Origin of the sequence: Microbacterium sp. Root1433D1 (genome assembly GCF_001426835.1) — a bacterium.
Classification (GTDB): domain Bacteria; phylum Actinomycetota; class Actinomycetes; order Actinomycetales; family Microbacteriaceae; genus Microbacterium; species Microbacterium maritypicum.
The window spans coordinates 622,452-849,739 of sequence record NZ_LMFN01000003.1 but is presented as its reverse complement, the minus strand read 5'-3'; the positions used below and the strand labels follow the sequence as shown (position 1 = coordinate 849,739).

The 227,288-nt window shown below is 69.6% G+C and carries 211 protein-coding genes, 1 tRNA gene, 1 pseudogene and 1 riboswitch (2 of these 214 cut by a window edge); of the genes and pseudogenes, 97 read left to right on the top strand and 116 right to left on the bottom strand.

Annotation, left to right across the window (positions count from 1 at the left end):
* A protein-coding gene (trpS, locus tag ASD13_RS15040; protein WP_081603831.1) for a tryptophan--tRNA ligase crosses the window boundary here: on the top strand, positions 1-392 show its 3' end. The gene continues 613 nt to the left of window position 1, outside the view; 392 of the gene's 1,005 nt are visible here — the last part of the coding sequence; its start codon lies off the left edge, out of view; the stop codon is at positions 390-392.
* 21 nt (positions 393-413) lie between these two features.
* Entirely contained in the window at positions 414-1,169 is a 756-nt protein-coding gene (locus ASD13_RS17670; RefSeq protein WP_235562627.1) for a hypothetical protein, read from the top strand.
* A 33-nt stretch (positions 1,170-1,202) separates the two neighbouring features.
* Here the strand turns inward: ASD13_RS17670 and pth are convergent, their stop codons facing one another.
* Positions 1,203-1,784, bottom strand: a complete 582-nt coding sequence (pth, locus tag ASD13_RS15030; protein ID WP_055870838.1) for an aminoacyl-tRNA hydrolase — start codon at positions 1,782-1,784, stop codon at positions 1,203-1,205.
* 100 nt (positions 1,785-1,884) lie between these two features.
* Positions 1,885-2,496, bottom strand: coding sequence for a 50S ribosomal protein L25/general stress protein Ctc (locus tag ASD13_RS15025; protein WP_055870834.1), 612 nt, complete (start codon positions 2,494-2,496; stop codon positions 1,885-1,887).
* A 224-nt stretch (positions 2,497-2,720) separates the two neighbouring features.
* Here ASD13_RS15025 and ASD13_RS17755 point away from each other — a divergent pair, with 224 nt between their 5' ends.
* Positions 2,721-2,846, top strand: coding sequence for a hypothetical protein (locus ASD13_RS17755; RefSeq protein WP_017828452.1), 126 nt, complete (start codon positions 2,721-2,723; stop codon positions 2,844-2,846).
* A gap of 12 nt (positions 2,847-2,858) precedes the next feature.
* Here the strand turns inward: ASD13_RS17755 and ASD13_RS15020 are convergent, their stop codons facing one another.
* From ASD13_RS15020 to ASD13_RS14990, 7 genes are all read right to left on the bottom strand, one after another.
* A complete protein-coding gene (locus tag ASD13_RS15020; RefSeq protein ID WP_055870832.1) occupies positions 2,859-3,353 on the bottom strand; it encodes a gluconokinase in 495 nt (164 codons plus the stop codon).
* Positions 3,350-4,387 (bottom strand): zinc-binding dehydrogenase, encoded by a 1,038-nt coding sequence (locus tag ASD13_RS15015; RefSeq protein ID WP_055870829.1) that lies wholly within the window; start codon positions 4,385-4,387, stop codon positions 3,350-3,352. The genes ASD13_RS15020 and ASD13_RS15015 overlap by 4 nt, the downstream gene beginning before the upstream one ends.
* A gap of 16 nt (positions 4,388-4,403) precedes the next feature.
* The gene (locus ASD13_RS15010; protein ID WP_055870826.1) at positions 4,404-5,135 is read right to left on the bottom strand and encodes a fumarylacetoacetate hydrolase family protein; all 732 of its coding nucleotides are present in this window, start codon (positions 5,133-5,135) and stop codon (positions 4,404-4,406) included.
* The gene (locus tag ASD13_RS15005; protein WP_055870824.1) at positions 5,135-5,920 is read right to left on the bottom strand and encodes an SDR family oxidoreductase; all 786 of its coding nucleotides are present in this window, start codon (positions 5,918-5,920) and stop codon (positions 5,135-5,137) included. Before ASD13_RS15005 ends, ASD13_RS15010 begins: the two co-directional genes overlap by 1 nt.
* Positions 5,917-7,335 carry an MFS transporter gene (locus ASD13_RS15000; protein WP_055870821.1) on the bottom strand — a complete coding sequence of 473 codons (1,419 nt, stop codon included), beginning with the start codon at positions 7,333-7,335 and terminating at the stop codon, positions 5,917-5,919. Before ASD13_RS15000 ends, ASD13_RS15005 begins: the two co-directional genes overlap by 4 nt.
* Before the next feature lie 138 nt (positions 7,336-7,473).
* Positions 7,474-8,262 carry an IclR family transcriptional regulator gene (locus ASD13_RS14995; RefSeq protein ID WP_055870819.1) on the bottom strand — a complete coding sequence of 263 codons (789 nt, stop codon included), beginning with the start codon at positions 8,260-8,262 and terminating at the stop codon, positions 7,474-7,476.
* A gap of 55 nt (positions 8,263-8,317) precedes the next feature.
* Positions 8,318-9,376: a D-2-hydroxyacid dehydrogenase gene (locus ASD13_RS14990; RefSeq protein ID WP_055870816.1), complete on the bottom strand. Its 1,059-nt coding sequence runs from the start codon at positions 9,374-9,376 to the stop codon at positions 8,318-8,320.
* A 98-nt stretch (positions 9,377-9,474) separates the two neighbouring features.
* Here ASD13_RS14990 and ASD13_RS14985 point away from each other — a divergent pair, with 98 nt between their 5' ends.
* Both ASD13_RS14985 and gndA read left to right on the top strand, forming a co-directional pair.
* Entirely contained in the window at positions 9,475-10,365 is an 891-nt protein-coding gene (locus ASD13_RS14985) for an NAD(P)-dependent oxidoreductase (protein WP_055870813.1), read from the top strand.
* Positions 10,366-10,421: 56 nt separating this feature from the next.
* On the top strand, positions 10,422-11,870 hold the full coding sequence (gene gndA, locus ASD13_RS14980; protein WP_017828443.1) for an NADP-dependent phosphogluconate dehydrogenase: 1,449 nt from the start codon (positions 10,422-10,424) through the stop codon (positions 11,868-11,870).
* 74 nt (positions 11,871-11,944) lie between these two features.
* On the opposite strand, the gene ASD13_RS14975 is transcribed toward gndA, so the two are convergent.
* From ASD13_RS14975 to ASD13_RS14960, 4 genes are all read right to left on the bottom strand, one after another.
* On the bottom strand, positions 11,945-12,670 hold the full coding sequence (locus ASD13_RS14975; RefSeq protein WP_055871229.1) for an ABC transporter ATP-binding protein: 726 nt from the start codon (positions 12,668-12,670) through the stop codon (positions 11,945-11,947).
* Positions 12,671-12,744: 74 nt separating this feature from the next.
* A complete protein-coding gene (locus tag ASD13_RS14970; RefSeq protein WP_055870810.1) occupies positions 12,745-14,205 on the bottom strand; it encodes an ABC transporter permease in 1,461 nt (486 codons plus the stop codon).
* Positions 14,206-14,292: 87 nt separating this feature from the next.
* The gene (locus ASD13_RS14965; protein ID WP_235562612.1) at positions 14,293-14,952 is read right to left on the bottom strand and encodes a bifunctional 4-hydroxy-2-oxoglutarate aldolase/2-dehydro-3-deoxy-phosphogluconate aldolase; all 660 of its coding nucleotides are present in this window, start codon (positions 14,950-14,952) and stop codon (positions 14,293-14,295) included.
* The gene (locus tag ASD13_RS14960; RefSeq protein ID WP_055870802.1) at positions 14,949-15,866 is read right to left on the bottom strand and encodes an SMP-30/gluconolactonase/LRE family protein; all 918 of its coding nucleotides are present in this window, start codon (positions 15,864-15,866) and stop codon (positions 14,949-14,951) included. The genes ASD13_RS14965 and ASD13_RS14960 overlap by 4 nt, the downstream gene beginning before the upstream one ends.
* A gap of 136 nt (positions 15,867-16,002) precedes the next feature.
* Here ASD13_RS14960 and ASD13_RS14955 point away from each other — a divergent pair, with 136 nt between their 5' ends.
* Together ASD13_RS14955 and ASD13_RS14950 are read left to right on the top strand one after the other, a co-directional pair.
* Positions 16,003-16,896: a dihydrodipicolinate synthase family protein gene (locus tag ASD13_RS14955; protein ID WP_235562610.1), complete on the top strand. Its 894-nt coding sequence runs from the start codon at positions 16,003-16,005 to the stop codon at positions 16,894-16,896.
* Positions 16,893-17,612: an SDR family NAD(P)-dependent oxidoreductase gene (locus ASD13_RS14950; RefSeq protein WP_055870796.1), complete on the top strand. Its 720-nt coding sequence runs from the start codon at positions 16,893-16,895 to the stop codon at positions 17,610-17,612. Before ASD13_RS14955 ends, ASD13_RS14950 begins: the two co-directional genes overlap by 4 nt.
* A gap of 70 nt (positions 17,613-17,682) precedes the next feature.
* Here ASD13_RS14950 and ASD13_RS14945 read toward each other — a convergent pair whose 3' ends face one another.
* The 3 genes from ASD13_RS14945 to ASD13_RS14935 are packed head-to-tail and all read right to left on the bottom strand — an operon-like array spanning position 17,683 to position 20,841.
* Entirely contained in the window at positions 17,683-18,996 is a 1,314-nt protein-coding gene (locus tag ASD13_RS14945) for an ABC transporter substrate-binding protein (protein ID WP_017828436.1), read from the bottom strand.
* Between the two features lie 49 nt (positions 18,997-19,045).
* The gene (locus ASD13_RS14940) at positions 19,046-19,903 is read right to left on the bottom strand and encodes a carbohydrate ABC transporter permease (RefSeq protein WP_055870793.1); all 858 of its coding nucleotides are present in this window, start codon (positions 19,901-19,903) and stop codon (positions 19,046-19,048) included.
* The gene (locus ASD13_RS14935) at positions 19,903-20,841 is read right to left on the bottom strand and encodes a carbohydrate ABC transporter permease (protein WP_055870790.1); all 939 of its coding nucleotides are present in this window, start codon (positions 20,839-20,841) and stop codon (positions 19,903-19,905) included. Before ASD13_RS14935 ends, ASD13_RS14940 begins: the two co-directional genes overlap by 1 nt.
* 227 nt (positions 20,842-21,068) lie before the next feature.
* Here ASD13_RS14935 and ASD13_RS14930 point away from each other — a divergent pair, with 227 nt between their 5' ends.
* Both ASD13_RS14930 and ASD13_RS14925 read left to right on the top strand, forming a co-directional pair.
* Positions 21,069-21,872: an IclR family transcriptional regulator gene (locus tag ASD13_RS14930; RefSeq protein WP_055870787.1), complete on the top strand. Its 804-nt coding sequence runs from the start codon at positions 21,069-21,071 to the stop codon at positions 21,870-21,872.
* A gap of 96 nt (positions 21,873-21,968) precedes the next feature.
* Complete coding sequence (locus ASD13_RS14925; protein WP_055870782.1) at positions 21,969-23,129, top strand: mandelate racemase/muconate lactonizing enzyme family protein; 1,161 nt, start codon at positions 21,969-21,971, stop codon at positions 23,127-23,129.
* A gap of 86 nt (positions 23,130-23,215) precedes the next feature.
* On the opposite strand, the gene ASD13_RS14920 is transcribed toward ASD13_RS14925, so the two are convergent.
* The gene (locus tag ASD13_RS14920; RefSeq protein WP_055870779.1) at positions 23,216-27,184 is read right to left on the bottom strand and encodes a golvesin C-terminal-like domain-containing protein; all 3,969 of its coding nucleotides are present in this window, start codon (positions 27,182-27,184) and stop codon (positions 23,216-23,218) included.
* Positions 27,185-27,351: 167 nt separating this feature from the next.
* Here ASD13_RS14920 and ASD13_RS14915 point away from each other — a divergent pair, with 167 nt between their 5' ends.
* From ASD13_RS14915 to ASD13_RS14905, 3 genes are all read left to right on the top strand, one after another.
* Positions 27,352-28,317, top strand: a complete 966-nt coding sequence (locus ASD13_RS14915; RefSeq protein WP_162246300.1) for an acetylxylan esterase — start codon at positions 27,352-27,354, stop codon at positions 28,315-28,317.
* A 76-nt stretch (positions 28,318-28,393) separates the two neighbouring features.
* Complete coding sequence (locus ASD13_RS14910; protein ID WP_055870772.1) at positions 28,394-29,122, top strand: response regulator transcription factor; 729 nt, start codon at positions 28,394-28,396, stop codon at positions 29,120-29,122.
* 26 nt (positions 29,123-29,148) lie between these two features.
* Complete coding sequence (locus tag ASD13_RS14905; RefSeq protein ID WP_055870769.1) at positions 29,149-30,648, top strand: sensor histidine kinase; 1,500 nt, start codon at positions 29,149-29,151, stop codon at positions 30,646-30,648.
* A 250-nt stretch (positions 30,649-30,898) separates the two neighbouring features.
* On the opposite strand, the gene ASD13_RS14900 is transcribed toward ASD13_RS14905, so the two are convergent.
* The 7 genes from ASD13_RS14900 to ASD13_RS14870 form a co-directional block, all read right to left on the bottom strand.
* Positions 30,899-31,732, bottom strand: coding sequence for an endonuclease domain-containing protein (locus tag ASD13_RS14900; protein ID WP_055870759.1), 834 nt, complete (start codon positions 31,730-31,732; stop codon positions 30,899-30,901).
* Between the two features lie 242 nt (positions 31,733-31,974).
* Positions 31,975-33,549, bottom strand: coding sequence for an FAD-dependent oxidoreductase (locus ASD13_RS14895; RefSeq protein WP_055870756.1), 1,575 nt, complete (start codon positions 33,547-33,549; stop codon positions 31,975-31,977).
* A 14-nt stretch (positions 33,550-33,563) separates the two neighbouring features.
* Positions 33,564-34,445, bottom strand: a complete 882-nt coding sequence (locus ASD13_RS14890) for an FAD:protein FMN transferase (RefSeq protein ID WP_055870753.1) — start codon at positions 34,443-34,445, stop codon at positions 33,564-33,566.
* Between the two features lie 14 nt (positions 34,446-34,459).
* Positions 34,460-34,933: an FMN-binding protein gene (locus ASD13_RS14885; protein ID WP_017828425.1), complete on the bottom strand. Its 474-nt coding sequence runs from the start codon at positions 34,931-34,933 to the stop codon at positions 34,460-34,462.
* A gap of 93 nt (positions 34,934-35,026) precedes the next feature.
* Positions 35,027-36,061, bottom strand: coding sequence for a ribose-phosphate diphosphokinase (locus tag ASD13_RS14880; RefSeq protein ID WP_017828424.1), 1,035 nt, complete (start codon positions 36,059-36,061; stop codon positions 35,027-35,029).
* Positions 36,062-36,067: 6 nt separating this feature from the next.
* A complete protein-coding gene (gene glmU / locus ASD13_RS14875; RefSeq protein ID WP_055870751.1) occupies positions 36,068-37,498 on the bottom strand; it encodes a bifunctional UDP-N-acetylglucosamine diphosphorylase/glucosamine-1-phosphate N-acetyltransferase GlmU in 1,431 nt (476 codons plus the stop codon).
* Between the two features lies 1 nt (position 37,499).
* Positions 37,500-37,571, bottom strand: a tRNA-Gln gene (locus ASD13_RS14870).
* Positions 37,572-37,682: 111 nt separating this feature from the next.
* On the opposite strand from ASD13_RS14870, the gene ASD13_RS14865 reads away from it, so the two are divergent.
* Genes ASD13_RS14865 through ASD13_RS14855 form a run of 3 tightly spaced genes read left to right on the top strand, consistent with a single transcriptional unit; the run spans position 37,683 to position 39,655 of the window.
* Entirely contained in the window at positions 37,683-38,180 is a 498-nt protein-coding gene (locus ASD13_RS14865; RefSeq protein WP_055870748.1) for a GNAT family N-acetyltransferase, read from the top strand.
* Positions 38,181-38,187: 7 nt separating this feature from the next.
* Positions 38,188-38,682 (top strand): MarR family winged helix-turn-helix transcriptional regulator, encoded by a 495-nt coding sequence (locus tag ASD13_RS14860; RefSeq protein ID WP_055870746.1) that lies wholly within the window; start codon positions 38,188-38,190, stop codon positions 38,680-38,682.
* A gap of 19 nt (positions 38,683-38,701) precedes the next feature.
* Positions 38,702-39,655 carry a pseudouridine synthase gene (locus ASD13_RS14855; RefSeq protein ID WP_200942487.1) on the top strand — a complete coding sequence of 318 codons (954 nt, stop codon included), beginning with the start codon at positions 38,702-38,704 and terminating at the stop codon, positions 39,653-39,655.
* On the opposite strand, the gene ASD13_RS14850 is transcribed toward ASD13_RS14855, so the two are convergent.
* The 5 genes from ASD13_RS14850 to ASD13_RS14830 form a co-directional block, all read right to left on the bottom strand.
* On the bottom strand, positions 39,642-40,301 hold the full coding sequence (locus tag ASD13_RS14850; RefSeq protein WP_055870739.1) for a methionine ABC transporter permease: 660 nt from the start codon (positions 40,299-40,301) through the stop codon (positions 39,642-39,644). The two genes, ASD13_RS14855 and ASD13_RS14850, sit on opposite strands and share 14 nt — an antisense overlap.
* A complete protein-coding gene (locus ASD13_RS14845; protein ID WP_055870735.1) occupies positions 40,301-41,344 on the bottom strand; it encodes a methionine ABC transporter ATP-binding protein in 1,044 nt (347 codons plus the stop codon). Before ASD13_RS14845 ends, ASD13_RS14850 begins: the two co-directional genes overlap by 1 nt.
* Before the next feature lie 95 nt (positions 41,345-41,439).
* Positions 41,440-42,351 carry a MetQ/NlpA family ABC transporter substrate-binding protein gene (locus ASD13_RS14840; RefSeq protein ID WP_055870732.1) on the bottom strand — a complete coding sequence of 304 codons (912 nt, stop codon included), beginning with the start codon at positions 42,349-42,351 and terminating at the stop codon, positions 41,440-41,442.
* Positions 42,352-42,457: 106 nt separating this feature from the next.
* Entirely contained in the window at positions 42,458-44,242 is a 1,785-nt protein-coding gene (locus ASD13_RS14835; protein ID WP_055870729.1) for a Na+/H+ antiporter, read from the bottom strand.
* Between the two features lie 40 nt (positions 44,243-44,282).
* Complete coding sequence (locus ASD13_RS14830; protein ID WP_055870727.1) at positions 44,283-46,106, bottom strand: ABC-F family ATP-binding cassette domain-containing protein; 1,824 nt, start codon at positions 46,104-46,106, stop codon at positions 44,283-44,285.
* 92 nt (positions 46,107-46,198) lie between these two features.
* Here ASD13_RS14830 and ASD13_RS14825 point away from each other — a divergent pair, with 92 nt between their 5' ends.
* Positions 46,199-47,125, top strand: a complete 927-nt coding sequence (locus ASD13_RS14825; RefSeq protein ID WP_151487146.1) for a spermidine synthase — start codon at positions 46,199-46,201, stop codon at positions 47,123-47,125.
* A gap of 16 nt (positions 47,126-47,141) precedes the next feature.
* On the opposite strand, the gene ASD13_RS14820 is transcribed toward ASD13_RS14825, so the two are convergent.
* The gene (locus ASD13_RS14820) at positions 47,142-48,257 is read right to left on the bottom strand and encodes a DUF998 domain-containing protein (protein ID WP_055870721.1); all 1,116 of its coding nucleotides are present in this window, start codon (positions 48,255-48,257) and stop codon (positions 47,142-47,144) included.
* A 114-nt stretch (positions 48,258-48,371) separates the two neighbouring features.
* Between ASD13_RS14820 and ASD13_RS14815 the strand changes: the two genes are divergently transcribed.
* The 8 genes from ASD13_RS14815 to ASD13_RS14780 all read left to right on the top strand — a co-directional run bounded on the left by ASD13_RS14815 (position 48,372) and on the right by ASD13_RS14780 (position 56,059).
* Positions 48,372-49,328: a helix-turn-helix domain-containing protein gene (locus ASD13_RS14815; RefSeq protein ID WP_055870718.1), complete on the top strand. Its 957-nt coding sequence runs from the start codon at positions 48,372-48,374 to the stop codon at positions 49,326-49,328.
* Between the two features lie 179 nt (positions 49,329-49,507).
* The gene (locus ASD13_RS14810; RefSeq protein WP_055870715.1) at positions 49,508-50,296 is read left to right on the top strand and encodes a MoaF C-terminal domain-containing protein; all 789 of its coding nucleotides are present in this window, start codon (positions 49,508-49,510) and stop codon (positions 50,294-50,296) included.
* Between the two features lie 24 nt (positions 50,297-50,320).
* Complete coding sequence (locus ASD13_RS14805) at positions 50,321-50,710, top strand: nuclear transport factor 2 family protein (protein ID WP_055870712.1); 390 nt, start codon at positions 50,321-50,323, stop codon at positions 50,708-50,710.
* Between the two features lie 80 nt (positions 50,711-50,790).
* Positions 50,791-51,963 (top strand): ABC transporter substrate-binding protein, encoded by a 1,173-nt coding sequence (locus ASD13_RS14800; RefSeq protein ID WP_055870709.1) that lies wholly within the window; start codon positions 50,791-50,793, stop codon positions 51,961-51,963.
* Positions 51,964-52,054: 91 nt separating this feature from the next.
* Positions 52,055-52,915 carry a branched-chain amino acid ABC transporter permease gene (locus ASD13_RS14795; RefSeq protein WP_017828407.1) on the top strand — a complete coding sequence of 287 codons (861 nt, stop codon included), beginning with the start codon at positions 52,055-52,057 and terminating at the stop codon, positions 52,913-52,915.
* Positions 52,902-54,674 carry a branched-chain amino acid ABC transporter ATP-binding protein/permease gene (locus ASD13_RS14790; protein WP_055870706.1) on the top strand — a complete coding sequence of 591 codons (1,773 nt, stop codon included), beginning with the start codon at positions 52,902-52,904 and terminating at the stop codon, positions 54,672-54,674. Before ASD13_RS14795 ends, ASD13_RS14790 begins: the two co-directional genes overlap by 14 nt.
* The gene (locus tag ASD13_RS14785) at positions 54,671-55,363 is read left to right on the top strand and encodes an ABC transporter ATP-binding protein (RefSeq protein WP_055870703.1); all 693 of its coding nucleotides are present in this window, start codon (positions 54,671-54,673) and stop codon (positions 55,361-55,363) included. The genes ASD13_RS14790 and ASD13_RS14785 overlap by 4 nt, the downstream gene beginning before the upstream one ends.
* 45 nt (positions 55,364-55,408) lie before the next feature.
* The gene (locus ASD13_RS14780) at positions 55,409-56,059 is read left to right on the top strand and encodes an HAD-IA family hydrolase (RefSeq protein ID WP_082531524.1); all 651 of its coding nucleotides are present in this window, start codon (positions 55,409-55,411) and stop codon (positions 56,057-56,059) included.
* 29 nt (positions 56,060-56,088) lie between these two features.
* Here ASD13_RS14780 and ASD13_RS14775 read toward each other — a convergent pair whose 3' ends face one another.
* Positions 56,089-56,904, bottom strand: coding sequence for an SDR family NAD(P)-dependent oxidoreductase (locus tag ASD13_RS14775; RefSeq protein ID WP_055870699.1), 816 nt, complete (start codon positions 56,902-56,904; stop codon positions 56,089-56,091).
* Positions 56,905-56,965: 61 nt separating this feature from the next.
* On the bottom strand, positions 56,966-57,733 hold the full coding sequence (locus ASD13_RS14770; RefSeq protein WP_055870696.1) for an SDR family NAD(P)-dependent oxidoreductase: 768 nt from the start codon (positions 57,731-57,733) through the stop codon (positions 56,966-56,968).
* A gap of 245 nt (positions 57,734-57,978) precedes the next feature.
* On the opposite strand from ASD13_RS14770, the gene ASD13_RS14765 reads away from it, so the two are divergent.
* From ASD13_RS14765 to ASD13_RS14745, 5 genes are read left to right on the top strand one after another with little or no spacing between them, the layout of a single operon-like run.
* On the top strand, positions 57,979-59,433 hold the full coding sequence (locus ASD13_RS14765) for an APC family permease (RefSeq protein WP_055870686.1): 1,455 nt from the start codon (positions 57,979-57,981) through the stop codon (positions 59,431-59,433).
* A gap of 27 nt (positions 59,434-59,460) precedes the next feature.
* Entirely contained in the window at positions 59,461-60,300 is an 840-nt protein-coding gene (locus tag ASD13_RS14760; protein ID WP_055870683.1) for a molybdenum cofactor biosynthesis F family protein, read from the top strand.
* Position 60,301: 1 nt separating this feature from the next.
* Positions 60,302-61,945, top strand: coding sequence for an amidohydrolase (locus ASD13_RS14755; RefSeq protein WP_055870681.1), 1,644 nt, complete (start codon positions 60,302-60,304; stop codon positions 61,943-61,945).
* Between the two features lie 32 nt (positions 61,946-61,977).
* Positions 61,978-62,334 (top strand): YidH family protein, encoded by a 357-nt coding sequence (locus ASD13_RS14750; RefSeq protein ID WP_017828398.1) that lies wholly within the window; start codon positions 61,978-61,980, stop codon positions 62,332-62,334.
* Positions 62,335-62,347: 13 nt separating this feature from the next.
* The gene (locus tag ASD13_RS14745; protein ID WP_235562608.1) at positions 62,348-62,719 is read left to right on the top strand and encodes a DUF202 domain-containing protein; all 372 of its coding nucleotides are present in this window, start codon (positions 62,348-62,350) and stop codon (positions 62,717-62,719) included.
* A gap of 162 nt (positions 62,720-62,881) precedes the next feature.
* Here the strand turns inward: ASD13_RS14745 and ASD13_RS14740 are convergent, their stop codons facing one another.
* The 3 genes from ASD13_RS14740 to ASD13_RS14730 all read right to left on the bottom strand — a co-directional run bounded on the left by ASD13_RS14740 (position 62,882) and on the right by ASD13_RS14730 (position 66,368).
* Positions 62,882-64,345: a GMC family oxidoreductase gene (locus tag ASD13_RS14740; RefSeq protein ID WP_055870678.1), complete on the bottom strand. Its 1,464-nt coding sequence runs from the start codon at positions 64,343-64,345 to the stop codon at positions 62,882-62,884.
* Between the two features lie 3 nt (positions 64,346-64,348).
* Positions 64,349-65,788, bottom strand: a complete 1,440-nt coding sequence (locus ASD13_RS14735) for an aldehyde dehydrogenase family protein (RefSeq protein ID WP_055870675.1) — start codon at positions 65,786-65,788, stop codon at positions 64,349-64,351.
* Positions 65,789-65,930: 142 nt separating this feature from the next.
* Positions 65,931-66,368: an Lrp/AsnC family transcriptional regulator gene (locus ASD13_RS14730; RefSeq protein ID WP_174799538.1), complete on the bottom strand. Its 438-nt coding sequence runs from the start codon at positions 66,366-66,368 to the stop codon at positions 65,931-65,933.
* Between the two features lie 151 nt (positions 66,369-66,519).
* Between ASD13_RS14730 and ASD13_RS14725 the strand changes: the two genes are divergently transcribed.
* The 8 genes from ASD13_RS14725 to paaZ all read left to right on the top strand — a co-directional run bounded on the left by ASD13_RS14725 (position 66,520) and on the right by paaZ (position 76,569).
* On the top strand, positions 66,520-67,638 hold the full coding sequence (locus ASD13_RS14725; protein ID WP_055870672.1) for a thiamine pyrophosphate-dependent enzyme: 1,119 nt from the start codon (positions 66,520-66,522) through the stop codon (positions 67,636-67,638).
* Entirely contained in the window at positions 67,635-68,660 is a 1,026-nt protein-coding gene (locus tag ASD13_RS14720) for an alpha-ketoacid dehydrogenase subunit beta (protein ID WP_055870668.1), read from the top strand. The genes ASD13_RS14725 and ASD13_RS14720 overlap by 4 nt, the downstream gene beginning before the upstream one ends.
* Positions 68,657-70,078: a dihydrolipoamide acetyltransferase family protein gene (locus tag ASD13_RS14715; protein WP_055870665.1), complete on the top strand. Its 1,422-nt coding sequence runs from the start codon at positions 68,657-68,659 to the stop codon at positions 70,076-70,078. The genes ASD13_RS14720 and ASD13_RS14715 overlap by 4 nt, the downstream gene beginning before the upstream one ends.
* A 134-nt stretch (positions 70,079-70,212) precedes the next feature.
* Positions 70,213-71,532: an MFS transporter gene (locus ASD13_RS14710; RefSeq protein ID WP_055870662.1), complete on the top strand. Its 1,320-nt coding sequence runs from the start codon at positions 70,213-70,215 to the stop codon at positions 71,530-71,532.
* 132 nt (positions 71,533-71,664) lie between these two features.
* The gene (locus tag ASD13_RS14705; protein WP_055870659.1) at positions 71,665-72,855 is read left to right on the top strand and encodes an acetyl-CoA C-acyltransferase; all 1,191 of its coding nucleotides are present in this window, start codon (positions 71,665-71,667) and stop codon (positions 72,853-72,855) included.
* The gene (locus ASD13_RS14700) at positions 72,855-73,610 is read left to right on the top strand and encodes an enoyl-CoA hydratase/isomerase family protein (RefSeq protein WP_055870657.1); all 756 of its coding nucleotides are present in this window, start codon (positions 72,855-72,857) and stop codon (positions 73,608-73,610) included. The genes ASD13_RS14705 and ASD13_RS14700 overlap by 1 nt, the downstream gene beginning before the upstream one ends.
* On the top strand, positions 73,607-74,476 hold the full coding sequence (locus tag ASD13_RS14695) for a 3-hydroxyacyl-CoA dehydrogenase family protein (RefSeq protein ID WP_055870653.1): 870 nt from the start codon (positions 73,607-73,609) through the stop codon (positions 74,474-74,476). Before ASD13_RS14700 ends, ASD13_RS14695 begins: the two co-directional genes overlap by 4 nt.
* A gap of 11 nt (positions 74,477-74,487) precedes the next feature.
* Positions 74,488-76,569 carry a phenylacetic acid degradation bifunctional protein PaaZ gene (gene paaZ, locus ASD13_RS14690; protein ID WP_082531523.1) on the top strand — a complete coding sequence of 694 codons (2,082 nt, stop codon included), beginning with the start codon at positions 74,488-74,490 and terminating at the stop codon, positions 76,567-76,569.
* Between the two features lie 20 nt (positions 76,570-76,589).
* Here paaZ and ASD13_RS14685 read toward each other — a convergent pair whose 3' ends face one another.
* From ASD13_RS14685 to dhaK, 7 genes and pseudogenes are all read right to left on the bottom strand, one after another.
* Entirely contained in the window at positions 76,590-77,231 is a 642-nt protein-coding gene (locus ASD13_RS14685; protein ID WP_055870647.1) for a TetR/AcrR family transcriptional regulator, read from the bottom strand.
* Between the two features lie 76 nt (positions 77,232-77,307).
* Positions 77,308-78,627 carry a phenylacetate--CoA ligase PaaK gene (paaK, locus tag ASD13_RS14680; RefSeq protein WP_055871216.1) on the bottom strand — a complete coding sequence of 440 codons (1,320 nt, stop codon included), beginning with the start codon at positions 78,625-78,627 and terminating at the stop codon, positions 77,308-77,310.
* A gap of 23 nt (positions 78,628-78,650) precedes the next feature.
* Complete coding sequence (gene paaI / locus ASD13_RS14675; RefSeq protein ID WP_055871214.1) at positions 78,651-79,079, bottom strand: hydroxyphenylacetyl-CoA thioesterase PaaI; 429 nt, start codon at positions 79,077-79,079, stop codon at positions 78,651-78,653.
* A 79-nt stretch (positions 79,080-79,158) separates the two neighbouring features.
* Positions 79,159-80,847: a phosphoenolpyruvate--protein phosphotransferase gene (gene ptsP, locus ASD13_RS14670; protein WP_055871212.1), complete on the bottom strand. Its 1,689-nt coding sequence runs from the start codon at positions 80,845-80,847 to the stop codon at positions 79,159-79,161.
* Between the two features lie 120 nt (positions 80,848-80,967).
* Positions 80,968-81,669, bottom strand: a pseudogene (locus tag ASD13_RS17825) (HPr family phosphocarrier protein); the annotation flags it as partial.
* Positions 81,669-82,310: a dihydroxyacetone kinase subunit DhaL gene (dhaL, locus tag ASD13_RS14665; protein ID WP_055870645.1), complete on the bottom strand. Its 642-nt coding sequence runs from the start codon at positions 82,308-82,310 to the stop codon at positions 81,669-81,671. The gene dhaL and the pseudogene ASD13_RS17825, both read right to left, overlap by 1 nt.
* Positions 82,310-83,302 (bottom strand): dihydroxyacetone kinase subunit DhaK, encoded by a 993-nt coding sequence (gene dhaK / locus ASD13_RS14660; protein ID WP_055871210.1) that lies wholly within the window; start codon positions 83,300-83,302, stop codon positions 82,310-82,312. Before dhaK ends, dhaL begins: the two co-directional genes overlap by 1 nt.
* A 158-nt stretch (positions 83,303-83,460) precedes the next feature.
* Here dhaK and ASD13_RS14655 point away from each other — a divergent pair, with 158 nt between their 5' ends.
* Positions 83,461-84,228: an IclR family transcriptional regulator gene (locus ASD13_RS14655; protein ID WP_017828379.1), complete on the top strand. Its 768-nt coding sequence runs from the start codon at positions 83,461-83,463 to the stop codon at positions 84,226-84,228.
* Between the two features lie 36 nt (positions 84,229-84,264).
* Here ASD13_RS14655 and ASD13_RS14650 read toward each other — a convergent pair whose 3' ends face one another.
* Complete coding sequence (locus ASD13_RS14650; RefSeq protein WP_055870642.1) at positions 84,265-86,400, bottom strand: RecQ family ATP-dependent DNA helicase; 2,136 nt, start codon at positions 86,398-86,400, stop codon at positions 84,265-84,267.
* A gap of 92 nt (positions 86,401-86,492) precedes the next feature.
* Between ASD13_RS14650 and ASD13_RS14645 the strand changes: the two genes are divergently transcribed.
* The 8 genes from ASD13_RS14645 to ASD13_RS14610 all read left to right on the top strand — a co-directional run bounded on the left by ASD13_RS14645 (position 86,493) and on the right by ASD13_RS14610 (position 93,154).
* A complete protein-coding gene (locus ASD13_RS14645) occupies positions 86,493-86,912 on the top strand; it encodes a hypothetical protein (protein WP_055870639.1) in 420 nt (139 codons plus the stop codon).
* A gap of 87 nt (positions 86,913-86,999) precedes the next feature.
* A complete protein-coding gene (gene paaA, locus ASD13_RS14640) occupies positions 87,000-87,974 on the top strand; it encodes a 1,2-phenylacetyl-CoA epoxidase subunit PaaA (protein ID WP_055870636.1) in 975 nt (324 codons plus the stop codon).
* Positions 87,974-88,279 carry a 1,2-phenylacetyl-CoA epoxidase subunit PaaB gene (gene paaB / locus ASD13_RS14635; protein ID WP_055870634.1) on the top strand — a complete coding sequence of 102 codons (306 nt, stop codon included), beginning with the start codon at positions 87,974-87,976 and terminating at the stop codon, positions 88,277-88,279. Before paaA ends, paaB begins: the two co-directional genes overlap by 1 nt.
* Entirely contained in the window at positions 88,276-89,139 is an 864-nt protein-coding gene (gene paaC / locus ASD13_RS14630) for a 1,2-phenylacetyl-CoA epoxidase subunit PaaC (RefSeq protein ID WP_055870631.1), read from the top strand. Before paaB ends, paaC begins: the two co-directional genes overlap by 4 nt.
* The gene (paaD, locus tag ASD13_RS14625; protein ID WP_017828373.1) at positions 89,133-89,627 is read left to right on the top strand and encodes a 1,2-phenylacetyl-CoA epoxidase subunit PaaD; all 495 of its coding nucleotides are present in this window, start codon (positions 89,133-89,135) and stop codon (positions 89,625-89,627) included. Before paaC ends, paaD begins: the two co-directional genes overlap by 7 nt.
* Before the next feature lies 1 nt (position 89,628).
* Positions 89,629-90,792, top strand: a complete 1,164-nt coding sequence (gene paaE, locus ASD13_RS14620; RefSeq protein ID WP_055870628.1) for a 1,2-phenylacetyl-CoA epoxidase subunit PaaE — start codon at positions 89,629-89,631, stop codon at positions 90,790-90,792.
* A 13-nt stretch (positions 90,793-90,805) separates the two neighbouring features.
* Positions 90,806-91,576 (top strand): enoyl-CoA hydratase/isomerase family protein, encoded by a 771-nt coding sequence (locus ASD13_RS14615; protein WP_055870625.1) that lies wholly within the window; start codon positions 90,806-90,808, stop codon positions 91,574-91,576.
* 54 nt (positions 91,577-91,630) lie between these two features.
* Positions 91,631-93,154 (top strand): ATP-dependent DNA ligase, encoded by a 1,524-nt coding sequence (locus tag ASD13_RS14610; protein WP_055870622.1) that lies wholly within the window; start codon positions 91,631-91,633, stop codon positions 93,152-93,154.
* Positions 93,155-93,164: 10 nt separating this feature from the next.
* On the opposite strand, the gene ASD13_RS14605 is transcribed toward ASD13_RS14610, so the two are convergent.
* Positions 93,165-93,674, bottom strand: a complete 510-nt coding sequence (locus ASD13_RS14605; protein WP_017828369.1) for a phosphoribosyltransferase — start codon at positions 93,672-93,674, stop codon at positions 93,165-93,167.
* 163 nt (positions 93,675-93,837) lie between these two features.
* On the opposite strand from ASD13_RS14605, the gene ASD13_RS14600 reads away from it, so the two are divergent.
* Positions 93,838-95,487, top strand: coding sequence for a thiamine pyrophosphate-binding protein (locus tag ASD13_RS14600; protein ID WP_055870619.1), 1,650 nt, complete (start codon positions 93,838-93,840; stop codon positions 95,485-95,487).
* Positions 95,488-95,526: 39 nt separating this feature from the next.
* Positions 95,527-95,922, top strand: a complete 396-nt coding sequence (locus ASD13_RS14595) for a VOC family protein (protein ID WP_055870616.1) — start codon at positions 95,527-95,529, stop codon at positions 95,920-95,922.
* Here the strand turns inward: ASD13_RS14595 and ASD13_RS14590 are convergent.
* The 6 genes from ASD13_RS14590 to ASD13_RS14565 form a co-directional block, all read right to left on the bottom strand.
* Entirely contained in the window at positions 95,919-96,293 is a 375-nt protein-coding gene (locus tag ASD13_RS14590; RefSeq protein WP_055870613.1) for a VOC family protein, read from the bottom strand. The genes ASD13_RS14595 and ASD13_RS14590 overlap by 4 nt on opposite strands.
* 84 nt (positions 96,294-96,377) lie before the next feature.
* A complete protein-coding gene (locus tag ASD13_RS14585) occupies positions 96,378-97,007 on the bottom strand; it encodes a response regulator transcription factor (protein WP_055870611.1) in 630 nt (209 codons plus the stop codon).
* Positions 97,001-98,110, bottom strand: coding sequence for a sensor histidine kinase (locus tag ASD13_RS14580; RefSeq protein WP_055870608.1), 1,110 nt, complete (start codon positions 98,108-98,110; stop codon positions 97,001-97,003). Before ASD13_RS14580 ends, ASD13_RS14585 begins: the two co-directional genes overlap by 7 nt.
* Positions 98,111-98,138: 28 nt before the next feature.
* Positions 98,139-98,894 (bottom strand): ABC transporter permease, encoded by a 756-nt coding sequence (locus ASD13_RS14575; protein WP_055870606.1) that lies wholly within the window; start codon positions 98,892-98,894, stop codon positions 98,139-98,141.
* A 1-nt stretch (position 98,895) separates the two neighbouring features.
* Entirely contained in the window at positions 98,896-99,870 is a 975-nt protein-coding gene (locus ASD13_RS14570) for an ABC transporter ATP-binding protein (RefSeq protein WP_082524387.1), read from the bottom strand.
* 85 nt (positions 99,871-99,955) lie between these two features.
* Positions 99,956-101,827 carry an FAD-dependent monooxygenase gene (locus ASD13_RS14565; RefSeq protein WP_055870603.1) on the bottom strand — a complete coding sequence of 624 codons (1,872 nt, stop codon included), beginning with the start codon at positions 101,825-101,827 and terminating at the stop codon, positions 99,956-99,958.
* 146 nt (positions 101,828-101,973) lie between these two features.
* On the opposite strand from ASD13_RS14565, the gene ASD13_RS14560 reads away from it, so the two are divergent.
* Positions 101,974-102,684, top strand: coding sequence for an IclR family transcriptional regulator (locus tag ASD13_RS14560; protein ID WP_055870600.1), 711 nt, complete (start codon positions 101,974-101,976; stop codon positions 102,682-102,684).
* A 71-nt stretch (positions 102,685-102,755) separates the two neighbouring features.
* Here ASD13_RS14560 and ASD13_RS14555 read toward each other — a convergent pair whose 3' ends face one another.
* The gene (locus ASD13_RS14555) at positions 102,756-104,135 is read right to left on the bottom strand and encodes an MFS transporter (RefSeq protein ID WP_055870597.1); all 1,380 of its coding nucleotides are present in this window, start codon (positions 104,133-104,135) and stop codon (positions 102,756-102,758) included.
* Positions 104,136-104,288: 153 nt separating this feature from the next.
* On the opposite strand from ASD13_RS14555, the gene ASD13_RS14550 reads away from it, so the two are divergent.
* The 8 genes from ASD13_RS14550 (at position 104,289) to ASD13_RS14515 (ending at position 112,166) form a co-directional block, all read left to right on the top strand.
* Entirely contained in the window at positions 104,289-105,758 is a 1,470-nt protein-coding gene (locus tag ASD13_RS14550; protein ID WP_055870593.1) for a fumarylacetoacetate hydrolase family protein, read from the top strand.
* Entirely contained in the window at positions 105,755-106,438 is a 684-nt protein-coding gene (locus ASD13_RS14545) for a GntR family transcriptional regulator (protein WP_017828357.1), read from the top strand. Before ASD13_RS14550 ends, ASD13_RS14545 begins: the two co-directional genes overlap by 4 nt.
* Positions 106,435-107,934, top strand: coding sequence for a 5-carboxymethyl-2-hydroxymuconate semialdehyde dehydrogenase (gene hpaE, locus ASD13_RS14540; RefSeq protein WP_055870590.1), 1,500 nt, complete (start codon positions 106,435-106,437; stop codon positions 107,932-107,934). The genes ASD13_RS14545 and hpaE overlap by 4 nt, the downstream gene beginning before the upstream one ends.
* A 93-nt stretch (positions 107,935-108,027) precedes the next feature.
* The gene (hpaD, locus tag ASD13_RS14535; RefSeq protein WP_017828355.1) at positions 108,028-109,191 is read left to right on the top strand and encodes a 3,4-dihydroxyphenylacetate 2,3-dioxygenase; all 1,164 of its coding nucleotides are present in this window, start codon (positions 108,028-108,030) and stop codon (positions 109,189-109,191) included.
* 9 nt (positions 109,192-109,200) lie between these two features.
* Positions 109,201-109,986, top strand: a complete 786-nt coding sequence (locus ASD13_RS14530) for a 2-keto-4-pentenoate hydratase (RefSeq protein WP_055870587.1) — start codon at positions 109,201-109,203, stop codon at positions 109,984-109,986.
* A complete protein-coding gene (locus ASD13_RS14525; RefSeq protein WP_055870584.1) occupies positions 109,971-110,771 on the top strand; it encodes an HpcH/HpaI aldolase family protein in 801 nt (266 codons plus the stop codon). Before ASD13_RS14530 ends, ASD13_RS14525 begins: the two co-directional genes overlap by 16 nt.
* A gap of 82 nt (positions 110,772-110,853) precedes the next feature.
* Complete coding sequence (locus ASD13_RS14520; RefSeq protein WP_055870581.1) at positions 110,854-111,576, top strand: DUF6882 domain-containing protein; 723 nt, start codon at positions 110,854-110,856, stop codon at positions 111,574-111,576.
* A gap of 32 nt (positions 111,577-111,608) precedes the next feature.
* The gene (locus tag ASD13_RS14515; RefSeq protein WP_055870578.1) at positions 111,609-112,166 is read left to right on the top strand and encodes a hypothetical protein; all 558 of its coding nucleotides are present in this window, start codon (positions 111,609-111,611) and stop codon (positions 112,164-112,166) included.
* A gap of 120 nt (positions 112,167-112,286) precedes the next feature.
* On the opposite strand, the gene ASD13_RS14510 is transcribed toward ASD13_RS14515, so the two are convergent.
* Together ASD13_RS14510 and glyA are read right to left on the bottom strand one after the other, a co-directional pair.
* Positions 112,287-113,165, bottom strand: coding sequence for a bifunctional methylenetetrahydrofolate dehydrogenase/methenyltetrahydrofolate cyclohydrolase (locus ASD13_RS14510; protein ID WP_055870575.1), 879 nt, complete (start codon positions 113,163-113,165; stop codon positions 112,287-112,289).
* On the bottom strand, positions 113,162-114,436 hold the full coding sequence (gene glyA, locus ASD13_RS14505; RefSeq protein WP_055870573.1) for a serine hydroxymethyltransferase: 1,275 nt from the start codon (positions 114,434-114,436) through the stop codon (positions 113,162-113,164). Before glyA ends, ASD13_RS14510 begins: the two co-directional genes overlap by 4 nt.
* A 37-nt stretch (positions 114,437-114,473) precedes the next feature.
* Positions 114,474-114,558, bottom strand: a riboswitch (ZMP/ZTP riboswitch).
* 107 nt (positions 114,559-114,665) lie between these two features.
* On the opposite strand from glyA, the gene ASD13_RS14500 reads away from it, so the two are divergent.
* The 6 genes from ASD13_RS14500 (at position 114,666) to ASD13_RS14475 (ending at position 122,545) form a co-directional block, all read left to right on the top strand.
* Positions 114,666-116,177: a family 20 glycosylhydrolase gene (locus ASD13_RS14500; protein WP_055870569.1), complete on the top strand. Its 1,512-nt coding sequence runs from the start codon at positions 114,666-114,668 to the stop codon at positions 116,175-116,177.
* Positions 116,174-117,346: an N-acetylglucosamine-6-phosphate deacetylase gene (gene nagA / locus ASD13_RS14495; protein WP_055870566.1), complete on the top strand. Its 1,173-nt coding sequence runs from the start codon at positions 116,174-116,176 to the stop codon at positions 117,344-117,346. The genes ASD13_RS14500 and nagA overlap by 4 nt, the downstream gene beginning before the upstream one ends.
* A 911-nt stretch (positions 117,347-118,257) precedes the next feature.
* On the top strand, positions 118,258-120,375 hold the full coding sequence (locus ASD13_RS14490) for a sigma-70 family RNA polymerase sigma factor (RefSeq protein WP_082531520.1): 2,118 nt from the start codon (positions 118,258-118,260) through the stop codon (positions 120,373-120,375).
* A 9-nt stretch (positions 120,376-120,384) separates the two neighbouring features.
* Complete coding sequence (locus tag ASD13_RS14485; protein ID WP_055870560.1) at positions 120,385-120,756, top strand: YrdB family protein; 372 nt, start codon at positions 120,385-120,387, stop codon at positions 120,754-120,756.
* Between the two features lie 24 nt (positions 120,757-120,780).
* Positions 120,781-122,145 (top strand): FAD-binding oxidoreductase, encoded by a 1,365-nt coding sequence (locus ASD13_RS14480; protein WP_055870557.1) that lies wholly within the window; start codon positions 120,781-120,783, stop codon positions 122,143-122,145.
* Positions 122,138-122,545: an NUDIX hydrolase gene (locus tag ASD13_RS14475; RefSeq protein ID WP_055870554.1), complete on the top strand. Its 408-nt coding sequence runs from the start codon at positions 122,138-122,140 to the stop codon at positions 122,543-122,545. The genes ASD13_RS14480 and ASD13_RS14475 overlap by 8 nt, the downstream gene beginning before the upstream one ends.
* A 25-nt stretch (positions 122,546-122,570) precedes the next feature.
* On the opposite strand, the gene nagB is transcribed toward ASD13_RS14475, so the two are convergent.
* The 5 genes from nagB to ASD13_RS14450 all read right to left on the bottom strand — a co-directional run bounded on the left by nagB (position 122,571) and on the right by ASD13_RS14450 (position 130,093).
* On the bottom strand, positions 122,571-123,350 hold the full coding sequence (nagB, locus tag ASD13_RS14470; protein WP_055870551.1) for a glucosamine-6-phosphate deaminase: 780 nt from the start codon (positions 123,348-123,350) through the stop codon (positions 122,571-122,573).
* A complete protein-coding gene (locus ASD13_RS14465; protein ID WP_200942486.1) occupies positions 123,343-124,308 on the bottom strand; it encodes an ROK family protein in 966 nt (321 codons plus the stop codon). Before ASD13_RS14465 ends, nagB begins: the two co-directional genes overlap by 8 nt.
* 43 nt (positions 124,309-124,351) lie before the next feature.
* Positions 124,352-125,539 carry an ROK family transcriptional regulator gene (locus ASD13_RS14460; protein ID WP_055870549.1) on the bottom strand — a complete coding sequence of 396 codons (1,188 nt, stop codon included), beginning with the start codon at positions 125,537-125,539 and terminating at the stop codon, positions 124,352-124,354.
* 79 nt (positions 125,540-125,618) lie between these two features.
* Positions 125,619-128,885 carry a family 20 glycosylhydrolase gene (locus tag ASD13_RS14455; RefSeq protein WP_055870546.1) on the bottom strand — a complete coding sequence of 1,089 codons (3,267 nt, stop codon included), beginning with the start codon at positions 128,883-128,885 and terminating at the stop codon, positions 125,619-125,621.
* The gene (locus ASD13_RS14450) at positions 128,876-130,093 is read right to left on the bottom strand and encodes an alanine racemase (protein WP_235562604.1); all 1,218 of its coding nucleotides are present in this window, start codon (positions 130,091-130,093) and stop codon (positions 128,876-128,878) included. The genes ASD13_RS14455 and ASD13_RS14450 overlap by 10 nt, the downstream gene beginning before the upstream one ends.
* A gap of 25 nt (positions 130,094-130,118) precedes the next feature.
* Here ASD13_RS14450 and ASD13_RS14445 point away from each other — a divergent pair, with 25 nt between their 5' ends.
* Positions 130,119-130,523 carry a RidA family protein gene (locus ASD13_RS14445; RefSeq protein ID WP_017828337.1) on the top strand — a complete coding sequence of 135 codons (405 nt, stop codon included), beginning with the start codon at positions 130,119-130,121 and terminating at the stop codon, positions 130,521-130,523.
* Between the two features lie 108 nt (positions 130,524-130,631).
* Entirely contained in the window at positions 130,632-132,119 is a 1,488-nt protein-coding gene (locus tag ASD13_RS14440; protein ID WP_235562603.1) for a L,D-transpeptidase family protein, read from the top strand.
* Between the two features lie 182 nt (positions 132,120-132,301).
* Here the strand turns inward: ASD13_RS14440 and ASD13_RS14435 are convergent, their stop codons facing one another.
* On the bottom strand, positions 132,302-134,521 hold the full coding sequence (locus tag ASD13_RS14435) for an NADP-dependent isocitrate dehydrogenase (RefSeq protein ID WP_055870537.1): 2,220 nt from the start codon (positions 134,519-134,521) through the stop codon (positions 132,302-132,304).
* A 176-nt stretch (positions 134,522-134,697) separates the two neighbouring features.
* On the opposite strand from ASD13_RS14435, the gene ASD13_RS14430 reads away from it, so the two are divergent.
* Positions 134,698-135,156, top strand: a complete 459-nt coding sequence (locus ASD13_RS14430) for a GNAT family N-acetyltransferase (RefSeq protein ID WP_055870534.1) — start codon at positions 134,698-134,700, stop codon at positions 135,154-135,156.
* Between the two features lie 98 nt (positions 135,157-135,254).
* Here the strand turns inward: ASD13_RS14430 and ASD13_RS17430 are convergent, their stop codons facing one another.
* The 11 genes from ASD13_RS17430 to ASD13_RS14380 all read right to left on the bottom strand — a co-directional run bounded on the left by ASD13_RS17430 (position 135,255) and on the right by ASD13_RS14380 (position 148,177).
* A complete protein-coding gene (locus ASD13_RS17430) occupies positions 135,255-136,073 on the bottom strand; it encodes a hypothetical protein (RefSeq protein ID WP_055870530.1) in 819 nt (272 codons plus the stop codon).
* Positions 136,074-136,203: 130 nt separating this feature from the next.
* Positions 136,204-138,018 (bottom strand): ABC transporter ATP-binding protein, encoded by a 1,815-nt coding sequence (locus ASD13_RS14420; RefSeq protein ID WP_055870527.1) that lies wholly within the window; start codon positions 138,016-138,018, stop codon positions 136,204-136,206.
* The gene (locus ASD13_RS14415) at positions 138,015-139,946 is read right to left on the bottom strand and encodes an ABC transporter ATP-binding protein (RefSeq protein ID WP_055870524.1); all 1,932 of its coding nucleotides are present in this window, start codon (positions 139,944-139,946) and stop codon (positions 138,015-138,017) included. Before ASD13_RS14415 ends, ASD13_RS14420 begins: the two co-directional genes overlap by 4 nt.
* A gap of 102 nt (positions 139,947-140,048) precedes the next feature.
* On the bottom strand, positions 140,049-140,204 hold the full coding sequence (locus ASD13_RS17425) for a hypothetical protein (RefSeq protein ID WP_157535648.1): 156 nt from the start codon (positions 140,202-140,204) through the stop codon (positions 140,049-140,051).
* A 55-nt stretch (positions 140,205-140,259) separates the two neighbouring features.
* Positions 140,260-141,309 carry a dipeptidase gene (locus tag ASD13_RS14410; RefSeq protein WP_055870521.1) on the bottom strand — a complete coding sequence of 350 codons (1,050 nt, stop codon included), beginning with the start codon at positions 141,307-141,309 and terminating at the stop codon, positions 140,260-140,262.
* A 79-nt stretch (positions 141,310-141,388) separates the two neighbouring features.
* Positions 141,389-141,886 carry a methylated-DNA--[protein]-cysteine S-methyltransferase gene (locus ASD13_RS14405; RefSeq protein WP_055870518.1) on the bottom strand — a complete coding sequence of 166 codons (498 nt, stop codon included), beginning with the start codon at positions 141,884-141,886 and terminating at the stop codon, positions 141,389-141,391.
* Positions 141,883-143,400 (bottom strand): DNA-3-methyladenine glycosylase 2 family protein, encoded by a 1,518-nt coding sequence (locus ASD13_RS14400; RefSeq protein WP_055870515.1) that lies wholly within the window; start codon positions 143,398-143,400, stop codon positions 141,883-141,885. Before ASD13_RS14400 ends, ASD13_RS14405 begins: the two co-directional genes overlap by 4 nt.
* A 78-nt stretch (positions 143,401-143,478) precedes the next feature.
* Positions 143,479-144,366 (bottom strand): class I SAM-dependent methyltransferase, encoded by an 888-nt coding sequence (locus ASD13_RS14395; RefSeq protein ID WP_235562602.1) that lies wholly within the window; start codon positions 144,364-144,366, stop codon positions 143,479-143,481.
* 124 nt (positions 144,367-144,490) lie between these two features.
* Positions 144,491-146,098, bottom strand: a complete 1,608-nt coding sequence (purH, locus tag ASD13_RS14390; protein ID WP_055870512.1) for a bifunctional phosphoribosylaminoimidazolecarboxamide formyltransferase/IMP cyclohydrolase — start codon at positions 146,096-146,098, stop codon at positions 144,491-144,493.
* A gap of 36 nt (positions 146,099-146,134) precedes the next feature.
* Complete coding sequence (purN, locus tag ASD13_RS14385; protein WP_017828325.1) at positions 146,135-146,722, bottom strand: phosphoribosylglycinamide formyltransferase; 588 nt, start codon at positions 146,720-146,722, stop codon at positions 146,135-146,137.
* 63 nt (positions 146,723-146,785) lie between these two features.
* Complete coding sequence (locus tag ASD13_RS14380; protein ID WP_055870510.1) at positions 146,786-148,177, bottom strand: cell division protein PerM; 1,392 nt, start codon at positions 148,175-148,177, stop codon at positions 146,786-146,788.
* Positions 148,178-148,267: 90 nt separating this feature from the next.
* Here ASD13_RS14380 and ASD13_RS14375 point away from each other — a divergent pair, with 90 nt between their 5' ends.
* Positions 148,268-149,743: an NCS2 family permease gene (locus ASD13_RS14375; protein WP_055870506.1), complete on the top strand. Its 1,476-nt coding sequence runs from the start codon at positions 148,268-148,270 to the stop codon at positions 149,741-149,743.
* A gap of 177 nt (positions 149,744-149,920) precedes the next feature.
* Here the strand turns inward: ASD13_RS14375 and ASD13_RS14370 are convergent, their stop codons facing one another.
* Entirely contained in the window at positions 149,921-150,322 is a 402-nt protein-coding gene (locus ASD13_RS14370) for a VOC family protein (protein ID WP_055870504.1), read from the bottom strand.
* Positions 150,323-150,398: 76 nt separating this feature from the next.
* Here ASD13_RS14370 and ASD13_RS14365 point away from each other — a divergent pair, with 76 nt between their 5' ends.
* Entirely contained in the window at positions 150,399-150,977 is a 579-nt protein-coding gene (locus ASD13_RS14365) for a TetR/AcrR family transcriptional regulator (protein ID WP_055870501.1), read from the top strand.
* Positions 150,978-151,083: 106 nt separating this feature from the next.
* On the opposite strand, the gene sucD is transcribed toward ASD13_RS14365, so the two are convergent.
* From sucD to ASD13_RS14350, 3 genes are all read right to left on the bottom strand, one after another.
* Positions 151,084-151,986, bottom strand: coding sequence for a succinate--CoA ligase subunit alpha (gene sucD, locus ASD13_RS14360; protein ID WP_055870498.1), 903 nt, complete (start codon positions 151,984-151,986; stop codon positions 151,084-151,086).
* A gap of 18 nt (positions 151,987-152,004) precedes the next feature.
* On the bottom strand, positions 152,005-153,171 hold the full coding sequence (gene sucC, locus ASD13_RS14355; protein WP_055870494.1) for an ADP-forming succinate--CoA ligase subunit beta: 1,167 nt from the start codon (positions 153,169-153,171) through the stop codon (positions 152,005-152,007).
* Between the two features lie 106 nt (positions 153,172-153,277).
* Complete coding sequence (locus tag ASD13_RS14350; RefSeq protein WP_055870491.1) at positions 153,278-153,631, bottom strand: DUF2510 domain-containing protein; 354 nt, start codon at positions 153,629-153,631, stop codon at positions 153,278-153,280.
* A 60-nt stretch (positions 153,632-153,691) separates the two neighbouring features.
* Between ASD13_RS14350 and ASD13_RS14345 the strand changes: the two genes are divergently transcribed.
* Positions 153,692-154,354, top strand: coding sequence for a TetR/AcrR family transcriptional regulator (locus ASD13_RS14345; RefSeq protein ID WP_017828317.1), 663 nt, complete (start codon positions 153,692-153,694; stop codon positions 154,352-154,354).
* Positions 154,355-154,417: 63 nt separating this feature from the next.
* Entirely contained in the window at positions 154,418-155,653 is a 1,236-nt protein-coding gene (locus tag ASD13_RS14340; protein WP_055870488.1) for an acyl-CoA dehydrogenase family protein, read from the top strand.
* Between the two features lie 22 nt (positions 155,654-155,675).
* Here the strand turns inward: ASD13_RS14340 and ASD13_RS14335 are convergent, their stop codons facing one another.
* Positions 155,676-156,950 (bottom strand): CynX/NimT family MFS transporter, encoded by a 1,275-nt coding sequence (locus ASD13_RS14335; RefSeq protein ID WP_055870485.1) that lies wholly within the window; start codon positions 156,948-156,950, stop codon positions 155,676-155,678.
* A 54-nt stretch (positions 156,951-157,004) separates the two neighbouring features.
* Between ASD13_RS14335 and ASD13_RS14330 the strand changes: the two genes are divergently transcribed.
* Positions 157,005-157,805 (top strand): AraC family transcriptional regulator, encoded by an 801-nt coding sequence (locus ASD13_RS14330; protein WP_157535647.1) that lies wholly within the window; start codon positions 157,005-157,007, stop codon positions 157,803-157,805.
* A gap of 10 nt (positions 157,806-157,815) precedes the next feature.
* Here the strand turns inward: ASD13_RS14330 and ASD13_RS14325 are convergent, their stop codons facing one another.
* Positions 157,816-158,340, bottom strand: coding sequence for a GNAT family N-acetyltransferase (locus tag ASD13_RS14325; protein WP_055870482.1), 525 nt, complete (start codon positions 158,338-158,340; stop codon positions 157,816-157,818).
* A gap of 2 nt (positions 158,341-158,342) precedes the next feature.
* Positions 158,343-158,831 (bottom strand): hypothetical protein, encoded by a 489-nt coding sequence (locus ASD13_RS14320; RefSeq protein WP_157535646.1) that lies wholly within the window; start codon positions 158,829-158,831, stop codon positions 158,343-158,345.
* Between the two features lie 72 nt (positions 158,832-158,903).
* On the opposite strand from ASD13_RS14320, the gene ASD13_RS14315 reads away from it, so the two are divergent.
* Positions 158,904-160,355: a phytoene desaturase family protein gene (locus ASD13_RS14315; RefSeq protein ID WP_055870480.1), complete on the top strand. Its 1,452-nt coding sequence runs from the start codon at positions 158,904-158,906 to the stop codon at positions 160,353-160,355.
* Between the two features lie 44 nt (positions 160,356-160,399).
* Positions 160,400-161,443 carry an ATP-dependent DNA ligase gene (locus ASD13_RS14310; RefSeq protein WP_055870477.1) on the top strand — a complete coding sequence of 348 codons (1,044 nt, stop codon included), beginning with the start codon at positions 160,400-160,402 and terminating at the stop codon, positions 161,441-161,443.
* 21 nt (positions 161,444-161,464) lie between these two features.
* On the opposite strand, the gene ligD is transcribed toward ASD13_RS14310, so the two are convergent.
* The 6 genes from ligD to ASD13_RS14280 all read right to left on the bottom strand — a co-directional run bounded on the left by ligD (position 161,465) and on the right by ASD13_RS14280 (position 171,753).
* The gene (gene ligD, locus ASD13_RS14305; protein ID WP_055870472.1) at positions 161,465-162,538 is read right to left on the bottom strand and encodes a non-homologous end-joining DNA ligase; all 1,074 of its coding nucleotides are present in this window, start codon (positions 162,536-162,538) and stop codon (positions 161,465-161,467) included.
* Between the two features lie 82 nt (positions 162,539-162,620).
* A complete protein-coding gene (locus tag ASD13_RS14300; protein WP_055870470.1) occupies positions 162,621-163,778 on the bottom strand; it encodes an SseB family protein in 1,158 nt (385 codons plus the stop codon).
* Positions 163,779-163,840: 62 nt separating this feature from the next.
* Positions 163,841-166,315 (bottom strand): ATP-dependent helicase, encoded by a 2,475-nt coding sequence (locus tag ASD13_RS14295; protein WP_017828308.1) that lies wholly within the window; start codon positions 166,313-166,315, stop codon positions 163,841-163,843.
* 105 nt (positions 166,316-166,420) lie between these two features.
* Positions 166,421-169,531 (bottom strand): lamin tail domain-containing protein, encoded by a 3,111-nt coding sequence (locus ASD13_RS14290; protein WP_055870467.1) that lies wholly within the window; start codon positions 169,529-169,531, stop codon positions 166,421-166,423.
* A 246-nt stretch (positions 169,532-169,777) separates the two neighbouring features.
* Positions 169,778-170,797, bottom strand: a complete 1,020-nt coding sequence (locus ASD13_RS14285; protein ID WP_017828306.1) for an ABC transporter permease — start codon at positions 170,795-170,797, stop codon at positions 169,778-169,780.
* Positions 170,794-171,753: an ABC transporter ATP-binding protein gene (locus ASD13_RS14280; RefSeq protein WP_055870464.1), complete on the bottom strand. Its 960-nt coding sequence runs from the start codon at positions 171,751-171,753 to the stop codon at positions 170,794-170,796. Before ASD13_RS14280 ends, ASD13_RS14285 begins: the two co-directional genes overlap by 4 nt.
* An 89-nt stretch (positions 171,754-171,842) precedes the next feature.
* Here ASD13_RS14280 and ASD13_RS14275 point away from each other — a divergent pair, with 89 nt between their 5' ends.
* Entirely contained in the window at positions 171,843-172,241 is a 399-nt protein-coding gene (locus ASD13_RS14275; RefSeq protein ID WP_046748802.1) for a YccF domain-containing protein, read from the top strand.
* A gap of 33 nt (positions 172,242-172,274) precedes the next feature.
* Here ASD13_RS14275 and ASD13_RS14270 read toward each other — a convergent pair whose 3' ends face one another.
* Positions 172,275-173,261, bottom strand: a complete 987-nt coding sequence (locus ASD13_RS14270; protein ID WP_031205375.1) for a glycerophosphodiester phosphodiesterase family protein — start codon at positions 173,259-173,261, stop codon at positions 172,275-172,277.
* Positions 173,262-173,351: 90 nt separating this feature from the next.
* On the opposite strand from ASD13_RS14270, the gene ASD13_RS14265 reads away from it, so the two are divergent.
* Both ASD13_RS14265 and ASD13_RS14260 read left to right on the top strand, forming a co-directional pair.
* Positions 173,352-174,278 carry a Bax inhibitor-1/YccA family protein gene (locus ASD13_RS14265; RefSeq protein WP_055870460.1) on the top strand — a complete coding sequence of 309 codons (927 nt, stop codon included), beginning with the start codon at positions 173,352-173,354 and terminating at the stop codon, positions 174,276-174,278.
* Between the two features lie 166 nt (positions 174,279-174,444).
* A complete protein-coding gene (locus tag ASD13_RS14260) occupies positions 174,445-174,717 on the top strand; it encodes a GlsB/YeaQ/YmgE family stress response membrane protein (RefSeq protein ID WP_021198885.1) in 273 nt (90 codons plus the stop codon).
* Between the two features lie 79 nt (positions 174,718-174,796).
* Here the strand turns inward: ASD13_RS14260 and ASD13_RS14255 are convergent, their stop codons facing one another.
* From ASD13_RS14255 to ASD13_RS14220, 8 genes are all read right to left on the bottom strand, one after another.
* A complete protein-coding gene (locus tag ASD13_RS14255) occupies positions 174,797-176,092 on the bottom strand; it encodes an RNA polymerase sigma factor (RefSeq protein ID WP_055870457.1) in 1,296 nt (431 codons plus the stop codon).
* 13 nt (positions 176,093-176,105) lie between these two features.
* Positions 176,106-176,531 carry a YciI family protein gene (locus tag ASD13_RS14250; RefSeq protein WP_017828299.1) on the bottom strand — a complete coding sequence of 142 codons (426 nt, stop codon included), beginning with the start codon at positions 176,529-176,531 and terminating at the stop codon, positions 176,106-176,108.
* A 159-nt stretch (positions 176,532-176,690) separates the two neighbouring features.
* Positions 176,691-178,097, bottom strand: coding sequence for a glycosyltransferase (locus ASD13_RS14245; RefSeq protein ID WP_055870454.1), 1,407 nt, complete (start codon positions 178,095-178,097; stop codon positions 176,691-176,693).
* On the bottom strand, positions 178,088-179,674 hold the full coding sequence (gene guaA / locus ASD13_RS14240; protein ID WP_055870451.1) for a glutamine-hydrolyzing GMP synthase: 1,587 nt from the start codon (positions 179,672-179,674) through the stop codon (positions 178,088-178,090). The genes ASD13_RS14245 and guaA overlap by 10 nt, the downstream gene beginning before the upstream one ends.
* Positions 179,671-180,183, bottom strand: coding sequence for a DUF3817 domain-containing protein (locus tag ASD13_RS14235; protein ID WP_055870449.1), 513 nt, complete (start codon positions 180,181-180,183; stop codon positions 179,671-179,673). Before ASD13_RS14235 ends, guaA begins: the two co-directional genes overlap by 4 nt.
* 141 nt (positions 180,184-180,324) lie before the next feature.
* A complete protein-coding gene (locus tag ASD13_RS14230; RefSeq protein ID WP_055871197.1) occupies positions 180,325-184,944 on the bottom strand; it encodes an ExeM/NucH family extracellular endonuclease in 4,620 nt (1,539 codons plus the stop codon).
* Positions 184,945-185,177: 233 nt separating this feature from the next.
* A complete protein-coding gene (locus ASD13_RS14225; RefSeq protein ID WP_055871196.1) occupies positions 185,178-185,942 on the bottom strand; it encodes an SURF1 family protein in 765 nt (254 codons plus the stop codon).
* Between the two features lie 58 nt (positions 185,943-186,000).
* The gene (locus ASD13_RS14220) at positions 186,001-187,116 is read right to left on the bottom strand and encodes a GuaB3 family IMP dehydrogenase-related protein (RefSeq protein WP_017828287.1); all 1,116 of its coding nucleotides are present in this window, start codon (positions 187,114-187,116) and stop codon (positions 186,001-186,003) included.
* 73 nt (positions 187,117-187,189) lie between these two features.
* Here ASD13_RS14220 and ASD13_RS14215 point away from each other — a divergent pair, with 73 nt between their 5' ends.
* Positions 187,190-188,275, top strand: a complete 1,086-nt coding sequence (locus ASD13_RS14215; RefSeq protein ID WP_055870435.1) for an FAD-dependent oxidoreductase — start codon at positions 187,190-187,192, stop codon at positions 188,273-188,275.
* 13 nt (positions 188,276-188,288) lie between these two features.
* Here the strand turns inward: ASD13_RS14215 and ASD13_RS14210 are convergent, their stop codons facing one another.
* The 10 genes from ASD13_RS14210 to ASD13_RS14170 all read right to left on the bottom strand — a co-directional run bounded on the left by ASD13_RS14210 (position 188,289) and on the right by ASD13_RS14170 (position 197,690).
* A complete protein-coding gene (locus ASD13_RS14210; protein ID WP_055870433.1) occupies positions 188,289-189,977 on the bottom strand; it encodes an ABC-F family ATP-binding cassette domain-containing protein in 1,689 nt (562 codons plus the stop codon).
* 78 nt (positions 189,978-190,055) lie between these two features.
* Positions 190,056-190,607, bottom strand: a complete 552-nt coding sequence (locus tag ASD13_RS14205; RefSeq protein ID WP_055870430.1) for an OsmC family protein — start codon at positions 190,605-190,607, stop codon at positions 190,056-190,058.
* A 106-nt stretch (positions 190,608-190,713) separates the two neighbouring features.
* The gene (locus tag ASD13_RS14200) at positions 190,714-192,519 is read right to left on the bottom strand and encodes a sensor histidine kinase (RefSeq protein WP_055870428.1); all 1,806 of its coding nucleotides are present in this window, start codon (positions 192,517-192,519) and stop codon (positions 190,714-190,716) included.
* Positions 192,516-192,863 carry a response regulator transcription factor gene (locus ASD13_RS14195; protein ID WP_055870425.1) on the bottom strand — a complete coding sequence of 116 codons (348 nt, stop codon included), beginning with the start codon at positions 192,861-192,863 and terminating at the stop codon, positions 192,516-192,518. The genes ASD13_RS14200 and ASD13_RS14195 overlap by 4 nt, the downstream gene beginning before the upstream one ends.
* Positions 192,860-193,003 carry a hypothetical protein gene (locus tag ASD13_RS17580; protein WP_200942485.1) on the bottom strand — a complete coding sequence of 48 codons (144 nt, stop codon included), beginning with the start codon at positions 193,001-193,003 and terminating at the stop codon, positions 192,860-192,862. The genes ASD13_RS14195 and ASD13_RS17580 overlap by 4 nt, the downstream gene beginning before the upstream one ends.
* Complete coding sequence (locus tag ASD13_RS14190; RefSeq protein WP_055871193.1) at positions 193,000-194,487, bottom strand: glycosyltransferase family 2 protein; 1,488 nt, start codon at positions 194,485-194,487, stop codon at positions 193,000-193,002. The genes ASD13_RS17580 and ASD13_RS14190 overlap by 4 nt, the downstream gene beginning before the upstream one ends.
* Positions 194,487-195,200: a PHP domain-containing protein gene (locus ASD13_RS14185; RefSeq protein WP_055870422.1), complete on the bottom strand. Its 714-nt coding sequence runs from the start codon at positions 195,198-195,200 to the stop codon at positions 194,487-194,489. Before ASD13_RS14185 ends, ASD13_RS14190 begins: the two co-directional genes overlap by 1 nt.
* Positions 195,197-196,186 (bottom strand): ATP-grasp domain-containing protein, encoded by a 990-nt coding sequence (locus ASD13_RS14180; RefSeq protein ID WP_055870419.1) that lies wholly within the window; start codon positions 196,184-196,186, stop codon positions 195,197-195,199. Before ASD13_RS14180 ends, ASD13_RS14185 begins: the two co-directional genes overlap by 4 nt.
* Positions 196,186-197,229, bottom strand: coding sequence for a response regulator (locus ASD13_RS14175; RefSeq protein WP_055870417.1), 1,044 nt, complete (start codon positions 197,227-197,229; stop codon positions 196,186-196,188). The genes ASD13_RS14180 and ASD13_RS14175 overlap by 1 nt, the downstream gene beginning before the upstream one ends.
* Before the next feature lie 146 nt (positions 197,230-197,375).
* Complete coding sequence (locus ASD13_RS14170) at positions 197,376-197,690, bottom strand: DUF2277 domain-containing protein (protein WP_055870406.1); 315 nt, start codon at positions 197,688-197,690, stop codon at positions 197,376-197,378.
* Between the two features lie 170 nt (positions 197,691-197,860).
* Between ASD13_RS14170 and ASD13_RS17255 the strand changes: the two genes are divergently transcribed.
* On the top strand, positions 197,861-198,334 hold the full coding sequence (locus tag ASD13_RS17255) for a DUF4190 domain-containing protein (protein WP_082531517.1): 474 nt from the start codon (positions 197,861-197,863) through the stop codon (positions 198,332-198,334).
* 72 nt (positions 198,335-198,406) lie between these two features.
* Here ASD13_RS17255 and guaB read toward each other — a convergent pair whose 3' ends face one another.
* On the bottom strand, positions 198,407-199,909 hold the full coding sequence (guaB, locus tag ASD13_RS14160) for an IMP dehydrogenase (protein ID WP_055870401.1): 1,503 nt from the start codon (positions 199,907-199,909) through the stop codon (positions 198,407-198,409).
* A 318-nt stretch (positions 199,910-200,227) separates the two neighbouring features.
* Here guaB and ASD13_RS14155 point away from each other — a divergent pair, with 318 nt between their 5' ends.
* From ASD13_RS14155 to ASD13_RS14140, 4 genes are all read left to right on the top strand, one after another.
* A complete protein-coding gene (locus ASD13_RS14155; protein WP_036322675.1) occupies positions 200,228-201,511 on the top strand; it encodes a branched-chain amino acid ABC transporter permease in 1,284 nt (427 codons plus the stop codon).
* A 5-nt stretch (positions 201,512-201,516) separates the two neighbouring features.
* Positions 201,517-202,494: a branched-chain amino acid ABC transporter permease gene (locus ASD13_RS14150; RefSeq protein ID WP_055870398.1), complete on the top strand. Its 978-nt coding sequence runs from the start codon at positions 201,517-201,519 to the stop codon at positions 202,492-202,494.
* A 67-nt stretch (positions 202,495-202,561) separates the two neighbouring features.
* The gene (locus ASD13_RS14145) at positions 202,562-203,530 is read left to right on the top strand and encodes an ABC transporter ATP-binding protein (RefSeq protein WP_055871190.1); all 969 of its coding nucleotides are present in this window, start codon (positions 202,562-202,564) and stop codon (positions 203,528-203,530) included.
* On the top strand, positions 203,527-204,300 hold the full coding sequence (locus ASD13_RS14140; protein ID WP_055870395.1) for an ABC transporter ATP-binding protein: 774 nt from the start codon (positions 203,527-203,529) through the stop codon (positions 204,298-204,300). The genes ASD13_RS14145 and ASD13_RS14140 overlap by 4 nt, the downstream gene beginning before the upstream one ends.
* Before the next feature lie 68 nt (positions 204,301-204,368).
* Here the strand turns inward: ASD13_RS14140 and ASD13_RS14135 are convergent, their stop codons facing one another.
* From ASD13_RS14135 to groES, 3 genes are all read right to left on the bottom strand, one after another.
* Positions 204,369-205,625: an ABC transporter substrate-binding protein gene (locus ASD13_RS14135; protein ID WP_055870392.1), complete on the bottom strand. Its 1,257-nt coding sequence runs from the start codon at positions 205,623-205,625 to the stop codon at positions 204,369-204,371.
* A gap of 161 nt (positions 205,626-205,786) precedes the next feature.
* Positions 205,787-206,716: an EamA family transporter RarD gene (gene rarD / locus ASD13_RS14130; protein ID WP_055870391.1), complete on the bottom strand. Its 930-nt coding sequence runs from the start codon at positions 206,714-206,716 to the stop codon at positions 205,787-205,789.
* A gap of 181 nt (positions 206,717-206,897) precedes the next feature.
* On the bottom strand, positions 206,898-207,194 hold the full coding sequence (gene groES / locus ASD13_RS14125) for a co-chaperone GroES (RefSeq protein WP_017203655.1): 297 nt from the start codon (positions 207,192-207,194) through the stop codon (positions 206,898-206,900).
* 158 nt (positions 207,195-207,352) lie between these two features.
* On the opposite strand from groES, the gene ASD13_RS14120 reads away from it, so the two are divergent.
* Positions 207,353-208,558 (top strand): class I SAM-dependent methyltransferase, encoded by a 1,206-nt coding sequence (locus tag ASD13_RS14120; RefSeq protein ID WP_055870388.1) that lies wholly within the window; start codon positions 207,353-207,355, stop codon positions 208,556-208,558.
* A gap of 5 nt (positions 208,559-208,563) precedes the next feature.
* On the opposite strand, the gene ASD13_RS14115 is transcribed toward ASD13_RS14120, so the two are convergent.
* Genes ASD13_RS14115 through flgN form a run of 10 tightly spaced genes read right to left on the bottom strand, consistent with a single transcriptional unit; the run spans position 208,564 to position 216,717 of the window.
* Positions 208,564-209,736 carry a hypothetical protein gene (locus tag ASD13_RS14115; RefSeq protein ID WP_157535645.1) on the bottom strand — a complete coding sequence of 391 codons (1,173 nt, stop codon included), beginning with the start codon at positions 209,734-209,736 and terminating at the stop codon, positions 208,564-208,566.
* Positions 209,696-210,835 carry a hypothetical protein gene (locus tag ASD13_RS14110; protein ID WP_055870382.1) on the bottom strand — a complete coding sequence of 380 codons (1,140 nt, stop codon included), beginning with the start codon at positions 210,833-210,835 and terminating at the stop codon, positions 209,696-209,698. Before ASD13_RS14110 ends, ASD13_RS14115 begins: the two co-directional genes overlap by 41 nt.
* A gap of 4 nt (positions 210,836-210,839) precedes the next feature.
* Positions 210,840-211,325: a hypothetical protein gene (locus ASD13_RS14105; protein ID WP_055870379.1), complete on the bottom strand. Its 486-nt coding sequence runs from the start codon at positions 211,323-211,325 to the stop codon at positions 210,840-210,842.
* The gene (gene tsaD / locus ASD13_RS14100; RefSeq protein ID WP_055870376.1) at positions 211,322-212,389 is read right to left on the bottom strand and encodes a tRNA (adenosine(37)-N6)-threonylcarbamoyltransferase complex transferase subunit TsaD; all 1,068 of its coding nucleotides are present in this window, start codon (positions 212,387-212,389) and stop codon (positions 211,322-211,324) included. Before tsaD ends, ASD13_RS14105 begins: the two co-directional genes overlap by 4 nt.
* On the bottom strand, positions 212,386-212,874 hold the full coding sequence (gene rimI, locus ASD13_RS14095; protein ID WP_055870373.1) for a ribosomal protein S18-alanine N-acetyltransferase: 489 nt from the start codon (positions 212,872-212,874) through the stop codon (positions 212,386-212,388). The genes tsaD and rimI overlap by 4 nt, the downstream gene beginning before the upstream one ends.
* Positions 212,871-213,488, bottom strand: coding sequence for a tRNA (adenosine(37)-N6)-threonylcarbamoyltransferase complex dimerization subunit type 1 TsaB (gene tsaB / locus ASD13_RS14090; protein ID WP_055870372.1), 618 nt, complete (start codon positions 213,486-213,488; stop codon positions 212,871-212,873). The genes rimI and tsaB overlap by 4 nt, the downstream gene beginning before the upstream one ends.
* Before the next feature lie 60 nt (positions 213,489-213,548).
* The gene (locus ASD13_RS14085; RefSeq protein ID WP_055870369.1) at positions 213,549-213,920 is read right to left on the bottom strand and encodes a flagellar assembly protein FliW; all 372 of its coding nucleotides are present in this window, start codon (positions 213,918-213,920) and stop codon (positions 213,549-213,551) included.
* The gene (locus tag ASD13_RS14080; protein WP_055870367.1) at positions 213,917-214,798 is read right to left on the bottom strand and encodes a flagellin N-terminal helical domain-containing protein; all 882 of its coding nucleotides are present in this window, start codon (positions 214,796-214,798) and stop codon (positions 213,917-213,919) included. The genes ASD13_RS14085 and ASD13_RS14080 overlap by 4 nt, the downstream gene beginning before the upstream one ends.
* Positions 214,799-214,811: 13 nt before the next feature.
* A complete protein-coding gene (gene flgK / locus ASD13_RS14075; RefSeq protein WP_055870364.1) occupies positions 214,812-216,221 on the bottom strand; it encodes a flagellar hook-associated protein FlgK in 1,410 nt (469 codons plus the stop codon).
* Between the two features lie 13 nt (positions 216,222-216,234).
* A complete protein-coding gene (flgN, locus tag ASD13_RS14070) occupies positions 216,235-216,717 on the bottom strand; it encodes a flagellar export chaperone FlgN (RefSeq protein WP_055870359.1) in 483 nt (160 codons plus the stop codon).
* A 196-nt stretch (positions 216,718-216,913) separates the two neighbouring features.
* On the opposite strand from flgN, the gene ASD13_RS14065 reads away from it, so the two are divergent.
* The 14 genes from ASD13_RS14065 to ASD13_RS14000 all read left to right on the top strand — a co-directional run.
* The gene (locus ASD13_RS14065; protein WP_055870352.1) at positions 216,914-217,714 is read left to right on the top strand and encodes a sigma-70 family RNA polymerase sigma factor; all 801 of its coding nucleotides are present in this window, start codon (positions 216,914-216,916) and stop codon (positions 217,712-217,714) included.
* A 109-nt stretch (positions 217,715-217,823) separates the two neighbouring features.
* Positions 217,824-218,654 carry a flagellin N-terminal helical domain-containing protein gene (locus ASD13_RS14060; RefSeq protein ID WP_055870348.1) on the top strand — a complete coding sequence of 277 codons (831 nt, stop codon included), beginning with the start codon at positions 217,824-217,826 and terminating at the stop codon, positions 218,652-218,654.
* Positions 218,655-218,723: 69 nt separating this feature from the next.
* On the top strand, positions 218,724-220,112 hold the full coding sequence (gene fliD / locus ASD13_RS14055) for a flagellar filament capping protein FliD (RefSeq protein WP_055870345.1): 1,389 nt from the start codon (positions 218,724-218,726) through the stop codon (positions 220,110-220,112).
* A 2-nt stretch (positions 220,113-220,114) separates the two neighbouring features.
* Positions 220,115-220,501 (top strand): flagellar export chaperone FliS, encoded by a 387-nt coding sequence (gene fliS, locus ASD13_RS14050; protein ID WP_017828253.1) that lies wholly within the window; start codon positions 220,115-220,117, stop codon positions 220,499-220,501.
* Positions 220,498-220,794 (top strand): hypothetical protein, encoded by a 297-nt coding sequence (locus ASD13_RS14045; protein WP_055870342.1) that lies wholly within the window; start codon positions 220,498-220,500, stop codon positions 220,792-220,794. Before fliS ends, ASD13_RS14045 begins: the two co-directional genes overlap by 4 nt.
* A gap of 112 nt (positions 220,795-220,906) precedes the next feature.
* Positions 220,907-221,248 (top strand): flagellar basal body rod protein FlgB, encoded by a 342-nt coding sequence (locus tag ASD13_RS14040; RefSeq protein ID WP_021198932.1) that lies wholly within the window; start codon positions 220,907-220,909, stop codon positions 221,246-221,248.
* The gene (locus ASD13_RS14035; protein WP_017828250.1) at positions 221,245-221,637 is read left to right on the top strand and encodes a flagellar basal body rod protein FlgC; all 393 of its coding nucleotides are present in this window, start codon (positions 221,245-221,247) and stop codon (positions 221,635-221,637) included. Before ASD13_RS14040 ends, ASD13_RS14035 begins: the two co-directional genes overlap by 4 nt.
* A complete protein-coding gene (gene fliE / locus ASD13_RS14030; RefSeq protein WP_055870340.1) occupies positions 221,637-221,942 on the top strand; it encodes a flagellar hook-basal body complex protein FliE in 306 nt (101 codons plus the stop codon). Before ASD13_RS14035 ends, fliE begins: the two co-directional genes overlap by 1 nt.
* A complete protein-coding gene (gene fliF / locus ASD13_RS14025; RefSeq protein WP_055870338.1) occupies positions 221,942-223,564 on the top strand; it encodes a flagellar basal-body MS-ring/collar protein FliF in 1,623 nt (540 codons plus the stop codon). The genes fliE and fliF overlap by 1 nt, the downstream gene beginning before the upstream one ends.
* Complete coding sequence (gene fliG, locus ASD13_RS14020; protein ID WP_055870337.1) at positions 223,561-224,565, top strand: flagellar motor switch protein FliG; 1,005 nt, start codon at positions 223,561-223,563, stop codon at positions 224,563-224,565. The genes fliF and fliG overlap by 4 nt, the downstream gene beginning before the upstream one ends.
* On the top strand, positions 224,555-225,154 hold the full coding sequence (locus ASD13_RS14015) for a FliH/SctL family protein (RefSeq protein ID WP_082531516.1): 600 nt from the start codon (positions 224,555-224,557) through the stop codon (positions 225,152-225,154). The genes fliG and ASD13_RS14015 overlap by 11 nt, the downstream gene beginning before the upstream one ends.
* On the top strand, positions 225,151-226,446 hold the full coding sequence (locus tag ASD13_RS14010; protein ID WP_055870330.1) for a FliI/YscN family ATPase: 1,296 nt from the start codon (positions 225,151-225,153) through the stop codon (positions 226,444-226,446). The genes ASD13_RS14015 and ASD13_RS14010 overlap by 4 nt, the downstream gene beginning before the upstream one ends.
* Positions 226,443-226,865, top strand: coding sequence for a hypothetical protein (locus ASD13_RS14005; RefSeq protein ID WP_055870327.1), 423 nt, complete (start codon positions 226,443-226,445; stop codon positions 226,863-226,865). The genes ASD13_RS14010 and ASD13_RS14005 overlap by 4 nt, the downstream gene beginning before the upstream one ends.
* A protein-coding gene (locus tag ASD13_RS14000) for a flagellar hook-length control protein FliK (protein ID WP_055870316.1) crosses the window boundary here: on the top strand, positions 226,862-227,288 show its 5' end (the start). It continues 1,019 nt past the right edge of the window; the window shows 427 of its 1,446 coding nt (coding positions 1-427); it begins with the start codon at positions 226,862-226,864; its stop codon lies beyond the right edge, outside the window. The genes ASD13_RS14005 and ASD13_RS14000 overlap by 4 nt, the downstream gene beginning before the upstream one ends.

The following is a 227,288-nucleotide window of genomic DNA, read 5'->3' as shown; positions in this document are numbered from 1 at the left end:
ACGCCGGCGTGCTGTGGATGCTCGACGATCCGGCGAAGTCGGCGAAGAAGGTCATGCGCGCGGTGACCGACAACGAGGGCTCCGTGCGGTTCGACCGCGAGAGCAAGCCCGGCGTCTCGAACCTGCTCACGATCTATGCGGCGCTCACGGGACGCCAGGTCGCCGCGATCGAGGACGAGTACGCGGGACGCGGTTACGGCGATTTCAAGAAGGGCCTGGCCGAGGTCGTCGTCAACGAGTTCGAGCCGGTGCGCGCCCGCGCCCTCGAGCTGCTCGACGATCCCGCCGAGCTCGATCGCATCCTGGCCGAGAACGCCGCCCGCGCCGATGCCGTCGCCGACGCGACGCTTTCGGACGTGTACGACCGGGTGGGTCTGCTTCGGCGCGTCTGACGCTCGCCTTAGGATGGGGGCGTGACTGATCCGCAGCTGCCTCCCCCGTCCGGTGCCGTGCCCTCCGAATCGCAGGTGCCGCCCGAGACGTCGGTCCCGTCGGTGCCGGCAGCGCCTGCAGGTGCGGTCCCACCTCCTCCGGCCTTCCCCGCGCCGCCCGCGTTCTCCGTCCCGCCGGCCTATCCGGTTCCGCCGACGTACCCGGTTCCGCCGGCGTACCCGGCAGGTCAGGCCGCACCTCCTGCCCCCGGTCACCCTGCGTATGCGGCAACGCCCGGCTCTCTCCCGTCCGCTCCTGCTCCCGGATACCCTGCTGCCCCTCCCGGGGCGTACCAGGTGCCCGTCGGCGGCTACGCCGCACCTGCGGGCGCGTACGCCGTGCCGGAGACCACGCCCCGTCGGTCCGGGCTGATGGGGATGCTCGCGCTGATCTCCGCACTCGTCGCCGCGATCGTGATGCCCATCGTCGCGGGCATCAACGCCTTCGCGATCGGCCGCGTCATCCCGCCGAGCATGACGACGTACAGCGATGATCTGCGCATCTTCGCCCCGGTACGCGATCAGGTGCTCTGGACGGAGCTCTCCTTCTGGGCGGGCACGATCCTCGGCATCGCGGCGATCGTGCTCGGTATCATCGCGATCCGCAAGAAGCAGGGCCGCGGGGCCGGTATCGCGGCGCTCGTCGTGGCCGTTCTCGGCGCGGTGATCTTCTCGATCGTCCTGGTCATCGCGCTGGGCGCGGGAAGCGCCACCGGCGTCGCCGGCTACACCGCCTGATCGGTCGTCAGCGGTCGGGCGTCGCCGCCCGGCTCACCTCGGTGCGTGGTGCTTCTGCTGCGCTGCGAGAAGGCCTTCGCCCACCAGCAGCTCGACCGCATCGGCGGCATCCGCGATGAGGATCGGCAGGTTCGGCCGCTCCTCCTTGCCGAACGGGGCGAGCACCCAGTCCGCGGGATCCTGGCGCCCGACGGGACGGCCGATGCCCACCCGCACGCGCGGGAAGTCGGCAGTGCCCAGGGCACGTGCGACATCGCGCACGCCGTTGTGTCCGCCGTGACCGCCCCCGGTCTTGAGCTTGACCGTGTCGAACGGGATGTCGAGCTCATCGTGCACCACGATCACCTGATCGGCAGGGACCGAGTAGAACCGGGCCAGAGCCGCCACGGGCGTGCCGGAGACGTTCATGAAGGTGTTCGGCTTGGCCAGCACCACCTTGTCCGCCCCGGGGCGCAACCACGTCTCGACGACGCGCGCTCCCCCCTTGTGCTCGCGGAACGCCTCGCTGCGTCGCGAGGCCAGCTCGTCGACCACCATCTGGCCGATGTTGTGCCGTGTGGCCTCATAACGGGGGCCGGGGTTGCCGAGCCCGACCACGAGCCAGGTCGATGCCATGTCCTCGTCCTCTCACTGCCCGGGGTGCAGAGCCTCGGTCAGGATACGACAGAGGGGACGCGATCGGATCGCGTCCCCTCTGTGATGAATCAGTCGGAGATCACTCCGCGGCGGCCTCTTCTGCTGCCTCGGTCGCCGCGGCGGTCTCGCCCTCGGCGTCATCTTCGGTGGGTGCAGCCGGGACGGAGATCGCGACGACGAGCACCTCGGGGTCGGAGAGCAGCGTGGAGCCCTTGGGGAGCTTCACGTCGGCGCCGGTGATGTGCGCGCCCTCTTCCAGGCCCTCGACCGAGACCTCGATGTTCTGGGGGATGTGGGTGGCCTCGGCCTCGATCGACAGCGTGGTCGCGTCGAGGTTGACGATGGTGCCCGCAGCGGACTCGCCCGTGACGACGATCGGGACGTCGATGGCGACCTTCTCGCCCTTCTTCACGACGAGCAGGTCGATGTGCTCGATGATCTGGTGCACCGGGTCGCGCTGGACGTCCTTGACGAGGGCGAGCTGGCCCTTGCCCTCGATGTCGAGCTCGAGAAGAGCGTTGGCGCGACGGATGATGAGCGAGACCTGGTGGCCCGGCAGCGCGACGTGCACCGGCTCGGTGCCGTGGCCGTAGATGACGGCGGGGATCTTGCCGGCGGCGCGGAGGCGGCGGGCGAAGCCCTTGCCGAAGCTCTCGCGGAGCTCGGCCTGGACCTTGGTGTCTTCAGACATGGGGTTCTCCTTCGGGGCACGCAGCGAAGGCGCCGCGCGGTGGTCTTGGAATTTTCGAACTCGCTGACGCAGGAGGAAAGCCACCGGGCTTGCTTCGCCGCGTCGATAACGGATGTTCGCGCACGCGCAGAAGCATCCCTCGCCGAGGTACAGCCTCAATGGTACCGGATGACCCGATAGGCTGAGGACACCGGTCCTTTTTCTGCAGAACACGGAGAACCCCCATGCTCGACGGCGCCTTCCTCTCGCACGCACTCCTCTGGCTGATCGGCGCCATGACCGTGTGCGCTGCCGTCACGTCGTTCATCGCGCTGTTCGCGATGGGCCGCTCGGGCTACCGCAAGGACTGACCTCCGCCGGACTCAGCGCGGCAGCCGTGCCGCCGCGGCGATGACGGCGGATGCGGTCCGCACGTCCGCCGACTCGTCCACCCTGATGCCGTGCTCATCGGCTTCGAGGGACTCGAGCGTCTGGAGCTGCGAGTCCAGGAGCGCCGCCGGCATGAAGTGATCGGCCCGCAGACGCATCCGCTCCTCGAGCACGGCCCGACCGATCGCGAGTTCCGCGAAGAAGGTCTCCGGCGCCTCGGCTCTGATGACCTCGCGATAGGCACGTCGGAGCGCTGAGCACGCGACGACGATCCGCTCCTCTGCCTGGAGCGTCTCGCCCACGAGGCGAAGCCAGGGCTGCCGATCCGCGTCGTCCAAGGGGATTCCCGCCGCCATCTTGCGGACGTTCGCTGCCGGATGCAGGTCGTCGCCGTCGATGAACCGCGCACCGAGAGCATCGGCGAGGAACGCCCCCACCGTCGACTTACCCGAACCGCTCGGGCCCATCACGACGATGCGCACACTCATGCCTCCCGGCCGAAGTCGATGAGCACCTTGCAGGAGCTCGCGGGGTCGGCGGCCCGTGCGAAGGCATCGAGCGCATCGTCCACCGGCAGCACGTGGCTGATGATACCGCGCACGTCGAGGCTGCCGTCGGCGAGGGCGGCGATGACCTCGTCGAACTCCGCCCCGAAGCGGAAGGATCCGCGCAGCGTGAGCTCACGGGTGATGGCCGTGGCCATCGGCGCCGGCACCTCTCCCCCGCGCTGGAGCCCCAGCATCACCACCGTGCCCCCGCGGGCGGCGGCGGAGACGGCGGCCGAGAGTCCGGGGACGGTGCCGCTCGATTCGATCACGACGTCGGCGTGCAGGTCGGAGATCTCGCTCTCAGCCCGTGCATCGAGCGACCGGATGCCGCGCGCTTCGGCGATGTCGCGCGGCTGCTGCTGAAGGTCGGTGACGGTCACGGAGGAGGCCCCTGCGCGCTGCGCCACTGCGGCGACGAGTTGGCCGATGGGTCCGGCACCGATCACGACGACCCGCAGACCGCGCACATCACCCGCACGCTGCACACCGTGCCAGGCGACGGCTGCGGGCTCGGCGAGCGCCGCCGTCTGCAGGTCGAGACCGGCGGGAAGCGCGTGCAGCATGCGTGCGGGCAGGGCGACGCGGCGCGCGAAGGCCCCCTGGGTGTGCGGCAGGTGCATCGCCGAGCCGAGATACGTCGACGCCGGCGCGAGGTTGGGATGCGCCGCCGGCCAGGGGGTGCGTCCGTCACCGTGCGCGGTGAGCGGATGGACGGCCACGGGAGTGCCGACCGCAGGCCCCGTGCCGTCGGCCGCGGCGACGCAGACGACGCCGGACACCTCGTGTCCGAGGATCATCGGCTCACGCAGCACCGAGGCACCGGCGGCTCCATGTCGCCAGTAGTGGAGGTCTGATCCGCAGATGCCGCCGTAAGCGATGTCCACGACGGCTTCATCCGGTCGGGGCGCCGGGGCGCCGATGTCTTCGATCCGCAGATCCTCGGCGGCATGCGCCACCACGGCGAGGTTGTTCACCGCGCTCCTTCCTCGGTCACACGAATGCCGTGACCAGCTCGATTCCCGCGACCCTGACGGTCACGGTCTGCCCGGGCTCCACGGGCGCCTGGGAGTGCGGAGCGCCGGTCATGACGACGTCTCCCGGTCCGAGCGGAGACCACGCGGCCACGTAGGCGAGGCATTCCCGGATCGACATGGGCAGCTGCCTGCTTCCCGTCTCGGCGACCAGGCGTCCGTCCACCTCCACCTCGAGGCTCACGTCGTCGATCCCGACCTCGGTGTCGATCCAGGGGCCGAGCGGGGTGTAGCCCTCCCCCGACTTCGATTCGAAGTTGCGGGGGTCGAACGCCGCTCGATCCGGGCTCGAGAGGTCGTTCACCGCCGTGACGCCGAGCACGTACTCGTGCGCGTTGTGCACGGTCAGCCCCGGAGTCGGGCGCCCGATCACGACGGCGATCTCGCCCTCGGCGACCTGGGCACCGGCGTCGCGGCGCATCACGACCTCGGCACCGCTGCCGATCACCGTCCGCGGACTCTTGAGCCACGCCTGCACCGGCGACACGTGCTCCGGCCCGTTCTGGGCGATGCCGACGATCACCACGGGGTCCACCGGCGCGATCATCGCCCCGTCGACGGCGTCTCCTTCAGCGCTCGGCAGGCGCCCCTCGGCGAAGGCGACGAAGGGATCGGACAGCGGGATCAGCCCGTCCGCCGTCTCGCGCACCCAGCGGGGGCCGTCGGCGGTGTCGATGCGCCCGAGACGCATCAGACCACCGCCGTCATGCCGCCGTCGACGAACAGCGTCTGCCCGTTGACGAAGTCGCTCGCGCCACTGGCGAGGAACAGCAGGGCACCGACGAGGTCCTGGGTGTCTCCCCAGCGGCCGGCGGGCGTGCGTCCGCGCACCCACTGCGAGAACTGCTCGTCCGCGACGAGCGCCTTCGTGAGCTCGGTCGCGAAGTACCCGGGAGCGATCGCATTGGCCTGGATGCCGTGCGGGGCGAGATCGGCGCACAATCCCTTCGTGAACATCACGATGGCACCCTTGGTGGCCGAGTAGGCAGCGATCGAAGGACGCGCGAGCTGCGACTGCACGCTGCCGATCTGGATGATCTTGCCCGAGCCGCGTGCGATCATCCCGGCGGAGACCCGTCGCGACAGACGGAAGACGCTGGAGAGGTTGGTCTGCACGAGCGCATCCCAGTCCTCATCGGCGAACTCCGCGATCGGCGCTCGGCGCTGGACCCCGGCGTTGTTCACGAGGATGTCGGGGGTGCCGACCAGACGCTCGACCTCGGCCATGCCGGCATCCACCGCCGCGGCGTCGGTCACATCGAAGACGACGCTGTGCACGACGGCTCCCGTGGCGTGCGCGATCTCGTCGGCCGATGTCCGGGCCTTGACAGCGTCCCGTCCGTGCACGACGACGGTCGCGCCCGCTCCGGCGAGCCCCGCAGCGAGTGTCCTGCCGATCCCCTGGCTCGACCCCGTGACCAGCGCCGTGCGCCCCGTCAGATCGAAGGCGGCGAGTCCCGCCGGCAGCGCGGTCATCGGCCCACGGCCTTGATCGACACCGTGGTGGCGAACACGTCGTCGCCGGCCTCGGCCCTCGAGACCTTGATCGCGTCGTCGACGCGGGTGAGGTCGCGACGAAGGGTCTCAGGCGCGAGGAAGGTCGACGCGGTGGTGATGAGGGCGAGCACGGCCATGTAGATGGCCAGCAGCACCCAGTTGCCGTCGCTCACCGCGATCAGGTAGGCACCGAGGACACCGGCGAGACCGCCGGCGAGCACGGCCGAGATCTCGCGGGCCATCGCGACGCCCAGGTAGCGGTGACGGTTGCCGAAGAGCTCGGGGAGCATGGCGCACTGCGGTCCGAGCATGCTGTTCACGGCGACACCGATGCCGATCGCGATCACGCCGATCGCCACGGCGTAGTTTCCGAGCGACAGCAGCCACCACGCGGGGAAGGTGTAGACGAGCATGAACACCGCCCCGAAGCGGTACACCGTGCGACGACCGAAGCGGTCGGAGAGGTGGCCGGTGAACGGCACGGAGAACACGCCGATCAGCGATCCGAGGGTGACACCCCACGTGAGCAGGCTCTTGTCGGCGTTGTCGCCGATCACGGTGACGAAGAACGCGAGACCGAGTGTCTGGAACATGTAGGAGCCGCCGTTCTCGGCCATCCTCAGACCCACGCCGACGATCACACCGGGCAGCCCGTGCGTGAAGATCTCCTTGATCGGGCGGTCGGCGACCTGCTCGTGCTTCTCGAGCTCGATGAACGTCGGCGTCTCGCGCAGTCGCATCCGGATGAACAGCGCGAGCAGGATCAGCGCGAAGGAGGCGAGGAACGGCACGCGCCAGCCCCAGCTCAGCAGCTGGTCCTCGGGGAGCAGCGTGATCAGGCCGAAGACGACCGCGGCGAGCAGCGTTCCCGCCTGGATGCCGACGAACGGCAGGGCCGAGAAGAAGCCGCGACGCTTCACCGGCGCGTACTCGGCCATCAGCACGGTCGCGCCCGCCTGCTCGGCCCCGGCACCGAAGCCCTGCAGCAGACGCATCAGCACCAGCAGGATCGGCGCCCAGACACCGATCGCGGCGTAGGTGGGCAGCAGACCGATCGCGGTCGAGGCTCCGCCCATCAGCACGATCGTGGCGACCAGGACCCACTTGCGCCCGAGCTTGTCGCCGAGGACACCGAAGAACAGGCCGCCGAACGGACGAGCCAGGAACCCGACGCCGAAGGTCGCGAAGGCGGCGACCGTGGCCATGGCCGGGTCGTCCTGAGGGAAGAACAGCACGTTGAAGATCAGCGCGGTCGAGAGGCCGTAGAGCGCGAAGTCGAAGTACTCCAGCGCGCTGCCGATGCTCGACGCGAGTGTCGCGCGACGCAGGTTCGCCGCGTATTCCGGGTCATCGGACGCTGCTCGGACGGGGGTGCGGGGGTCGGTCACGGCCATCTCCTTCGATCGGCTTCGCCTGCGGCGTGACCCCGACTGTACCAGCCTGTTGGATTGCGTTCAACCCTTTGGACCGGAGTCGGGCGCACGAGAAGCATGGCCCTCCATAAGGGCTCCGCCGGTGCGCGGCGCGAGGGGTCAGCGCCGGACGGCGGCGCTGAAGGGGTTCGTCAGCGCCGCGGCGGCCTCGCGCAGTGCCTCACCCACGCGCTCGATGCGCTCGTAGTCGGCTTCGGCGGCGCGGATCGCCACACCCAGCGCGAGGGGCGGATCGGTCGGAGCCCAGCCCTCCAGCGGCACGGCCACGCCGACGATGCCACGGAAGGACTCCTCGGCGTCCAGCGCCCAGCCTCGGCGGCGGGCCGTGGCCAGCACTTCCAGAAGGCCGGACATGGTGGTCGCACTCCGCTCGGTGAGCTGAGGGAAGACGGCATCCTCGCCGAGGAGCTCGACCACCTCGGCGTCACTCATCGCCGCCAGGAGCGCGCGGCCCGTCGCCGACAGCGGGGCCGGGAGCCGCGAACCGAGCGGCGTGCCCAGCCGGAGCGACCGCGACCCCTCGTGCCTGGCGAGGTAGAGCGCATCGGTGCCGTCGAGCATCGCGACCTGGACGAGCTCGGAGGCGAGCTGCGGGGAGGCCTCGCACACGCTGTAGAACTCGCGCACCTGGTTGAACTGCGCCGCGAACGCTCCTCCGAGCTCCGCGGTGCGCACCCCAAGGCGGTAGCCCTGCGGGGTGCGGTCGACCATGCCACCGGCCTCGAGCGCCAGACAGAGGTTCGCCGTCGACGACTTCGCCAGCCCCAGGTCTCCCGCGAGCTCCGTGAGGGTACGCGGGCCACCGGCCTCGGCGAGGATGCCGAGCAGGCGGATGCTGCGAGTCACGGCCGGCGCGGGGTCGCGCCCTTCGCGGGTGTCGTCGTCCATGGCCGCGCCTTCCGCCTTCAGGGATTCCTGCAGGCGGTCGCCGCCTGCAGGCCGATCAGTAGAACTCGACCGTATCGACCACGGCGGTCAGCGGCTCGCCATCGAGCAGGCGCGCCGCGTTCTCCGCGAAGCGGCGGGCGATGCGCTCCTCCTCCTTCGAGCTGAGGGCCGCGGTGTGCGGGCTCACGAGAACGTTCGGATGGCCCCAGAGCGGCGAGGCGGCATCGAGGGGTTCCTGCTCGAAGACGTCGAGAGCCGCGAACGCGATCCGACCGTCGTCGAGCGCACCGCGCAGCGCGGTCTCGTCGACAACGGTGCCGCGGCCGACGTTGGTGATGATCGCGCCCGGCTTCACGGCTTCGAACACCTCGGCGCCGATCAGATGATGGGTCTGCGCCGTACCAGGAAGGGTGACGACGATCGCGTCGACGTGGGCCACCGCGTCGATCAGCTCGTCCAGCGCCACCAGGCGATCCACTCCGTCCACCGGTTCGCCGGACCGTGTCGTGCCCCACACCCGCGCGCCGAGCGCGTGGAAACGTCGTGCGCACTCCGCGCCGATGCCGCCGAGGCCGACGACCAGCACGGTCATCTCGTCGAGCTGACGCATCTCCCAGCGGTCGGGCCAGGTGCGGGTGCCCTGGTCGGCGAGAAGACGCGGGAGGTTCTTCGCGCCCGCCATGACCCCGAACACCGCGAACTCCGCGAGCGGTCCGCCGTGCACGCCCGCACTGGTCGTGAAGACGACGCGGTCGAGCTGCTCGCGATCGAGACCAGCGGCCTTGACCGAGGCGCCGCCACCGGCAGCGGTCGTCATGACCCAGCGCAGCCGCGGATTGGCAGCCACGGTGCGCGCCAGCGCCGCCGCATCCACATCGGGGATCCCGAACAGCACGTCGGCCGAGTCGACCATCTCATCGAAGGCCTGCTGCTCGCTCGGTGTGCGCACGTGGTCCGGGTCGCCGGACCAATCGGCGGGTCCGCGCATCGGCGGCATGAGCGCGTGATCGCGGATCACCTCGACGCGAGGCTCGAGCTCCTCGATCAGCCGACACAGGTCTTCCGCCAGCGGTACCGCCACGACGGCGCGCAGCTTCTTCTCGGTCCCCGTCATGCTGGTCCCTTCCTCGGGAAGTCTGGATCCCTCACCTTAGCCCAGTTCCAGCAGGTTGGACACTGTTCTATCTGTTGGATTATTGCTACCGTGTGCGCATGACCATCTCATCCGTCACCGTCGGCGTCGTGGGCCTCGGCGCCATGGGCCGCCCCATGGCCGACCACCTGCTCGCCGCACACGGCCGGCTCGTCGTCCACGCGCGGCGCCCGCAGCCGGAACTGCTGGCCGCCGGAGCCTCCTGGGCGCAGACGCCACGTGAGCTCGCCTCCAGAGTAGACGTCCTGCTCATGATGCTGCCGGACCTCCCTCCGTTCGAGGCCATGCTCGACGGCCCTGACGGACTGCTCGCCGATGCCGGCGACCTGCTCATCCTCATCGGCTCCACCTCCTCGGCACCCGCCGTCCGCGCGTTCGCAGAGCGCGTCTCGGAGCAGACGGACGGCCGGGTGCGTGTCGTGGACTGCCCGGTCTCCGGCGGCGAGGACGGGGCGATCGCCGGAACACTCTCGATCATGCTCGGCGGCGCCCCGGACGACACTGCCCTCGCGGCAGAGGTGCTCGCCCCCTGCGGCACCCCCGTCCTGCTCGGCCCGCTCGGCGCCGGCGAGGTCGCCAAGGCCTGCAACCAGCTCGTGGTCTCCGCGACCATCATGGCGCTCGGCGAGGCCACCGTGCTCGCCGAGCGCTCCGGCCTCGATCTCGACGCGTTGTGGTCGCTGCTCTCGGGCGGATACGCCGGGTCGCGGCTTCTGGACAGCCGTCGCGAGAAGCTCATCACCGGCGACGACTCCCCCAGCGGTATCGCGCGGTACATGGTGAAGGACCTCGGGTTCGCGGCCGACATCGCCGATGCCACCGGCACCTCCCCCGTCCTGCTGCCCGCCCTGCGCGCAGCCTTCGACGAGCTGGTCGCCGCCGGTCTCGGCGACCGCGACATCGCCGTGTCACGACGCTTCATCGCCTCTCGTGACACAGGTGGCCACTGACCTGCCGTACAGCGATACGCTGAAACCACCCCTTCTTCACGATCGAGGAGCCTTCTGTGCCCGAAGCATCAGCGAACATCGGAGTCGTCGGACTCGCCGTCATGGGATCGAACCTCGCCCGCAACCTCGCCAGCCGCGAGGGGAACACGGTGGCGATCTTCAACCGCAGCTACGAGAAGACCCAGACGCTCCTCGACGAGCACCCCGAGGCCGGCTTCGTCCCGGCCCGCACCTACCAGGAGTTCGCCGACTCGCTGCAGAAGCCGCGTACCGCGATCATCATGGTCAAGGCCGGCGGCCCGACCGACGCCGTGATCGACTCGCTGGTCGAGGTCTTCGAGCCGGGTGACATCATCGTCGACGGCGGCAACGCCTACTTCCCCGACACCATCCGTCGTGAGAAGGCCGTGCGCGAGACCGGCATCAACTTCGTCGGCGCCGGCATCTCCGGCGGCGAGGAGGGCGCCCTCACCGGCCCCTCGATCATGCCCGGCGGCTCCGACGAGTCCTGGATCACGCTCGGACCGATCCTGAAGTCGATCGCCGCGATCGCCGAGGGCGAGCCGTGCGTCACCCACGTCGGCCACGACGGCGCCGGTCACTTCGTCAAGATGGTGCACAACGGCATCGAGTACGCCGACATGCAGCTGATCGCCGAGGCCTACGACCTCATCCGCCGCGGCACCGGCAAGTCGCCGGCCGAGATCGCCGAGATCTTCGCCGAGTGGAACAAGGGCGAGCTCGAGTCGTACCTGATCGAGATCACCGCCGAGGTGCTGCGCCAGGTGGACGCCTCCACCGGCCAGCCGCTGGTCGACGTGATCCTCGACCAGGCAGGAGCCAAGGGCACCGGCGCCTGGACCGTGCAGACCGCACTGTCGCTGGGCGTTCCCGTCTCGGGCATCGCCGAGGCGACCTTCGCCCGCTCGCTCTCCTCGCACCCCGAGCAGCGCGCCGTGTCGCGCGACCTCCCCGGCCCCGAGGAGGAGTTCTCCGTCGAGGACACCGAGGCGTTCATCGAAGACGTGCGCCTGGCGCTCTACGCGTCGAAGATCGTCGCCTACTCGCAGGGCTTCGACGAGATCCGCGCGGGTGCGGCCGAGTACGGCTGGAACATCGACCTCGGCGCGATCTCGAAGATCTGGCGCGGCGGCTGCATCATCCGCGCCCAGTTCCTCAACCGCATCGCCGACGCCTACGCCGAGACCCCCGACCTGCCCGTGCTGCTCACCGCCCCGTACTTCACCGAGGCGATCACCCGCGCCCAGGCGCCGTGGCGCCGCGTCGTGATCGCGGCCGCCGAGGCCGGCATCCCCGCGCCCGCGTTCTCGTCGTCACTGTCGTACTACGACGGCATCCGCGCCGACCGCCTCCCCGCAGCGCTCGTGCAGGGTCAGCGCGACTTCTTCGGCGCGCACACCTACAAGCGCGTCGACAAGCCGGGCACCTTCCACACGCTGTGGTCGGGCGACCGCACCGAGATCGAGGCGGAAGACACGCACTGACGTCTCGCCGTCGAAGGGCCGGGTACCGCGAGGTACCCGGCCCTTCGTGCATCGCACCACGATGCCGTACTCCCCTACTTCGTGATGTCCTGCACCACGCCCTTCGTCAGACGCAGCCGCCGTGTCGCATGACGCGCGACCGCCGAATCGTGCGTCACGACGATGATCGTGATCCCCTCGGCGCACAGCGATTCGAGCAGCGTCAGGATCTCGTCGCGCATGCTCTCGTCGAGATTGCCCGTCGGCTCGTCCGCAAGGAGAACGCGCGGCCTCTTCACGATGGCGCGTGCGATCGCGACGCGCTGCTGCTGCCCTCCGGAGAGCTCGGTGGGCAGGTGGTCACCCCTGTCGTCGAGCCCGACGTGTGCGAGCGCCTCGGCCACCCTGGTGCGGCGCTGCGCCCTGTCGAGACCGAGGGGCTCGAGCGCCATGTCCACGTTCTCCGTGGCGGTGAGCGTGGGGATCAGGTTGAACCCCTGGAACACGAACCCGATCTCCTCCGCCCTGATGCGGCCGAGCTCCTTCGCCGAAGCCGATGCGAGCTCTCTGCCGTCGAGCAGGAGCGAACCGGTCGATGGCGTGTCGAGGGCCCCGAGCAGCTGCAGCAGTGTCGACTTCCCCCCGCCTGTCGGCCCTTGGATCGTGACGAACTCGCCGGGCATGATGTCGAGGTCCACTCCGGTGAGCGCCTTCACGATGCGGCCCTTCTGCGTGTACGTCCGCGTGACGCCCGCCACGCGGTAGAGCGGGTGCTCGTCCTCGCGTCGTGGCGTCGTCGGCTCGAGGTCTGCGATGGTCATGCGGTTCTCCTTCTCGTGGAACGACTGCTCGGGCAATGGCGTGCGCTGTGGGACATCTTCCGTGTGCTGAATGCTCATGCGACCGACCGCAGCGCTTCCGCCGGGCTGAGCCTGGCGGCACGCCAGCCGCCGAATGCGCCTGCGACGAGGCCGCCGAGCACCGCGAGACCGACCGCCGCCACCAGCACCCACGGCGTGAAGGGCGCCTGGAGGACGACGCCGGCGGCGGGAGTCTGGAGCATCCCGCCCCCACCGCCGGTGGGGCCGGGGCCCATGCCTCCGGGGCCCGCGCCCTGACCCGCGCTGCTCGCGGCGACCGTGGGCCTGAGGACGTTGATCAGCACGATCCCGGCGATGCCGAGGACGAGCCCGACGGCGCCCCCGATCAGCCCCTGCACCATCGATTCGCCTGCGACCTGCCGCACGACGCGACCGTTCGACCATCCGATCGCCTTGAGGGTGCCGAACTCCCTGGTGCGACGCCCCACGCCCGACAGCGTGAGCAGCACCGAGAGCACCACCGCGACGACGAGCACGATGATCGAGAGCCACGTGCCGAGGTTCGTGATCAATGCGGTCGCGCTGGAGAGCGAGCCGGAGACGGTCGAGGCGAGCTCGGACTGCGACGTGACGGTCGCGTCGGGGAGTTCATCTGCGAGAGCCGCCTGGACGGCGTCGATCGAGGCGGCAGAGTCCGCCTGCACGTAGACGGTGGAGATGACGTCGTCGACACCGGCGAGCGTCTGCGCGGTGCTCAGCGGCAGGTACACGTTCGCCGCCGTGTCCGCGCTGTCCGAGGTCGAGCCGAGGATGCCGACGATCTCGACATCGGAGCCGGCCACGTCGATGGTGCTCCCCACCGAGAGCTCGTTCGTGGCGGCATAGGTGCGGTCGACGAGCGCGACGAGCGCCTCATCGTCAGCGGCGTCGAAGCCGCGACCGTCCGTCACCTCGGCGGAGGCGAGCGGGCCCACCGTGGTCTCGGCGGGGTCGATCCCGAGCACCGAGAAGGAATCGACGCCGAAGGATGCTCCGCCGCCCTGCCCGGCGTCCGGCGGTGCCTGTCCGGCCTCGGGCGCGGCCGGCTGCTCGCCGTCCTGCTGTGCGAAACCGCCGCTGGGCATCTCTCCGGAGAAGGTGGAGTTCGTCAGACTCAGTGCCCCGGAAGCGGCAGCGACGCCGTCCGTGTCGGCGACGGTGTCGAGCACCGAGGAGTCGAGAGTGCCGCGCAGGAAGTCGGTCCGCAGCATCGACTGCGCGAGCGTGGTCGTCTCGCCGTCGCTCTCCCCGGCGCCCGCATCGAAATCGAAGCGCGGCCCCTCGCCCTGGCCCGGCTCCGTGGTCGCGCCGGTCACCGTGAGGTCGGTGCCGACACCGTAGACGGACGCGAGGGCCTGCGCCTGTGCGTCCCGCACTCCCGCGGTGAGGGCGTTGACCACGATCACGAGAGCGATTGCGATCGCCAGTCCGATCGCGACGATCATCGTCTGCTTCTTGCGGCCGGCCAGTTCGCGCCGCAGATATGTTCCGTACATCTCTCTCCTTCCGCCGCGGCCATCGCGGGGCGAGATCGACGTTAGGAATCGCGCATATGCGAGATCGAGGGACAGGTGATGAGGAACCTATGGAAGGCGCGGATCATCCATAACGCATGCCTGGACGAACGCGCCGGCGCGAACCGCGAGCGCCTCGAGGTCGCCGCCGGGAGCCGTGGCGTCTCCGACGAGCGGCCCGCCCACCCCGATGCCGAAAGCACCCGCCGCGAGATACTCGGCGACCGTGTCGACACGCACGCCCCCCACCGGGATGATCCGCGCCTGCGGGAAGGGATCACGCACGGCACGGAGGAAGCCGGAGCCGAGCGCCGAGGCGGGGAACAGCTTGACCGCCGCACTTCCGAGGTCGTGGCCCCGCTGGATCTCGGTGGGCGTGTAGACGCCCGCCAGCACACCGATGCCCTGGCTGACCGCATAGGGGACGGAGGCGCTGAGGGTGGGCGTGACCATGAACTGTGCACCGGCGGAGACCGCTCGTTCGACATCGGCCTCGTCGAGCACCGTGCCGGCACCGACCAGCGCCGTCGCCGGGGCGTCCTGCACGATCTGCGCGATCGCCTCTTCCGCGTCCTGCAGGGTGAGGGCGATCTCGAGGGTGAGCACACCCACCTGCAGCAGCGTCCGCGCCGCGGCGACCGTGGCGTCGACATCCGTCCCCCGCAGGATCGCGACGAGCCGGGTGGTGCGCAGCCGTTCCTGCAGCTCGGCGTTGTCGACGGTGCTCACGATGCGACCTCCTCCACGGAGCCGGCAGATGCCACGATCGGCGCCCCGCCGCCCCAGGGGAAGGCGGGTGCACCGCCGACGTCGACCCGCACGCCGAGCAGGGCGCCGTCGGCGTCCGTGGGGTCGGAGAGCCCGATGCTCGCCGTCGTGATCACGAGCAGCCGGTCGACGAGCGCCACCGCGGTGGGCCGCTTCGCCGGAAGGCTGATCGTCTCGACGAGCTCACCCGCGGGTGAGTAGCGGCGCACCTCGGAGGCATCCCAGACCGCGACCCAGAGCATGCCGTCGAGATCAATGGCCATGCCGTCGGGGTTGCCGCCCTCGACCCGGCACAGGGTGCGGCGGTTCGAGAGCTCGCCGTCGGGCGCCACGTCGAAGGCCTCGATGCTGCGGTGCGGAAGCGTGTCGATGTAGTACAGCGTCGAGCCGCTGCGGTCGAAGGCGAGCCCGTTCGACACGGTCACCCCGCCGAGGCGAGCGGTCGGCTCGCCGTCGGGACCGATGCTCCACAGCGTGCAGTGGGGGTCGCGGGGCATCGACTGACTGCCCACCCAGAACCGCCCCGACGGATCGCCGCCACCGTCGTTCATGTAGTCGCTCGGCCCCGCGATGTCGCCCGTGAGGGGAGAGACGACGCCGTCGTCACCGACATGCACCACGCCGCGGTCGACGCCGACGAGCCAGCCCGCCCCCGGCTGCGCGAGCGGGATCGGGGCGCCGATCTGCGCGCCGACGACGACCGCGGTCCCGGGAACCACCCGTCCGTCTTCGATGCGTCCGCGATGCAGCGAACCGGTCGCCATGTCGATCCAGGCGAGGCTCCCGTCCCGACCGTCCCAGCGCGGCGATTCGGCCTGGACGTAACGGGCGTCGGAGAGGATCTCGACGCGTCGGGAGGTCTGGGTGTGCGGCATCCGGGTCATCCTTCGCTGGTAGCTCGTAACCGTTATGTGGCAGACTATCTCACAATATGCATAACACTTGCGAGAAATGTGGACACACGATGATGAAGCGGGGAAACAGCTGATGGCTCCGACACTCCACGGCTTGATGCCCATCCTGGCAACACCTTTCGACGAGTCGGGTGCCCTCGACCGCCAGGGCCTGCGCCGGCTGGTCGAGTTCCAGCTCGCGTCCGGCGTCGACGGCGTCGCCGTCTTCGGCATGGCGAGCGAGGGCTTCGCCCTCACCACCGAGGAGCGACGCACGATCCTGGACGATGTCGTCCGGGTGGTGGACGGCCGGGTCCCCGTGATCGCCGGCGTCAACGGCACCTCCACGGCGACCTCGATCGAGCAGGCGCTGCTCGCGGAAGAGGGGGGCGCTGACGCCCTCATGGTGCTTCCACCGTTCATGGTGAAGCCTCCGGCCGGGACGCTCGTCGACTTCTACGGGGACGTCGCCGACGCCACCTCGCTCTCCGTCATGGTGCAGGATGCCCCCGGTGTCACCGGTGTCGTGATGGCACCGGCACTGATCGCCGAGATCGCCCGCCTCGACGGCGTCGACTCCGTCAAGGTGGAAGCTCCCCCGACCGCCCCCAAGGTCGGCGCAGTCGTCTCGGCCATCGACGATCCCGCCTTCGCCGTGCTCGGCGGGCAGAACGCCCAGTTCTGCCTCGAGGAATACGCCAGGGGCGCCGTCGGCACCATGCCCGCGTGTGAGTTCCCCGACCTCCTCGGCCCCGTGCTCGCCCAGTTCCTCGAGGGGCGCGTCGACGAGGCTCGCGCCGAGTTCCGTCGTATGCTCCCTCTCGTGCTCATCGGTCTGCAGGGCGGCATCGCGTGGGCGGTGCACAAGGAGGTCCTCGTCGCGCGTGGCGTGATCGACCATGCGACCGTGCGCTACCCGGCCTCGCGCCTGGACGCCGGCAGCCGCGCCTCGGTCAAGCTCGTGATCGACGAGCTCGCCCTTCCGCCGATCCCGACCACGGTGCGCGTGTGAGCGGCCGCGGTGTTCTGCTGATCGGCGGCAGCTCCGACATCGGCCTCGCGATCGCCCGCGCCTTCGTCGACGGTGGAGACGCCGTCGTCGGAGTGGGGCTCGAGCACTCCGACGATCCCGTCTTCGCGCGGTACCTCGTCGCCGACTGCAGCAGACCCGAGGCCGCCGACCGTGCCGTCGCGGATGCGGAGCAGGCGCTGGGCCGACTCGACGTCATCGTTCTCGCAGCCGGGCGCATGCCGATCGCCCGCGCGGAGGACACCAGCGACGAGGACTGGCGCGGCGCGCTGGGCGCCACACTCGACTCCGCGTTCTTCGTGGCGCGAGCGGCCCTTCCCCGGCTCTCCGCGGGCTCGTCGATCGTCGCGGTGACGTCGGTCAACTCGTCGCTCGCCGCACCCGCCCTGCCCGCGTACGCGGCCGCCAAGGCGGGCGTCGACGGCCTCATCCGTCAGCTCGCCCTCGACAACGGCCCCCGCGGCATCCGCGTGAACGCCGTGCAACCGGGAAGCATCTCGGCCGCCGACACGGGCGAGAGCGAGGGATACCCGCTCGGACGCATCGGCCGCCCGGAGGAGGTGGCGTCGGTGGTGGCGTTCCTCGCCTCCGACGCCGCCTCCTTCGTCACCGGCACCTCCATCGCCGTCGACGGAGGGCTGTCGATCTCGTCCCCCGCGGCCTGGCTGAAGCCGGTGCTGCGGGAACGCTGGCTCTGACCCGCGCACATCGACGAAGAAGGCCGCGTCCCCTCCCGGGACGCGGCCTTCTTCGTGAGCAACGCTCGGATCAGGCGTTGGCGTCGAGGAGCCCCTGCACTTCCTTCTTCAGCGCGTTGAGACCGGCCTGCGCCTCGACCTGACCCGCGAGGATCGTCGCGACCCCCGCGCCGATGGCCGCATCGATCTGGGCGGTCACGGCGACACGATCCCACGCGGCACCGCGCGCGTGCTCGGAGACCTCGGTGCGGAACGCGCCCTGGAACTTGTCGGCGGCGAGAGCCGGGATCTTGTCGGCCACGCTCTTGGCGGCGGGCGCCACGGCGGAGTTCTCGTAGAGCGCGGTCGCGGCCTCGACGTTCGTCGCCGCGTAGAGGATGAAGTCGCGGCTCGTGAGCTCTCCCTCGCCCGCCGTCGCGAAGACGCCGCTGCCCCAGGCCCGGTTGTACGAGTCCTTGCCACCGGCGGTCGGACGCGAGATGGCGCCGATGTTGTCGATGATGTTCTGGGCGGCGCCGTTCGTCTTGACGAAGGTCGACGCGAGCGGGGCGTCGTCGTACAGGGCCGCCCGCCCGCTCGCGAACAGGATGCGGGCATCGCTGCGCGCCACGTTCGTCTGCGTCAGACCGGCGTCCTGCAGCGACTTGTACCAAGTGACCGCCTTGACGCTCTCGGCGTCTCCCAGGGTGCACTTCAGGTCGTCGGTGACGACATCGCTGCCGAAGCCCCACATCCACGGGACGGCGTCCTTCAGATCGGGGTTCTTGGTGACAGCGGCGTACGGGATCAGCGAGGAGTCCTGCTTCTTGATCTTCTCGAGCGCCGTGGCGAACTGCTCCACGGTCATGCCCGAGGTGATGCCGACGCTCTTGGCGATCTCGCCGTTCGTGATGATGCCGATGCCGGCGGCCGTCAGCGGCAGCACGAGCAGCTTGCCGTCCATCGTGTACGAGTCGAGCACGCCCTGCGGGATGCCCAGCCCCTTCGCGAGGTCGGAGAGGTCGGCGAGCACGTTCATCGGGGTCAGCACCTGCCAGCCGCCCGACTGTCCGACGCCCATGAGGTTGCCGGAGCGTCCGGTCAGGGCCAGCTGCGTGGCGGCCTGATCGTACGGGTAGATGACAGGGGCGACCTTGACGCCCTCTTGCTTCGAGAAGCCGTCGAGGATGCCCTGCCACGCCGACTTCAGGGCTTCCTCGCCGAGCGAGTTGCCGTAGAAGTTGATGGTCTTGGCCTTCGTGGCTCCGGCGGCCGTGGCCCCGGCGCCGGTGCCGGGCGCGGCGGGCGTCGCGCAACCGGCGAGCGCGAGAGCGCCGAACGCGGCCAGGACGGTTCCGCCTCCGAGGAAGGCTCGGCGGCTCAGCTGCGAGTTCGAGAGGTTCATGAGACTGCTCCTTCGGGGTGAGGGGGACGAGCTGTTCTGCGGTGCATCGCTATCCCTTGACCGCTCCGGCGGCGAGGCCGGACACGAAGTAGCGCTGCAGGAGGATGAAGATGAGGACGAGCGGCAGGGAGGTGATGAGGGACGCCGCCATGAGCGCCGGCCAGTCGGCGGTGCCCTCGCGGATGAACGCCTGGGTGAGACCGGCGGGCAGCGTCTGCTTGTCGGGGCCGGCGAGCGTGAGCGCGAAGAGCAGATCGCTCCACCCGCGCATGAAGGCGAACATGCCCGCGGTGATGAGGCCAGGGACCACGAGCGGGAACACGATGCGGAACATGGTCCCCGTGCGCGAGAGCCCGTCGACCTTGGCCGCCTCGAGGATGTCGTCGGGAAGGGCGTCGATGATGCCCTTCAGCAGGAACACCGCGAGCGGCAGCGTGAAGGTCGTGAACGAGATGATCAGCGCCGTGTAGGTGTACAGCAGACCGGCCGAGCTCAGCATCAGGTACAGCGAGATGAGCAGCAGTGCACCCGGGATCAGCTGGCCGATCAGGAACATGAACATGATGGCGTTGCGCCCGCGATAGCGGAACTTCGACAGCGAGTAGGCCATCAGTCCGCCGACCAGGACCGCGAGCAGGGCGGTGCCGGTGGAGACGATGATGCTGTTGAGCAGGTTCTTCAGCAGCAGGTCGTTCTGGAAGAAGCCGATGAAGTTCTCGAACGTCGGGTCGACCGGGAAGAACGGACGGTCGAGGGAGAAGACGTCCTCCTTCTTCGTGAAGGCGGTGGCCGTGAGCCAGTACACCGGCAGCAGGCCGAACAGGGCCAGCAGGAGGAGCAGGACGCGCCCCGGGATGGACAGGTGGGGGCGGGTGATCGACTCCCCCACGTCGCGACTACGGCGCATCACTTCTCCAGCCGTCGGTTGAGGAACAGGTATCCGCTCGTGATGATCGCCAGCAGGACGAGCCACAGCGCGCCCATGGCGGAGGCCTTGCCGAGCTCGTAGCTGCCGAAGGCGAGGTCGTAGAGGCTGACCGCGAGCGTCGTGGTCGAGTTGCCGGGTCCGCCGCCGGTCATGACGAAGATGGTGTCGAAGTTGCCGAAGTTGTAGATGAACTCCAGCACCGCGACGAGGGTGACGGGGCCGGCGATGTGCGGCAGCGAGATGTGACGGAACCGCTGCGAGCGGGTCGCGCCGTCGATCGTGGCGGCCTCGATCTGCTCGCTCGGGAGGGTCTGCAGCACCGCGAGCGCGACGACCATGATCCACGGGAACGAGTGCCAGGTCTTGGCGATGACCACGGCGGCCATGGCGCCCGTGGGGGTGCCGAGCATGCTCACCTCGGGCAGGCCGAAGACCGAGAGCACATGGTTGACGACGCCGTAGCTGTCGTTGAAGATCCACGCCCAGAGGAAGGAGACCACGACACCGGGGAGCAGCCACGGCAGCATGAGGGCGCCGCGCAGGATGTTGCGTCCGCGCATGCGGGCGTTCAGCAGCAGTGCCAGCGCCACGCCGAGGACGAGGGGGAAGACCGTGGCGAGCGACGCGAACACGACGGTCGTGCCGAGCCGGGCGAAGAACTCCTCCCAGACGGCCGCATAGTTGTCGAAACCCACGAACGTGCGCTCGGGGCGCAGGAGCGATTGGTCGAAGAGGCTCGTGAAGATGCTCGACACGAGAGGGAAGATCGCGATCACGAGGAACAGCAGGACCGCGGGAAGTGCGATCATGAAACCGAAGGTGCGATCCTTCGCGCCCAGCGTGGAGCGTCGCCCGGAGCGTGGCTCGACGGCCTTCTGCTCGCTCTCTGCGGGCCGCTCGAGTATGGCTTGTTGCATTGCAGTCACTTTCCAGTAGAGACGACCCCGTGGGGCCCTGCGCGTCGTCGTCACAGTCGTCAACGTCGACGTGCGGCCAGTTAACCACAATGCGGATGCGAAATCCACAAGATGCATAAGACACCCACATTTGTGTTGCTTGAAGCTATTTCTCTGAATAGGATGACTGGCAGCGGCGATCGACCGCGGCGTCGCATCCGCGGCGGCAGCACTGAGGAGGAGTGACCATGGCATCGGAATCGGTGGGCGGTACCCAGACCGTCGAACGGGCGATGTCGTTGCTCGCATGCTTCACCGAGGAATCCGGTGAGCTGAGGGTCTCCGAGCTGTGCACTCTCACCGGCCTCGGCCAGTCCACCGTCTCGCGCATGATGTCGGCGCTCGATCGCATGAAGTTCGTGGTGCAGGACTCACGCACCGGGCTCTACCGCCTGGGCCCCGCGGCCGTGTCCCTGGGCACGATCGCCCTCAACGGCTCGCCCATCTTCCGCGCATCGCGGCAGATCGCACAGAACCTCGCTCGCAGGATCGAGATCGGTGTGAACGTGGCCGAGCTCAGCGGCTTCACCTTCATGTACCTGTGCAACTTCGAGGGAGCACTCGCGCCCAAGTCGTTCGACATGGCGGGTCGTACGGGCCCGCTGCACGCCACCGGCATCGGCAAGGCGCTGCTCTCGGGCATGACGGACGCGCAGGTGGACGAGTACTTCGCGCAGGCGCCGCAGCGCTTCACTCCGCACACCATCGTCGACCGTGACAGCATGCAGCTCGCGCTCGACGAGACGCGCAGTCGCGGCTACTCGACCGAGATCGAAGAACTCGCCTTCGGACGTGCCTGCATCGCCGCCCCGATCCGCAACCGTGCCGGCGAGATCGTGGCCGGCATCTCGGCCAGCGGCCCCCTCTCGGTGCTCGATCTGCACGCCCCGCACCAGGAACTCGCGCTGCAGCTGATCGAGGCCGCCGACGAGATCTCCGTGGCTCTCGGCTACAGCCCGTCCCGCACCGCGTCGGCCTTCGCCGCGCTCTGACTCCTCTGCCGCGACGCGGCCCCCTGATCCGATCCTGATCCCTGACCGCGGCACCAGCCGCCGGCCGCTCGCCCCTCGATGTCTTTGGAGACCCCTGTGAGAATCACGCGCGTCCAGACCTTCCCCCTCTACCTGTCGAAAGAGGAGGCGAACAACTCCTACGCCGGCGACACCGCAGTCGACCACCGCGGCTACGTGATCCGCCCGCCCTGGCGGAGCCTGTACTCCCCCGGCTACGAGACCCTGCTCGTGAAGATCGAGACCGACGAAGGTCTGGTCGGCTGGGGCGAGGCACTGGCGCCGGTCGCCCCCGTCGTGGCGGCCGCGATCGTCGACAACCTGCTCACCCCGCTCATCATCGGCGAGGACCCGCGCTCGGTGCGCACGCTCTGGCACCGCATGACAGAGTCGATGCGCGAGCGCGGTCACCTCACCGGTCACCAGGCCGACGCCATGGCCGCCGTCGACATCGCACTGTGGGACCTCTGGGGTCACGCCACCGGCCTCTCGGTGTCCGAGCTCGCCGGCGGCCGCTTCCACGAGGTGCTGCCGACCTACGTCTCGGGGATCCGCGGCGTCGATGACGTCGAGCGCGCGGAGAAGGCGGCCGAGCTCGTCGAGGGCGGTGTACGCCGCATCAAGCTGCACCTCGGCGTCGACATCCGCACCGACCTCGCCACCTACGACGCGGTCCGCGGCGTCCACCCCGACCTCGACGTCGCGCTCGACGCGCACTGGACGTACCGGCTCGGCGAGGCGCGGGCACTCGGCCGGGAGCTCGACGACCGGAAGGCCTGGTTCTTCGAGGCACCGCTGGCTCCCGAAGATGTGGAGGGCCACCGTGACCTGGCGACCGCGCTCGCCACCCCGATCGCGGTCGGCGAGGCGATGCGCAGCCGCTTCGAATTCACCGACTGGCTCACCCGCCGCGCCGTCGGAATCACGCAGCCCGACATCGGTCGCACGGGCATCACCGAGGGCCTCGCGATCGCCGTGGTCGCCGACGCATTCCACGTGCAGGTCGCACCTCACCATTCGGCCGCCTTCGGCATCGCGATGGCTGCCGGCGTGCACGTCGCGGCGAGCGCCGCCTCGCTCCTCGCGTTCGAATACCAGCCGTTCACACTCCCGGTCGCCAACCGCCTGCTCACGACGCCGCTCGAGGTGCGCGCCGACGGTGGATTCATCGTCCCGACGGGGCCGGGACTGGGCGTGACCGTCGACGAGGACGCAATCGCGGAGTACGTGCGGCACTGACATCCCTCCCACCGACGACGAACGGGTGGGTGGGGCCGGAAGGAATCCGGTCCCACCCACCCGTTCGTCGTCTGGGCGCGCGCCGGTCAGTCTCCGATGCGGACGAACTGCGCCGCACTGACCCGGTGGATGCTGGTGTTGCGCACCTCGAGCCGCACGGTCCCGGTCGCCCCCGCGCCGTAGCGGAACGAGCCCAGCGAGCGCCAGGCCGCCGCACCCTGCGTCTGATCCACGATCACCTCGGAGCTGCCGTTCTGATGCTCCACGACGTAGGCCGCCGACGTCGTGGTCGTGGGGTTCGTCGGATACCAGACCGAGACGCGGTAGAGCCCCGCCTGCGGCAGATCGACGTTCCACGTCACGGTGCTGCCGACCGAGTCGGAATCGCTGTACCGCGTGCGGGTGCCGTTCCAGCCCGAGAGCCCGCTGGGGTACCAGTTTCCCGATTCCAGATAGCCCGGCCACGGCGACTGGGTGTGGGCGATCACGCCCTCGTCAGCGACCCGCACGAGCACCCCTCGACGCAGCGTCTGATCCAGCCGCGCCTCGAATCGGGTCGACGATCCCGGTGCGACGCCGGCCCCTGCCGTCACCGTCCAGGTGTGGGTCAGATCGGACCTCGGCGGCACCGTGATCGTCGCGCTCTGCTGCCCGACGCTCCAGCCCGTGAGGCCGTAGAGCGCGAGGGTGCCCTGCAGCGGGGTGACCCCGGTGTTGATCACCAGAGCCGTCAGTGTGGCTACCGCGCCGGGGCCGCTGACGATCTCGACGTCCGAGGTGAGCGACACCAGCCGGCGCCGGTCGATGACTTCGATCGCCGCGGCGCGGAGCGTGACCGGGTCCTCCCCCTGGATCGTCAGCTTCGCCTTCACCTCGACCTCGCCCAGCGGCGCAGCGGCGGCGATCACGGCCGCGGATTCCACCCGCGCCGAGCCCTGCGCGGGAACGGAGATCGACGGGACCGCACCGTCGATCTGCCAGCCCGACGGCAGGGTCACCGCCACGGTGCCCGTGATCGGATCGTCGGTGGCGTTTCGCACCTCGATGATCAGCGGCACACGGTCGCCCGCGGTTCCCGTCGCCTGCGCGATGACGTCGCCCGCGAGGCCGGGGTTCGCTCCGCTGATCCGTGCGGGCAGTCGCAGCGTGACCTCGGGCGTGGTCGTGCCCCCGGAGGTGATCGTGTATCGGAACGTCGAGGTGAGGTCGTCGACGGGGATCGTCCATTCGAACGGGTACGCCTTCTGCGGCGCCTGCTGCAGCGCCTGCGTGCCGATGCGGTACGACAGCGTGGCCTGCTGCTCGGTGTCGATCTGCACGTAGGCGTCGTACCCCTGCCCGTCGGGACGCACCAGGAGCATTCCGCGGGCGAGACCGTAGTCGGTCGCCGGGTCGGAGTCGATCTCGTGGAAGCTGTCGCGCCCGTGATCGACGATGTCGTCGAACGGCAGCCCCGGCCGCTGCACGGTCACGTTCCGCACCACCAGGGCCACCAACCCGCGGGCGGGCACCGTGACGGTGACGCGACCGTTCTGGGCCGCCGTGGTCGAACGGGCGCCGTTCGCGGCCACCACCTCGACCGCGGTCGACGAGCTGCGGGGCAAGCCGGTGAGATCGGTGGAGAGGTCGACGACCACCTGCTGCGGGGTGCCGGCAGAGTTCGTGAGGCTCACGTACAGGGCCTCGTTGCCGACGCCGCCGATCCAGTTGACCAGAGGGTTGTCGACCTCGATGAGCCCCTCGGGGAGGTACGGCCACACGCCGCCCTCGCCGAAGAACGTCCCCGGCGCGTGACCGTAGGCGAAGAACTTGAAATATGCGAAGTCCGCCTCGAACACGTGCGGGAACTCGATCGCGCCGGCGCTGCGGTAGAAGCTCTCGCTGATCAGGTAGTCCATCGCGAGACCGAGCTGGGCGGGCGCGTGGTGGAAGTAGTACCCGGTGATCCCGACCGGCCCGCTGGTCGCGAAGTCGGGCTTCATGTGCGCGACCTGGAACTGCCGCCCGTAGTAGCCGGGATACGTCGTGAAGCGCCCGATCACCATGTTGTGCGCGATGTCGGCGATCAGCTCGTCACCGGTGTGATGCGCCAGGCGCAGCAGGGCTCCGGCCCAGCAGGGGTTGAACACGTACCCTCCGCCCGGGTTCGTCAATGTGCTGACGCCGAGCTTGAACGACGACAGCGCCTCGAACGTCAGCCCCGAGGTCGAGACGTACCAGGCGGGCACGGTCTCGCTCTGGACGCTCGTCGTCGGGTACGACGGGAGTGAGGAGCGCGACTCCCAGTCGTACTGCTGCGTGATCACGGAGCCGACCGGCACGGTGACGGTGGTGTCGGGCACCGGGCGGACCGCGGTCTGCGTGATGAAGCGCTGCACCTCGCGGTACGCCCCGTCCAGGAACTCCGTCTCCCCCGTCGCCTCGAACATCTCCAGCAGGTCGACCCAGTATTTCGAGAAGCTGTACGCGAAGCCGCCCGGCGGCTGTCCGTTGCTCCGATAGGGCCTGAGGATCTGCTCCTGCGAGTAGCGCCGCGCGATCAGCGTCGCCTCCGCGAGATAGGCCGGATCCCCCGTGACCCGGTACGTCGCCAGCGCGTTCGAGAACGGCGCCCTGCTCTGACCGACCACGCCGGCCTTGGTCGCCTGCACCGCGAGCCGCTGGATGCCCGCATTCCGGCCGTGCGTGAGCTGGTACAGCGACGCGAGGTTCACGGCATCGGTGGGGATCCGCCCGATCCGGTACTGGGTCTTGTCGTTGTAGACCGGGCTGCCGATCATCGGCGTGTGCCCGATGCCCTTGCGGGAGAGCTGATACTCCACGAGCGGCCGCGCGCGACGGTCGTACAGCGTGCTGTCGGCGGTTCCGGTCAGATAGTGCGCGGCGAGCACGACCCCGCTCGCCGCGGCGCGGACGGCATCCTCGTTCTCGACGTCGACGAAGCCTTTCGCGCGGTTCCACCAGCCCGAGTACGACGGGACGTAGTCGACCGAGTCGTCGCCGCTGGGCTCCACCGCGATCAGCGCTGTCATCGCGTGCACGGCATCCGTGAGCGATCGGTCGTAGACGTTGTGCCGATAGGCGCTCAGACCGTATTCGTTCCGGCACAGCTGCGCGTAGGTGCCGTACAGGGTGTCCGCACGAGCGGCGATGCCGAACGCGAATCCCCGTTGCTGTCCGACCGTCATGGCCGTGCGCAGGCCCGGCTGCGGCGAGTACATGGACGGCACGATGTCGAGGCTGTCGTTGCGCAGGCTCATCCCGTACGGTTGCCGGTCCGCCATGAGCTGACGTTCATGCACGAATTCGGCGACCTCAGACGGCAGGTACACCCCCGAGGTGACGGCGACGCCGCCGACGGAGTACTGCGTCAGCGCCATCGGCGCGAACAGCTCCCAGGCGCCCAGGGGCGCGGAGCCGTCGAGCACCGAGAGCGCATGCTGGTACGAACCGCACAGCACCTCGTCGAGGTCGTCGAGCGACCTCGTGTCCTGGCTTTGGTAGCCGACGATGTAGTCGCCGGCGGTCTTGGCCGTGAGCACGTGGTGAGCCTCGGGGTGAGCGCCCTCCAGCCTCCACCGCACGACCAGATCGACATCGTCGGTGCTCGTGGTCAGCTCGATGGCCTGCGGCCCGAGGACCTGGTAGGAGGTGAAACCGAGCCAGCTCGGGGTGAGCGGCCCGTACAGCTCCGGGGCGCTCCCCGTCGGCAGTGCCCCCTCCAGCACGAGCCACTGCTCATCGAACCGATGGGCGGGGTCGGTGATCGACAACCAGCCACCGTTGTGCTTGATCTCCAGGTCGCGCACGATGGTCGCCCCGCCGTCCCACGTCGCCTGGAGAAAAGTCATCCGGTGGTTCTGGCCGACCAGCTGGGCGACCTGCGAGAACGCCAGATTCGGCTTCTCCAGGCGGCGGAGCGCATCGGCATAGACCCCGCCCGGCGTGGTGAGCTCGGTGGCCGCAGCGGGTGCCGAGCCGGAGGACGAGCCGAGCACCGGAGGAAGCACACCGGCGATCACGAGCATTCGCAGCACGGAGCGTCGGCTCCACATCAGGGGATTGTCTTCGGCTCCATCGCCAGCTATTGAATCCATGATCCACATACTGCAATCCATATGCGATCATGTCAATGGAACGCGCCTCACCGATCCCCCCGCCGCCGCTTCCGCTCGACACCGGTAGCGTCGTCGAGGCAGACCACCCCGAAAGGACGCCCGCGGTGACCCAGACCCCTCGCGAGGAGATGACGGAGTACTCGCTGAGTGCGCTCCTCGCTCCCCCCGAATCACCGGCCGAACCCGAGGACTTCGACGCCTTCTGGCGGGGCACCTTCCAGGAGTTCGGTGCGGGAGTGGTGGCGTGGGAGCTCACTCGCGAGCACCCCCAGACCGCGACGCATCGCGTGATGGAGATCCGCTTCCGCTCCTCGGCCGATGAACACGCCACCGCCTTCCTGATGCGGCCCCATGCCGTCGCCGACGCGCGGCGCGGCCTCGTCGTCGGGCACGGCTACGGCGGTCGCACGGGACCCGACGTCGAGAGGGTGCCCGCCCATACCGCGGCGATCTTCCCCGTCGCCCCCGGGACGCATGTCGGCACCGCCAGCCGCTTCCCCGCACCGCCAGAAGAGCACGTCCTGGCCGGCATCGCCCATCGCGACACCTACTCGCATCGCTTCAGCGCAGCCGACATCTGGCGCGCAGCAACGATCCTCCTCGAGATCGTGCCCGCCGTGGCGGGATCGCTCGACTTCAGCGGCGGCAGCTTCGGCGGTGGCATCGGCGCCCTGGCCCTTCCCTGGGACACCCGGTTCCGACGCGCGGTCCTCGACGTCCCGAGCTTCGGCAACCACGACGTGCGCCTCTCGCGGCGCTGCACGGGCAGCGGAGAGGCCGTTCGCCGGCACCTGCGCGACCATCCAGAGGACCGCTCCGTCCTCGACTACTTCGACGCGGCGATCGCGGCACGGCGCCTGCGCATGCCCGTGCACGTCAGCGCGGCGGTGCTCGATCCCGCCGTCGACCCGCGCGGACAGTTCGCGGTGTATCACGCACTGCCGGGCCCGAAGCGCCTCGGCGTGCGAGCCTGCGGTCATCTCGACGGACCCCTCGGCGAGCTGTCAGACCGCCTCGCCCTGCAGGACGGCATGGACTTCCTCGCGCTCCCCGACGAGCGCGTGATCTGAGCGCTCCTGCGGATCTCCCAGACAACGCATAGCGTTCTCCATAGAAATCGCATAGGAGATTCCGCAGAATAGGCACATGACCAGCGACCTGCCCGAACTGCGCCGCCCCGACGGCTCCCCCCTGCGCATCCTCGCCGTCGACGACGAGCAGATGCTGACCGACCTGCTCGCGATGGCACTGCGCATGGAGGGCTGGGAGGTGCGGACCGCTTCTTCCGGCATGGAGGCGCTCCAGGTGGCGCGCGAGTTCGAACCCGATGCGCTCATGCTCGACATCATGATGCCCGACCTCGACGGGATGTCTGTGCTCAAGCGTCTGCGGGAGTCCGGCAACCTCGTCCCCGTGCTGTTCCTCACCGCGAAGGACGCCGTGGGCGATCGCGTCGCCGGTCTCACCGCCGGAGGCGACGACTACGTCACGAAGCCGTTCAGCCTGGAGGAGGTGATCGCACGACTGCGGGCGATCATCCGCCGCACCGGCCACGCCACCGCCGACGACGGACAGTCGATCCTGCGCGTCGCCGACCTCACCCTCAACGAGGACAGCCACGAGGTCGTGCGAGACGGCACCGAGATCGAGCTCACCGCGACCGAGTTCGAGCTGCTGCGCTACCTGATGCGCAACGAGCGCCGGGTGCTGTCGAAGGCGCAGATCCTCGACCGGGTGTGGAGCTACGACTTCGGCGGCAAGTCGTCGGTCGTCGAGCTGTACATCTCGTACCTGCGCAAGAAGATCGATGCCGGGCGCACGCCGCTGCTGCACACCGTGCGCGGCGTCGGCTACATGATCAAGGCCCCGCAGTGAGCTCAGCGACGATGATGAGAAGGCCGATGAGCCTGCAGACACGGCTGATGACCGCCGTGATCGGGTTCGTGTCGCTGATCCTCATCATCGTCGCCGTCATCACCAGCGCGACGCTGGGAAAGACGATGGAAGACCAGCTCGACCAGAAGCTGAGCGAATACGCCCACCAGCTGGTTCGCATCTCCCAGGCTGTCGCTCCATCGTCGGCGACCGCGCAGAACGTGCTCGCGAGCAGCCCCGCACCTCCGGTCGGAGTTCTCTTCGTCGTCTCCAGTCCCGTCACAGGGTTCTCCGGAGTGGTCGCGAAGAGTGAGGACGGCGACGAATTCGCCGGAACGCTCGATCCGCTGACCGGCGCCCAGCTCGCCGAGATCGCGGTGTCGCTGAAGGATACCCGGGTCGCGACCGTCACCCTCACCGACCTCGGCTCCTACCGCGTCATGGCGCTGCCGACGAGCAACGGCCTGATCGTGGTGACCGGTCTCCCCCGCGACGATATCCAGAACCAGCTCACGCAGCTGCTGACCGTGATCGCGCTCGCGACGATCGGTGGTCTGATCCTCCTGGCGCTGACCACCGCGATCACCATCAGGGTGGGTCTGCGTCCCCTCCGCGCCGTCGCGCTGACCGCGACCAGGGTCGCGAATCAGCAGCTCGACCGCGGTGAGGTGACCATCACCGAGCGCGTTCCGGCTTCCGAAGCCGATCCCCGTACCGAGACCGGGCTCGTCGGCGCCTCGCTGAACAAGCTCCTCGACCACGTGAACACCTCGCTCGCCTCCCGTCAGAAGAACGAGGAGCGGATGCGGCGCTTCGTCGCCGACGCCAGCCACGAGCTGCGCACCCCGCTCGCGTCCATCCGCGGGTACTCGGAGCTGTCGTTGCGCGCCCTGCGTCAGTCGGACCCGCAGACGGAGCGCCCCGAGGTCATCGAGAGCACGACGTCGTCGCTGGAGCGCATCCAGGCCCAGTCGCTGCGGATGACCCGGCTCGTCGAGGACCTGCTGCTGCTGGCCCGCCTCGACGAGGGCCGCGAACTCGTCTATAGCACGGTCGATCTCGCCCAGCTCGCCCTCGAAGGACTCTCGGACGCCCGCCCGACGGCCGCGGATCACCACTGGGTCATTGAGGTGCCGGACGAGCCCGTCACGATCGTGGGAGACGCCGGACGCATGCATCAGGTCGTCGCGAACCTGCTCGCGAACGCCCGCACCCACACTCCCGCCGGCACCACCGTCACGCTGAGCGTCGCTCAGGAAGGCGAGGAGGCGGTGCTGCGCGTGCACGACGACGGTCCAGGGATCGACCCCGCCATCCGCGACGAGCTCTTCGCCCGCTTCGCCCGCGGTGACAGCTCGCGGGCCCGGCAGACCGGCGGCACGGGCCTCGGACTCGCGATCGCGAAGGCCATCGTCGAGGGCCACCACGGCCTCATCACCGTGACCAGCGAGCCCGGCGACACGACCTTCACCGTCCGCATCCCCATGAACCCGGCGACGACGGGCGACACCCCCGCGGAGGCGTGAGAACCCCGCACAGTCGCGCGGGGCCTCGCGCCCTCGTTCCTCGCCCCCCACACCCCCACACCCGCACACCCGCACACCCGCACACCCCGCGCTCCCCACTCCCCGGCACACCCGCACTCCCTGCACACCTGTCGGGAGATTGCTCGTGGACCGGCGTGTGGGGGCTGTTTCCTCCCGACATCCGGACGATCTCCCGACAAGCGCACGCGTCGAGGTCGAGGGGAGGGACGAGCCGGGACCAGCGCCCACGTCAGCCGCGCTCGCGCAAACGCACGACGGCGGCGATCACGGCAGCCTCGACGGTGGGCCAGGCATGCACGATCTGTGCATAGTCGAATCGCAGCGTCTCGTACCCCAGCGCCGACGCCGCGGCATCCCTCACCAGATCCCGGTGGCGGTGCGCAGAGCCCGCGTGGTTGCCCTTGCCGTCGGCCTCGAGGATGAGCCTGTCCTCGACCACGAAGTCGACCCTCCCCACGGTCGGGATCGTCACCTGGCAATCCAGCCTGATCCCGTGCACATGCAGCCGCAGCCGCAGCAGCGACTCGAGCCCGCTGTCGGCATCCGATCTGGCCAGATCGACGAGCCAGTGCGCCCGAGCCGGCAGTCGACTCCGGATTCGTCGGCGTGCGGCCTCGGAGATCAGCCGCTGCGTGAGCGACGACTCGAGCGCGGCGAAGAACGCCTCGTCACCACCGCAACGGTAAACATGGACGAGCACCTCTTCGAGCGGTGCGAGTCCGACGCCCGCGCGACCCGCGTCGTAGTGCCCCACGCATTCGCACTCGTCGTGGTGAGCACGACCTCGCCCGCCGAGCCACACGTGAACGGGACCTTCGTCGTAGAGACACCATACGCCGTGCAGTCGCAGCGCATGTGCACAGGTGAGCGCACCGCCGTGTCGTGCGGCTTCCACGAGGTGCACATTCGCCTCCGGCACGGCGAACACCCCAGGTCTCACGCGCTGAAGCGCGCCGACACGCACCTCGTCCGCGCGCATCCGACGAGTGATCCCATACTTCTGGAGCAGGGTGCCCCGGACGACTCCGCCGTGTCGGGCGGTCACGAAAGCGGCACTGAGCATCCGTCGATCCTGCACCTCCCGTGCTCGTGGCGGGGGCCGAGCATCCGGATATACGGGCAGATTCGATTCACGCATCGACTGTGCAGGAACAGAGGTGCCGTCCACCCGTCGGGAGTCCGGGCGGATGTCGGACGAATCGCCGTCGGATCACCCGACATTCGCCCGAGCTCCCGACAGGTGGACGAGGAAGGACGCGGGGGCACCGTGCACACGGGGGTGAGGGGTCGCGCCCGCGACCCGGATCAGTATCCGGCGAACGCGTCGGTCGTGAGGCTGCGCGCCTTCTGCAGGGCGGGGGCGAGGTCGGCGATGAGCCGCGGGGGACCGGAGATGAAGGCGTGGCGCGCGGCCAGGTCGGCGACGGTGCGCTCGAGGGTCTCCGCATCCAGACGTGCGCCCTGCGCCCACGACCAGTGCGCCGGGAGGTCGGCGGGCTCGTCGCGGGTGAACACGACGGTGCGCACGCCGGTCGCTGCCAGCTCCTCGCGGAAGGCGAGCTCGGAGGCGTCGGAGGCGACGTACACGAGCACCACGTCGCGCTGCTGCCCTGTCGCCTGCAGCTGCCGCAATTGCGACACGAAGGGCGTCACCCCGATGCCGGCGGCGACCATGAGCACCGGCTGCTCCCCGCGGGGCAGGATGAAGTCGCCCCAGGTTCCGGTCACCGCGAAGGTCGCACCGGGCTCGGCCGCGGCGAGGGCACGCTTGTAGCTCGAGGGATGCTTCTGGTCGCCGTTCTTGTAGGCGATGCGCAGCGTCGGCAGATCGGCCGGCGCCGACACGATGCTGAACTCCCGACGGGTTCCTCGGGCATCGGGTCGGTGATGCGGAACGTCGAGCTCGAGGTACTGTCCCGGCAGGAAACGCACCCGGCCCTTGGCGCGGAACGTCAGCTCCTGGGCGGTCGGGGTCACGAACTCGCGCCGTTCGAGCATCAGCCGCACCGAACCGCGCAGGGCGAAGGCGAACGCCACCAGGTTGCCGATCAGCAGTGCGCGCTCCTGACCGAGCGTGAAGAGACCGGCCACCGAGATCGGCCACCCCGCGAGCAGCCCGACGACGGCAGCCACCACGAGCTGCTGCCGGCGGCGCGGCGGAAGGGTGAGCGGCTCCGACAGCATGAACGCTCCGAGGAACAGGAACGGCGACTGCAACAGTGCGAACTGCAGAGCCGTCGCGACGTCGAAGGCGATGTCGAACTCCACGGCTTGCACGGCCTGCCGCACGACCGATGTGGCCACGGCGACGGCGAGGAACACCAGGATCACTCGGATCTTCTCGGTGCGCCACAGCACCGCGAGGCCCAGCACGGCCACGGGAATGGTGAGCACCGGCGTGCCGACCCACCACGACGACGACGTGCCCAGCCACTCGAAGGCGCCGAACGCTCCGAGGATCGAGACCACGGCGGCGCCGAACGCGGCAGGGTTGAAGATGTGACGCCCACGCCAGGCGATCAGGTACTTCGAGACGCTCGCGACCGCACCGGCGAGCGCGAGACCGAGCAGCGCGCCGGCCTCGACGCCCGGTCGGAGCACGAACAGCAGGATGAGCGCCGTCACCAACGACGACTCGATGCGCCAGGGCAGTCGGAGCAGGCGCTGCGCTGCGGCGTCGACGGCGGAGATGACGACCGCGAGCACGAGGAACGACGCCACGAGCTCGATCGGGGTGGGCGAGACGATGACGCCGAACAGCGAGAGCACGAAGGCGATGACCGCGAGAGCGACGAGCGCGAACAGCACGAGGCGGTACATCGACAGAGAGCCCAGCACCGCGAGGACCCGCTGACGTGCGGCGGCGAATGAGGTGATCACGTTTCCACTCTTTCCTAGTTCTGGGCTGCCGGAGACGACTGCCCCGCGGCGAGGAACAGTTCGGCCGGGCACCCGGGCGAACGCTGCACGCGTCCGTCGGTACTCATCCGCACCCACTCGACGCCCCAGGCGGTCGCGATCTCGTCGCCGCCGTCGAAGAAGAGGGCCGTCGCCACCGCATCGGCCGTCATCGCCTCCGGTGCCCACGCCCAGGTCGCGGCCCAGGTGCGCACCGGGAGTCCGGTACGGGCGTCGAGCACGTGATGCAGTCCGCTCCCCCACGCTCGGCGGTTGATCGCCGAGGCGCACAGCGCCTGATCCTGCACCTCGACGACCCCGATCGCCTTCGTCGGGTCGAACGGATGCTCCAGGCCGATGCGCACACCGGACCCGCGGACGCGGATGTCGCCGCCGGCGTCGACCACGAGATCTCCGGGCACGCCCGCCAGGACCGCCGTCACGAGGTCGACGAGGCGTCCTTTGCCGAGCGCGCCGACATCGAGCAGGGCCGGGGTGGATGCGGTGACCCCGGTGTCGGTCCAGGACAGACGCTGCTCCCAGGTATCGGGAGCGCGCACCGGATCTCCCGCGGTCAGAGAGTAGTCCGCGTCATATCCGAGCGCGTCGAGGCTGTCGGCGACGAGCGGGTTGACGGCTCCTCCGGTCGCGGCGGAGAGCTCGCGATACGCGTCGAGCATGGGCCCGGCATCGGAGGAAGCCAGAGCGCCGCCCTCCCGACCGAGGCGCACGACGTCCGAGTCCGTGCGGAACCGGGACCACTCGCGGTCGAAGCGCTGGATCTCCGCGGAGACCGCTGCCGTCACGGATTCCGGAAGCGCATCCGTCGTCTCGATCTCCCAGTGCGTTCCGATGGCCTCGAAGCGCCAACTCGCCATGGGAGGTCAGGCGCCTAGGAGGCGGCCTGCTCCTTGATCGACTCGACGGCCTTGTTGAAACCGCCACTGGTGAGCGACGAGCCGGCCACGCGGCTGACGTTCAGGTCGTCGAGTGCCTTGCCGTCGACCTCGTCGGCGATCCCGGCGATGAACTGCCCCTGGTACTGCTTGCTCTCGGGGGCCTGCGGGTCTCCCGTGACCTCGACGTCGGTCACGACGCCGTCGGCGAGCGTGAGGGTGACGGAGATCTCCTCGACCGTCTCCGGCGTCTGGTACGAGCCCTCGGCCGTGTACGTGCCGTCGGCGTAGGTCCCCGTGGAATCGCCGCCGGACGACGAGGAGGAAGAACCGGCATCGGGCGTGCTGCCAGTGCTGTTCGGCGTCTCGGCGTCAGCGGTTCCGGAGCATCCGGCGAGGACGAAGAGTCCCGCGATCCCGAGGAGTGCGGTTCCCTTGCGGACAGAGGTCGGTACGGTCGTGCGGATCATTGTGGTCCTCCCGGCTCGGTGTCGGCCGACGCGCTCGTCGACCATTCGACCGTAAGCACGGCGGCTATGCGCGGGCTGTGCCGTGACGATGCGTTACGCGTCGCCGCCGAACATGCTCGTCACGGAGCCGTCCTCGAACACCTCGTGGATCGCGCGTGCGAGCAGCGGAGCGATCGGGAGGATGGTCAGGTTGTCCCAGCGACGCGATTCGGTGAGCGGGATCGTGTCGGTGATGACGACCTCGTCGATGGACGAGTCCTGCAGCCGCTCCGATGCCGGGTCGCTGAAGATCGCGTGCGTGGCGGCCACGATGACGCGGTGGGCGCCGTTCGCCTTGAGCGCCTGGGCCGCCTTGACGATCGTTCCGCCGGTGTCGATCATGTCGTCGACGAGCAGGCAGGTGCGGCCGTCGACGGCACCCACGATCTCATGCACGGAGACCTGGTTGGCGACCTTCGGGTCGCGGCGCTTGTGGATGATCGCGAGCGGAGCGCCGAGGCTGTCCGACCACGTGTCGGCGACGCGCACGCGGCCCATGTCGGGCGACACGACGGTGAGGATCTCCCGGTCGGCCGGCGACAGGGTGCGCTCGAAGTAGTCCAGGAGCACGGGCTTGGCGAACAGGTGGTCGACGGGACCGTCGAAGAATCCCTGGATCTGCGCCGCGTGCAGGTCGACGCTCATGACACGGTCGGCGCCTGCGGTCTTCAGCAGATCGGCGACGAGGCGGGCACTGATCGGCTCACGGCCGCGGCCCTTCTTGTCCTGACGCGAATACGGATAGTACGGCGCGACGACGGTGATGCGCTTGGCCGAGGCGCGCTTGGCGGCGTCGATCATGATGAGCGTCTCCATGAGCCACTCGTTGACCGGTTCGCCGAACGTCTGGATGAGGAAGAGATCCACGCCGCGGATCGACACCTCGAAGCGGGCGTAGATCTCACCCGATGCGAACGTGCGGTGCTCCACCGGTGCGATCTCGGTACCGAGAGCCTCGGCGACGGCTGCGGTGAGCTCGGGGTGCGAGCGACCGCCGGCGACGACGAGCCGCTTCTTGGTCTTGGCGATGATCCCGGGGGCCACGCCGTTGTCGCGATCCAGATCGACCGTCTTCTTCTTGCGCGCCATGTCCGCCTATTCCGCCGAATTCTCGCGGGACGCAGCATCCGCCGCGCCCGTCCCTGCTCTGTTCTTCTCGACCCAGCCCTCGATGTTGCGCTGGGGCGCGACGCTCATGGCCAGAGCGCCGGCGGGGACGTCCTTGCGGACGACGGCGCCTGCACCGGTCTTCGCACCGGCTCCCAGCCTAACGGGCGCGACGAGCACCGTGTGCGACCCGGTGTGCACCTCGTCGCCGATCTCGGTGCGGTGCTTGTTCACGTCGTCGTAGTTTGCGGTGATCGTGCTCGCGCCGAGGTTCACGCCGCGCCCGATCGTGGCGTCGCCCACGTACGAGAGGTGGGGCACCTTGCTGCCTTCGCCGATCTCGGCGTTCTTGGTCTCGACGTAGGCGCCGATCTTGCCCTTGGCGCCCAGCACCGTGCCGGGGCGGAGGAACGAGAACGGGCCCACCGTGGCCTCGGCGCCGATCACCGCGAGAGTGGCGTCGGTGCGGCGGACGATCGCATCCTCGCCGACCTCGCAGTCGACCAGAGTCGTGTCCGGACCGATGACGGCGCCGGAGGCGATCGTCGTGGCCCGCAGGATCTGCGTGTTCGGGAGGATCGTGACGTCGGGCGCGAGCGTCGCGTCATCATCGATCCAGGTGGTGGTCGGGTCGATCACGGTGACGCCCTCGAGCTGCCAGCGGCGCACGATGCGCTGGTTGAGCAGACGACCGACCTCGGCCAGCTGAGCACGGTCGTTGACACCGAAGGTGACCGAGATGTCGGAGACGACCGATGCCGCCACCCGGTCGCCGTCGCGGCGCAGCAGGCCGGGGACGTCGGTCAGGTACATCTCGCCCTGAGCGTTGTCGACGCCGACCCTGGGCAGGTAGTCCCGAAGCGTCGCGGCACGGAACACGTACATCCCGGCGTTGATCTCGCGAACGGCGGCCTCTTCGGCGTTGGCGTCCTTCTGCTCCACGATGCGATCGACGCCTCCGTCGGCATCGCGCACGACGCGTCCGTAGCCGGTCGGATCGTCGACCAGCGCCGTCATCAGCGTGGCCGGAGCGCCCGAGGCGCGGTGCTCCGCGAGGAAGGCGGAGAGGGTGTCGGCATCGGCCAGCGGGCAGTCGCCCGAGAGCACGAGCACGTCGCCGTCGAAGTCGGCGGGGAGAGCATCCACAGCCACCTGCACCGCACGTCCGGTTCCGGGGATGTCGTCCTGGTCGACGAACACCGCATCCGGGTAGTCGGCCTGGAGAGCTGCGACCACCTGGTCGCGCTCGTGTCGCACGACCACCTCGACGTGCGCGGCCTGCAGCCGCCCCGCCGTGGTGAGGACGTGACCCACCAGCGGACGACCGCTGATCGGGTGCAGCACCTTCGGCAGGCGCGACTTCATGCGGGTGCCCTGGCCTGCGGCGAGGACGATGATGGCGAGATTGTTCCCAGTCATGCTCCGCCGCCAGGACTCGAACCTAGACCTAACAGCTCCAAAGGCTGTCGTGCTGCCATTACACCACGGCGGACCGCGCCGCCCCGAGGACGCCGCGGGGACAAGTCTGCCATGCTCCGACCCCGGATCCGCTGACACCACCGCTCGTCATCCCGCCGAAACACGGCTCTGGGATGCTGACGAGATGAGCATCGTGATCGAACGGGTGGAGACCGCGAGCCCCGCCCTCGCCGAGTTCCTGGTCGCCCATCACGCGGAGATGGAGCACACGGCACCGGCGGAGAGTCGGCACGCCCTGGTGTTCGAGCGTCTGCTCGCCCCTGGTGTGCGGCTGTTCGCCGGTCACCTCGACGGCCGCCCCGTGTCCACCGGAGCGCTGGCGGCGGTCGAGGACGCACACGAGGAGATCAAGTCGATGCGCACCGACCCCGCTCTGCGCGGGCGCGGCCTCGGACGCGCGATGCTCGGCTTCCTCCTGACGGATGCCGAGGCCCGCGGCATCCGTCGGATCTCCCTGGAGACCGGGAGTGCCGACTTCTTCGCCCCGGCACGGGCCCTGTACCACGCAGTCGGCTTCCGTGAATGCGGACCGTTCGGGGGCTACGCCGCCGACCCGTACAGCACCTTCATGACACTCGATCTGCCCGCGGCGTCCGTGATCGCCGACTCGCACACGGGATAATGGGCGGATGAGCGAGGCGGATGAGGTCGACCGGATCGTGGGCGCGTGGAACACCCAGCGCCCCGACCTCGACTTCTCGCCCCTCGAGGTCCTGTCCCGGATGGATCGTCTGTCGCGACACCTCGACCGCGCCCGCCGTGATGTGTTCCGTCGCAGCGATCTGGAGCACTGGGAGTGGGATGTGCTGTCGGCGCTGCGCAGGGCCGGCGCGCCGTTCCAGCTCTCCCCCAAGCAGCTGCTGCAGCAGACACTGGTGTCCAGCGGCACCATGACCAACCGGATCGACCGTCTCGTCGGACGGCGCTTCGTGCGTCGCGAGGCAGACCCCGGTGACGGCCGCAGTGTGCTGGTGACGCTCACCGACGACGGCCGCATCCGTGTGGATGCCGCCATCACGCGTCTGGTCGACGTGGAAGCGGACCTGCTGCAGGCCCTCTCCCGCTCGGATCGGGATCGCCTCGCGGGACTGCTGCGCAAGCTGAGTCTGAGCTTCGACTCGTGACCGGCCGCATCTGATGGGCATGCCCTCTCCCCTCCCTGTGCGCGACGGCGTGGGAGCCACACGTCTGCACGTGCCGCTGACCGGGCCGTGGCCCACCGCCGCGGCCTACATGGTCGAGCGCTTCTTCCACATGGATCCCGAGCGTCTGCTCGCGCGGTTCGACCGCGGCGAGATCGTGCGTGCCGACGGCTCCCCCGTCCCTCGCGACGCCCCGCTGGGCAGCGTCGAATTCGTCTGGTACTACCGCGAACCCGCTGTCGAGACGCGGATCCCCTTCGAGATCGAGGTCCTGCACCAGGACGAGCATCTCGTGGTCGTCGACAAGCCGCATTTCCTGCCGACGACTCCCGGCGGCAAGTTCCTGCAGAACTCGGCGCTGGTGCGCTTGCGCAATCTCCTCGACAATCCCGACCTGGCGCCGATCCACCGCCTGGACCGTGCGACCGCCGGGCTGCTGATGTTCTCGACACGGCCGGCGACCCGCGGTGCCTACCAGTTGATGTTCGAGAACCGGCAGGTGCAGAAGGTCTACGAGGCGGTCTCCGCACTCCCCGAGGGCGGCGAGTTGCCCTCGTTCCCCCTCGTGTATCGCAACCACATCGAGAAGCCGCGGGCCCAGGTGCGGGTGGAGGTCGACGACACCAGGGAGCCGAACGCCGAGACGCTGATCGCGCTGATCAGCAGCGACGATCGCGTGGTGCACACCCTGCTCAGACCGCACAGCGGGAAGATGCACCAGCTGCGCGTGCACCTCGCCGCCCTCGGCATCGGCATCCTCAACGACAGGTTCTACCCCGAGCTGCTCGAGGACCTGCCCGACGATTTCGACCGCCCCCTGCAACTGCTCGCGCGGGAGCTGCGGTTCGTCGATCCGCTGAGCCGCGAGGAGCGGGTGTTTACGACGCGGCGCACGCTGCAGCACGCGCCCGCCGGCGAGGATCCCGTCAGCGAAGATCCCGTCAGCGGCGCATGACCTTGCGCGCCAGGCGCGTTCCGAGCATCTGCACGAGGTGCACGAACACCACGATCAGGACGATCGCCGTCCACATCACGACCGGCTCGAACTGCCGGAATCCGTAGATCTGCGCGAACGCGCCGAGACCGCCTCCGCCGATCAGACCGGCCATCGCCGTCATATCGATGAGCGCGACCACGATGAACGTGTAGCCGAGGATCAGCGGTCCCAGCGACTCGGGGATGGCCACGGTGAAGAGGATGCGCCAGGGGCCGGCGCCCATCGCGCGCGCGGCTTCGATCACGCCGGGTGGGACCGAGACGAGGTGCTGCTCGACGATGCGACCGATCGCGAACGCGGCGGCGAGAGCGATCATGAACGCTCCGGCGGTGGTTCCGATCCCGGTGCCGACCACCAGACGGGCGAACGGCTGCGCGACGGCCACGAAGAGGACGAAGGGGATCGGGCGGAAGAAGTTCACCCCGAGGTTGGCGATCAACGCGACCGGCTTGTTCTGCGCGAGCCCGCCGGGACGGGTGACGTAGAGGATGACGCCGATCGCCAGGCCGAGGATGCCGCCGAGGACGAGCGCGAACGTCGTCATGTAGAGCGTCTCGAGTGCGGCCTTCCACAGCTCGGGCCACAGTTCGTTCAGGCGGTCCATCAGCGCGCCTCCTCTCCGGCGATCTCGGTCACTTCGACACGTTCGGCGATGTTCGCGAGAGCGCGATCGATCACGGCGTCCTCGCCGCGGATGGCGAGGGTGAGGTGCCCGAAGGCCCGTCCGCGGATGTCGTTGATCCCTCCGTACACGAGCTCGAAGTCGAGCCCGGCACCGGCGAGATCGAGGAATACCTGCGCCTGTGAGGAGTCACCGTCGCGGAAGGAGAACGTGACGAGGCGGCCCTGATGCCGCTCGCGCAGGACGGAACGCTCGGACGGCGAGGGCACGCCCTTCACCACCGTTCCGACGAAGCGCTGCGACGCCGGGTTCTGCGGTGACGAGAAGACGTCGAACACATCACCCTGCTCGATCACACGGCCGTTCTCCATCACGGCCACCTTGGTGGCGATCGTCTGGATCACATCCATCTCGTGCGTGATGACGACGATCGTGACACCCTGCTCCTTGTTGACCCGCTGGAGCAGATCGAGCACCTCGTGAGTGGTCTGGGGGTCGAGGGCGCTGGTGGCCTCGTCCGCGAGCAGGATCGCGGGCCCGGTGGCGAGTGCGCGGGCGATGCCGACGCGCTGCTTCTGCCCGCCGGAGAGCTGCTCGGGATACGCCTTCGCCTTGTCGGCGAGGCCGACGAAGCTGAGCAGCTCGGCCACCCGCGTCTCGATATCCGCCTTGGACCAGCCTGCGAGCTTGAGCGGGTAGGCGATGTTGGCCTTGACGGTGCGGGAGGAGAACAGGTTGAACTGCTGGAAGATCATGCCGATCCCCCCGCGGACCGCGCGCAGCTCGCTCTCCTTGAGCGCGGTGATGTCGACGCCGTCGACCGTGATGGTGCCGCTCGTGGCGGGCTCCAACGCGTTGATGAGGCGGACGAGGGTCGACTTGCCCGCGCCGGAGTATCCGATGATGCCGAAGACGTCGCCCTTCTCGATCGAGAGGGAGACGTCGTCCACGGCCACGACTTCCGCGCCCTCACGAGTGCGGGACGGGTAGGTCTTGGAGACGTTCGTCAGGGTGACGATCGACATGTGCTGCTCCGGTCTGCTTCGGGAACGAAGAATCGGGTGACGCGTTTCGCGCCACCCGATTCTCCCTTATCGGACAGGGTGGGAATCCCCGCGTCCTACTTCTTCGCGTCGGCGTCCTTCTGGACCTTCGCGAGCGACGCGACCAGATCCTCCACCGGCGTCTGCAGGGCCACCGCGGTGCCGCCGGACGACTCGAGCAGACCCTTCTGGACGGCCTCGTTCGTCTGGAAGATCTCGACGAGCTTGAGGTAGGTCTCGTTGTCGGCGTCTTCGGCACGGGCGGCGAAGATGTTCACGTACGGCAGGGCACTGGCATCTTCGGGGTCGTCCTGCGCGATCGCGTCCTCGAAGGTGAGACCGGCATCCTGCACGAAGTCGTTGTTGATGATCGCCGCGGCGACATCGGGCAGCGAGGTCGGGATGAGCGCGGCCTCGAGAGCGGTGACCTTGACCTTGGACTTGTCGGTGTCGACATCGGCGAGGTCGGAGTACGGCGTGCCGCCGCTCTTCAGCTCGACGAGGCCGGCCTGCTGCAGCACGTTCAGCGCACGCGCCTGGTTGGAGGCGTCGTCGGGCACGGCCACCGTCTCGCCCTCGGGGATGCTGTCGACGTCGTCGTACTTCTTCGAGTACAGACCGAGCGGGTAGATCGCGGTCGAGCCGATCGGGGTGAGGTCGGAGCCCGAGGCGTTGTTGTACTCGGCGAGGTAGACGATGTGCTGGAACTGGTTGAGGTCGATCTCTCCCTCGGTGAGGGCGGGGTTGGGCTGCTCGTAGGAGCCGAAGTCGACCAGTTCGACCGTGATCCCCTCTTCGGCTGCGGCATCGACGAACGCCGGCCACTGCTCGTCGCCCTTGCCGACGACGCCGATCTTGACGACCTCGTCCTCGGACGATCCGTCACTGCCGGAGCCGGCGTCGGCTGATCCCGTGGCGCAGCCTGCGAGTGCGACGAAGAGCGGGACCACGGCGAGCGCGGCGAGGATGGAGGTGGTGCGGCGTGACATGTGAAGGAGTTCCTCTCTTGGGGGGACTCGAATACGTTAGGCAGCGCGCACCGCGCACGCGGAATCGTGTGTCACACGGCGTCACAGCAGACACGGAACCCGACGTTCAGTCGTACTCCTCGATCCCCTGCAGGCGCACCTGCTCGAGGTCGAGGCGGGCTGAGATGCGGCGCACGACGATGTCATCGACGGTGCCGGAGCCGCGCAGCCCCAGCAGGACCTCGCGCTTGCGGTCGATGAGGGCGAGTTTGAGTCGCGTGTGCTCGTCGTGGCGGATCAGCGGCGAGCGCTGGGCGAGGTCGACGTCCGCCGAAGTGGCGATGATCTGCAGCACCGCGCCGTCGGTGGCGTCGGCCGCCGCGATCTGCGCGGTGCCGCCGCCGGAGTCCTGATCCGCTCCGGGGGCGACGGGGCGGGTCGGTCCCGCGGTTCCGGCGCCGAGCGGGTCGGGTTCGCCGAGCATCTCGTCGAGCGCATCGGCCTCCGCATCGACCAGAGCCTGCTCGCGGGCCAGGGCGCGGGCGTTCTCGACCTCGAGCATCCGATACCCCTCGGACCGCACGTGGTCGAGCACCTCCTGCCCGACGCCGTGCTCGGAGGCGAGGTCGTCGAGCGCGGCGAGCGCCGCCCCGGAGATCGCCCGCTCCGCGAGCTCGTACTCCTCGTCCTCGACATGATCGACGGGGAACCGCGCCCACCGCACGATGGCGGGCAGGAGCGGACCCTGCACGAGCAGACTCAGGAGGATGACACCGGCGGTGACGAACACGATCTCATCGCGCCCGTTGACGGCCCCGCCCTCGGTGACGGCAGCGGGGACCGACAGCGCGATCGCGAGTGACACGGCACCGCGCATGCCGGCGACCGTGGAGACGACTCTGGCCCGTGCCCGAGCGCCGGGAGCCGGACGAGGGCCGGCCGGCCGCTGGACGAGCACGTTGAGCAGTTGGAACAGATAGCGCACGACCAGCAGCGTCACCCACACGGCGAGGGTGAGGAGCACGAGGCGCCCGATCGCCGCCGCCGAGATCTCGTGCACGACGTACTGCACCTCGAGGCCGATCAGCACGAACAGGGCGCCGTTGAGCAGGAAGACGCCGAACGGCCAGGCCGCATCCGCCTGCCGTCGCGACGAGGCGGTCGTGACACGAGGCGCCACGTAGGCGACGATGAGTCCGGCCACGACGACCGCGAGCACGCCGGAGGCATGCACCATCTCCGCGACGAGGAACGCCGTGAACGGGATCAGCAGCAGAGCGACGTTGATCACGATCGTCGACGATGTGCGCCGCAGCAACAGATAGCCGAGGCCGGCGACCACGACGCCCCCGGCGATGCCGCCGACATACGACAGCAGCACGTCGAGCGTGACCGACAACGGGGTGATCTGACCGCCGAGGGCGAGCGACACCGCGATCGCGTAGAGCACCAGGGCCGTGCCGTCGTTGGTCAGGCTCTCGGCCTTGAGCTTCATGAACATGCGGCGCGGCAGCAGGCGCCCGAGGGCGGCGACGGCCGTGGCATCGGGGGGAGCCACCGCAGCCCCGAGGATGAGGGCGATCTCCCACGGCATCCCGAACAGCACCCCGATGCCGGCGACCGCGAACGCCGAGGCGACCACGAGCACGGTGCTCATCGGGAGGATGTAGCGGAAGTCCCGCCGGATCGACCGGAGTGACGTGGTGAGGCTCTCCCAGAAGAGCATCACCGGCAGGAACAGCAGCAGCACCGTCTCGGGTGGCAGCTGCACCTCGCGCAGCTGCGGCACGAAGCCCAGCAGCAGCCCGAAGATGACCAGGACGAGGGGCAGCGCGAGACGCACGCGCGGGGCGATAAGGGTTCCGACGAGAATCGTGAGTCCGAGCAGGACTGTTACTTCGAGGCCTTCCATCCCTACCTCCCAACAGCGTTGGGAGAAGGATATTCCTCCGTCAGCCGATCTCCTCGGTGAGTTCGAACCAGCGCAGCTCCAGCTCCTCGATCTCGGCCTGCTGCTCGCTGATCTTCTTCATCCGGTCGCCGAGACCCTCGTAGTCGGACTGGTCGTGGTCGGCCAGCGCGGTCTTGGCGGCGTTCACCTGCTGCGTGAGCTTCTGGATGCGACGCTCGAGGGCGGACACCTCCTTCTGCGCCGTGCGCAGGGCCGCACCGTCGAGCCCCTTGGCGGTCGCCGTCGCCGTCGCCGTCGCGGCGGCCGTCGCGGTCTGCTTCGACCCCGTGGAGGCCTGAAGGTGGCGCAGCCGCAGGTACTCGTCGACCCCGCCGGGCAAGTGGCGCAGGTGACCGTCGAGGATCGCGTACTGCTGGTCGGTGACGCGCTCCAGGAAGTACCGGTCGTGGCTGACGACGAGGAGCGTGCCGGACCAGGAGTCGAGAAGATCCTCGATCGCGGCGAGCATGTCGGTGTCGAGGTCGTTGGTCGGCTCGTCGAGGATCAGCACGTTCGGCTGGTCGAGCAGCACGAGCAGCAGCTGCAGACGGCGCTGCTGGCCACCCGAGAGGTCCTTGACCGGAGTGGAGAGCTGGGCGGAGTCGAACCCGAGCCGTTCGAGCAGCTGCCCCGGGGTGAGATCCTGCGCCTTGGAGCCGGCCCCCATCGTGTACGAGGTGCGAAGGCCCGAGATGATCACGCGCACCGGGTCGTTCCAGTGCTGGGTGAGCTCGTCGAGCCGCTGCGTGAGGGTCTGCACCTTCACGGTCGTGCCGCGCTTGACGCGGCCGACGGTCGGCTCCACGGTGCCGGAGATGAGTCCGAGCAGCGTGGACTTTCCGGCGCCGTTCACGCCGAGGATGCCGGTGCGCTCGCCCGGCGCGATGCGCCACTCGATGTCGCGCAGCACGACCTTCTCGCCGCCGTCCGCCGTCGGGTAGGTCACACCGACGTCGAGGAGATCGACCACGTCCTTGCCGAGCCGCGAGACGGCCAGCGACTGCAGCGAGACCTTGTCGCGGATCTCGGGCACGTCGGCGATGAGCTCGTTGGCCGCGTCGATGCGGAACTTGGGCTTCGCCGTGCGGGCGGGAGCGCCGCGGCGGAGCCATGCGAGCTCCTTCTTGGCGAGGTTCTGACGTTTCGCCTCGGTCGCGGCCGCCATGCGATCGCGCTCGACGCGCTGCAGGATGTACGCCGCGTAGCCGCCCTCGAAGGGCTCGACGATGCGATCGTGCACCTCCCAGGTCTCGGTGCTGATCTCGTCGAGGAACCACCTGTCGTGGGTCACGACCATGAGGGCCCCCGAGTTCGGCGACCAGCGCTTCTTGAGGTGCCCGGCGAGCCAGGTGATCGCCTCGACGTCGAGGTGGTTGGTGGGCTCGTCGAGCGCGATGACGTCCCAGTCGCCGGTGAGGAGCTTCGCGAGCGAGACACGGCGCCGCTGACCACCGCTGAGGGATCCGATCTCGGCATCCCACGGCAGGTCGGTGAGCAGTCCTTCGATGACGTCGCGCACGCGCGCGTCGCCCGCCCACTCGTACTCCGGGGTGTCACCGACCACCGCGGCGCTGATCGTGAGATCGTCCGGCAGGTTGTCGGCCTGATCGAGCACGCCGATCCGCGTGCCTCCGCGCACGGTGACGCGGCCGGAGTTCGGCTCCTTGATGCCGGCCAGCATGCCGAGGAGGCTCGACTTGCCGTCGCCGTTGCGGCCGACGATGCCGATGCGGTCGCCCTCCTCGATGCCGAGGGTCACGGAGTCGAAGACGACCCTGGTCGGATATTCGAGGTGGAGCGCCTCAGCGCCGAGAAGATGTGCCATGTTCCTTCCAGGGTAGCCGCGTGCGGGGATCCGGCCGGCCGTCGCCCGGCAGGGTGGCCTCCGACCGACGTCGCCCGATCTAGGATCGACGGGTGCCAAGGAATCGCCGGGTGTTCTCGCTCATGCTCGACAATCGCAAGGCGAAGCTGATGGAGTCGAAGCGGCGACCCGGTCGCTTCGAGCTCAGCGTCGATGGGATTCCGCAGTCCGTCGTCTCGATGACCGAGCCCACCTCACTCGAATACGCCTACATCCAGCACATCGCCAGAGCGATCGATGCCGCGGCCGAACCCGGTGCACCGCTGTTCACCGTGCATCTGGGGGCCGGAGCACTCACGCTCGCGCGCTACGTCGAGGCCACGCGTGCCGGATCGCCTCAGCTCGCGGTCGAGTTCGAGCCCGCTCTCTATGCTGCGGTGATCGCCGCGCTGCCCCTGCCCCCCGGCGCTGATCTGCGAGTCATCTTCGGCGATGCGCGAGCGGTCGCCGACGCGGATCTTCCGGACGGGAAGCGATCGTCGGCGCCGTCATCCCCATCCCCGGCGCTCGACGCGGCGGCATCGGGCAGCACCGCGGTCGACACCGATTGGGTGGATGCGCGCTTCACCGTCGTCGATCTGTGGGATGCCGCGGTCATCCGGCATCGCGTGGCCAGCCAGGAGTTCTACCGCCGCGTCGCCGCGCGCTCCGCGTCAGATGGAATCGTGGCGGTGAACCTGCTCGACGGGCACCCGTTCGAGTACTCACGACGACAGGCCGCCACGCTGAGCTCCGTGTTCGACCACATCGCGGTCGTTCTCGACGCAGAACCGGAAGATGACGAAGGGCCACTCGGCAACGTCGTCATCTTCGCCAGCGATGAGCCGCTGGACGTCGTGACGAACCCCGACCTTCTCGGCTCACCGCGACCGCACATGCTCCACGACGATTCCCTGACGTCGTGGATCGCCGAAGCGCGCATCATGACCGACGCCGACGGCACGGACTCCCCCGACCCCGACGACCCGATCTGGGACTAGGGCGAGCACGATTCCCTCAGCTCGCCTCCGCTGACGCACCGTCTGTGACGGCGGGGGCTGTGACCGATCCGGCCGTGCGCAGGAAGACGATGATCCAGCTGAAGATCAGCACGGCCGCGATCAACTCGACCGCGGTGAGGTTGTAGTAGCCGACCGCGAAGAAGGCGGCGAGCAGGACGATCACCAGCACATAGATCCATCCGAAGGCCACGAACACACGAGGGATGGTCGGCAGGAACCACGGCAGTCCGACCACGACGATCCCGAACACGACGGCCATGCCCGTCGCGACGGTGTTGTGCAGGAGGAAGAACTCGTCCACGGGGAAGATGCCGACGCACGCGAGGAAGATCCCCATCAGGATCAGACCGCCGCGCACCATGAAACGCCCACGACGGTCGTCGGCGCTCTCGGCCGGGAGCCCCGCGGTCGCGTACCGGGAGATCGTCGTGATCATGACCCCGGCGATGACGAGTGTCACGTTGAACGCGACCGATGCGCTGTTCGTGCTCATCCCCAGCGCCGAGAGGTTGTCGCGCCACCAGTGCACGTCGCTGGATGCGAGCATGCTCGCGAATGCGCCGACCACGAGGAACACCGCGAGCACCAGCGACAACACCATCGGGGTGAGGGCGACGGCGCTGAGGAACGAGACATATCCGGTCAATGCGAAGGCGACCGCCACCAGGATCGCGCCGGGGAACGGGAACACCGGAGCGTCGGTGAAACTCCGCTCGAGGAGCTCCGCGATGCCGAGCCAGCCCAGATACGCGATCGCCGCGTGGGCGAAGGCGATGGCGGTGAGGTCGTACCACCGCAGCCGATCCCCCGGCACGCTGAATCCGTCGCGTGCCTGCTGCGGGTTCGGCTGCGCCGGACGCACGGCGACGCGTCCGAGGGCGAAGGCGATCACCGCGGTGATCGCACCGCCGTATGCGGCGAAGACGCCGATCGACCCGCTGCCGCTGATCGCCAGCTCGTGACCCCAGAAGACAGGGAGTCCGATCACGAAGCCCGCCACGAAGAAGCCGGCGCCGACGATCAGCGCGGTCGCCTCGAAGACGGCCTCCGCTGTCTCCGGACCGCGCACCTGACGCAGCACCTGCATGACCCTGCTCGCGAGAGCGTTCATCGTCGTCCTTCCCGACCACATCATAGGAGCCGAGCACTTCGGCCGCAGCCGGTGGTAGCATCACGGAACGGATCGTATACAACGTCGTCGTTCCACCACCCGAGGTGATCAGTCATGAACGGTGCACCCGCTGCTCCTGCCGAATCGGTATCGACTCTCGTCGCGCGCAACATCAGTGATTTCCGCGCCGCGGTCTCCGAGTCGTTCGTCCCGCTGCAGGTCTCCACGGCAGGGCCGGACCACTTCCGCGGCGTCATCCGCGGCGCGTCGGTCGATGAGGTCCATGTGACAGAGGTGCGCGCCACCTCGCACGTCGTGGAGCGCACGCCCGAGCTGATCGCCCGCAGCGACCGCTCGTACTTCAAGCTGAGCCTGATGCTCGCCGGCACAGGCCTGCTCATCCAGGACGACCGGGAAGCCGTGCTCCAGGCGGGTGATCTCGCCGTGTACGACACCGATCGTCCCTACTCGCTCGTCTTCGACGAGGGATTCCGCACGATGGTCGTGATGTTCCCGAAGCACCTCATCAGCCTGCCCCCCGACGTCGTCGGCCAGCTCACCGCCGTGCGCATCTCCGGCCAGGAGGGCCTGGGCGGCATGGTGGTGCCGTACCTGACGCAGCTCGCCGGCAACCTCGACCAGCTCGCCGGCACCACGGGAGCCCGCCTCGCCCACAGCGCCCTCGACCTCGTCTCCACGGTCTTCACGCGCGAGCTCGGCCTCGACGGCGTCTCGGCAGACCCGCACCGCGCCCTCGTGCAGCGCATCCGCTCCTACATCGACCGCAATCTGGCGTCGACCGACCTCGGTCCCGCCACGATCGCCTCGGCCCACTTCATCTCCACCCGCCACCTGCACGGACTGTTCCAGGAGCAGGGCGTCACGGTGTCGACGTGGATCCGCACGCGTCGCCTCGATCAGTGCCGGCGCGACCTGCTCGACCCCATGCTCGCCGACCGGCCCGTCGCCGCGATCGCCGCCCGCTGGGGCTTCGTCGACGCCGCGCACTTCAGCCGCGCATTCAAGTCGGCGTTCGGGATCTCCCCCAGCGAGTACCGCGCGGCGCACTGAGCCGCCGGTCGCCGAGAGCCACCGCTTGCCCGGTACGGCACGCCGGTTGACTCTCGGCGCGCGATGGGCGCCGCGATCTTGAGCGCCGGGCGGCGCCGGACGGAGCATGAGGCAAGCGCATCGCGACGACGCGGTGCCCGGGGCGAAGAAGCCCTGCCGCGTGCGACGTCTGGACCCGCATGACCGACATCACGACCGACCCGGCACTCGACGAATGGCGCACCTACGACGAGTTCGCCGCCGGAATCGACACCTTCCGCCTGCCGAGCATCCTGCTGGCCGGAACGTCGCTGACCCTCACGCTCGACGACGGCGGCACCCTCGCGCTCCGCTTCGACGAGGACGCCGTGACGTGGGAGGGCCTCGGCACCTCCGGCCGGGACCCCTACGACGCCGTCCGCGTGCGCGACGACGTGGTGTTCGTCAACATCCCGTTCGAGAGCCGTGAACGCGAGGCACTCACCCTCGTGATCTCCTCCACCACGAATCGCGCGACCGTCATCCGCTCCCGCATCGCGGCAGAGGCCGTCGAGGGCACACCGCAGGTCGGCCAGGACTTCTGGGCGGCGACGACGGATGCGGGGCCGGTCACCGGCGAGGTCCCCGGCCCCAGCCGCGACCTGATCGGCAAGCGCAACATCTACCGCTACAGCCCGCACCACCTGTACGAGCACGTGTACGTGTCGAGCCAGCGCTACGCGTGGCAGTGCCTGGAGGGCGTGCAGCGCGGTCACGGCGACATGGACCTGTCGACGGTGTGGAAGTTCGCCGACGGGCTGTATCTGTTCTGCTTCCGCGAGTTCCGCATCGCGGTAGCGAGCGTCTGGCTGCACGACCTCGGCTACCAGCTGATGACGACAGGGATCTTCCTCGGACTCAACGGCGACGGCGATTCCGAGCACTCGCGGGCCGGCGGCCACATCTATCCGCTCGGGTCTGTCTCCTACCCCGACGCACAGCCCGTCTGACCGACGACGAGAAGAGGACACACCATGGGCAACGCCGACATCATCCGCGAGCACTACGCGGCGAGCGACCGCGGCGACCTCGACGGGATGCTCGCGCCGTTCGCGCCCGACGTGCGGTGGACCGAGGCCGCGGGCTTCCCCTACGCGGGGACGTACATCGGTCCCGATGCCGTCGCCGCGAACGTCTTCCGACGGATCCAGGAGGACTGGGACGACTACACCGTGGCGATCGACGAGGTCATCGACGCGGGAGACGTGGTCGTGGGAATCGGCACCTACTCCGGCACCTTCCGGCGCACCGGGCGCTTCTTCGCCGCGCGGGTCGCCCATGTCTGGCGCCTGACCGACGGCGAGGTCGTCGCATTCGAGCAGTTCACCGACACCGAGCTGGTGGCTCGCGCCCTGCGCGACTGAGTCCCACACCTCCAGCAGCACCGCACACACAGCACCACCCGAACACACAGCACCACCCGAACACGAGAGGCAGGAATCACATGAACAAGCGAGCATCCGGCACCGCGGCACTCATCGCCGTGGCAGCCCTCGCCCTCGCCGGCTGCGCCGGTGGAGACGGCGGATCCGGCGGAGGCGAAGGCGCCCCGATCGTGGTCGGGTCCATCAACACGATCAGTGGACCGGCGACGTTCCCCGAGGCCTCGCAGGCCGCGGCTGCCGTCTTCGACGCCTTCAACGACGCCGGCGGACTGGACGGGCGCAAGATCGACTACAAGACCCTCGACGACAAGGGTGACCCGGCGACGGCCACGGCGTCGGCCCGGGAGCTGGTGGGCAGCGACGGCGCCGTGGCCCTGGTCGGCTCCGCGAGTCTGATCGAGTGCGAGATCAACGCCAAGTACTACGAGCAGGAGAGCATCCTGTCGATGCCCGGAATCGGCGTGGACACGGGGTGCTTCGACAGCGAGAACATCTCGCCCGCCAATGTCGGCCCCTTCAACGACATGACCCTCACACTGCAGTACGGGTCGGAGGTGCTCGGGCTCGACGACATCTGCATCCTGCTCGAGATCGCCGGCTCCACCCGTCCGACCTACCAGGCCGCGATCGACAAGTGGTCCGAGATCACCGGCAAGGAGCCGAAGTACGTCGACGACACGGTCCCGTACGGTGCATCCGACTACACCCCCTACATCGTCAAGGCGCGCGAGCAGGGCTGCAAGGCCCTCGCGATCAACCCGGTCGAGCCCGACGCGATCGGACAGGTCAAGGCCGCCAACGCACAGGGCTGGGACGACGTGACCTGGCTGTACCTGACGAGCGTCTACAGCGAGAACTTCGCCGAGGCGATCGACGACGCGGGCGCCGGCATCTACGTGCCCGCCGAGTTCTACCCGTTCACCGACGACAGCGAGATCAACGCCGACTGGCGCACGCTGATGGAGGACAACGACATCCCGCTCACCTCGTTCAGCCAGGGCGGCTACCTCGCCGCGACCTACTTCATCGAGGTACTGAAGGGCATCGACGGCGACATCACCCGCGAGAGCGTGTCGGCGGCGCTGAAGAGCATGGACCCCATCGAGAACCCGATGGTCGGCACGCCCTACGCGTTCGGCACGCAGAACACCGCGGGCTGGCCGATCATCCTCAAGTCCGGCACCCACGCCTGGGAGCAGGTCGCCGACGACTGGCTCCGCATCGGCGAGTAGTAGCCCCACAGACCGCCTGCCGCCGGGCGCATTACCGGCGGCAGGCCCTTCCCCCTCCCCCCCTCCCCCCTCGGAACAGAAAGGACGCCCCATGCTGCAAGGCGCCATCGCCGGACTCGCCGCCGGCGGCCTCTACGCGGTTCTCGGCGTGTGCCTGACGCTCATGTCGCGTCTGGTGCGGGTCGTGAACTTCGCCCAGGCTGCGACCGGCATGTTCGGCGGCTTCACGGCCGTCTGGTTGGTGCGCGAGCTCGGACTGCCCATCTGGGCCGGCTCCGTGCTCGGTGTGCTCGTGGCAGGCCTCCTCGCCGCGGCGATCGGCTTCATCGCGGCGACATGGTTGTCCGAGGCATCGACGACCACCCGCTCGGCGATGACGGTCGGACCGCTCCTGCTGCTGATCTCGATGTCGTTCATCCTGTTCGGCAACAAGCCGCAGCCGTTCGCTCCGATCATCGCCGGTCCCGCGTTCTCGATCGGCGGCGTCGTGGTCAGCCAGGTCACCGTCGCGACCGTCGCTATGGCGATCGTGACCGCGGTCGCCGTCCGGATCGTCCTGCGGCGCACCAGGGTGGGAACGCAGCTGCGCGCCCTCTCCGAGCGTCCGACGACGGCGGAACTGCTCGGCATCCGCTCCCGACCGCTCTCGATCGCGGTGTGGTTCGTCACGGGCGTGATCAGCGCGATCGCGATCATCATCGTGGCGCCGTCGCAGTCCAACGACGCCACCAGCCTGTCGATGCTCATCGTTCCCGCCGCGGCAGCCGCGCTGCTCGGCGGCTTCCGCCGTCTCGACCTGGCTGTCGTCGGCGGACTCGTCCTGGGGGTGCTGGGCGGACTCGTCGCCCAGATCGACGAGGTGGCGCTGGTGCGCAACTTCCTCCCGTTCCTGTTCATCGTCGTCCTCCTGTTGTGGACGCAGCGCAAGGAGGTGTGGGATGCCGCTCGCTGACCGCTCGTGGTTCCGCGTCACATGGCCGTTCGCCGTCGCCCTCGCCGGCATCGGGGTCGGCGCGATCCTCAGCTCGGCCCTGCCGGGTTACTTCGTCTTCCTCGCGATCAGCGCGGTCACCGCCGCGATCGCGATCCTCGGGCTGGGCATCGTGACCGGCTCCGCGGGAATGATCGCGCTGTGCCAGCTCACCTTCGCAGCCGTCGGCGCGTGGATCGTGTCGCTGCTGAACGTGATGCAGGCGCCCGGCGGGTTCATCGTGTGGCTTGTGCTGGGCGGCATCGCCGCCGGCCTCGTCGGCATCCTCGTCGGACTTCCCGCTCTGCGCCTGCGCGGTGTGAACCTCGCAGTCGTGACCCTCGGATTCGCCGCGGCCGCCGATGTCACCCTGGTGCAGATCCAGTTCCCCGGCTCCTCCGAGGGCACGGCCATCGAGCGGCCCGCGATGTTCTCGAACGACCGGCAGTTCTTCTTCCTCTCCATCGTGGTGCTGGCGGTCTGCGCACTCGGGGTGTTCTTCCTGCAGCGGGGGCGCTGGGGCTCGAGCTGGAAGGCCGTCGCGTTCTCCGAGCGCGGAACGGCCGCTGCGGGGCAGAGCGTGCAGACGGCCAAGCTGACCGCCTTCGCGGTGTCGGCGGCCCTCGGCGGCATCTCCGGCGGGCTGCTCGCCGGACAGGTGCAGCTGCCGTTCGCATCGAGCTTCACGCCTCTGCAGTCCCTCGCCCTCTACGTGCTGGCCATCATGTCGGGAGCCCACCTGATCGACATGGCGATCTTCGGCGGTCTGCTGTGGGTGCTGGTGCCCGAACTCCTCAAGCGCTGGGGCATCCCGCAGGACTGGGGCTTCGTCGTCTTCGGAGTGCTCGGCGTGCAGGCTCTCACCAGCGGCACCAACCTGGGTCAGGGCATCCGCAACCTGCTCTACCGCCGTGCGGACCGGCGAACAGCGAACGCGCAGCTCACCGCCCTGCCGCCGGATGCCGGCGCAGACGAGGCCGCCATCACCACGACCACCACGGCGACGGTCGACGAGGCTGCGCTGAGCGGCGCGCCCGTGCTCACCGTGGAAGGGCTCACGGTGCAGTTCGGCGCTCTGAAGGCACTGGACGACGTCTCGTTCCACGTGCCGGCCGCATCGATCATGGGCTTGATCGGACCCAACGGAGCCGGCAAGTCGACCTTCGTCGATGCGATCAGCGGGTTCCTGCCCAAGCACGGTGGACGCGTACTGCTGGGCGACCGCGATCTGGCGGGGCTCTCCCCCACCCGGCGCGCGCGACGGGGTCTGCGGCGCACCTTCCAACAGGACCGGGTTCCGCCCGCTCTCACGGTCGGCGCCTACGTGCGCTTCGTGGCCCGGCGCCGCCTGGCGACCTCCGACATCGACGAGGTGCTCGCGTTCTTCGGATGCCCGTCCTCTCGCGCGCGCCTCTCCAGCGTCGATGTGGGTACGCGCCGACTGGTGGAGGTCGCCGCGAACGTGGCCGCCCGTCCGCGTCTGCTGATCCTCGACGAACCGGCCGCCGGCCTCTCGCACGAGGAGCACCTGGCGCTCGCGGCGCGGCTGCGCGACCTGCCGGCACGCTACGGCGTCGCCCTGATCATCATCGAGCACGACCTCGATCTCGTCCGTTCCGTATGCCCCACCCTGACCGTGCTCGACTTCGGTCGGGTGCTGGCCAGCGGACCGCAGGCCGAGGTCCTCGCGAACCCCGACGTCGTGAAGGCGTACATGGGAGAGACGGAGCTTCTGACATGAGCGAACTCGTACTGGACGCCGTGACGGTGAGCCGCGGCGCCGGGCCCGTGATCTCCGACGTCTCGTTGCGGGTCGCCGGCGGAGAGGTGCTGGCGCTGGTCGGTCCCAACGGCGCGGGCAAGACGAGTCTGATCGAGTCGGTGTCGGGGGTGACGCCCCACTCCGCCGGCACGATCACCCTGGATGGAGAGCCGATCGACAAGCTCTCCCGCGTGGCGCGGGCGCGCCGCGGCATCGTGCACATCGAGCAGGGGCGAGCGGTGTTCCCCTCGCTGACGGTGCGCGAGAACATCTCGCTCACCGCGCGCACCCCGTCGGAGTTCGACGCGGTGCTGGCGCAGTTCCCCGAGCTCGAGAAGCGCATCGACGCGCCCACCGCCCTGCTGTCGGGCGGGGAGCAGCAGATGGTCGTGCTCGCCCGCGCCTTCGCCGCGAAACCCCGCATCCTGCTCATCGACGAGATGTCGCTCGGGCTCGCCCCCGTGGTGTTCCTGCGGCTGATGCCGATCGTGCAGTCGATCGCCGAGTCCGGTGTCGGCGTGCTGCTGGTCGAGCAGTTCACCCAGCTCGCCCTCGGACTGGCCGAGGAGGCGGTGGTCGTCGCCGGAGGGCGCGTCTCCTTCCAGGGGACGGCGAAGGCGCTGCAGGCCGACCCCGAGCTGCTGCACCGCGCCTACCTCGGCGGCTGAGCGCCGCGTCCTCGCGCTGAGCGGTGGTGGGGTTAGCCTGAAGGGGTGACCGAGATCATCCACGCCCGCGCCGCCCTCCTCGACATGGACGGCACCCTCGTCGACTCGACGTCGGTCGTCGAACGACTCTGGCTGGCGTGGGCGGAGCCGCACGGGATCGCACCGGAGACGGTGCTGAGCGTGGTGCACGGCCGCCAGGGGCACCAGAGCATGGCGATCATGCTGCCCGAACGCGACCACGCGATCAACCTGCGCGAGAACGACGTCATGCTCGCGAACGAGGCGGAAGACGTGGACGGCGTCATCATGATCCCCGGAGCGGACGCCCTGCTGCGCACCCTCGAGCCGTTCCCGCATGCCATCGTCACCTCGGCGAACGTCGCCCTCATGACGGCACGGATGCGCCAGGCCGGACTCACCGTCCCCACCCTCGCGGTCACCGCGGAGAACGTCTCCGCATCCAAGCCCGACCCGGAAGGCTTCCTCCGGGGCGCAGAGCTGCTGGGAGTCGCCCCCGCCGACTGCGTCGTGTTCGAGGACTCCGGCGCCGGCATCCGCGCGGGGCTCGCGGCCGGGATGCGCGTGATCGGGGTCGGACCGCACGCCGCAGCGTACGAGCCCACCTTCCTCGTCGATGACCTGACGCAGGTGAAGATCGACGCCGAAGGCGACGGCTTCACGCTCACGATCGGCTGAGACCCCCGCGCCGTCAGGGGCGCCGGCGACTACATCCCCGCGTGATCGAACGCGATCGTGGGCACATCGACCACGTGAGAGCCGCCGTCCGCCACGATGACGGCGCCCGTGATGTAGGACGACTCCCCTGAGCCGAGGAAGCGCACCACCGAGGCGATCTCGGACGGGCGGGCCGGGCGCCGCAGCGGCACGTCGGCCGTCACTGCAGCGTACGCCTCCTCGCGCGATCCGAGACCCGCGTGCGAGGCGAACTCGTCCATCTCGTCATCGGCCATGGGCGTCTGCACCCAGCCGGGACAGATCGCATTGACCCGGACGCCGTGCCGACCGTAGTCGCGCGCGAGAGTGCGGGTCAGACCGATCAGGGCGTGCTTGCCCACCGTGTAGCCGGCCACCGAAGGACCGGCGAAGAGCCCGGCGAGCGAGGAGACGATCACGATCTGCCCCTTCGCCTCGATCAGGGCGGGAAGGGCCTCCCTCGCCATCGTGAACGCGGTGGTGAGGTTCGCGCGGATCGCGGCCTCCCAGCTCGCATCGTCGGTGTCGCCGACCGGTGAGAATCCGTGGCCCCCGGCGTTCGCGACCAGCACGTCGATGCGCCCGAAGCGGGCCAGCACCTCGGCGACCGCCGCCTTCGCCGAGGCGGTGTCCGCCGCATCCGCGATGACGGGCACTGCGCCGACCGCCCGCTCGACCTCCTGCAGGGGCGCCGCCCTCCTGCCGACGACCACGACGTGCGCTCCCTCCGCCGCGTAGCGCTCGGCGATCGCGGCGCCGATGCCGGTGCCCCCTCCGGTGATGACGACGACGCGCCCCGAGACGCTCGATCCGACCACGAGTCCCATGTCTTCTCCTGTGTTCTCTCCGACGCGCGTGCGCGCGATGGTCTTCGCTGACGCGGTCGCGTCAGGCGGGGAATCCCGACCGGGCCGTGTACCCGAAGTCGCTGATCAGGGTCGTGCCGTTCACGGCTCTGGAATGCGGCGACAGCAGGTAGGCCACGTGCGCGGCCACCTCGTGCGCCGTCTGCACGGGGAACGCCGGTTCGTCGAGGGCGGCCTCGCCCAGATCGCCGCGGCTCATCGGCGTGTCGACGATCGACGGAGCGACCGAGTTCACACGGATCCCGGCGCCTGCGAGATCGACCGACAGCGCGCGTCCGAACTGCACCAGCGCCGCCTTCGACGCGCAGTACGGCGCCATCCCGGGAGAGGCGACGGAGGCCGAATCGCTGGCGAGCAGGACGACGGATGCGTCGACCGCGCGGCGCAGAGCGGGGAGCGCGTGCTTGAGCACCAGGAACGGCCCCGTCACGTTGACCGCGAGCACGGCGTTCCAGGCGGCGAGGTCGGTGTCCTCGATCAGTGAACCGACCGGACCGGACACCCCCGCGCAGCACACGACGTGATCCAGCCCGCCGAGGACCGCGACCGCGGCGGACACGGCTGCGCTCACCTGCTCCTCGTCGGTGACGTCGGCGACGACGCGAACCGTCTCCTGCGCCGGCCCGGTCGATGCCCGCACCACGTCGGCGGTGGCGTCCAGGGCGGCACTGTCCCGGTCGAGCAGCGCCACGCGGGCGCCCTCCTGCGCCAGGAGGCGGGCCGTGGCGCGGCCGATGCCGCTCCCGGCTCCCGTGATCAGGACCGTCCTGGCGTGCAGCTGCAGATCCATCTCGTCCTTCGCAGGCCGTCGCTGCACCGGCGGTGCGGCAGGAGGACGGCGGTGTCATCACGGCTATCCTGCTCCCCCGCCGGTGCGGTGTCGAAAGCACGGGAGCGGGCTGTGCACGCTGACACCATCGTCTTTCCCTCAGGGTCAAGCGCACCGCCGACAGCACGAGCAGACTCGCTCTATCGACGATTCCCCTCGTCGTCGATGCCGTGTCCGCACGGCCGTCACCGAGCAAAGGAGCCGACGTGGCAGACCCGACATCCGCGTCCACGACGCACACGCACACCTCTCTCCGACCCGGCGCCCTCGGCGTCGCCGGGATCGTCTTCCTCGTCCTCGCCGCTGTCGCCCCGCTGACCGGCATCGTGGTCGTGGCCTCGCTCGCGATCGCGCTGGGCAACGGCGGCGGCACGCCCATGTCGTTCTTCCTGGTGGCGGCGATCCTGCTGCTGTTCGCGATCGGCTACGCCCAGATGTCGAAGCAGCTCGTGAACGCGGGAGGCTTCTACGCCTTCGTCGTGAAGGGCCTCGGCCGCACCGGCGGACTGATCGCCGGTCTGATCGCGACGCTCGGCTACAACTTCTTCGTCGTCGGCACGATCGGAACCAGCGGGTTCTTCATGCAGACGATCATCCGCGACCTCACCGGCCTCGACGTGCACTGGCTCGTGTGGGGTCTGCTCTCCATCGTCGTGTGCTTCGTGCTGGCGAGAGTCGGCGTCGACTTCAGCTCGAAGATCCTGGGGGTCTGCCTCGTGCTCGAGGTGCTGATGCTCGTGGTGTTCGACATCTCGGTCCTCGTGCAGACCGGCTACGACGTCTCGGCGTTCAGCCCCGAGGCCGTGTTCTCCGGCTCGCTGCCGATCGGCTTGCTGCTGGCGGCGACCGGATTCCTCGGCTTCGAGGCGACGGCGCTGTTCAGCGAGGAGGCCAAGCAGCCACTGCGCACGATCCCCCGGGCGACCTACACCTCGATCATCGCGATCGGCGTCATCCTGGGTGTCACCACGTGGGCGGTGGTGAGCGCGACCGGTGTGGCGCAGGCCCAGGCCACGGCGCTGGAGCACCTGCCCACCGGCGACCTGATCTTCTCCATCTCGCAGCAGTACCTGGGCGGCCCGCTCACGACCGTGATGATGATCCTGCTGCTGGTGAGCCTGTTCGCCGCCATGCTCGCGTTCCACAACTCGGCGACCCGGTACCTGTACTCGCTGGGACGGGCGAAGATCCTCCCGCAGGCTCTGGCGCGCACCCGCCCGAACGGCGCCCCGCAGCTGGCGGGGATCGTGCAGGCCGGGTTCGCCGCCGTCGTGGCGATCATCTTCGCTCTCGCCGGCGCAGACCCGATCCTCACGCTCGTCCCCGCCATGCTCGGTTTCGGCACCCTGAGCGTGCTCATCCTGCAGGGCCTGGCCGCGATCTCGATCGTGGTGTACTTCCGTCGGCGCCAGGATCCGCGGTGGTGGAGCACGTTCATCGCCCCCGGCATCGGCTTCCTCGGCATCGCCGCGATCTCGGTCCTCGCGGTGGTGAACTTCAACATCGTCGCCGGATCGGAGGAGCTCGCCATCCGTCTGATGCCCCTGCTCCTCATCGTCGCCCTGATCGGCGGCATCGGGTACGGCGCCTACCTGAAGCGCACCAAGCCGGCCGTCTACGAGGGCCTCGCCACCGACCTGGAGAAGTTCAGCGACCGCTGAACCGGCTCCCCCACCGAAGGAGAACCCATGACCACGCTGAACCCCGCCGACACCTCGACCTGGTTGCCGCTGGAGGGGCTCGCTCCCGGCTTCGACGCCAACAAGGCCCCCCACTCCACCGCGCTGAGCGGCACCGAGGTCACGGTCGTCGACGGGCGCGGCACCCGCATCGTGCACCGATTCGCCGAGTCCACCGTCACCTGGGACTACCACCCGGGAGCGGAGGACGACACCGAAGCCGCGTCCGACACCGACGACTACGAGGCGTTCGAGGTCGACGAGCAGCTCTACTTCGTGCAGTTCCACCACCGCTATCTGCCGAACGAGGCCGTCTCGCTCGTGCTCGACCTGCTTCAGGGACGCGCTCTGGCCGTCCTCTCCGAGATCCTGCCGGCGCCGGAGCAGGGCCGCACCCGGGTGCAGCACCACTTCGCCCCCGGCGTGATCGAGGGCATCGAAGCGCGCGGGGCCGAGGCCGCTCCCACGACCACGCTCATCGGCCGCCGCGTCGAGTGGGTCTACAGCGAGGAGCACGCCTACGAGCACGTCTACCTGTCGTCGCGGTGGTACTCGTGGCAGTGCCTCGCCGGCCCCGAGCGCGGGCTCGCCGACACGGATGAGAACAGCGTGTGGCAGATCCGCCCCGGCATCTACGTGTTCGCCTGGCGCGAGAAGGTCATCCCCTGCGCGTCGGTGACCATCGCCGACCACCGCGACGTGAACGCCATCCGCTCGCACGGGGTGCTGTTCGGCCTCGACGAGAGCGGAGAGGTGCCGACGCACTTCACGTTCGGCGCCCATGGACGTCTGCTCTCCACGACGCTGCATGCGCCGGAGCTGGAGCCTGCGACCTTCGGAGGCGTGTGAGATGACCGACGTCGCCGACCTCATCGTCACCGGTTCCGTGATCCGCACGGCCGACCGTGCGAACCCCGTGGTCGAGGCCTTCGCCGTGCGCGACGGCCGGATCCTCGCCGTCGGGGCGCGCTCCGACATGGAGGGGCTCCGCGGGCGCAGGACCCGCTTGCTCGAGGTCGGCGACGCGGCCGTGTATCCCGGCTTCGTCGACGTGCACAACCACCACGCCCTCGCCGGGCGCACGGACCTGTTCGAGCTGTCGCTCGCTCCGTCGCTGACGCTCGACGAGGTGCTCGACCGGGTGCGGGAGAAGGCCGCCGATCTGCCGGAGGACGCCTGGATCGTCGGCGGCGCTGTCGCGACGACGTTGCTGCCAGCCCTCGCGAACACGGCCAGTCGCCGTCGTCTGGACGAGGCGAGCGGAGGGCGCCCGGTGATGCTGATGGAGGACTCGCGTCACAACCGCTGGGCGAACAGTCGCGCGCTCGAGCTCGCAGGGATCACGGCGCAGAGCATTCCCGACGCGGGTGTGACGCTGCTCGACCCCGACGACGGCACGCCCTCCGGCGTGCTGCTGGAGGCCGCGGGGATCCCTGTGCAGGAGGCGTACGACCGCACGGGTGGCCTCACGCCGCAACAGCACGCGGCGGCCTCCCGGCGCGGCGTCGAGATCCTCAACTCCTACGGCGTCACGACGTTCCAGGATGCGGGTGTCTCGGTGGACATCCTCCGCGCGCTCGCCGATCTCGACGGCGCCGACGAGCTGCATGCCTGGGTCGTGTCGTCCCTGCTGATCAACGACGAGATCTTCGGCTTCGATCCGATCGGCGCTGCTCTCCTCGACCGCGGAGAGGAGTTCCGCTCCCGGCATCATCGTCCCGACTTCGTGAAGATCTTCCTCGACGGCGTTCCGCCGGCGCACACGGCCGCATTCCTCGACCCCTATCCGGCCGACGCAGCCCACGGTGCGCACTTCCACGGCGAGACGACCATGACCCTGGACGAGCTCACCGGGTGGCTGCGCGCCGTCGCCGAGCGGGGACTCGGTGCCAAGGTGCACTGCACGGGAGACGGCTCGGCCCGCCTGGTCCTCGATGCCGCGCAGCGGCTGCGCTCGGAGGGCTTCACCACGCCCGTGCAGATCGCGCACGGCCAGTTCCTCGCCGACTCCGACATCCCTCGTCTGGCGGCGCTGAACGTCTCCGCCGACATCTCCCCGTTCATCTGGTACCCGGGAGTGATCCCGCAGGCCCTCACCGACGTGCTCGGCGATCGGGCCGAGCACTCTCAGCCCAACCGCGCGCTGCTCGACGCCGGAGCGCTGGTCGCCGGCGGCAGCGACTGGCCCGTGAGCGAGTCCCCGAACACCCTGGAGGGACTGCAGGGCCTGGTGACCAGGGCCGATCCTCTCGGCCGCGCTCCGGGAACGCTCTGGCCGGAACAGGCCATCACGGCCGAGGAGGCGCTGGAGGTCTTCACGATCAACGCGGCGACCGCGATGGGCCTCGGCGCCGAGACCGGCTCCCTCACCCCCGGGAAGTCCGCCGACTTCGTCGTGCTCGCGCGTGATGCGATCGCGGGACCCGCCGACGAGATCGTGCGCACCCCGGTCGTGTCGACGTGGTTCGCCGGCCGCCGCGTGCACGGAGACTGATCGGGGATGCGGCGCGCCGATACGATGAGGCGATGCGACGCTTCCCCTCCTCCGTGTACTCCGTCGGAGAAGAGCCGGATCCGCGATTCTCGCTCGCCAACGAGCGGACGTTCCTGGCCTGGACCCGAACCGCGCTCGCACTGATCGCCGGCGGCGTGGCTCTCGAGGTGCTGGGTCTGGATCTGCATCCGGGCTTCCGCCTTGCGGCCTCACTGCTGCTGATGGTCACCGGGACCGTGGTCGCACCCCTCGCCTGGTGGGAGTGGATGCGCGCGGAACGGGCGCTGCGGCAGTCGCGGCCGCTGCCCGGAGCCCTGTCCGCGATCCTCCTCGCCGTCGTGGTGGTGACGGTCGGACTGCTGGTCCTGGCCGGCGTCCTGTGGCGCTGAGCGCGTCGGGATCATGATGCGCCGCACCGCGTCACCGCCCCGGTTGTACGATCCCGGCCTGCAGCCGGAGCGGACCGAGCTGGCGTGGCGGCGCACCGCGCTCGCGATCGCGATCGGTTCGCTGCTCTCGCTACGGGTCTTCCCCCTCGTGATGCCTCCCGCCTTCGCCGCCTGGGGCTTCGCTCCCGGGGTCGTCGGCGTCGGCACCGCCTGTGTGCTCTGGGTCGCGGCACGAAGACGACAACGCCGCGCGACCGCGGTGCTCACCGGGAGCGCCGCGGGTGCGCTTCCCGGCGGTGCCCTCCTGCTCCTGCTCACCGTGTTCGCGACGGGTTTCGGGGCGATCGCGGTGATCTTCGTCGCCGTCGCGCTGCCGCTGATGTGAACGAACGCAGCACGGTCAGCTCGGCAGACCGGACGGGATGAGGTCGATCGGCGCAGACAGCGGCTCTCGGCGTCGGGGCGCACCCGGAACAGCGGGCCCTCGTCGTCGAGCGGGGGCACCGCGTTCCGCCATGCCTCGGCGTGCCAGCTTTCTGCCGGACCTTCAGTCCTCGAGGAGGAATCGGGCGCCGCGCTCGCCGATCAACGCAGCCGGTGCGTTCGTGTTGCCGGTGGGCACGGTCGGGATGACCGAGGCGTCCATGACGTGCAGCCCCTCCACCCCCTGCACGCGCAGACGGGCATCGACCACGGCCTCGGGGTCGGACCCCATCCGACAGGTGCCGACCTGGTGGTGGTAGGTGATGGCCGTGCGACGCACCCAGTCCTCGACCTGATCGTCGGCGATCTCGGGACCGGGATACGCCTCGATCGCCCCCCACTCCTCGCCCAGCGCAGGACGCGCACCGATGCGACGGCACTGACGCACGGATGCGGCCAGCGCGGCCACGTCCCGATCGTCCTGGAGCGCGGCGAGATCGATCAGGGGCGGGTCGGCCAGACCAGGGCCGGACAGCGTCAGACGCCCACGACTGTGCGGCGTCACCAGGCCCGCCATCAGCGTGAACCCGTCGTCACCACGAGGGTCGAGCTCGCCCCACATGGGCACGGAGAAGTGGATCGGCTGCGTGTCGGGCTCTGCCAGATCGTCGCGGCTTCGCCAGAAGAGATGCGTCTGGGTGACGGACACCCCCGGCTGCGGGGGCCCGACGGGACGACGGGTGGTGAAGATCACGGGTGAGAGGAGGTGGTCGTGGAGGTTGGCGCCGACACCGGGCGCATCGTGCACGACCGGGATCCCGAGCGCGGCGAGATCCGCCGCGGGACCGATCCCCGAGCGCAGCAGGATCACGGGGGAACCGATCGCCCCGGCGGAGAGGATCACGTCGTCGGCGAACACCTCCTCCGCACCCTCGCCCTCCCCCAGGCGCACGCCGACCGCTCGGCCGTCGCGCACGATCACCGAGTGCACCTCGACGCCGGTGCGGATCGTCATGCGCTCGGCCACCGGGTGCGCGTAGGCGGTCCAGGTGTTGACACGTCGCCCGTCCCGCATCGTGACCTGCTCCTGCGAGACGCCGTCGAGCACTCCCCCGTTGTAGTCGGGGTTGTGCGGCAGGCCCTCCTGCACCGCGGCGTCGATGATCGACGCCTGGATCGGCGAGAGGGGGTAGTCGTCGGTCACGGGCAGCAGATCGTTCTCGATCGCCTGATACACCGGCTCCACCTCGGACCAGCCCCACCCCGTGGCCCCCGCGCGTTCCCACGCGTCGTAGTCGGAGGCGGCGCCGCGCACCCAGATCATGGCGTTGAGGGCATGCGATCCGCCCGTCACCTTCCCTCGCGGGAGGTGCAGGCGGCGACCGCCCGCGTGCTCCTGCGGAACGGTGAAGAAGTCCCAGTCCTCGACGGAGTGCCACAGCTCCCCCGCACGGGACGGATCGTGGATGGCGGGGTTCGTGTCGTAGCCGCCGGCCTCGATGAGGGTGACATCGACCCCCGCGTCACTCAGGCGTCGTGCGATGATCGCGCCCGAGGTCCCTGCGCCGACGACGATGACGGAGCGCATCGGTCAGGCCTTCCGGGCGGGGCCGGAGACGACCTGGGTGACGGCGACGGACTTGAGGCCCTCGACGCCGAACTCCAGGCCGTAGCCCGAGCTCTTGACACCGCCGAACGGCACCATCGGGTGCAGTCCGCCGTGGGAGTTGATCCACACCGTTCCGGACTGCATCCGCGACGCCGCATCGCGCGCCGCCTCAGGATCGCTCGCCCACACGGAGGCTCCGAGCCCCACATCGACCGCGTTCGCCCAGGCGAACGCCTCGTCCACGTCGGTGTAGCGGATCACGGGAAGCGCGGGGCCGAACTGCTCCTCCTGCACCAGCGCCGCATCGTTGTCGATGTCGGCGACGATGGTGGGCCGGTAGAAGAGCTCGCCGAGCTCGGGCGCCGCCTCTCCACCGGTGACGATGCGCGCGCCGCGGCTCTTCGCATCCTCGACCAGGCGGCTGACGATGTCGAACTGCGGACGGTTCTGCAGCGGCCCGAGCACATTGCCCTCATCGAGGCCGTTGCCCATCGGCACGGAACCGGCGATCGCCGCCAGCGCGTCGACGACGTCGTCGTAGACGGAGTCGTGCACGTACAGACGCTTCATCGCCGCGCAGGTCTGACCCGTGTTGATGAACGCGCCCCAGAACAGATCCTCCGCGATGGCGGCGGCGTCCGTGCCCGGCAGCACGATCCCCGCATCGTTGCCGCCGAGCTCGAGGGTGAGACGGGCCAGGTTGCCGGCGGAGCTCTCGATGATGCGGCGGCCGGTGGCGGTCGAGCCGGTGAACATGATCTTGTCGATGTCGGGGTGCGAGGACAGTCGAGCACCCACCTCGCGGTCGCCGGAGACGCCGATCAGCACGTCGTCCGGCAGCACCTCGTTCATCACGGCGATCATCGCGAGCACGCTCAACGGCGTGTACTCGCTCGGCTTGGCCACGACCGTGTTGCCCATGCGCAGCGACGGACCGATCTGCCAGATCGTGATCATCAGCGGCCAGTTCCAGGGACCGATCGCGCCGACGACGCCTGCGGCCTTGTAGACGAGCTCGGCGTGCATGGTGTCGTCGTCGACGAGCACCTGTGACTCGAGCACCGTGGTGGCGTTGGTGCGCAGCCACGCCGAGCAGGCGCCCAGCTCGAAGCGGGCGTTCGGGCCGTTGAGCGGCTTGCCCTGCTCGCGGGAGAGCAGATGGGCGAGGCCTTCGGCGTTGGCGTCGATCGCGTCGGCCGCGGCGAGGAGCAGCGCGCTGCGCTTCTCGTGCCCGAGCGCCTCCCAGCCCGGCTGCGCGGCCTTCGCCCTCGCGATCGCGTCGTCGAGGTCGTCGACCGTGGCGACGGGTGCTCTGCCGATGACCTCGCGGGTCGCGGCATCCGGGATCTCGCGGCCGGCACCCTCGGGCGCCTGGATGCGGTCGAGCAGCGCTGCGGCTGCGGAAGCTGCGGAATCGGACATCGGTGTCTCTCCTTCGAGCGTGGCGCTGGCCGGCGGCGGGGTGGACGCCGGTCGTCCTCTCATTCTCGGACGAGCACCGTCACCGCACTTGTCGCGGAGCGCGCCGCAGATGTCCGAGTGCGAAGGATGATCCGGTCGGGGCTCAGTTGCGGGGGTAGTCCTCGAAGATGAGCGTGGTCCTCGTCGAGCGGATCGACGGGATCGCCTGGATGTCCTCCAGCACGATGCGACGCAGATCCCGAGCGTCATTCGCCCGCACCAGCAGGATCACGTCGAAGTCGCCCCCGACCAGCGCCATGTGCTCGATCTCGGGTATCGAGCGCAGCCGTTCGCTCACGGCCTGCCACGTCGCCTGCTCGATCGCGAGGGTCACATACGCGCTGGCGTGGTGCCCGAGGAGCACGGGATCGGTGCGCACGGAGTACCCCGTGATGACGCCGGCATCGGTCAGGCGCTTGATCCGCGCATGGGCGCCGGCGCGGGAGATGTGCACCGCGTCCGCGATCGCCGTCATCGATGCCCGCGCGTCACGGCGCAGCTCCTCGAGGATCGCGCGATCCGTCTCGTCCAGAGCGACCATGCGACCCCTTTCCTCAGCGCAGTATTTCTGACACTTCGATCAAGAATGCCTCAGTCCAGCCACATTCATCCAGGATTCTTCAAAAGATCTTGGATGACTGTCGCTCCGCGGGCAAGCTGTCCTCACCGAGTTCGGCAAGGAGGGCGAACGCATGCTGCACACCGACCTGCTCCCGCGAGACACCGCGGTGCAACTGATCGACCAGAGCGGAGCGCCGGTCGTGGACGACCAGTACGCGCTCCCCGACACCGACACCCTCCTGGCCGCCTACCGCGGGCTCGTCGAGGGCCGACGCATCAACGATCAGGCCGGAGCCCTGGTGCGCCAGGGGCGCCTCGCCGTCTACCCGTCGTCGCACGGCCAGGAGGCCTGCCAGGTCGGCGCCGCGATGGTTCTCGGCTCCACCGATTGGCTGTTCCCGACCTATCGCGACTCGGTCGCCGTGATCGCTCGCGGGGTCGAGCCCGCCGACGCCATGGTCCTCCTCAAGGGCGACTGGCACTCGGGGTACGACGTGCGCGCGCATCGCGTCGCCCCACAGGCCACGCCGCTCGCCACGCAGCTGCTGCATGCGGTCGGCTTCGCCCAGGCCGCGAAGCATCGGGGCGAGGACACCGTGGTGCTCGCCCTCTGCGGCGACGGTGCGACCAGCGAGGGCGACTTCCACGAGGCGATGAACTTCGCCGCGGTGTTCCACGTCCCCGTCGTCTTCTTCGTGCAGAACAACGAGTTCGCGATCTCGGTCCCGCTCGCGCGGCAGACGGCGGCCCCCTCCCTCGCCCACAAGGCCGTCGGCTACGGGATGCCGGGACAGCGCGTCGACGGCAACGACGTCGCCGCGGTCCTCACCGTGCTCGGCGATGCCGTGTCTCGCGCCCGTGCCGGCGGGGGCCCGTCCCTCATCGAGGCGCACACGTATCGGATGCAGGCGCACACCAACGCCGACGACGACACCCGCTATCGCGAGCGCGACGAGGTGCAGGCCTGGGTCGCCCGTGATCCGCTGGTGCGACTGCGCGCACACCTCACCTCCACCGGCGCACTCGACGCCGAGGCCGAGGAGCGCTTCGCGGCGGGCGCGGAGGAGATCGCGACCGCGATGAGGGCCGCCCTGAACACCGATGCCGACCTCGATCCCGAAGACCTGTTCCGCTTCGTGACCGAGACCCGATCCCCGCAGCTCGATGAGCAGTGGCACCTGCTGCGTGACGAGATCGAGCGCTCCGGTCTCGCCGATGCCGGAAGCACCCTGAACGGAGGCCACCGATGACGATCGCACAGGACGACACCCGCACCGAGACCGCGTCCGGCACGACGACGATGACGATGGCGGCCGCGCTCAACAGAGCGCTGGCCGACGCCATCGAGTCCGATCCGGATGTCGTGGTCTTCGGCGAGGACGTGGGCGCGCTGGGCGGCGTCTTCCGCATCACCGACGGACTCACCGCGCGCTTCGGCGAAGAGCGCTGCTTCGACACCCCGCTCGCGGAGTCCGGCATCGTAGGCACCGCCGTCGGCATGGCCATGAACGGTCTGCGTCCCGTGGTGGAGATGCAGTTCGACGCGTTCGCGCTCCCGGCGTTCGAGCAGGTCGTCAGCCATGTCGCCAAGCTCGGCAACCGCACCCGCGGCGGTATGCGGATGCCTCTGGTGATCCGCATCCCGTTCGGCGGCGGCATCGGCGGTGTCGAGCATCACTGCGACTCGTCCGAGGCCTACTACGCGCACACGCCGGGCCTCACCGTCGTCAGCCCGTCCACGCCGCAGGGTGCCTACTCCCTGCTGCGTGCGGCCATCGCCTCCCCCGACCCGGTGATCTTCCTCGAGCCCAAGAAGCTCTACTGGGCCAAGGGCGAGGTCGACACCTCGATCACGGCGGAGCTGGGAACAGCACGCATCGCCCGCGACGGCACGGATGTGACACTTCTGGCCTACGGAGCCTCCGTGGCTCTGGCGCTCGAAGCGGCCGAGGTCGCCGCCGCCGAAGGACGCAGCGTGCAGGTCGTCGACGTCCGCTCGCTCTCGCCGTTCGATGACGCCACCGTGACGGCCGCCGTGAAGTCGACCGGTCGCGCCGTCGTGATCGCCGAGGCGCCGGGCTACGTGAGTGTGGCGTCCGAGATCCAGGCCAGGGTGTTCGAGCGCTGCTTCGAGTACCTCGCCGCTCCCGTACGACGGGTGACCGGCTTCGACACCCCCTACGCGCCTCCGAAGCTCGAGCACTGGTACCTCCCCGACGTCGACCGCGTGCTCGATGCGATCGACACGCTGCACTGGGAGGACGAGGCATGAGCACTCCGCTGAAGCCGCATGCTGGCACCCAGGTGTTCCGGCTCCCCGACCTCGGTGAGGGCCTGACCGAAGCGGGCCTCGTGCAGTGGCTCGTCGCCGTGGGCGACACCATCACGACCGATCAGCCGATCGCCGAGGTCGAGACCGCGAAGAGCATCGTCGAGCTGCCGTCGCCCTTCGCCGGGGTTGTCACCGCGCTGCACGGCACCGCCGGCGACACGATCGACGTCGGCGCCCCGGTGCTCGAAGTGGCCGATCCCCTGACATCGCCGGCGCCGTCCGCCCCGTCTCCTGGGGCCCAGCCCGAGCACGAGGCGTACCGCGAGGAGGAGCGCGCGGGTTCCGGGAACGTCCTCATCGGCTATGGAACGACCGCGCGCACCGCGAAGGGACGACGACGCCCGTCCGCCGCCTCGGTGTCCGCGCCGCGCGAGCAGGTGTCGCCGCCGGCGCCGGCGGCGTCGCATGCCGCGCCCCGCACCTCCGAGGCTCCCGCGCCTTCGGGTCCGGCCGACCGCCGTCCGGTCGCCGTCCGCTCCCCGCTCGTGCGTCGACTCGCCAGGGATCTCGGTCTCGACGTGCACGCGATCACCGCGACCGGCGCCGACGGCGCCATCACCCGTGCCGACGTGCTGCGAGCCGCCGTGGACAGCGCCGTCGACGGCGCCGCCGCCCACCACGCCGGCACCACAGGACCTCGAACCGGCGAGACCGTGGACGGGCTCGCGGTGCGCGCCCGCGAACGGATGTCTCCCCTGCGCCGGGCCGTCAGCGCCAAGCTCACCCGCAGCAGGTCCGAGATCCCCGAAGCCACCGTCTGGGTCGACGTCGACGCCACGGCCCTGTGGGACCTGCGCGGGCAGATGGCCCCCGAGGGCGGGAAGGCGCCGTCCCTGACCGCACTCCTCGCCCGCTTCGTGCTGCTCGCGCTGGAGGACCATCCTCTGCTGGCGTCGCGGCTCAGCGAGAGCGGAGACGAGATCATCTCCTTCGACGGCGTGAACCTCGGGATCGCCGCGGATACGGAACGGGGGCTCCTGGTGCCGGTGCTCCCCCGCGCCCACGAGCTCACCGTGGCACAGCTCGACACGGCGCTGCGCGAACTCACCGTCACGGCGCGCTCCGGCACCATGCCGCCGGAGCGCCTGCGCGGGTCGACCTTCACGCTCAACAACTATGGAGGCCTGGGCGTCGACGGCTCGGCCGCGATCATCAACCACCCCGATGTGGCGATCCTCGGCATCGGTCGGATCATCGAGCGTCCGTGGGTGGTCGACGGGGCGATCGTGGCTCGACGGATCGTCCAGGTCTCGCTCGCGTTCGACCACCGCGTGTGCGACGGCGGCTACGCTGCCGGCTTCCTACGGCGGGTGACCGAACTCATCGAGCACCCACTGCGAGCGTTCGGGAGGGTCTGACCGAAAGCGCGGGTTCTCGATTCCGACGGCGCCTATGCGCTACGCTCGGCAATTACTGACCGACCATTCGGTCATGAATAGCCGGGGCGCCTCGTCGCCCTCCCCTCCCGGAATCGCAGAACAATGGAGTTCGCATGACGTCAGCAGTCTCCGACCGCACCTCGTCCGCACGGATGCCCGCCGAAGAACGGCGGGTGCTCGCCGGCACCCTCGTGGGCACCTCGATCGAGTGGTACGACTTCTTCATCTACGCCCAGGCCGCGGGATTGGTGCTCGCACCGCTGTTCCTGGCCCCGATCGCCCAGGAGAGCCCCGGCTTCGCCCAGGTCCTCTCGTTCGCGACCATCGGCATCTCCTTCCTCTTCCGCCCCCTCGGCGCGATCGTCGCCGGCCACCTCGGCGACAAGCTCGGGCGCAAGAAGATGCTCGTGCTCACCCTCATCATGATGGGGCTGTCCACATCGCTCATCGGCATCCTGCCGACCTACGCCGCGATCGGCGTCGCCGCGCCCATCCTGCTGATCCTGCTCCGCATCGTGCAGGGATTCTCCGCGGGCGGCGAGTGGGGCGGAGCCGCACTGATGGCGGTCGAGCATGCGCCGAGCAACCGACGAGGACTCTTCGGCGCGTTCCCGCAGATCGGTGTCCCCGTCGGCATGATCCTCGCCACCTCGACGCTGTGGGTGCTCACCAGCTCGATGTCGCCGGAGGCCTTCCTCGAGTGGGGCTGGCGCATCCCGTTCCTGCTCTCGATCGTGCTCATCGCGGTCGGCTACGTGATCCGCCGCGCCGTCGACGAGAGCCCGGTCTTCGAGGATCTGCGACGTCGCCGCAAGGAGGCATCCGCTCCGCTGAGCCGCCTGTTCCGCCAGAACACCAAGCAGGTGGTCCTGACCGCGATCATCTTCATCGCCAACAACGCGGCGGGCTACCTGCTCATCGCGTTCTTCGCGACCTACGCCGTCGCGACGCTCGGCATGGAGCGTCCTCCGGTTCTGCTGGCGACGACGCTCGCCTCGTTCGGATGGCTCATCTTCACCCTCTGGGGAGGACACCTCTCCGATCGACTCGGTCGCATCCGCACCTTCCAGATCGGGTACATCGCACTCGCCCTGTGGGCGGTGCCGATGTGGTTCCTGATCGATACCGCGAACATCCTCTGGTACTTCGTGGCGCTGTTCGTGATGACGTTCGCGCTCGGTCTCTCCTACGGGCCCCAGGCCGCGCTCTACGCCGAGATGTTCCCCGCGAACGTGCGCTACTCGGGAGTATCCATCGGCTACGCCCTCGGCGCGATCCTCGGCGGGGCGTTCGCGCCGATGATCGCCGAAGCCTTGATGAACCAGTTCCACGCGGCCTGGACGATCGGCGTCTACATCGCGGTCGCCGCGGTGATCTCGCTCATCGGAGTCTCCCTCGTCAAGGAGACCAAGGGCGTCGATCTGCTCACGTGAGCCTCGGGCCGAACACCCGGGATCGCAGCGATCCCTGAGTCTGTGACATAATTACCGGACGATCGGTCAGTAATTCGGATCGATCGTCCGGACACGGGCCACCCGTCGAGACAACGCAGTCAGGAGTTCCGCATGACCGAGGCATACCTCGTGGGAGGCGTACGCACCCCGGTCGGACGCTACGGTGGCGCCCTCGCCTCCGTCCGCCCGGACGACCTCGCATCGATCGTCGTACGCGAAGCGGCGCTGCGCGCCGGAATCGACCCGCTGCAGGTCGAGATCGACGAGGTCATCCTCGGTGCCGCCAACCAGGCGGGCGAGGACAACCGCAACGTCGCCAGGATGGCGGTGCTGCTCGCGGGGCTTCCCGACAGCGTCCCCGGAATCACAGTCAACCGGCTCTGCGCCTCGGGGATGTCCGCCGTCACGATGGCGGCGCAGGCCGTCCGCGCCGGCGACGCCGATGTGATCCTCGCCGGCGGAGTCGAGTCGATGACCCGCGCGCCCTGGGTGCAGGCCAAGCCGGAGAAGGCCTGGGCGAAGCCCGGTGCCGCGTTCGACACCTCGATCGGCTGGCGCTTCCCGAATCCGCGCCTTCTGGCGCGCGAGAAGGCGACGTTCTCGATGCCGGAGACGGCGGAGGAGGTCGCCCGCGTCGACGGCATCAGCCGCGACGAGGCGGATGCCTTCGCGCTGCGCTCGCAGGAGCGCGCCGCCGCGGCGATCGCGGGCGGGCGGTTCGAGGCGGAGATCGTCGGCGTGCCCGTCGGCTCCGGCGAGGTCACGGTCGACGAGGGTCCGCGGCCGGAGACGACGCTCGAGGGCCTCGCGCGGCTGCGACCCGTCGTGGCCGGCGGTCAGGTCGTCACCGCGGGCAACTCCAGCGCCCTCAACGACGGTGCCTCCGCGATCGTGGTGGCGAGCGCTGCGGCAGTCGAGCGCTACGGTCTGGTGCCGCGTGCCCGCATCGTGGCCGGCACCAGTGCGGGCCTCGCGCCCGAGGTCATGGGCCTCGGTCCGGTTCCCGCGACTCAGAAGGCGCTGCGACGGGCGGGCCTCTCGATCGACGACATCGGCTCGATCGAGCTCAACGAGGCCTTCGCCACGCAATCCATCGCCTGCATCCGACGGCTCGGTCTCGACGAATCGCGCGTGAACGCCGACGGTGGAGCCATCGCCCTGGGCCACCCGCTCGGTTCGTCCGGGTCCCGACTGCTGGTCACCCTCCTCGGCCGCATGGAACGCGAGGGGTCGCGCTACGGCCTGGCCACCATGTGCGTCGGCGTCGGACAGGGCGCCGCCCTGATCGTGGAGAAGGTGTGATGTCGGAACCCTCGCCCGCCGGCGATCCCCTCCTCGTCGAGAGCCACGGCGACCGTGTGGTCGCGACGCTCCATCGTCCGCACAAGCGCAACGCGATCGACCAGGCCACCATCGATGCGCTGCACGCGCTGTGCGCCGAGCTCGAAGCCGCACCGCGCCCCTTGATCCTCACCGGCGCCGGCGGCGTGTTCGCGGCTGGGGCCGACATCGCCGAGCTGCGCGAGCGCCGTGCGGCCGACGCACTGCGCGGTATCAACGCTCACGCGTTCATCCGCCTCGCCGAACTGCCCATGCCGGTCATCGCGGCGATCGACGGATATGCGCTCGGGGGCGGAGCCGAACTCGCCTATGCCGCCGACATCCGCATCGCGACCCCGTCCATCGCCATCGGCAACCCCGAGACCGGACTGGGCATCCTCGCCGCGGCAGGAGCCGGATGGCGGCTGAAGGAGATCGTCGGAGATGCCAGGGCGATCGAGCTGCTGCTCACCGGTCGCACCGTGAAGGCCGAGGAGGCGCTGCGCATCGGACTCGTCTCGGCGATCCACGAGCCGGCGGACCTGCTGCCGGCCGCGCACGCCATCGTCGATCGCATCGTCCGGAACGACCCGGCAGCCACCATCGCGACCAAGCGCGTGTTCCGCGCGCCTCGTGACCACCACCCCGCCGTCGACCTGGAGGCACAGGCCGAGCTGTTCGAGAGCCCGGAGAAATTCCGACGGATGACCGACTTCCTGGAGCGGAGAGACCGATGACCGAGACCAGTTCCCTCGCCCCTGAGCACGTGGGCGTGCTCGGCGGCGGACGCATGGGCGCCGGCATCGCCCACGCGTTCCTGCTCGCCGGTTCCCGGGTCACCGTCGTCGAGCGCGATGCCGACGCCGCACAGGCGGCCGCCGCCCGTGTGCTCGAGTCGGTCGACTCGTCGATCGCCAGAGGCACGGCGCTCGCACCCGTCGAGGAGTATCGGGAGCGTCTCGCGACGGGCACGGATGCCGCGCTGTTCGCCCCGTGCGCCCTTGTCGTCGAGGCGGTGCCCGAGGATCTCGCGCTCAAGATCGATGCGCTCCGCCGTGTCGAAGCACACGTCGCCTCCGACGCCGTGATCGCCTCGAACACCTCCTCCATCTCGATCGACGAGCTGGCCGCCGTGCTCGATCGCCCCTCGCGCCTGCTCGGCATGCACTTCTTCAACCCGGTGCCCGCCTCCACGCTCGTCGAGATCGTGCGCGGAGCGAGCACCGCTCCCCCGCTCGTCGATTCCGCCCGCGGCTGGGTCGCCGCCCTCGGCAAGACGCCGATCGTCGTCGCCGATGCTCCCGGCTTCGCGTCGTCCCGGCTCGGTGTCGCGCTCGGGCTCGAGGCGATCCGCATGCTCGAGGAGGGCGTCGCCTCCGCCGAAGACATCGACACGGCGATGACGCTCGGATACAAGCATCCGGTCGGACCGCTCCGACTCACCGACATCGTCGGACTCGACGTGCGGCTCGGCATCGCCGAGTACCTCGCCGCCCATCTGGGTGAGCGCTTCGAACCTCCGGCTCTGCTGCGTCGCCTGGTCGCCGAGGGCCACTTCGGCCGCAAGAGCGGACGCGGCTTCTACGAATGGGACGCCTCATGAAGGGAACTGAGATGACCGAGATCCTCCCCAGCTACGTCGAGGGAGAGTGGTGGACGCCGGCGTCCACGGCTCGGGCCACCGAGGTGCGTGATGCCTCGACGGGAGAGGTCGTGGCCCGCGTCTCGACCGACGGACTCGACCTGGGTGCCGTGCTCGACCACGCCCGCACGGTCGGGCAGGCCTCGCTCGGGGAGCTCACGTTCCACCAGCGCGCCGTGCGGCTCAAGCAGCTCGCCCTCGCCCTCACCGAACGCAAGGCCGAGCTGTACGCGCTCTCCAGCCGCACCGGCGCCACGACACAGGACTCGTGGGTGGACATCGACGGTGGGATCGGTGTGCTGTTCGCGTACTCCAGCAAGGGCCGTCGCGAGCTGCCCAACGCCAAGGTCTACGTCGACGGCGGCGTGGAGAACCTCTCCAAGGACGGATCCTTCCTCGGCCGCCACATCTACACGCGACTGCGGGGCGTGGCGGTGCAGATCAACGCCTTCAACTTCCCGGTCTGGGGGGCGCTGGAGAAGTTCGCTCCCGCATTCCTCGCCGGCGTCCCCACCCTGGTGAAGCCGGCGACCCCGACCGGGTATCTCGCCGAGGCGATGGTGCGCGTGATGGTCGAGTCCGGCCTGCTCCCCGCGGGCTCGCTGCAGCTCGTCTCCGGCAGCGTGCCCGATCTCTTCGACGAGCTGCGGCTCGGCGACCTCGTGGCCTTCACCGGTTCGGCGTCGACAGCAGAGCAGCTGCGCGCGCACGAGTGCGTGCAGACGGGAGGCGTGCGCTTCACGAGCGAGACCGACTCGATCAACGCCTCGATCCTCGGGACGGATGCCGTCGCCGGCACGCCCGAGTTCGATGCCTACATCAAGCAGCTCGTCGCCGAGATGACCACGAAGGCCGGGCAGAAGTGCACGGCCATCCGTCGCGCGATCGTGCCGACGGCTGCCGTCGACGACGTCATCGCCGCGGTCCGCGAGCGGCTGTCCGCGCGGGTCGTCCTCGGCGATCCGCGCGCCGAGGGGGTCACGATGGGTCCGCTCGCCTCGACCGCACAGCGCGAAGAGGTGCTGCGTCAGGTGGGGCGCCTGCAGGCCGGCGGCGGAGAACTCGTGATCGGTACGACCGACGCCCCGATCGTGCGTCACGTCGACGGCAGCGAAGGACCCGCCCCCGATGGCGCCTTCGTCGCACCGATGCTGCTGCGATTCCCCGACGCCCAGAGCCCGGCGGTCAACGAGATCGAGGCGTTCGGCCCGGTGTCGAGCATCATCGGCTACCGCACCCTCGACGAGGCGAGCGCCCTGGTGGCACGCGGCGGCGGCTCGCTCGTGACGAGTGTGGCCACGCACGACCCCGAGGTCGCGGTCGCGCTCGCGACGGGCATGGCCGCCTACAACGGACGCGTGCTCTTCCTCGACCGCGATGATGCCCGCAGCTCGACCGGACACGGCTCCCCGCTCCCGAACCTCGTGCACGGTGGCCCAGGCCGCGCGGGCGGAGGCGAAGAGCTCGGCGGCATCCGCGCGGTGCTGCACCACATGCAGCGCACGGCCGTGCAGGGTTCTCCGACGATGATGACCGCCCTCACCGGCGTCTGGCATCAGGGCGCGGCAGCGCACCCCTACGAGCAGGACGGCGGCGTGCATCCGTTCCGCAAGTCTCTGGCCGAGCTCCACGTGGGCGATCAGGTCAGAAGCGGCTCGCGCACCGTGACCCTCGACGACATCGAGACGTTCGCGGCGTTCACCGGCGACACGTTCTACGCGCACATGGATGAGACCGCAGCCTCCGCGAACCCGTTCTTCCCCGGACGCGTCGCGCACGGGTATCTGCTGGTGTCGTGGGCTGCGGGTCTCTTCGTCGACCCGGCGCCCGGTCCCGTGCTGGCGAACTCCGGGCTGGAGAACCTGAGGTTCGTGACGCCGGTCTCCCCCGGCGACGACATCCGTGTGGAGCTCACCGCGAAGCAGATCACCCCCCGCGAGACCGACGAGTACGGAGAGGTGCGCTGGGACGCCGTGCTGAAGAATCAGCACGATGACATCGTGGCCACCTACGACGTGCTCACGCTGGTCGCGAAGGAGCAGGCGGCGGCGTAGCAGCGGCGCCGGAGTCGGGGTCAGACGGCCGCGGCTCCGGCCTCACCGCGCGTGCGCAGCCCGTCGAGAGCGAGGGCGACCACATCGTCGGCGAGACGGTCGGCGCCCTCGCGTCCGCCGGGGCGGTACCACTCGACGATCGAGTTGATCATCCCGAACACGAGTCGCGCGACGACGCTCGCATCGATGTCGGCCCGCAGCGCGCCTTCGCTCTGCGCCTCCGACACGAGCGCGGTGATCCGACGGTCGAAGGCCCGCCTGCGGATCAGCGCCTTGCGCTCGACATCGGTGTTCCCCCGCACGCGCAGCAGCAGCGTCACGGCCGGCAGCTGGTCGACGAGCACACGGACGGCGCCGCGGAGCACGTGCTCGAGCCTGTCGACAGCGCTGGGTGCAGCCGGCCCCTGGGCCGATTCGGGAAGCGGGTTCTCCACGACGGCCTCGAGGCCGCTCAGGGCCGCGTCGAGAGCCAGGTCGAGGATCTCGTCCTTCGAGCCGAAGTGATGGTAGATCGCCGACTTCGACAGACCGAGCCGCTCGGCGAGCATGCCGATCGACGTGGCGTCGTACCCGTATTCGTTGAAGGCGGCGACGGCGACACCGAGGATCCCCTGCTGGTCGTACCCGGGGCGGCCTCGTCGTGTGCTCTGCATCTCGGACATCACCCCACAGTCTCGCACCCGATGGGGCGTGCGCACCGGAGCATCGGCCGCGAGGCGACCGCGGTGTCGCTCGTCGTCACCGCAGGTCGTACACCCGCTTGTACTTCCCCTCGCTCCGAGGCAGCGTCCCCGGCTCGGCGAGCTGAACCGCGACGGTCGATCCCACGAAGATCTTGATCCGCTGCGCGAGCACCTCCGCCGCGCTCTGGCAGGTCTCCACGGACAGGTCGGGATGGCGCTCGATCCGCACCTTCAGCGTGTCCATCCGTCCTTCCTTCGACAGCTCGAGGATGAAGTGCGGGGTCAGCTGCTCGATCCCCAGGACCAGCTCCTCGATCTGCGTGGGGAACAGGTTCACACCGCGCAGGATGATCATGTCGTCGTTGCGACCGGTGATCTTCTCCATCCGTCGCATCCCCGGACGCGCGGTCCCCGGCAGCAGCCGGGTGAGATCGCGGGTGCGATAGCGGATCACGGGGAACGCCTCCTTGGTGAGGGAGGTGAAGACGAGCTCGCCGAGTTCGCCGTCCGGCAGCGCCGCCCCGCTGTCCCCGTCGATGATCTCCGGCAGGAAGTGGTCCTCCCACAGATGCGGACCGTCCTTGGTCTCGAGGCACTCATTGCCCACCCCCGGCCCCATGACCTCGCTGAGCCCGTAGATGTCGAGGGCGTCGATCCCCAGACGCTGTTCGAGCTCGTGACGCATCTCGTTCGACCACGGCTCGGCGCCCAGCACCGCGACCTTCAACGACGTGGAGCGCGGGTCGACGCCCTGCGCAGCCATCGCGTCGGCGATCGTGAGGAGGTAACTCGGCGTGCACAGGATCGCGTCCGGCTCGAAGTCGAGGATGAGCTGCACCTGGCGGGCGGTCTGGCCGCCGGACATGGGGATGGCGGTCGCTCCGAGCGCTTCGATGCCCGCGTGCGCGCCGAGACCGCCGGTGAACAGCCCGTAACCGTAGGCGTTGTGCACCTTCATCCCGCGGCGGATCCCGCTCGCACGCAGCGAGCGCGCCACCAGCGAAGCCCACCTGTCGAGGTCGCCCCGCGTGTAACCGACGACCGTGGGTCGCCCCGTGGTGCCGCTGGAGGCGTGGATGCGGGCGACGTCGGACATCGGCACCGCGAACATCCCGAACGGGTAGGTCTCGCGCAGATCCTCCTTGGTCGTGAAGGGCAGCAGCTGCACGTCGTCGAGGGTACGGATGTCTTCCGGACGCACACCCGCCTCATCGAGTTTGCGCGTGTAGAGAGGCACGTTCGCGTAGGCGTGGCGCACGGTCTGCTGCAGTCGGGCGAGCTGGAGCGCGGCGATCTCGTCGCGACCCATGCGCTCTTCGGCATCGAGCTCGGCGGCTGCGGGCGGGCGGACACGGGAGGATGTTGCGGTCGTCATCGACACGGGGTGCTCCAGGGGGGTCAGAAGGTCTGGCTGGTGGTGCGGGAACGCCCGCGGAACTCGGCGACGGGGTCGCCCTGCTCGTCGACGACGGTCACGTCGTAGATGCCGGAGCGTCCGGTGCGCGATCGCCGGATCGCGGTCGCGGTGAGCGTCTGGCCGGAGACGGTCGGCTTGAGGAAGGAGATGTCCGCTCCGGCGGCGACCGTGACCCGATCGTCTTCGTTGCACGCGATCGCGAAGGCGGTGTCGGCCAGGGCGAAGACGAATCCGCCGTGGGTGATCTGGAAGCCGTTGGTCATGTCATCCCGCACGCGCATCGAGACGACCGCATGCCCCGGATCGTCGCGTTCGACGACCAGGCCCAACGAGGCCGAGGCGCGGTCGCGCTCCATCATGGCGCGATTGGGTCGCACGGCGTCGGTCGCCTGCGTCGTCGCTTGTGTCATCGTCGACCTCCTCGTCGAGCGGGTCGGACGTCGCACCTGCGACATCCGACCCGCTCATACTAACCGAACGATCGGTCAGTTAGTCAACGGAGTCGGCGAGCGCCGCCGCGGCGGCGGCCCGCGCTGCGGCGGCCGTGGGGGCAGCGATCGCGGCTGCCGCCGCTCGACGGCACGCCGCCGGAGACACCGCGCTCAACCGCGCAGCGACCCGTCCCAGCGACCGCGGGGCCATCGACAGGGATGTCACTCCCAATCCGACCAGCACGGGTGCGAGCTCAGGGTCACCGCCGGCCTCGCCGCACACCCCCACCGGTTTACCGGCAGCGCTGCCCGCGTCGCCGACGATACCGATGAGTCTCAGCACCGCGGGCTGCCAGGGATCGTTCAGATCTCCCAGGTCGCTGAGCAGCCGGTCCGCCGCCATCGTGTACTGCGCGAGATCGTTGGTGCCGAGGCTGACGAAGTCGACGACCTCGAACAGCTCGGCGGCGAGGAGAGCCGCCGACGGCGTCTCGATCATGATGCCCACCCGGTCGAGCCCCGCGGCCCGGCACCGTTCGGCGAAGCCAGCGGCCTCATCGACCGTCGCCACCATCGGAGCCATCACCTCGACCTGCGCCGCCTCCTCGGCAGCCGCCCGAGCGAGCGCAGCCAGCTGGTCGTCGAGGAGCTGAGGGCGGCGGCGCGCGATCCGCAGTCCGCGCACGCCGAGGGCGGGGTTGTCCTCACTCTCGGCGTTAGCGAACGGCAGCGGCTTGTCGCTTCCCGCATCGAGGGTGCGCACGACGACCTTGCGCTCGCGGAAGGCGGCCAGCACACCGCGGTAGGCGGCGACCTGCTCGTCGATGCTCGGAGCATCGACGCGATCGAGGAAGCAGAACTCCGTGCGGAAGAGCCCGACGCCCTCCGCGCGGGCCGAGGCGGCGCTGACCGCGTCGGCTGCTCCGCCGACGTTGGCGAGCAGCGGGATCCGTTGCCCTCCGGCGAGCACGCCGACACCGTCGAAGTCGACGGCGGTCGCCGACGCGCGCGCCAGCGCGATGACCGATTCGGCAGGCTCGACCTCGACCGTGCCCCGGTCGCCGTCGACGAGCACCATCACGCCGGCGGGGATCGCTTCGGCGTCGTCGAGACCGACCACGGCAGGCAGGCCGAGAGAGCGCGCGATGATGGCGGTGTGCGAGGTCGGCCCGCCCTGAGCGGTGACGAGGGCGACGCATGCTCCCCCGGCGAGCAGCGCGGTGTCGGCGGGAGCGAGATCGGGGGCGACCAGGACGAAGGGCTCATCGCGCTCCGGGACGCCAGGCATGTCGACCTCGAGGATCTCGGCGATGATGCGGTCGCGCACGTCGCGGATGTCGGCGATGCGCTCGGCCATCCGGCCCCCGAGCGCGGCGAGAGCCTTCTCGTGGACGACGGCCGTCTCCCAGACCGCGCGGGCAGCGCTGCGCCCCTTCGACCGCACGAGCGCGGTCGCCTCGGACACCAGCTCAGGATCGGATGCCAACAGGCGGGAGGCATCGAGGATCGCCTTGGTCTCCCCCGTCGCCTGCGCGGTGCGCGAGCGCAGCTGATCGGCAACGGCGACCGCTGCCCACTCGATGGCGGAGACCTCGGAATCCCGATCCGCTTCGGCGACGACCGTGTCCGGGTCGGGTTCGGGAAGCGGGGGTGCGAGGTGGACGACACGGGCGGCGACCTGGCCGGGGCTCACCCCGCGCCCTCGAAGCACGGAGCCGGCCGCGAACTCGCGCGTCGGACCCGTCACCTTCTCCGGCGTCGACGGCGGAGCTTCCGCGGCTCGCGTCGTCGGTACGGCGTCGTTCTCGGGTCGGCTCTCCTGACGCACGTCGTCGGTGCCCTCACCGAAGCCGTCGTCGAACAGCGCGACCAGGCGATCGAGCACCTCCCTCGCGTCATCGCCGCGTGCGGACAGTTCCAGTTCGTCGCCCTGCCGTGCGCCGAGGACGAGGAGACGCGTCAGGCTCGCCGCCGCGGCATCGGGCCCATCGGGAAGGCGACGCAGGCGCACGTCCGCTCCTGCCGCCGCCTTGGCGATCAGGGCCGCAGGACGCGCATGGATGCCGAGCGGATTGCGCACGCGCACGCGGCGCACCTGCACATCTGCGTCCGACGCCGGGGGAACAGTGGGTCCCGATGCGTGCTCTTCCTCGACGCCGAGCGCGCCGGTCTTCGCTCCGAGCGCGGCCGACGCCTCCGAGGCGACGTCGTCGAGCGACCCGCCGGCCGCCGCAGACACCGCGGCGGCGAGGAGTCCCTCCACGAACGGGGCCGGCGCGAGCCGCACGGGTACGACGCTGGATCGCAGCTCGAGAGCGAGCTCGGCGCTGAGCACAGCGGACCCCAGGTCCATGAGGACGAGCACACCGTCGCAGTCTGCGGCGAGCTCATCGATGGCCGCTGCCACCGCGACGGCGTCGGTTCCGAGGATCGGTGCGCCATCGGCATCCACGCCCGCTCCGGCCGCTACCTTCACCCGCACACCGCCGTCATGGACCATCTGCAGGGCAAGCTCCAGCGCCGCCTCCCCGAGCCGTGCACTGTGGGAGACGGCGACGATGCCGATCATCAGGCGTCGTCCGCGACCGCCGCGGCGAGCGTGTCGAAGAGGATCGCCGTCGATGCCGCCCCCGGGTCGAGGTGCCCGGCGCTGCGCTCCCCGAGGTAGCTCGCTCTGCCCTTGCGGGCGACGAGAGGCAGAGTGGCGTCGCGTCCGGCCGCGGCCGCGTCAGCGGCGGCCTTGGCCGCGTCCTGGACCGATGCCCCCGCGGCGAGCGCGGCGTCCATCGCATCCACCGCTGGCGCCATCGCGTCGAACATGGTCTTGTCCCCCGCTTCGGCCTTGCCGCGCGCGACGATGCCGTCGAGTCCTGCCCGCAGCGCGGCCGCGAGAGCGGGGCCGTCGAGGTCGGCCACCGGCCCCGCCGCCATCCCCATCCTCAGGAAGAACGTTCCGTAGAGCGGACCGCTGGCTCCACCGACGGAGCTGACGAGAGTCATCCCGACGGTCTTGAGCAGCTCATCGACCGTACCTGGCGCTCCGGCGGAGAGCTTCTCGCCGACGGCGCTCATGCCGCGAGCCATGTTGGCTCCGTGGTCGGCGTCGCCGATGGCCGAGTCGAGTTCGGTGAGCCAGTCGCGCTTCTCGGTGACGGCCGCACCGAACCGGGAGACCCAGTCGGTGAGCACGACGGTGTCGACCGCGGCCATCAGACGCCCCGCCGCAGACCGGGGGTGTTCACCGGGGCATCCCACAACCGCAGCAGCTCATCATCGGCCTTGAGCAGCGTCACCGAGCATCCGGCCATGTCGAGCGAGGTGATGTAGTTGCCGACGAGGTTCCTGGCCACCTGCACGCCGGACTTCTCGAGAAGCGCTGCGACCTCGCCGTACATGAGATACAGCTCGATGAGCGGCGTCGCGCCCATGCCGTTGAGCATCACGATCGCGGGCCCTGTGGCATCGATGTCGGCGAGGATCGGTTCGACCAGCTGCCGGGCGATCTCGGACGCCGGGGCGAGGGGTTCGCGATGACGACCCGGTTCGCCGTGGATGCCGATGCCGATCTCCATCTGGTCGTCCGGGAGGTCGAACGTGGGCTTGCCCGCAGCAGGGACCGTGCAGCTGGTGAGAGCCATGCCCATCGAGCGGCCCTGTCCGTTCACCTTCTTGGCGAGCTCGACCACGGCGGCGAGGTCGCGCCCCTCCTCCGCGGCCGCACCGACGATCTTCTCCAGCAGCACGGTGAGACCCACCCCGCGGCGTCCGGCCGTGTAGAGCGAGTCCTGCACCGCGACATCGTCGTCGACGATGACGCTGCCGACCTCGATCCCCTCCATGGAGGCGAGCTCGGCGGCCATCTCGAAGTTCAGCACGTCACCGGTGTAGTTCTTGACGATGTGGAGCACACCGGCTCCGCGATCCACGGCCTTGGTGGCGACCTGCACGCGGTCGGGGGTGGGCGATGTGAACACCTCACCGGCCACAGCCGCATCCAGCATCCCGGTGCCGACGAAGCCGCCGTGCAGCGGCTCGTGGCCGGAGCCACCACCGGAGACGATGGCGACCTTGCCCTGCGCCTTGGGGGTGGCGCGGGTGATGACGTGGTTGTCGAGGTCGACGGAGAGCTCGGGATGAGCGAGCGCGACGCCCTTCAGGGATTCGACGAGAACGTCTTCCGGGGCGTTGATGAGCTTCTTCATCATTCGATCTCCTTTGATCCTTCGTGGTGTCTTTCGCAAAAATCCGAAAGCAATTCGTTAATGTCGAATATGCTCGGAGCCTGCCGGGTTGTCAAGATCATTCGTGAAGCCCGGCTCCATCTGCACCGGCTCGACGACGCACCGGAAGGAGGCCTCCCGTGATCCAGGCGATCGATCGCGCGGCGAAGGTCCTCGAACTGCTCCAGGGAGCACGCCACCTCGGCATCACCGACCTCGCCGCGGCCCTCAGCCTGCCGCCGTCGACCGTGCACGGGATCGTGAAGTCGCTGCGTTCGCACGGACTCGTCGCGAAGGAGCGGGGTGGTCAGCGCTACATGCTCGGTCCGACCCTGCTGCGCCTGAGCAACGTCTATCTCGACACCCTCGACGTGCGAGCGCGGGCGATGCGATGGACGCAGGAGCTCGCGCGCCGCACCGACCTCTCGGTGCGCCTGGGCGCCCCGCACTTCACCGACGTGCTCGTGATCCACCACAATCTGCGCCCGGATGACAGTCAGCAGATGCTCGAGACCGGGGTCGCCATCCCCGCCCACGCCTCGGCGATGGGCAAGGTGCTCCTCGCCTACGATCAGGGATTCCAGCAGAGCGTCTTCGAACAGCCGCTGCGCAGCCTCACCGGCGACACGGTGACCGACCTCGCTCGCCTCACCCTGGAGCTGCCGGCCATCGCCGAACGCGGCATGGCCGGGGAGTTCGACGAAGCGGTGCTCGGCGAGTCGTCGATCGCGGCCCCCGTCGCCGATGCCTCGAACGCCATCGTCGCCGCCGTCGCCGTGGTGCTGCCGACCTCGCAGACGCCCGCCTCGGATGCGATCCTCAACGCCCTGCGCGAGACGGCCCGCAACATCTCGCGCGAGCTCGGCGCCACCACGTGGCCGCCGCGCGTCGCCCCGGCCGATGACTGAGAGCCTCTCACCTCGACCCGGCGAGGTGGATCGCGCTCAACCGCGCAGCGCCAGGGCGAACGGCAGCACCTGGGACGCCCCGGCCTGACGGAGCACACGGGCAGCGACCGTCATCGTCCACCGGCTGTCGACCAGATCGTCGACGAGCAGCACAGGACCAGAGGGCACGTCGAGGTGCTGAGCGCTGAAGCGGTCCCAGAGCCCGGCGAGGCGGAAGACGCTGTTCCCGCCCGGCCCTCCGGTGGGCCCACCCGCGACGGGGTCGAGCGCGCCGAGATACGGCAGGCGGCCGACGTCGGCGAGCCCTCGGGCGAGCGCGTCGACCAGCAGCGGATGCGAACGCGAGGGCATGGCGACGACGGCGACGGGTCGCGCCTCCCACCCCCATCCGGCGAGAACCCGGATGCAGGCCTGGAGCAGCTGGGGCGTCACCGCGGCGTCGGGCGCACCGGCGGCGAAGATCTCGCGCAGTGCCCCTCCCCAGCCCAGGTCGGTGAGACGCGCGAGCGCCCGCCCCTCCCCCGCCTGCTCGTCGGCAGGGATGCGTCCCTTGACCGGCACCTCGAGCCGATCGGCACCGGTCGGCCATGCGCGCCGAGGCTCGATCGGGATGCCGACGCGGTCGAGCGACTCCGCCGCCTGCGTGCTCGCGGACTCGCCGATCTCGCGCGGGAACCACCCGCCCGCGCAGTTGTCGCACCTCCCGCAGGGCGCCGCCGTGTCGTCGTCGAGCGACCGCTGCAGGAACTCCATGCGGCATCCGTCGGTCTGCTCGTACTCGATCATGTGCTGCTGCTCGGCGAGGCGCTCGGCGGCGATGCGCTCGTAGCGTTCGGCGTCGTAGGTCCACGGCTCACCGGTCGCGACCCATCCTCCCTGCACGCGCCGGACCGCACCGTCGACGTCGAGCACCTTCAGCAGCAGCTCCAGCGGCGTGCGGCGGATGTCGACCATCGCCTCGAGCGCCGGCGTCGAGATCGGCGCATCGCCGAGCGCGTCGATCACTCGCTCCGCGCGTTCCCGATCCGGCATCGAGGCCGTCGCGAAGTAGTGCCAGATGTCGCGGTCTTCGACCCCCGGCAGCAGCAGCACGTCGGCGCTCTCGCTGGCACGGCCGGCACGACCCACCTGCTGGTAGTACGCCACGGGAGACGACGGCGCTCCGAGGTGCAGCACGAATCCCAGATCGGGTTTGTCGAAGCCCATGCCCAGCGCGCTCGTGGCGACCAGAGCCTTGACCTCGTTGCGCTTGAGCATGCCCTCGGACTCGGCGCGCTCCTCGGTGTCGGTCTGCCCGGTGTAGGCCCGCACGTCGTGCCCGTGATCGCGCAGCAGGCGGGCGGTGTCGACGGCAGCCGCGACGGTCAGCGTGTAGATGATGCCGGAACCGGGAAGGTCGTCGAGGTGGCTCAGCAGCCACGCGAGGCGGCTCGCCGAATCGCGCAGGCGCAGCACGCCGAGGCGCAGCGAGGTGCGCGCGAGCGGTCCGCGGATCGTGAGCACCGGCTCTGCTCCGGAATCGCCGCGCAGATCGCCACCCGCCTGGAGGCTGCCGAGCTGCTCCGCCACATCCGCCACGACCCGGCTGTTCGCCGTCGCGGTGGTCGCCAGCACCGGCACATCGGCGGGCATCTGGGCGATCAGGTCGCGCAGCCGCCGGTAGTCGGGGCGGAAATCGTGGCCCCAGTCGCTGATGCAGTGCGCCTCGTCGACGACGAGCATCCCGATGCGGCGCACGAGCGCCGGCAGCTGCTGCTCGCGGAAGGCCGGGTTGTTGAGCCTCTCCGGCGAGACCAGCAGGACGTCGACCTCGTCGCGGTCGAGCTGCCCGAGCACGTCGGTCCACTCGTGCGCATTGGTGGAGTTGATCGCGACCGCACGCACCCCTGCACGCTCGGCGGCCGCGATCTGGTCGCGCATGAGCGCCAGCAGCGGCGACACGAGCACGGTGGGCCCCGCCCCCTGACGCCGCAGCAGCAGCGTCGCGACGAAATAGACCGCCGACTTGCCCCAGCCGGTGCGCTGCACCACCAGCGCGCGGCGGCGCCCTTCGACGAGCGCCTCGATCGCCTCGTACTGGCCGTCGTGGAAGTCGGCGTCTGAGCGGCCGACGAGCTCGCGCAGCGCCGCGCGGGCGGCCTCGCGAGTGTCGGTAGAGGCTGCGGAGGTCATGTTCCCACTCTGCCCCACCCCGCCGACACCCCGTTGGCGGCATCCCCAGGTTCGCCGGCCCCTGGGCGCGTCCGTTCGTCTAGCGTGAGGACATGATCACACGTGAGCTCGCCGTCGCCCTGCGAGACCGCGGACTCGTCTGGCACCCCGCGGAGGGCGATCGGTTCCAGCTCGACCTGCCGGACGATGTGGAACTCGAGGCGGAGGCCGAGGTCTTCACCGTCAGCGAGATGACGATCGAGGCCCGACAGACTCCGAGCGGCACCGACCTGGCGTTCAACGGGACCACCGAGTGGGCTCTCGACGCGGTCACGCTCGCGGATGCGGTGTGGCTGCCGAGGGAGGATCAGCTGCGCGACCTGCTCCGGGGCACCTTCCGCGCACTGGTGCGCCTCGACGACACCTTCCGGGTCGACATCGAGATCGGCGGAGATGCGCTCGCATTCGAGCATCCAGACCCCTCCGAGGCCTACGGGCGAGCCCTCCTGGAGCTGATCTCCCGCTCGCAGTGAGAGTCGCGCCTTGAATCCGGCCGTCCTCTGTGTCAGAATTACCTAACGATCGGTCAGTAAAGTTGACCGGATGCCGAGGAGTCGACGATGACCAGTGCCGCAGACCTATCCCTGGTGGGCGAGATCTCCGATGAGGAACGTCTCTTCGACGAGCTCATCGCCAACGAGCAGCGCATCGAGCCGCGCGACTGGATGCCGGAGGCGTATCGCAAGACGCTGGTCCGGCAGATCTCCCAGCACGCGCACTCCGAGATCATCGGCATGCAGCCGGAGGGGAACTGGATCACGCGCGCGCCGAGCCTCAAGCGCAAGGCGATCCTGATGGCGAAGGTGCAGGACGAGGCCGGCCACGGCCTCTACCTCTACTCCGCAGCGCAGACCCTGGGCACCACGCGCGACGAGATGATGGATCAGCTCATCAGCGGCAAGGCGAAGTACTCGTCGATCTTCAACTACCCCACCCCGACCTGGGCGGACATGGGCGCGATCGGCTGGCTCGTCGACGGTGCCGCGATCTGCAACCAGGTGCCGCTGTGCCGGGCGTCGTACGGCCCGTACGGGCGCGCCATGGTGCGGGTCTGCAAAGAGGAGTCGTTCCACCAGCGCCAGGGCTTCGAGATCCTGCTGACCCTCATGCAGGGCAGCGAGGAGCAGCGCGCGATGGCCCAGGATGCGGTGAACCGCTGGTACTGGCCGAGCCTCGCGATGTTCGGGCCGCCCGATGGCCAGTCCCCCAACTCGGCGCAGTCGATGAAGTGGAAGATCAAGCGGTTCTCGAACGACGAGCTGCGTCAGCGGTTCGTCGGCATGCTCGTGCCCCAGGCCGAGATCCTCGGCGTGACCCTGCCCGACCCCGACCTGCGCTTCGACGAGGAGACGGGCCAGTACGTGATCGGCGAGATCGACTGGGACGAGTTCTTCGAGGTGGTGCGCGGCAACGGACCGTGCAATGCCGAGCGTCTCGAACGGCGCCGCACCGCGCACGAAGAGGGCGCCTGGGTGCGCGAGGCCGCGGCCGAGTACGCGCGCAAGCAGTCCCTCAAGACGAAGGCGGTGGCGTGATGGCGTCGCCGGGAGCGGACGAGCGCGAACCCTGGCCCCTGTGGGAGGTCTTCGTGCGCGCGAACCGGGGCCTCAGCCACGTGCACGTCGGCTCGCTGCACGCGCCGGACGCCGAGATGGCGATCCGCAATGCTCGCGACCTCTACACGCGCCGCGGCGAGGGCGTCTCGATCTGGGTCGCGCCGGCAGACGCGATCACCACGAGCGACCCGGATGCCAAGGGCGCGTACTTCGAGAGCCCCGCCGGCAAGAACTACCGCCACGCCGTGTACTACACGGCCTCCGAGGGAGTGCCGCACCTGTGAGCGCACCGCACCCGACCACCGCGCACGAGGGCACCGACGTCCATGGCGACATCCACGGCGACGTCTCCGTCGACGAAATCAGCCTCTCGCAGGAGCTCTCCGGCACCGGCGCGGTCGCCGCGTCGGCCGACATCGCCGAGTATGCACTGCGCCTCGGCGATGACGCGCTCATCCTGTCCCAGCAGCTGGGCGCCTGGATCTCGCGCGCCCCCGAGCTGGAGGAGGACGTGGCCCTGGGCAACATCGCGCTCGACCTGCTCGGCCACGCACGCTCCTTCCTGCACTATGCCGGCTCGTACGACGGCCGCAGCGAAGACGATCTCGCCTTCTTCCGCGACGAGCCCGAGTTCCGCTGCGCCTGGATCGTGCAGCAGCCCAACGGCGACTTCGCCCAGACCATCGCGCGGCAGTTCGTGGTGGCCACCTACATGTTCGAGCTGTACTCGGCCCTGCGCGCCAGCAGCGACGAGACCTTCGCCGCGATCGCCGAGAAGTCGCTCAAGGAGGTCGACTACCACCGCGATCACGCCGTGCAGTGGATGCTGCGACTCGCCGGCGGCACCGAGGAGTCCCGCACCCGCATCATCCGGGCGATCGGTGACGTCTGGCCGTACGTCGACGAGCTGTTCCGCGACGACGACCTGATCGACCGGCTCGGAGATGCGGCCGCGCGGCCCTCGAGCCTGCGCCCCGCGTTCGACCGCGTGGTCGACACCGTGTTCGCCGAGGCGGACGTGTCGGTTCCCGCCGTCATGTCCTCGTCGGCGGGTGGGCGCGACGGCGCGCACGCGACGCCGCTCGGGCACATCCTGGCCGAGATGCAGGTGCTCGCCCGACGGCATCCGGGGGCGACATGGTGACCCTCACCCCGACGCAGGCCGCCTGGCGGATCGCCGCCTCCGTCCCCGACCCCGAGGTGCCCGTCCTCACGATCGAGGACCTCGGCGTTCTCCGTGCGGTCGAGGTCGACGGCACCAGCGTCCACGTCGACATCACCCCGACCTACAGCGGTTGTCCCGCGATGGACACGATCCGCGACGACGTGATCCTCGCCCTCACCGCCGCCGGCTTCGACGAGGTCGAGGTGCGCCTTGTCCTCTCCCCCGCCTGGACCACGGACTGGATGACGGAGGCCGGCAAGACCAAGCTCGCGGCCTACGGCATCGCGCCGCCCTCCGGCCGGGCTGCCGTCTCGACCGGCCCCATCCGCCTCTCGCTGAGCGTGCGCTGCCCTCGTTGCGGGTCGCTCGACACCCGCGAGGTCTCCCACTTCGGCTCGACCTCGTGCAAGGCGCTGTTCGAGTGCCGCGCCTGCCTCGAGCCCTTCGATCACTTCAAGGTGCACTGACATGTCGCTCTTCACCTCCGCGCCGGCTTCCCTCCCGCGTGCGACGACGCCGCGCGCGGCCGCTCCGCGCACGCGCGCCCGCTTCCACACCCTCACCGTCGAAGACGTGCGCCCACTCACCGACGACGCGGTCGAGGTGACATTCACCGTGCCCGCCGCACTCGCCGACGAGTACGACCATCTTCCCGGCCAGTACGTCGCGCTGCGCACCACCCTCGACGGCGTCGAGGTGCGGCGCTCCTACTCGCTGTGCCGTGCGCCGGAGCACCGCGACGACGGACAGGACACCCGGTTGAGCGTCGCCGTGAAGCGCGACGAAGGCGGACTCTTCTCGACCTGGGCGCAGACCGGCCTGCACGCCGGATTCGAGATCGACGTGATGAGCCCGCAGGGCACGTTCACCTCGGCGCTCGACGACCTCGACGACCGCCACGTGGTGGGCATCGCCGCCGGCTCCGGCATCACGCCGCTGATGGCGCTCGCCCACACGGTGCTGACGCGGTCCGAGACGTCGCGGTTCACACTGCTGTACACGAACAGGACCACGCTCGACGTGATGTTCCTCGAAGACCTCGCCGACCTCAAGGACCGCTACCCGACCCGACTCGTGCTGCACCATGTGCTCTCCCGCGAGCAGCGCGCGGCTCCGGTGCTCTCCGGGCGGATCGACGAGGAGAAGCTGCGCACGATCCTCGGCACGCTGATCCCGCCGTCGAGCGTCGACGAGTGGTTCCTGTGTGGACCGCTCGCCCTGGTCGACCTCTGCCGCGAGGTGCTGGCCAACGTCGGGGTCGAGCGCTCGCACATCCGCTTCGAACTGTTCACCACCGGCGACGAACCGGCTCGCGCGGCCCGACCCGTGCAGGTGCGCGTCGGCGAGAAGACCGTGCGCATCGAGGTCACGCTCGACGGCGTCTCCTCGACCGTGGAGAGCCCGGTCGACGCGCACGAGTCGGTGCTCAACGCGGCACTGCGCGTGCGGCCCGATGCGCCGTTCGCGTGTGCGGGCGGTGTCTGCGGCACCTGCCGTGCCCGTGTGATCGAGGGCAGCGTGACCATGACCGAGAACTACGCCCTGGAGCCCGACGAGCTCGAACGCGGATTCGTGCTCACCTGCCAGTCCCATCCGACCAGCGACCGCGTGGTCGTGGACTACGACGTCTGACCCGGAGGCCCCCATGATCGACCTCGCCATCGCCGACGACGTCGCGACGATCGTCCTGAACGCGCCGTCGAAGCTGAACGCGCTCGACGAGAGGGCCCTGGCGGATCTGGATGCCGCCTACGAGGCCGCGGAGAGCGCCGGTGTGCGCGTGCTCGTGCTCCGCGGCGAAGGGCGCGCGTTCTGCGCCGGGCGGGACATCTCGGGGGTCGATCCTCGGGACGACGATGTGCTCGGCTATCTCGGCGGCCTCGTCACCCCGCTGCTGCAGCGCATGGCGCGCTTCCCCGCACCGACGTTCGCCGTCGCGCACGGCGCCTGCCTCGGGGTCGGACTCGGGCTGCTCATCGCGACGGACGTCGTGTACGTCGCGGAGTCGGCCAAGATCGGGTCCCCGTTCGCCGCACTCGGCGCGACCCTCGACTCAGGTGGACACGCCCTGTTCCTCGACCGGCTGGGGGCGCACAAGACACTCGACCTGATCTACACGGGACGCCTCATGAGCGGCGCCGAGGCCGTGGCCTCCGGCCTGTTCTCGCGCGTCTTCCCCGATGACGAGGTCGTGCAGGCGACGACCGATGCCGCAGCCACCGCTGCCCGCGGCGCGACGGCGGCGTTCCTCGCGAGCAAGGAGCTCATCGCCTGCATCCGCGACGAGCGGCTCGCGCTGTGGGACGCGGTCGGCATCGAGAACGCCGCACAGGCCGCACTGTGCGACACCGATGACTACCGCGAAGGGTTCGCGGCCTTCCAGGAGAAGCGCACGCCCGTCTTCCGCGGGCGCTGAGCGCGCCGGCACCGGCGCGACACGAATGTCCGACACCGGTGCGAGAATTCCCCCATGATGCTCACAGAGCTCGTCTCCACCGCCGACCGGGTCGGGGCCACCTCGTCGAGGCTCGCGAAGATCGATGCCCTCGCCGATCTGCTCTCGCGCGCAGATCCGACCGAGATCCCCGCCGTCATGGGCCTGCTGCTCGCGGCGCCCCGCCAGGGCAGGCTGGGGGTCGGGTGGCGTGGCATCTCCGCCCTCGACATCACCCACGCCGACAGCCCGACGCTGACCGTCGGCGAGGTCGACCAGGCGTTGGACGCGCTGGCGACGACATCGGGCACCGGCTCCGCGTCGGTGCGCAGTGGGATCCTCGGCGACCTCGCCTCGCGCGCCACGGCCGAGGAGTGGGACTTCCTCGCCCGCGCGATGCTCGGCGAGCTGCGCACCGGCGCCCTCTCGGGCGTGCTCCTCGATGCCATCGCGCGGGCCGCCGACCGCCCTGCGGCCATCGTCCGGCGCGCGGCCATGCTCTCGGGCGACCTCGGCGAGACCGCCCGCATCGCACTCACCGGAGACGAAGGCGACCTCGAGGCGGTGGGCCTGCGGGTCGGGCGCCCGGTTCTGCCCATGCTGGCCGCGACGGCTGCGACGCCCTCTGCCGCGCTGGAGGTCACCGGCCGGGCCTCTGTCGAGTACAAGCTCGACGGCGCCCGCATCCAGGTGCATCGCCACGGCGACGAGGTCGGCGTCTACACGCGGAGCCTGGCCGACATCACGCACCGCGTGCCCGAGATCGTCGAGATCGTGCGCGCTCTCCCGGCGCACGACGTCATCCTCGACGGCGAGACGCTGTCGCTCGACGAAGACGGTGGGCCGCGCCCGTTCCAGGAGACCATGTCGCGGTTCGGTGCCGATGTGTCGCGCGAGCTCGTGCTGCGACCGTGGTTCTTCGACGTGCTGCACGTCGACGGGCGCGACCTGATCGACGAACCGCTCTCCGTCCGTCTGGCCGAGCTCGAACGCGTGGTCGGCGACTGGCGGATGCCGGGCATCGTCACCGACGATGCGGATGCCGCCGAGCAGCTGTCGCGCGATGCTCTCGCCGCCGGACACGAAGGCGTCGTGATCAAGGCCGTGGATGCGCCGTACGCCGCCGGTCGGCGCGGCAAGTCCTGGGTGAAGGTCAAACCGGTGCTGACCTTCGATCTGGTCGTGCTCGGGGCGGAGTGGGGCTCCGGCCGCCGCCGTGGCTGGCTCTCGAACCTCCACCTGGGCGCCCGTGATCCCTCGGGAGAGTTCGGCGACGCCGACGGCTACGTCATGGTCGGAAAGACCTTCAAGGGCCTCACCGACGAGCTCCTGCGGTGGCAGACCGCCGAATTCCCCGAGCATGAGTCGCACCGCACGGCGTCCACCGTGTTCCTGCGCCCCGAACTCGTCGTGGAGATCGCGGTCGACGGCGTGCAGCGCTCACCGCGATATCCCGGGGGCGTCGCCCTGCGATTCGCCCGGGTGAAGGGCTACCGGCAGGACAAGTCGCCGGCCGAGGCCGACACGATCCAGACGCTGCGTTCCCTGCTGCGCGGCTGACCCGCCGGCCTCACGCTGACGGCGCGAGGCCCTGGTCCTCTTCGCGGACCGTCCCGCGGAAGGACCACGGGAAGTCGATCCACAGATCGGTGTCCTTCCACGCGAAGTCGGGCTGGATGATCGTGGAGGGCTTGGTGTAGATCGTGACCGAGCGCACGTCGGCGCCCTTGTCCTTCAGCAGCTGCACGGCGAGCGCGAGTGTGCGCCCCGAGTCGGCGACATCGTCGACGAGCAGCACCCGGCGGCCGTCGAGATAGGCCATGTCGAGCTCGGGAGGCAGAACCTCTGGGGCGTCGAGCACAGTGCCGATCCCGGTGTAGAACTCGACGTTGATAGCCCCGCAGTTCTTGGCGCCGAGTCCGTACGCGATCGCTCCGGCGGGGAGCAGACCGCCACGCGCGATCGCGACGACGACCTCCGGCAGGAAACCGCTGTCGAGGATGTCGCGCGCGAGATCGCGCGTCGCCGCCCCGAAGCCGTCCCAGGTGAGTGTCTCGCGCTCGATCTCTGCATCAGTCATTCCTGCATTCTCCCGCATCCTGCGCTGCTCCCCCGCCGGTAGACTGAGCAGGTCCGGCCCGGCCGGTGCCTGAAAAAGAGGCACGAAGCACTTCGCGAAGACGCGGAGGCGAGACACATACGGATCCCGCAGTTCCTCCGTCCCTGTCTCGAAAGGCTTTCGCATGCCCACCGTCTCCGCGCACGTCGCCCTCACCCTCGCTCAGCACATCGACGCCGTCTTCGGCGTGATGGGCAACGGCAACGCCTATTTCCTCGACGCGATCGAGACGCAGACGGATGCCGTGTTCACCGCTGTGCGCCACGAGCAGGGCGCCGTGGTCGCCGCCGACGCCCACTTCCGCGCGTCCGGTCGCATCGCCGCGGGCACCTCGACGTACGGCGCCGGTTTCACGAACACCCTGACCGCGCTCGCAGAGGCCGTGCAGGCGCACGTGCCGCTCGTGCTCGTGGTCGGTGACGAACCCACATCCGGTCCCCGCCCCTGGGATGTCGACCAGATCGCTCTCGCCTCCGCCGTGGGCGCCCGCACCTATACCGTCGGGCGGGCCGATGCCGCCGCCACCACCGTCATCGCGATCGAGCACGCCCTCACCTACCGGGTACCGGTCGTCCTCGCGATCCCGTATGACGTCGCAGCTCTCGAGGCCGGCGAGGTGCCGGAGGCGCCGTCGCCGCGCATCCCCGCACCTCTCGCCCCGCGCGGTGAATTCGCCGACGCGATGCTCGACGAGATCGCCGCCGCTCTGGCCGGCGCCGAGCGGCCTTTCCTGCTGGCCGGTCGCGGAGCATGGTTGTCCGGAGCGAGCTCCGCACTGGGAGAGCTGGCCGCAGCGACCGGCGCGCTCACGGCTTCCTCGGCGCTCGGCCGCGGGGTCTTCCCCGACACGCGGTACGACCTCGGCGTGACCGGCGGCTTCGGTGCCGACGGTGCGATGGAGCTCGTGCGCTCCGCCGATGTCGCCGTCGTGTTCGGCGCCGCACTGAACCAGTTCACGATGCGTTTCGGTGAGCTGTTCGCGCCGGGCACCCGCGTCTTCCAGATCGACACGGCACCGGCCGCGACGCACGCGCACGTCGGAGGCTTCGTGCGTGCCGACGCCCGGCTCGCCGCAGAGGAGCTCGTGGCCCGGATCGGTACAGCCGGGTCGGCGCACCCCTGGCGTGAGACGGTCGACGTCGCCGCCGCGCGCACGTACGACGCCGGCGACGACCTCGCTCCCGACGGACGGCTCGACCCGCGCTCGGCCGCCCGACGCATCGCCGAGCTGCTGCCGGAAGACCGCGTGGTGGTCTCCGACGGCGGGCACTTCATCGGGTGGGCGAACATGTACTGGCCGGTTGCGGCTCCCGACCGCATGATGATGGTCGGCACGGCGTTCCAGTCGATCGGACAGGGATGGCCGAGCGTCGTGGGCGCGGCCCTGGCACGGCGCGAGTCGACCGTGGTGCTCACCTCCGGTGACGGCGGCGGACTCATGGCGATCGCCGATCTGGAGTCCGCCGTGCGCGCGGCCGGCGGCCGCGGCATGGCCGTGGTCTGGAACGACGCGGCCTACGGAGCCGAGGTGAACCTCTACGGCCTCAAGGGGCTGGCGGAGGGCCCGATGCGCATCCCCGAGGTCGACTTCGCCGCGTTCGGCGCGGCCGTGGGAGCCGAGGGCGTCGTCGTGCGTACGCTCTCCGACCTCGACCGCCTCGCGAGCTGGGCCGAGGAGGACACGGCGACGCGACGCTTCCTGCTGCTCGACCTGCGCATCTCGGGCGATGTCATCGCGCCGTACCAGCAGGAGATCATCCGCGTGAATTCCTGACGCATCCGTCGCCGGCCCTTCACCTGGCAGACTCGGACGATGCCGGGTCTCCATCACGTCGAACTGTGGATCGCCGACCTCGATGAGGTGCGCGCGCAGTGGCGCTGGGTGCTGGGCCGGCTCGGCTTCACGCTCGACGGCGAGTGGCCCGGCGGGGAGTCCTGGATGGCCGGCGACGCCTACCTCACCCTCACGACGTCGCCGAACCTGTCACACGCCGCACATGATCGCCGACGCGCCGGCCTCAACCACCTCGCGTTCCACGGCGGTGCCCGCGACGCGGTCGATGCGATCATGGCCGAGGCGCCCGCCCACGGCTGGCACCCGCTCTACACGGACCGCTACCCGCACGCCGGTGGCGACCGGCACTACGCCGGCTGGCTCGAGAATGCCGCAGGCTTCAAGATCGAGATCGTCGCGGACGTGGTCGTCTAGGCGCCGTAGTCAGGAAGCTCCTGCAGCGTCCAGGAGTTGCCGTCCGGATCGTCGAAGGACACGAACCGCCCCCAGTCGAGGTCCTGCACACCCCGTGCCTCCACGCCGAGGCCCTGCAGATGCGCCAGCGCCTCGTCGGCATCCGGCACCACGACCTGGATCGTGTTCTGCGTGCCCGGTTCGAGGTCGATGCCCAGCCCCGTGCCGAACGCGATCGAGCATGCCGAGCCCGGTGGTGTCATCTGCACGAAGCGCAGTCCCTCGGTCGGCGTCTGATCCCAGTCGGCGGTGAAGCCGATCTTCTCGTAGAACTGCTTCGAGCGGTCCACATCGGTGACCGGCACGAAGATGAGCTCGATCTTCCAGTCCATCACGCACTCCTCCTGTCGGGCGTCGTCGCCCGTCGGCGTCCACCGTACGCGCGGCCGCCGACGTCCCGCCACACCGAAGCGGCGTCAGATCCATCCCTTGTCCTGAGCGATCCGCACGGCCTGCGCCCGGTTCGCCGCCCCTGTCTTCCCGATTGCCGCCGAGAGGTGGTTTCGCACGGTTCCCGCCGACAGGAACACCTCGGAGGCGATCGCGGCGGCGGAGCGCCCGTCCGCGGCGAGACGCAGCACCTCCCGTTCCCGGTCGCTCAACGGGTTCGCGCCGTCGAACAGACTGTCGGCGGCGAGCACCGGATCCAGCACCCGCAGTCCCGACCGCACGCGCCGCACGGCTTCGGCGAGCTCCTCGGCAGGGGTGTCCTTCACGATGAAACCGCTCGCTCCGGCATCCAAGGCGGAGCGCAGGTAGCCGGGGCGCGCGAACGTCGTCACCACGAGCACGCGCGTCCCCGCGCTCGCCTGCCTGATGCGTCGCGTCGCCTCCACGCCGTCCATCCCCGGCATCTGGATGTCCATCAGACACACATCAGGACGAAGCTCTTCCGCGAGTCGCACGGCCTCCGCTCCGTCCGCGGCCATGCCGACCACGGTGAGGTCGGGCTCGAGTTCGAGCAGCGCCCCCAGCGCGCCGCGCACGAGCGCCTGGTCGTCGGCGATCAGCAACCGGATGGTGTCACCGGCCGAGACGCTCACCACGTCACCTGCACGCGCGTGCCCGCGTCTTCCGTCGCGCCGAGCGCGAACGCCGCGCCCGCCGCCGCTGCGCGCTCGCGCATGCCGCGGATGCCGTTGCCTTCGGCCGCACCGATGCCCACCCCGTCGTCCTCCACCACCAGCCGCCCCGGCAGCAGCAGCACCCGCACCGTCTGCGCGCGCGCATGCCTGAGGGTGTTGGTCGTCGCCTCGCGGAGAATCCAGCTCGCGGTGATCGCCTGCACCGGCGACAGGGCGCTCGGCTCCCCCTCGACCTGCATCTCGATGTCGGCCGCGCGGAACGAGTCCCGAGAAGACGCGAGCTGTTCGACGAGCGTCGTCACCCGCGCTCCCGCCACCGTCGAGCGGACCCCGGCGATAGCCTCCGCCGTGAGCCGCTCTATGTCGGCGAGCTCGGCCTTGGCGCGTTCCGGATCGGAGTCCATCAGCCGCCGCACCAGTTGCGCCTTGAGGCCGACGACCGTCAGGGAGTGACCGATCAGATCGTGCACGTCACGGGCCACGGCCTCGCGCCCCTCGCTCGTCGCCAGCTCGAGGCCGAGCCGCTCCGCTTCCGCCGAGCGCAGGATGAGCCAGGTCGACACCGTGTTGACCACTCCGAGAAGCGCCACGATCGCGAGGATCGACAGATAGCTCATCCCCCCGGGAAGTAGGAACACGCACAGCGCCGTGACCACGTCCGCCGCGATGGTCGTGATCCAATGCAACGCACGCGTCAGACCGTACGAGGCGAAGGACATCACGAACGGCAGGAAGCTGAGCGCCGATCCGCCCTCCGCCGGTACCGAGAGCAGTGCGCACAGGATGAGCGCTGCGAACGTGATCCACTGCCGTGTCGACGGCGTACGTCCGAGTCCCCCGCCACCGCGCATGCCGTGCATGAAGCCGGTGACGTACAGCACGATGAACGCGACCAGGGCGACCCAGCCCACGATCACCCAGGCCGGCGGCGCTTCGGATCGCAGGAGCGCGATCACCGGATACACCAGGAAGACGAGCCAGATCACGGCCATCAGCCACCCGAACCGCGCCCACGGGTCCTTCCCCGTGGCGCTGTTCGTCTCGCGCTTCACGTGTGGCGTCATCCGTCCAACCTACTGTCGTCGCGCACCGCTACTGCCGCGCCCTGGAGCGCTTCATGCCCATCATGACCAGCAGGGCGAACAGCGCGAGCCAGACGACGACGTTGAGGAACAGCATCCACAGCGGGTCGGTCTGTCCTGTCGTGAGCACCCCGTCGGTGAGCGGCCAGCGACTCAGGGCGACGAAGCCGTACAGAGGCGTGAATCGGGCGATGTCGAGCATCACGCCGTCGAGCGGCATGAACACGTTGCCGAAGAACGCGAAGAACGTCATTGAGATCGAGGCGAGAGCCGCCGCCGAGTCCGAACTGAAGAACAGCCCGACGCCGAGCCCGAACAGTCCGTACATGAGGCCGATCCCGAGGATGATGCCCGCCGTCGCGACCCAGCGCCAGCCGTCTTCCACCTGCGCACCGGTCATCATCCCGGCGGCGAACACCGCCACCAGCGCCAGCGTCGCGAAGGTCACGGCGGTGAGCAGCTTCGTCAGCGCGTATCCGGCGGTGGTCAGCGGGGTCATGGCGAGTTGGCGCCCCCAGCCCTGCTTCGCCTCGGTCGCGGCGAGCGATGTGAGCGAGCTCATCGCGACCGCCGTGCCGTAGGCGGCCATCGAGGTCATCACGTAGAACGAGACGTTCCCGTGGCCGGCGGAGAGCGAGCCGTACCCCATCCCGGCGCCGAACAGCAGGTACATCGCGACCGGCATCGCCAGGGTGAATGCGAGCGTGTAGGGGTTGCGCAGCTGGCGGACGCCTTCGATACGCAGCATGGTGGGTGAGACGAGCATGTCAGTTCTCCGTCAGAGCAGTGAAGGCGGTTTCCAGGGTGGGGGCGGCGATCTCCAGGTCGTGGGCGCCGCCTTCGAGCAGGATGCGGGCGGCGGCATCGGAATCCGCGGCGCGCAGGCTGAGACGATCTCCGTCGAGTCGCACGGCGACGACGCCGTCGGTCGCGCTCAAGGTCGCGACGAGGGTCGCTGCGCCCTCGTCGACCGTCGCCGAGACGGTCCGCTCGCCGAGACTGGCCCGCAGCAGCGCCGTGGGGGCGTCCGCGACCACGGTCCCCCGGTGCATCACCACGGTTCGGCGCGCGAACTGCTCGGCCTCTTCGAGATAGTGGGTGGCGAAGATGATCGTGCGTCCGGCATCCGCATCCGCACGCATGACGTCCCAGAAATGGCGGCGTGCCGTGACATCCATACCCGCGGTGGGCTCGTCGAGCACCAGGATGTCGGGGTCGGAGACCATCGCGAGCGCGAACTTCACGCGCTGCTGCTCCCCGCCGGAGCACTTCGACACCCGGCGGCGGGCGAGGTGCTCCAGGTCGGCTCTGGCGAGCACCTCGTCCACTCTGCCGAGAGCCTGCGCACCGTGAAGAGAGGCGATGAGGCGCACGGTCTCGCCGACGGTCAGGTCGCCCAGGAGCCCGCCGGTCTGCAGCACCGCCCCGATCGCTCCGCTCGAGGTGGCGCGCTCCGGTGCGACGCCGAGCACCCGCACGGTGCCGCTGCTGGGTTGCGTGAGCCCCAGCAGCATGTCGAGCGTGGTGGTCTTGCCCGCGCCGTTGGGTCCCAGCAGTGCGACGACCTCCCCGCGCCGGATCGACAGGTCCACCCCGTCGACGGCCTGCACGCGGCGGTCGCCAGTGCCGAAGTGTCGTTTCACGGCGCTCAGTTCGAGCACCACGGGGTCATCGATCGGGGCGGCGGATACCGGTCGAGCGGTGGCCCGCGTCACCGACCCGTCCACGGAGGTGTTGTTCATGCCTCCAGCCTCCTCCGCTGAGGGCGAGGAGACCGGAGGGCAGTGTCATCTCCTCGACATGACACGTGTCATGTCGAGGACGGGATCAGCGTGCAGGCAGCAGGGCCCCCTCGAGGAACGCGGCCAGCTCGGTCGTGTCGTCGAGCGGAAGGATCGCCGCCACGTACTGGTCGGGGCGCACCACGATCACAACGCCCTCGCGGGAGAGCTCGCGCGCGGCGAAGATGTCGGTCTCGGTCCACTTGCTGGGGCCTGCGGCGTAGACCTTCTCCCAGTCGGTGAGTCCGAGGGGGCCGGTCTTCGGCTGGAACAGCGCAGGCGCCGAGGTGACCTCGATCTCTTCGAACGGCTGCTGGTAGACGGCTTTCACATCGAAGACCGCATCGACATCGGCGTCCGCCGGGGTGAAGCGCGCGAACAGGGGCTCGGCCTTCTCGGCCCACGCGGCGAGCGCGTCGCCGGTGCGGTCGCCGAAGGCGTAGACGCGCCAGCGTCCGTCGGCCTTCGCGTGGTGTCCGAGGTGCACCACGTTGCCGTCGCCGACCCGCACGACCTCGGCCGACTTGAAACGCTTGCCCAGCGGATATCCCGGGGCGAGGGACTGGTGCGTGTCGGACCCGGTGATCATCGACGAGGTGTACTGCGTCATGAATCCGGACGGGAACTCGGCCGTCGCGAGGTAGTAGGTGGCCAGCTCGTTGGGGTCGGAGATCTCCTCGGGCTTTCGGGCCATCAGGCTCGACCACTCGCGGTCGAAGTCGATCAACTGCTGCGCCACGGGCCGCCGTTCGGCGCCGTACGTGGCCAGCAGGTCTTCGGACGCGCGTCCGGTGAGCACCGAGCCGAGCTTCCAGCCGAGGTTGAAGCCGTCCTGCATGGACACGTTCATGCCCTGGCCCGCCTTGGCGCTGTGCGTGTGGCAGGCGTCCCCGGTGAGGAACACGCGCGGCGTCCGCCCCGACTCGTCGATCACGTCGTCGAAGCCGTCGGTGACGCGGTGTCCGACCTCGTACACGCTGTGCCAGGCGACCTCGCGCACGTCGAGCGTGTACGGGTGCAGGATCTCGTTGGCGCGACGGATGATCTCCTCGATGGGCGTCTGCCGCACCCGGTGATCGTCGTCGTCCGCGACCTCGCCGAGGTCGATGTACATGCGCGAGAGGTAGCCACCCTCGCGCGGGATGTGCAGGATGTTGCCCGCTTCCGAGTTGATGGCGCACTTGGTGCGCCAGTCCGGGAAGTCGGTGTTGACGAGCACGTCCATGACGCCCCAGGCGTGCGCGGCCGAGGCGCCCACGTGCGTGCGCCCGATGGCCTGGCGCACACCGCTGCGGGCACCGTCGCACCCCACGACGAACTTGGCGCGGATGGTCCTCGCCTCTCCTGCCCGCTCGCCGGCGACGTAGCGGATCCCCACCTCCACGGGGTACTCCCCCGTGTCGTGGACCGTGAGACCGGTGAACTCGACCCCGTAGTCGGGCACGATCCGGCCGGGGCCGTTCGCCGCGGCCTCGGCGAAGTAGTCCAGCACTCGCGCCTGGTTGACGATCAGGTGCGGGAACTCGCAGATGTCGTAGGCGTAGTCGGACGTGCGGGAGGTGCGGACGATCTCGTCGCGCTTGTCGGGGTTCGGCCCCCAGAAGTTCATCCAGCCGATGTTGTAGGCCTCGGCGATGATCCGCTCGGCGAACCCGAACGCCTGGAACGTCTCGACACTGCGCGGCTGGATGCCGTCGGCCTGGCCGAGCGGGAGGCGGCCGTCGCGCTTCTCGATGATGCGCGTGGAGATGCCGGGGTACTGCGCCATCTGGGCGGCGAGGAGCATTCCCGCCGGCCCCGATCCGACGATGAGCACGTCGATCTGGTCGGGAAGGTCGGCGGAGCGCGCGGCGCCGATACCGGCGGCGTCCTGCACGCGCGGGTCAGCGGAGACGTAGCCGTGGTGGTGGAACTGCATCGTCGTCGATTCCTTCCGGACTTCTTCGTCGGGTGTTGCCTGTCGGGTCTTGCATCCTGAACCCGCGTGTTCTATATTCGAACACAGAGTTCTACTATTGAACACAGCCTAAACCTCGCCGTCCGCGATCGCAAGGGAGCGCCCGCATGCCCGAGAACACCGCCGCCTCTCCGGCCTCGCAGACTCTCAGCCGCGGCATCCGCATCCTCGAGGTGCTGGCCGACGCACGCGGCCCCCTCACGATCGACGAGATCGCCTCGCGCCTGGGCGTTCACCGCTCGATCGCCTATCGCCTGCTGCGCACCCTCGAAGACCACGGGCTCGTCTCCCGAGACGCGTCCGGCGCCGTGAGCCTCGGCGCGCGCATGGCGGCGCTCGCGGCCGGAGTCGCCCACGATCTGCAGGCCGAGGCCCTCCCCGAGCTCACCGCGATCGCCAACGAGCTGGGCATGACCTGCTTCCTCGCCGTGCTCGACGGCGAGGAGTGCATCACGCTGGCGAGCGTCGAGCCCCGCCACGCCGTCGCGAGCGTCGCCCAGCGCCCCGGCGCCCGCCACCCGGTGACGGTCGGAGCTCCCGGCAAGGCGATCCTCGCGCAACTCCCCGAGCACGAGTGGCCCGAAGCGGTGCCATCGTCACTGCCCGCCGATGTGGAGGCGACCCGGAGCCGCGGATATGCGACGAGCCACGATGAGGTCATCCCCACCGTGCAGTCCGTCGCCGTCCCCCTCGCCCTGCGCGGCCAGCGCCCCGCCGCGATCGCGGTCGTGCACGTGGCCACCGACCTGGACGACGCCGAGATCGCCGGGCGGCTGCAGCGCTCGGCATCCGTCATCCGCGAATCCCTCGACGGCTGACCGCCGCGACGACGCGTGAGCACGCCCACCCGGAGGGGGACGTGCTCACGCGTTCGGGTGACTCCGGAGAATCAGGCCTTCGCGAGTCCGTAGATCGGGCTGACGGACTGCTCGTCCTCGTGATCCGGTCCGAGCGGGATGCCCGAGCGGTCGCGCAGCAGCAGCGTGGCGATGAGACCGAGCACGGTCATGCCCGCGAGGTACCAGGTGACGGCCTGGGTCGACCCTGTGGCGCTCACGATGGCCGTGGCGATGGTCGGCGCGAAGGCCCCACCGGCGATCGCGCCGATGGCGTACGAGATCGAGACGCCGGAGAAGCGGATGCTCGCCGGGAACAGCTCGGCGTACAGCGCCGCCTGCGGTCCGTACGTGAAGCCGAGACCGATCGTGAGGATCGCGAGCCCGGCGAACAGCAGACCGATCTCGCCCGTGTTGACGAGCGGGAAGAGCGTGAAGACACCGACCAGCTGCAGCACCCAGCCGATGACGTACGTCGTGCGACGGCCGATGCGGTCGGACAGCCGGCCGGCGAGGAGCGTCGTGAGCAGCCAGGTGACCGCGGATCCGGCGACGGCCCAGAGGACCGGGCCCCGCTCCAGGCCGATCGGCCCCTCCGGGTTCGTGGCGTAGCCCTGGATGTACCCGCCGGTGGTCATGTAGCCCACGGCGTTGTTGCCGGCGAAGACGAATGCGGCGATGATCACGAGCAGCAGGTGCTTGCGGAACAGCTGAGCGATCGGCATCCGCGCCTTCTCCTTGCGGGCCGAGAGCTCGGTGAAGACGGGGCTCTCCTCGACCTTGCGGCGCACGTAGTAGCCGACGAGGATCAGCACGACGCTGAGCAGGAACGGCACACGCCAGCCCCAGGCGAGGAACTGGTCGCCGGGGGCGATCACCGTCATCAGCGCCATCACACCGGAGGCGAGCAGCAGACCGAGGGGCACGCCGATCTGCGGAGACGCCCCGAAGATGCCGCGCTTGCGGCGAGGAGCGTGCTCGACGGCCATCAGCACCGCACCGCCCCATTCACCGCCCGCCGAGATGCCCTGGACGATGCGCAGCAGCACCAGCAGGATCGGCGCCATGATGCCGATCGTCTCGTACGTGGGCAGCAGACCGATGAGCGCGGTCGCGGCGCCCATCAGGATCAGCGTCCACATCAGCACGGTCTTGCGCCCGAGCTTGTCGCCGTAGTGCCCGGCGAGGAACGCGCCGAGGGGGCGGAACAGGAAGCTGACGCCGACCGTGGCGAAGCCGATCAGGGCGCTGTTCTCGCCGAGCGGGGCGAAGAAGAGTTGTCCGAAGACGAGGCCGACGGCCGTCGCGTAGATGAAGAAGTCGTACCACTCGACCGTGGTGCCGACGACGGTGGCGAACACGACGCGGCGTCGATCGGCCGCCGTCGCGATGGTTCCGGTGGGCGTGAACCCAGCCTGTGACTGCCCGCTCATGGGGTGTCTCCTTTGGTTGTGACCGCATTGTCACGGCGTGCAGCGGAATGGATCCGAAGTGCTTGCCGAGGGGTGAACCGATGATATATGATTTCGAATACGACGCACAAGGCGTCCCGCACGACAACGCAGACGAGCGCGAGGAGGCGCCCCGTGACGGACACAATCGACCGCCCCGGCAAGATCATCGCGATCCATCTGAGCTATGCCTCACGCGCCGATCAGCGCGGCAGACGCCCCGCCTCGCCCTCGTACTTCTTCAAGCCGGCCAGTTCCGTCGGCGCCTCCGGAGGCACGGTCGAGCGACCGGCCGGCACGGAGCTGCTCGCCTTCGAAGGGGAGATCGCCCTCGTGATCGGCACGGCCGCGCGCCGCGTCTCGCTCAACGAGGCCTGGGCGCACGTGGGGTGGGTCACCGCCTCGAACGACCTCGGACTGTACGACCTGCGCGCGAACGACAAGGGCTCCAACGTCCGCTCCAAGGGCGGCGACGGCTACACGCCGCTCGGTCCCGACCTGATCGATGCCCGCACCGTCGACCCTGCGGCCCTCCGGGTGCGCGCCTGGGTGAACGGCGAGCTCCGCCAGGACGACACCACCGCCGGGCTCATCTTCCCGCTCGCGCAGCTCGTCGCCGACCTCTCCCAGCACTTCACCCTCGAACCGGGCGACGTGATCCTCACCGGCACCCCCGCGGGCTCATCGGTCATCGTCCCCGGCGACGTCGTCGAGATCGAGGTGGACGCCCCGGATGCCCCCGGCGGCCCCACGTCCGGACGCCTCGTCACCACCGTGACGCAGGGCGAGACCCCTTTCGACGGCGAGATCGGATCGCTCCCCGCCGTCGACGACCTGCAGCGCACCGAGGCCTGGGGCTCTCGCGAAGAGGCGGGCCTGCCTCCCGTCGAGAAGGCTCCTGCCCTCTCCCCCGAACTGCGCGCCCAGCTCCTCGCCGCCCCGACGGCCGGTCTCTCGGCCCAGCTCCGCAAGCGCGGACACCACTCCTGCTTCATCGACGGGGTGTCGGCGAACATCACCGGCAGCAAGATCGTCGGCACCGCCAAGACGCTGCGCTTCGTGCCCTTCCGCGAAGACCTCTTCGCCGCGCACGGCGGCGGCTACAACGCGCAGAAGCGCGCGTTCGATGCCGTGGAAGACGGCGAGATCATCGTCATCGAGGCCCGAGGCGATGCCACGACCGGCACCCTCGGCGACATCCTCGCCCTGCGCGCGAAGGTCCGCGGCGCCGCCGGGGTCGTCACCGATGGCGGCGTACGCGACTTCGACGCGGTCGCCGAGATCGGACTCCCCGTGTTCTCGCAGGGTGCGCACCCCTCCGTGCTCGGCCGCAAGCACGTGCCGTGGGACGTGGATGTCACGATCTCCTGCGGCGGTGCGACCGTGCAGCCCGGAGACATCATCGTCGGCGACAGCGACGGAGTGATCGTGATCCCGCCGGCCCTGGCCGCCGAGGTCGCCGCCAGCGCCGTCGCGCAGGAGATCGAAGACGCCTGGATCGCCGAGCAGGTCGCCGCAGGTCACCCCGTCGACGGCCTGTTCCCCCTGAACGCCGAGTGGCGCGCCCGCTACGAGGAGGCCACGGCCCACCGGAGCACGCGATGACCACGACGGCGGCCAGCAAGTCCGAGGTCGCGTACGAGTGGCTCCGTTCGCGGATCACGGGGCACATGTTCAGCCCCGGCTACCGGCTGGTGCTGGGTTCCATCGCCGAGGATCTGAAGATGAGCGTCGTCCCCGTGCGCGAGGCGATCCGCCGCCTCGAAGCCGAGGGACTCGTGACGTTCGAGCGCAACGTCGGAGCGCGGGTGACCCTCGTCGACGAGAGCGAGTACGCGCACACCATGCAGACGCTCGGCCTGGTCGAGGGCTGCGCCACCGCGCTCTCGGCTCCCCTGCTCGACGAGGACGCTCTCGAGGAGGCCGCCCGCATCAACGAGCGGATGGCGCAGATGCTCGATCATCTCGACGCCCACGCCTTCACCGAGCTCAACCGCCAGTTCCACTCGGTGCTGTTCGAGCCGTGCCCCAACCCTCACCTGCTCGACCTCGTGCACCGCGGCTGGTCGCGGCTCTCCGCCATCCGCGACACGACTTTCGCGTCGATCCCCGGACGCGCCCAGCACTCGGTCGAGGAGCACACCGAGATCCTCGACCTCATCCGCGCGGGCGCCGACCCGCTCGAGATCGAACTCGCCGCCCGCAACCACCGCTGGCGCACGATGGACGCGTTCCTCGACGCACTGCACACCCGTTCCGCCCAGACGACCGGAGAAATCTCATGACCGATTCGCGCATCCCCGCCGACCTCCCCGACCACATCCAGCACTACATCGACGGCGCGTTCGTCGATTCCGTCGACGGCGATACGTTCGACGTGCTCGATCCGGTCACCAACCAGACCTACACGACCGCCGCCGCCGGCAAGAAGGCCGACATCGAACTCGCCGTCGCGGCAGCCACGCGCGCGTTCAACGAGGGCCCCTGGCCGCGGATGCTCCCCCGCGAGCGCTCGCGCGTGCTGCACCGGATCGCCGACATCGTCGAGTCCCGCGATGCACGCCTGGCCGAGCTCGAGTCGTACGACTCCGGCCTGCCGATCACGCAGGCGCTGGGACAGGCCCGCCGCGCCGCCGAGAACTTCCGGTTCTTCGCCGACCTGATCGTCGCGCAGTCCGACGACGCCTTCAAGGTGCCGGGCAAGCAGATGAACTACGTCAACCGCAAGCCGATCGGTGTCGCCGGCCTCATCACGCCGTGGAACACGCCGTTCATGCTCGAGTCGTGGAAGCTCGGGCCCGCACTCGCGACCGGCAACACGGTCGTGCTCAAGCCGGCCGAGTTCACGCCGCTGTCGGCATCCCTGTGGGCCGGCATCTTCGAGGAGGCGGGGCTGCCCAAGGGCGTCTTCAACCTCGTGAACGGTCTCGGCGAAGACGCGGGCGACGCGCTCGTGAAGCACCCCGATGTGCCGCTCATCTCGTTCACGGGCGAGAGCCGCACCGGACAGATCATCTTCGGCAATGCCGCCCCGTTCCTCAAGGGCCTGTCGATGGAGCTCGGTGGCAAGTCGCCCGCCGTGGTCTTCGCCGACGCCGACCTCGAGGCCGCGGTCGACGCCACGATCTTCGGCGTCTTCTCCCTCAACGGCGAGCGCTGCACCGCCGGCTCCCGCATCCTGGTCGAGCGCTCGATCTACGAGGAGTTCGTCGAGCGCTACGCCGCGCAGGCGAAGCGGGTCAAGGTCGGCTACCCCCACGACCCCGCCACCGAGGTCGGCGCGCTCGTGCACCCCGAGCACTACGACAAGGTCATGAGCTACGTCGAGATCGGCAAGACCGAGGGCCGCCTGGTCGCCGGTGGCGGTCGCCCCGAGGGCTTCGAGGAGGGCAACTTCGTCGCACCCACCGTGTTCGCCGACGTCTCCCCCGACGCCCGTATCTTCCAGGAAGAGATCTTCGGCCCCGTCGTGGCGATCACGCCCTTCGACTCCGACGAGGACGCGCTCTCGCTCGCGAACAACACCAAGTACGGGCTCGCCGCCTACATCTGGACGAACGACCTCAAGCGCGCGCACAACTTCGCGCAGTCGGTCGAAGCCGGCATGGTGTGGCTGAACAGCAACAACGTGCGGGACCTGCGCACGCCGTTCGGCGGCGTGAAGGCTTCGGGCCTCGGTCACGAGGGCGGCTACCGCTCGATCGACTTCTACACCGACCAGCAGAGCGTGCACATCACGCTCGCGGCCCACTCCCACAACCCGACCTTCGGCAAGAACTGACCCCACTGTCTCGTTCCGGTCGCACTTTGTGCCGCCCCGCCCGCGCGGATGCGACAGAAAGTGCGACCGGAACCCTCACGCAAGGACGCTGACATGACACACCGCGACGACATGACCCTGACCTCCTCGGGCTTCTACGTCTCCCAGGAGGCGCCGATCCGCTCGGACAACCCGATCGCGACGCCGCAGAGCTCGCCGCCGGACATCCTCCGCTGCGCGTACATGGAGCTCGTGGTCACCGACCTCGCCGCCTCCCGCCAGTTCTACGTCGACGTCCTGGGGCTCTACGTCACCGCGGAGGACGACGAGGCGATCTACCTGCGTTCGACCGAGGAGTTCATCCACCACAACCTGGTGCTGCGCAAGGGCCCGATCGCCGCCGTGGCCGCCTTCTCGTACCGGGTCCGCACGCCCGAAGACCTCGACCGCGCCGTCGAGTTCTACACGGAGCTCGGCTGCGACGTGCGCCGCAACGAGAACGGTTTCGTCAAGGGCATCGGCGACTCGGTGCGCGTGGTCGACCCGCTCGGCTTCCCGTACGAGTTCTTCTACGCCACCGAGCACGTCGAGCGGATGTCGTGGCGCTACGACCTGCACATCCCCGGCGAGCTGGTGCGCCTGGACCACTTCAACCAGGTCACCCCCGACGTGCCGCGCGCCGTGGGCTTCATGCAGGACCTCGGCTTCCGCGTCACTGAGGACATCCAGGACGAGGAGGGCACCGTCTACGCCGCCTGGATGCGCCGCAAGCCCACCGTGCACGACACCGCCATGACCGGCGGCGACGGACCCCGCATGCACCACGTGTGCTTCGCCACGCATGAGAAGCACAACATCCTCGCCATCTGCGACAAGCTCGGAGCCCTGCGCCGCTCCGACTCGATCGAGCGCGGTCCCGGCCGCCACGGCGTCTCGAACGCGTTCTACCTCTACCTGCGCGACCCCGACGGGCACCGCGTCGAGGTGTACACGCAGGACTACTACACCGGCGACCCCGACAACCCGGTCATCACCTGGGATGTGCACGACAACCAGCGCCGCGACTGGTGGGGGAACCCCGTCGTCCCGTCCTGGTACACGGATGCGTCGCTGGTGCTCGACCTCGACGGCAACCCGCAGCCGGTGGTCGCCCGCACCGACTCCAGCGAGATGGCGGTGACCATCGGTGCCGACGGCTTCTCGTACACGCGAGCGGACGACGACAAGGACATGCCCGAGTACAAGCAGGGCGAGTACAAGCTGGGCCACCAGCTCTAGGAGGCACGGATGCTGTCAGCAGACACGATCACGCAGATCGCGGCGGAGCTCGCGGAGGCCGACCGCACGCACGCGGTGATCCCGCGCATCACGGCGCGGTACCCGGAGGCCACGGTCGAGGACTCCTACGCGATCCAAGGCGTCTGGAGGGACTCCCAGATCGCCGCGGGTCGCCGGCTCGTCGGCCGCAAGATCGGGCTGACGTCCAAGGCGATGCAGCAGGCCACGGGCATCACCGAGCCGGACTACGGCGTGATGTTCGACGACACCGTGTACGAGTCAGGCTCCGAGATCCCGGTCGATCACTTCTCGAACGTGCGCATCGAGGTCGAACTCGCCTTCGTGCTGAAGACCCCGCTGGAGGGCCCGGACTGCACCCTCGAGGATGCCCTGGCGGCGATCGACTACGCCGTGCCGGCGCTCGAGGTGCTGAACTCGCACATCGAGCTGGAGGGCCGCACGATCGTCGACACGATCAGCGACAACGCCGCGTACGGAGCGATGGTGCTCGGCACGGTGCACCGGCGCCCCGACGAGATCGATCTGCGCTGGGTTCCCGGCGTGCTCTCCCGCAACGGCGAGATCGAGGAGACCGGCGTCGCCGCCGGAGTGCTCGGCCACCCGGCGACCGGGGTCGCGTGGCTCGCGAACAAGTTCCATCAGCACGGCGCGCGTCTCGAGGCCGGGGAGATCATCCTGGCAGGATCGTTCACACGCCCGATGTGGGTGTCGCGCGGCGATGAAGTGCTGTGCGATTACGGACCGATGGGAACAATCGCATGCAGCTTCGTCTAGACCCCTCGTTCCGTGAGCAGCTCGCGGCCTCCGATCGAGCGTTCGTGGGCATGTGGGTCTGCTCCGGCAGCCCGCTGCTCGCCGAGGTCGCCGCGGGGTCGGGACTGGACTGGCTGCTGATCGACATGGAGCACTCGGCGAACACGCTCGATTCCGTGCTCGTGCAGCTGCAGGCTGTCGCCGCGTACCCGATCGCCCCGCTCGTGCGGGTGCCGTCGAACGACACCGTCGCGATCAAGCAGGTCCTCGACCTCGGGGCGCAGAACCTGATCGTGCCGATGGTGTCGTCGGCCGACGAGGCCCGCGCCGCGGTGTCCGCGACGCGGTACCCGCCGGAGGGCGTGCGCGGCGTGGGCAGTGCTCTGGCCCGCAGCGCGCGCTGGAACCGTGTCGATCGGTACCTGCAGGAGTCCGCGCAGCACGTCTCCCTCACGGTGCAGATCGAGACGGCAGCGGGCGTCGAGGCCGCAGCCGACATCGCCGCGGTCGACGGCGTCGACGCGGTGTTCGTCGGCCCCTCCGATCTGTCCGCGTCGATGGGCCTGCTGGGTCAGCAGACCCACCCCGATGTCACGGCCGCGGTCGAGAGGGTCTTCGCCGCGGTCAAGGCCGCTGGCAAGGCCGTGGGCGTGAACGCGTTCGACCCGGCAGCCGCCGACGCCTACCTCGCCGCGGGCGCCGACTTCGTGGCGGTCGGAGCGGATGTGGCGCTGCTCGCCCGCGCCTCCGAGGCTCTCGCCGCGCGCTTCACCTCGACAGACGGCGGCTCCCGCGCCAGCTATTGATCCGCGGGGTCGTGCGCCTGCGGCCTGGGGCAGGCAACGCCTGAACTAGCGGATTCATAGCATCGACCGCGAGACTGTCGGCATGACCTTCGCCGCGCTCCAGCCCCTCGCCGACCGTGCCGCCCTCTTCGTCGCGCTCCGTCAGGACGCTCTCTCCGCAGCCGCCGACGCCCTCGGCGAGCACCGCTGGGACGCGGACCTGGCCGCGGGCACCCTCACCTTCACCGCCGACGCCGACCCGTCGCGGCAGCTCGTGGCGCGCGCGCACCTGATCGCGACGATCGCCCCCGGGCCCCGCTCGCTCCTGTGGGCCTGGGCGCACCCGAGCGGCGACGCACAGGGTGTCGCCGCGCAGCTGCAGGCCTACGGCAACGAGCACGGGATCGCCGAGCTGACCGCTCCCGAGGTGCCGTTCCCCGCCGAGGTCTCGGGCGACGACGACTGGATCGCGCAGGCCGCGCACACGGTCGGTGCCGTCGCGGTCGAGCTCACCGGACGCTCCCCCTACTACTCCGCCCCGGTCGGCAACGGAACCCGTGCGGTGTTCGTGCTCGATGCTCCGCTGGCACCGCTCACCGTGGCGGATGCGGTCATGGCGCTGCCCCGTGTCCTCTCGGGCATCAGCCTCCCCGATGCGCGCACTTCCGTCTGGGACCTCGCCCGACTCGCGGGTTGGACCCTCGCCTGGACCGACGAGGCGTTCTCCGGCGCCGATGTCTCCGATGCCACGGGCACCGCGACCTTCCGCTTCGACGAGCAGGCACGCATCAGCGGGATCGAGAGCACGCTGCACGCGCAGGGCTGATCCTCCGCGGGAGGATGTGGGATTCTGGTCGCATGAAGAACGGAATCGTCCGGTTCGCCGCGCTCTACGTGTTCAATGTCGCCGCACTGCTGGTGATCGGCCTGCTGCTGCCGGGCGTCTCGGTCGGGTTCAACACCCTGTGGGCATCCGTCATCCTGACCCTCGCCGCCCTGTTCGTGAAGCCCCTGCTCGCCGGAGCCTTCCGCAGGTCGGCGGCGAAGTCGGCCGCCGAGCGCACCAAGACCGGCGAGAAGGTCGTGCAGTACGTGCTGGTGTATCTGGTCGAGCTGATCGTCTGGGTACTCACGGTGTGGCTGAGCGGTGTGCGCGCCTCCGGCTTCTGGGCGTTCGTGCTGCCGCCGCTCGCGCTGCTGTTCGGATGGATGATCTACGACCAGATCGACGACCGGCTCCGCGCCAAGGCGGGAGAGATCTACGACTCGGTGCAGGCGCGGGTGAAGGGTGGCGAGACGAAGACGGCGTCTCCGACCGCTGCCGCGGCGGAGGCGCCCGAGACACGCGCCGCGCGCGACGAGCTCGACGACGGTCTCACGCCCGAGCAGCGGCGCATGCTCGACGAACTGGGCTGAGTGCGAAGAGCCGACCCGAACCCGGACTGAACCGGGCGCGACACACCGGCTGCGAACGGCGAAAGGCGCCCATCCTCCGAGGAGGACGGGCGCCTTTCGCATGCGGTGCGCGCGCTGGCGTCAGGCGATCCGCTCGGCCGCTTCCACGACGTTCGTCATGAGCAGTGCGACCGTCATCGGGCCGACGCCTCCCGGGTTCGGGGAGATGTACCCGGCGACGTCGGCGACGTCGGGGGCGACGTCTCCGAACACCAGGCTCTTCCCGGTATCGGGGTCGGTCTCTCGCGTCACGCCGACGTCGAGCACGGCGGCGCCCGGCTTGACGTCTTCCGCGCGGATGAGGTGCTTGACGCCGGCGGCGGCGACGATCACATCGGCCTCTCGCAGGTAGCGCGGCATGTCGACGGTTCCGGTGTGCGTGAGGGTGACCGTGGCATTCAGATCGCGTCGCGTGAGCAGCAGGCCGATCGAGCGACCGATCGTGACGCCGCGCCCGACCACGACGACGTGCTTCCCCTTGAGGTCGTAGTCGTTGCGCAGCAGCAGCTCGATCACGCCTCGGGGTGTGCACGGCAGCGGGGTGTGGATGGGCCCGTTGACGTTGAGAACCAGACGCCCGAGGTTGGTCGGGTGCAGACCGTCGGCATCCTTCGCCGGGTCGATCCGCTCCAGGATCGCATCGGTGTCGAGGTGCTTCGGCAGCGGCAGCTGCACGATGTACCCGTGGCACGCGGTGTCGGCGTTGAGTTCGTCGATCAGGGCTTCGACGTCGGCCTGCGTGGCGTCGGCGGGCAGCTCGCGTTGGATCGAGTTCATCCCGATCGCCTCGGACTGCCGGTGCTTCATGCCCACGTAGAGCTGCGAGGCCGGGTCGGCGCCCACGAGCACGGTCGCGATGCCCGGCGTGATCCCTCGCGCCTTGAGTGCGGCCACGCGTTCGGTCAGCTCGGCACGGATCGCGGCGGACGCCGCCTTCCCGTCGAGGATCTTCGCAGTCACTGCTGCAGGTCGGGGTAGAGCGGGAACGCGGCGGCGAGGGCGTCGACGCGAGCGCGCAGCGACTCGACGTCAGCACCGGGAAGCAGCGCGAGCGCGATGATGTCGGCGACCTCGGTGAACTCGGTGTCGCCGAAACCGCGGGTCGCGAGCGCCGGGGTGCCGATGCGCAGACCGGAGGTGACCATCGGCGGGCGCGGGTCGTTCGGGACGGCGTTGCGGTTCACCGTGATGTGGATGTCGTGCAGCAGGTCTTCGGCCTGCTTACCGTCGATCTCGGCGTCGCGCAGGTCGACCAGCACCAGGTGCACGTCGGTGCCGCCGGAGCGCACCGCGATGCCGGCGTCCTTCACATCCTGCTGCGACAGGCGCTCCGCGATGAGCTTCGCGCCACGCAGCACGCGCTCCTGGCGCTCCTTGAACTCGGGGGTGGCTGCGAGCTTGAACGCCGTCGCCTTCGCGGCGATCACGTGCATGAGCGGGCCGCCCTGCTGACCGGGGAACACCGCGGTGTTGATCTTCTTGGCGAGATCGGCGTCGTTGGTGAGGATGAAGCCCGAGCGCGGACCACCGATCGTCTTGTGCACGGTCGAGGAGACGACGTGGGCATGCGGCACCGGGTTCGGGTGCAGACCAGCGGCGACCAGACCGGCGAAGTGCGCCATGTCGACCCAGAGCAGCGCACCGACCTCGTCGGCGATCGCGCGGAAGGCCGCGAAGTCCATCGTGCGGGGGTAGGCCGACCATCCGGCGATGATGACCTTCGGCTTGTGCTCGATCGCGAGACGGCGCACCTCGGCCATATCGATCGTCGAGGTCTCGGGGTCGACGCCGTAGGCGACGATGTCGTACAGGCGACCGGAGAAGTTGATCTTCATGCCGTGCGTCAGGTGGCCACCCTGGTCCAGCGACAGGCCGAGCAGGGTGTCGCCGGGGCGCGCGATCGCATGCAGGACCGCCGCGTTCGCCGACGCACCGGAGTGCGGCTGCACGTTCGCGAACTCAGCGCCGAAGAGACTCTTCGCCCGCTCGATCGCGAGGGACTCCGCGACGTCGACCTCTTCGCAGCCGCCGTAGTACCGGCGTCCGGGGTAGCCCTCGGCGTACTTGTTCGTGAGCACCGAGCCCTGCGACTGCAGGATCGAGACGGGCACGAAGTTCTCCGAGGCGATCATCTCGAGGAAGGTCTGCTGGCGCGTCAACTCGCGATCCAGGACCTCGGCGATCTCGGGGTCGACTTCGGAAAGCGGGGCGTTGAAGTAACGGTCGGTCATGACGTGCTCCTTTGACAACGGATTCGAAAGGGGTGTTCCTATCGGCCCAGGCGCGCGGTCGAATTCCGTGGTCAGTCGCTCCCCGGTGGTAGTCCACCCAGACGCCAGTCGCGACGTCTACGAGCATAGCCGATGCGACGACCCCGCACGCCGGCGTGTCCACGATCGTCGCAGAATCGATTCGACTTCCGCCATTCCCCTGAGCGATGCCGACGGGTAGGTTTTGTTCATGGTCCTTCCTCATCCTCTTCCGCTCGTGCCAGCGCCTGTGTCCGCCACCGCGCGAGAGGGACGGATGCCGATCACCGCGACGACGCGTGTGCACGGCTCCTCCCCCGCTGCCGCCCAGCTGATCGACGCGGTCGAGCGCCGCACCGGCATCCGCCTCTCCACCTCCGACGGGACCTCCGGCGAGATCGAGCTGCTGATCGACCACGGCTCCTCGGCGCCGGAGGGATACACGCTCGAGATCGGCGAGCGTGCGATCATCGTCGGCGCCGACGAGGCAGGGCTCTTCTACGGCGTGCAGACGCTGCTGCAGCTGCTGCGACAGGACGACTCCGGCTGGGCACTGCTCGGCGCCGATGTCGCGGACTCGCCGCGCTTCCCGCGACGGGGCGTCATGCTCGACGTGGCCCGGCACTTCTTCGGCGTCGGCGACGTGAAGAAGTTCATCGACAGCACGAGCTCCCTCAAGTTCAACCACCTGCACCTGCACCTGAGCGACGACCAGGGCTGGCGCGTGCACATCGATGCCTGGCCGCTGCTGACGGAACGGGCCTCCGCGACATCGGTGGGCGGCGACCCCGGCGGTTTCTACACCAAGGCCGACTACCGGGAGATCGTGGCGTACGCCGCTTCGCGTCACATGATCGTGATCCCCGAGATCGACCTGCCCGGTCACACCCACGCGATCGGTGTGGCCTACCCCGAGCTCGTCGAGGCGCCGGTGCTGAACGACAACCTCATCGCGGATTCCGCGCGGCTCGGCCAGCCGCTGCCCGTCGCCGGCGAGACGTACCTGGGCTGGGGCGTCGGCCACTCCAGCGTCCGCATCCACGAGGAGCGCACCTACGACTTCGTGCGCGATGTCGTCCAAGAGCTGGCCGAGATGACCCCGGGTGCGTACATCCACATCGGCGGCGACGAATCCCTCGGCACGCCCCAGGCCGACTTCGACCTCTTCGCCGAGCGCGCGACCGCGATCGTCGTGGAAGCGGGCAAGATCCCGATGGCCTGGCATGAGATGGGATCCGCGGCGAACATCGCCGAGGGAACCGTCGGCCAGTACTGGGGCAAGACCACCCCAGAGGGCACGCATGCCGAGGAGGCCGCGCACTTCGTCGAGCGCGGAGGCGCCCTCATCATGTCTGCGGCTGACGTCACCTACCTCGACATGAAGTACGCGGAGGACTTCCCCCTCGGCCTCACCTGGGCGGGGATCATCGACGTCCGCTCCGCCTACGAGTGGGAACCGACAGCCGTCCTCGACGTGCCGGACGCCGCGATCCTCGGCGTCGAGGCCCCGCTCTGGTCCGAGACCACCCGCACGCTCGGCGAGGTCGAACAGCTGGTGTTCCCCCGTGCGGCGGCTCAGGCCGAGGTCGCCTGGTCGCCGAGAGAAGCGCCCGAACGCGTATGGGAGTCCTTCCGCGTGCGCGTCGGCGCCCTCGCTCCGCTGTGGAAAGCTGAGGGGATCGACTTCCATCCCGCAGACGAGATCCCCTGGAGCGCACGTTGATCACCCACTCCTCCGCGACCGGTTCGCTGGTCATCCACTCCGCACGGATCGTCGACGGCGGCGACATCGTCGAGGACGGCTGGGTCCGCATCGAGGACGGCGTCGTCACCGGCCGCGGGACGGGATCGGAGTGGACCGCGGCGGATGAGGTCGTCGATGCGGTGGCCCTCGCCGGTCCCGGCGCCCTGCTCACTCCCGGATTCGTCGACATCCACGGCCACGGCGGCGCCGGCGCCGCATTCGACGACGGCGTGGAGGCGATCCGCACCGGGCGCGAGATGCATCGTGCGCACGGCACCACCCGCGCGGTCATCTCGCTCGTCACGGCGCCGCTTGAGACCCTCGCCCGCAGTGTCGCGCTCATCGCCGATCTCACCGAGACGGATGCGGACATCCTGGGCTCGCACCTCGAGGGCCCGTTCCTCGACCCCGGGCACCACGGCGCGCACGAACCGTCGCTGCTGCGTCACCCGACGGCGGCGGATGTCGCCCTCCTGCTCGATGCCGGACGCGGCACCGTCCGCCAGATCACGATCGCACCGGAGCTGCCCGGCGGGCTCGACGCGATCAGGCAGATCGTGGCCGCGGGCTCGGCCGCCGCCGTCGGCCACACGGATGCGGACGCCACGATGGCCGTCGCCGCCTTCGAGGCGGGGGCCTCCATCCTCACCCACGCGTTCAACGCGATGCCGGGCATCCATCACCGTGCTCCTGGACCGGTGCTGGCAGCGGCAGCCGATCACCGGGTGGTGCTCGAGGCCATCGCCGACAACGTGCACCTCGATCCGCACGTCGTCAAGCTCGTGTTCGACTCCGCACCCGCACGCGTGGCACTGATCACCGATGCGATGGCGGCTGCGGGCAGCGCCGACGGCCACTACGACCTCGGGGCCGTGAGCGTCACGGTCGAGAACGGCGTGGCCAGGGCCGATGACACCGGGTCGATCGCCGGCTCCACGCTCACGCAGGACGTGGCCCTGCAGCGTGCCGTGCAGGCGGGAGTGGCGCTTCCCGAAGCCGTTCGCGCACTCACGCAGACGCCGGCGCGTGCGATCGGACGCGATGCATCCCTCGGCAGCCTGACCACCGGAATGCTCGGCGATGCCGTGCTTCTGGATGCGGATCTGCGCGTCGCGCGCGTGTGGTCAGGACCACGGCTGCTCGTCTGAGACGGCGCCGCGCGCGACGCGCAGCTCTGCGCTCTCCGGTCATACGTGTGTGATGGGGCGGGAGGCCGCCGTTCCCCAGATCGGCGGCCTCGTTCCCCCTCGTGAGACGGGCGGCCGGGCTCTCCTCCCCCGAGGCTCCCGACCCGCCCGACCGGCGCGAATACCCCCCGCACCAGTGCCTGGATCCCGCCCCCCGGTGGGATCCTCACGGCTGTCTCTATGGGATGAGACGACGCTNCCGACCCGCCCGACCGGCGCGAATACCCCCCGCACCAGTGCCTGGATCCCGCCCCCCGGTGGGATCCTCACGGCTGTCTCTATGGGATGAGACGACGCTCATCCCGATTCATTACGCGACTTCTCGAAAATCTTTCGAGAAGTCATCCCGATCCTCGGATCGAAACGTGTGGGAGGCCGCCGTTCCCCAGATCGGCGGCCTCATTCCCCCTCGTGAGACGGGCGGCCGGGCTCTCCTCCCCCGAGGCTCCCGACCCGCCCGACCGGCGCGAATACCCCCCGCACCAGTGCCTGGATCCCGCCNTTCCCCCTCGTGAGACGGGCGGCCGGGCTCTCCTCCCCCGAGGCTCCCGACCCGCCCGACCGGCGCGAATACCCCCCGCACCAGTGCCTGGATCCCGCCCCCCGGTGGGATCCTCACGGCTGTCTCTATGGGATGAGACGACGCCCCTCCCGATTCATTACGCGACTTCTCGAAAATCTTCGAAGGAGTTTCGGATACCGTCTGCAGACACCGCCGGAGGCACCCTCGCGCGAACCCGGGCATCGGCTTGGAGTTCGCGGAGAGGGTGGCTTCCCTGGGAGATTCGCGAGAGAATGGAGAAGTCGCGTGATGAGAGGCGCTCTCATGCGTCTCTTCCCGTAGAGGCGCACCCGCGCCCGGCGACAGATGGATGATTGTGCACGAAGAGAACACGACTCACGACGAAACGATCGGCGACGCCGACCTGATCCTCCGCACCCGTTCGGGAGACACGGAGGCGTTCGGTGAACTCTGGAGACGGCATTACCCGTCGGGGCTCTCCGTGGCGCGCTCGGTCACCTCCTCCATCGATCCCGATGACCTCGTGCAGGAGTCGTACACGCGCATCTATCAGGCGATCATCAAGGGCGGCGGCCCCAACGGCTCCTTCCGCGCCTACCTCTTCACGAGCATCCGCAACACGGCGGCGGGGTGGGGACGTGCTCGTCGCGAGACCGCGATCGACGAACTCGACACCGTCGCCGACCCCGACACCACCGACCAGGCTGCGAGCGAGGCGCTCGATCGCAGCCTCACCGCGCAGGCCTTCCGCAGTCTCCCCAGCCGCTGGCAGGAGGTGCTCTGGTACACCGAGATCGAGCAGATGAAGCCGCAGGAGGTCGGGCCCCTCCTCGGGATGAAGGCCGGCGCCGTGTCGCAGTTGGCGTTCCGTGCGCGTGAAGGCCTTCGTGAAGCCTGGATCCAGGCGCATCTGCGCAGCGCCGAAGACGGCTCCGAATGCCAGTGGACCATCGAGCACCTCGGCGCCTATTCTCGCGGCAACCTCAGCACCCGCGATCACAAGCGACTCGAGCTCCACCTCGACGAGTGCGCCCGATGCATGATCGTCGCCGCCGAGGCGAAAGACGTCTCCAAGCGTCTCGCCCTGGTGCTGCTGCCTCTCGTGCTCGGCGTCACCGGCGCCGCAGGTTACCTCGCCACGCTGCAGGGTGCAGGCACGCCCATCGTCGCTCTGGCGGCCATGCCGTCGAGCATTCCGGGTGCCGTCTTCGCCGGCGACCCCGGCGTCACGCACGCCGCGACGGGCCTCGCCGCTTCGGGCGGTTCGGGTTCCGGCGCCGGCGGCTCGGCAGGCGGCACGGCGGGCTCTTCCGCCGGCGCCGGTGCCGGCGCGGCGGGCGGGGTGTTCACCGGGATCGGTGCACTCGTCGGCGTGGGCTCGGCCGCACTGGTCGTCGCCGGCGTCGTCGCCGCCTCCACGATCATCCCGGGACTCGCCGGAGCCGATCCCGCGACGTCGCTCCCGAACGCCGGAGACGAAGACCCGTCCTCGATCTCGGCGGACGTCGGGCCCGACGAGAAGATGAGCCTCGACGAGCCCGTCATCATCGAAACGCCCGTCGTCGTGCCGGAGGAGGCGCCCGCGCCCCCGACCGACGAGCAGGCGGCGCCAGGACAGGATCCGTCGTCCGCACCGGCCGTCACACCGCCACCCGTCACGACCCCGCCCACGGCCCCCGTCGAACCGACGAAGCCGGTCGAGCCCGAGAAGCCCGTCGACCCCGTCGAGCCCGTCGACCCCGGTGTTCCCACGGAAGCGCCGACCTGGACGACCGCGACGATCGTCTTCGACGAGCTGACCGTGCACTACCGCGTGCCGATCACCGGCGCACCGGGAGCGACGGTCGAAGCGCTTCTCGACGGCAGCCACGGCGGTGGTGACACGATCGTGCTCGACGACTCCGGAGCGGGTGAGATCGACCTGCGCCCCGGCCTGTTCCAGTACTACTTCGCCGCTTCGACGAAGGTCACCTTCCGGTATGTCCTCGACACGGGCGACGCGCCCTTCGCGGACACCACTCTCCTCGCGCTGCAGCCCAACCGCCCCGGCATCGAGATCCCGATCGAAGAGGGTCCGGTCGAGGAGGACCCGACGGAGAGCGACCAGACTCCCGTCGATGAAAACCCGGTCAGCTCCGCTCCTGTCGACGATGTCGTCATCACGACCGATGCTCCCGCAGAGGTCGCACCCGTCGACGAAGCTCCGGCAGAGGTCGCACCCGCAGAGGCCGCACCCGTCGAAGCCGCACCCGTCGTGGCCGCACCCGTCGAAGCCGCACCCGTCGAAGCCGCACCCGTCGTGGCCGCACCCGTCGTGGCCGCACCCGTCGTGGCCGCACCCGTCGTGGCCGAGCCCGTGATTCCCGCTCCCGTGGAGCAGGAGCCGATCACGACCAGGGTCGCCGATGTCGCCGCGCCCGTCGAGGCGGGCGCCGTCCCGACCGAGGACTCCCCCGTCGCCGAATAGACTGGATCCATGCCCTCGGATCCCGCTCCTGTTCCCGGCGTCGAGCGTCCGGTCATCACCGCTCTCGACATCGTCCGCGCCGTCGTCCTCGTCGTCGCCGTGGCCTCTCTCGCTCTGTGGGGCTTCGCGAGCTGGGATCTTCCCTGGAACATCGTCATCGGTGTCGGAGCGCCCGTCGTCGTGATCCTGGTCTGGGCGCTGTTCCTCTCGCCGCGCCCGGTGCTGCGTGTGCACCCCTTCCTGCGCGCAGCCGTCGAGCTGCTGATCTACGTCGGCGTCACGATCGCGTGGTGGTCGATGGGACAGGCACTGATCGGCACCGCATTCGCCCTCGTCGCCGTGGTCGCCGGCGTGCTCAGCGGTCGACGCGCGCTGTCGTGAGGTTCCCCTCGTGAGCGCACTGTCGTGAGCGTCCTGTCACTCCTGCAGGAGTCCCTCGGCGCGCTCGTCGACACCGATGAGGCATCGCTCGAGGAGGCCAGAGCAGATCGTTCCGGCCACGCCGCTGCGGGGCGACCTCTCGCCGTCGTCCACGCCGAGCGTGTCGAAGACGTGCAGCAGACCATGCGCATCGCGACGGCCACGCGCACACCGGTCGTGGTTCGCGGCGCCGGTACCGGACTCGCAGGAGCCGCGAACGCCGGGGCGGGCGAGATCGTGCTGTCGCTGCGGCGGATGACCGCGATCAGCGAGATCCGCCCGGACGACCTGCTCGCCGTCGTCGAACCGGGCATCCTGAACGCCGACCTCAATGCCGAACTCGCCACGCACGGTCTCTGGTGGGCTCCGGATCCCGCCAGCCGCGACATCTCCACCGTCGGCGGCAACATCGCCACGGGCGCCGGCGGTCTGCTGTGCGCCAAGTACGGAGTGGTGCGCGACGCGGTGCTCGGCGTCGACCTCGTCCTCGCCGACGGCCGGCTGCTGCACCTCGGTCACCGCAGCGTCAAAGGCGTGACCGGCCTGGACCTCACCGCCTTGATCGTCGGCTCGGAAGGCACACTGGGCGTCGTGGTCGGAGCCACCCTCAAGCTGCGCAGGCTCGTGCCCGGCGAGACCTGCACCGTCACCGCGACCTTCCCCGGAGTGCGCAGTGCCGCCGCGGCCTCCGCCGCCGTGACGGCGGCGGGCGTGCAGCCGGCGATCATGGAGCTGATGGATGCCGCCAGCCTCGCGGCCGTGCACGCCCTGCTCGCCCTCCCTGTCCCGTCTGCGGGCACGGCCCAGCTGACCATCCAGACCGATGGGCCGGCTGCCGCTGAAGAGGCGGACACGATCGCCGCGATCCTGCGCGCCCACGACGGCGAGACGGTCGTCTCCCACGACCGTGTCGAGGGAGAGCGCCTCCTCGCCATCCGGCGGTCTATGCACGCGGCGATGGCCTCGCTGGGAACGACGCTGATCGAAGACGTGTCGGTGCCCCGCAGCGCCATGCCGGCGATGTTCGACGAGATCGTGCGCATCGAACGCGAGTACGGCATCACCATCCCGACGGTCGCCCACGCCGGCGACGGCAATCTGCACCCGAACTTCATCTTCGACGGGCCGGAGACCCCGCCGCACGTCTGGGCGGCCGCCGATGATCTCTTCCGCGCCGCGATCCGCCTCGGGGGCACCCTGACGGGCGAGCACGGCATCGGCGTCCTGAAACGCCGATGGCTCGTCGATGAGCTGGGCGATGACCAATGGCAGCTTCAGCGTCAGATCGCCGCCGTGTTCGATCCCCTCGGCATCCTCAACCCCGGAAAGGTGTTCAGCCTCGATGCCTGACATCCATGTGAGCGCGGCCGTGATCGTCGACGAGGCCGGACGAGTGCTCGTGGTCCGCAAGCAGGGCACGAGCATGTTCATGCAGCCGGGTGGCAAGCCCGAGGCCGGCGAGTCCGCGGCGCAGACGCTGATCCGCGAGCTCCACGAAGAGCTGGGGCTGGAGCTCGACGAGGCCGATCTCCAGCCGCTGGGCTCTTTCGTGTCCGCGGCCGCGAACGAGCCGGGTCACCGCGTCATCGCCGAAGCGTTCGCGACGTCCGTCGATCCCCGGGCGGTCACGGTCCAAGCCGAGCTCGCCGAACTGCGCTGGATCACCCCGGACGACATCGCCACACTCCCGCTGGCGCCCCTGAGCGTCGAGCACCTGCTCCCGATCGCCTGGCCCGCGTCGGCGGGCTGAGCGCGGGCCAGGCGTCGGGCAGGTGTCAGATGCCCTGCCAGGAAGGCTTGTTCGCGAACGTGTAGCGGTAGTAGTCCGCGAGCGCGAGGCGCGAAGCTGCGGCTTCGTCGACCACGATCGTCGCGTGCGGGTGCAGCTGGATCGCGGAACCGGGCAGCAGCGCCGTAAGCGGACCCTCGACCGCGCCGGCGACGGCTGCGGCCTTCCCCTCGCCGAAGGCGAGCAGCACCAGGTGACGCGCCTTCAGGATCGTCCCGAGCCCCTGCGTGATGCAGTGCATGGGCACGTCGTCGATCGAGTCGAAGAAGCGGGCGTTGTCCTCGCGGGTCTGCTCCGTGAGCGTCTTCACGCGAGTGCGCGATGCGAACGACGATCCGGGCTCGTTGAAGCCGATGTGCCCGTCCGTGCCGATACCGAGGATCTGCAGGTCGACACCGCCTGCGGCGTCGATGGCCGCTTCGTAGTCGTCGCCGGCGTGCTGGATCGTCGCCTGCGCGCCGTTGGGGACATGGATGCGCTTCGGGTCGAGTCCGAGCGGCTCGACGACCTCACGTGTGATGACGGAGCGGTAGCTCTCCGGGTGCGCGGGGTCGATGCCGACGTACTCGTCGAGGGCGAAGCCGCGCACCTGGGAGACGTCGCGACCCGCGAGCTGGGAGCGGAGCGCCTGGTACACCGGCAGCGGGGTCGACCCGGTCGCGAGGCCGAGGACCGCGTCGGGACGACGGGCGATCAGCTCCACGATCTCGGTGGCGACCAAAGCGCCGGCGGCCTCGGCATTCTCGACGATGACGACCTCAGCCATGCGGAACGATCTCCTTCTCGGTGATGGAGGCGCCGACCAGTGCGGCGCCGAATGCGGCGGCGGGAGACCCCGCCGGGAGCAGTTCGATTCTCTCATCCAAGCGGAGCGACCGCATGAACGGTGACGCCTCGGCGCCGGCGTGCAGCGCCGCGCGGATGCCGTTCTCGAGCCGGTCACCGAGAGCCGTGAGCCCTCCCCCGATGACCACCGTCTCGACGTCGGCGGAGAGCACGAGCACGCGCACGGCGGCTGCGGCTCCGTGGTACAGGTCGTCGCGAAGCGAGAGCGCCAGCGGATCGCCGGCGTCCGCCGCGTCGAAGATGTCCCTGATCGGCAGCGCACCCGGGCGTCCCCAGGCCTTGGCCAGAGCACCGCCGCCGCAGAAGGTCTCGACGCATCCGTGTTGTCCGCAACCGCACAGGCGTCCGTGCGGGTCGACGGAGAGATGACCGACCTCGCCGGCCGTTCCCCGAGCGCCACGCCAGATGCGCCCATCGATCACGATGCCGGCGGCGACGCCCGTTCCGAGGTTCAGATACGCCATGGAGCCGGCGATCCCGCTCAGCACCGCAGCGCCGAGGGCTGCGGCCTTCACGTCGTTCTCCACCCGGAAGGGCACGCCGAGCGCGCGTTCGGCCTTCTCGGCGAGGTCCAGGGACTCCACACCGAGGTTGACCGCGTGATCCACCCGCCCGGCCTCGGCGTCGACGAGCCCCGGGATGCCGATGCCGACGGAGCCGACGTCGGCGAGGGGGAATCCGCTCTCGTCGGCGAGCGCCGTCACGGCCATCACGATGCTCTCGACGACGGCGTCATCGCCCCATCCGGTGGGTCGTCGCAGCCGTCCGCGGATGTGACCGGAGGGGTCGACGGCCACCGCGTCGATCTTGGTGCCGCCGACGTCCAGGCCCACTCGAATCTGCCGACCGGAGCGGTCGGCCGTGTCTACAGCCGTCATCGGATGCCGCTGCCCGTCGTGCCGGTGCGGGTGGAGGTGACGGTCACGACACTCCCAGCTGCCCGGAGAGCACCATGACCGCGGCTCCCCGCAGGACGATGTCCTCCTGGTGCGTCAGGCGCACCACGACGTCTTCGAAAACGCCCTCGAGGGTGCGAGCGTGCAGAGTCTCGATCGCGGCATCGATCAGGATGCCGTCGAGCAGATCGGCAGGTCCGGAGAGCACGACCTCGGAGAGGTCGAGGGCCGCGACGATCGGAGCGATGGCGATCGCCATGCGCGTTCCGGCATCGCGGAGGATCTCGTCGCGCGCATCGGGTTCCGCCGCGATCGCCGCACCGAGGCGGCTGACGCTGAGCCACGCCTCGAGACAGCCGTCCTTTCCGCACGCGCAACGGGGTCCACCGTCGGTTCCGACGACCACGTGCCCGATCTCGCCCGCCGCGAAGCGGCTGCCCAGCAGCGGCTGGCTGCCGGTGATGAGGCCGGCTCCGACCCCCTTGCCGATCTTGATGAGCATGAAGTCGGCTTTCGCATCGCCGAAGGTGTACTCGGCGAGCACCGCCGCGTTGGCGTCGTTGCGCGCGAGCACTGGCAGGTCGAGATCGACGCCGAGCTTCGCCTCGAGCGGGAAGTTCGTCCAGCCGAGGTTGGGAGAGCTGAGGACGAGGCCGTCAGGGCGCACGACACCCGGGGTGCCGATACCCACGCCGAGCAGCGGTTGGGTGGATGCGGCGACCAGGGTCTGCGCGAGCTCCCGGAGGGCTGCGTACGCCGCCTCGCCGTCGGGCGACTGCGGACGCGGCACCGCACGTCGTTCGAGCACGTCGCCGTCGAGGCTCAGCACGGCGCCGGTGAAGGCGTCGGGTCCGGAGAGGTCGAGACCGACGATCTGGTGACCGAACCGGTCGATGTCGATGAGGATGGGCGGCTTGCCCGGGCCGACGGCCTCGCGCACGCCCATCTCGATGACGATCCCATCGGCGATGAACTCGGCGACCAGGTCGGAGATGGTGACCCGCGTGAGCCCCGTCTCCCGGGAGAGGTCGGCGCGACTCATCGCCCCTGCGTGGTACAGAGTCTGCAGCACCAGGGCGCGGTTGTGACCGCGGGCGTGCTCGGGCAGCACCTTGGATCGCGAGCGCAGGTGGCGCCCTGGGCCGAAGGCGTGCGCATTCGCACCGACGTACTCTGACGGCGATGCGGAACGCTGTTCATCCGAAACGGACATGTTTGTTAGTAGACCTTACGAACAAAAATTGCGCAACCTCCGCTCGCGGACGCGCGAGGAGGGTTACCGAAACGTTACATTACTTCGGGTCGTCGGCGACGACCGTCTTCGAGCGCTCGATGAGACGCTCCACGAGCCCCGCGACGATCTGCTCCCGAGCCTCGATCGTGAGTGGCTTCCCCGGCACGCCGGGGCGGCGCTGTCCGGGCTCCGGCCCGTCAAGGGGACGATACCGCACCCCTGCCGCGGCGAGCCGGCGCAGGTGCGTCGGCAGACGCCGTCCGAAGTCGGCATACGGCGCGGCGTCCCCGCCCTCCCAGAGCCTCTCGGCGATCGCCGAGAGACGCGGGAACATCGCGAAATCGACGCGATCCCTGGACGGCAGATGCTCGCTCCACACGTTCGCCTGCCCCCCGACCGCGCCGTCCTCGACGCGCAACGTGTAGGCGCGCTCGATCGACAGCGGCGGGCCGACCCTGATCGGCTCCTCCTCCGAATCCGACTGCGGGTAGTCGAGGTACACCTCGAGATCGGGGCACGCCACGACCTCGATGCCACGACGGAGCGCCTCGCGCATCGCGGCGGGACCACGCCACGCGAGGATGCGCACCCCCTCGGGGACATCCCCCTCGAGGACCTCGTCCCAGGCGAGGGCGACGCGACCGCGGGCACGGACGTGCGCGACGAAGTGCGCCGTGAACCACGGTTGCACGTCGTGCGGCGTGTCGAGCCCGAGCTGTCGCATCCGCTCGGCGGCCGCGGGGCTCTGGGCCCACTCGGTCACCGGCACCTCGTCGCCGCCGATCCCGATCCACTCCGAGTCGAACACGTCGCACAGGGCATCGATCGCCGCCCGCCCGAACGCCAGGGCGGCATCCGTCGGAGCGAGGGTGCGGGGGTTCACCCCGAAGCGCTCCCAGGCGGAGAGGATCGGCTCTCCGACGTCGACGTTGCCGAGTTCGGGGTAGGCCGCCAGGCCCGCCTGGATGTGCCCGGGAAGCTCGACCTCGGGTACGAGGGTCACGAATCGCTCGCGCGCGTAGGCGACGAGCTCGCGCAGCTGCGCGGTCGTGTAGAAGCCCTCGTGCACGCCGACCTCGACCGTCGAGAGCGGCCCGTGCCCGAGCTGAGTCGCCTCGCGGCGCGCGCCCACCTCGGTGAGCCGAGGGAAGCCCGGCACCTCGAAGCGCCAGCCCTGATCGTCGGTGAGGTGCAGATGCAGGACGTTGAGGTGATGGTCGGCGAGCAGATCGATCAGGCGCCGGACGTCGTCGACCGTGCGGAAGTGCCTGGCGACGTCGAGCATCGTCCCGCGCCAGCTGTACGCGGGCGCCCCCTCCCAGACGCCGGTGGGGATCACCGCCGTCGAAGCCTCGGGGTCCCTGAGCTGTCGCAGCGTGGTGACGCCCCGGAACACTCCGACCGGACTCGCCCCCCTGACCTCGATACCGGAGCCGCTCACGCTCACGCGGAAGGCTTCATCGGCGATACGGCCCGCCGCTGCGGCCTCGGCACCGAGGGTCTCGTCCACGCACAGACGGATCGGCGGCAGCTCGGCGTCGCCTCCTCCCCCGCCCAGCCGCGCCACGGAGGCGGCGAGATCGGCAGTGGCGAGGATCGGCGTCCGGGCCGTCCACACGAAGGCGGGAAGGGCCGGATCGATCACGGCCTCGACACGAGGTACCGTCGCGCGGTGCGCAGGCGGCGGCATCCGCAGCGCACGTCCGGGGGTGAGGCCGGTCACGTCCCCGTCCGACAGCACCGGCACGCCGCCGACCAGCACCTCCACGATGCCGCTCGGGGCGGTGAGAGGCGCCTCGAACGTCGCCCCCGCCGCGACGGTCTCCGGGTCGAACAGGACCAGGTCGGCGGTCGCCCCCTGTCTGACGATTCCGCGAGGAGCGTCGCCGCGATCCAGCCCCAGCCGCCTCGCCGGCGTCCCGGCCAGGTGACGGACGGCCTCCTCCCAGGTGAGGATGCCGAGCTCACGCACGTAGTGCCCGAGGTACCGCGGGAACGTGCCGCGCCCACGCGGATGCGGCCGGGCGCCGATCAGGATCCCGTCGCTGCCACCCGAGTGCTGCGGGTGGCGCATGATCGCGCGGACGTTCTCCTCATCGCCGATGTGCATGAGGATGCCCGTGGCGCCGGCGTCCTCGAGGATCGTGTCGAGCACCACGTCGACGGCACGGCGACCGGTCGTGGTCGAGATCTCGGCGATCGTGCGTCCGACGAGAGCGGCGAGGGCGGGGTTCGCCGTGCCGGAGATCTGGATCTGCGTCCAATCGGCCTTCTCGCCGTGGAAGCCGTCGCAGCCGATCTCCTCGAGCTCCACGCGCACGGCTTCCCTGCCTGCGGCGTCGAGGGCTGCGATGGCCCCCAGCAGATCGCCGCCCGCTGCCAGCCGGCTCGGCAGCAGCGCGGAGAGCGTGGTGGCGCCGGGGAGGTAGGGATAGGTGTCCAGCGTCACGTCCACGCCGTCCGCGATCGCCTCATCGATCAGGGCCAGCAGTTCCTGCGCGCGACCCCGGTTCGGCGCGAAGTTCATGGTGGCGTGGGTGAGATGCACCGGGCAGCCGGTCCGACGTCCGATCTCGAGCGCCTCCCGGTACGCCTCGAGCGCCGCGCCCCCGTAGCTGCGCGTGTGCGGCGCCCAGTAGCCGCCGCGTTCGGCGACGACGCGGCACAGGGCTTCGAGCTCCGCCGTGTCGGCGTACATCCCCGGGGTGTAGGTGAGGCCGCTCGACATGCCGAACGCTCCCGCATCCAGTGCCTCTCCCAGCAGATCGGCCATCGCGGAGATCTCGGTCGACGTCGCGGGACGGTTCTCATGACCGACGACCATCATCCGCAGATTCCCCTGCGGGACGAGGACCGCAGCGTTCGCGACGGCCGCGGCGTCGATCGCCGCGAGCAGATCGTCCATCGTCCGCCACGGTGCCTGTGCAGGCATCCCGTTCCACCCGGCGATCTGCGCCGGGATGACGGCGGCCGCGGCATCATCGAGGGGTGCGTAGCCGAGGCCGTCCTGGCCGAGCACCTCTGTCGTGACGCCCTGGCGGATCTTCGCATCGTGGGCCGCACCGCTCAGCACGGCGAGTTCGCTGTGCGCGTGCATGTCGATGAAACCCGGGGCCAGCACGAGCCCGGAGGCCGCGATCTCCACGGCGCCGTCGGGGAGTTCGAGCTCGGACCCCTCCGCGCCGTCGGGGAGGATCGCGACGACTCTCGCCCCCTCCACGGCGACGTCGGCGACGTACCGCGGCGCCCCCGTGCCGTCGATGACGGTGGCTCCGCGATAGACCCGTACGAGCCCGGCCGCAGCCTTGTGCGCGCTCAGAAGCATGTCGCCACCGCTCCGATCACCCGGGGGTCGGCGGCGTCGGGGTCGTCGATCACCGCGACCACCCGCCACTTGTCGAAGGCCGTGCAGGGGTGCGAGAGTCCCAGCCGCACGACATCGCCGACGGCGACCGTCGCATCGTCCTCGAGACGCAGGAACGCGTGCTGATCGTTCAGCGCGGTGACCTCGCCCGCGACGCTCTGCGGAGCAGGCAGGTCGAGGTCGAACGGCACGTCGCGTCGGCCCGCGTCGAGCAGCGCGAGGCCGTGCTCCGGCTGTGACACCACTCGTGACCAGGCGTGCATCGCCGAACGGAGCGGCGCGGTCCCGGTGAGCGGGCCGAACGGGGACATCCGGGAGTAGAAGCCATCGTCGTGGATCTGGAAGGCACCGGAGCGCAGCACGACATCGGCCTCGGCTGCCGCCTCGGAGAGCACCGCTGCGGCGCGATCGGGGAAGGAGCTGCCACCGGCGCTGAGCACCGGGCGCACATCGTCGGGATAGTCCAGGCGCGTGTGCAGTTCGACGAGCGTCCGCAGGTACGCATCGACGGCGGCGACGGAGGCCTCGCTGCGGTCCGGACCGAACGGTCCTTCGTATCCCGTGACACCCGCGAGCCGCAGGCCGGGCGCGGCGGAGAGCGCCTGCGCGATCCGCACTCCCTCCTCCACGGTGCGCGCCCCGGTACGACCGTGCGCCCCGCCGAGCTCGACCAGCACATCCAGCGGCCGCGCGGCGTCGCGCATCTCCTTCGCGAGGATCGCGGTGCCTGCGAGCGAGTCCGCCCAGCACAGCACGCGCAGTCCCTCATCGGCGGCGAGCAGCTCTCCCAGCCGCCGCACCGCGGCCGGGTCCGTGACCGCGTTGGCGATCAGCACGGTCGAGACGCCGGCGTCGATGGCCACCTCGGCCTGCCAGGGCGTGGCGACCGAGATCCCCCAGGCACCGGCGTCGAGCAGCCGCTGCCACAGCGCGGGGGCCATGGTGGTCTTGCCGTGCGGGGCGAGCAGCACCCCCTGCTCCCGCGCCCAGGCGAAGACGGTCTCCTCGTTGTGGGTGAGGGCGTCCTCGTGCACCGTCAACACCGGGGTGACCAGGTCGGAGAGGTGCAGATCGGCGTCGGCCACCTCCGAGAGTCGGAGGCCCGCAGCACGCGCCGGGAAGCCCTTCGTCCAGGCGCCGAGAACGGGATCCGGAATTTGTAGAGGCATCTAACAAGGCTACTAGGCTGGCGGCATGACCGCGAAGATCCGAGTTTCCACCGACGCCGCTCCCGCCCCCGCCCACACCTTCTCGCAGGGGATCCGCAAGGGCCCGTTCGTGCAGGTGTCCGGCCAGGGTCCCGTCGACCCGAAGACGAACGAGTACCTGTTCCCCGGTGACGTCGCCGCCCAGACGACCCGCACCCTGGAGAACGTGAAGGCGATCGTCGAGGCATCCGGTGCGACGTTCGACGACGTGGTGATGCTGCGCGTCTACCTGACCAAGCGCGAGGACTTCCCGATCATGAACGATGCCTACGGCGCCTTCGTGACCGCGCACACCACGAATGGCGTCCTGCCCTCGCGCACCACCGTCTTCACCGGTCTGCCGCGCGAGGAGATGCTGGTCGAGATCGACGGCATCGCCATCATCGACTGACGGGCCTGACGCGGGGAGGCACGTTATCACGGACCGTTGCCTCCCCGTTACCTCCCATCCCGTACCATTGAACGTCAGGACACGTTTGAGAGCCGGGGGGTGAAGTTCGTGACCGATCTGATTTCTGCGCCGGGCGCAGCCGAGGCGCAGAGAGATGACTCCGCGCCCACCGCAGTACTCGCACCGACGGGAGCTCCCACGGAGACCGTGCCGCCGTCCACCGGCGAACAGCCCCTCGCCTGGGCCCCCATCGAACCGTCACCCAAGAAGCGCCGCCTCGGCCTCTGGATCGGTCTGGGTCTCGGCGTCATCGCGATCGGTGCGGGCGCGGCCTCCATGATCCTCATCGCGCCCGGCACCACGGTCGCGGGCATCCCCGTCGGATGGATGACCCCGGGCGCCGCGGCCGACACCATCAACGCCCACCTCGCCGAGACCGAGGTCACCCTCACCGGCGAAGGAGAGGGCACCGTGCTGACCGGCACCGACCTCGGTGTGAACGTCGACGCGACGGCTCTCGCCGACACGGCCTTCGCCGAGCACCCGCTCTGGAACCTCGGAGCCTGGATGGGCGACCCCGTACCGGCGGAGATCGCGTTCGATTCCGAGAAGGCGACCGCGGCACTGCGCGCCGCAGTGCCGACGAGCTTCGACGACCCCGTGGACGCCGGCGTGGTCTTCGACGCCGCCAGCGGCACCTTCGTCATCACCCCGTCGGAGACCGGCACCGGGATCGACGTCGCCGGCCTCAACGCCGCCTTCACCGAGGCGGTCGGCGACGGCCGCACCACGCTCGAGTACTCGGGCGACGCCGCCACGGCCCAGCCCGCCGTCTCCGACGACGACGCCACGGCCACCGCGTCCACACTCAACACGATGCTCCCGGCTGTCGGCTTCTACGTCGGCGAGGAGCGCACCGTTCCTGTCGATCCCGCCGTCGCCGCGTCCTGGCTCTCGGTCGTCGACGACGACGGCCAGCTGCGCATCGAGGCCGACCCGCAGGCGATCCAGGCCACCGTCGATGGTCTTCCCGCTCTCGTAGACCGTGCTCCGGTCAACGCGACCAACATCGTCGATTCCGCCGGAAACGTGCTCCGCGCGGAGCAGGAGGGCGTCGCGGGCCGCGCGCTCGGCGACACGTCGGACGTCGCGGACCAGTTCGCCGACAAGCTCGCGGCCGGCGACGGCACGTTCGCCCTCACGGTCACCGAGACCCCGTTCGAGACGGTGAGCCTGTTCCGCCGCATCGACATCAACTTGAGCTCGCAGCGGGCCGTCCTCTACGAGAACAACGAGGTCGTGAACTCCTGGGCCGTCTCCACCGGCCTCCCCGGAACATTGACCCCCACCGGCAACTTCAAGGTCTTCGCGCACACGCGCATCCAGGACATGGGCTGCTACGAAGGCGCTCCGTACTGCACGGAAGACGTTCCCTGGATCACGTGGTTCGCCCCGAACATCGGATTCCACGGCACCTACTGGCACAACAACTTCGGCCAGCGCATGAGTCACGGTTGCGTCAACCTGCCGATCGACCTCGCCAAGTACGTCTACGACTGGTCTCCCCAGGGCCTCGAGGTCTCCGTCCACTACTGACGATCGCTCCTCCCCCGCCGTCCTGTGAACGGCGGGACGAGCGCTCCGTCCAGAGGCGCTCCTGACGGCGTCACGGTTCCGACGTCGGTGTGCCCCTCGCCGATGGCACCAGGCCGTCTCGCGGGGCCGCCCGGGTACGAAGAAGGGGGCGGATGCCGCAGCATCCGCCCCCTTCTCTCGCGTCAGCGCAGTGCGTCGACGATGCCGTTCAGCGTCGCGGAGGGACGCATGACGGCCTCGACCAGCGCGTCGTCCGGGCGGTAGTAGCCGCCGATCTCGACCGGCTTGCCCTGCACCGCGTTGAGCTCGGAGACGATGGTCTCCTCGTTCTGCGCCAGCGTGGCGGCGATCGGCGCGAAGGCGGCGGCGAGCTCGGCGTCCTTCGTCTGCTTCGCCAGCTCCTGAGCCCAGTACAGGCCCAGGTAGAAGTGGCTGCCGCGGTTGTCGATCGTGCCCAGGGCACGGCCGGGCGAACGGTCCTCCTCGAGGAAGATTCCGGTCGCGGCATCCAGCGTCTCGGCGAGCACACGGGCCTTGTCGTTGCCCGTGCGGTCGGCGAAGTGCTCGAGCGACGCGGCCAGCGCGAAGAACTCGCCGAGCGAGTCCCAGCGCAGGTAGTTCTCCTCGACCAGCTGCTGCACGTGCTTGGGTGCGGAACCACCCGCACCGGTCTCGAACAGCCCGCCGCCCGCGAGCAGTGGCACGATCGAGAGCATCTTGGCGCTCGTGCCGACTTCGAGGATCGGGAACAGGTCGGTCAGGTAGTCGCGCAGCACGTTGCCGGTGACCGAGATCGTGTCGAGCCCGTGGCGCATGCGTGCGAGCGTGTAACGCGTGGCTTCCTCGGGCGCGAGGATCGTGATCGTGAGGCCCTTGGTGTCGAGCGTCGCGAGACCCTGGTGCACCTTGGCGATGATCTGCGCATCGTGTGAGCGGTTCGCGTCGAGCCAGAACACGGCGGGGTCGCCGGTCGCCCTGGCGCGGGTCACCGCGAGCTTGACCCAGTCCATCACCGGGATGTGCTTGGTCTGCGTCGCGCGCCAGATGTCGCCCTTGCCGACCGTGTGCTCGATGAGCACGGTCCCCTCGCCGTCGAGGACCTGCACGATGCCGTCTGCGGCGATCTCGAAGGTCTTGTCGTGGCTGCCGTACTCCTCGGCCGCCTGCGCCATGAGCCCCACGTTGGGGACGGTGCCGATGGTCGCCGGGTCCAACGGGCCGTTCGCGATCACGTCGTCGATCACGGCCTGGTAGACGCCCGCGTACGACGAGTCGGGGATGACGGCGAGCGTGTCCGCCTCTTCGCCCTCCTTGCCCCAGAGCTTGCCGCCGTTGCGCACGAGTGCGGGCATCGACGCGTCGACGATCACATCGCTCGGCACGTGCAGGTTCGTGGTGCCCTTGTCGGAGTTCACGTACGACAGACGCGGCCCCTCGGCGATGGCCTTGTCGAAGGCGGCGGCGATCTCCGCGCCGTCCGCGACGTTGGCCAGACCCGAGAGGATCGAGCCGAGACCGTCGTTCGCACTGAGTCCGGCTGCGGCGAGCTTGTCACCGTACTGCGCGAACACGTCGGCGAAGAACGCCTTCACGACGTGACCGAAGATGATCGGGTCGCTGACCTTCATCATGGTTGCCTTGAGGTGCACCGAGTACAGCACGTCGTCGGCCTTGGCCTGGGCGAGCGTCTCGGCGAGGAAGGCGTCGAGCTCCTTGGCCGAGAGGAACGTCGCATCGATGATCTCGCGCGGCAGGACCTTGAGGCCTTCCTTCAGCACGGTGACCGTGCCGTCGTTCGCCGTGTGGCGGAAGCTCAGCACGTCGTCGTGTGCGGCGACCCAGGAGCGCTCGTTGTGCTTGAAGTCATCGTGACCGAGTGTCGCGACGCGCGTCTTGGATCCCGCGGCGAACGGCTTGTTGCGGTGCGGGTGCTTCCTGGCGTAGTTCTTCACCGCGAGCGGGGCACGACGGTCGCTGTTGCCCTCGCGCAGCACCGGGTTCACGGCGGAGCCCTTGATGCGGTCGTAGCGCGCGCGAACGTCCTTCTCCTCGAGGGAGGACGGCTCGTCCGGGAAGTCGGGGATGTCGTAGCCCTGCTTCTGGAGCTCGGCGATCGCCCCCTTCAGCTGCGGGATGGAGGCCGAGATGTTCGGCAGCTTGATGATGTTCGCCTCGGGGAGCGTGGCGAGACCGCCGAGCTCGGCGAGCGAGTCGCCCACCTGCTGCTCCGGGGTGAGCTTCTGCGGGAAGGCGGCGAGGATGCGGCCGGCCAGCGAGATGTCGCGGGTCTCGACCTCGATGCCGGCCTGGCCGGTGTATGCCTGGATGATCGGAAGGAACGAGGCGGTGGCGAGCGCCGGTGCCTCGTCTGTGTGCGTGTAGATGATGGCGTCGTCGGTCACCGGGAGGTTCTCCGTTCACGGGGCTATTTGTCTCGATACCAAGATACCTGAGCAGGTCTGACGCCGTGGCCCCGGCCTGCGACCGATGGCCGTTCGGATGTCGACGAACGGCCACAGCACGGCGAAATGTTCCCCTGAAACGTGTCCGGTGCGCCCGGAGGGGTTAGCCTGGGTCCATGTCCGAACTGCGCATGGTCGAACTCTCCGCTGCGACGATCGTCGCCGTGAACAACCTGTCGCTCAAGCCCGGACAGGAGCAGTTCCTCGCTCCGGTCTCGTACGGGATCGCAGCGACCGTCATCAACCCGCAGACCTCCTGGCAGCGGGTGATCCTGGATCGCAACGAGGTCGTCGGCTTCGTGAGTGCCAACTTCGACGCCGAAGCACCGGAGGAGCACTTCCGCTCCGTGCTGTGGCGCATCAACGTCGACGCCGACGACCAGGGCCGCGGTGTCGGCCGGTACGCCGTCGAGGCGCTCGTCGACGAAGCCCGCGAACGCGGCGTAGACCACGTCAACGTGATCTACGAGGCCGGCGAGGGCGGGCCGGAGACCTTCTTCCACCGCGTCGGCTTCACTCCCGTGGGCGAGACCGCCTACGGCGAGGTCATCGCCGAGATCCGCGTCACGACCTAGACCGGGCGGCGGGGTCTCGAATCCCCTCCCCCATCGAGACCTCGTCGCCCTTCACAGTGCTCGAGGGGAGCGCTCTCACGCGGTCGCGCGCCTGGGCGTCAGGGGCGATCGTCCGGCTTGCCGCCGGGCTTGCGACGGCTCGTCCACGACGACAGCGCCGCGGCGGCAGCGCCCGCCGCCCGATCGATCGCTTCGGCCGAACGGTTGAGCATGTCCTGCGCGGCGTCCTGCCACGCCGCCGCCTCCGGCGCCTCCCCTGCCTGCACCTTCGCAGCGTGCTCTGCCGCCTCGAAGGCGCGCTCCAGGTCGGCGACGGCATCGCGATAGGCGGCGAACTCCGCCGGGGTGATGCGCCCGGCTGCCGCGCGGCGCATCTCTGCCGCGTGACCTGCGGCGCGGAGGTATGCCGCCGTCTGCGGATGCTTCACATCGGTCATCGCCGGGTAGGAGATCTGCAGGGCGGGGTCGGTCTCGTACCGCATCCACCGGACGGTCACGGCCTCATGCGCGGCGTGCAGACGCTCCAGGGGGCGAGGCTCCGATGCCGAGGGCACCGCGGCTCTCGCGGCGTTGAGGCGGACCTGACGCGCGCGCACATCCGCCGAGGCGGCCTTCGCATCGCGCTCGCGCTCCTTGAGCATCCGTCGCGCTCCCGCCACCTGTTCGGCGGTCGCGCGCTGAGCGGCCCGCTCCGCGGTGACGCGAGCCAGGTCGGCACGCGCGATCTTCCACGCGGTGCGTCGCTCGGCCGCAGCCAGCTGCGCCTCCCTGAGGTCGTGACGCGCGGCGTCGACCGCGAGGCGGCGTCCGCTGACCGTGCTGTTGCGACGACGTATTCCCATCACACCCACCGTCCCCGCGGCGACCGCAGTCGGCGCGATCCACCACCACTCGGCGACGAGCAGCAACGGGTCCATACCTCGATGCTACCCACGCGCCGCGCTCGACGCTCACCCACGGGTGCTCGCCCACCCCTCGACGACTGCGGCCATGGCGGCCCCGCCGCACCGGCGAGGTCGGGCATGGCCGCAGTCGTCGAGGGAGTGGTCAGACGAGCGTCTCCTGCCAGGCTGCGTGCAGCTGCGCGAACTTCCCGGTGCCGCTGATGAGCGCGGCGGGGGTGTCGTCCTCGATGATGCGGCCGTGCTCCATCACCAGCACCCGGTCGGCGATCGCGACCGTCGACAGTCGGTGCGCGATGATGATCGCCGTCCGGTCCTTGAGAAGCGTCTGCAGCGCATCCTGGATCAGACGCTCCGATGGGATGTCCAACGATGCCGTGGCCTCGTCGAGGATCAGCACCGCAGGGTCGGCGAGGAACGCCCTGGCGAAGGAGATGAGCTGGCGCTGACCGGCCGAGACCCGCCCACCGCGCTTGTTCACATCGGTGCCGTAGCCGTCCGGCAGCGACGAGATGAAGCCGTCGGCCCCCACGGCGCGTGCCGCGGCCTTGATCTCGTCGAGCGTCGCCTCCGGCTTGCCGAGTGCGATGTTGTCGGCGACGGTCCCACTGAACAGGTAGGCCTCCTGCGTGACCATGACGATCGCGCGACGGAGATCCTTCGGGTGCAGCGAGCGCAGATCGACCCCGTCGAGGGTCACCCGCCCTTCGGAGGGGTCGTAGAAGCGCGAGATGAGCTTGGCGAGCGTCGACTTGCCGGCACCGGTCGTTCCCACCAGGGCGATCGTCTGCCCCGCCGGGATGTCGAGCGAGAAGTTCGGGAGGATCGTCTTCTCGCCGTTGTACCCGAAGGTCACCTCGTCGAACTCGATGTGTCCGCGCGACTCCCACAGGTCGACCGGCTTCTCGGGGTCTGGAACCGTCGGCACCTCTTCGAGCACGCCCGACACCTTCTCCAGCGCGGCCGTCGCCGACTGGTAGGAGTTCAGGAACATGGCGATCTCCTGCATCGGAGCGAAGAAGTTGCGCACGTACAGCACGGCGGACAGCAGCACACCGACCGTGAGCGCGCCCTCGGAGACGCGGATGCCGCCCCACAGCACGACGATGCCGAGCACCAGCGCGGCCACGCCCATGAGTCCGGGCTCGAACGTGCCGAACAGCAGCATCGAGCGACGGTTGACATCGCGGTACTCGCCCGCGATCTCCTGGAACGCCTTGTCGTTGCGGGGCTCCTTGCGGAACGCCTTCACGGCACGGATGCCGGTCATCGTCTCGACGAACTGCACGATCACCTTGGCACTGATCACGCGCGACTCGCGGTAGACGAGCTGCGAGCGCGAGTAAAACCACTTCATCAGGAAGAACAGCGGCACTCCGCCGATCGCGAGGATGAGTCCGGACTGCCAGTCCCACACGCACAGGGCGATGAAGGTGAACAGGCCGAAGAGCACGCCGGAGACGAGCTCGTTCAGGCCGCCGTCCAGGAGCTCCTTGATCGAGTCGAGGTCACTCGTCTGGCGCGAGATGATGCGGCCAGACGTGTACGACTCGTGGAACTCCAGGCTGAGGCGCTGGGTGTGCAGGAAGATGCGCTTGCGCAGATCGAGCAGCACCGCCTGGGTGAGTTTGGCGGCGATGATCACGTACCAGGCGATCAGGACGGCGGCCAGCGCTCCCGCCAGCAGGTAGATGCCGCCGATCATGAAGGTCGGCATCCAGTCGGCCCGCTCGATGGCCGCAGGCAGTGCGCGGTCGAGGCCGATGCTGATGAGGATGGGGCCGGCGACCTGCAGAGCGGTCGACACGACCAGCACCGCGGCGGCCAGCACGATCCGCGGTTTCAGAGGGCTGACCAGGGATCCGAGCAGTCGGAGGGACCGACGACGGATCTCCCTGCTCTCGTCACGGGTGTATTCGGAACGGTCCTCGTTCTGGGTTCCGGTGATGGCGGAGCTCATCGCTGCACCTCCTTCTCGGTGATCGGGTCTTCGTCGGCGGCTCGCATCCCGAGGCCCTCCTGGACCTCTTCGTCGATCTCGGCCTGTTCATCGCGGATCACCGGGATCGCCCCGGTCCGCGCCGCCTCCTCCGCCTCCAGGCTGGAGATGACGTGACGGTAGTGCCGGCTCGTCTTCAGCAGCTCGGAGTGCGTGCCCACCGCCGTCACGCGACCGGCTTCCAGCAGGGCCACGCGGTCGGCGAGCGCCACGGTCGATGGCCGGTGCGCGACGATCATGGCCGTGGTGTCGGCGAGCACGTGGCGAAGGGCCTCCTCGACGAGAGCCTCGGTGTCGACGTCGAGCGCCGACAGCGGGTCGTCGAGGACGAGCACCTTCGGGTTCGCCGCCACCGCGCGAGCGAGGGCGAGTCGCTGCCGCTGGCCGCCGGAGAGGCTGAGCCCCTCCTCGCCGATGACCGTCTCCACGCCGTCGGGCAGCGCATCGACGAACGACGCCTGGGCGACGTCGAGGGCTTCGCGCAGCACGCGCTCCCCCTCCTCACTGTGCACATCGAGCTCGGCACGGCCGAGGAGCACGTTCTCCCGGACCGTCGCCGAGAACAGCGTCGCGTCCTCGAACGCCATCGCGATGTGCTGACGGAGTTCCGCGAGCGGAAGGTCGCGCACATCGACGCCGTCGAGCGTGACCCTGCCACCGGTCACGTCGTACAGACGAGTGGGCAGCGTGGTGAGCGTGGTCTTGCCGCTGCCGGTGAGTCCGACCAGCGCCATGGTCTCACCGGGGCGCAGCACCAGGTCGATGCCGTCGAGCAGATCGCGCTCGTGGGCGCCCGCATCCTGGTAGCGGAAGTGCGCGTTCTCGAACGCGAGCTCTCCGCGGGGGTTCCCGATGTGCACCGGGTTCTCCGGGTCGGTGATGGTGTCGGTCTCCGAGAAGATGTCGAACACACGGTCGGTCGCCGTGCGGGCGTCGAGCATGAACGAGAACAGGAAGCCGATCGACTCGATGGGCCAGCGCAGCACGACCGCCATCGCGAAGAACGCGAACAGCTGCGCCTCGTCGATCTGCCCCACCGAGATCAGCCAGATGCCCGACATCAGGCTCAGACCGAAGGCGATCTGCGGCATGAGGTCGAGCCAGAACCAGATGGACGCGATCGCGCCGGCCTTGCTCATCTCGGTCTCGCGCAGAGTCTCGGCCTGACGGCTGAAGCGGCTGAGGGCGTGCTTGCCGCGCCCGAACGCCTTGAGCACGCGGATGCCGTGCACGCTCTCCTCCACGCTGGTGGCGAGGTCACCGGCCTGATCCTGGCTGCGACGGGTGAGGGCGCCGTAGCGCTTCTCGAACAGGTAGCCGCGGATCCACAGCGGGATCGCGGTCACCAGGAAGATCACGCCCAGCAGCCAGTGCCACCGGAACAGCAGCACGGATCCGATGATGATCGTGAGGATGTTGACCACGAGCAGCACGAGGCCGAACGCGAGCCAGCGGCGGATGAGGCCGATGTCCTGCATCATGCGGCTGAGCAGCTGGCCGGAGCCCCACCTGTCGTGGAACGACACCGGGAGGGTCTGCAGGCGCGAGTAGAGCTCGGTGCGCATCTTGTACTCGACCTCGGTCGAGGGGTTGAGCACGAACTGGCGTCGCAGCCAGACCATCAGTGCCTCGCCGAGAGCGAGGGCGAAGACGGCGACGGCGCCCCAGACGATGGCGCTGAGATCACCGGAGTAGACCGGGCCGCTGATGATCTGCTCGAGAACGATCGGGATCATCAGGGCGATGACGGCGGCGATGAGCGCGCTGGCGGCACCGCCGGCGAGCCGCCAGATGACGGGCTTCACGAAGGGCTTCAGGCGCCACAGTGCGGCCGGAGTGGAAAGAGTCGATGACGGCGAGGGGTTCTGCGCGGAAGGCGAGGAAGACATGTCTCTCAGACGAGTTTCGTATGGACAGCGGGTGCGGAAGGGGACGGATGCGAGAGCGGACTCACAGAGTCCGGCATCCGACGAAGAAGGGGCGGGGTGGCTCTAGGAGAGCGGGCGCGCCGTGGTCGAGCCGAGAGCTGCGATCCGCGCGATGGCGATCGTGGTCATGGTGTCCTCCTCAGGGGCTCGGCGATGTCGTCCGGTTGGCGCGACAGCCCACCAGCCTATTGCTGTGAACCAGCTGAAAGCAAGAGTCATTCCCGATTCCTGCGCCGCGATCGTCGAGGTCGCGAGAAAGGAGACCTCGTGACGTTCAGGCGCCGGCGGTGACGGCGAGCTCCGACCGGAGGAAGCGTCGCAGGTTGCCGCCCAGCACGGCGAGGATGTCCGCCTCCGGCCAGCCGCGGCGCAGCAGAGCCTCGGTCACGAGCGGAAGCCCGGTCGGACCATCGAGTCCCGGGAGGTACCGGTCGGCGGGGACTCCCTCGATCGTCGTCTGCACGCAACACGGGGCCGTCGTGTCCGCGAGCACCTCGCGGACGAAGTCCGACCCCATCCCGACGTGCGCGATCCCCGCGACCGACACCACCCGCTCGAAGTGGTCGATCAGGGTGTCGATCGTGTAGGCGCTCTCGTGCAGGTAGGGCGCGAAGAAGTTGACGCACACGACTCCCCCGCTCTCCGCGACCCCGGCGATCTGCGCGTCGGTCAGGTTGCGGTGGTGGTCGAACAGCGCACGCGCCGAGGAATGCGTGGCCATGACGGGCCGTGTGGCGATCTCGAGCACGTGGTCGACTCCGCCCGCTCCGAGATGGCTGATGTCGAAGATCATGCCGACGCGCTCCATCTCCGCGAGCGCCCGGATTCCGGTGCGGGTGAGCCTGCTGCCCGCGGCGTCTTCGCCGCTGCCGTCGGCGAAGGCGCTGCGTCCGAAGTGCGCGACCGCGCCGATCCGGATCCCGAGGCGATGCACGGTCTCCAGCAGCTCGACGTCGTCGGCGATTCCGGGCATCCCCTCCAGGGCGAGCACCAGCGCGATGCGCCCTTCGCCGATCACGCGGTCGATGTCATCGCCGTCCAGGCACAGCCCGACGGCGTCCGCGTTGCCCTCCGCCAGCCGGTGGGCGGCTTCGATCATGCGCAAGGTGCGACGCAGTGCCCCCTCCGGGCGGTACACGTCGTCGATGAACACGGGCAGGACCTGAAGGTCCACACCGCCCTCCTGCAGCTGCGGGAGCCACTGCGTACGGAAGTAGTCCGACCACTCATCCGAGGGGCGGGTCGCCACCGAGCACAGCAGGTCGTTGTGCGCGTCGGCGACGACGGCACGGCGGTGGAGGACGAGTGCATCGTTGGCGGTCACGGGATGAGCCTACGGCCGCGTCGGTGCGGTTGCTTCGTCGACGGGCACCATGACGACAACCCGTCGTGGTGCCCGCGACTCAAACGACGGCGCTCTCCCGCGCGAGCAGACTCTCCTTGACGTCGAGACCCCAGGCGAATCCGCCGAGGCTGCCGTCGGTACGCAGCACGCGATGGCAGGGCACGAACAGCGCGGGCGCGTTGCGGGCGCAGATGGACGCCGCCGCCCGCACGGCCCGAGGGTTGTCGAGCTGTGTCGCGAAGCTCGTGTAGGTCAGCGGCTCGCCCGGCTCGATCGCCCGAAGCGCCGACCAGCCGGCGAGCTGGAGCGCGGTTCCGGACTGCTTCACGGCGACCGCGTCGATGGCCGAGAGTTCGCCCGCGTAGTAGGCGAGTGCGGCGGCTGCGGCATCGGTCTCTCCCTCGCGGAACTCCTCGGGACGATGCGCAGCGGACAGCCGGCCCAGGATCGCCTCGACGTCGGAGGTCCAGCCGGAGGCCAGCACCCGCTGACGGTCGTCGGCGAGGATCGTGAAAGCGCCGTCCGGGGTCTCGATGGTCTGGAGGATGGCGGTCATGAGGTCTCCTTCGTCGTGGTGTCGCCGGTGGGGGCGGGGTGGGCGGCGGATGCGCGCCGAGATGCGGCAGGGCGCACCGGGGCGGCGCGCCAGAGGTGTGCGCTGAGGTAGCTGCGCCACGGTGCGGTGCGCTCGGACCACGCCGTGAGTGCTCGGGCCTCCCCGGGCAGGCCCGCCGCCGCCGCGCCGGCGCGCAGTGCGACGTCACCCGGCAGCAGCACATCGGGATCGCCGAGCACACGCATGCGCACGTAGTCGGCGGTCCAGGGGCCGATACCCGGCATCGCGAGCAGTGCGGCACGCTGCTCGGTGCCGTCGTCGCCGACCGTCAGCCGCAGGGACCCGTCGGCGAGAGCGGCTGCGGCGCCCGTGATGGCGCGGATACGGGCGGCCGGTCCACGCAGCACCTCGGCACCGCGCTCGGCGATCGCCGTCATGGTCGGGAACAGCAGGCCGCTGTCGGTGCGCTCCCCGAGAGCCTCGGCGAGGGCGATGAGTGCCGTGCGGGCGGCGACCACGGTGATCTGCTGCCCGACCATGGCACGGACGAGCATCTCGTGCGGATCGGCGGATCCCGGCACGCGGATGCCCGGAGTGCGGGCGACGAGCGGCGCGAGCTCGGGGTGCGCGCAGAGCGCCTCTTCGATCGCGAGCGGGTCGGCATCGAGGTCGAAGATGCGCCGCACCGTCGACACCAGCGGGGCCAGGTCGCCCAGCCGCGCGACGCGCGCGCGCAGATGCAGGCGCGCCGTCTCGTCCTGGCGCACCTCGAACCAGGCGGGACCGCCCGACATGCGCAGGTGTCGGGAGAACGACGTCGCCGTGGCCTCCTCGATCCCGGGGACGGCGCGCGCGGCCATCCAGGCGAAGATGCCGCTCGCGTCGAGCGGTCCTCGGTACGGCAGCACGAGGTCGATCGCGCCGGGTGCCGCCGACGCGTGCGACCGGCGACGTGCCCTGAGCTCACCCGGTGTGAGTGCGAAGACCTCGCGGATCGTGTCGTTGCACTGGCGGATGCTGGCGAAACCGGCGGAGAAAGCGACGTCGGAGATGGGCATGTCGGTGCCCACGAGAAGCATCCGCGCGGTGTGCGCTCGATGCGCCCTCGCCAACGCGAGAGGGCCGGCGCCGAGCTCGGTGCTGAGCAGGCGCGTGAGGTGCCTGCTGGAGTATCCCAGGCGCGCGGCCAACCCCGGGACGCCCTCGCGCTCGACGACGCCGTCGGAGATCAGGCGCATCGCACGCGCGGCGGTGTCGCCGCGGATGTCCCACGCCGGAGAACCGGGCGCGGCTTCAGGCAGACACCGCTTGCATGCCCGATACCCGGCCTCGTGCGCGGCGGCGCTCGTGGGATAGAACGTCACGTTCTGCGGTTTCGGCGTGCGTGCAGGGCAGCTCGGACGGCAATAGATCCCGGTCGATCGCACGGCCGTCACGAACTGCCCGTCGAAGCGGGTGTCGCGTGCGCTGATCGCACGGTAGCGCTCGTCGAAGCCGCTCGCGGGGAAGGTCATGCCCCCACTCTGCCACCCTCCGCCGACGTCGACTGGCGGAAATCGGACATGACTGTCGTAGGGCGGCTCACCCTCGCGTCAGCGGCCTCGTCGAACCATCCGCCCGGCTGCGCGCAACGGCTTCGTCACCTTCCAGCTCGCACTGCGGTGCACCGCTGCGATGGCGTCGTCGCGCGCCACGATCACATCCGACAGGCGCGCCCGCTCCGTCTGCAGCATGTCCACGACGTCATGCAGGGACGCGACCTCCGCCTCCAGATGCGGGATGCGCGCGACCTGGGCGATCATCTCGCCGAGACGCTCGAAGTCAACGCGGATCCGGTCGGCGACCGACGTCTCCGCCTCGAAGAGTGCGCGCAGCGGCTCGTGCCGGATGTCCCCCACCGCGAGCACACCGAGCCCATGCCCGTGCTCGAATGCGAACACGCGCCCTGGTTCGGAGATCTCCTCCCAGAGGCGCCATACGCCGAAGTCGTCGCGTCGTTCGGCGATGTCGTGGAAGAGGATCACTCCTCCGTCGCGAACCGTGTCCCGCCACTGCTCGTAGTCCTCGCGGGCGTCCTCGTACCCGTGGCGTCCGTCGATGTGCAGGAGATCGACGGACGCCGCGGCGAAACGCGGACGTGTGTCGGAGAAGTAGCCGCGATGCAGTTCGACCGACGACGGGTAGTCGCGCGACGCGATAGAGCGCACGGACTGGTAGATGGAATCGTCGTAGAAGCCGGCGTGGTCATCGCCCTCCCAGCTGTCCAGGGCGTTGATGGTGAGCGGATGCCCGAGCCTCTTCGCGGCCTCGGCGAAAGCGAAGCACGAGAAGCCGTTGTGCGTGCCCAGTTCCACCACGTCTCGCGGGCGCAGCACGTCGATGAGCCAGGCGGCGAACGCACCGTGCGTGACCCAGGCCGAATCCACGAAGTGCGCCGGCATCCAATAGGACGTCGGTCTCAGCCACGGCACAGCCGACATGCCTTCGTTCGACGTCGCACGCGCCTGTGCTTCCATACTGTCGCCCCATCGCCCCAGTGAGCCCCCAGTATATAGGTGCCACGCGGGCGTGCGACGGGAACGCGTTCCCGATGACGGCGAGCGCTCAGTGGAAGAAGTGACGCTCCCCGGTGAAGAACATCGTCACGCCGGCCTTGCGCGCAGCGTCCACGACCTCCTCGTCGCGCACCGAGCCACCCGGCTGCACGATCGCCGTGACTCCGGCGTCGATCAGCACCTGGGCCCCATCCGCGAACGGGAAGAAGGCATCGGACGACGCAACCGATCCGGCGGCGCGCTCCCCCGCACGCTCGACCGCGAGGCGGCACGAGTCGACGCGGTTGACCTGGCCCATGCCGACACCCACCGTGGCGTTGTCCTTCGCGAGCACGATCGCGTTCGACTTGACCGCGCGGCACGCCTTCCAGGCGAAGATGAGGTTCTCCATCTCCTCGTCGCTCGGACGCTCTCCCGAGACGAGCTCCCAGTTCTTCGCGACCGAGACGATGTCGTCCGGGAAGCGGTCGGCATCCTGCAGCAGCAGTCCGCCGGAGACGAGGCGCACATCCATGCGCTCCTGCTGCCAGTCCTCGGGCAGCTGCAGCAGACGCAGGTTCTTCTTCGCCTTGAACACCTCGAGCGCGGCCGGCTCGAACGACGGCGCGACGATGACCTCCGTGAAGATGTCCTTGAGGTTCTCTGCCATCTTGAGCGTCACCGTGCCGTTCGCCGCGATCACGCCGCCGTAGGCCGAGACCGGGTCGCACTCGTGGGCGCGCAGGTGGGCGCTGGCGATCGGGTCGAGGGCGTTCGGCGCGGTGGTCGCGATGCCGCACGGGTTGGCGTGCTTGATGATCGCGACGGCGGGCTTGATCATGTCGTACGCGGCGCGCAGGGCGGCATCCGCGTCGACGTAGTTGTTGTACGACATCTCCTTGCCCTGCAGCTGCCTGGCCTGAGCGATGCCGTGGCCGCCGGCGCGCGTGTAGATCGCGCCGCGCTGGTGCGAGTTCTCGCCGTAGCGGAGAGTGGCGAGGCGCTCGGCCTGGATCGTGAGATGGGTCGGGAGGTCGCCGTCGTCCTGCAGCGTGCCCTCGGCGAACCAGGAGGCGACCGCCGTGTCGTAGGCCGCCGTGTGCGCGAAGGCACGGGCGGCGAGCTCGCGGCGCTGGGAGACCGAGGTGCCGCCCTGGGCGAGCGCTGCGATGATCCCGGGGTACGACTGCGGCGAGACGACGATCGCCACGTTGGCGTGGTTCTTCGCCGCGGCACGCACCATCGCGGGTCCGCCGATGTCGATCTGCTCGACCACGTCGTCGCCGACGGCGCCCGAGGCGACGGTCTCGACGAAGGGGTAGAGGTTGACGACGACCAGTTCGAAGGGGGTGATGTCGAGCTCGGCGAGCTGGCGCTCATGGTCCTCGAGGCGCAGGTCGGCGAGAAGGCCGCCGTGGATCTTGGGGTGCAGCGTCTTGACGCGTCCGTCGAGCATCTCGGCGACGCCCGTGACGGCGGCCACGTCTGTGACAGGGAAGCCCGCATCGCGGATGGTCGACGCCGTCGAACCGGTCGAGACGATCTCGACACCCGCATCGGCCAGAGCCGCGGCCAGGACGAGCAGGTCGGTCTTGTCGCTCACCGAGACGAGCGCGCGCCGGATCGGCACGGTGTCGCGGTCGCGGTAGAGCGTGGGGTCGTGGCGGGGGCCGGCCATGATGGCTCCTTCGTGCGGGGGCGTCGGGTGGAGGGGTCAGGAAGAAGGGCTGAGGGCGAGATCACCGTCGGCGATCGCGCGGACGACGTCGATGAGCAGACGGCGCTCGACGGGCTTGATCCGCTCGTGCAGGCTGTGCTCGGTGTCGCCGTCGAGGATCGGGACTCGTTCCTGGGCCAGGATCGGGCCGGTGTCGACACCGTCGTCGACGACGATGACGCTGGCGCCGGTCTCGGCCGCACCGGAGGCGAGCGCATCGCGGACGCCGTGCGCACCGGGGAACTCGGGCAGGAATGCGGGATGGGTGTTGATGAGGCGCGGCGAGTACTGCGCGACGAGTGACGGCGGCAGCAGACGCATGAGTCCGCTGAGGACCACGAGGTCCGGGTTCCAGACGGCGAGCTGGCGCGCGAGCTCTTCGCCCCACGCCTCGCGGCTGTCGTGCTCGTGCCACGGCACCGTGAAACTGGGGATGCCGAACTCCTCGGCGTGAGCGAGCCCGTCGGCTTCGCGGTCGGCTCCGACGACGATCACCCTGGCGGGGAAATCGGGATGACGAGCGGCCTCGAGGAGGGCGCGAAGATTCGAGCCGGTGCCCGAGATGAGAACGGCGACCGTGAGCACGCGCCCAGTCTACCGGGGTGGGACGACCTGTTCCGCCCGACGTCCGCACATACGCGGCGGGTGTCAGTCGCGGTCGACTCGAGGCGGTGTGAAGCCGCGGAGATCGTCCAGGGTTGCCGTGTCGTCGAAGGTCTGCGTGTTGGAGAAGGGGATCCCCGGCACCGCGCCGGCCGCGGGTGCACCGGCCGACGTGAGGCTCGGGTCGAGCTCCGTCATCTCGGCGATCCAGCGGTCGGTGCGCTCCTCGGCCAACTCATCGCGATGGCGCGGGGAGAGCAGCAGGATCGCCGCTCCCACGAGGACCTCCAGACCCAGCGCGAGCATGAACGCCGGCGCCGAGGGGCCGACCTCCGCCAGTCGACCCGGACCCATCGAACCGCTCGCCAGCACGGCCGCGAGACCGAAGACTCCCGCGCTCACGCCGGCGATCCCCACCGCGATCGCGGCGCGCTGCATCATGCCCAGCGGCGTGCCCTCCCAGACGAGACGGGAACGAACGGCCCAGCCTGCGAACGCCCCGGCGGCGATCGGGACGAGCACGACGATCAGCATCCACATCGAGCTGTTCTCGGGCAGCAGCCCGAACACGGGGATGCCGGGCACGAGGCCCAGTTGCGTGCCCGCGGGCGACACCGCGGTTCCTGCTCCGACGGCGAAGCCGGGACCGGCGAGCCAGGATGCGGCCCACACGATGAGGGTCGGAAGGTAGACGAGCTGCGCCAGGGTCATCACGGTCGCACCGAGCGCATCGACGCGGGCGGACTGGAACAGGGCGACGACCTCGCCGCCGCGGAACAGCGTCATCACGGCGAGTGCCAGGGCTGCCGCGCCGACGACGCCGACCAGCGCGAAGGCCGTGCCGCGCACGATCGCGACGGGCACGGGCGCCCAGTCCTCGCGGGCGTCGATGCGGTCGTGGAGACGGTCGAGGATGCCGCCGTCGCCCTCCTCCCATGCGACGCGGACGGCACCGCAGAGCGTACCGACGAGGTAGACGGCGGCAGGGAGGACGATCGCGAGGAGGAGCGGGGTCTGCACGGCCTCCAGCCGCGCCGTCAGCGCGACGCCCGTGGAGATCGCGGCGAACACCACCGTGCCCGACAACGATCCGAGCAGCCAGGCCCCGGCCGACGCGGCCCTGGACCCCGAGCGCGCGGCGAAGAGCAGCGTGAAGAGCAGGAACGCCAGCGGAGTGATCGACACCGCGAACGAGGCCGCCTCCGACGGGATCGCGAGAGCGACGAGGAGCTCGTCCGGGATGGTGACCGCCAGAGGCACCCCATGGCCGAACTCCCAGAGCGTCCCGGTGAGCGGCCAGAGCGCGCCCCAGTCGGCTGTGATGCCGAAGGCGAGCGTCCACAGCAGCGTCAGCGGCGCGAGCAGCACGACGAGACCGACCGCCGCGGCGATGGCGGCGTCGAAGGCGGCGAGGAGCGCGACGAGGAGGCGTTGCATAGCGTTTCGAGACTACGACGAGTTGCCGACGAAGCCCCGGGGGCGCGCGTGAGGTCGGCGACACGATAGCGTTTCTCCGGAGGTTTCCCGATGACAACTGCCCCGCCCGCCCCGGCATCCACCGAGCCCAAGAACTCCCTGGACCGCTTCTTCGAGATCAGCAAGCGCGGATCCACGATCGGCACCGAGATCCGAGGGGGTCTGGTGACGTTCGTCACGATGGCCTACATCGTGATCCTCAACCCGATCATCCTCTCCGGCAAGCCCGATGTCGCCGGAGACATGCTCAGCTTCAACGCCGTGGGCGCCGCCACCGCCCTGACCGCCGGCGTGATGACGATCCTGTTCGGGCTCGTCACGCGCCTGCCGTTCGGCTTCGCCGCAGGACTCGGCATCAACGCCTTCGTCGCGTTCTCGGTCGTCGGTCAGGTGACCTGGCCCGAGGCCATGGCACTCGTCATGATCAACGGTGTCGTCATCGTGCTGCTCGCCGCCACCGGGCTGCGCAAGGCGATCTTCGACGCCGTCCCCTTCCAGCTGAAGATCGCCATCACGGTCGGCATCGGCCTGTTCATCGCCTTCATCGGCTTCGTCAACTCGGGCTTCGTCACCGCGACCGGCGCCTCGTCTCCCCCGGTCGGCCTCGGCGTGAACGGCTCGGTCGCGACCGTGCCGACCCTGCTGTTCGTGATCACGCTGCTGCTCACCGGCATCCTCGTCGCTCTCAAGATCAAGGGCGGCATGCTGATCGGCCTCATCGGCGGCACCGTGCTCGCGGTCATCGTCGAGGCGATCTGGCACATCGGCGCCCGCGGCTTCGACGACGAGGGCAACGTGGTGAACCCCGGCGGCTGGGGCCTCACGGTACCTGCGCTCAGCGGCTCTCCCGTCGGCGTTCCCGACCTCAGCCTGATCGGCGCCGTCGACTTCAGCTTCGACCTCAGCAAGGTCAGCCTCGTCGCGATCGTGATGATCGTCTTCACACTGCTGTTCACGAACTTCTTCGACGCGATGGGCACCATGACGGGCCTCGCGAAGGAGGCGAACCTCGCCGACGACAACGGGGACTTCCCGCGCATCAAGTCGGCGCTGGTGGTCGAGGGCGTCGGTGCGATCGCCGGTGGTGCGACCTCCTCGTCCTCGAGCACGGTCTTCATCGAGTCGGGTGCCGGCATCGGCGAGGGCGCCCGCACGGGTCTCGCGAACGTCGTCACCGGCGTGGTGTTCCTGATCGCGATGTTCCTGACCCCGTTGACCTCGATCGTCCCCACCGAGATCGCCGCCGCAGCGCTGATCATCGTCGGTGCGATGATGATGGCGCAGATCCGCTACATCGACTTCAGCGACTTCCGCGTGCTGCTGCCGGTGTTCCTCACCGTCTCGGTCATGCCTCTGACCTACTCGATCGCGAACGGCATCGGTGCGGGCTTCGTCAGCTGGGTGCTCATCCACGCGTTCTCCGGCAAGGCCAAGACCATCAGCCCGCTGCTGTGGGTCGTGGGCGCCGGCTTCCTGATCTTCTTCGCCCGAGGTCCGATCGAGGCCCTCTTCGGCGTCGGGATCTGACACCGATCCGAGATCACGAGAGGGGCGGGTGCTGCGGCACCCGCCCCTCTCTCGTGCCTGCATCCGCCGCGGCCGTCACATGCATGAGCATCCGCCGGATGCAGGAGCACACGCCCCGAGCAGTCATGCATCCGTCGAGAAGTCATGCATCTGACGAAGACGGCTACCTCTCGAGGCTCAGGCGTAGGCGGCCGCGAACTCCGGCGATGGCTCGATCGGCTCGATCACGTCGATCAACACGCCGCCAGGCGCCTCGATGATGAAGTGTCGCTGCCCGAAGGCCTCGTCTCGAAGGGGCAGTCGCTCAGGAAGACCCTGCTCCCCCACCAGTCGCGCATGTTCGGAAGCCGCATCCGGGACCTCGACGTTCAGCAGCAGACCGCGCACGGGCTCGCGGAAGCCCTCCGGAATCGTCTCGTGCGCCCGGTCGAGGATCGCGAGCTCACCACCGTCGATGCGCAGGCTCACGTACCAGTCAGCCTCGAACACCACCTCGAAGCCGAGCTCCTCGCGATAGAAGCGCGCGGCGGTGGCGACATCGTCCACCATCAGCACCGGATAGAAGCTCGTGATCTGCATGACTGCCCCTCTTACGTACACTGTGTTTGTATCTGGCGGGACTAGGATACATACAACCTGCATGTAAAGGAAGACCATGGCCCGAGCATCCGCGGCCGACGCCGCCGAGACTGCACGACGCATTCTCGAGACCGCCGCGTCCCACTTCGCCGCGCAGGGATACGGGGCAGCGTCCGTCGACGAGATCGCCCGCGCATCTGCGGTGACCCGTGGAGCCGTCTATCACCACTACACGTCGAAGCCGCTGCTGTTCGCCGCCGTCGCCGCGGAGCAGCAGCGGATCGTCGCCGATGCGATCGTCACAGCCACCTCGGAAAGCACCCCGGACACCGCGCTCCGCGACGGCAGCCACGCGTTCCTCGACGCCATCACCCGGGGAGCGGCGTCGCGCGTGCTGCTCATCGACGGTCCTGCCGTTCTGGGCTGGGAGGAGTGGCGCCGACTCGACGGAGAGGGACCGGAGCAGGAGCTGCGCACCGGCCTGCGCGAGGCCGGCGTCTCCCCCGCCCTCCTGGGCCCGCTCACCGCGGCGCTGTCCGGGGCGATGAACGAACTGGCCCTCTGGCTCGTCGCCCGCCCGGACGACGACGACGCGCGAACGGATGCGCACGCGGCGCTCGATCGCCTCCTGAATGCCGTGGCGCCGCGGAGCTGAGCCGGGGCGCTGCCCGCCGTCGAGCAGCCGACCGAACGGGCACGGACGGGCATGAAAGAAGGCCCCGGAGTGGAGTCCGGGGCCTTCAGATCAAGCGTAGCTCAGATCAGAGCGCTTCGATGATCGCGCGCATCAGGTCTGCCGTCTCGGACGGCGTCTTGCCGACCTTGACGCCGGCGGCCTCGAGGGCCTCCTTCTTCGCCTGAGCGGTACCGGCGGAACCGGACACGATCGCACCGGCGTGACCCATGGTCTTGCCCTCGGGAGCGGTGAAGCCCGCGACGTAGCCGACGACCGGCTTGGTGACGTTCGCCTTGATGTAGTCGGCCGCACGCTCCTCGGCGTCGCCGCCGATCTCGCCGATCATCACGATCGCCTTGGTCTCCGGGTCGGCCTCGAACGCGGCGAGCGCGTCGATGTGCGTGGTGCCGATGACCGGGTCGCCGCCGATGCCGATGGCGGTGGAGAAGCCCAGGTCGCGCAGCTCGAACATCATCTGGTAGGTCAGGGTGCCCGACTTCGACACGAGGCCGATCGGTCCCTTGCCCGTGATGTTCGCCGGCGTGATGCCCACGAGCGCCTCGCCCGGCGTGATGATGCCGGGGCAGTTCGGGCCGATGATGCGGGTCTTGTTGCCCTTGCTCTGGGCGTAGGCCCAGGCCTCGGCCGAGTCGCCGACGGGAACGCCCTCGGTGATCACGACGAGCAGCGGGATCTCGGCATCGATGGCCTCGATCATCGCGTCCTTCGTGAAGGCGCCGGGCACGAAGGCGATCGACACGTCGGCGCCGGTCTCCTTCATGGCCTCGGCGACCGAGCCGAAGACGGGCAGCTCGACGGCGTTGCCGTCCTTGTCGGTGTGCGAGACCGTGGTGCCGGCCTTGCGGGCGTTCACGCCACCGACGACCTGGGTGCCGGCCTTGAGCATCAGTGCGGTGTGCTTGGTGCCCTCGCCGCCGGTGATGCCCTGGACGATGACCTTGGAGTCCTTGTTGAGGTAAATCGACATTCTTCTCGTCCTTCAGTCTCAGGCGTTGGCGAGCTCGGCGGCCTTGTCGGCGCCCTCGTCCATGGTGGCGGCCAGGGTCACGAGCGGGTGCGCGTACTCGGCGAGGATCGCACGACCCTCGTCGACGCGGTTGCCGTCGAGGCGCACGACGAGCGGCTTGGAGGCCGTGGCGCCCAGCGTCTCGAGGGCACCCTTGATGCCGTTGGCGACGGCGTCGCACGCCGTGATGCCGCCGAAGACGTTGACGAACACGCTCTTGACCTGCGGGTCGCCGAGGATGACGTCGAGGCCGGCGGCCATGACCTCAGCCGAAGCGCCGCCGCCGATGTCGAGGAAGTTGGCCGGCTTCACACCGTTGTGGTTCTCGCCCGCGTAGGCGACCACGTCGAGCGTGGACATGACCAGTCCTGCGCCGTTGCCGATGATGCCGACCTCGCCGTCGAGCTTCACGTAGTTGAGGCCCGACTCCTTGGCCTTGGCCTCGAGCGGGTCTGCGGCGTCCTTGTCCTCGAGCGCCTCGTGCTCGGGGTGGCGGATCTCGGAGGCGTTGTCGTCGAGCGTGACCTTGCCGTCGAGCGCGATGATGTCGCCCTCTTCGGTGCGGACCAGCGGGTTGACCTCGACGAGCGTCGCGTCCTCGCCCTTGTAGACGTCGAAGAGCTTCACGAAGACGTCGGAGACCTTCTCGACGAGGTCTTCCGGGAAGTTCGCCGCGCGGGCGATCTCGACGGCCTTCGCCTTGTCGATGCCGGTGAGCGGGTTGACCTCGACGCGCGCGAGCGCTTCAGGGCGCTCGACGGCGAGCTCTTCGATCTCCATGCCACCCTCGACCGAGCAGAGGCTCAGGTAGGAGCGGTTGGCGCGGTCGAGCAGCACGGAGAAGTAGAACTCCTCGGCGATGCGCGCGCCCTGCGCGACCATGACGCGCTTGACGACATGACCCTTGATGTCGAGGCCGAGGATGGCCTTCGCTGCCTCATACGCCTCGTCGGGCGTCTTGGCGACCTTGACGCCGCCCGCCTTTCCACGGCCGCCGGTCTTGACCTGAGCCTTGACGACGACCACTCCGCCGATCTTCTCGGCAGCCGCCCTCACCTCTTCAGGGGTGTCCGCGACGATGCCGGCGAGGACCGGCACTCCGTACTTTTCGAAAACGTCTCGTGCCTGGTACTCGTACAGATCCACTGTGGTTCCTTCACTGGGCTGCTGTCTGGTAATTCTCTCGATGTCGAGACATCGACCAGTCCCCCAGCCTACTACCTCGGCCTGGGCGCTCCTGCGGCCCCGGCTCTCAGCGCTGGGTGGGCACCCCTGCTCGTCGCGCCGGAAGCGCGGCCCGACGCAGCTGCCGGGTGATCAGGAACGGCAGCACCACCAGAGCGGCGCCGGAGGCGACGATCGCGGGGCGCACCACGAGCACCGGCAGAGAGCCCCACAGGGCGATGAGTATCGCCCCGACCAGCACCGCCGCGAGCACGAGCTCGCTCACGAGCAGCTGTCTGCGCACCGCCGCACTGTCCTCGGCCAGAGTCGTCCGCCGCCCGTGCACGGTGATGTGGGGGGTCCATCGTGTGCCGTCCCACCAGCGCCGCGTGCCGCGCCGCCGCGTGTCGAACCAGCCGGCCGGGATCCCGTCATCTCTCACGCTCCTCAGTATGACGTCGGCGCCTCGGCGTCTCCGCCCGGCGAGGTCTAGGCTTTCGCCATGCACGAATCCGCAGAACTGCGCACCGGCGTCGTCGCCGCGGCGCTCGAACTCTTCAGCGCTCAGGGGTTCGACCAGACGTCGGTGGAGCAGATCGCCAAGGCCGCCGGTGTCTCCCGCTCGACGTTCTTCCGCCAGTTCGGCGGCAAGGAGGACGTGGTCTTCGCCGATCACGAGGTGCTCCTGGAACAGCTCAGGGAGTTCCTCGACGAGGGACACGACGATCCGTGGGGTGCGGTGTGCGCAGCCTCCGAGTCGGTCTTCGCCCACTTCGCGCACGATCCGGAACTCGCCAGGCGCCGCTACCAGATCGTGCGTCAGGTGCCCGTGCTGCGCGAACGCGAGATCATCACGGTATTCCGCTATGAGCGCCTGTTCGACGACTATCTGCGCGGCGCGCTCCCCGGTGTCGACCCGCTGGATGCGGTCGGCTTCGCCGCCCTCGTGACGGCGGTGCACAACCACGTGCTGCGCCAGCTGCTGCGCGGCCGCAAGAAGGTGCCGCTGGCGACACTGCAGACGGCGCTGGCCGATGTGCGTCGTCGCTACGGCGTCGCCGGCGACGATGCCGTGGCCGCCCCGGACGACATGGTCGTGGCGGTGTTCCCCCGCTCCATGCCGATCGCCGAAGTCGGTCGCCGGCTGCAGTCCCAGCTCGACTAGTCTCGCGAGGGTCGTGGAACCGAGTATCGAGGAGTACGATACTTGGTGCCACGAAGGAGCCCCATGAGCACTGCAGCCTCCCCCTTCCCCGGCGAGCGCGTCTCGTCGTACGACATCACCGGACGTCAGGACAGCGACTACTACGCGGTCTTCTCCGACATCCCCGCTGCCGACCGTGCGGCGTGGGACCGTGCCAAGGCCTACATCGACGAGGTCGCCCCGCAGATGGCGGATGCCTGGGACCGTGCGGAGTATCCGCTCGAGGCTGCCCGGCGAATGGGCGAGATGGATCTCGTCGTCGACGGCGTCCAGCACCCCGCACTCACGAGCCTGTCCCCGCTAGCCGCGGGCCTGGTGAACATGGAGATCTCCCGCGGCGACGGATCGCTGGGCACGATCCTCGCGGTGCAGGGCGGACTCGCGCTGCGCACGCTGGCACTGTTCGGTTCCCCCGCCCAGCAGGAGAAATGGCTCACTCGTGTCGCCGACGGCTCGGTGCTCGGGTCGTTCGCCCTCACCGAGCCCGACCACGGCTCGGACTCGGTCTCGCTGGAGACCGTGGCCCGCCGCGACGGCGACGAATGGGTCATCCGCGGGACGAAGAAGTGGATCGGGAACGGCGCCTCCGGCGGCATCACGTTCGTCTGGGCGCGCGTCGACGACGAGGGCGCCGAGGAGCACGGCGCCGTGCGGTGCTTCCTCGTGGAACAGGACACCCCCGGCTACACCGGCAACGTGATCCGCGGCAAGGCCTCGCTGCGCGCGATCCACCAGGCGCACATCGTGCTCGACGACGTGCGGGTCCCGCTCGACGCCGTGCTGCCGGGGACGAAGAGCTTCAAGGATGCCTCCATCGTGCTGTACGCGACCCGCTCGGGCGTCGCGTGGTCGGCGCTCGGACACGCGACCGCCTGCTACGAGGCGGCGCTGGCGTATGCGACCCAGCGGGTGCAGTTCGGAAAGCCGCTCGCCAAGTTCCAGATGGTCCAGGAGCGCCTCACCCACATGCTCGAGGACCTCACCGCCATGCAGCTGTACTGCCGGCGCATGGCCGACCTCGAGACGGCCGGCGAGCTGCGCCCGACCCAGGCATCGCTGGCGAAGTTCCACAACACGCGAGCCGCGCGCCGGATCGCCTCGACCGCCCGCGACATGCTCGGCGGCAACGGCATCCTCCTCGAGAACGGCGTGATGCAGCACATGGCCGACATCGAGGCCATCCACACCTACGAGGGGACCGAGAGCGTGCAGGCGCTGCTGCTCGGGCGCGACATCACAGGGATGAGCGCGTTCGTCTGAGCCGCTGTTCGCCGGGGTCGACTCACCGGCCGCCGGCGCGCACGTGGCGTTCTCTGCTCGCCGCTGCCCCGGCAACGGTCTGCACACCGAGCAGGAGGACCAGCGCCGCGACCGGCAGCGCCCATCCGCCGACGGCGGCATGCAGGATGCCGAGTCCGATCGGGCCGAAACCGGCGAGCAGGTAGCCGATCCCCTGGGCCATGGTCGACAGGTGCGCCGTGTGCGCCGCGTCGGGAGCCCGCAGCACGATGTAGGTCAGCGACAGCGTGATGGCGGCGCCCTGACCGAGCCCGAGCAGCGTCATCCACACCCAGGGCGCGGCTCCTCCCGGCACGACGAGGAGGCCGATCAGCCCCGCTGCGCACAGCAGCGTCGAGAGCAGGACGGGCAGCCACGTCGGCCGGATACGTCTCAGCATCATCGGCGCGAGGAGCGCTGCCGCGACTCCGGGGAAACTCGAGTACGACAGCAGCAGACCGGCATCGGCCAGCGGTACTCCGGCGTCCTGCAGCATCGTCGGGATCCACGTCAGCGCGGCGTAGTAGCTCAGACTCTGCAACCCCATGAAGACCGTGACCGCCCACGCGACCGGGTCGCGCAGCAGCACCGACATCCGCGGCTCGTCCCGCGGCTCCGCGATCGCGTCGCCGGGCGTTCCGGCCACGCTCGCGGACCCGCGCACCGCCCGGGGCAGCCAGACCAGCAGCGCGAGGACCGCGGGAACGGCCCAGAACGCCAGCGCGCCACGCCATGACCCGTCGAGCGCGGTCATGAGCGGCACCGTGAAGGCGGCGGCCGCGGCAGCGCCCACGAACAGCGCCGTGGAGTACAGCCCCATCATCAGACCGAGACGGTGCGCGAAGTCCTGCTTGATCACCGCGGGCATGCAGACGTTCGCGACCGCGATACCCGCGCCGACCAGCACCGTGCCGCCGAAGAGCGCCACCGGAGAGTCGAGGAGGCGGGTGCCGATGCCGACCGCCACGACGACCATCGTCAGCGCGAGCAGCCGATGCAGCCCGATCCGGCGGGTCAGCGTGGGGGTGAGGAAGGCGAAGGCACCGAAGGCGAACACGGGGATCGTCGTCAGCAGACCTGCCGCCGCGGAGGGGATGCCGAGGTCGCGCTCGATCGCCGGGAGCACCGGGCCGACCGAGGCGACGCCCATCCGGAGATTCAGCGCGATCAACAGCAGCCCGACGCCCACGTAGACCCCGAACAGGACGCCGCCGTGACGAGCCGACGGCGTGGTCAGCGGGGTCGGGGTGGTGTCGAGCGGCTCGTGCATCGTGGTCATGCTTCGAGTCCAGCACCCGGGCACCGCATCAGAAAACACGTAAACTGCAACGCGATGTCGAATACACGCCAATCCGCTCGGATCGTCGATCTGAGCCTGGTCGACTTCGACGCCCTCGCCACTCTGCCGATGGAGGGCGCCTACCGCTTCGCGCACGCCGAGACCTCACCGCGCCATGCCCATCCGCTCGGGCACCTGGTGCATGCGGCTTCGGGAGTGCTCTCACTGCTCACCGACGACGGGGCCTGGATCGCGCCATCGACGCGCATGGCGTGGGTGCCCGCCGGCGCGGAGCACCGTCATCGCGCGCACGGACGCACCGACATGCGCATCGTCCACCTGACCGCGGAGCTCGCCGCGCGGCTGCCGACCACCCCCGCCGTCCTCGTCGCGACGCCGCTCGCACGAGAGGCAGTCCTGGCGATGACATCCGACCGCCCCCGCAGCGCGGGCGCGCTGGAGCACCTACGCCGGGTCATCGTCGACGAGGCGATCACCGCCCCCGAGCAGCCGCTGCATCTGCCGGAACCGCACGACCCGCGTCTGCGTCGGGCGGCCCGCATCGTCGAGGACGACCTCGCCACGCCCGTGAGCCTCGGCGAGCTCGGCATGCGCACCGGAACCACCGAGCGAACCCTGAGCCGCCTGTTCCCTCGGGAGACCGGCATGGGATACAGGCAGTGGCGTCTCCAGCTGCGCGTGCATCGTGCGCTCGTCCTGCTCGCCGACGGCACCTCGGTGACCGAGACGGCCGCGGCCTGCGGGTGGGCGACGACCAGCCAGTTCATCCAGCAGTTCACACCGCTCGTGGGGATGACCCCCGGCCGCTACCGTCTGTCTCAGCACTCGGCGTGATGCGGTCGGCTCAGACCGCGCGCACCATGCACACGAGCCGCTCGCGCTCGTCCCACGAGGGCACCCGCTCGAATCCCCGCGATTCATACAGACGCACGGGACCATCACGCCAGTCCCACACCGACAGCCGCACCTGCACGGCACCGAGAACGGCCGCATCGTCGAGGGCGGCGTCCAGCAGCGCCGAACCCACCCCGCGACCGCGCGCCGCAGGCTCCGCCCACAGGCGCTTGACCTCCGCCACCTCGTCGCGCACCGAGAGGACCACGACGCCGACGACGCGTGCGCCCAGCAGCGCCACACGCACCCGGTGCGCGGCGTACGCCGCCGCAGGGTCTTCGACCTCGCGCAGGTAGCGTTCGGGCAGCGGCGGCACGGGATCGGGGGCGGCCCCGTGCTCCTGCAGGCTCTTCTCGAGCTCGGTCTGCTGCAGATAGGCGCGCACGGTCGCGCCGACCTCGATCGCATCGGGTCCCGTGAGGTCGGCGAGGCGGATCAGCGGTCGGTCGAGCGCTGATCCCGCAGCGGTGCTCACGCTCAGTCGCAGCCGCAGCCGCCGGACGGCGTCTTCACCATGAAGCACACGTCGCACACGCCGTAGTCGCGCTCCTCCACGGGCTTCGGGGCCTTCTCGGCGCGGGGCGCGGAGACACGAGGAGTCGTCGTGCGCTTCGCCGCACGCGGCGGCGTCAGCGGGATGAACTCGCTCGGGTGGCTGACGTAGAAGTACGGTGCGCGCCCCTCGCTCGGCTGCAGTCGCAACGGGGCGGATCCGACGACGAGACGCTCGTCTTCGGTGAAGCCGTTCGTGTAGGTGCGCCCGATGTGGAGCGGAGCGCCCTCGCCACGGCGGATCGCCTCGATGTAGCGACCGCGGTCGATGAACGAGCTGATCCCGATCTCTTCGACGATGGCGGTGATGAACGCGTGGTTGGACGGATCGATGCGATGCGCGCGCAACGCTTCCTGGAGGGAACGGTATGGACGGGAGGTGCCTGCGGGGGTCGGCCCCTGTGCTTCTTTCATCAGTTCCAGGATCGCACGCCCAGAGGGGTGCGTTCGACCGTTTTCCGCTCGTATACGTGCCAAACTGACGTCATGGCCCAGGCGACGATCATCGGCTCCGGCCCGAACGGGCTCGCCGCAGCCGTCACGCTCGCCCGCGCCGGCTACCGGGTGCGAGTGCTCGAGGGCGCCGACACGATCGGCGGCGGCGTGCGCACCAGCGAATCCACTCTTCCGGGGTTCCGGCACGACGTCTGCTCCGCCGTGCACCCGGCCGCCCTCGCCTCCCCGTTCTTCCAGGCGTTCGGCCTCGACCGGCGCATCGAGTGGATCCGACCCGAGGCCTCGTACGCCCACCCGCTCGACGACGGACGCGCGGCGATCGCCTGGCGCGACATCGAGCGCACGGCGGCCGCGCTCGGAGTCGACGGCTCCGCCTGGACCTCGCGCTTGCGTCCGCTCAGCACGCACATCGACGGCGTCGTCGACTTCACCGGCAATCAGCTGCTTCGCCTCCCCCACGACCCGGTGACCGCCGCCCGCTTCGCGATCCGCATGCTGGACCAGGGAACCCCCCTGGCCGCTCGCGCCTTCCGCACCGAAGAGGCTGCGGCTCTGCTCTCGGGGGTCGTCGCCCACGCGAACTCCGCCCTGCCCTCGTTGGCGGGCGCCGCCGCCGGCCTGCTGCTCGCCGCACTCGGGCACGCGGGCGGCTGGCCGTATCCGCGGGGCGGATCGCAGCGCATCGCCGACGCGATGGTCGCCGACCTCGAGCAGCACGGCGGCACGGTCGAGGCCGGCACGCCTGTCTCCGACCTGGGGACTCTGGACTGGGGCGATCCTCGTCGCGGGGACCTGCTGCTGCTGAACACCTCACCGCGGCTCGCGCTCACGCACCCCGACGTTCCTGCGGGTTACGCCCGCGCGCTCCGTTCGTACCGGTACGGGCCGGGAGCCGCGAAGGTCGACTTCGCCCTCGACGGACCGGTCCCGTGGGCGAACCCCGACGTCGCCCACGCGCCGACCCTGCATCTGGGCGGCACGCGCGCCGAGGTCTGGGCGAGCGAGAACGCCGTCGCCGCCGGACGAGTGAGCGCACGGCCCTATGTGCTCGCCGTGCAGCCCTCGATCCTCGACGATTCCCGCGCTCCCGCGGGCAAGGCGGTGCTCTGGGCCTACATCCACGTGCCGCCGGGATCGGACCTCGACCCGACCGAGTCGATCACCGCGCAGGTCGAGCGCTTCGCACCGGGCTTCCGCGACCTCATCCTCGCGCACCACGCGGTGCCGGCATCGTCGCGCGAAGCGGTCAACCCCACGGAGATCGGTGGCGACATCTCCGGCGGAGTGTTCGACATGCGCCAGGCACTGCGGCGCCCGACCCTCTCCCCCGCCCCCTGGCGCACACCGATGCACGGTGTGTATCTGGCATCAGCCGCGACACCTCCGGGTCCGTCCGTGAACGGCATGGCCGGTTGGCACGCTGCCCGCACAGCTCTGCGGGATGCCGGTGAACCTGCAACCCTCGCCGACCTCTTCGGCTGATCCCTCCCCTTCCGCCGCGGATCGCCTGCGGCCAGGATGGGACCATGCGCTACGAGATCCCGGCTCCGATGCTCGCCAAGGCGGTGCCGGCGGTACCCGACCCGGCGAAGACCCCCGGCGGCCTGCTGTACGAGCCGAAGTGGGACGGATTCCGCGGGCTCATCGCCTGGGACGGCGAGACGGTGGAGATCGGGTCGCGCGGCGCGAAGCCCCTGACCCGCTACTTCCCCGAACTGGTCGAGGCGATCCCCGATCTTCTTCCTGGACCCTGCCTGCTCGACGGCGAGATCGTGGTCGCCACCGGGGCCCACGGATCGCAGCGACTGGATTGGGAGGCGCTGAGCCAGCGCATCCACCCCGCGGCTTCACGCATCGCGAAGCTCTCCGTCGAGACACCTGCGATGTTCGTCGCCTTCGACCTGCTCGCCTCAGGGGAAGACGATCTGCTCGCCGAGTCCTTCGAGACCAGGAGGGCACGTCTCGAGACTCTCATGGAGGGCGTCGAGCATCCGCTGCACCTCACGCGCACGACCCGTGATCGGGATGCGGCGGTGCGCTGGCTCGCCGAGTTCGAGGGCGCGGGTCTCGACGGCGTCGTCGCGAAGCCGCTCGACCAGCCCTACGCCCCGGGCAAGCGCACCCTGTTCAAGATCAAGCACGCCCGCACGGCCGACGTCGTCGCGCTCGGCTACCGCATCCACAAGTCCGGTTCAGGAGTCGGCTCGCTCCTGGTCGGGCTGTACGGCGGCGACGGAGTGCTTCGTCAGGTCGGCGGAGTGGCGGCGTGGAGCGACGCCCGCCGACAGGAGCTCGTCGAGGAGCTCGCCCCGCTGGTCGAACGTGACGAAGCAGGAGACGCCGTGACCGCGGAGGGCGAGAGGTCGCGGTTCAGCGGATCGAAGGATGTGAGCTTCGTGCGTCTGCGCCCCGAGCGGGTGCTCGAGGTGCGCTACGACCAGCTCGAGGGCGCCCGCTTCCGCCACACCGTGCAGTTCGAGCGCTGGCGCCCCGATCGCGATGCCCGCTCGTGCACCTACGAGCAGCTGGACACCGTCGCCGGCTACGACCTCGCGGATGTCCTGAGCTGAGCTGTCCTGGGCCGAGGGACGTCAGTCCTTCTCCGCCGGCGCGCCGTCGTCGTCCCAGTTCGCCGCCACCTTCTTGCTCGGCTGCACGCGTGGGGGCTCCCCCGGCATCTTGGGGAACTCCGGCGGGAAGGGAAGCTCTCCGAGCCCGTTCTCCCTGTCGCGCTCCCACCACTCCAGCAGCGTGTCGATGCGTCCCGGTGCGTCCTGCATCGCGGCCCACGGATCGCCGACCTCCTGCAGGCGCTTCGGGATGTTGCGCACCGTGAACGCGGTCGGGTCGAGGCCGTCGAGCTCGTCCCACGCCACGGGTGTCGAGACGGTCGCGCCGGGAAGCGCGCGAGGGCTGTAGGCGCCGGCCATCGTACGGTCGCGGTTGGCTTGGTTGAAGTCGACGAAGATGCGCTCGCCGCGCTCTTCCTTCCACCAGTTCGTCGTGACCTGATCCGGCATCCGCCGCTCCAGCTCGCGGCCGGCGGCGATCACGGCATGCCGCACGTCCAGGAACTCGTGCGTCGGCTCGATCGGCGCGAACACGTGCAGGCCTCTGTTGCCGCTGGTCTTGGCGAGCGCGTCCAACCCGGCCTCGCGCAGCACCTCGCGCAACGCGTGGGCGGCCCTCACGGCATCCGCGAAGTCGGTGCCGGGCTGCGGGTCGAGGTCGATGCGCAGCTCGACCGGGTTGTCGGCATCGGTGGCGAGCGACGCCCAGGGGTGGAACACGATCGTGTTCATCTGCACGGCCCACACGATCGCGCTCGCCCGGTTCAGGACGATCTGCGGATGCTGACGCCCACTGTTGTAGGTCACCGCGACGGCGTCGACGAAGTCCGGGGTCCCCTTGGGCGGGTTCTTCGAGAAGAAGCCCTCGGCCCGCGCTCCGCCTGCGGGGCCGATGCCGTCGCGGAACCGCTCGAGCGACACCGGGCGGTTGCCGTTCGCAGCCAGGAACGGCACCGCCACCAGCCGCACGTACTCCGCCAGCTCCGCCTTGGTGATGCCGAGGTCGGGCCACACCACTCGATTCGGGCTGGAGAGCGCGACCTCACGCTCGCCATCGGAGTCGGCGACGATCAGGGTCACGCGTTCGGAGGCCATGCTCCGACCCTAGAGCGCCGCCCGGACAGACGGAACCCCGCGCGCCTCGACGGCGCGCGGGGTTCGCATCGGTCGCGTCGGATCAGTCGCCGAGGTCGACCGCCAGTACGAGAACCGGCGTGAGTGCATCCCGCTCGACGACGATCGAGGGGCCGGCCGAGTCGACGATCACGCCGGCGATGTCGGTGTGGCTGGTGAGCACCTTCGCCAGCTGCTCGGGCGCGAACGGGAGCGGACGGTCGCCGCGTCCCAGCGCGATGACCTCGAGCGGGTGCGAGAACAGCTGCAGGAATCGGCGGCCGTCGGTGGTCTGCGCCTCGGCGATACCGACGGGGCCACCGCCGGAGCCGTCGTTGACCGCCACCCACATCCGCTTCGTGGCGAGGGCTTCGCCGACCTTGACGACGGAATCCTGCTCGCGCGGGGCGGCGAGGATGCTCTTCACGGTCATGTCGACATCGGCCTGCTCGAGGGTCTTCTGCAGAAGCTCGGTCGGGAACACCACACGGTGCGGCGCCGAAGCGTTGTCGACGATGAGTCCGGCGAAGTCGCCGGACACGACCTGCTGCAGCACCGAGGTGACCGGCTGGGCGACGGCCGACGTCCCCGACGGGTCCGCCTCGAGCTGCACGGAATCGCGCACCGCGCCGGCCGAGCTGAACGCCAGCATGTACTGACGGTCTTCGGCGTCGCGCACGACGGCGACGGAGAGCGGCTTGCCCTCGCTGATCTGTGCGCGCGCATCGCCGTTCACACGGATGTACAGGTGCCCCTGGAGCGCCTGACGCATCACGCCGAGAAGCTGGTCGTTGGTCGCGCCCGCTTCGATCTCGGTGAGGGCTTCGCGCAGCAGCACGTTGTCCTTCATCCCGGCGACGGTCTCTGTCTGCTCGGGCGGCATCGCGGAGGCGAGAGGCAGACGCCGCTCCTCTGGCGCCTGCGGCTGAGCGGTCGGAGGCGGCGTGGTCCGTGGTGCGGCGGGCGCCGCAACCGGCTGCGCGTCGGTGGTCGACGCGCCCTCTGCGCTCGGCAGCGCGACCTCGGGCCCGGCTTCCGCGCCGACGCCCCGGAAAGCCTGCACCGAGATGCCGATCGACGGTGCCGCGACGGGCTGCTCCGCCTCGACGGTGGGCGCGTCGGTCGGGCGCGTATCGTTCTGCGCGGCGTCGGTCTCGACGGCCTCGGTGGTGGGGGCGACGGCATCGTCACCGGACTTCTTGCGGCGGGAGAAGAGGGCCATATGAGCCAGCCTAACCGGCAATCCGACCGGTGTTTCGCCGAAGCGGAAACACCCGCGGCGGGCTAGATCTTCTCGATCGGTGCGACCTTGATGAGGAGCTTCTTCTGTCCCGCCGAGTCGAATCGCACGTGGGCGATGCGCTTCGCACCCTCACCCGTCACCGCGTCCACTCGCCCCTCGCCGAAGTCGACGTGACGGATGCGATCGCCGGCGGCGAGTTCGAGGTCTCCGTTGTCGCGCATCTTGGCCGTGACCCGGTTGGGGAACTTGTCCATCGCTGTCGACAGCGGCTTCAGGGAGTCGCGCCCCGGCAGCGACTTCACCGCGAACCGGTCTCCTGAGCCCGAACCGCCGAAGCCGCCCTGGCGACGTGCGTTCAGTGCGCGCGACTGCATGCCGCCGCGCGAGTTCACATCGCCCGGCGACTGTCGCCAGTCGATCAGGCCCGCCGGGATCTCCTGCAGGAAGCGGCTGGGCATAGCCACAGTGACCTCGCCGAACTGCGCCCTCGTCATCGCGAGGGACAGGTGCAGACGCTTGCGGGCACGCGTGATGCCGACGTAGAAGAGTCGACGCTCCTCCTGCGGTCCACCGGGCTCGCCGGCCGAGATGCGGTGCGGGATGAGGTCTTCCTCGACGCCGGTGACGAACACGGCGTCGTACTCCAGACCCTTGGCCGTATGCATGGTCATGAGCGAGACCGAGCCCGACTCGTCGTCGAGGTCATCGGCATCGGAGACCAGGGCGACCTCGGTGAGGAAGTCGACGATCGTGCCTTCGGGGTTGTTGCGCGCGAAGTCGCGGGCGACGGCGACGAACTCGTCGAGGTTCTCGACGCGCGCCTCGTCCTGCGGATCGCGGCTCGCACGCAGTGCGTCGAGATACCCGCTCTTGCCCAGCAGCAGACTCAGGCCGTCGGCTACCGCGGTGGGCGGCGGCAGCTCGCCGCTGGCGGGTGTCAGGATGGCGGCGGCTTCGGCGAGCACCGCGTCGAGCTGACCGATCGCCGCCTGGATCTTCGGCCCGACGCCGAGCTGGCCCGGCATCGACAGCGCATCGCGGAAGCTGATGCCGTTCTCCTCGGCGAACCGGGCGATGGCCGTCTCGGTCACGTCTCCGATGCCGCGCCGTGGCTTGTTCAGGATGCGCCGCACCGACATCTCGTCGGCCGGGTTCGCGACCGCGACGAGATACGCGAGCGCATCCTTGATCTCGGCACGGTCGTAGAACTTCGTGCCGCCCATGATCTTGTACGGCACCGCGGAGCGGATGAAGATCTCCTCCAGCGCACGGGACTGCGAGTTCGTGCGGTAGAACACCGCCATCTCGGAGTAGGGCATACCGGCCCGGTGCAGCGCCTCGACCTCATCGGCCACGAACTGCGCCTCGTCGTGCTGCGAGTAGCCCGTGAAGCCGATGATGGGATCGCCGTCGCCCTTGTCGCTCCAGAGCTTCTTGTCCTTGCGGTCGAAGTTGTTGCCGATCACCGCGTTCGCCGCCGACAGGATGTTCTGCGTCGACCGGTAGTTCTGCTCGAGAAGCACCACTCGAGCACCCGGGAAGTCGCGTTCGAACTCGCTGATGTTGCGGATGTCCGCCCCGCGGAACGCGTAGATCGACTGGTCGGAGTCGCCGACCACGGTGAGCGAGGCGCCGGGCTCACCGGCATCCGCCGTGGGCGCCGGATCGGGCTCGAAGATCATCATGCCGTTGGAGGCATATGGATCGGGGGCGGAACCCGCAGCCCCCGACACGGGGCGCGTGAGCTCGTGGATCAGCGAGTACTGGGCGTGGTTGGTGTCCTGGTACTCGTCGACCAGGATGTGGCGGAAACGGCGGCGGTAGGTGTCGGCGACCTGCGGGAACGCCCGGAACAGGTACACGGTCTGCCCGATCAGATCGTCGAAGTCGAAGGCGTTGGCCTTCTGCAGCTGCCGCTGGTAGTCGGCGAAGACCTCGACGAAGACCCGTTCGGCCGGATCGCTCATGTTGGCCTGGCGCGCGTACGACTCGGCGTCGGACAGCTCGTTCTTGAGCTTGGAGATGCGCGACTGCACCGACGCGGGGGTGAGCCCGTATGCGTCGGCCTCGTGCTCCTTGACCAGGCGCTTGAGGAGCGCCCGCGAGTCGCCGGAGTCGTAGATCGTGAATGACTTGGTGTAGCCGAACTGCTCGGCCTCACGGCGCAGGATGCGCACGCACGCGGAGTGGAACGTGGAGATCCACATGCCACGGGCGGCGTCGCCGATCAGTCCCTCGACACGCTCGCGCATCTCTCCGGCGGCCTTGTTGGTGAAGGTGATCGCGAGGATCTGACTCGGCCATGCCTCCCGCCCGCGCAGCAGCGAGGCGATGCGGCGGGTGAGCACGCTGGTCTTGCCCGATCCGGCCCCCGCGACGATGAGCAGCGCGGGACCGCGATAGGTGACGGCCTCGAGCTGCTGCGGGTTGAGGCCGGCGAGGAGATCGTCCTGTCCAGGGGCTCCCGACGAGCGAGGACCGGTGGTGGAGGGGACGATGAGAGGAGCTTCGGTCATGGCCTTATGAGTCTAGGCGTCGGCACCGACACCACGGCACGGGATCCCGGGGCGCAGACGGCGGGAGGAGGGGTGCGTGGTCGGCCTGCGCACCCCTCCTCCGGCTCAGGCGTCGCGTTTCCGACGGCGGACGGCCACCGCACCGGCGGTGAGGAGCATCAGTGCCAGGGCGACGGCGGCCACGGGGAGCTCGGAGCCGGTGGTCGCGAGTCCACCTGCACCTGTGCCGGTCCCGGCACCGGTGCCCGTCCCTGCGGCGATGCGGATGTCCGCCCAGCCGAGGATCCCACCGCTCGCGTCGAACACGGCGATCCGGTGCGCGCCGAGTGGTGCGTCGGCGGGGATCGTCACCGCGATCGTGCCCGCGGAGGTGAGCGTCCCCGACGCGATCCGCGACGGGTCGGAGTACATCCACACCGACACCTGCGCGCCCGCACTCTTCACACCGACGGTGACGGTGACGTTCTGCCCTGGGGTCGCGATCGAGGGGTCCACCGTCAGACCGTTGCGGTTATCGTCGACGAGGCCGGTGCCCGGAAGCGGCGGGGTCTCACCGCCCGGGTTCTCACCGCTGGCTCCGGGGAGCGTCCCGGTGCGCAGCGCTTCGGACGCGAAGCCGTCGGCGAACCACCACACCGGACGCTGCCCGTCGACCGACAGCGAGGCCGGCGCGGTCGCGAAGCCCTCGTTGTTGATGTCGGGCATGCCGGCGGGGCGGGCGTAGTGGGCGGTGCCCGGCTGCGCGGTGCCGTTCAGCGTGATCTCCGCCGAGCGGCCCTGGCAGCCGTCGTCGCACACGGCCCACAGCGTCTTGCGCACGCTGTCGTAGTCGAGCGCCATCACTCCGGTGAGACCCGGGGCGATCTCCGAGACCAGCGTCGCCGAACCGTCGGACCCGAGGGCGAAGGCGTAGACGTGGCCGTTGTCCTCGACCGCGACGAAGAACAGCCCACCGCCGTGACCGGCGTAGCTCTTCGGGTCGTACGCCGCGCTCTTGCTGTCGTCGAAGAGCTTCCCGGCCAGCGCCGAGTCCGGCACCCACTGCACGGCCTCCATGCCGAGGTTCGCACCCACGGCCGGCAGCAGAGAGGTCAGATCCCATTCCTGCTGAGCGACGAGGTCGCCGTTCGAGGCGTCGGGGTCGACCTTGAGCACCACGTTCTGATTCACACCCTTGGCGCTGTTGTCCCGTTCGGAAGCCACGTACACGAAGCCGTCGCCGTCGACCGTGATGCCTTCGGTGTCGGGGCCCGCGGCCGCCGGGTTCGCGGCATCCTTCTGGAAGCGCACGCGCTTGCCCGCATCCCATCCGTCGACCTTCTCGGTCGAGCCGTCGGCGTGCGCCTCGAGCTTCCAGATCCGGCCCTCGCCGTTGTCGACCGCCCAGAGGAAGGCGCCATCGGCGGTCTCCTGCACGTCGAGTCCTGAGCTGTCCTCGAGGAACGTCGGGATGCTGTCGACCACGCGCACGTCGGCAGAGCCGGGCCACGTCGCCACCGCGATCTCTCCCGCGCAGACGTTGGCCGCGCCCTTCGTGGATTCGGCCGTGCCGGCGAAGGCACCCGTGGTGTCGGGGCAGCGGCCCCAGGTGGTCGCCGCGTGGCCGTCGCCCCAGGAGGCCTCGTCGACGAGCAGGTCGCCGTCGAACACCCGCACCGCATCGCCGGCGCCGAGGCCGAAGCCGAGCTGGGCCCGCTCGATCACGAGGTACTCCCCCGCGCCGATGCTGGTGCCGGCCGGGATCGCGTAGGCGTGGGTGTCGTCGTCGTCCTTCACCACGATGCCCGACACGTCGAGCGCGGTGCCGGTCGGGTTGACCAGCTCCACCCAGTCGTCGGGCGAGCCGCCGTCGGATTCGACCTCGTTGATGCGCACGGGGTTGCCGCAGGCGTTGCGCAGTCCCTTGGTCGAGACCGCGATGTCGATGAGATCGCCCGTGCCGTCCGCACAACGGGCGAGGACGCCGGCGGCGTGCGCGGCGTACGTGTGCTCGTCGACCGTGTTGCCGTTCGCGTCACGGACGGTGACGGTGTCGCCGTTGCCGAGTCCGAAGACGAAGTTCCCCGGCTGGTCGAAGACGAAGTAGCCCCCCGGCTGCACGATCGTGCCCGCCGGCAGCGGTGTGGTCTCGGCTGCATGGCCTGCGGGGTCATTGTCCATCACTGTCCAGCCGGACAGGTCGACTGACGTGGTGCCGGTGTTCACGACCTCGACCCAGTCGGTGGCATCGCCGTTCGACTCGATCTCGTTGATGACGACGTCGGGCATGACACACGAGTTCGTCGCCCCCGGAGTCGGTCGGGCGAGCACGAAGGCGCCGACGCCGTCCGGGCATCGCGCGAGGGTGGCTGCAGCGAAGTCTCCGTCGATCGCGGCGTGCCCCTGCCACGGCAGAGTGTCGTCGATCATCGCGCCGGAGGCGTCGTAGAGGCGGATGCGGTCGGCGCTGCCGATGCCGATCGGCTCACGGAACGCGGCTTCGACACCGCCGGAGAGACCCACCGTCCCCTCCTCGACGACGAGGAACTGCCCCGCTCCGATCTGCGTGCCGTCGAGGAACTGCCAGCGGTGGTCATCGGAGTTGTCGCGGATCTCGTAGCCCGAGATGTCGAGCGCCTCGGTGCCGGGGTTGTGGAACTCCACCCAGTCGGCGGGCTGCGAGTCGACCTCGTTGATCACGATGGAGCCGGCGACCGGTGCGACCGAGCAGTCGTTGGGAGTGCCGGGCGTGGCCGCCGTCGCCGGTGCCCAGGCCCCCGTGCCGTCGGGGCAGCGCGCCCACACCGACAACGGTGCGGTGTTCTCGTAGGCGTAGGAGTCGACCTCGGTGCCGCTCGGGTCGAAGAGCACGACCTCGTCGCCCTTGCCGAGCCCGAAGGCGAAGTCGACATCCTTCACGAGCACCAGGAACTCCCCCGGAGCCAGCGAGGTACCCTGCGGAGCCGTGCCGAAGCTGTCGCGCTTCTCATCGGCGATGGTCCATCCGGTGAGGTCGACCGTCTCCGCTCCGGCGTTGTAGATCTCGACCTGGTCGGCGAGACCGGTCGCCGCGTCGTCGTAGACGATCTCGTTCAGCACGAGACTCGGAGCGGCCGAGACCGTCTCGGAGGGGATGCCGGGATCGGCACCGATCGCGGCGGCGGGAGTGGCGAGCAGGGCGGCGGCGCTCAAGGCGCACACCGCCGCGACCGCCGCTGCACTGTGCAGGCGGGGCATGGAGGACTCCTGGGTGGCTGGGCCGGCGGTCCCCGCTGGTCGCGGGGCCGACCGGGAGGGGACTCAGTCGGGTACCAGCCCAGACCACCGATCCCGCGTGGCCGCAGAGGATCCCTCGGGTGCACGGCAGATGAACGGGAGGTGGCGATTGCCCGCATCCTCGTCGTCGGCGCACTCGGTGCCGCTCCGGTCGCACATCCTGTCGCCTGCCGCGGCTCAGCGCGACAGGAGGTGCGACCGGAGCATTCAGGCGATGCGGGTTCCGGGGGGCAGGCGTCGAGCCGGCGTCCGGGTGCGCGCCCAGGCGCCGGCGAACAGCGAGCCCGCGATGACGACCTGTACGCCGAGGCCGACGAACCAGCTCGGCACCGACGAAGCGATCACCTCTTCGGCCGTAGGTGTCTGGCCATCCCCGTCGCACGGGTCCCAGCGCTGCTCGAGCGGAGACTGCTGGGCGCTGCGCAGGCCGTACTTGATCTGACCGAACATGTCGACCGGATACCCCTCCGGCGAGAACTCGGTCGGGGTCGCATCGGCGAGGACGATGAACGGGTTCGCGGCGAGCGTCCACCAGACCAGGTCGAACCGCGGCACCTCCTGCGTGCTGTTGACCTCCCAGCGATCACAGTCGGGGTTGCCGTTGGCGTCGTACGGACGCGAATAGACGGTCGCCTCGCTGCGCACCGCCATGCCGCCGAGCCCGAACGCGATGAGCGTACCGAACACGAGCGCGGCGACGACCAGATAGGTCGTCGCGACCGAGAACAGCGGACGGGCGATGAGTCCGCTCAGACCCACGCCGATCGCGGCCACGATGATGATCTCCGCCGCGAGCACGAGCAGCGAGACGAGCAGCACGACCGGGTTCGCTCCTCCTCCCAGCAGCGACAGGGCGAGGAAAGGCAGCGCGACGACGAGGAACGCTCCGCCGGTGGCGACCGCCGCGACGAGTTTGCCGAGCATGATGTCACCGGTCGATGCGGCGGTCACCTGCACCGCGGCGAGCGTCGCCGCATCCCGATCCCCGTTGATCGCATTGCCGCTGAGCGTCGGCGACACCAGCACGACGAGCAGCAGCACGATGTTGACGACGATCGAGTACACGCCGGCGCCGATGGCATCGCCCCAGGAGTACACGGCGAACGAGAGGGCCGTGACGCCGAGCAGCACCAGGGCGAAGACGCCGAGCAGCACGTACCAGCCCACACTGCGCAGGCGCTGGGTCAGTTCGAGTCGGGCGATGATGCCGATGTTCGCGAGACTCATGCGCCCGCCTCCGTTCCGGTGGGTGCCTGGTGTGATGTCGCGTGCTGCAGGTTCAGGAACGTGTGCTCCAGCTGGCTCTGCGCCGGTGCGAACTCCACGACAGGGAGTCCTGCTTCGACGAGATGCCGCAGGGCCTGCGCCGCGGCGTCCTCCCCCTCGAACCCGACGAGCACCGCGCCGCGATCCTGGGCGAGCGACTCGGGGGCGATGCCGAGGTTCGAGGCCACCTGCCAGGCATCGGCGTTCATCCGCTCCGGGGTCGCGCCGGCGAGGCGCAGCCGCCAGGCGCGCACCATGCTCCGCGCGGGAGCGGCATCGACGACGGCACCGGCGACGAGGAACACCGCGTCGTCGACGACTTCCTCGAGCTCCGAGAGGATGTGGCTCGAGATCAGCACCGTGCGGCCCTCCGCCGCGAAACGGCGCAGCAGCACGCGCAGCTGCACACGCGCCTCCGGGTCGAGGCCGGAAGCCGGCTCGTCGAGGAGCAGCACCTTCGGGTCGTGCACGAGGGCACGGGCCAGTCCGAGCTTCTGCTTCTGCCCGCGGGACAGCACCTTCGCGGGGGAATCGGCGAGATCGGCGAGCCCGACGAGCGCCAGCAGCTGCTCGGCACGGACCGCGGCCTCGGGCTTGTCGATGCCGTACAGGCGGGCGGTCGTGACGATGGTCTCCCGCGCCGTGAGCGACGGCCAAGCGCCGAGAGCGTCCGGCATCCACCCGAGAAGACGTCTCGCGGCCAGCGGATCGACGGATGGATCGACACCCCCGATGCTGATCGTCCCGGTGTCGGGGGCGAGGAGGGAGGCGAGCATCAGGAGCAGCGTCGTCTTGCCTGCTCCGTTCGGCCCCACGAGGCCGGTCACGCGGCCGGGCTCGGCCCGAAGGGTGGCCCCCCTCACCGCCTGCACCGTCCCGAACGCTCTACTGACGTCTTGCACCACGATTCCGGTCATGCGGTCAGTCTGGCATCGGGGAGCCGTCGCACCCCGGACCTCGGGGCGGATGCTCAGGCCCACCCGAACACAGGTGACACAATCAGCTCATGCGCACGATCCTCAACATCATCTGGGTCATCCTGGCCGGATGGGCCCTCTTCCTCGGGTACGTCCTGGCCGGCATCCTGCTGTGCATCCCGATCATCACGATCCCGTGGGCGATCGCCTCCTTCCGCATCGCCGCCTACGCGATCTGGCCGTTCGGCCGCGAGGTCATCAGCAAGCCGACCGCGGGCGTCGGGTCGTTCCTCGGCAACGTGCTGTGGGTGATCCTCGCGGGGTGGTGGCTCGCGATCGGCCACATCGTCTCGGGCATCCTGCTGTGCATCACGATCATCGGCATCCCGATGGGCATCGCCGACTTCAAGATGGTGCCGGTCTCTCTCATGCCGCTCGGCAAGGAGATCGTCTCCACCCGCAGGGGCGCCTTCGACCGCACGCTCTGAGCGGGCTCCACGCACTCTGAGCCCGCGCGCAGGTCAGCTGCGGAAGAAGGCGACGCCCAGATCCGGATGATCGACGAACACGCCGTCGATGCCCTGGCGGGCGATGACTCCCCACTCCGCCTCGTAGTCGCCGTAGTCGCCGCGTCCACCCTGGCCGCGGAACTCCGCCGCGAGGAAGGCGTTCTCCGGGCGGCACGTCCAGGTGAACACCTGGAGGCCTCGTGCGTGCGCGTCGGCGACGATCGTGTTGCCGCGGTCGAGCAGCATCTTCTTGCTCACGCTGATGCCGTCGACGCGCCCGACGAGGCCGTCGAGTCCCTGGGCCTTCACCGTCGCCTTGTATGTGAGCGCGTGCGAGCCCTCGGCCGTCAGGAGGTCGTACGGACGCCCCGATGCCTCGATCAGATAGATGTACGACGCGGAGATCCCGCGCTCGCGCAGCTGACCGAGCACCGTCGACTCGAAGCACTCGATCACCAGCGGCAGCTCGCCCTCGGCCCATCCGGCCTCGCGCAGCTCGCGGTCGATCAGCGGGGCCAGGTCGAGGCCGATGCTCGCGAAGTACGTGGCGTGCTTGACCTCGAGCACCACACCGATCTCGCGTCCGTGCTCCGCCGACCCGTCGCGCACGATGTCGAGTACGTCCCGGAGGCGCAGGATCGGCTGGGCGCCGTCGAAGCTCGCACTCGACGTCCGCACCTCCGGCAGTCGTTCGCGGATGCGCAGCGTGGACAGCTCGGCCCAGGTGAAGTCCTCGCTGAACCAGCCGGTCAGCGCCTGCCCGTCGACGCGCTTGGTCGTCTTGCGGTCGGCGAACTCGGGGTGCTCGGCCACATCGGTCGTGCCCGAGATCTCGTTCTCGTGCCGCACGATCAGCACACCGTCCTTCGTCGCCACGACGTCGGGCTCGACCGCATCGACTCCCATGGCGAGCGCGAGCTCGTAGGAGGAGCGACTGTGCTCCGGACGGTAGCCGGGCGCACCGCGGTGCCCGATGACGAGGGGTGATTTCCTGGGCACGCTCTCAGCGTAGAACACCCCGTCGACGTCCCCTCCCGAGTATCGTTGAGGCAAGAGACCTACTACCCCCCTTTGGAGTGAGGCCCACCAATGAGCAACTTCGCTTTCAACAACCCTGCTTTCCAGCAGCAGGACCCGCGCAACGTCGCGACGTACCCGGGCGGACCTCAGGCTGCCCAGGGCGCGCAGAACGCCTCGCTCCAGCACGGGGCGATGGACGCCGCCGCCAACGCGCAGCTCGAAGGCATGTACGCCGCCCCGCCGGCCGGTGCCATCGAGACCGACCGCATGTCGGTCGAGGACACGGTCTGGAAGACCGCCGGCCTGTTCGGCATCCTTCTCGTCACCGCCGCGATCGGCTGGGTGCTGACGCTCGGTGGCCTGGATGTGCCGAAGTACAACCCGTACAGCGACTTCCAGCCCAACATGCTGCCGTGGATCGTCGGCGCACTCGGCGGCTTCGTGCTCGCGATGGTCATCACGTTCACGTCGCGCAAGAAGGTCCGGCCCGCGCTGATCTTCGCCTACGCCGCGTTCGAGGGCCTCTTCATCGGTGGCATCTCGTCGTTCTTCGAGGTCATCTACCCCGGCATCGTCTTCCAGGCGACCCTCGCGACCGTCTCGGTCGTCGGTGTGACCCTGGCCCTCTTCGCGAGCGGCAAGATCCGCGCGTCGAAGAAGGCGACCAAGATCTTCATGATCGCCATGATCGGCTATCTGGTCTTCTCGCTGCTGAACGTCGTCCTCATGTGGACCGGCGTGCTGCCCGAGGGACAGGCGTTCGGAATGCTCAGCGCCAACATCATGGGCATCCCGCTCGGTGTCATCATCGGCGTTCTCGTCGTGATCATGGCGGCGTACTCGCTCGTGCTCGACTTCGACCAGATCCAGCAGGGCGTCCGCAATGGCGCTCCCCGCCAGTACGGCTGGCTCGGCGCCTTCGGCATCATGGTCACGGTGGTCTGGCTCTACATCGAGATCCTGCGCATCATCGCGATCGTCCGCGGCAACAACTGACGTCGCACGTCACGAGATCACGAAGAGGTCCGTCTCCCGAGGGAGGCGGACCTCTTTGCATACCCGGGGGCGTGCGCGCAAGGGGTTGGCACCCAGGCAGCGACATCGGCAATGTGGATGTCAGAAGCCCCGGCACCCCGGGGCTCCCGATCCACAGGAGCTGACCATGAGTTTTCTCGGCTTTCTTCTTCTCGGCCTCATCGCCGGAGCCATCGCCAAGCTGATCCTTCCCGGCAAGCAGGGTGGCGGCTGGTTCATCACGCTGCTCCTCGGCGTCGTCGGTGCACTGCTCGGCGGCTGGCTCGGCAGTCTGATCCTCAACCGTCCGCTCACCGAGTTCTGGGACCTCGGCACCTGGCTCCTCGCCATCGCGGGTTCCATCATCGTGCTCCTGATCTACGGCCTGATCGCCGGTCGCGGCCAGAAGGCGCGCAGCTGACACACCGGGGAAGCGACGTCGTGCACGTCGATCCCACCGCTCGTCCCCCTCGGCAGCTCCGGCTTCCGAGGGGGACGAGTCATTTCTCGGCCCCGCTCGCCTTCCGCTCCAGCAGCGCCCGCTCCCGATCGTTGCCCGCGAGACCGGCGGCGACGACGAACTCGCTCCTCGCCTCCTCCTCGCGCCCGAGCCGACGCAGCAGCTCACCCCGCGTCGCCGGCAGCAAGTGGTAGCCGCGCAGTGCCCCCGAACCCGTCAGCTCATCGACGATGCGCAGCGCGGACGCGGGCCCGGTGGCCATCGCGACGGCTGCGGCACGGTTGAGCTCCACGACCGGCGACGGGGAGATGCGGCCGAGTGCCTCGTACAGGAGCACGATCCGGTCCCAGTCGGTCTCATCGACCGACCGGGCAACCGCATGACACTCGGCGATCGCGGCCTGCAGGCAGTAGGCGCCGCGTCCGCGTCCGAGCGCGTCCGCTCTCGCCAGGGACGCCCGCCCGCGCGCGATGCGGCTGCGGTCCCAGCGCCTGCGGTCCTGGTCGGCCAGCAACACGGGGTCGCAGTGGCGATCCACCCGCGCGGCGAACCGCGCCGCCGTCAGCTCCATCAGCGCCAGCAGTCCGTGCACCTCGGGCTCCTGCGGCATCAGTGCGGCGAGCACCCGGCCCAGGCGGATGGCCTCGTCACTCAGCTCCGGACGCATCCACTCGGGACCGCTGCTGGCGGCATGGGCTTCGTTGAAGATCAGGTACAGCACGCCGAGGATCGCACCGATGCGCTGGGCGCGTTCCTCACGCGGGGGAACCTCGAACGGGGCGTTCGCGGCGGACAGCGTCTTCTTCGCACGGACGATGCGCTGTTGCACGGTGGCGGTCGGCACCAGGAAGGCGCGCGCGATCTCCTCGCTGGACAGCCCTCCCACGACACGCAGGGTCAGAGCGACCTGAGCCTCCCGGGAGAGCACAGGGTGGCAGGAGATGAAGATCAGACGCAGCACATCGTCGTCGACGACATCCGGATCCCACAGCAGGTCTCCGCCCTTCCCCTGTTCCTGCTCGAGGTCGTGCGCGAGCAGGGCGAGACGCTCGTCGAGGCGCTCCTGCCGTCGCCACCGGTCGACGGCCCTGCGCTTGGCCACCGCCGTGAGCCAGGCACCGGCGTTGCGAGGAACCCCCTCCGTCGGCCACTGCTGCAACGCATCGACGAGCGCTTCCTGGGCCAGCTCCTCCGCGAGACCGAAGTCGCCGACCATCCGGGTGAGAGCACCGACGATGCGGGCGGACTCGATGCGCCAGACGGCGGAGACGGCGCGTTGGGCAGACCCGGGGTCGGGTGCCGAACGCGCCGTCTCACCGTGAGCGGAAGCGTGCATCGCCGCTATCGCCTCACTGCTGGGCGCGCTGAGCCTGCTCCTCGCGCCAGCCTGCTTCCTTCTCGATCCACTCGTTGTCGGCGGGGAAGTCCTCGACTCCGGTCACCCTGCGCACCTCGAGGTACGACCCGCGTCCGAGAGGCGCGCGGCTGGCCCACTCCGCAGCCTCTTCGCGGGAAGAGACCTCGAGGATCCAGAAACCGTTGAACAGCTCCTTGGTCTCGCCGTAGGGGCCGTCGGTGATGAGCGGCTTCTCGGCGCTGAAGTCGACCACGAAACCCTCGGCGGCGTCGGTCAGACCCTCGCCGGCGACGAGCACTCCGGCCTTCATCATCGACTCGTTGTACTTGCCCATGGCCTCGATGACCTGCTCGAACGGCATCTCCTTGTAGGCCTCGACGGCCTCGTCGGTCGCGCGCATGATGAGCATGAACTTCATGATGTTCTCCTTGTTCGAAGGGCCGTCTCTCGACCCTCTCATCAATGACGTCGAACGGGAACGGCCCGGATCGACATCATCCCGGAATTCTCTCCGAAGAAAGTTCTCGCGGGCGGCACGGTGAGGGGTGGTCCCTCGACGAGGATCGCTCGACGACGGTCAAGCGCGACGCGACGGGCGCGCGGCGGCATCGGCGATCACGGCGGTGAGCGCGTCGAGCGAACGCTGAGGGCTCCACGCTGCAGCGACCGACGGGGCCTCGGCGCTCAGCACCGCGAGTCGTTCCGGGTCGGTCAGGAGTGCGCGGATCGCCTCGGAGAGCGCGTCGACGTCGCCGCTGGGGACCAGCACGCCGCCGCCCTGTTCGAGCACGTCGCGGATGCCGTAGCGGGCGTCGTACGACACGACGGGCGCACCGTGCAGGAGCGCTTCCACGATCGACAGCGGCTGCCCCTCGAAGGCGGTCGCGGTGACGATCATCGATGCCCGGTCGAGCACGGTCCCCGGTGAGTCGGTGTAGCCGGCGAGCAGCACGCGGTCGCCGGCGTCGAGCTCTTCGATGAGTGCCCGCAGTCGGTCCTCCTCGGGGCCTCCGCCCCAGATCTCCATCCGGGTGCCGGGAACGCCTGCGGAGAGGAACGCGCGGATGGCATGATCGATGCGCTTTCCGGGTGCGAGGCGGCCGAGCACGACCACCAGGCCGTCTTCGCGCAGATCATCGCGGCGTTCGACCGGCGCGATGGGGTTCGGCACCAGGACGTGAGAGGCCGAGGAGCCGAACCGTGCCACCACGTCGTCACGCTGCGTGGCGGTCGGCCAGATCACGGCGTCGAACCTGTCCGCCACGCGGAACCACCGCGTCCAGAGCGTGTTCATCGGCGCATCCGGGGTGTACGGCGCCTCCACGTGCATGGTGTGGATCGTGTGCAGGATGCGCACGCGCGGGTCGGACCAGTCGGCGATGAGCTCGCCCAGCTGTCGGGACTCGCAGATCACGATGATCTGCCGGTCGCCGAACGCATCGGTCACCGTGTCGAGCCAGGCCCGGTAGAGGCCGCGGAACCCGTGCAGAGCCCCGGCCACCGCACCCGCGGCGTCGTACACGAGCACGGGCTCCTCGGTCAGGTGCCAATCCGGGTTCCCCGGGATCACCGGCAGCGCGACGAAGGGTCGCCCCTCGGGATCAGCCAGCACCCGGTACTCGACGTCGGGATCGGCGCTCACGGCGGCGTCGGCGGCGGTACGCAGCCACTCGGCCGCTCCCCCGCCTTCCGCAACCGCTTCATCGAACAGATTGCGCAGACGCGAAGGGTCGGCGAGTACGCCCTGCTCTGCGAAAGCCCGCCGGTGCTCGGCATGGTCGGCGGCGGTTCCCGGATCGAAGGTGAGCAGCTGCGGTCCTGTGCCGTCGGCGACACCGGCGGCGGCGAGCTGACGCGCACGTGCGAGTGTCGCGATCGTGTAGCCGCCGTCCATGCCGGGGATCAGCCGGCTGGACAGCACCACGTACGCGGCGTCGGGAAGTGCCGGCGCCGCGTCGGGGAGCGTCGCGCTCCCTACTCCCACTCGATCGTCCCCGGCGGCTTCGACGTAACGTCGAGCACGACGCGGTTGACGTCACGGACACCGTTGGTGATGCGATTGGAGATCTTCGACAGCACGTCGTACGGCAGCCTGGTCCAGTCGGCCGTCATGGCGTCTTCGCTCGACACCGGGCGCAGCACGATCGGGTGACCGTAGGTGCGGCCGTCGCCCTGCACGCCCACCGAGCGCACATCGGCCAGCAGCACGACGGGGCACTGCCAGATCTCCTGGTCGAGACCGGCCTTCGTCAGCTCTTCGCGGGCGATGGCGTCGGCCTCACGCAGAATCTCGAGACGGTCAGCGGTGACCTCACCGATGATCCGGATACCGAGACCGGGCCCCGGAAACGGCTGACGTCCGACGATCGCCTCGGGGATGCCGAGCTCGCGACCGATCGCACGCACCTCGTCCTTGAACAGGGCGCGCAGCGGTTCGATCAGCTCGAAGTCGAGGTCGTCGGGAAGACCGCCCACGTTGTGGTGCGACTTGATGTTCGCGGTACCCGCACCGCCGCCGGACTCGACGACGTCGGGGTACAGCGTGCCCTGCACGAGGAACTTCACCGGGGCGCCGCCCGAGGCCTTGGCCTCGGCGACGAGGTCGAGCTGCACCTTCTCGAACGCGCGGATGAACTCGCGTCCGATGATCTTGCGCTTCTCCTCGGGGTCGGTCACACCCTGGAGGTGGCCGAGGAAGGTGTCGGCCGCGTCGACCGTGATCAGTCGCACACCGGTGGACTCCACGTAGTCCTTCTCGACCTGCTCGCGCTCGCCCTTGCGGAGCAGCCCGTGGTCGACGAAGACCGCCGTGAGCTGGTCGCCGATCGCCTTGTGCACGAGGGCCGTGGAGACGGCGGAGTCGACACCTCCGGAGAGGGCCGAGATCACGCGAGCGTCGCCGACCTGCTCACGGATGCGCTCGATCTGCTCGGCGATCACGTTGCCGCTGTTCCAGTCGGAGGCGAGGCCCGCACCCTTGTGCAGGAAGTTCTCGAGCACGCGCTGGCCGTGGTCGGAGTGCTTGACCTCGGGGTGCCACTGCACGCCGTAGAAGCCGCGCTCCTCGTTCGCGAACGCCGCGACCTTGGTCGCATCCGTCGTCGCGAGCACGTCGAAGCCCTCCGGGGCCTTGGCGACCTGGTCGCCGTGGCTCATCCAGACGTTCTGCTGCGCGGGCTGACCGCCCAGCAGTGTTCCGCCGTCACCCGTGATCACGGCATCCGTCGCCCCGTACTCGCGCAGGCCGGTGTTCGCGACCTCTCCGCCGAGAGTCTGGGCCATGTACTGGAAGCCGTAGCAGATGCCGAGGGTCGGCACACCGAGGTCGAAGACCGCCGGGTCCAGGCGCGGAGCACCCTCTTCGTACACCGACGAAGGACCACCGGAGAGGATGATCGCGACCGGGTTCTTGGCGGCGATCTCCTCGGCTGTGGCGGTGTGCGGCACGATCTCGCTGTAGACACCCGCCTCGCGGACGCGACGGGCGATCAGCTGCGCGTACTGCGCGCCGAAGTCGACGACGAGCGCAGGGCGCTGCTGGGTCTCGGACTGTTCGGTCAACGGACACCTTCCGGGGCGGGGGCGGAAGTCTCTGCGGACTCCCTGGTGGCGAGATAGGTCTTCACTTCACGGGCGACGATCGCCTCCATGAAGAACGACAGCAGCGGGATGACACCGCCGAGCGCGAGCAGGATGAAGCGCGGGAACGGCCAGCGCATCAGGCTCCACATGCGGAAGCACGAGAACAGGTACACGACGTAGAACCAGCCGTGCGCCACGAGGATGAACAGCGACACGTTGAACCCGTCGCCGAGCGAGGTCATCTCGCACGAGTTCGTCCACGGGGCGAAGAGCGACCACCACTGGCAGTCGGGCCCGGCCAGGACGCCGGCGAACCAAAGCGGCCCCCCGGAGCCTCCGAGGAAGAGCTCGAGGTGGATCGGCGTGTACTTCAGCACCATCTCGGCGAGCAGCAGGAGCAGCATGACTCCTGTGATGATCGACGCGATCTGGTAGAACTTCAGCGCACCGCGGATCGCCGGAAAGCTGGCGACTTTCGGTTCGGGCATGCCTCCAGTCTAGCCGTCGGGAAATCGTGTCGAATCCGGTCGCCGGCGCATCGGAGAGGAGACGACGAAGGCCGCCGGGTTCGCACCCGACGGCCTTCGTCCGTGTCATCCGGCTACCGGATCAGAACCGCTCTTCCCGGATCAGAACCACCGGGTCAGCAGTTCCCAGAGCCAGTCGAGGATCGCACCGATGATGCCTCCGGCGCGGTTGACGGTGACGGCGGCTGTGGCCGCGTCTCCGTCGGCCTGCGACGCCGCGACGGTGTACTTGCCCGACGGGGCACTCTTGGGAACGGTGACCGAGGTGCTGAACGTGCCGTCTGCGCGTACCTGGACCGTGCCGACCTGGACCGGCTTGCCCTTCTTCGGACGCAGCTCGATGCTCACGGTCTCGCCGGGCACGTAGCCCTCTCCGGTGACCTTGAGGTTCTTGCCCGCGGTCACCTTGGACGAGCCGAGCGCGATCGTTCCCGCGAACTCCTCTTCGCCGGCGATCGTGAACGGCACCTGCACCGTGGTTCCGGTACCGGCGACGGCGACGGTGAGCACCTGCTCACCGAACACGCCGGACGGCACCGTGAAGGTCAGGCTGGCGCGCCCGCCCTCGTCGGTGGTGTCCACCACCGCCGGGTCGACGGCACCGGCCGCGAGCTGCGTGCCGCCGAGCGACAGCGACACCTCACCCGGGGCCGGCTCGCCGGCGCTGAACGCCAGCGAGGAGAGCGACACGGTGACCTGGTCGCCGGCGCTGTAGCCGTCGGCGTCCGCGGGGGTGACCGCCACGCCGACCGCGCGCTGGGCGTAGTCGGGGCTCGCGGTCTTGTTCGCGTCGAACCAGTCGACCATGGACTGCAGATCGATCTTGCCGGTGTCGCGCTTACCCGTGCCCTGCTTGAAGGTGAAGAAGTTGTCTCCACCGGCCGCGAGGAACGAGTTGGCAGCGACGGTGTAGTTCGCCGCCGGGTCGAGCGGTGTGCCGTCGAGCGTGATCGAGGTGATCCGCGAACCCTGTGCCGCGGCGGGGTCGTAGGTGTAGACCAGCCCCTCCGAGACGCCGAGCTTCAGGAACGGGCGAGCCGAACCCGCCGGCTGCCACTGCTCCTCGAGCACGCCCTTCAGCTGCGCACCCGTGAGCGTCAGCGTCACCAGCGTGTTCGCGAACGGCTGGACCGTCGCCGCCTCGCGGTACGTGACGTTGCCATCGGGATCGGATGCTCCGGCCGAAGCGTACGTGAGGTTCGCCCGGATACCACCCGGGTTCATGATCGCCACATCGGCACCCGTGGACCACTTCTGCACGTCGGCGACGAAGTTGCCGATGGTGGACTCGCCACCGCGGTTCTCGGATCCGTTCGTCTGACGCGCGCGGTTGAAGTCGGCGGTGATGTCTCCGACCTTGATCGCGCCCAGCACATCGGCCTCGGCCTTCGCCTTGGCGACGATGTCGGCCACCTCGGGGACGGCCGGATACAGCGGCTTGCCCGCAGCGGTGAGGGGCTTGATCTCGTTGGTGATCGAGATCAGGTCCTTCGTCTTCGGGTCGACCTTGATGTTCATCAGGCCCAGGTTCTCGCCGTACTGCCCCGCGGAGACGACCGGACGGCCATCGATCACGTGGTTGTAGGCGAGGTGGGTGTGCGCCGACACGATGGCATCCACGTCGTCATCGACGCCGTAGACGATCTCGCCCAGGGGCGAGTCCGGCGTGATGCTGGACAGCTCGACGCTGGAAGCGCCCTCGTGGACGAGCAGGATGACGACATCCGCCTCACCGTTGGACTCGTCGCCGTCGCGCAGATCGTCGGCCACCGCGTTCACGGAGTCGACGATGCTGCGGACCTCGAGGTCCTTGATGCCCTCGGGCGAGACGAGCGAGTCGAGGTCTTCGGTGACCGCACCGACGAATCCGACCCTGACCCCGTCGAGCTCCTTCACCCAGGCCGGTGCGAGCGCGGGCTCGCCGGTCTCGGTGACGAACACGTTCGAGGAGATGTACTCCCAGTCCGCGCGCTCCTGCACCCGGTCGCGAAGGTCTTCCCAGCCCTGGTCGAACTCGTGGTTGCCCGCCGCGCTGACGTCGAGGCCGGCCGCGTTGAGCGCGTCGATCGTGGGATTGTCGTCGTTGATGAAGGAGGTGAACGTGGATGCACCGATCAGATCGCCGGCTCCGGCGAAGATCGTGTTCGGGTTCGCCTCGCGGAACTGCTTGACCGCACCGGCGAGGACCGCAGCACCCGCGGCAGCGCCGTCGGCCTCGATCCGACCGTGGAAGTCGTTGACCGTGACGACGTCGATGCTCACCGGCGGGATCTCCGAGGAGACGCCCACGATGATCGGGTCGTGGTCGCTGGAGCGGTAGGGCGTTCCCTGCTCGGTGGCACCGAACGCGTAGCCGCGGTCGCTCCACTCCGGCGAGTTGATGCCCCACACGCCCGCGCCCGTGATCGACGAGGCGAGCGACGGCGACGCGATCACGTGGTCGAGCGAGCCGAGCTCGCCGTCGAACGTGTACGTGTACTGACCGGAGGCCTTGTCGGCGACGAGGTCGCTCCACCCGTTGGAGGTGAAGACGTCGATCGGGTCTTCCTTGCCGTAGGCGTTGAAGTCGCCGATCAGCAGCATGTCGCCGCTACCGGTCGTCTGCTCGAGCTCAGCGGTGAAGGTGAGGATCGCGTTCGCCTGCTTCACGCGGTCGGCGTTGAAGAAGCCCTGGCCGTCGGCCGGCTCCGCCCCCGCACCCTGGGGCGGCGACTTCGACTTCAGGTGGTTCGCGACGACGGTGACGACGCGGCCGTCGATGTCGAACGCCTGGGCGATCGGCTCGCGGGCGTTGCCCCACACGGTCTCGTCGGTGACGGTCGCGCTGTCGCCGACACGCTTGACCGCGTCCTTCTTGTAGATGATCGCGTTGGTGATGAAGTCGGTGGTCGCCGCGTCGTTCAACGCGGAGGGCGTGGGCACGTAGCCCCACACGTCGCTGCCGGCGTCGGCGTTGAGCCCGGCGACCAAGTCTTTGAGGGCCGTGTCGATGGGCTTGCCCAGCTTGACCGAATTCTCGATCTCCATGAGCGAGACGATGTCGGCGTCGAGTCCGTTGATCGCCGCGACGATCTTGGACTTCTGGATCGCGAACTGCGCCGCGTTCGCCGCGCCTCGGGCGCTCGAGTTCTCGCTCTTCAGCGTCGTGAAGTAGTTGTAGACGTTGAAGGACGCAACCTGGACGTCGCCGCCCACGGACGGTGCGCTGTCGGTGCGGGGGTTCGTCGCCTCGAAGCCGACCTTGAGGTCGGCCGACGAGGAGTCGTCGATCGGCACGACCGGCTGCAGGCGCCAGTCGTTGAAGCCCCACTGCAGCACGTAGCCGTTGTCGCCGAAGTCGACGGTGTCGCCGTTTCGGACCACCGTGTCCTTGGTGAAGTAGGGCTGCTCGCCGGGGTGGCCGTTGTTCGTGACCTGGATGGACCAGCCGTCATCGAGCAGGATGCGGTTGGCGCGGTTCGCTGCCGCGATCGCTGCGGCCGCGTCGCCCGGACGCGTGGTCTCGGTGCTCTTGACGGCGAGTGCGTCGCCGGCGTTCAGCCAGAGCGTGCCGAAGTTGAACAGTTGGTGGCTGGAGGCGAGACGGTAGGTCCCCTCCGGCGCCACGTACATGTTCTCGTACTGCTCACGGTCGGCGCCCTGCGCCGCGGCGGGCAGCGGGGTGACGGCGGGAACGCCGACGCCAGCGGTCACGACGGAGACATCACCGGCCGCGGCCGGGTTGATCTGCGTCTGCCCGAAGTACTCGCTCACAGCGCCCGTCACCGAGACGAGGTCGCCGATCGCGAGAGTGGGGTTGAAGGCGTTGAGGAAGACGAACACGCCGTCCGAGGCGCCGGGAGTCGCATCCGTCGCGCCGCCGGAGCCCTGCGTCTGGATGACGATGCCCTTGTAGCCGCCGGTGCGGTAGTCGGCGGTGACGACGCCCTCGACCTGCACGGTCTGCCCGCTCAGCGGGGAGACGTCGGTCGTGCCCTGGACCTCGGCGATGGTGGCCTCGGTCGGGTCGGTGCCCGGGCCGGTCCCCGGGTCGGTGTCGCCGGAGTTCTGCGGGGTGATCGTGGCGGAGAGCGTGAAGTCCGCGCTGTTCACGTCGGTGTCGACGCCGGCCGTGCGGTTGAGCGACTTGACGTCGGTGTTGCCTGCCGGTGCGGTGGCGGCGGTGCCCTCGAAGGTGTTGGAGGTGCCGTATCCGATCAGGTCGACGACGCCGTCGACGCCCACGACGGAGCCGGGGGTGAGGCTCACAGCCGCAGTGCCCTCGACGAGCGCGAGCGTGCCGTTGGTGCCGCTCGGGGTCAGGGCGCTGACGGCATCGGGCGCGGGCAGCTCGGCGCCGTTCGCACCGTTGCTGTTGCCCTGCACCAGGTAGTAGCCGCCGGCCGGGATCACACCGGTGAGCGGAGCCACACCGTTGAAGGCGGCCGAGCCGGTGGCCGATCGATACTGCAGCGACATCCCGTCCAGGGTGATCGGGGCAGAGGTGGGGTTGTACAGCTCGACGAACTTGTTCTTGAACGCCGCCCCGGCGCTGCCGCCGGAGAGATACGCCTCGTTGATCACCACCCCCGTGCCCGTGGTGTCGGCTGTGGCGGGAACCGCGGCCAGCGAGCCGAGGCTCAGCGCGGCGACGCAGGTCACGGCGAGAGCGCCGATGCGCCCCCGACTTCTACGGTGCGAGACGGGAACCGCGCGGTTCTCGTCATCTGGAGCGGACATCATCGGTGCTGTCTCCTCGATCGGGTGCGACACTTCTCAGGACTGTCACGGCACACAGGGGAAACTCCCAGCATGCTCACATGGTGCGAGCATACGGAGCGGTCCCGACATCCTCAACGGAGTTTTCCGATTCGTCATCGAGCGATCACCGGATGGCCCGAGCGACCCCTGACGAAGGTCGCTAACGACCTGCCGCGCCGCACAATTGCGCACCTCGGGGCGCGCGAATGCGCGGGTTATCCGGCAGTGGCTCTGGCCTCGGCCTCGTCTTCGAACTCCTCGACCTCGCGTTCCCAGGCGTCTTTCGCGAGGCGGTACCAGAGGTAGAAGGCGAAGCCGGCGAAGATCGCCCACTCGACCGCATAGAACACGTTGAGCCAGTTGACCGGCGACATCTCATCGGGAGCCGGCGACGAGATGTCGACCAGCCCGGCGGTGGCGGTCGTGGAGGCGAGGTACGGACGATAGACGTCGAGACCTTCGGCATCGTGCCAGCGGCTGAGGAGAGCGGCGGGAGACATCCGGTCGAGCTGCTGCGGATCGGAATGCGGCGGCACCCGCGGACCCTCGTCCGAGATGATGCGTCCGGTGATGTCGACCTCGGAGCCGTCGGCGCCGGCCTCGAGATCCTTCACGGCCGCATCCGCGGTCTCACGGTCCGGCGCCCAGCCGATCGCGACGGCGATGGACACGCGCTCGTCGACCCGGAGCTGACCGGTGACCCAGTACCCCTGGACGTCGTCGTTGAACCGACTCGACACGACGATGAAGTCGCCGGGGACCCACGCCCCCGTGGTCTCGACGCGCTGGCCCACCAGCGGCTCGGGGAGATACTGGCCGGGCTCGAGGACATCCGAGAGCTGCTGCACCTCTTCGGTGGCACCGGGCGCGGGCGGGTCGGTCTCGATCGCGCGCTCCAGCTGCCACTGACCGAGCCAGGCGAAGACTCCGGCCACGAGCAGGCAGAGCAGGAGCATCGCGATCCAACGTCCCCGGAGCATGACCTCGCGGAGCGTCGGGGGGAACAGGGCAGGAGTGGTCAAGGTGAAGCGCAAGACCTCAGGCCTCGTACGGTGCGAGCACGACCTCGACCCGCTGGAACTCCTTGAGGTCGGAGTACCCGGTGGTCGCCATCGACTTGCGCAGCGCACCGATGAGGTTCGCGGTGCCGTCTGCGACGGGCGCAGGACCGTAGAGGATCTCCTCGAGCGTGCCGATACCGCCGACCTCGACACGGTGGCCGCGCGGCAGCTTGGGGTGATGGGCCTCGGGACCCCAGTGGAACCCGCGGCCGGGCGCGTCGGTGGCGCGAGCGAGCGCGACGCCGAGCATGACCGCATCGGCGCCCATCGCGAGAGCCTTGACGATGTCGCCGGACGTGCCGACGCCGCCGTCGGCGATCACGTGCACGTAGCGTCCACCGGATTCGTCGAGGTAGTCGCGACGCGCGGCGGCGACGTCGGAGACCGCGGTCGCCATCGGCGCGTGGATGCCGAGGGTCGCGCGGGTGGTCGATGCCGCTCCCCCGCCGAAGCCGACGAGCACGCCGGCGGCTCCCGTGCGCATCAGGTGCAGGGCAGCGGTGTAGGTCGCCGCACCGCCCACGATGACGGGGACGTCGAGGTCGTAGATGAACTTCTTGAGGTTGAGGGGCTCTGCCACGCTCGACACGTGCTCGGCCGACACCGTGGTGCCGCGGATCACGAACAGGTCGACGCCGGCGGCGGCGACGGTGTCGTAGAACTCCTGGGTGCGCTGGGGGGTCAGGGACCCGGCGACGGTGACGCCGGCCTCGCGGATCTCGGCGAGGCGACGGGTGATGAGCTCGGGCCTGATCGGCTCGGAGTACAGCTCCTGCATGCGGACGGTGGCCGTCGCCGCGTCGAGGCCGGCGATCTCCGCCAGCAGCGGCTCGGGGTTCTCGTAGCGCGTCCACAGACCCTCGAGGTCGAGCACGCCCAGACCGCCGAGCTGACCGAGCATGATCGCCGTCTGCGGGCTCACCACCGAGTCCATCGGTGCTCCGAGCACCGGGATCCCGAAGCCGAAGGCGTCGATCGTCCAGGCGGTGGACACATCCTCCGGGTTGCGCGTGCGCCGGGAAGGCACCACCGCGATGTCATCGAACGTGTACGCGCGACGTGCACGCTTTCCTCGGCCGAGCTCGATCTCCATGGTCACCCCTCCAGCCTACCCGGCGGCCGCCGTCGCCCGTGCTGGGAGACTGGATCCGAGACCGGGAGGCAGCATGAGGACCGACGACGTGGACATCGTGGTCGTGGGCGCGGGCGTCATGGGCCTGGCCACGGCCTGGGAGCTGGTGCGCCGAGGCCTTCGCCCCGTGGTGCTGGAGCGATTCGCCCGCGGACACCACGAAGGCGCATCGCACGGCGCGACCCGCAACTTCAACAACGCCTACGGCGAGGAGCACTACCTCGACCTGCTCGTGCGCGCCCGTGCCGGCTGGGATGCGCTCGGAGACGTCGACGGCGAGCCGCTTCTGCGGCTGCACGGACTCGTCACGCACGGCCGTCTCGACATGGCCGCCGTGCAGGAGGGGCTCGATGCCCGCGGCATCCCGAACACGGTCCTCTCCCCCGTCGAGGCGGGCACCCGGTGGCCGGGCATGCGCTTCGACGGCGACGTGCTGTGGTCCTCGGATGCCGGGGTCGTACGGGCGACCGAGACGCTGCGGGAGTTGGAACGGCGCATCGTCGTCGGCGGCGGCGAGGTGCGCTGGAGCACTCCGGTCGCGCACATCGCCGAGACTGCGGACGGTGCGGGGATCAGCCTCTCCGACGGCACCCGGCTGCGCGCGCAGACCCTCGTCGTGACGGCCGGCGCGTGGACGCGCACGCTCCTCCCGCGCCTCGACCTGCCGGCCCTCACCGTCACCGAAGAGACGCCGGCGCACTTCCGGCCGCTGACGGAGGCCCCGTGGCCGTCGTTCAACCACTACGTCGACCCGGAGGTGTACCCCGCGGCCGTGTACGGCATGCCGACGCCCGGCGAAGGGGTCAAGGTGGGGTTCCACGGTGTCGGCGATGCCATCGACCCGGATGCCCGTCCGCACCTGCCGACGCACCAGCGCGCGCTCTCCGACTACGTGCGGGAGTGGATGCCCGGCCTCGACCCGGCATCCGCGGTGCCGATCAGCTGCACCTACACCTCGACCGACGACGGGACCTTCGTGCTCGACCGGCGAGGCCGGATCGTCGTCGGAGCCGGATTCTCCGGCCACGGCTTCAAGTTCGCACCGGGCGTCGGTGGAGTGCTCGCCGACCTCGCCACCGACCCCGGCGCGCGCGCCGCTGCGCCCTTCCTGCTGCCCTGAGCGCCCGGAGGCGTCACCGCGTGCGCGTCACCCGCTTCTCATCCCACACCGGCTCATCCGACTCGTAGACCTCGCCGTCTCCTCCGAACACCAGGAACCGGTCGAAGGACCGCGCGAACCAGCGGTCGTGCGTGACCGCGAGCACCGTGCCCGCGAAGCGCGCGAGTGCCTGTTCGAGTGCCTCGGCCGATTCCAGGTCGAGGTTGTCGGTCGGCTCGTCCAACAGCAGCAGCGTCGCACCGGAGAGCTCGAGCAGGAGCACCTGGAAACGCGCCTGCTGTCCTCCCGAGAGCGAGTCGAACGTCTGCTGGGCCTGCCGCACGAGCCCGTAGCGGTCCAGAGCCGAGCTCGCGGCGTCGCGCGGCATCCCGGCACGACGATCGTCTCCGCGATGCAGGATCTCCAGCAGCGTGCGCCCGACGAACTCCGGATGCGCGTGCGTCTGCGCGAACAGTCCAGGAACGACCCGCGCTCCGAGGGTGGCGGTGCCGGTGTGCGCCACCGGGCCGAGCTGCTCGCCCGTCGAGGTGACATGGCCGAGCGTCGAGTCGGGGTCGCTGCCGCCGCGGGCGAGCAGCCGCAGGAAGTGCGACTTGCCCGATCCGTTCGATCCGAGCACGGCCACCCGATCGCCGTACCAGACCTCGGTGTCGAACGCACGCATCAGCCCGGTCAGTTCCAGGCGCTGCGCGACCACGGCCCGCTTGCCCGTGCGGGCGCCGCGCAACCGCATGTCGAACTCCTGGGCGGGCGGGCGCTCCTCGGGCGGGCCGACCTCCTCGAACTTGCGCAGGCGGGTCTGGGCGGCCTGATAGCGCGAGGCGAAGCCGTCGTTCGCCGAGGCCTTCACCTTGAGGTTCGCCACCAGGGTGCGCAGCTTCTCGTGCTGCTCGTCCCAGCGCCGGCGCAGCTCGTCCAGCCGGTCCATCCGGTCGGTCCTCGCCTGCTGGTACGTGCCGAATCCGCCGCCGTGCACCCAGGCCGTGGCGCCGGCGCCTCCGGGCTCGAGCGTGATGAGCCGATCGGCGGCGCGTGCGAGCAGCTCCCGGTCGTGCGAAACCAGCAACACGGTCTTCGAGGTCTGCCGCAACTGCTCCTCCAGCCACCTCTTGGTGGGCACGTCGAGGTAGTTGTCCGGCTCGTCGAGAAGCAGCACCTCATCCGGGCCGCGCAGCAGGGCCTCGAGCGCGAGCCGCTTCTGCTCTCCGCCGGAGAGGGTGGTGAGCTCGCGATACCTGGCGCGCTCGTACGGCACACCGAGGGCTGCGATCGTGCATTGGTCCCAGACAGTCTCGTGCTCGTAGCCGCCCGCATCCGCGTACTCGGCGATCGCCGACGCGTACGCCATCTGCGTGTCGTGCTCGTCGCGTTCGATCAGCGCGTTCTCGGCGGACTCGAGCGCCTCGGCCGCCCCGCGGATGCGCGCGGGGGCGACGCGCACCAGAAGTTGGTGCACCGTCTCCCCGGCCTCGCCGTGGCCGACGAACTGGTCCATGACACCGAGCCCGCCGTCGATCGTGACGACGCCGTCATCGGCGGCCTGGTCACCGCGGATGATCCGCAGCATGGTGGTCTTCCCTGCGCCGTTCGGGCCGATCAGCGCGCTCGTCGAGCCGGCGCCGACACGGAAGCTCGCCTCATCGAGAAGCGGTCTGCCGTCAGGGAGCGTCAAGGAGACGCTGGATACATCGATAGAGCCCACGGTGCGTGGCCGTCCTTCCGCCCGCGCATGCCGAGCCGACCAGGCTATCAGGCGGAGCCGCGATGCTCCGAACTCCGCTCAGGCGAGAACGCTCGAGGTCGGAACGGGCGCGGCGAACAGGTCGAGCACCGGGCAGTGCGCATCGACGACGGCGCGCAGGTTCTCGTACTGTTCCGCACCGTCCGGTCCCGTGATATCGACCGACACCCGCACGTCGTGGAATCCGGCGCGCCCCGACTCATCGATGCCGAAGAGCTTGCGCACGTCGAGGTCGCCCTCGGCCGTGATCTCGATCTCGTCGATCGTGAGCCCGAGAGCCTGCGCGTAGAGCCGGTAGACGACGACCTGGCACGAGACCAGCGCGCCCAGCGCGTACTCGACCGGGCTCGCCGCCACATCGTCGCCGGCGAGCGCACCCGGTTCGTCGACGAGGAAGCGGTGCTTTCCCGCACGGATCTCGGTCGCCACGGACCCGATGCCCCGACCACTGACCCGGTAGGTGAGCTGGGCGTTCGCGTGGTCCGCCGCGATCCGCTCGTTCCACGCCGCTCCGGCGTCGGTGAGTCGCTGTGCACGCTCGGCCGCAGTGACGTCGGCGACACCCGCGAGCTGTTCCTGGAGAAGAGTCATGGCCCGACGCTAGCGAGCAGCGCCCGCGTGGCGCCTGCCGTCCGTCATCGGGCTTCACACCCGGACACACGACGTCACGGCGATCTCCTCTCCTCTGGAGCCGCGATCAGTCGGCGCGGCTCAGACTCATCAGCACCTCGGTGCGGGGAGCCGCCGGCAGGGTGAAGCGGAACTCCGTTCCCACGCCCTCCTGGCTCGAGACCTCCATCGTCCCGCCGTGCGCCAGGACGATCGCGCGGGTGATCGTGAGACCGAGCCCCACCCCCGGCACCGCATTGCGCGTCGCGGTCGATGCGCGGAAGAAGCGGGTGAAGAGCATCCCCTGTTCGTCTTCGGGGATGCCGACCCCGGTGTCGGCGATCGAGAACTCCACGCCGCCGTCGACCGCGCGCACACGGGCGGTGACCGTGCCGCCTCGCGGGGTGAACTTGATGGCGTTGGAGAGCAGGTTGTCGATGGCCTGCCCCACTCTGCCGGCGTCGATGAAGACGGGCACGGCACCCGGCTCGACCTCCGCCACGAGCTCGACTCCCTCTCGATGCGCGTGCGGGCCGGCCGACGCCACCGCCGACCGGACCAGCGCGGCGACGTCGGCCTCCTCGCGCTCGAGCGGGAATCGTCCGGATTCGACCTGAGCGGTGAAGAGCAGATCGCCGACGAGGTTGAGCAGACGCTGCGCGTTGCGCTCGATGATGCCGACGAACTCCTGCTGATCGTCGGTGAGCGGCTGCGCCGGATCGTTCTGGAGGAGGTCGAGGAAACCGATGATCGCGCTGAGGGGCGTGCGCAGCTCGTGCGAGATCATGCCGACGAACTCGTCCTTCATGCGGGCGACCTCGACGGCCCTGGTCTCATCGGTGAGGACGAACAGATAGCCCTGCTGCGCACCGGCGCCATCCTTGTGCGGGCTGACGGTCACGCGCGCCGGAACCGTGGTGCCTGCCGCCGTGACCACCTCGATGTCGCCGTCGACCGTGAGTCCCGCGTCGGCCTGGGCGAACAGAGCCCTGATGCCGGGGGCGAGCGCGCCGTCTGCCATCGACAGGCCGTCTACCGGATGCGGTGGCTCCGTGTTGTCCGAGGCCAGCATCGACAGCGCGGCGCTCGAGAAGAAGCGGTCGATGCGGACGCCGCCCAGCGCCTCGTCGACCGGCAGGCCGATAAGCCGGACGGCCCCGGGGTTCCAGGCCGTCACGATGCCGCCGCGGTCCGTGGCGATCACCGCCTGCGCCGTGATCGATGACCACAGGCTCTCGAAGGAATCCAACAGCTCTCGGTACTGACGCTCCTTGTCGCGCAGTTGCACGATCATCGCGACGTTCTCCGACAGCGACCTGGTGCGCTCGGCCACGAGTTCCTCCGCCTGCTCGACGCGCATGCGCTGCTGCCGCGAGAGCTGGTTGATGACGGCGGCCACCGCGGAGAACACGAGGGGACCCACCACCCCGCGCAGCCACTCGACCGAGGTGTCGGGTGGGTCGGTGAAGTACGGCATCAGCAGGGCGATGGAGGTCAACCCGCCGACGACGAACACCCAGCGGATGCCGGGGGCCGCGGCCAGCCAGACCACGGGCAGCAGCACGAGCGACGAGAAGAGCGAGGTGGGGCCCCCGGTGCCGGTGCGGAAGAGCCCGAGACCGGCGATGTCGACGATGGGGATGAGCAGCACGACCCAGCCCTCATGGACCCCGCGTACCGTGAGGACGGCCGCGACCACCGTGGCGACGAGGACGATGGCGACCCCTGCCACCGCCGGCGCGATGCGTGAGATCGGAAGGTCGGGGACCCACCAGGTCAGGATCGCCGCGACAACCGTCGCGATGACCGTCGGCGCCTGCTTGAGCAGCGGGCTCGGGTTGTCGAAGACCTGGTACCAGCGGTTCTCCGCACGGTCCAGCGGTGTCGCCCTCATCGTCGAACCCTCTCCACGATGGCATGCAGATCGGAGCCCGTGATCGGCTTCGGCAGGACGGCATCGGCCGGCGGGTAGTCGACGGCGTCGAGCACCGAACTGATCACGAGGAAGCACTCCGGGAAGCGCTCGCGGACTGCGCGCGCGCACTCCTGACCCGAGATGCCGGGGAGGAAGAGGTCGAGCACAGCCAGGACGGGGTCGATCTCGGCGAACTCCGCGATCGCCGACTCCGCGTCGCGGGCGACGAAGACGTCGAAGCCCTCACGATCGAGGTAGCGGCGCAGCAGCGCGGCCTGATCAGGGGCGTCCTCGACGACGAGGGCCAGCGGCCTGCCGGTCATCGAAGCAACAGCTCTCGCACCACGACGACGACGACCACGACGGAGAGGGCGAGCAGCGCCTGCGGGATGAGCCGACGCTCTCGTCTGGCGTCCGAGACGATCTCGTCCTCCTCGGCATCATGCGACGGGGTTTCGATCATGAGTCGACACGTCCGATCTTCTCGGTCTTGATCCAGGAGGCATCGGCCCGACGCCACTCCTTGATGTAGGAGTCGACGGTGATGGCGCACAGCAGGGAGCCGTACCCGCAGATGTAGAGGAGCAGGCCCGCGAAGAACCGGCCGCCGGGAAGGGGCTCCACGGCACGCGCCAGCCAGATGCCGAGCATCGAGATCGGCCCCCACAGGTAGAAGATCACGGCCCACATGAAGCGCGACTGATCCGTGAGTCCCAGCCCGATCACCGTGAGGAGAGACTCGAACGCCCAGGGGAACAGCGCGATGGCCATCAGGATCAGCGCCCCGAGCCCCGGGAACATGATCGCCTCGCGCCAGGAATGCCGGCCCGTCCGCGGATCGAGCTGCACCGAGTACAGCATCGAGAAGAGGTAGATGCAGGCTGCGGAGATCCACATGAAGCGGAAGACGAACTCGGCGATGTCGCTGTGCAGGACGAGCAGTGCGAGCATCCCCGCCGCGGCCAGAAGCATGAAGGCGGGCAGCAGCAGGATCGTGAACCACGCGAGACCGAACCCGAAGCTGCCCAGGTTGTGCTCCCGGCTCGGACGGAACCAGAGCTTGCGATAGATCGAGGTGAGCTGCACGTTCCCGCGCGCCCAGCGCAGCCGCTGCTTCCACAGACTGTCGATCGTCCGCGGCTCCTCGGCCAGCACCACGGCGTGCGGCTCGAAGACCATCCGCCGCCCCTTGAGCTGCCCCTCGAAGGTCGTCATCGTGTCCTCGGCGAGCGTCCCCGTGGGGATCCTTCCGCCGATGGCCTCGAGGTTCGCCCGCGAGTGCAGCTGCGCACCGCCGGCCAGGCAGGCGATCGCGCCGCCCACGTTCTGCACGCGACGGGCGGAGAGCTGGCCGATCACGTACTCGATCGCGATGAACCGCGTGAGGTAGTTGCGGTCGCGGCTGCCCTCGGCGATGTACGCGGTGACGGCGCCGACCTTCTCATCGGCGAGGTGCCTGGTGAGTTTGCGCAACGAGTCGCGCGCGAAGATCACATCCGCGTCCATGATCAGCACGGACTCGGTCCAGGAGTCGGCCAGGACGACGTCGAGGCCGTGATTGAGAGTGTGCGCCTTGCCCTCGCCGCCCTTCTCGCGCCGCAGATGCACGACGCGACCGGGGTGGGACTGCGCCTTGGCGCCGACGATCGCGGGGGTGTCGTCCGTGGAGGCATCGTCGACGACGAAGATCCGAAGGCGCTCGGCGGGATACTCCAGCTGCAGCAGACGTTCGATCGCGGGACCGATCACCGCCCCCTCGTTCCACGCCGGGATGATGACGGCGACGTTCGGGTGGTACGGCGCGGCCTTACCGTAGTGGTTGCGGAACGCGTGCAGAGGCAGCGCGAGGAACTGCAACCCGGTGTTGATCACGGGCAGCGTGCCGACTAGGACGCACAGCAGGAGGAGGACGACCAGCACGGTCTCCAGCACGGAGAGGTCCGTCATCATGATGCCTCCCCTGCGTCGAGCAACGGGAGGATCCGGGAGTATCGGCCGACCTCCGACGCGTCGTGGCTGTCGGTAGAGGCGACGATCGTCGCGCCGGCACGACGCAGCGCGGCCAAGGCCTCGGCCCCGGGGCAGCCCCACTTCTCGTTCACCTCGACGAGCGTGTCGGTCTCGGCGGCGGCTCGTGCCCAGGCATCCGTCCGCTGCGCGCCCACGTCGGCCTCCGACAGCCCGATCTTCGGGAGGATAGAGAAGCAGTGCGCGAGCTGGTTCCCCGGGTACCGGCGCATCGTCGCGATGAGCGCCTCTACGAAGTGGTCGAGCACGTCGTCGGTCGCCCAGCCTGCGGCGATCCGCTCCCGCACGGCGGAGGGGCCGAGAGGGCCGTCGACGCCGGGGAACTGGTGGTCGGCGATGAGGATCCGATCGATCCCGTCCGGAAGCGACGGCACGTCGAGTGCGCCGGCGACGTCGAGGATCTTCGCCTCCACGCCGGTGAGCACGGTCAGGCCGTCCGGAACCCTGAGGGCACGCACGGCGGCGAGGTACTCCGGAACCCAGGTGGTGCTCCGGCGCACGTGATCGACCAGCCGCAGCGTGCTCAACCCGGCCGATGCCGCCGCCTCGACGTTCTGTGCGAGCGTCGACACCGCATCGTCCGAGAACGTCGAATGCACGTGATGGTCGCCGCGAAGCAGCGCGTGGCTCACAGCTCCTCCTGATGCCCCGCATGGTCGGAGACCAGCACGTCGTCGATCTCGACGATCACATCCTCCAGGAAGCGCACCGAGGCGATCTCGCGGAACGGGATACGCACGGGCAGCTCGCGCCCGAGGAACAGATCGGCGACGAGCGACGGGATGTCAACACCGGCCGCGATCGTCAGGGGCAGGGCACCGGGGAAGCGTGGGTTGACCTCGAGCAGCACCGCCCGGCCGGTGCGATCGCGACGCAGCTGCACGTTCGCGACGCCGACGAGCCCGATCGCGCGCGCGATCGATGCCGCCGCCTCCTCGAGCTCGGGGTCGCGCACGGTGCGTCCGGCGATCGCCACACCGGAATCGACCCTGGCGCGGGTGCGGGGCACAGCGGCGACGATGGTGCCCGCGGCGTCGGCGATGACATCGACGGAGTACTCCTCCCCCGGGAGGAAGTCCTGCACGATGAGCCCCTCGTCGCCCGGCAGCGCCTCGAGGGCTGCGCGATCGGGGACCAGCCGCACACCGCGGCTGCCCGCCCCCTGACGCGGTTTGGCGAAGACCGGGAACTCCCAGTCGACGGCCTCGGCGTCCGGTCCGGCGAGGACGGTGCGCGGGGTGAGTCCGGTCGGTGCGCAGCGCTCGGCGAGAGCGAGCTTGTCGAGCGCGGTGTGCAGAGTCTCCGCCGAGGGCGCTGCCAGGACGGCGGGTGCCAGCTCGTCGCGCCGACCCGCGAGGGCGATGAGTTCGACGTCGACGGTCGAGATCACCAGGTCGAGGTCGTCTTCCGCGACCAACCGGGCGATCGCCGGCACGAAGTCGTCATCCCTCCCCGGCGGCACCAGCCGACGCTGCGCCGGAGGCACGAGGTAGATGCCGCTCGCCCAGCCGTCCATGTCGGCGGCGAACACGGTCAGATCGGATCGACGAAGCAGCGACCGGATGACGGCGACGCCCGCCGGCCCGCCCGCACCCGTCACCAGCACCCGCTTGGTCATCAGCTCTCCCGTCGCGTGAGTTCGTGGGCGCCGATGAACTCGGCTGTCTCGCGCACCACTTCCAGGGGTTCGACGGCGGTGCCCCCGCCGAACCTCGACCAGTACCGCGCCGTCGCGGTGACGAACTCGGGTTCCAGGTAGTCACGACTCGCGGTCTGGGAGCCGAAGCGTTCGAGCAGCCGGAGCTTGTCGTCGAGGAAGTTATCGATGCGAACGAATCGCGTGGGGCGGAAGTCGATCGTCGATGACGGGCTCTGGTAGCACGCCACCGTTCCCACGCGCCGCGTGGCCACGATGGTCGCCTCGCTCACGGCGCGGTGATCCTGATGGCGGTCGTGGCTCGAGTGGGTGTAGACGATCGTCGGCTGGATCTCCTGCACGACCTCTTCGATGATCCGGACGGTGGAGCCGCCTCCCGAGATCTCGGTGTCGACGAGATCCTTCAGGAAGAGACGGGCGCCCAGCATGTCGGCAGACGCCAGGGACTCGTTCTGCCGACTGTCGGCATCTCCCCCTCGCGCTCCGCGGGAGAGAGTGAGGATCGTGATCTCGTCCTGAGCCCTGGCGTGCGCGGCGAGCAGTCCTCCGACGCCGATCTCGACATCGTCGGGGTGCGCTCCGATCGCGAGCACCCGCTCGGGCTTGCGGGCCTCTTCGCGACGACGACGGCCCTCCTCGACGAGACGCATGACCGCCTCGACGAGCTTGCCGTTGTCGAGCGGCTTGGTCAGGAACTCATCGGCCTGCGCCCGCAATGCGGAGACCGCGTATTCGACGGAGACATGGGCGGTCATCACCACGACGGGAACCGAGGGCACCGTGCGCCGCAGCTCGGCCAGCAGCTCGAGACCGCTGAGCCCCGGCATCTCGATGTCGGTCACGACGACGTCTGGGCGCATGGCAGCGACGCGCTCCACCGCCGACAGGCCGTCTCCGGCGACATCGACGATGCACCCGGCGCGCCGCTCGAGCACGGTCTTCACGAGCAGGGCGACGTCCGGATCGTCATCGACGACGAGTACGCGAGGAGAATCCTCAGACATTTTCTACAGCTCTCCTTGGGGAGGTTCCCTGACCGATGGGGATCGGTCACGCGATCTCGGCGCCTTCAACACCGGGACCGCAGGGAAAGTCGAGCGGGGTATGTCGATTCTGGCATACGGTGTCGCCGCCGCCGACGGTGCTTCCCCTACCCTCCCGCGCGGGCGGCACGCTTCTCCTGTTGGAAGACCCGGATCGCCTCGTAGCGCTCCGCGGATCTCGCCCGCCGCTTCGCTGCTTCGTCTTCGCGGTTCTTCGGTGGCGCGGTGGTCACGAGTTCGCTCAGAAGACGGCTCACGACCTGGGCGATCTCGCCGACCGCGCTGTCGAAGGCGGTCTGGTTGGCTCGGGACGGCGCCGTGGTCCCGGCGATCTTGCGCACGAACTGCAGGGCGGCGTCGTGGCATTCCTCATCGGTCGCTGCGGGCTCGAGATTGTTCAACGGGACGATGTTCCGACACATACCCGCACGCTACGCCCGCTCGCAGGTCGACGGAAGGGCAGGAACCGGAGCCCGCCCCGGCCCACGGCCCGCGCATCGTGGGGGGATGGTGCGAGCGGAGGGCCCTCGCTACGCTCGGGGCTACCGGAACCGCCGGCGCGTGACCTCTCACCCCGTCGACAGGACAGAACATGACGAATCCCCCGTTCCCCGAACCGCCTGCACCGGATTCCTCGAACCCGGTGACCCCGCCACCGGCCGCGCCCCCGGCCCCTCCGGCCGCACCTCCGACTGGGCCTCCGACGTGGGACGCCGGGCCGGGCGCCGCGCCCGCCGCCGGCTACTCGGCGCCCGCCGCGCCTGCGTATCCGCAGCCCGAGCCGAGCCCGCCGGGGCGCGTGCTGTCGATCGTCGGACTCGTCCTGGCGTTCGTGGCGGCCCCGATCGGCCTCATCCTGAGCATCGTCGCCGCCGTGAAGCTCGGCAAAGCCGGACAGCCGAAGGGTCTCGCGATCGCCGGCATCGTCGTCGGTGCGGTCCTGACGATCGTCGAGATCATCGGGATCATCCTCTTCATCGCCTTCTTCGCCGCCATCTTCGGCATGTGCGCCGAACTCGGCACAGGCGTCTGGGAGGTCAACGGGGTCACCTATACCTGCGGCTGACCCGTGCGCGACGCAGCAAGCACGAGGGACCGGATGCGTTTCGCATCCGGTCCCTCGTGCTTCGGCTGACGACTACTTCTTGTAGTTCGGGGCCTCGACCACGATCTGCACGTCGTGCGGGTGCGATTCCTTGAGACCCGCCGAGGTGATGCGTACGAACTTGCCGCGCGTCTTGAGCTCTTCGATCGTGCGCGCGCCGACGTAGAACATCGACTGGCGCAGTCCGCCGACCAGCTGATAGGCGACGGCGGAGAGCGGTCCTCGGTAGGGCACCTGCCCCTCGATGCCCTCCGGGATCAGCTTGTCGTCACTGGGGACGTCGGCCTGGAAGTAGCGGTCCTTCGAGTACGAGGTCTGCTTGCCGCGGGTCTGCATCGCGCCCAGCGAACCCATGCCCCGGTACTGCTTGAACTGCTTGCCGGACTGGAACACGATCTCGCCGGGAGACTCGTCGGTTCCGGCCAGGAGCGAGCCGAGCATCACGGCGTCGGCACCGGCGACCAGCGCCTTGGCGATGTCGCCCGAATACTGCAGGCCGCCGTCGGCGATCACGGGGACGCCGGCGGGGCGAGCGGCGAGCGACGCTTCGTAGACTGCCGTGACCTGGGGCACTCCCACACCCGCGACGACGCGCGTGGTGCAGATCGACCCGGGGCCCACTCCGACCTTGACGGCGTCGACGCCGGCGTCGATCAGGGCCTGGGCGCCTTCGCGGGTCGCGACGTTGCCGCCGATGACGTCGATGTGGGCGAAGGACTCGTCGGCCTTCAACCGGCGAACGAGGTCGATGACGCCCTGCGACTGCCCGTTGGCGGTGTCGACCACGAGAACGTCGACACCGGCGTCGCGCAGCGCCTCGGCACGCTCCCAGGCATCACCGAAGAAGCCGATGGCAGCGCCGACGCGCAGACGGCCCTGGTCGTCCTTGGTGGCGAGCGGGTACTTCTCGCTCTTGTCGAAGTCCTTGATGGTGATGAGGCCGGCGAGCTTGCCGTCGCCGTCGATGAGCGGCAGCTTCTCGACGCGGTGCTTCGCGAACAGGGCGATGACCTCGCCCGCGGCCACGCCGACCGGAGCCGTGACCAGGTTCTCCCTGGTCATGACGTCCTTGACGAAGGTGGTCTGACGCTCGAAGCCCGAGACGAACCGCATGTCGCGGTTCGTGATGATGCCGACGAGCTTGCCCTCGTCGTCGACGACGGGAAGCCCCGAGATGCGGTACTTCGCGCAGAGGTTGTCGACCTCTTCGACCGTCGCGTCCTGCGTCGTCGTGATGGGGTCGGTGATCATGCCGGACTCGCTGCGCTTGACGCGGTCGACGTGCGCGGCCTGGTCGGCGATGGAGAGGTTGCGGTGCAGGATTCCGATGCCGCCCTCGCGCGCCATCGCGATCGCCATGCGCGACTCGGTGACCGTGTCCATCGCGCTGGAGAGCAGCGGGGTGGCGACGGAGATGCGGCGTGTGATCCGCGACGAGGTGTCGGCCTCGCTCGGGATCACATCGGTGTGCCCGGGGAGCAGCAGCACGTCATCGTACGTCAGCCCGACGAAGCCGAAGGGATCGTGCTGTTCCATGGATTCTCCTTCTGCGCGAGTCGCGCATGTCCGAGTGCGAGGGGGTGGTCGACGTCGGCCGGTGCGGGGCCGCGGCCCGTATGAAGATTCTAAGCGAGACACGTCCGAGAACATTCCCAGAGCCCCGCCGTTATCGGACTGTTGACACGGACCGTAGGTGAATCGCCGATCGCGCATTACGCTCAAGTGCGTCGTCCATCCCTGCGGTCGAACCCGACATCGCAGAGACACAGCACTCAAAGTGGAGGTTGCGTGGGACCCACAACAATCGCCGTGCAGCGAAAGCGCCCCTGGGTGGTCGCGCTGCTCGCTGTCCTCATGGCGCTCAGCGCGTTCGTGTTCATGCCCCCCTCATCGGCCTCGGCCGAGACGACAGACGACGGGCAGGAGGTCACGGACTTCTACCTGGCCGGCGTCGTCACCTTCGATGACGAACCCGTCGAAGGCGTCGTCATGGCGATCGAAGGCAACGGTTTCAAGGGCGAGACCGAGACCGACGCCGAAGGCAAGTGGCGCCTGTACGTGCCCGAGAAGGAGAAGTACACGCTGACGGTCGACGAGTCGACCCTCCCCGACGGTGTGATCGTCGATGCGAGCCTGCTGCCACCGGGCACGCAGCCGATCGCGGGAACGACCGCCTCCTTCGAGGTCGAGTTCGGTCTCACGGGGACCAAGATCATGAATCTGTTCCTCGGCGAGGGGCAGCGGATCACCGTCTCGTTCATCGACCAGCTGCTCTCGCGACTGGTCGGCGGCCTGAACTTCGGTCTGCTGCTGGCACTGGCCTCGATGGGTGCCGCTCTCATCTACGGCACCACGCGGCTGTCGAACTTCGCGCACGCCGAGATGGTGACCTGGGGCGGCCTCGTCGCCCTCGTCACGACCACGTTCTGGCACCTCCCGTTGTGGCTCGGCGTCGCCGCAGCCGTCATCGGCGGCGGCCTGTTCGGGTGGGCATTGGATGCCGGCATCTGGCGTCCCCTGCGACGACGCGGTCTCGGCGTCGTGCAGCTGATGATCGTCAGCATCGGACTCTCGCTGGCACTGCGCTACGCCTTCCAGTTCATGATCGGCGGCGGCACCTACCAGCTCCCCGGCGCCAGCCCCACGCCGATCCAGTTCGGGCCGATCTCGCTGTCCTACATCGACATGATCGCGATGGGGGTGAGCATCGTGGTGATCCTGGCCGTGGCCTTCTTCCTGACGCGCACCCGCATCGGCAAGGCGACACGCGCGATCTCCGACAACCCGCAGCTCGCCGCCGCCTCCGGGATCGATGTGGACAAGGTCATCCGCTACGTCTGGATCCTCTCCGGCACCTTGGCGGCCATCTCCGGCATCCTCTGGGCCTACTTCCGCCCCGGCGTGAAGTGGGACATGGGCATGCAGATGCTGCTGCTGATCTTCGCGGCGATCACGCTCGGCGGCCTCGGCACCGCGTTCGGTGCTCTGGTGGGCTCCCTCATCGTCGGGATGGCGGTCGAGGTCTCCACCCTGTGGATCCCGTCCGACCTGAAGTATGCGAGCGCCCTCGTGGTGCTCATCGTCATCCTCCTCGTGAGACCGCAGGGGCTGCTCGGACGCAGGGAAAGGTTGGGCTGATCGCCATGGACTTCGGAAGCATCTTCTCGAACACGGCCGTCTACCTGTTCAGCCCTGTCACCATCGCCTACGCCCTCGCGGCGACCGGCCTGGCCGTGCACTTCGGATACGCGGGACTGCTCAACTTCGGTATGGCCGCCTTCATGGCCATCGGCGGCTACGGCTACGCCATCTCGGTGCTGAGCTTCGGTCTGCCCTGGTGGATCGGCATGCTCATCGGTCTGCTCGGCGGCGCGCTCTTCGCCGTCCTGCTCGGCATCCCGACGCTGCGACTTCGCGCCGACTACCTGGCGATCGCGACGATCGCCGCCGGTGAGATCGTGCGGCTGCTGTTCACGACGCAGCTGTTCGACGAATGGACCAACAGCGCCGACGGCCTGGCCCAGTACAACGGCGGGTTCCGCGACGCGAACCCCATTCCCCCCGGGACCTACGGGTTCGGACCCTGGATGTACAGCGCCAACGACCTCTGGAACCGGGTCTTCGGCGTGATCGTGCTCGCCGCGGCCATCCTCTTGGTGTGGGCGCTGATGCGCAGCCCCTGGGGTCGCGTCCTCAAGGGCATCCGCGAAGACGAGGACGCCGTGCGCTCGCTCGGCAAGAACGTCTTCGCCTACAAGATGCAGGCGCTCGTCGTGGGTGGCGTGATCGGTGCCGCGGGCGGGATCATCTTCGTCCTCCCCTCCGCCGTCGTCCCCGGCAGCTACTCGACGTCGCTGACGTTCTTCCTGTGGACCATCCTCCTTCTGGGCGGGGCGGCCACGGTGTTCGGACCGACGCTGGGCGCCGTGCTGTTCTGGGTGGTGTTCGCCTTCATGGCCAACCTCCTGCCCTCCCTGGCGAAAGCGGGCCTGCTGCCGATGTCCGACAGCCAGGCATCGACGCTCGTTTTCGTCTTCGTCGGCATCGCTCTGATGCTGCTCGTGATCTTCCGCCCGCAGGGCATCCTCGGAGACAAGAGGGAGATGACCTTTGTCAAATGAACTGACCCCGGAACAGGTCCCCGGCTCTGCCGAGGGCACGGCGAACGCCGCGCCCGCCACAGGGAGCATCCGACGCCCGAAGACGACCGGTCTGACCAAGGGCGAGGTGAAGCCGGGGGTCGCCAAGGTCGATCCGATCCTCGTCGTCGATGCGGTCCAGCGTCGCTTCGGCGGTCTGACCGCCGTCGACGTCGACCACCTCGAAGTGCCGCGAGGAGCGATCACCGCACTGATCGGCCCGAACGGAGCAGGCAAGACCACGCTGTTCAACCTGCTCTGCGGATTCGACAAGCCCAACAGCGGCACCTGGTCCTTCGACGGAACGAGCCTCTCGGGAGTCCCGTCGTTCAAGGTGGCAAGGATGGGACAGGTCCGCACGTTCCAGCTGACCAAGTCGCTCTCGCTCCTCACGGTCCTCGAGAACATGAAGCTCGGAGCTCCGCATCAGCGCGGGGAGGGCTTCTGGTCGAGTCTGTTCCCCTTCCTCTGGCGAGCGCAGGACACCGAGATCGAAGGCAAGGCACGCGAGTTGCTCACGCGCTTCAAGCTCGATGCCAAGGAGAAGGACTTCGCGGCGTCGCTCTCTGGTGGCCAGCGCAAGCTCCTCGAGATGGCCAGGGCGCTGATGAGCGACCCGACGCTGGTGATGCTCGACGAGCCCATGGCCGGCGTCAACCCCGCTCTCACGCAGTCGCTCCTCGACCACATCCTCGATCTGAAGGAGCAGGGGATGACGGTGCTCTTCGTCGAGCACGACATGCACATGGTCCGCCACATCGCGGACTGGGTGATCGTCATGGCCGAGGGCCGCGTCGTCGCGGAGGGACCTCCCGACGAGGTCATGGAGAACCCCGCGGTCGTGGATGCGTACCTCGGTGCGCACCAGGATCTCGACCTGGGCGCGGTCACCGGACGCATCCCGGTGCTCGAGGATGCCGCCGCGATCCGACTCCGCGAGAAGATCGAAGCAGAGGCGGAGGCCGAGCTCGAAGCGAGCGATCCCGCCTCCGGCACAGAGGGGAAGGGCACCGCATGAGCGCGGAATCGCCGACGAACGCACCGCAGAGCGCGCCTCAGGACGACGTCGTGGTCGAGTTGACCGACGTCCACGCCGGCTATCTCCCCGGGGTGAACATCCTCAACGGCGCGAACCTCGTCGCCCGCCAGGGCGAGCTGATCGGGATCATCGGCCCGAACGGCGCCGGCAAGTCGACCCTGCTGAAGGCGATCTTCGGGCTGGTGAACGTGCGCAGCGGCGACATCACGGTCAAGGGCGAGAGCATCGTCGGCCTGAAGGCCGACAAGCTGGTCCGACGCGGGGTCGCTTTCGTGCCGCAGACGAACAACGTCTTCCCGTCGCTGTCGATCGAGGAGAACCTGCAGATGGGGCTCTACCAGAACCCCAAGATCTACACGGAACGGCTCGAGTTCGTCACCGGCATCTTCGCCGAGCTGGGCAAGCGCCTCAAGCAGCGCGCCGGATCCCTCTCCGGCGGCGAGCGGCAGATGGTCGCCATGTCGCGCGCGCTCATGATGGATCCGTCGGTGCTGCTGCTCGACGAGCCGTCGGCCGGGCTCTCCCCCGTGCGGCAGGACGACGCGTTCATCCGCGTGTCCGACATCAACAAGGCCGGCGTCACGACGATCATGGTCGAGCAGAACGCCCGACGCTGCCTCCAGATCTGCGACCGCGGGTACGTGCTCGATCAGGGCAAGGACGCCCACGAGGGCACCGGCCGTGATCTGCTCAACGACCCGAAGGTGATCGGTCTCTACCTCGGAACGCTCGGCACCGACGCGGCCTGAGCCACAGACTCGACCCCACGACAAAGGCCCCGGATCGGATCCGGGGCCTTCGTCATGTGATCGTGTGATCAGTTGGTGCGGGTGATCATGTTGTCGGCACCGTACTTGTAGATGCCGATCGAGGCACCCTGGGGGTCGCCGGCCTCATCGAACGTGATGTCGCCGGAGTAGCCGTCGTAGTCGGCCACGCCGCCGTCGTTGATGATCTTGGCGCACTCGGCGAAGCTGGTGCACTTCTTGCCGTCGCCCGAACCGCCCGAGACCTCCTGCATCTTGGCCGCGATGTCCGCGCCCTCGGTGGAGCCGGCCGCGAGCGAGGCCAGAGCCACGAGGATGACGGCGTCGTACGCCTCTGCCGCGTAGGTGAAGTCCTTGACCTCGGGGTTGCCTTCGCCGGTCCAGTAGTCCTGGAGACGGGTGGTGAAGTCATCCGCGAGAGCAGGACCGGCCTTGGTTCCCTGCGCGCCCTCGAGCGAGACCGGGATCTCCGAGCCGTAGTCGGACAGGTTGCCGTCGACCATGTAGAACTTGTCGGCCGAGATGCCGGCGTTCACCAGCAGCGGCGCGATGGTCTTGAACTGGTCGAACGACACGATCGCGACCGCGTCGGGGTTCTGGGCCTTGATCGACTCGACCTGAGCGTCGAACTGCGCGTCGCCGACGTTGAACGAGACCGACTCGACGACCTCGCCGCCGGTGCCCTCGAACGTCGTCGTGATGGCGTCGTTCAGGCCCGTGCCGTAGGCGTCGTTCTGGTAGATGATGCCGAGGCTCTTGGCGCCGTCCTCGGCGATCAGGTTGCCCAGCACCTCGCCCTGCAGCAGGTCACTGGGTGCGGTGCGGAAGTACAGGCCGCTGTCATCCCACGTGGTGAAGTCGGGAGACGTGTTCGACGCCGAGATCTGAAGGATCCCCGCGCTCACGTTCCCGTCGAGGATGAGCTTGGAGACGCCCGATGCGGCGGCTCCGACGATGGCGGAGACGCCGGCGCCCTGCAGCTTGGTGATCGAGGTCTCGTAGGCCTTGGTGTCGGTGTCGCCCTCGTCCTCGGCCGTCAGGTCGATCGTGACACCGGCAGCGGCCTCGTTGACCTCCTGGACCGCGAGTCCGACGCCGGATTCCATGGGCGGGCCCAGGAATGCCAGCGACCCCGTCTGCGGAAGCAGCGATCCGAGCTTGAGCGTCAGATCGGCTGCGGGCTTGTCGCTGCCACCGCTCTCCGAGCTCGGAGTGCTGCTGCAGCCGGCGATGACGATGGCGGATGCACTGATCAGTGCGATCCCGGCGAAGACCTTCGCTGTGCGCGAGCCCTTCAATGCGTTCATGATGCTCCCTTGCGTAACTGAACGTGGATTGTGACTGAACGTGGATTCTGGCCACAATCGGGTGCTCTAACACTAGGCCGTGAGTCCTGCGCGCAGGGGTTGCAAGTATCTCGGTGCGTTAACGATCCGACACCGGGTTCCCCGACGGATGAGCCTCGGGATCAGGCCGCTTCGACACGCGGAATCCTGCGCCCCCGACGTGCGGCGAGCAGCAGGTCGACGACGAACACCCCGATCGCGATCCACACGATGATGAAGCCCGCCCATCGCTCCGGAGGCATCGGCTCGTGCAGGACGACGACGCCGATGAGGAACTGCATCACGGGGGTGATGAACTGGATCATTCCGATCACGGTGAGGTGGATGCGTCGGGTTCCTGCGGCGAAGAGCAGCAGGGGCACCGCTGTGGCGACGCCGGCGAACGCCAGCAGCAGCGCGTGCGGCCACCCGTTTGCCCCCATCGTGATCCCCGTCGTCTGGGCGACGACGATCAGCTGCACCACGGCGATCGGGATGAGCCAGAAGGACTCCAGCGTCAGACCGCTGACCGCATCGACGGCGGGACCGATCTTCTTCTTGATGAGCCCGTAGACCCCGAAGGACGCCGTCAACGACAGGGCGATCCAGGGGAAATCGCCGTAGGCGACGACGATCACGACGACCGCGATCGCCGCGATCGCGATGGCGGCCCACTGCAACCTGCGGATGCGCTCCTTCAGCACGAAGACGCCCAGCAGCACGGTCGTGATCGGATTGATGAAGTAGCCCAGGCTCGTCTCGACGACGTTCTCGCTGAGGGTTCCGATCAGGAACACCTGCCAGTTGACGTAGATCAGAAGACCGGCCAGGGCCGTCCAGGCCAGCAGCTTCGGCTGTCGGAGGATGACGCCGAATGCCGCCCAGCCGCGCGTGAACGTGAGCAACAGGAGGCAGAACACGAACGACAGCAGCACGCGCCAGGCCACGACCTCCCACGGCCCCGTCGGAACGAGGAGCAGGAAGTAGAGCGGAAGCACTCCCCAGAGGAGGTACGCGGCACCGGCATAGGCCACTCCGGCGGTCTGCGTGGCACGAGTCGTCTCTGGGGGCACCGCACAACCCTACGCCCGCGGCGGCGTCGCGCCCTCGGCCGCCCGGCCGCTGCCGCAGAGTTCGGCAGGAAACCGATGCCCGGTGGCGGACGCAGAAGGGGCCCGGATGCGAAGCACATCCGGGCCCCTTCGAGGACCTTGACCCTGCCCCTCACGAGGGGCGGGAATCAGATTCCGCAGATCAGCGGACGACGACCGCCAGGACGTCGCGAGCCGACAGGACGAGGAACTCGTCTGCGCCGAACTTCACCTCGGTGCCGCCGTACTTGCTGTAGAGCACACGGTCGCCGACGGCGACGTCGAGCGGAACACGGTTGCCGTTGTCGTCGATGCGGCCGGGGCCGACCGCCACGACCTCGCCCTCCTGGGGCTTCTCCTTGGCGGTGTCGGGGATGACCAGGCCACTCGCGGTGGTCTGCTCGGCCTCGACCTGCTTGATGACGATGCGGTCCTCGAGCGGCTTGATGGAAACCGACACGGTCTACCTCTTCTTTCTTGACGCTGACACGAAAGACTTGTTCGCACTCTCAACCCGAGAGTGCTAATCCAGTCTAGGCGCTCGGCTGGCACTCACGCAATGCGAGTGCCAGCGTGCGCGGCGGGCAGTCCCCCCGCACGGACAATTAGGCTGAGCACGTGGAGATGTCCGAGCTGCGCGACCTGCTGACCCCCGCCGGTCTCGAGCTGCTCGACGCGGTCGGGCCCATCGAATCGACCGCCGACGTGGCCCGCACCGTCTCGCGGCTGCGCGCGGCCGGCCACTCCCCCGAGCTCGTCTCCGCCGTCGTCGGACAGGCGCACCTGCGATCCAAGGCTGCGGCGAAGTTCGGGCCCTTCGCCGCACGCATGCTGTTCACCCGCGCCGGGCTCGAGCAGGCGACGAGGCTCGGGGTCGCAGCCCGTCACGCGCAGCGGATCCGGCACGCCGGATTCACCCGCGTCGCCGACCTCGGCTGCGGCATCGGCGGCGACGCGCTCGCCTTCGCCGGAGCGGGACTCGACGTGCACGCCGTCGACGCCGATGAGGTCACCTCGGCCATCGCCGCCTACAACCTGGCGCCCTTCGGCGACAGCGCCGCGGTGGACCACCTCACGGCCGAAGACGCCCTCTCAACGGTGGAAGCGGGAAGCGCGATCTGGATGGACCCGGCTCGACGCACCTCCGGGCACAGCGAGACCCGACGAGTCTCCGCCGACGACTACTCCCCCTCGCTGGACTGGGCGTTCGATGTGGCCGCGAGCCATCCGACCGGCATCAAGCTCGGACCCGCGCACGACCGCGACGCGCTGCCCGCCGACGCCGAAGCGCAGTGGGTGAGCGCCGACGGCAGCGTCGTCGAGCTCGTCGTGTGGAGCGGCGCCCTCGCCCGAGAAGGGGTCCGCCGCGCGGCCCTCGTGATCCGCGACGAGCGCTCGCACGAGCTCACCGCCCCGGCGGACGCCGCCGACGAGCCGGTGCGCGAGCTCGGCGCCTTCCTGCACGAACCCGATGGCGCCGTGATCCGTGCCCGTCTGATCGGCGAGGTCGCCCGAAGCCTCGACGCGGGGATGCTCGACGAGCACATCGCCTACCTGACCTCGGATGCCGCGCTGACGAGCCCTTTCGTGCAGTCCTTCCGCGTGCGGGAGACCCTGCCGGCGAACCCGAAGGCGATCAGCGCCGCCCTCAAGGCGCACGGCATCGGACGCCTGGAGATCAAGAAGCGCGGCGTCGACGTCGATCCCGCGGCCTTCCGCAAGAAGCTGACGCTGCGCGGCGACCAGGAGGCGACGCTGATCCTCGCCCGTATCGGCGATCAGCGCCGCGCGATCCTCGCCGACCGGGTACCCGCGGCGGGCTGATCCGCTCAGCCGTCGGAGTCGCGGCCCGGCGGCTCGACCACGATGGGATCGCCCGGAGGCGCTTCGACCCGCACGGTGTCCTGCGGCGCTCCTGGGGAGGCGGAGGCCTCACCGATGACCAGATACGGCGTCTGCCACCTCGTGAACCGCGCCTCGAGCACCGTCGAGCCGACCTCCGCGCCACCGACGCCGTCGATCCGCGCGTCGATCCCTGACTCCCACGCGTCGCTGGGAGACTCGCACGTCGTCAGGTCACCGGCGTCGATGATGAGGCACTTCTCGACCTCGCCCCGCTCCGAGACGCGGTCGCCGACCCATACCGGCTGCGTCCGGAACGAGCCGACGATCGTGAGGGAGAAGGCGAAACCCTCGTCGGCCAATTCCTCGGCCCGTGCGCGCTCTGCACCGGCGAACTGCGAGGACGGGGTCGACGACATCGACCACCGCTGGAGAGCGACCATCGGCTCCCCCGCTGTCGACACGAGCATCGTTGCGCTCACACCCCCCAGACTCCGGGTATCGTCTTCGGGATCGTCGATCGGAACAGGGAAGGACACGCTCAGGCCACGTCCGATGTCGCCGGTGGGAAGGCAGTTCGACTGCGAACGGTCGCCGATGTCGAGGATCAGGCACACGACGCCGCCATCGTCCTTGGTCGCGTACCAGGCCAACGCATCCTCGTCCTGCGCGACCGCAAGGAGTGATCCGCTGTCGAAGTCGGCGGCGGCGAGCGCATCACGGCGCTCCTGCTGCGCGGCGGACAGGGCGATGCCGTCGGCGCGTGGCGCGAACAGCGCCCCACCGATGCCGACGCCGAGTGCCACCGTCATCACCGCGAGCGCCGACACGCCCACTCGGTACCTCCGCAGGACACGACGAACGGTGCTGAGCGAGCGCCGATTCTCGGTGACGGTCCCGGGCTCCGGAGCGTCGACGACGGCATGCCCGCCAGCGTCGTCGGGGACATCGGCAAGAGCGGGCGACGGCTGCTCGGGCGACGAATCCACACGGGTCTCGACGGCGGGGGGCGTCACCGGAGATCGTCTCGCGTCCTCCAGCTCCCGCAGCCGCCTGGTCTCGGCATCCGTGAGGATGCCGTCACGACCATAGGCCCGGCGCTGGAGCGCCCGCAGCTCGTCAGCGTCCGTCTCCGCCTGCACCGTCGGCACCCCCCTCACGTGTGATCATGAGCGAGGAGCTCCCGTCACTCCAGGTCGGAACCTCCAGGCGGACGACCTCGCCGCTCTCCTCATCGACCACGTTCAGCACCAGCGTGGCGCTCTGTTCCTGCAGAGTGAGCGCATCGGCGCAGACCCGAGGGAACAGGTCATCCGAGCCGTCGTAGATCAGACAGGTCTGAAACGACTCGAGCGCCATACCCGTCCACACCGGCACCTCACCGTCGTAGCCGATGACCCAGAGCGAGTTGATCTCGAACCCTTGCGCCGCGATCCGCTTCGCCTTCTCCGCCTCACCGGCGTTCGCATATGTCACACCGTTGGTGGTGCCGGGTCCATACTCCGCCGTGTAGGTGGATACGGCGGGTTCGCCGGACGCGGTGAACATCATCTGCACGTTGAGCTCGCGCCTGATGTCGTCCTTCGACTCCACTGTGACCGCCCCGAAGAGCCCCGAGCCCTCGACGGTCTCCGTGCGCTCGCAGGTGGGCAGTGCCGACGCGGAGGTCGCCACGAGCAGGCAGGTGATCGCGCCGTCGTCCTTGGTCGCCGCTGAGATGACCGCCCCCTGCTCGACGGCGAGGGCGCGCACCGATCCCGGGTCGTAGCGCCCTCCGGCGATCAGCGCGCTCTGCCATTCCTGCTGCTGCGCGCTCAGGGCGACCGGGGTCGCAGCCGACCGGCCGAACAGCAGCCAGCCCACGCCGACCCCGACGACGAGCAAAGCCGCGACGGCGAGCACGGCGGGCCGCCAATGCGCGCGCCATAGGGATCGCGCGGACTCCCCGGTCCCCGGTGAGCCCTCTGCGACAGGCGACGGATGCCCCTCCGCCGCGTCGGGTGCCGCGGCCTCGACGCCCTGATCCCCTGCCTCAGCGCTCGCGGAACCAGCGTCGTCCGACGACTCCCCGCGGTCGGGAGGCGACACGGTATCGGCGGTCGGGGCGACGTCGAGCCCCACGGGTTCGACACCCGGCGCGACACGGCGCTCCTCCAGCGCGCGCAGTCGCACGGCGTCGGCATCGGTGAGCGACGCCTCGCGGCCGTAGGCCCGCGCCTGCAGGGAGCGCAGCTCCTCGAGCTCGTCCGCGTCCAGCATCGGCTCAGCCGAGCCTCTCGAACTGCATGCCGGCCCACACCAGCCAGCCCAGGCTGTAGACCGTCGCGCAGAGTCCGAGAACGAGCGCCCAGCGCGCGATCGCGCGACTCTCGACAGGGCGACGCAGAGACATGATCGCCGCGACGACCGCGACCACGGCGACCGGGATGCCCCAGCCGACGAAGAACGACGCCCCGAGCGCGACGATCGCCGCCAGTAGCGCCCACGGCGCCAATCGGGTGTCGTCGACCGGCATGGATCCCGTCGACGGCTCCCACTCCGTGTCGTCGGGAGCATCGATGTCGGGACCGGTCGCGACGACCGGCTCGATGCCGACCGGACCCGTCGGCAGCCTGGTGTATCCGTCTCGGCGGGAACCGGGAAGACGGGCGGACCCTGCGGGGTGCTCGACCTCGTCGCTGGGGCCTTCGATACGCGCCGCCGGCGTCGCCGAGGACCGCGCCTCGGGAGTACCGGGGACGTCACTCATACCGACACCGCCTCCGCGATCTGGATCTCGGTCACGGGCAGCGTCGAGTCCGCGCCGAATGCGAGAGTGGAGGGGCGCCGGCCGGAGGAGATCAGCTCGGACGCGAGGGCGGCGATCATCGCGCCGTTGTCGGTGCACAGCGACAACGGCGGGATGCGCACCGTGACGCCTGCGGCCTCGGCGCGCTCCAGAGCGACCTCGCGCAGACGCCGGTTCGCGATCACTCCCCCGCCGAGCAGCAGCCGCGGCACACCGAGGTCGGCGCAGGCGGCGAGCGCCTTCGTGACCAGAACGTCGACGACCGCCTCGCGGAAGCTCGCGGCGACGTCGGCGAGGGGAACCTCGACCCCCTCGGCTTCGCAGCGCTCGACCCAGCGGGCCACGGCCGTCTTCAGCCCCGAGAACGAGAAGTCGTAGCGGTGCTTCGCCAGGTCGGAGGCACGGGACAGGCCACGGGGGAACCGGATCGCCTCCGGGTCGCCGTCGGCGGCTGCACGGTCGATCTCCGGACCACCCGGGTACGGCAAGGACAGGAGGCGGGCGACCTTGTCGAAGGCCTCTCCCGCGGCGTCGTCCATCGTCTCCCCCAGCAGCTCGACGTCGGTGGTGAGGTCGCGCACATGCAGCAGCGAGGTGTGACCGCCGGATACGAGCAGGGCGATCGTGGGGTACTCGAGCGGAGCGGAGTCGGCGGTGAGGATGTCGGCGGCGATGTGGCCGACGAGGTGGTTCACGGCGTAGAGGGGCTTGTCGATCGAGACGGCGAGGCCCTTCGCCGCACCGACGCCGACCATCAGCGCACCGGCGAGTCCTGGGCCGCTCGTCACGGCGACGGCATCGAGATCATCCAGGCCCACTCCCGCCTCGGCGAGGGCGGCATCGATCGCGGGCTGCAGTGCCTCCAGGTGCGCCCTGGCGGCGACCTCCGGTACGACCCCGCCGTACCTGGCGTGCTCGTCCATGCTCGACGCGATGGTGTTCGACAGCAGGGTGCGTCCGCGCACGATGCCGATGCCCGTCTCGTCGCAACTCGTCTCGATGCCGAGAACCAACGGTTCGCTCATGCCTTCGCCTCCTCGGTGGCGGTGACGGGCACCGTGCGACGGCGCAGATCCAGACGCATCACGATCGCGTCGACGTCGTCGGGCTGATAGTAGTGGGGACGGCGGGCGATCTCCTCGAATCCCTCGGCGAGGTAGAGTCCCTCGGCCGAAGGGTTGTCGGCTCGCACCTCGAGGAACACCTCGCGTGCACCGCGCGCTGCGGCCGCCGCGAGCAGCGCACGCAGCAGGATCCTGCCCCGTCCCTGGCCCCGGTGCTCGGCGAGCAGGGCGATGGTCTGGATGTCGGCGTCGGCGCTGCCGTGGAGGGCCCGCACTCCGCCGTATCCGATCACCGCGCCGTCGTGCTCGTCGACGAGGTAGCGGCCATGCGGGCTCGCGAGCTCGGCGGCCATGGTCTCCGCGCTCCAGGCGTCTGTCGGGAAGGACCGGTTCTCGATCGCCATGATCGCGTCGAGGTCGTCGACCGTCGCGTCGCGAAGGGTCATGTCCCCACCTTCTTCGGCGCACCGGGAAGCGTCACATCGGGGTGACGCATGTAGAGGGGCTCCTCGCCGGCGAGCGTACGACCAGCGGCGAGCGCGCGGGCCCCGACCCGCGCGAGATCCGATGCGGAGAGCGTCGTCACATCGATGCGCCGGATGCCGTCGAGGTGCGCGTCGGCGTCGGCGGCCCGCACGAGCACGGTGTCGGCGACGACGACCGGGATACCGTCGTCGTCGAGACCGTCGAACACGGTGATGGCGACCTCGCGCCGACGGGCGTCGGTGACGATCGCGAAGGGAGCGGTCTCGTTCTCCAGCACCGTCAGAGCCGCGGCGAAGTGGCTGGGGACGGGGACGACGGGCAGGCCGCGTCCGAGTGCGAAGGCACGCGCCGCGGCGATGCCGATACGCAACCCGGTGAAGGGGCCGGGCCCCATGCCGGCGACGACGTGGGTGATCTTCGCGTCACCCGCCTCGCGGAGCACATCGACGAGGAGGTCGCCGATGACCTCGGCGTGGCCGAGAGGGTCGACGGCACCGGCTTCGGCGCGTCGCTCCCCGTCGGCATCGATGAGGGCGACAGCCGTGCCCAGGGAAGTGTCGACGGCAAGGATCACGACTCCAGATTAGCCGCCGTCCCGCGAGGGAGCTCCCCGCAGGCGCCGGAGGCCCCGGGCTCAGCCGAGCGGAGCGCGCAGCGGGTAGTCCTGATCCTCGAGGATCACCTGCGAGGCGGCTCCCGTCGTCTGGTTCACGATCACGGGGGCGAGGAGGTTCACGCTCACGCCCTCGGCGGACGGATGGGCGACGACGAGGATCAGCGCGTCATCCGGCGATGCGAGCGCCAGTCCGTCTGCCTGCTCGTCGGTGAGGGTCGGCGCGTACGCGCTCAGCACCGTTCGAGGATCCACCAGATACAGACGCAGCTCGGCGTCGTCCACGGCCCGCAGCGAGAACAGCCCGTCGGCACCGTCGACGGGGGTCAGGGCGAAATCGACGTGGGGTGCGAGTCCGGGCGGCGGGGCGAGGAAGGTCAGTGCGGCGGTCATCGGAGGAAGTCCATGAGCGAGGGCTGGAGCACGCGCGCATTCACCGCGAGCGCGGAGCGGTACACGAGCTCCTGCGCCTGCAGGCGCACGAGCACCTCGATCGAATCGACGTCCTCCACCGCCGTCCTGCGGGACTCGAGGGACACGGAATTGTGCACTGCCGCCTCCTTGGCGCGTTCGATCTGCGACTGTCTGGTTCCCACCGAGCCCTGCACGCCGAGCATGGCCGTGCGGCGATTGTCGATCTCTCCCAGACGGGGGCCGACGTTCGTGCCGGAGCGGAGGTCGGCGACGATCTTGTCCACGAGCGCGAAGACCGAGTCGTCTCCGGTGCCGAAGACCGCGGCGCCGTCGGTGTCGACACGGACGGATGCCGCATCGGAGACACGGCGGGTGACCTCGGCTCCCGGCACGCCGCTGTGGCTGTAGTCCGCGGCGAACGCCGCCGTGTCGGACGTGCCGGCGAACACGGAGCGGCCGAGCAGCCGGGTGTTCGCCTGGGCGAGGAGCTCCTTGCCGATGCCTTCGAGCTCGACCGCCAGGGCCTCCTTGGCGGTGGCGTCGAGAGCGCCGTCGTTCGCGCCCTGGGCGGTCAGGTCGCGAATCCGCCCCAGCAGGGCCGTGCTCGCGGTGATCGCGGTGTCGGCCGCGGTGACCCAGGCCAGACCGTCGTCGATGTTGCGGGCGTACTGCTCGGTGCGACGCTGCTCGGCATGCAGCGCGAGGGCCGCGGCGGCCGCTGCGGGGTCGTCCGACGGAGCGGCGAACGCACGCTGAGATGTCGCCTGCTCCTGCAGACGCGCCAGCTCGGAGAGGTTGGACTGCAGCTGGCGCATGGCCGTCTGCGTCATCGCGGACGAGGTCACTCGAGAGATCATGAGGCTCCTTCGCTCAGCGTCCGACGAGACCCGTGCGGTTGATGAGAACGTCGAGCGCCTCATCCACCGCGGTCATCACTCGGGCTGCGGCCTGGTAGGCGGTCTGGTAGGTGAGCAGGCTGATCGTCTCCTCGTCGCCGTCGACGGCGGCGACCGACTGCTGTGCACCGACGGCAGCGACCGCTGCGGAATCGGAGAGCTTCGCGCGCTGCACATCGGCCGCGGTCGCGACCCCGAACCGGGTGACCTGATCGGACCAGAGCGCATCGGGAGAGCCTGCACGCCGGCCGATCTGGGAGATCAGGTCGGCATTCGTCGCATCCAGCGGTCCCGCCCCCGGTGCGGCGAGTGCGAGCTCGGCCGCCGTGGCGACGGCGACCTGGAGACCGAGGGCTGCCGACCCGGTGACCGGGACGGTGAAGAAGTCCCCGCCGGCCTGGCCCGTGGAGGTCACACCCGCGCGGTGCTGGGTGTTCATCGCCTCGGCGAGCGCCGTCGCCACCCTGTCGTAGGTCGCCGCGAGTCCCGCGAGCATACCGCCGTCGGCTGCCGGCGCGAGCACCGAGAGCGAAGCGCCGAGCTCACCGCCGTCGATCGAGACGGGAAGATCGGGCGCGGATGCCCAGGAGAGGCTGAAGCGCTGGCCCGAGTCGATAGACGCCGGCCCCGTGAGCACGAGATGACGGGAATCGGAACCGGAGACCAGTGCGTTGCCGCCGAGGCGGACGGTCATGGTGCCGTCGCTCTCGATCGTCGCCGCCGCGCCCGACATCCTGGCGACGTTCTGCGCGAGGACGCTGCGCTGGTCCATCAGCTCGTTCGCCGAGCGGCCGGAGGCGAGGGCGTCGCGGATCTCGTCGTTGAGCACCGCGATCTGGTCGGCTGTCGCATTCACCTGCGAGACCGTGCGGTCGGCGGAGTCACGCGCGTTGGTCCACTGCGTGGCGACGTTGCGGTATCCGCCGGCGATGTGGGAGGCGAGCTCCTTCGCCGATTCCAGGATGCTCGATGCCGCGGCCCCCGAATCCGGGGTGTTCGCGAGATCCTGCCAGCCGGACCAGAACTTCGACAGCCGGGCTGCGAGCCCGTTCGCGGTGGGCTCGGCCAGCGATGCCTCGACGGTGGTCGCCGCGACCGCCCTGGTGGACCAGTAGCCCGAGGCGCCGAGGGCGTCGCGCACCCTGGCATCGAGCAGCGCGTCACCGAGTCGCGCGACGCCGTCGATCGAGACGCCGTGCCCGGGCAGGGCGCCGACGCTGAACCGCCCGGTCTGGGCGATCGCGGCGACCGCCGAGGTCGTCACGCGCTGCCGCGTGTACCCCTCGGTCTTCTGGTTGGCGATGTTCTGCCCGACCACGTCCATCCCGCGCCGCGCGGCGGCCAGGGCGCTGGCCGCCGTGTTCAGCCCACTGAAGGTCGACATGATCCCCTCTCGGTCACATCTCGGTGTCGATGATGCGCGCGGCGTCGTCGCGGGCGCGGTCACCCTTGGTCGTGTACTCGCCGGTGTCGTGCCCGAGTGCGGCGATCGTCTCCTGCGTGGCGCGGAGCACTCCGCTGAGCTGCTCCGCGTTGGCGTCGCGCATCTGCTCGACCTCGGCGGCGAGCTTGGTGAGCGCACGCAGATGGTCGGCGAAGACCTCCTGCCATGCCCCTTCGGGCGCGTGCTCGATCAGTTCGCGAATGGTCGAGGCCTCGGGAGCCCCCCACTCCTCCGCGACGGTTGCGACCTCGACGGTGCGGGCGAGTCCCGCGCCGCGCAGCCTGTCGAGGACCTGATCGATCTCCCGCGCGGCAAACTGGATCCATTGGGATCGGCCGGCGGCGAGAAGCAGCTGCTGCTCGTCGAGCTTGAACAGCAGCATCTCGAGCAGTTCACGCTCGCGCCACAGCTGTATCGATAGTTCGTTGGCTCCCATGATCCCCTTTTCCCCAGTGATCGCCACGCCTGGCAACGCGGCCAAAGGTCACTATCGGCCAGCGCTCGCCTAACGTTACTATGTGGAACGGCGATGGGCAGTTCTCCCCATGTACAGATCACAATAAGTGTGATATATGCATCTGTCCTTCTCCTTGGAACTTCCGGAGTGCATCCAGAGAGGTGGATCATCCCCCATGTCGTCGCGCGCTGAGCGCAATCTGCTCATCGAGAGCAACCTCCCTCTGGTCGGATACCTCGCCGCCGAGACCCACTCCCGAGCCACCCACATCCCCCGCGACGAACTCGCCGCCGTCGGAGCCCTCGCGCTCGTGACCGCCGCCGAAGCCTTCGACCCCGAACTCGGTGTGCCCTTCGGCGCCTACGCCCGTCGCCGCATCCTCGGGGCGTTCGCCGACGAGATGCGCTCGATGGACTGGGCGTCGCGCGGCATCCGCAAGCGCATCAAGGAGACCGTCGCCGTGCGCGACGCCCTGACCGCAGGCTTCGGCAGGACGGCGACGGCCGCCGAGGTCGCCACGGCGATGGGTGTGCCGAAGGACGTCGTGATCGAAGCGCTCGGCGATGCCGCCAGGACCCTGACGACGCTCGATGAGCCTTCGGCACGTGATGTCGCCGCGGAGATCCCCCTCCCCGAGGAATCGGCACTGGTCGGCGAACGGCGCGAAGTGCTCGAACAGGCCGTCGCCGCCCTTCCCGAGCGCATGCGCCGCATCGTGCTGGCCGTCTACTTCGACGAACGCCCCGTCAAGGAGATCGCCGAGGAGCTGGGGGTGACGCACTCCGCGGTGTCGCAGCAGCGTTCGGAGGCGATCCGACTCCTGCGCGACGCCCTGGATCGATACTTCGCCGAGGGCTCGACACCGGCTGCCACGACCCGGGTCTCCCTCGCCGCCCGCGAGGCGTACTTCACCCGGATCGCCGAGGGCGCCGGTTCCCGGATCGCCGGCGCCTTCCGCGAATCGGCCGCCGTCTGAACCGATTCCCCGCGCGAACGGCTAACGCGAGCGCACTCTCCGCCGATAGGTGTGACCGGGAGACCACGGATGGTCTCCCGCACAACACCATTCACGGAGGAGAACCCTTATGGGTATGCAGATCAGCACGAACGTGTCGGCACTCAACGCCTACCGCAACCTGTCCAACACGCAGAACGACGTGTCGAAGTCGCTCGAGAAGCTCTCCAGCGGCTTCCGCATCAACCGCGCGGCCGACGACGCGGCGGGCCTCGCGATCTCCGAGGGCCTGCGCTCGCAGGTCAACGGTCTGAACGTCGCGGCACGCAACGCCCAGGACGGCATCTCGGTCATCCAGACCGCGGAAGGCGCCCTGACCGAGGTCCACTCGATCCTGCAGCGCGTTCGCGACCTGACCGCTCAGGGTGCGAACGACTCGAACAACGCGAAGTCGCGTGACGCGATCCAGAAGGAGCTCAACACCCTCGGTGATGAGCTCACCCGGATCGCCGGCAGCACGAACTTCAACGGCATCAAGCTGCTCTCGGGCGGCGACACGCTGACGTTCCAGGTCGGTGCGGGCTCCGTCGCCGCCGAGGACCAGATCTCGGTCGCCCTGACCGACTTCGCCACCCTCGGCGCCGACATCAAGACGCTCGCGGCGACCATGACGGACGCAGCGACGTACGGCACCGCGCTGGCCGGTATCGACACGCAGATCCAGGCGGTCTCGACCGCACGTGCCGGCTACGGTGCGCTGCAGAACCGCTTCGAGTCGACCATCAACAGCCTCAACGTGTCGGCGGAGAACCTCGCCGCCGCCGAGAGCCGGATCCGCGACACCGACATGGCGTCCGAGATGGTCAAGTTCACGTCGAAGAACATCCTGTCCCAGGCAGGTACCGCGATGCTGGCCCAGGCCAACCAGGCCAACCAGGGCGTGCTCCAGCTCCTGCGCTGAATCACGCCATAGGGTCCGGGCGCCCACCGGCGCCCGGACCCTGTCCGCCCCCGACACGGAAAGGCGATCATGTCCCTCTCGCTCGACGGACTCGTCTCCGGCCTGAAGACCACCGAGGTCATCAAGGCGCTGATGGATGTCGCGGCCATCCCCCGTTCGCTGCTCAAGGCGAAGATGGACGACAAGAACGGCGTCGTCACCCAGCTCCGGACGCTGAACACCGCGGTGCAGAACCTCGCCACGGCTGCAGAGAAGGCCGCGACGCGCGACGGGCTGGCCCGCTTCACGACCACGTCGTCGTCCCCCACCGTCACCGTCGCCACCCGCACCGGCGCCGCGGCGCTCTCCGCCGACATCGTCGTCGACAAGGTCGCCAAGAACCACACCATCGTCTCCGCCGTCTCCACCGGCTGGCCCGCAGACCCTCCCGTGATCACCCTGGAGAACGCGAAGGGCGAGCGCCGGCAGGTGACGGCCGACTCCTCCTCGATGCAGGACGTCGCACGTGCGGTGAACGAAGCCGGCTTCGGGATCGTCGCCACCGCCGTTCCCGCCGGGCGCGATGCTGCCGGGAACATGCAGCACCGCCTGCAACTGCGCGCCGCCGATTCCGGAGAAGCCGGACAGTTCCGCGCCTACAGCGCAGACATCGCCGGCGTCGCGGCGGGCACCGCCTCCGACATCTCCACCGAAGCGGGAGCAGCCGTGATCGATGTCGGCGCCGACGCCCAGGTGCGGCTGTGGGCCGGCACCAGCGCCGAGCAGGTGCTGACCTCATCGAGCAACACCTTCACCGACCTGTTCGACGGTGTCGACGTGACCGTCTCCGCCGTCTCGACCGCCCCCGTCACCATCGGCGTCGCGGTCGACACCGCTGCGCGCACCAAGGCCTCCGCCGACTTCATCGCCGCGGTCAAGGACATCCTGACCCGCATCGACAACGGCTCGAAGGCCACCGTCGCCGCCAAGCAGGGAGACAAGACCACGCTGGGCGTCTTCACCGGCGACAGCGCGGTCCGTGGGCTCCGAACGGCCATCGCCGACGCGGTGCAGCACCCGGTGAACGGTGTCTCCCCCTCGACGATCGGCATCTCGACCGACATGTACGGCGTGCTGAGCTTCGATGAGGAGAAGTTCGCCGAGGCGCTCGCGAAGGACCCGGACGCCGTCGCCGGGTTGTTCTCCGACATCGCCGCGCGTGTGCAGGACACCTCGAAGGTCTACTCCGACAAGTACGACGGCCTGCTCACCACACGCATCACCGGGCAGGAGAGCGAGGTCAAGGGTCTCGGCGAGCAGATGGAGCGGTGGGACGTGCGTCTCGCGCAGCGCAAGTCGACCCTCGAGCGCACCTACGCCCGTCTCGAGGTCATGCTGTCGCAGCTGCAGTCGCAGTCCTCGTACCTGTCGTCGCAGATCGCCGCCCTGCCGGGCTCGAGCTCGAGCTCGGGGAAGTGAGCATGAACGCCGCCCTGCGTGCCCAACAGCGCTACCGCGACGACGCCGTGCTGTCCGCACCGCCCGAGCGCCTGGTGACGATGCTCTACGACCGTCTCCTGCTCGACATCGAGCGCGGGGAGAGCGCACAGCGCTCCGAGGACTGGGAGGAGGCCAACGCCCAGCTCCAGCACGCACAGGCGATCGTCTCGGAACTGTCGTCATCGCTCACCGACGAGTGGAGCGGCAGCGCCGGCCTGCGCTCGCTGTACGTGTTCCTCTCGCAGACCCTCATCGGAGCGAACATCGGTCGCGACCCCGAGCGCACGCGCGCCTGTCATGAGATCATCGCCCCGCTGCGGGAGGCGTGGCACGAGGCCGCCCGCACGGTCGCCGAGGCGCGATCATGAGCCTCGACGAGTGGACCGCGATGCTCGACCGGCTCGAACAGGACGCCGGACGGATCCTCGCCGCCGCCCCCGGCACCGCTGCCGACACCGACATCGCCCCGTGGACCCCGCCGACCACACCGCTGCCCGCCGCTCTCGCCGACCGCGCCAGGCGCGTCGTCGAGCTCCAGCGTGCGGCGATAGAGCGCACACGGGCCGACCTCGACGGCCTGCGTCAGCACCTGGGCGCCGTGAGCCGGATCCCGAGCACCCGCCGCCCGGAGGAGCCCGCCTATCTCGACGTCGACGGGTGAGACCGCTCTCTAACATCGCGGAAGATCCTGCCGATAGAGCAGGGAGAGCACGGATGGCTCGCAAGACTCGGCCATGGATCGGCCACACCAGCCACACACGGGGAGCCGGTTCGTGTTCGATTCTGTGACCATCAACGCGCTGACGAGCGCGCTCGACGGCCTCGCGCAGCGCCAGCGCGCGATCTCCGACAACATCGCCAACATCAACACTCCGAACTACCACGCCAAGCGTGTGCAGTTCGAAGAGGCGCTCGCACGCTCGATCGATGCGGGCGACGGTCGGGTCGGCGCGACGGTCGGCACCTCGCTCGAGCCCACGCGCCTGAACGGCAACAACGTCAACCTCGACACCGAGACGCTTTCCAGCATCGACACGATGCTGCGCTACCAGTTCGCGACGCAGGCCGTGAACGGCTCGTTCACATCGATGCGCACCGCGATGAGGACCTCATGACCTTCGATGCGATCGGCATCGCCGGCACCGGACTGACGGTGCACCGCAAGTGGCTCGACGCCATCAGCGACAACATCGCCAACATCAACACCGCCGCGCCGAGCGACGGTGCGGCGTTCCGTGCCCGGTACATCCTCGCCCAGACGAGCGATCAGTCGCCCGGCGTCTACGTGGCCGGCACCGCGCAGGGCAGCGCGCAGGGACGCCTCGTGCACCAGCCCGACCACCCCCTCGCGGACGCGGACGGCTACGTGCGCTACCCCGACATCGATCTCGGTGACCAGATGAGCCAGCTCATCCTCGCCCAGCGCGGCTACCAGGCCAGCGCGGCCATCGTGGACCGCGCACGCAACTCCTACGAATCCGCCCTGCAGATCGGACGCAGCTGATGGCCTCACTCGCCGGCATCGAAGCCGTCTCCTCCGGGTTCACGCTCTCAGCGCCCGCCCCCGCACCGGCGAAGGCCACCGACGACACCGCCTTCGCGAGCAGCGTCACCGGTGCCATCGACGAGCTGCGGTCGCTGCAGTCCGAGTCGGACACGCTCAAGGTCGCCGCAGTCACCGGCGACCTCGATGACATCCACTCCGCGATGATCGCGTCCTCCCGCGCGGCCGTCACCCTCGAACTCGTCGCCGCCGTGCGCAACAAGGGCGTCGACGCGTTCAACGAGATCATGCGGATGCAAGCCTGATGCCCCAGGCCGTCACCAACGTGTTCCAGCGGATCGGGCGCGTGATCGCGGGCTTCTCGCTCGCGCAGCGCACGATCGCCATCATCGGCGTCGCCGTGCTCGCGCTCGGGATCGTCGCCCTCTCCAGCTGGCTCAGCCGCCCGACGTACACGCCGCTGTTCTCCGGGATGAGCGCCTCGGATGCGAACGCCGTGGTCGAGCAGCTGCGGTCCTCGTCGGTGCCCTACGAGCTGGCCGACGGCGGTGCGACGGTGCTCGTCCCGGAGAAGGACGTCTACGACCAGCGACTCGCCGCCGCGTCGGCAGGACTCCCCGGCAGCAGCTCCGGCGGCTACTCGCTGCTGGACAAGATGGGCGTCACCACGAGCGAGTTCCAGCAGTCCGTGACCTTCAAGCGCGCGATCGAGGGGGAACTCGCCGCGACGATCTCATCGATCAAGGGCGTGACGGCGGCATCGGTCCAGCTCGCGATCCCCGAGGAGAGCGTCTTCGTCTCGGAGACCGTCGACCCCACCGCCTCCGTGTTCGTGGAGACCTCCGGCAGCTCGACGCTCTCGCCGAAGCAGGTCGAGGCGATCGTGCACCTGACCTCCGCAGCGGTGAGCGGCATGAAGCCGGAGAACGTCGCCGTCGTGGACCAGAGCGGTCAGACCCTCTCGGCCGGGGGAGTCGGGACCACCGGCGGCATCGACCAGCAGGCGAGCGACTACGAGGCGCGCGTGACGGCGAACGTGCAGCAGATGCTCGACACCGTCGTCGGACCGGGCAACGCCAAGGTGACCGTCGTCGCCGAGATCGACCACTCCGTCAACGAGCGCGTCGAAGAGACCTACACCCCGGCCGAGGGCGCTCCCCCGCTCACCGAGCAGACCAGGACCGACACGCAGAACGGCTCCAGCTCGAATGCCGGAGTGCTCGGCCCCGACAACATCGCGGTTCCGTCGGCCGACGGCGACGGCACCTCCGAGTCCACGGAGACGTCGAAGACCAACGCGGTCAACAAGAGCACGCAGAGCACCTCCACGCCGGCCGGATCCCTGCTTCGTCAGTCGGTCTCGGTCGCGGTCGATGCGGGGGCGGGCGGCGATCTGAGCACGGCGCAGCTGAGCGACCTCGTCGAGACCGCGGCCGGGATCGACACCGACCGCGGCGACTCGATCGCCGTCGAGCTCGTGTCGTTCAACCAGACCAGCTCCGAAGCGGCGCAGGCCGCCCTCCAGGCTGCGAAGGACGCCGAGGGCGCCGAACGCCAGGCTGTGCTGCTGAACACCCTCATCATCGCCGCCGCGATCGCCATCCCGCTGCTCGCCGCCCTCGCCGCCCTGATCATGCGTGCCCGCCGACGCAGCAGCGCCGACAGCGAGTTCGAGCAGCTCTTCGGCGCCCGCCCGCCCGCGCTCTCCGCCCTCGACGCCGGGGCGACCGCGGCGATCGATCAGTCGCCGACCACGCCGCTGGCGTTCCTCGAGACGGCACCCGACCCCGAACCGGAGCCGGCGCCCGAGCCCGCGCAGGTGAGTCTCGAGCGCCGCCGCGCGGAGATCGACTCCCTCACCCGGCAGGACCCGAAGCGCACCGCCGACCTGCTGCGCACCCTCATCGACGACAGGCAGCAGGTATGACCGGACTGACCGATCGGCAGACGGCGGCCGTCGTGCTCATGAACCTCGATCGCGCACAGGCCATCGAGGTGATGAAGCACCTCTCCGAGTCCGAGGCGGAGGCCGTCGCCGCCGAGATCATCGACCTGCAGAACCTGGATGCGGCGACCACCGCGCAGGCTCTCGGGCAGTTCCACCGGATCGCCTCCGGACACCTGCCGCCGGCCCGTGGCGGCCGCGACATCGCCGCGGGACTGCTGGAGGCGACGTTCGGCGCCGAGCGCGCGGCTGCCGTGCTGGGCAGGGTCGGCTCGTCCTCGATGAACTCCTCCTTCGAGTTCCTCGGCTCCGCCGACCCTGCGCAGCTGGCGACGCTGCTGGACGGCGAGCTCCCGCAGACGGTCGCCCTCGTGCTCGCCCACCTGCCGACCGACCGCGCCGCGGCGGTCCTGGCCGCCCTTCCCGACCCCACGCGCACCGACGTCGCCCACGCGATCGCGACGATGGGGACCGCGTCGCAGGAGGCGATCGCGATCGTGGCCGATGCGCTCAAGGCTCGGACCGGGACCTTCGCCGCACGCGACACCCCCGAGGTGCTGGGCGGGGTGGAGCCTCTGGTCGAGATCATCGCCCGTTCGGGAGCCACGGTCGAGAAGGCGCTGCTGGCGAGCATCGAAGACAGGGACAGCGCGCTCGCGGAGGACATCCGCTCGCGCATGTTCCCCTTCGCCGACATCGTCAAGCTCGACGACCGCGATACCCAGCGCGTGCTGCGGGGCATGGACATCCGCTCGCTCGCGCTGGCACTGAAGGGCGCACACCAGCCGATCGCCGACCTCATCCGCCGCAACGTCTCCGAGCGCAACAGGGAGAACCTCGACGAGGAGGCCCGCACGCTCGGCCCCGTGCGCGTGTCGCAGGTCGAAGAGGCCAGAGCCGAGATCGTCCGCACGATCCGCGCGCTCGAAGCGGCCGGGGACATCACGGTGCAACGCGCCGACGAGGACGAGTATGTCTACTGACGCGTTCTCGCCGGTGCTGTTCCCGCGTCTCGACGGACGCGAGGGCGGCGAGGAGCATGCCAGGGCGCGGATGCGCGGCTATGCCGACGGACACGCGGAGGGCTTCCGTGCCGGCCGCGCCGAGGCCGAGGTCGCGCAGCGCACGGCGGAAGAGGCCAGGACCGCCCGCGAGGCGGCTGCGGCTCGGGAGCTCGAGAACGCTGTGGCGGCGCTGCACGCGGCCGCACGTTCGCTGGGCGATCGGGAACGCGAGCTGACCACCGCCGCGCACGACCAGGTGGTGCGCTGTGCGATCGAGCTCGCCGAGCTGATCGTCGTCGGCGAACTCTCCGACGCCGGAGCCTCCGCCGCGGTCGCCGCCCGGCGCGCTCTCTCCGGCGCCGACCCCGCCGAGATCCGCGAGGTGCGACTGCACCCGGACGACCTGCGCACACTCCGCGAATCCGCCGACGACCTCGCCGGGATCGCCCTCGTCGCCGATGACGCCCTCGACCGGGGCGACGCCGTCGCGGTCCTGGCCCACGGTCGCATCGATGCCCGCGTCGCGGGCGCGCTCGAGCGCGCCCGCCACGCCGTGGTCGGCGCATGAGTGTCTGGGCGGCGGTGCGCGAAGCGGCGCGGCCGGAGCGCATCGGCGAGGTGTCGCAGGTGCGCGGACTGAGCGTGCAGGTGCGCGGCCTCGAGGGCGCGGTCGGCGACGTCGTGGCACTCGACGGCGTGGATGCCGAAGTCGTGGCGATCGGCGAAGGCGGACTGCGCTGCATGCCGCTCGCCCCCGTCGCAGGACTCACGGTCGGCGCCCCCGTGCGGTCACGCGGAGGGGCGCTGCGCGTACCGACCGGTGCTGCTCTGCTCGGACGGGTCCTCGACGGCCTCGGCCGGCCGATCGACGGAAAGGGACCGCTGACGGGCGCCGTCCCGGTGAGCCTCGACCACGCGCCGCCCTCGATCATGGGCCGCGACCGGATCGACTCGCCGCTTCCGCTGGGCGTGCGGGCCCTGGACACGCTCGTCAGCGTGGGCCGCGGCCAACGTGTCGGACTCTTCGCCGGGTCAGGGGTCGGAAAGTCCTCCCTGCTGTCGATGATCGCGCGCGGCACCGAGGCGGAGGTCACCGTGATCGCCCTCGTCGGCGAGCGCGGTCGCGAGGTGCGCGAGTTCATCGAAGACGACCTGGGACCGGAAGGGCTCGCCCGCTCCGTCGTCGTGGTCTCGACATCGGACCAGCCGGCCATGGCGCGCATCCGTGCGGCGTACACCGCCACGAGGATCGCCGAGGCCTTCCGCGACGACGGGGCCCACGCCATCCTCATGATGGACTCGCTGACCCGCGTGGCGATGGCACAGCGCGAGATCGGGCTCTCGGCAGGGGAGCCTCCTGCCACCCGCGGCTATCCTCCTTCCACGTTCTCGCTCCTGGCGGGACTGCTCGAACGGGCGGGCACGGACACGCGCGGCTCGATCACCGGCATCTACACCGTGCTCGTCGACGGCGACGACCACAACGAGCCGATCGCCGACACCGTCAGGTCGATCCTCGACGGCCACGTCGTGCTCGATCGCGCACTCGCGCTGTCGGGCCACCATCCGGCGATCGATGTGCTCGGCTCCGTGTCGAGGGTGGCCGGCAAGGTCACCGCCCCCGAGCGCAGAGCGCACGCCGCCACGCTCCGAGCCGTGCTCGCGGCCCGTCGTCGTGCGAACGACCTGATCGACATCGGCGCCTATCAGCCCGGAGCGGACTCCCGCATCGACGCGGCGATCGCCCACGAGAGGGCGATCAGCGCCTTCCTCACCCAGCCCCTCGACGAGACGAGCGAGATCGGCGAATCGTGGCGCCGACTCGACGATCTCGTCGCCTCCTTCGAAGGAGTGTCATGACGCGGTCCTTCTCCCTGGCCGGACTCCTGCGCGTGCGCGAGATCCAAGAGCGCGCGGCCGCCCAGCGGCTCTCCCGCGCGGTGATCGACGCCCAGCACACCGAGGCCCGCGACCGGTCGCTGCGCGCGCACCTGTCGGGCGTCGGGAGCGAGGCCGTCGATGTGCGCTCCCTCGCCGCCCTCGCCGCAGCCAGAGTGGCCGGCAGAACCCTTCTGGCCGATCTCACGACCCTCTCGGAGCTGCAGGAGCAGACGGTCGATCTGGCCCGAACGGAGCACGCGGAGGCGAGGAGGGCGATGCGCGGACTCGACCGTCTCTCCCAGGCGCACGCCCTGCAGGTGCGGACGGCCGAGCTGCGGGCCGAGCAGGCGGAGCTCGATGAGAACGGTTCGCGCATCCGTGCGGAGGGCCAGGCATGACATCTCTCGGCATCGTGGACCTGCTCGATCCGCGTGTCCAGCGCGCAGCGGCTTCCCCCTCGCCCTCCCGGCAGATCACGCCGGGGGCCGCGGCCTTCGCCGACGTGATCCTGAATGCCTCGCGCGTCGACACCGACGCCGCGGAGGGGACGTTCGCCGGAGCATCGACCGACGGCGACACCGCGGATGCCGCCCCCACTGCTCCCTCCGCCCCGGCCACGAACATCCCGCCGGCGATCGTTCCCCTGCCCGAGCCGACCCTCGTGCTCCCCGTGAGCGCGGTCGTGATCGGCGACGCCACAGGCGAGGTGCCCGCCGCGGCGATGCCGGCCCCACAGGGTGCCGATGCGGCGGATGCCCCCGAGGGAGCGGTCGCGGTCGTGGCAGCGGAGTCCGCCGCATCCGCCGGTTCGATCGGAGCAC

Excerpts from the sequence above, each read along its gene's own strand:
- ASD13_RS17430 (WP_055870530.1), bottom strand. The coding sequence starts at position 136,073 with ATGGACCCGTTGCTGCTCGTCGCCGAGTGGTGGTGGATCGCGCCGACT.
- ASD13_RS14560 (WP_055870600.1), top strand. The coding sequence starts at position 101,974 with ATGCCCGAGAACACCGCCGCCTCTCCGGCCTCGCAGACTCTCAGCCGC.
- ASD13_RS14140 (WP_055870395.1), top strand. The coding sequence starts at position 203,527 with ATGAGCGCGGAATCGCCGACGAACGCACCGCAGAGCGCGCCTCAGGAC.
- ASD13_RS14890 (WP_055870753.1), bottom strand. The coding sequence starts at position 34,445 with ATGGCGAGTTGGCGCTTCGAGGCCATCGGAACGCACTGGGAGATCGAG.
- ASD13_RS14465 (WP_200942486.1), bottom strand. The coding sequence starts at position 124,308 with ATGACGGCTGTAGACACGGCCGACCGCTCCGGTCGGCAGATTCGAGTG.
- ligD (WP_055870472.1), bottom strand. The coding sequence starts at position 162,538 with ATGGCCTCCGAACGCGTGACCCTGATCGTCGCCGACTCCGATGGCGAG.
- ASD13_RS14215 (WP_055870435.1), top strand. The coding sequence starts at position 187,190 with ATGAGGACCGACGACGTGGACATCGTGGTCGTGGGCGCGGGCGTCATG.
- ASD13_RS14835 (WP_055870729.1), bottom strand. The coding sequence starts at position 44,242 with ATGGAAGGCCTCGAAGTAACAGTCCTGCTCGGACTCACGATTCTCGTC.
- ASD13_RS17255 (WP_082531517.1), top strand. The coding sequence starts at position 197,861 with ATGACGAATCCCCCGTTCCCCGAACCGCCTGCACCGGATTCCTCGAAC.
- dhaK (WP_055871210.1), bottom strand. The coding sequence starts at position 83,302 with ATGAAGAAGCTCATCAACGCCCCGGAAGACGTTCTCGTCGAATCCCTG.
- ASD13_RS15000 (WP_055870821.1), bottom strand. The coding sequence starts at position 7,335 with ATGGCCGTGACCGACCCCCGCACCCCCGTCCGAGCAGCGTCCGATGAC.
- ASD13_RS14260 (WP_021198885.1), top strand. The coding sequence starts at position 174,445 with ATGAGTTTTCTCGGCTTTCTTCTTCTCGGCCTCATCGCCGGAGCCATC.
- ASD13_RS14760 (WP_055870683.1), top strand. The coding sequence starts at position 59,461 with ATGACCACGCTGAACCCCGCCGACACCTCGACCTGGTTGCCGCTGGAG.
- ASD13_RS14265 (WP_055870460.1), top strand. The coding sequence starts at position 173,352 with ATGAGCAACTTCGCTTTCAACAACCCTGCTTTCCAGCAGCAGGACCCG.
- ASD13_RS14745 (WP_235562608.1), top strand. The coding sequence starts at position 62,348 with ATGATGCGCCGCACCGCGTCACCGCCCCGGTTGTACGATCCCGGCCTG.
- ASD13_RS14755 (WP_055870681.1), top strand. The coding sequence starts at position 60,302 with ATGACCGACGTCGCCGACCTCATCGTCACCGGTTCCGTGATCCGCACG.
- ASD13_RS17755 (WP_017828452.1), top strand. The coding sequence starts at position 2,721 with ATGCTCGACGGCGCCTTCCTCTCGCACGCACTCCTCTGGCTGATCGGC.
- paaA (WP_055870636.1), top strand. The coding sequence starts at position 87,000 with ATGACCAGTGCCGCAGACCTATCCCTGGTGGGCGAGATCTCCGATGAG.
- ASD13_RS14985 (WP_055870813.1), top strand. The coding sequence starts at position 9,475 with ATGACCATCTCATCCGTCACCGTCGGCGTCGTGGGCCTCGGCGCCATG.
- ASD13_RS14885 (WP_017828425.1), bottom strand. The coding sequence starts at position 34,933 with ATGATCCGCACGACCGTACCGACCTCTGTCCGCAAGGGAACCGCACTC.
- paaZ (WP_082531523.1), top strand. The coding sequence starts at position 74,488 with ATGACCGAGATCCTCCCCAGCTACGTCGAGGGAGAGTGGTGGACGCCG.
- ASD13_RS14605 (WP_017828369.1), bottom strand. The coding sequence starts at position 93,674 with ATGACTGATGCAGAGATCGAGCGCGAGACACTCACCTGGGACGGCTTC.
- ASD13_RS15020 (WP_055870832.1), bottom strand. The coding sequence starts at position 3,353 with ATGAGTGTGCGCATCGTCGTGATGGGCCCGAGCGGTTCGGGTAAGTCG.
- ASD13_RS14580 (WP_055870608.1), bottom strand. The coding sequence starts at position 98,110 with ATGACGCCACACGTGAAGCGCGAGACGAACAGCGCCACGGGGAAGGAC.
- ASD13_RS14975 (WP_055871229.1), bottom strand. The coding sequence starts at position 12,670 with ATGACCATCGCAGACCTCGAGCCGACGACGCCACGACGCGAGGACGAG.
- ASD13_RS14695 (WP_055870653.1), top strand. The coding sequence starts at position 73,607 with ATGACCGAGACCAGTTCCCTCGCCCCTGAGCACGTGGGCGTGCTCGGC.
- ASD13_RS14420 (WP_055870527.1), bottom strand. The coding sequence starts at position 138,018 with ATGAGCTCCGCCATCACCGGAACCCAGAACGAGGACCGTTCCGAATAC.
- ASD13_RS14575 (WP_055870606.1), bottom strand. The coding sequence starts at position 98,894 with ATGCTCGTCTCACCCACCATGCTGCGTATCGAAGGCGTCCGCCAGCTG.
- ASD13_RS14865 (WP_055870748.1), top strand. The coding sequence starts at position 37,683 with ATGAGCATCGTGATCGAACGGGTGGAGACCGCGAGCCCCGCCCTCGCC.
- ASD13_RS14285 (WP_017828306.1), bottom strand. The coding sequence starts at position 170,797 with ATGAGTCTCGCGAACATCGGCATCATCGCCCGACTCGAACTGACCCAG.
- ASD13_RS14190 (WP_055871193.1), bottom strand. The coding sequence starts at position 194,487 with ATGACGGACCTCTCCGTGCTGGAGACCGTGCTGGTCGTCCTCCTCCTG.
- ASD13_RS14705 (WP_055870659.1), top strand. The coding sequence starts at position 71,665 with ATGACCGAGGCATACCTCGTGGGAGGCGTACGCACCCCGGTCGGACGC.
- ASD13_RS14960 (WP_055870802.1), bottom strand. The coding sequence starts at position 15,866 with ATGCCGCACACCCAGACCTCCCGACGCGTCGAGATCCTCTCCGACGCC.
- ASD13_RS14995 (WP_055870819.1), bottom strand. The coding sequence starts at position 8,262 with ATGGACGACGACACCCGCGAAGGGCGCGACCCCGCGCCGGCCGTGACT.
- ASD13_RS14615 (WP_055870625.1), top strand. The coding sequence starts at position 90,806 with ATGATCGACCTCGCCATCGCCGACGACGTCGCGACGATCGTCCTGAAC.
- ASD13_RS14375 (WP_055870506.1), top strand. The coding sequence starts at position 148,268 with ATGACAACTGCCCCGCCCGCCCCGGCATCCACCGAGCCCAAGAACTCC.
- ASD13_RS14650 (WP_055870642.1), bottom strand. The coding sequence starts at position 86,400 with ATGACCTCCGCAGCCTCTACCGACACTCGCGAGGCCGCCCGCGCGGCG.
- ASD13_RS14930 (WP_055870787.1), top strand. The coding sequence starts at position 21,069 with ATGGCATCGGAATCGGTGGGCGGTACCCAGACCGTCGAACGGGCGATG.
- paaI (WP_055871214.1), bottom strand. The coding sequence starts at position 79,079 with ATGACACAAGCGACGACGCAGGCGACCGACGCCGTGCGACCCAATCGC.
- ASD13_RS14485 (WP_055870560.1), top strand. The coding sequence starts at position 120,385 with ATGCCCTCGGATCCCGCTCCTGTTCCCGGCGTCGAGCGTCCGGTCATC.
- ASD13_RS14405 (WP_055870518.1), bottom strand. The coding sequence starts at position 141,886 with ATGACCGCCATCCTCCAGACCATCGAGACCCCGGACGGCGCTTTCACG.
- ASD13_RS14595 (WP_055870616.1), top strand. The coding sequence starts at position 95,527 with ATGCCGGGTCTCCATCACGTCGAACTGTGGATCGCCGACCTCGATGAG.
- ASD13_RS14610 (WP_055870622.1), top strand. The coding sequence starts at position 91,631 with ATGATGCTCACAGAGCTCGTCTCCACCGCCGACCGGGTCGGGGCCACC.
- ASD13_RS14135 (WP_055870392.1), bottom strand. The coding sequence starts at position 205,625 with ATGAACGCATTGAAGGGCTCGCGCACAGCGAAGGTCTTCGCCGGGATC.
- ASD13_RS14220 (WP_017828287.1), bottom strand. The coding sequence starts at position 187,116 with ATGGAGATCGAGCTCGGCCGAGGAAAGCGTGCACGTCGCGCGTACACG.
- ASD13_RS14530 (WP_055870587.1), top strand. The coding sequence starts at position 109,201 with ATGCTGTCAGCAGACACGATCACGCAGATCGCGGCGGAGCTCGCGGAG.
- ASD13_RS14855 (WP_200942487.1), top strand. The coding sequence starts at position 38,702 with ATGCCCTCTCCCCTCCCTGTGCGCGACGGCGTGGGAGCCACACGTCTG.
- sucD (WP_055870498.1), bottom strand. The coding sequence starts at position 151,986 with ATGTCGATTTACCTCAACAAGGACTCCAAGGTCATCGTCCAGGGCATC.
- nagB (WP_055870551.1), bottom strand. The coding sequence starts at position 123,350 with ATGGCTGAGGTCGTCATCGTCGAGAATGCCGAGGCCGCCGGCGCTTTG.
- ASD13_RS14730 (WP_174799538.1), bottom strand. The coding sequence starts at position 66,368 with ATGGTCGCTCTGGACGAGACGGATCGCGCGATCCTCGAGGAGCTGCGC.
- ASD13_RS14810 (WP_055870715.1), top strand. The coding sequence starts at position 49,508 with ATGACCGACATCACGACCGACCCGGCACTCGACGAATGGCGCACCTAC.
- ASD13_RS14790 (WP_055870706.1), top strand. The coding sequence starts at position 52,902 with ATGCCGCTCGCTGACCGCTCGTGGTTCCGCGTCACATGGCCGTTCGCC.
- ASD13_RS17580 (WP_200942485.1), bottom strand. The coding sequence starts at position 193,003 with ATGATCGAAACCCCGTCGCATGATGCCGAGGAGGACGAGATCGTCTCG.
- ASD13_RS14750 (WP_017828398.1), top strand. The coding sequence starts at position 61,978 with ATGCGACGCTTCCCCTCCTCCGTGTACTCCGTCGGAGAAGAGCCGGAT.
- ASD13_RS14365 (WP_055870501.1), top strand. The coding sequence starts at position 150,399 with ATGGCCCGAGCATCCGCGGCCGACGCCGCCGAGACTGCACGACGCATT.
- ASD13_RS14900 (WP_055870759.1), bottom strand. The coding sequence starts at position 31,732 with ATGCTCAGTGCCGCTTTCGTGACCGCCCGACACGGCGGAGTCGTCCGG.
- ASD13_RS14230 (WP_055871197.1), bottom strand. The coding sequence starts at position 184,944 with ATGATGTCCGCTCCAGATGACGAGAACCGCGCGGTTCCCGTCTCGCAC.
- rimI (WP_055870373.1), bottom strand. The coding sequence starts at position 212,874 with ATGACCCTTCGCGACGCGACGGTCGACGACCTCGACGCGATCATGGCG.
- ASD13_RS14500 (WP_055870569.1), top strand. The coding sequence starts at position 114,666 with ATGGTCCTTCCTCATCCTCTTCCGCTCGTGCCAGCGCCTGTGTCCGCC.
- ASD13_RS14725 (WP_055870672.1), top strand. The coding sequence starts at position 66,520 with ATGCTGCACACCGACCTGCTCCCGCGAGACACCGCGGTGCAACTGATC.
- ASD13_RS14290 (WP_055870467.1), bottom strand. The coding sequence starts at position 169,531 with ATGCCCCGCCTGCACAGTGCAGCGGCGGTCGCGGCGGTGTGCGCCTTG.
- ASD13_RS14005 (WP_055870327.1), top strand. The coding sequence starts at position 226,443 with ATGACGCGGTCCTTCTCCCTGGCCGGACTCCTGCGCGTGCGCGAGATC.
- ASD13_RS14080 (WP_055870367.1), bottom strand. The coding sequence starts at position 214,798 with ATGATCTCTCGAGTGACCTCGTCCGCGATGACGCAGACGGCCATGCGC.
- glmU (WP_055870751.1), bottom strand. The coding sequence starts at position 37,498 with ATGACTGGGAACAATCTCGCCATCATCGTCCTCGCCGCAGGCCAGGGC.
- ASD13_RS14840 (WP_055870732.1), bottom strand. The coding sequence starts at position 42,351 with ATGTCACGCCGCACCACCTCCATCCTCGCCGCGCTCGCCGTGGTCCCG.
- ASD13_RS14035 (WP_017828250.1), top strand. The coding sequence starts at position 221,245 with ATGACCTTCGATGCGATCGGCATCGCCGGCACCGGACTGACGGTGCAC.
- ASD13_RS14060 (WP_055870348.1), top strand. The coding sequence starts at position 217,824 with ATGGGTATGCAGATCAGCACGAACGTGTCGGCACTCAACGCCTACCGC.
- ASD13_RS14785 (WP_055870703.1), top strand. The coding sequence starts at position 54,671 with ATGAGCGAACTCGTACTGGACGCCGTGACGGTGAGCCGCGGCGCCGGG.
- hpaD (WP_017828355.1), top strand. The coding sequence starts at position 108,028 with ATGACACACCGCGACGACATGACCCTGACCTCCTCGGGCTTCTACGTC.
- ASD13_RS14735 (WP_055870675.1), bottom strand. The coding sequence starts at position 65,788 with ATGTCCGATTCCGCAGCTTCCGCAGCCGCAGCGCTGCTCGACCGCATC.
- ASD13_RS14415 (WP_055870524.1), bottom strand. The coding sequence starts at position 139,946 with ATGTCTTCCTCGCCTTCCGCGCAGAACCCCTCGCCGTCATCGACTCTT.
- ASD13_RS14105 (WP_055870379.1), bottom strand. The coding sequence starts at position 211,325 with ATGAGTGACGTCCCCGGTACTCCCGAGGCGCGGTCCTCGGCGACGCCG.
- paaD (WP_017828373.1), top strand. The coding sequence starts at position 89,133 with ATGGTGACCCTCACCCCGACGCAGGCCGCCTGGCGGATCGCCGCCTCC.
- ASD13_RS14110 (WP_055870382.1), bottom strand. The coding sequence starts at position 210,835 with ATGCTGGACGCGGACGAGCTCGAGGAGCTGCGCTCCCTGCAGGCGCGG.
- ASD13_RS14520 (WP_055870581.1), top strand. The coding sequence starts at position 110,854 with ATGACCTTCGCCGCGCTCCAGCCCCTCGCCGACCGTGCCGCCCTCTTC.
- ASD13_RS14205 (WP_055870430.1), bottom strand. The coding sequence starts at position 190,607 with ATGACTCTTCTCCAGGAACAGCTCGCGGGTGTCGCCGACGTCACTGCG.
- ASD13_RS14065 (WP_055870352.1), top strand. The coding sequence starts at position 216,914 with ATGTCGTCGCGCGCTGAGCGCAATCTGCTCATCGAGAGCAACCTCCCT.
- ASD13_RS14990 (WP_055870816.1), bottom strand. The coding sequence starts at position 9,376 with ATGACGGGGACCGAGAAGAAGCTGCGCGCCGTCGTGGCGGTACCGCTG.
- ASD13_RS14310 (WP_055870477.1), top strand. The coding sequence starts at position 160,400 with ATGCGCTACGAGATCCCGGCTCCGATGCTCGCCAAGGCGGTGCCGGCG.
- ASD13_RS14335 (WP_055870485.1), bottom strand. The coding sequence starts at position 156,950 with ATGACCACGATGCACGAGCCGCTCGACACCACCCCGACCCCGCTGACC.
- ASD13_RS15005 (WP_055870824.1), bottom strand. The coding sequence starts at position 5,920 with ATGACCGCGCTGCCGGCGGGACTCGCCGCCTTCGATCTGACGGGGCGC.
- ASD13_RS14920 (WP_055870779.1), bottom strand. The coding sequence starts at position 27,184 with ATGTGGAGCCGACGCTCCGTGCTGCGAATGCTCGTGATCGCCGGTGTG.
- ASD13_RS14170 (WP_055870406.1), bottom strand. The coding sequence starts at position 197,690 with ATGTGTCGGAACATCGTCCCGTTGAACAATCTCGAGCCCGCAGCGACC.
- ASD13_RS14015 (WP_082531516.1), top strand. The coding sequence starts at position 224,555 with ATGTCTACTGACGCGTTCTCGCCGGTGCTGTTCCCGCGTCTCGACGGA.
- ASD13_RS14180 (WP_055870419.1), bottom strand. The coding sequence starts at position 196,186 with ATGACCAAGCGGGTGCTGGTGACGGGTGCGGGCGGGCCGGCGGGCGTC.
- ASD13_RS14815 (WP_055870718.1), top strand. The coding sequence starts at position 48,372 with ATGAACGGTGCACCCGCTGCTCCTGCCGAATCGGTATCGACTCTCGTC.
- ASD13_RS14155 (WP_036322675.1), top strand. The coding sequence starts at position 200,228 with ATGGCGCTCAGCGCGTTCGTGTTCATGCCCCCCTCATCGGCCTCGGCC.
- fliE (WP_055870340.1), top strand. The coding sequence starts at position 221,637 with ATGGCCTCACTCGCCGGCATCGAAGCCGTCTCCTCCGGGTTCACGCTC.
- ASD13_RS14275 (WP_046748802.1), top strand. The coding sequence starts at position 171,843 with ATGCGCACGATCCTCAACATCATCTGGGTCATCCTGGCCGGATGGGCC.
- ASD13_RS14955 (WP_235562610.1), top strand. The coding sequence starts at position 16,003 with ATGCCCATCCTGGCAACACCTTTCGACGAGTCGGGTGCCCTCGACCGC.
- ASD13_RS14565 (WP_055870603.1), bottom strand. The coding sequence starts at position 101,827 with ATGCAGTTCCACCACCACGGCTACGTCTCCGCTGACCCGCGCGTGCAG.
- glyA (WP_055870573.1), bottom strand. The coding sequence starts at position 114,436 with ATGACCGACCGTTACTTCAACGCCCCGCTTTCCGAAGTCGACCCCGAG.
- fliS (WP_017828253.1), top strand. The coding sequence starts at position 220,115 with ATGAACGCCGCCCTGCGTGCCCAACAGCGCTACCGCGACGACGCCGTG.
- ASD13_RS17425 (WP_157535648.1), bottom strand. The coding sequence starts at position 140,204 with ATGACTCTTGCTTTCAGCTGGTTCACAGCAATAGGCTGGTGGGCTGTC.
- ASD13_RS14175 (WP_055870417.1), bottom strand. The coding sequence starts at position 197,229 with ATGTCTGAGGATTCTCCTCGCGTACTCGTCGTCGATGACGATCCGGAC.
- ASD13_RS14880 (WP_017828424.1), bottom strand. The coding sequence starts at position 36,061 with ATGGCGCGCAAGAAGAAGACGGTCGATCTGGATCGCGACAACGGCGTG.
- fliF (WP_055870338.1), top strand. The coding sequence starts at position 221,942 with ATGCCCCAGGCCGTCACCAACGTGTTCCAGCGGATCGGGCGCGTGATC.
- ASD13_RS14320 (WP_157535646.1), bottom strand. The coding sequence starts at position 158,831 with ATGAAAGAAGCACAGGGGCCGACCCCCGCAGGCACCTCCCGTCCATAC.
- ASD13_RS14315 (WP_055870480.1), top strand. The coding sequence starts at position 158,904 with ATGGCCCAGGCGACGATCATCGGCTCCGGCCCGAACGGGCTCGCCGCA.
- ASD13_RS14800 (WP_055870709.1), top strand. The coding sequence starts at position 50,791 with ATGAACAAGCGAGCATCCGGCACCGCGGCACTCATCGCCGTGGCAGCC.
- ASD13_RS14450 (WP_235562604.1), bottom strand. The coding sequence starts at position 130,093 with ATGCCTCTACAAATTCCGGATCCCGTTCTCGGCGCCTGGACGAAGGGC.
- ASD13_RS14850 (WP_055870739.1), bottom strand. The coding sequence starts at position 40,301 with ATGGACCGCCTGAACGAACTGTGGCCCGAGCTGTGGAAGGCCGCACTC.
- ASD13_RS14710 (WP_055870662.1), top strand. The coding sequence starts at position 70,213 with ATGACGTCAGCAGTCTCCGACCGCACCTCGTCCGCACGGATGCCCGCC.
- paaK (WP_055871216.1), bottom strand. The coding sequence starts at position 78,627 with ATGACGACCGCAACATCCTCCCGTGTCCGCCCGCCCGCAGCCGCCGAG.
- ASD13_RS14460 (WP_055870549.1), bottom strand. The coding sequence starts at position 125,539 with ATGTCCGTTTCGGATGAACAGCGTTCCGCATCGCCGTCAGAGTACGTC.
- ASD13_RS14010 (WP_055870330.1), top strand. The coding sequence starts at position 225,151 with ATGAGTGTCTGGGCGGCGGTGCGCGAAGCGGCGCGGCCGGAGCGCATC.
- paaE (WP_055870628.1), top strand. The coding sequence starts at position 89,629 with ATGTCGCTCTTCACCTCCGCGCCGGCTTCCCTCCCGCGTGCGACGACG.
- ASD13_RS14805 (WP_055870712.1), top strand. The coding sequence starts at position 50,321 with ATGGGCAACGCCGACATCATCCGCGAGCACTACGCGGCGAGCGACCGC.
- ASD13_RS14490 (WP_082531520.1), top strand. The coding sequence starts at position 118,258 with ATGATTGTGCACGAAGAGAACACGACTCACGACGAAACGATCGGCGAC.
- ASD13_RS14370 (WP_055870504.1), bottom strand. The coding sequence starts at position 150,322 with ATGCAGATCACGAGCTTCTATCCGGTGCTGATGGTGGACGATGTCGCC.
- ASD13_RS15010 (WP_055870826.1), bottom strand. The coding sequence starts at position 5,135 with ATGCGTCTCGGGCGCATCGACACCGCCGACGGCCCCCGCTGGGTGCGC.
- ASD13_RS14770 (WP_055870696.1), bottom strand. The coding sequence starts at position 57,733 with ATGGATCTGCAGCTGCACGCCAGGACGGTCCTGATCACGGGAGCCGGG.
- ASD13_RS14910 (WP_055870772.1), top strand. The coding sequence starts at position 28,394 with ATGACCAGCGACCTGCCCGAACTGCGCCGCCCCGACGGCTCCCCCCTG.
- ASD13_RS14795 (WP_017828407.1), top strand. The coding sequence starts at position 52,055 with ATGCTGCAAGGCGCCATCGCCGGACTCGCCGCCGGCGGCCTCTACGCG.
- ASD13_RS14250 (WP_017828299.1), bottom strand. The coding sequence starts at position 176,531 with ATGAAGTTCATGCTCATCATGCGCGCGACCGACGAGGCCGTCGAGGCC.
- ASD13_RS15025 (WP_055870834.1), bottom strand. The coding sequence starts at position 2,496 with ATGTCTGAAGACACCAAGGTCCAGGCCGAGCTCCGCGAGAGCTTCGGC.
- ASD13_RS14380 (WP_055870510.1), bottom strand. The coding sequence starts at position 148,177 with ATGCAACGCCTCCTCGTCGCGCTCCTCGCCGCCTTCGACGCCGCCATC.
- ASD13_RS14235 (WP_055870449.1), bottom strand. The coding sequence starts at position 180,183 with ATGCCCGAACCGAAAGTCGCCAGCTTTCCGGCGATCCGCGGTGCGCTG.
- ASD13_RS14300 (WP_055870470.1), bottom strand. The coding sequence starts at position 163,778 with ATGGCCCTCTTCTCCCGCCGCAAGAAGTCCGGTGACGATGCCGTCGCC.
- ASD13_RS14570 (WP_082524387.1), bottom strand. The coding sequence starts at position 99,870 with ATGAACAACACCTCCGTGGACGGGTCGGTGACGCGGGCCACCGCTCGA.
- ASD13_RS14600 (WP_055870619.1), top strand. The coding sequence starts at position 93,838 with ATGCCCACCGTCTCCGCGCACGTCGCCCTCACCCTCGCTCAGCACATC.
- ASD13_RS14590 (WP_055870613.1), bottom strand. The coding sequence starts at position 96,293 with ATGGACTGGAAGATCGAGCTCATCTTCGTGCCGGTCACCGATGTGGAC.
- ASD13_RS14455 (WP_055870546.1), bottom strand. The coding sequence starts at position 128,885 with ATGCTTCTGAGCGCGCACAAGGCTGCGGCCGGGCTCGTACGGGTCTAT.
- ASD13_RS14970 (WP_055870810.1), bottom strand. The coding sequence starts at position 14,205 with ATGTACGGAACATATCTGCGGCGCGAACTGGCCGGCCGCAAGAAGCAG.
- ASD13_RS14200 (WP_055870428.1), bottom strand. The coding sequence starts at position 192,519 with ATGAGGGCGACACCGCTGGACCGTGCGGAGAACCGCTGGTACCAGGTC.
- ASD13_RS14045 (WP_055870342.1), top strand. The coding sequence starts at position 220,498 with ATGAGCCTCGACGAGTGGACCGCGATGCTCGACCGGCTCGAACAGGAC.
- ASD13_RS14860 (WP_055870746.1), top strand. The coding sequence starts at position 38,188 with ATGAGCGAGGCGGATGAGGTCGACCGGATCGTGGGCGCGTGGAACACC.
- ASD13_RS14545 (WP_017828357.1), top strand. The coding sequence starts at position 105,755 with ATGACCACGACGGCGGCCAGCAAGTCCGAGGTCGCGTACGAGTGGCTC.
- ASD13_RS14400 (WP_055870515.1), bottom strand. The coding sequence starts at position 143,400 with ATGACCTTCCCCGCGAGCGGCTTCGACGAGCGCTACCGTGCGATCAGC.
- guaB (WP_055870401.1), bottom strand. The coding sequence starts at position 199,909 with ATGGAACAGCACGATCCCTTCGGCTTCGTCGGGCTGACGTACGATGAC.
- ASD13_RS14395 (WP_235562602.1), bottom strand. The coding sequence starts at position 144,366 with ATGTCGGCTGTGCCGTGGCTGAGACCGACGTCCTATTGGATGCCGGCG.
- ASD13_RS14330 (WP_157535647.1), top strand. The coding sequence starts at position 157,005 with ATGTCGAATACACGCCAATCCGCTCGGATCGTCGATCTGAGCCTGGTC.
- ASD13_RS14340 (WP_055870488.1), top strand. The coding sequence starts at position 154,418 with ATGAGCACTGCAGCCTCCCCCTTCCCCGGCGAGCGCGTCTCGTCGTAC.
- ASD13_RS14225 (WP_055871196.1), bottom strand. The coding sequence starts at position 185,942 with ATGCTCCGGGGACGTTGGATCGCGATGCTCCTGCTCTGCCTGCTCGTG.
- purH (WP_055870512.1), bottom strand. The coding sequence starts at position 146,098 with ATGGCCGGCCCCCGCCACGACCCCACGCTCTACCGCGACCGCGACACC.
- ASD13_RS14740 (WP_055870678.1), bottom strand. The coding sequence starts at position 64,345 with ATGCGCTCCGTCATCGTCGTCGGCGCAGGGACCTCGGGCGCGATCATC.
- tsaD (WP_055870376.1), bottom strand. The coding sequence starts at position 212,389 with ATGAGCGAACCGTTGGTTCTCGGCATCGAGACGAGTTGCGACGAGACG.
- ASD13_RS14085 (WP_055870369.1), bottom strand. The coding sequence starts at position 213,920 with ATGACCGCCGCACTGACCTTCCTCGCCCCGCCGCCCGGACTCGCACCC.
- ASD13_RS14945 (WP_017828436.1), bottom strand. The coding sequence starts at position 18,996 with ATGAACCTCTCGAACTCGCAGCTGAGCCGCCGAGCCTTCCTCGGAGGC.
- ASD13_RS14845 (WP_055870735.1), bottom strand. The coding sequence starts at position 41,344 with ATGTCGATCGTCACCCTGACGAACGTCTCCAAGACCTACCCGTCCCGC.
- ASD13_RS14830 (WP_055870727.1), bottom strand. The coding sequence starts at position 46,106 with ATGGCACATCTTCTCGGCGCTGAGGCGCTCCACCTCGAATATCCGACC.
- paaB (WP_055870634.1), top strand. The coding sequence starts at position 87,974 with ATGGCGTCGCCGGGAGCGGACGAGCGCGAACCCTGGCCCCTGTGGGAG.
- ASD13_RS14905 (WP_055870769.1), top strand. The coding sequence starts at position 29,149 with ATGAGCCTGCAGACACGGCTGATGACCGCCGTGATCGGGTTCGTGTCG.
- ASD13_RS14445 (WP_017828337.1), top strand. The coding sequence starts at position 130,119 with ATGACCGCGAAGATCCGAGTTTCCACCGACGCCGCTCCCGCCCCCGCC.
- ASD13_RS14775 (WP_055870699.1), bottom strand. The coding sequence starts at position 56,904 with ATGGGACTCGTGGTCGGATCGAGCGTCTCGGGGCGCGTCGTCGTCATC.
- ASD13_RS14295 (WP_017828308.1), bottom strand. The coding sequence starts at position 166,315 with ATGACCGAAGCTCCTCTCATCGTCCCCTCCACCACCGGTCCTCGCTCG.
- ASD13_RS14430 (WP_055870534.1), top strand. The coding sequence starts at position 134,698 with ATGTCCGAACTGCGCATGGTCGAACTCTCCGCTGCGACGATCGTCGCC.
- ASD13_RS14255 (WP_055870457.1), bottom strand. The coding sequence starts at position 176,092 with ATGCACGCTTCCGCTCACGGTGAGACGGCGCGTTCGGCACCCGACCCC.
- ASD13_RS14280 (WP_055870464.1), bottom strand. The coding sequence starts at position 171,753 with ATGACCGGAATCGTGGTGCAAGACGTCAGTAGAGCGTTCGGGACGGTG.
- hpaE (WP_055870590.1), top strand. The coding sequence starts at position 106,435 with ATGACCGATTCGCGCATCCCCGCCGACCTCCCCGACCACATCCAGCAC.
- ASD13_RS14935 (WP_055870790.1), bottom strand. The coding sequence starts at position 20,841 with ATGCAACAAGCCATACTCGAGCGGCCCGCAGAGAGCGAGCAGAAGGCC.
- ASD13_RS14700 (WP_055870657.1), top strand. The coding sequence starts at position 72,855 with ATGTCGGAACCCTCGCCCGCCGGCGATCCCCTCCTCGTCGAGAGCCAC.
- ASD13_RS14645 (WP_055870639.1), top strand. The coding sequence starts at position 86,493 with ATGATCACACGTGAGCTCGCCGTCGCCCTGCGAGACCGCGGACTCGTC.
- flgN (WP_055870359.1), bottom strand. The coding sequence starts at position 216,717 with ATGGGAGCCAACGAACTATCGATACAGCTGTGGCGCGAGCGTGAACTG.
- fliG (WP_055870337.1), top strand. The coding sequence starts at position 223,561 with ATGACCGGACTGACCGATCGGCAGACGGCGGCCGTCGTGCTCATGAAC.
- ASD13_RS14515 (WP_055870578.1), top strand. The coding sequence starts at position 111,609 with ATGAAGAACGGAATCGTCCGGTTCGCCGCGCTCTACGTGTTCAATGTC.
- dhaL (WP_055870645.1), bottom strand. The coding sequence starts at position 82,310 with ATGGCCGCGGTCGACACCGTCGTGCTCACCGACTGGGTCTCCCGGTTC.
- ASD13_RS14555 (WP_055870597.1), bottom strand. The coding sequence starts at position 104,135 with ATGAGCGGGCAGTCACAGGCTGGGTTCACGCCCACCGGAACCATCGCG.
- pth (WP_055870838.1), bottom strand. The coding sequence starts at position 1,784 with ATGGCATCGACCTGGCTCGTGGTCGGGCTCGGCAACCCCGGCCCCCGT.
- ASD13_RS14475 (WP_055870554.1), top strand. The coding sequence starts at position 122,138 with ATGCCTGACATCCATGTGAGCGCGGCCGTGATCGTCGACGAGGCCGGA.
- ASD13_RS14715 (WP_055870665.1), top strand. The coding sequence starts at position 68,657 with ATGAGCACTCCGCTGAAGCCGCATGCTGGCACCCAGGTGTTCCGGCTC.
- flgK (WP_055870364.1), bottom strand. The coding sequence starts at position 216,221 with ATGTCGACCTTCAGTGGGCTGAACACGGCGGCCAGCGCCCTGGCCGCC.
- ASD13_RS14685 (WP_055870647.1), bottom strand. The coding sequence starts at position 77,231 with ATGTCCGAGATGCAGAGCACACGACGAGGCCGCCCCGGGTACGACCAG.
- ASD13_RS14525 (WP_055870584.1), top strand. The coding sequence starts at position 109,971 with ATGCAGCTTCGTCTAGACCCCTCGTTCCGTGAGCAGCTCGCGGCCTCC.
- fliD (WP_055870345.1), top strand. The coding sequence starts at position 218,724 with ATGTCCCTCTCGCTCGACGGACTCGTCTCCGGCCTGAAGACCACCGAG.
- ASD13_RS14345 (WP_017828317.1), top strand. The coding sequence starts at position 153,692 with ATGCACGAATCCGCAGAACTGCGCACCGGCGTCGTCGCCGCGGCGCTC.
- ASD13_RS14940 (WP_055870793.1), bottom strand. The coding sequence starts at position 19,903 with ATGCGCCGTAGTCGCGACGTGGGGGAGTCGATCACCCGCCCCCACCTG.
- ASD13_RS14195 (WP_055870425.1), bottom strand. The coding sequence starts at position 192,863 with ATGACCGGCAGGCCGCTGGCCCTCGTCGTCGAGGACGCCCCTGATCAG.
- ASD13_RS14720 (WP_055870668.1), top strand. The coding sequence starts at position 67,635 with ATGACGATCGCACAGGACGACACCCGCACCGAGACCGCGTCCGGCACG.
- ASD13_RS14820 (WP_055870721.1), bottom strand. The coding sequence starts at position 48,257 with ATGAACGCTCTCGCGAGCAGGGTCATGCAGGTGCTGCGTCAGGTGCGC.
- ASD13_RS14150 (WP_055870398.1), top strand. The coding sequence starts at position 201,517 with ATGGACTTCGGAAGCATCTTCTCGAACACGGCCGTCTACCTGTTCAGC.